Below are 230,686 nucleotides of genomic sequence, written 5' to 3'. Positions count from 1 at the left end.
CATGCCCAGCGACGTGGTCAGCCAACGGCTGAGCAGACGGGCTCCGTAGCCCAGTCCGTAGAACCAGCCGATGCTGCCCAGCATGGCGCCGAGGGCGAACCACCAGCGCTGGTCGCCGTGAGTGGCCGCGACCGAGCCGAGCAGGAAGACCGTGTCCAGGTAGACGTGCGGGTTCAGCCAGGTCAGCGCCAGGCAGGTGGCCACCACCTGAAGTCGCGTGGACCCATCCGTCCCCGGCAGGTCGGTGGCGATGGCCGGCGGCCGGAGCGTCCGGCGAGCCGCGAGCAGGCCGTAGCCGATCAGGAAGGCGGCACCGGCCCAGCGGACGACGTCGACCAGCCATGGCAGCGCCGTGGTGGCCGCGCCGAGACCGGCCACTCCGATGCTGATCAGAGTGAGATCGGACAGCGCGCAGATGGTGGCCACGGTGAACACGTACTCCCGCCGGATCCCCTGACGCAGCACGAACAGGTTCTGGGCGCCGATGGCAACGATCAGAGACAGGCCGAGGCCCAAGCCGGAGAGCAGAGTGGTCACGGATCGACGCTAGTGCGCGCCCTATCGTAAGTACAGTTCAGGTTTCTTCACATGCATTAGCATCACTTATGTGGAACTCCCGCTCGACCTGACTCGCACCCTGGCCGCCGTAGTGGAGTCCGGCTCGCTGGAAGCGGCCGCCGGACGGCTGAGCGTCACCCCGTCCGCGGTCTCCCAGCGACTCAAGACGCTGGAGAGTCAGCTCGGCCGGGTGCTGCTGGTGCGCACCAAGCCGGTCCAGCCGACCGCCGCCGGTCAAGCGCTGATCCGGCTGGCCCGGCAGCTGGACGCCCTTGAGCACGACACCCTGGCCGAACTGGGCCTGACCGAGTCCGGGCCGGTGGAGGTGCCGCTAGCGGTCAACGCCGACAGCCTGGCCACCTGGTTCCTGCCGGCACTGGCGCCCCTTGCCGGGCAGGGCATCGTCTTCGACCTGCATCGCGACGACCAGGACTTCACGGCCGGGCTCCTGGAGTCGGGGACGGTGTCGGCTGCCGTGACCTCGTCCGAGCACCCGGTGGCCGGATGCTCGGTGCGTCGGCTCGGGGCGATGCGCTACCTGCCGGTGGCCACCCCGGGCTTCACCGAGCAGTGGTTCGGCACCGAGGACGCTGCCGCCTACGAGCGGGCGCCGCTGCTGGACTTCGATCGCCGCGACGGCCTGCAGACCCGGTATCTGACCAGCGTCGGCGCGGATCCCACCCGGCCGCCGCGCCATCACGTCCCGGCATCCAACGACTTCGCACGCGCCTGCGAGCTGGGCTTCGGCTGGGCGCTGGTGCCCGAACACCAGTCGGTGCCGGCCATCCGGGACGCCCGACTGGTGCGGCTGGCCGGCGCTCCTGTGGACGTCCCGTTGTTCTGGCAGCGCTGGAAGCTGCGCTCCCCTCTCCTGGAGCAGATCGAGGATGCCGTCGTGGACGGCGCCCGGCACGCGCTGCGCCAATGAACCCGTCCAGCGCCGTCAAGGGCACCTGACTCGGCTCGCCCACGTTGGGCGAGAGCCGGCCGTGGACAGCCACTGACCCCGTCCACCTGCCCAGCCATAGGCTCGGCAGGTGTCCACCTCCGAGCGCTACACCCACGGCTACTCCGAAGCCGTCCTCAGCTCGCACGCTCGACGCACCGTCGAGAACTCCCTGAGCTACGGTCGCCACCTCCTGCGCCCCGGACTACGAGTGCTGGACATCGGCTGCGGCCCCGGCACCATCAGCGCCGAGGTGGCCGCACTGGTCGCCCCCGGTGACGTCGTCGCCGTCGACATCGACCCTCAGGTGCTCGCCCGGGCCCGCGTCCATGCGGCCGGGTTACCCAACCTGACCTTCCTGGAAGCCAGCGCCTACCAGCTGGGCTTCCCTGACGGCTGCTTCGCGTTCAGCCACGCCCATCAGGTGCTGCAGCATCTGGCCGACCCGGTAGCGGCCCTGCGGGAACTGGCTCGAGTGACCCGGCCGGGCGGGACGATCGCGGTGCGCGATGCCGACTATGGCGCATTCAGCTGGTATCCCGAGTCGGACGGACTCGACCGATGGCTTGCCCTCTACCGCGCCGTGGCCAGGGCCAACGGCGGCGAGCCGGACGCAGGGCGGCATCTGCTGTCGTGGGCCCACTCCGCGGGGCTGGATCAGGTCGAGGTCCGCTCGTCCACCTGGACCTACAGCGCCGAGGACGGGGCTGGCTGGTGGGGTCGGTCCTGGGCTCAGCGGGTCGCCGACACGGCCTTCGCGGCACGGGCGGTGGACCTGGGACTGGCAACCTCAGCAGACCTCGCCGACCTCAGCGATGCTTGGCTGGCCTGGGCCGACCATCCGGACGCGGTCTTCGTGGTGCCACACACCGAACTCCTGGTCACCTGCTGACAAGGTGCTGGTACGAAATCGGAACCGTCCCCGCTGCGTCCCACTAGGCGTTGGTACGAAATCGGAACCGTCCCCGCGTCCGAGACACACCGAACTCCTGGTCACCTGCTGACAAGGTGCTGGTACGAAATCGGAACCGTCCCCGCTGCGTCCCACTAGGCGTTGGTACGAAATCGGAACCGTCCCCGCGTCCAACACGCGTCCGAGAGGGGCTGGACGGTAATGGAACCGTCCCCAGGGTCAGCGGACGGTGAGCGCCCGGACCTCTTTGAGCCGGACCCGGCCCACTTGGACCTGGCCGGACTGGGCCGCGGTGAACAGCCGGGAGCCGTCGTCGGGTGATTGCAGTCGGGCCACCAGTTCGGTGAGCCGAAGCAGCTGGGTGCGCATCCCGTCCAGCTCGTCCTCCAGGGCGAGGATCCGACGGATGCCCTCCAGGTTGATGCCCTCGTTCTGGGACAGCTGCTGAATGTGGCGCAGCTTGGCGATGTCGCGCAGCGAGTAGCGCCGGCCGCGGCCCTTGGCTCGGCCCGGCACTACCAGCCCGAGCCGGTCGTAGCCGCGCAGGGTCTGCGGATGCATGTCGGCCAGCTGGGCCGCCACCGAGATCACGAAGATCGGGGCGTCGGCGTCCAGCCGGTCGGGAAGGAAGTCGTTCATCGGACAGCTCCGAACAACTCGGCTCGCGGGTCGGTGTCTCCGGCCAGCGTCGCGAAGGAGGCCAGCGCCGCCTTCGCCTCGTCGGTCAGGTGCTTGGGCACCTGCACCTCGACGGTGACCAGCAGGTCACCGACTCCGGTGGTGGTCTTCACACCTCGGCCACGCACCCGGAAGGTGCGGCCGTTCGGGGTGCCGGCCGGCACCCGCAGCCGGACCGGGCTGCCGTCCAGGGTCGGCACGCTGATCTCAGCACCCAGCACGGCCTCCGCGTAGGTCACCGGCGCCGTGATGGTCAGGTGCTCGCCCTTCCGTCCGAAGATCTTGTGCGGACGGACGTGCACCAGGACGTACAGGTCGCCGGCTGCTCCGGAGTTCTCCCCGGCGCCGCCCTTGCCCTTGATCCGGACCCGCTGGCCATCGGTGACCCCGGCCGGAATCCGCACCTGCATGCTGCGGGCCGACTGGGCCCGTCCGCTGCCGGCACAGGTCGGACAGGGATCCTCGACGATCAGACCCCGGCCACGGCACTCGCGGCAGGGCTCGGTGACTGCGAAGACGCTGCCCGAGCTGGACGTCTGGACGCCGCTGCCCTGGCAGGCCCGACAGGCCTTCGGCTGGGTGCCCGGACGGGCCCCGGTGCCGTGACAGGTCGGGCAGGCCGCCTCGGAGGTGGTCTGCATGGTCACCATCGGGCCGGTCAGCGACTCGGCGAAGTCAATGGTCACTTCGCCCTCGATGTCCGCGCCGCGGCGTGGCCCCCGGCTGGTCCGCCGAGTGCCGCCGCCACCGAACAGGTTGCCGAACAGGTCGCCGATGCCACCCTCGCTGCCTGCGGTGAAGTTGGCGAACAGGTCCTCGGCTGAGGTGCCCTGACCAGACCGCGGGAAGCGGAACCCGCCACCGCCGCCGAAAAGTCGCCGGGCCTCGTCGTACTCCTTGCGCTTTTCGGCGTCGGAGAGCACGGCGTTGGCCTCGGAGATCTCCTTGAACTTGGCTTCAGCCTCGGGGTTGCCCGTGTTCTGGTCGGGGTGGAACTGCCGGGCAAGCTTGCGGAAGGCCTTCTTGATCTCCTCTGGCTTGGCGTCGGAGGAGACGCCCAGCACCTTGTAGTAGTCCTTTTCGAGCCAGTCCTTGGTACTCATCGCGCCTCCTTTCGGCTAGCTCAGGCGTCCGGATCGGCCACGCCCACGCGGGCCGGACGGATCACACGCTCGTTCAGTTTCACACCTCGCTGCATGACGGCCGAGACGGTCGGACCGGCGAGTTCGCCCTCCATGGGCAACTGCATCAGCGCCTCATGGATCTGCGGGTCGAACAGCTCACCGACCTCACCGAAGGTCTCCAGCCCGTACTTCGACGCGGTCTTCTCGAACTCCTCGGCCACCAGCCTGAAACCGCCGACCAACTCATCGTGCTCGCGGGCGGCCTCGATGCTGTCCAGGATCGGCAGCAGGTCGAGGATCACCGCCTCGATGCCGGCCGCCCGGGACAGCGCCCGGTCGCGGTCGACCCGCTTCTTGTAGTTGGCGTACTCGGCGTGCAGTCGCTGCAGGTCCTCGGTGCGCTCGGCAACCAGGGCCTTCAACTGGTCGGTCTCGGACGGAGCCGAGGCTGGCTGCTGGTCGCCGGCCGCAGCCTCGTCCAGCAGTTCGGCCAGGGCCTCGTCCATGGCGTCGGCCGGAGCCTGGTCCTCACCAGGCTCCGGCGTCGGCTGAGTGTTTTCTTCGCTCACTTGTCCTTGCCGTCCTCGTCCACGATCTCGGCGTCCACGACGTCGTCATCGCCGGCGGGGGCGGACGCAGCCGCTTCGGACTCGGCCTTGGCCTGGGCCGCGGCGTACATGGCCTGACCCATGGCCGAGGCCTTGGTGTTCAGGTCCTCGACCGCCGCCTTCACCGCGTCGTTGTCGTCACCGGTGAGGGCCTGCTTCAGCGTGGCCAAAGCCTCCTCGACCGGCTTCTTGACGTCATCGGACAGCGCCTCGGCGTTCTCGGCGAGCAGCTTCTCGGTGCGGAACGCCAGGGCGTCCGCCTCGTTGCGCATCTCGACAGCCTCGCGACGCTGGCGGTCCTCCTCGGCGTGCGCCTCGGCGTCCTTCATCATCCGGTCGATGTCCTCGCGGCCCAGGGCCGAACCGCCGGTGACAGTCATGGACTGCTCCTTGCCGGTGGCCAGGTCCTTGGCGTGGACGTGGACGATGCCGTTCGCGTCGATGTCGAAGGTGACCTCGACCTGCGGCACCCCGCGCGGAGCCGGCATCAGGCCGGTCAGCTCGAAGTTGCCCAGGGACTTGTTGTCGCGGGCGAAGTCACGCTCGCCCTGGTACACCTGGATCATCACCGACGGCTGGTTATCCTCCGCGGTCGTGAAGACCTCGGAACGCTTAGTCGGGATGGTGGTGTTGCGTTCGATGATCTTGGTCATCACGCCACCCTTGGTCTCGATGCCGAGGCTCAGCGGGGTGACGTCGAGCAGCAGGACGTCCTTCACCTCACCCTTCAGCACACCGGCCTGCAGGGACGCGCCCAGAGCCACGACCTCATCGGGGTTGACGCCCTTGTTGGGCTCCTTGCCGCCGGTGAGCTCCTTGACCAGATCGGCGACCGCCGGCATCCGGGTGGAGCCGCCGACCAGGATCACGTGGTCGATCTTGGCGATCGAGGTGTTCGCGTCGGCGATCACCGCGTTGAACGGCGCCCGGCAGCGATCCAGCAGGTCCTGGGTCATCCGCTGGAACTCGGCCCGGGTGAGCCGCTCGTCCAGGTGCAGCGGGCCCTCGGCGCCGGCCGTGATGTAGGGAAGGTTGATCGAGGCCTCCTGCGCGCTGGACAGCTCGATCTTGGCCCGCTCGGCCGCCTCCTGGAGGCGCTGACGAGCCATCTTGTCCTTGCTCAGGTCGATGCCGTTGGCGTTCTTGAACTGGGTGACCAGCCAGTCGACGACCCGCTGATCCCAGTCGTCGCCGCCGAGGCGGTTGTCGCCCTTGGTCGCCTTCACCTCGAAGACGCCGTCGGCGATCTCCAGCAGGGAGACGTCGAAGGTGCCGCCGCCGAGGTCGAAGACCAGGATGGTCTGCTCTTCGGACTTGTCCAGGCCATAGGCCAGGGCCGCGGCGGTCGGCTCGTTGATGATCCGGTCGACGCTCAGGCCGGCGATCTCGCCGGCCTCCTTGGTGGCCTGACGCTCGGCGTCGGAGAAGTACGCGGGAACCGTGATCACCGCGTTGGTGACCGGCTCACCCAGGTACGCCTCGGCGTCCCGCTTGAGCTTCATCAGCACGCGGGCGCTGATCTCCTGCGGGGTGTAGGCCTTGCCGTCGATGTCGACGGTCCAGTTGGTGCCCATGTGGCGCTTGACCGAACGGATCGTCCGATCGACGTTGGTGACCGCCTGACGCTTGGCGACCTCGCCGACCAGCACCTCGCCACCCTTGGCGAAGGCGACCACCGACGGGGTGGTGCGGGAGCCTTCGGCGTTCGGAATGACCGTGGGCTCGCCGCCTTCGAGGACGGCGACGACAGAGTTGGTGGTGCCGAGGTCGATGCCGACTGCTCGTGCCATGGTTACTACCTCCGGTTGAGTCTGGAACGAGTTGAGCATAGCAGGCTCAACTACAGGATTGAGTTCACCAGACTCAACTCAGGGACTGACCGGGGTATTCCCCCGCTGCGGTCATGTCGGACGCCGTCGGCAGCCGTCCGCTGAGCGCAGCAACGGCTCCGAAGGAGTGCCACAACTGGTGACCCAGACCGCTGATGGCCAGGGTCGGCCCTGGCGCTCCGGCAGCGACCAGCTGGGCGTCCAGCGCATCGAAAGCCGGGGCGGGGCACAGCGAGCTGCGCGCTCCCCTGGCCAGCAGGCACCAGGCCGGGCGATCCAGATCGTCGGGGATGCTCCGGCCGGAGAGCAGTCGGGCGATCGCCAGCAGATCGATCACCGAGTAGCGCACACCGGGCTCGCGGAGCTGGGTGCGCCAGGCCTGAGCCACCCAGTCGCGGTTGGTGGCCAGTGCGGCCGGGAACCGGGCCAGGTCAGCCAGGTTGGCCGCCTCCAACGCCGCCAGCGACCGCTGGGTGACCGAGACCGGCTCAATCAAGGCGAGCACCGGAACAGCCAGGTGCCGACTGGCCGCAGCGGCCAGACTGCACCCGGTGGAGAAGCCGGTCAGCTGTCGGACCGGCAGCCGGTCAAGCCCGGCCTGGCGGGTGGCCAGCCGCAGGTACTCCAGGCACAGCTCGGCCCAGGAGTCGGCGTGGGCGTCCATCAGGTCGCGGCGGACGGAGCCCGGCAGCCGATGACCGAACCGGCTCAGCCCAGGCAGTTCGACGGCAACCACGGCCAGCCCGGTGGCCTCGGCCAGCTGGGCGTAGCGCACCGCCTCCCAGCTACCCAGGGCGATGTTGAAGCCGGGGAAGTGGAATGCCAGCCCGGCCGGACGCTCGGGCACCGCGACCAGGGCTTCCAGTGGTGCCAGTCGCGCCGGCTGCACCGTGTGCCGCCGGACTCGGGTCTGGGGTCGCGACGGGAGTCGGCTCGGCTCGATCGTGTCGCGGACTCGGACGTCCACGCCGTCGATGCTAATCGGAGGTCGGCAACCCGGTCAGGAAGAATGGCGAACATGCGCGCGGTGATCTTCGACCTGGATGGAACGCTGACCGACACCGAACACCTGTGGGACCTGGTCCGTCGGGAGATGGCTGTCGAGGACGGCATCACCTGGCCGGAGGAGGCCAGCCGGGCGATGATGGGGATGTCCACCCAGGAATGGTCGGCCTACATGGCTGAGGTGATCGGCTTCGCCGGCACTGCGGAGGACTCGGCCCGGCGCAGCATCGAGGGGATGCAGGAGCATTACCGGCGCGGCCTGCCGGTCCTGCCCGGGGCATTGCAGGCCGTCCGACGGATGCACGCGCACTGGCCGGTCGGCCTGGCCAGCTCGTCCCCGCGGGTGCTGATCGATGCGGCCGTGGCCGAACTCGGCCTCGCCGACGTGTTCGCCACCACGCTCAGCACCGAGGAACTCGGCGGCGCCGGCAAGCCGGCCCCGGACGTCTACCTGGAGGCCTGCCGACGGCTCGGCGTCGAACCGGCCCAAGCCGTGGCCGTCGAGGACGCCCACAACGGGATCCTGGCCGCCAAGGCTGCCGGGATGGCCGTGATCGCCGTGCCACCGCACTTCAACCCGCCCCCGGCCAGCACCCTGGCGCTGGCCGACGCCGTCCTCACCGATCTGGACGAGCTGACCGTGGCTCTGGTCGAGTCACTGATCGCTGCTCCGCCGGCCTGAGCATCCGCGAGGTCGTCCCACGGGTCATGGACGACCTGCAGTGGACGAATGCCTGACAGAATCGCCAACTTCATCGAGAAACCCCTGGTCGCCCGCCGATAATCCGGAGACGGACAGGAGACCCGGGATGCGGATCAGGCGGTGGCCTTGGCGACCGGCCGATGCGCTCGCAGTCGGCCTCGCGGTCGTGATGATCGCCGGATCTACCGCAGTCTCGTGGCTCACGGTGTTCCCGCCTGACGGGCACGTCACCTTCGTCGACATCGAGTGGTACCGACGCGCCCTGGACGAGGTTGCCGCCGGCCGTCCGATGTCGAGCCAACTCAACTACCCGCCGATCAGCCTGGTCATGCTGTCCCCGCTGCGCGGGCTTCCCGCCCTCACCGGCGAACAACTCTGGGCAGGGGCGAGCATCGCCGTCGGCTTGCTGCTCGCCGCGATCACCGTCCGCGCTGCAACCGCAGGCAGCGGCCGAGACCATGCTGTCCGGCACGGGGCCATCGGCATGGCGATCGCCGCCCCGCTGGTGCTGCTCAGCTTCCCGGTCTCGTTCAACCTGACCACCGGCCAACTCAGCATCTTCGTGATGGCACTGGCCCTGGTGGACGCGTCCGGGCAGCTGCCGCGACGCTTCCAGGGAAGTCTGGTCGGCGTCGCGGCCGCACTGAAGCTCACCCCGCTGATCTTCATCCCCTACTACGCGCTCACCCGGCAGTGGCGCCAGCTCGGGGTGGCCACAGCCACCTTCGGCACGCTCGGCGCGCTCGGCTTCGCGCTGTTCCCGCAGGACTCGGTGGACTTCTGGCTCCATCCCGGGGCTGCCGCACAGGTGGCCGGGAGCTCTCATCTGAATGTGACCATCCTGGGCATCCTCCTGCAGTGGCCGGGCGACTCGGTTCCGGTGCGGATCGCCTGGCTGGCCCTGGCTGCAGGGGCCGGCGCTGCTGCGTTCTGGCGGGCACGCGCACACTTCCTGCGCGGGGAGCAGTTCCAGGCCGCGGTGGTGATCGGCATCGCCTCCACGGTGATCAGCCCGCTGGGGTGGTCGCACTACCAGCAATGGCAGGTCGTTGCCGCGGTCTGGCTGATCCTCAGCGGCCGCCCACGCAACATCGCGTGGGGCGCCCTCCTGTATGTGCTGTTCTGCGGGCCCTACTCAATGGCCGTCTTCGGCGCTCTGCGCGATATGCCGCTCGGGGTCGCCGGTCGCGCAGCCATCATGATCGCCTCCCTGGTGGTGTGCCTCACCGGCCTGCCACATTCGCCGGGGCAACCGGCTGTCGACGCCGATCTGGCAACTGACTACTCGGCCGCCCAGGGCAAGGACGGACTGTCCCTAGCCAACAGGTGAAGCCGACCTCGATGCCGGCGATCGCCGATCGCGCAGGCGGCAGTTGTCCTACCGCCGACCCCTACCCTGCGGAGGTTCGGCGACCTAGCCTCGATACATGAACATTGGCGACGTAGTTCGAACGAAGGGGACGGCGGTGGTCACCATCGCCGGCCAGGCAACTGTGGCTGAGCTGGTCGAACTGCTGGCCCACCACAACATCGGAGCGGTCGTGGTCAGCGCCGACGGACACAGCATCGACGGGATCGTCACCGAGCGGGACGTGGTCCGCCACCTCGCCCGCCAGGGCGCGGACGTCCTGGCGCAGCCGGTGTCGGCCATCATGACCAGTCAAGTAGTGACCACCGACCCGGAGCAGAAACTCGAGGACGCGGCCCACACCATGACCTACTCCCGGATTCGGCATCTCCCGGTGATCGAGAACGGCACCCTGTCCGCGATCATCTCGATTGGGGATGTGGTGAAGTACCGGATCGATCAACTCACCGACGAACGGAACCACCTGCTTGAGTACCTCCACAACTGAGGCTCCCGCCGAGGCGTCGCTGAAGGCCCTCGGCCTGGGCTATCGGGTGGTCCGGCACGGCCGGGTGTCCTCGCTGGCCGAGGCTGCTGCCGTGCGCGGGGTCACGCCGGCCCAGATCATCAAGACGCTGGTGGTCCGCCGGGCCGCCGAGGATTACCTGTTCGTCCTGGTGCCCGGCGATCGGGAGATCTCCTGGCCCAAGCTGCGCGCCCTTCTCGGCGTGAACCGGATCTCGATGCCGGACGCGGCCACCGCGCTAGCGGTCACCGGCTATGAGCGCGGCACGATCACCCCGTTCGGAGCCAGCCACGCCTGGCCGGTCTATGCCGATGAGCGCATCGGGCCCGGAGAGGTGAGCCTGGGCGCCGGCGAGCACGGGGCGGCCGTGGTGCTGGACGCGTCTGCAGCCCTGGTGGCACTGGAGGCCACCGTCGCCGATCTGACCGAGCCGCTGGATTGAGGCTACGGACGCCTCGCGTTTTGACCCGCCAACCGCGGACGTGCTAGCCCTAGTCAGGCCGTCATCGAGAACCTGGTGACCGCTGACGATCTGGAGGCACCATGAGCATTCTGGCAACCCTGCTGCGCGGACCACTGCTGAGCTTGGCTCGCAGCGACCGAGCGCGACGGCTCGCAGTGAAGGTGCCGATCACCGCTGCCGTGGTCTCTCGCTTCGTCCCCGGCGAGACCGTGGATGAGTGCCTGAAGGCGGTCCGGGCGCTGGCCGCCAACGGCCTGCTCACCACCATCGACCACCTCGGCGAGGACACCTCCAGCGAAGCGGACGCCGCCGCGATCCGGGACGCCTACCTGCGCCTGCTCACGGCCCTGGCCGAGGCCGGCCTTACCGACGTGGCCGAGGTCTCGGTGAAGCTGACCGCACTCGGCATCGGGCTGCCCGACGGTCGGCGGATCGCGCTGGCCAATGCCCGAGCCATCTGCGCGGCCGCACAGGAGGTCGGCACCACGGTCACCGTGGACGCCGAGGATCACACCACCACCGACACCACGCTGGGTATCCTGGCTGAGCTGCGCCGCGAGTTCCCGGGCACCGCGGGCGTGCTGCAGGCGTACTTGCACCGCACCATCGAGGACGTGGCCGTGCTGAACGGCGAGGGTTCCCGGATCCGGTTGTGCAAGGGCGCCTACGCCGAGCCGGCCGAGGTCGCGCACCAGACCCGCGAGGAGGTCTCGGCCTCCTACCTGGCCTGCACCCGGGTGCTGATGGACGGCGCCGGGCTGCCGATGCTGGCCACCCACGACCCCGAGCTGATCACGGCCATCCCCGAGTTGGCCGGTGCCGCCGGGCGCGGCAAGGGCGAGTACGAGTTCCAGATGCTCTACGGGATCCGCACCGACGAGCAGCGCCGACTGGCCGCCGCGGGCGAGACCGTCCGGGTGTACGTGCCCTACGGCACCGACTGGTGGGGCTACTTCATCCGTCGCCTGGCCGAGCGTCCGGCGAACCTGGCCTTCTTCCTGCGGGCACTGTTCGGTCGCTGACGAACGTCCATCACCGATTGATTCGCTTCCTAACCGTTAGACACTTGACTGTTAGGTTTCTAACGATCTAGAGTTCTGATCATGGCCGACCTTGAGAACGAGATCACGGAGTTGATCACCAGGATCGCGATGCGGCAACGCCAGCGGATCTCGGCCGTCGGTGATGGCTTCGATCTGGGCGGGTTGACTCCGCATCAGGCCCGGATCGTCGGCTTCATCGAGGCCAATGAGGCGAACGACCTGATCGCCCGCGACATCTCGGACGTCACCGGAGCCCGCGCAGCCAGCGTGTCCGCGCTCCTGGCCGGCCTCGAGGCAGACGGCTGGGTCGAGCGACGGACGGACCCGTCCGATTCGCGCCGCAAGACCCTGCACGTGACCCCGAAGGCGCGCGACCTGGTCAAGCACTTCGAGGCAGGCGTCCGGGCCCAGGGCCGCGTGCGGTTGAGCACGCTGACCCCCGAGGAGGGCGAGCAACTGAAGATGCTGCTCACCAAGGTCGACCAGGCCCTGACCGACTGAGCTTCCCCGACTGACCCACACATCCATCTCAGGCGCTGCGACGCGCCCGTGCTGTCGCGCGCCCTCCCGAAAGGAGAACCCACCATGACAAGCCAAGACACAACCCCACCTGGGATCGATCTTCGAGCCGCGAAGCGCGCGTGGCCGCTGCTGATCGCCATCAGCTTCCTCGCCACGATCGGCATGACCATCGTGCTGCCGGTACTCCCGTTCGTGGTGCTGCAGTACCTTCCCGACGACACCAACCTCGCGTTGTGGGTCGGCGTCCTCGAGTCCGTGTACGCCCTGTGCGCCTTCGTCGCAGCCCCCGTCCTCGGCGTCCTGTCCGACCGGTTCGGACGCAAGCCGATCCTCGTCATCAGCGTGTTCGGCTCAGCGGCCGGCTACCTGATGTTCGGCATCGGCGGCGCGATCTGGGTGCTGCTGATCTCGCGGATCATCGACGGCCTGACCGCGGGCGACATGCCCGTCCTGTTCGCCTACGTCGCCGACATCACCGAACCGGAGGAACGCGCCAAGCGGTATGGGCTGCTGGGTGCCCTGTCCGGGGTCGGATTCATCCTCGGACCCGCCATCGGCGGCATCCTCGCCCAGATCAGCGTCAACGCGCCGGTGTTCGCCACGGCGGCGGTCGCCGCCCTGATCGGTGTCCTGTCTGCGACCGTCCTGCCCGAGACCCTGAAGGCGGAGAACCGGATCGGTGAGGTCAAGGCGGCCGACCTGCACCCCTTCACGGTGATCACCGAGGCCTTCCGGCGCCCCGAGTTGCGAGCCCTGTTGATCGGCTTCACGCTGATCAGCATCCCGTTCGCCTTCTTCGCGAACAACTTCTCCGTGCTCGCTCTCGACACGCTCGGCTGGGGACCGACCCAGGTCGGCCTGCTCACGTCCGGGGTCGGCGTCACCGACATCATCATCCAAGGTGCGCTCCTCGGCCTCCTGATCAAGTGGCTCGGTGAACGGGGACTCGTGATCGGCGGCATGATCGGGCAGCTGATCGGCTGCCTCGGGCTCGCCGTCGCGGCCGCGTTCTTCCCGTCAGCCTGGGTGTTCGGCATCGGGGCGATGATCTTCGCCGCCGGCCAGGGCGGCATGACCGCCGCCCTGGACGGACTGATGTCCTCCTCCGTCGGCGCGGACGAGCAGGGCTGGCTGGCCGGAGGAGTCAGCTCCGTCGGGTCGGCGGTGCAGATGACCGCGCCGCTGCTGGCTGGCTGGCTGTACGCCTCGTTCAGCCACTCCGCCCCGTACTGGCTCGGAGCGGTGGTGATCGCCGCGGCAGCCGTGATCCTGTGGCGCTCGACCCGCGTCGCTGCGTCCCAGCCGGAGCCGGACAGCCTGCCCGCCATGCCGTGACGCAAACCGGAAAGGGGACGGCTCCCTTCCCGTTCACAACCGCCCCGTCCGGGCAGAGAGTGAACGGAAACGGGAACCGTCCCCTTTTCCGTGCGAAGGCTAGACGATCCGGATCAGCTTCTTGTTGACGAACTCGGTGGCGCCCAGGCGTCCCATCTCGCGACCGAAACCGGAGCGCTTCACGCCGCCGAAGGGCAACTCCACCCCGTCGGCCAGGACGCAGTTCACGAACACCATGCCGGCATCGATGGCGTTGGCCACCCGCTGCACCTGGTCCGGATCGGTGGAGTAGAGGTAGGAGCCCAGCCCGAACGGGGTGTCGTTGGCCACCTCGATGGCCTCGGCCTCGTCGGCCACCTTGTAGACCAGCGCCACCGGTCCGAACAGCTCCTCGCGGTAGGCCGCCGAATCCCGGGGGATGTTGGTGATCACGGTCGGGGCGAAGAAGGCGCCGTCCCGGGTGCCGCCGAGCAGCAGCTCGCCGCCGGCTGCGATCGCCCGCTTGACCTGCTCCTCGAGGAACTCCGCCGCACCGAGAGAGGAGACCGGACCGAGCTCGCAGTCCTCGCTGGTCGGGTCGGTGGCCGATACCTTGGCCAGCGCGTCAACCAGCTTCGCCACGAACTCGTCGTACAGGTCGGCGATCACGACGGCCCGCTTGGGGGCGTTGCAGGATTGGCCGGAGTTGTCCAGGCGTCCGGCCACCAGGTCGGCCACCACGGCATCCAGGTCATCGGTGGAGAGCACCACGAACGGGTCGGTGCCGCCGAGCTCGAGGACGACCTTCTTCAGGTGCCGTCCGGCCTGCTCGGCCACGGCCGCACCGGCCTTCTCCGAGCCGGTCAGCGAGACCCCGGCCACCCGCGGATCGGCGATCACGTCGGCGATCTGGGACGAGTCGGCGAAGATCAGCTCGAAGGCGCCCGCCGGCGCCCCGGCGTCCACATAAATCTGGGCGATCAGCTGAGCGGTCTTGGGGCACTGCGAGGCCGGCTTCAGCATCACCGAGTTGCCGGCGGCCAGGTTCGGACCGGCGAAGCGGGCCACCTGGTAGAAGGGGAAGTTCCACGGCATCACGCCGAGGATCACGCCCAGCGGCGCACAGCGGATCAGCGCCGAGCCGGTGCCGGCCCGCAACTCGATCGGCTCATCGGCCAGCTCGGCAGCGGCGATCTCGGCGTGGTAGCGGTAGATGTCGGCGGCGAAGTCGATCTCGCCGTAGGCCTGAGCCAACGGCTTGCCCATCTCGGAGACCAGCGCGGCAGCCAGCTCGTCGCGACGCTCCGCATGCAGGTCGCCGATCCGGGTCACTAGGGCGGCCCGCTCCTCCACCGAGGTGCTGCGGCCCCAGCCGCGGGTGGCCGCGTCCGCCCGTCCGATCGCCGCGGTGAGCTCTTCGTTGCTGATCTGCGGATACTCGGCCAGGGTGGCGCCGGTGGCCGGGTTGATAACGGCGTACTTGCTCATCATGCTCCAATCGCTTGGTCGGTGATGGTCAGGGCTTCGTCGATCACGTCGAGGCCGCGGTTGAGTTCGTCCTCGGCGATCACCAGTGGTGGTGCGATGTGTGTGCGGTTGTAGTGGGTGAACGGCCACACTCCGTCGGCCTTGCAGGCCGCGGCGAAGGCCGCCATCGGAGCGTTCTGCGCCGCGGTCGGGTTGAACGGCACCAACGGTTCGCGGGTATCCCGATCCTTGACCAACTCGATGGCCCAGAACAAGCCCCGACCACGAACCTCGCCGATCGACGGGTGGGTCTCCAGCCAGCCGTCCAGCCGCGGTGCGATCACTCGCTCCGAGAGGTCGCGGACGTGCTCGAGGATGTGATCGCGACGGAACACCTCGAAGGTGGTGACCCCCAGCGCGCAGGCCAGCGGGTGCCCGGAGTAGGTCAGGCCGCCGTAGAACACCTTGTCATTGAAGAACTCGGCGATCTTGGCCGAGATGATCACGCCACCCAGCGGGACGTAACCGGAGTTCACCCCCTTGGCGAAGGTGACCAGATCCGGCTGAACGTCGAAGCCCTGGAAGGCGAACCACTCGCCGGTCCGGCCGAAGCCGGCCATCACCTCGTCGGCGATGTAGACGATCCCGTACTTGTCGCACAGCTCACGGACGCCGGCCAGGTAGCCCGGCGGCGGCACCAGGATGCCGTTGGTGCCGACGATGGTCTCCAAGATGATGGCGGCGATCGTGTTCGCACCCTCCAGGACGATCACGCTCTCCAGGTGCTCCAGCGCCCGGGCGGTCTCCTGCTCGGGGCTGTCGGAGTGGAACGGCGAGCGGTACGGGTAGGGCCCGAAGAAGTGGACGACACCGTTGGCCGCGGCCTCGTTGGCCCAGCGCCGCGGGTCACCGGTCAGCCCGATCGGGGTGCCCATCCCGCCGTGGTAGCTGCGGTAGGTGGACAGCACCTTGTTGCGTCCGGTCGAGTGCCGGGCCATCCGGACGGCGTACTCGTTGGCGTCCGCGCCGGCATTGGTGAAGAAGACCTTCGCGAACGGCTCACCGACCACCTCGACCAGCAGCCGGGCCAGTTCGGAGCGGACGTCGTTGGCCATGGCCGGCTGGATGGTGGCCAGCCGGTCGGCCTGCCGATGCAGCGAGGCGATCAGATCCGGGTGCTGGTGACCCAGGTTCAGGTTCACCAGCTGGGAGCCGAAGTCCAGGTAGCTCTTGCCCGAGTAGTCCCAGAAGCTCGCCCCCAGGCCGCCGGCCACCGGCAGCGGGGCGAGCGCGCCCTGGGCACTCCAGGAGTGGAACACGTGGGCCCGGTCATTGGCCCGGACGACGGCTTCTGCGTCCGGATCGGGCAGCGGGGTGGCCTCACCGGCCAGGTTCACATACGTCATGACAATCCTCAGTGGTTGGAGGGGAAGCCCAGGTTCACCTGGGACTCGCTCGGATCGGGCCAGCGGGAGGTGATCACCTTGCTGCGCGTGTAGAAGTGGATCGACTCGGGGCCGTAGATGTGGGAGTCGCCGAACAGCGAGTCCCTCCAGCCGCCGAAGGAGAACGCCCCGACCGGCACCGGGATCGGCACGTTCACCCCGACCATGCCCACCTCGATGTCGTACTCGAAGGCCTTGGCCGTGCCACCGTCGCGGGTGAAGATCGCGGTGCCGTTGGCGTACGGGTTGGCGTTGACCAGGGCCACGGCCTCGTCGTAGCTGTGCACCCGGACCACCGACAGAACCGGGCCGAAGATCTCCTCGTCGTAGATCCGCATCCCGGGCTTGACCTTGTCGATCAGGCTGGTCCCGATGAAGTAGCCGGCCTCGAAGCTGGTCGCGGTGCCGTCCACGAGGACCTCGGCACCCTCGGCAGCAGCGCCGGTGACGTAGCCGGCCACCTTGTCTCGATGGGCCGCCGTGATCAGCGGGCCCATTTCGGTGGCCGGGTCAGTGCCGTCGCCGATGGTCAGCTTGGCCATCCGCTCGGCGATCTTGGGCAGCAGCGCCTCGGCCACGGCCTCACCCACCGGGACCAGCACCGAGATCGCCATGCAGCGCTCACCGGCGGCACCGTAGGCGGCCGAAACTGCCGCGTCGGCCGCAGCGTCCAGGTCGGCGTCCGGCATCACGATCATGTGGTTCTTGGCCCCACCGAGGGCCTGCACCCGCTTGCCGTTGGCCGTGCCGCGGGCATAGATGGCCTTGGCGATCGGGGTGGAGCCCACGAAGCTGACCGCCCGCACCTGCGGGGCGTCCAGCAACGTGTTCACGGCTTCGGCATCGCCATGGACGACGTTCAGCACGCCTGCCGGAAGTCCGGCCTCGGCGAACAGCCGGGCCAGGAACACCGACGCGGACGGGTCCTTCTCGCTGGGCTTGAGCACCACGGTGTTGCCGCAGGCGATCGCCGAGGCGGTCATCCACAGCGGGACCATGATCGGGAAGTTGAACGGGGTGATGCAGGCCACCACGCCGACCGGCTGCTTGATCGAGTGGACGTCCACGCCACGGGAGACCTGCTCGGAGTAGTCGCCCTTGAGCAGGTGGACCAGGCCGGCGGCGAACTCGACGTTCTCGATGCCGCGGCTGATCTCGCCGAGCGCATCGGAGAACACCTTGCCGTGCTCACGGGTGATGATCGCGGCCAGCTCGTCGGAGCGTTCCACCAGCAACTGGCGCAGCCGGAAGAAGACGTCGGCGCGCTTGATCAGCCCGGTGGCCCGCCAGCCGGGCAGCGCAGCGGACGCCGCAGCGATCGCCTCCTGCACCCGGGCGGCATCGGCGAAGCCCACGGTGGCGATCTGCTCACCGGTGGCCGGGTTGAAGATCGGACCGCTGCGCAGGTCTCCGGTGACCTCGCGTCCAGCGATCAGATGTGGGATTTCCATCAGGCTTCCTCTCGGGTAGCAGCGATCTTGCGGATTGTCTGAGTGACCGTCCAGCGGGTGCGCCAGCCGGCCTGCAGCCGAACCAGGCTCCCCGGCCGGAGGTCGATCGGGGCTGCGGGCGGGTCCAGGAACTCCACCAGCGCACGTCCGGCCAGGACGCAGAGCACCTCGTCGCCCTCGGTGTCGGTGATCGTGCCGGGGGTCATCTCCCAGATACCCACTTCGACCCCGTCGATCTCGGCCAGCGGCAGCCAGCCGGAGGTGGGCTCGCCGGCGACCAGGTGCTCGGGGTCGAACGGCTCGTGGGCGATCTCGACCGACAGCGCGTCGGCCAGCAGGGCGGGGTTCATGAGTCGAACCCCAGACCGACGGCATCCAGGGTCTTCAGCAGCAGGTTGCGCCGGCCCTGGTGGTGATCGGCGCGGTCCAGCGACCACTTGGTGGCGGCCACCCCGGCCGCGGCGATCGGGTCCGGCGGGAACGGCAGCGGACGCCGCCGCACCATCTCCAACTCGGTGCGCTCGGTCTTCTCGCCGCTGAGCAGGTCGAGGACCACGTCCGCGGCAAACCGGCTGGCCCCGACGCCGAGCCCGGTGAAGCCGGCCGCGTAGCCGATCCGTCCGGCCGCAGCCAGTCCGTAGAAGGCGCAGAACTGAGTGGACGTGTCGATCGCGCCGGCCCAGCGATGGCTGAACCGAAGCCCCTCCAACTGCGGGAAGGTGGTGAAGAAGTGCTCGGCCAGCCGCTGGTAAGTGGCCGGACGCTCCTCGTGCACCGGGCTCACCGCGCGATGCCGGATGGCGTCGTAGCCGCCGAACAGGATCCGGCCGTCCGCAGTCACCCGGTAGTAGTGGAACTGGTTGGCCAGGTCGGCCAGGCCCTGCCGATGCTGCCAGCCGATCTCGGCCCACTGGGTATCGCTCAGCGGCTCGGTGACCAGCGCGTAGTCGTAGACCGGGACGGTCATCAGCCGGTTGCGGCGCAGCAGCGAGGGGAAGACATTGGTGGCCAGCGCCACCCGAGACGCGCGCACCCAGCCGCGTTCGGTGCGCACCCGCAGCTGCGGGCCGCGGTCGATGCCGGTCACCGCGGAGTGTTCGTAGAGCTCCACGCCCAGTTCGGCGGCCACGCGGGCCAACTCGAGGACGAGCCGGGCCGGGTTCACCATGGCGGTGCCGGATCGGTCCCAGCGGCCGGCCAGGTAGGTCGGTGAGTTCACCTCGGCCCGGATGGCCGCGGTGTCCAGGAAGCCGGGGACGTCCGGCTCCAGCCACTCGATCTGGTGCGGCTCCACGGCCACCGACAGCTCGCCGGTGCGCTCGAACTCCACGGCCATCCCGTAGCGCTGAACGGTGGCCTCGAGCTCGTCCAGGTTCTGGTCTCCGAGCCGGGCCAATGTCTCGTACTCGTCGGGCCAGCGGCGCCGTCCGTTCTCTTCGCCGTGGGTGATACTGGCCGCGCAGAAGCCGCCGTTGCGGCCCGAGGCGGCCCAGCCGAACTCGTGGGCCTCAAGGACGATCACCCGGCGCTCGGGGTCACGCTCCTTGGCCCGGACCGCAGTCCACAGCCCGGTGTAACCGCCGCCCACCACCACCAGATCGGCGCGGTGCGGGCCGACCAGGCTGGGGCGCTCAGGGCGGGTCAGCCCGTCCAGCCAGAACACCGCCGGGCGTGAGCCCCGCAACGATTCGATGACCACGCCAGCCGCAGGACGGTTCCGCTCGAAAACCGTCTGGTCCATAACAGCCCCCTCGACAAGAGGCCTCCAACGTAGCGCCGCAGTTTGTCGAACAGGTTACGATTTGCCCAGTCCTACGTAGGTGGGAGTGCGGAAACCGCTGCCACCGACTCAGTTGTCGGTGGAAACCCCCACCAGTGGCGGCTCGGCCGACCACGGGAACGAGATCCACTCGTCGGTCCGCTTCCAGACGTAGTCGCACTTCACGACCGACTGGGACTTCTCGTAGAGGACCGCGGTCCGGGTCTCGGCCACGTGGGTGGCGCAGAAGTCGCGGACCATCTTCAAGGTCTCGCCGGTGTCGGCCACGTCGTCGATGATCAGCACCTTCTGGCCGGACAGATCCACCGCGGCCGGTACCGGCGGCAGCAGCACCGGCAGCGGCAGCCGGGAGTCGACCCCGGTGTAGAACTCGACGTTGATGATGTGCAGATTCTTGATGCCCATGGCGTAGCTGATGGTGCCGGCCGGAAGCATTCCGCCGCGGGTGATCGACAGGATCAGATCGGGCTGGAAGCCCGAATCGACGACCTGCTGTGCCAACTCACGGGCGGCCACACCGAAGGCCTGCCAGGTGAGAACTTCCCGGACCGATTCACTCATGCGCACATCCTGCACTATCGACCCCCTCCCCCGCGCGGTGGACGAGACGGCCGCGGACGGTCAAGATGACCCCATGCTTGCGGTCCGGATCGTGGTGACCGGGCGGGTCCAGGGCGTCGGCTTCCGTTGGTGGGCGCAGAACACCGCCCGAGCCCTCGGCCTGGCCGGAAAGGTGCGCAACCTGCCCGATGGCAGCGTCGAGATCATCGCCCAGGGTGAGCCGGACGCGGTTCGCCGGCTGCTCCGCTTCACCATCGAGCAACCGCCCACCACCGGACGTCCGGGCTGGGTCGACGACTACGACCTGACCTGGCCCGAGCCCATCCCCGGGCGGATCGGCTTCAGCGCCAACTGAGGTCAGTCACCGTAGTGGCCCCAGGAACGGCCGAACACCCCGCGCAGCACGCCGATGCCAGCCGCCCGGCGCAGCTCGCTGCGAGCCCGGGTTGCCAGATCACCGGCCGGACGCAGCCCGGCCAGCCACTCACGCAGTCCGATCAGCCCCCAGTAGCCGCGCAGCTTCGTCCGCTGCAGCCAGCCGTCGGCCAGCGCCACCCGCACCCGGACGGTGCTGTTGGCCCGCACCGCAGCCAGCCGTAGCTGATACTCGCGAGTCAGCCGAGCGGCCGGGACGAGCTCGTCGGCGATCGCCTCGGCACACCAGACGATCCGTCCGCCGCGCTGGGTGAGCTGGCCGGTGAAGTAGGAGTCCTCGCCGCCGGTGCGTCCGAATCGCTCGTCGAAGCGCAGCCCCCACTCACGCACTCGGGCCAGGTCCAGCAGCAGGCTGCCGCTGGCCGCGCGTGCCATCACGTCCCCGGTGCGCAGCTCGGGATGCCGGGGGGCCAGCACCCCGCTGGCCGCCACCCAGGCCGGCACTTCGCCGTCGGGCAGCGAGCAGACCTGGCCGCTCACCGCGGTGGCGCCGGTGCGATCCAGGGTCTCGACCAGGTGGGCCAGCCACCCGTCCCGGGGCAGCTCGTCGTCGTCGATGAACGCCAGAAGGTCGAACTCGGCGGCCTCGTCCAGCGCACGGTTCCGGGCCGCCACGATCCCCGGGCTCGGCTCGACCACGTAGTGAACCCGCGGATCACCAGAGCTCAGCGCGGCCGTCCGGCCACTGGCCTGCGGGTCGTTGTCGACGACGATCAGCTCGCCGCCCACCTGGTCCAGGTGGGTGAGCACGGCGGGCACCAACCGGCCGAGCAGCTCCGGGCGCCGGAAGGTCGTGATCGCTACCGCCAGCCTGGGCATGTCGGCTGCTCAGCCGTCCTGGCCGACGGTGTTGGCGTTGAACGGCATCAGCGGCGCGATGGCCGGGAAGACCCAGGTGAACAGCACGGCGACCACGATCGCGGCCAGCACGATCAGTTCGAGCACCTTGACCAGCTTCGGTCCGGGCAGGATCCGCCACAACAAGGGGTACATCAGCCCTTCACCTCCAAAACCTCGGGCGGCACGCCACCGGCGCGCGGATAGGTGGCGTCCAGCTCGGCGTGGACGATGAACCGCTCCCGCGCCGAGAACTCGGGATGGCAGCTGGTCATGGTCAGGGTCGCCGCGGTCGGCTCGGCCCCGGGCTGATCGGGCACCGGCAGCAGCACCGACACCTGGGTGGGCGGGACGATCTGATGCCCGGTCACTCGATAGACGAAGTAGCTGTCCTTGGTCTCGATCAGCACCACATCGCCATCGCGAAGCTCGGCGATCCGGTTGAACGGCTTGCCGTAGGTGGTCCGGTGGCCGGCCATGGCGAAGTTGCCGATCTCACCGGGCATCGCCGTCTCCAGGTAGTGGCCGACACCGCGCTGCAGCACCGCTCGGGTCGTCCCCTGGTAGAGCGGACGGGCATAGGTGGCCCCGAACCGGGGAATCCGGACGATGGCGTAGGCATCGCCGAGCTTGGCCTTGCCGGGCTGGACGAAACTGGAGTCCGGAGTGTTCAACTCCTGCTCGATGGTGGACACCACCTGGGCGGCGTCGGCGTCGGAGACCACATCGGTCCACCACAGCTGCCAGCCCACGAACAGCAGCAGCAGCACTCCGAGAGTGACCAGCAACTCTCCGAGTAGTCCCACCGCGCCGCGAACGACTCGCATCTTCGGCCCCCTCCGTGCGCTCCGATGCTACCTGCCAGGTTGCGGGCCGACGCGGAAGCGGCGTCCCCACCGAAAAGAGAACAGTTCCCTTTTCTGTGCGGCGGCCCTGCCGAGACTGCCCAGACATAGGCTTTACACAGGAAGTTGCCAGCGGGCGCTCACCCAACCCGGAGAGACTCACAGTATGGCCATTACTGCACGCAGCGGTCAGGAAGCCCTGACCCGGCCGGACGGAAGCGCGATCCGGATCCTCACCGTCGACGACGAGACCAGCCTCACCGAGTTGCTCAGCATGGCGCTGCGCTACGAGGGCTGGGAGGTGTCCACCGCCGCGTCCGGTTTGGCCGCAGTGAAGGCCGCCCGGGAGATCCGTCCGGACGCCATCGTGCTGGACATGATGCTGCCCGACTTCGACGGCCTGGAGGTCATGCGCCGGGTGCGAGCCGAGCAGCCGGACGTCCCAGTGATCTTCCTCACCGCCAGGGACGCTCTGGACGACCGGATCGGCGGCCTCACCGCCGGCGGCGACGACTACGTGACCAAGCCGTTCAGCCTGGAAGAGCTGGTCGCCCGGCTGCGCGGGCTGCTGCGCCGCTCGGGAGCGGCCACCGCGCGCAACGAGTCGCAGCTGGTGGTCGGCGACCTGATCCTCGACGAGGACAGCCACGAGGTCTCCCGCGGCGGGGAGATCATCAATCTCACCGCCACCGAGTTCGAGCTGCTCCGCTACCTGATGCGCAACCCGCGCCGGGTGCTGAGCAAGGCGCAGATCCTGGACCGGGTCTGGAACTACGACTTCGGCGGCCAGGCGAACGTGGTCGAGCTGTACATCTCCTACCTGCGCAAGAAGATCGACGCCGGTCGGTCTCCGATGATCCACACAATGCGAGGCGCCGGCTACGTCCTGAAACCGGCGATCGAGTGAGAGGCAGCCTGAGCCGGAGACTGGTCCGGCGGACCACCGCGCTGGTGGCGCTGGTCACCGTGGTGCTGGCCGTCTTCATCTCACTGGCCAACTTCCAGATCCTCCAACAGCAGTTGGACGAGCGGCTGGAGACTGCGGCTGCACGTCCCGGGCGAGTGGGGGCGAGCTCTCCGAGCAACACCGACGACCCCGCCGGCTCCGGACTGATCCGGATCGATGCGATCACTGGCTTCCCCGTCCGGATCACCGCGCCGGACACCCGCACCGCCGCCATCGCCACCGGGCTGCTCCAGCTGGAGCTTGGTGCGGCGCCGGCGAACGTCGATATCCCCGGACTCGGCCACTACCGGGTCCTGGTCCGCGACTTCGATCGGGGACGGACGGTGGTGGCCCTGCCCTACCGGGACGTGACCAACCCGCTGTACACCCAGCTGCTGATGACCGGCCTGCTCACCCTGGGCGCGATCCTGCTGGCCTACTTGGGCACCCGGCAGATCGTGGCCACCAGCCTGCGTCCGCTGAACCGACTGGCGGCCACCGCCAACCAGGTCTCCGCATTGCCACTGGCCCGCGGCGAAGGTGCGGTGCCGGTCCGGGTAGCCGCTGCCGATGCCGACCCCGAGACCGAGGTAGGCCAAGTCGGACTTGCTCTGAACCTGATGCTCGACAACGTCGAGAACGCGCTGGCAGCCCGGCATCGCAGCGAGACCAAGGTGCGTCGTTTCGTAGCGGACGCCTCACATGAGCTGCGCAACCCGCTGGCCTCGATCCGCGGCTACGCGGAGCTGACCAGGCGATCGAGTGAGTCCCTTCCACCCGATGCCAGCCACGCGCTGTCCCGGATCGAGGCGGAGTCCGAGCGGATGTCGGCCCTGGTCGAGGATCTGCTGTTGCTGGCCCGACTGGACGCCGAGCCCACCCTGGACGTGCGTCCGACCGATCTGACCGAGATGGTGCTCAATGCCGTCGACGACGCCCGGGCCGCCGACCGGGAGCATCACTGGTCACTGAACCTGCCCACCGATGAGGTGCTGGCCAATGTCGATCCCCATCGCACCCATCAGGTGATCGCCAACCTGCTGGCCAATGCGCGCACCCACACCCCGCCCGGAACCCACGTCGAAGCGTCCCTGAGCACGGCGGACGGCTGGGCGGTGGTTGCCGTGACCGACGACGGCCCGGGCGTCCCGCCCGAGATCCAGGACTCGGTCTTCGAACGGTTCACCAGGGCCGATGTCAGTCGGGCACGGCAGACCGGCGGTTCATCCACCGGCCTGGGCCTGGCCATCGTGGCCGCCGTGGTCGGCGCCCAGGGCGGGCAGGTCGGCCTCGACAGCCGGCCCGGCTACACCCGGTTCACCGTGCGTCTGCCGCTGGCCTGAGCGCGGCGGCCCGGCCCTCCCGGCCGCGCACCCGGGTCACCTCGGGAGCTACCGGGGTGGGCGTCGACTCTGAGGAAGTGGGCTGCTCGCTGGACTCGAGGAGGATGAGTTCAGCGAGCAGCCGGTCCCGGTCGCGATCATTCCTAGTCTCCACACCGGGTCGCCACCCGCGGTGGTGGGCCGGCTGTAGGGCCGCGACCAATGCACCGACAAGGACGAGGAAGACCAGGAGCTGCGTCATGGCAGTAATCCTTTCGTCGATCGATTACCGCCACCAGTGGCGGCAATGCCATTGACCACAAGATTTCTGCCAGTACGCTGAGGGAGTGCCCCTGAAGACCATCGCCATGATCGTCACCGAGCCGGTGGCGGTCTTCGAGTTCGGCGTCGTCGTCGAGGTATTCGGCATCGATCGCCAGGAGGAGGGGGTAGCGGGCTTCGAGCTGCGGATCTGCGGGCAGCACCCCGGACGTCCGTTGCGCGCCAAGGCGTCCACCCCGCTGAGCATCATCCCTTCGCACGGGCTGGACGCCGTGGCCGGCGCCGACCTGGTCGTCCTGGTCCCGGCCACTCCGGACCACGGACCGTATCCGGCAGAGGTGATCGAGACCGTCCAAGCCGCCTACGCGGCCGGCAGCACCATCCTCAGCATCTGCTCGGCGGCCTTCCTGCTCGGCGAGGCCGGCCTGCTCGATGGACGTGACTGCACCACCCACTGGATGTACACCGAGGCGCTGCAGCGCCGGCACCCTTCGGCCCGGGTGGATCCCCGCGTGCTGTTCGTGGACACCGGCCAGATCATCACCAGCGCCGGCACCGCCTCCGGGGTCGACGCCTGCCTGCACCTGGTTCGGCGCGAGTACGGCGCTGCCATGGCCAACAAGATCGCCCGCCGGATGGTGGTGCCGCCGCAGCGCGACGGCGGTCAGCAGCAGTTCCTGCCAGCCCCGGTGCCGGAGTGCGCCAGCGAGGGCCTGGCCGAACTCCTGGACTGGGTGCGGACGAACCTGGAACAGCCACACACCGTGGCCAGCCTGGCCGGCCGAGCCAACCTGAGCGAACGCAGCTTCGCCCGTCGGTTCCTGGCCGAGACCGGCACCACGCCGCATCAATGGCTCACCCAACAGCGGGTGCTGGCTGCGCGGGAGCTGCTGGAGTCCACCGACGATCCGGTCGAGCGGATCGCCAGCCAGGTGGGCTTCAACTCCGCAGTGGTGCTGCGTGACCACTTCCGGCGAAGCGTCGGGGTGGCGCCGCTGGCTTACCGGCGCCGCTTCTGCTGAGCTAGGGTCAGTGGCTGTGATGACCACCGAACTGGTCCGCTACGTGGACCACACGCTGCTCTCGCCCACCGCTACCGTCGCCGACATCGGCGCACTGGTGGCCGAAGCCAAGGCGCTGGGCACCTACTCGATCTGCATCTCCCCGGCCATGCTGCCGGTCACCTTCGATCTGGGCGAGCTCAAGCTGGCCACCGTCTGCGGCTTCCCCTCGGGCAAGCACACCGCCGCCATCAAGGCGGCCGAGGCCGCCGAGTCGGTCTCGGCCGGTGCGGACGAGGTCGACATGGTGATCGATCTGGGCCTGGTGAAGGCCGGACGCCTGGAGTCCACCCGCGATGAGATCGCGGCCGTCCGTGCGGTCGTGCCGGGCGTGCTGAAGGTGATCATCGAGTCCGCCGCTCTGACCGACGCCGAGATTGTGGCCACCTGCCAGGCCGCCGAGGCCGCCGGAGCCGACTTCGTCAAGACGTCCACCGGCTACCACCCGGCCGGCGGCGCCTCCGTGCACGCGGTCGAGCTGATGGCCGCCACGGTCGGCGGACGGCTGGGCGTGAAGGCGTCCGGTGGGATCCGGGACTGGGCCACAGCCATTGCCATGATCAACGCGGGCGCCACCAGGCTCGGCCTGTCCGGCACCGCTGCGGTGCTCGCCGGCGCAGCTTCCTGAGCCGGCGAGCCCGAGTTCAGCTGCGCTCGACCACCACGTCGTCCACCGACAGCACCATGGTGTTGGTGGCATTGCCGCTGGTATAGGTCTTCACTCCGAACGACCCCGGACCCTGCAGGGCCGACTCACCGTTGGTGGTGGAGACCGTCCAGCTGGTCGGCTCGTCACCGCTGCGCAGCCAGACCTTGGCCTTGAAGCTGGTCGAGCCACCGCTGGTGGCCAGCTGAGTGGACAGGTTCAGCTTGTCGCCGGGGGTGTAGGTGAGCCCGGAGACCGTCTTGCTGACCAGTACGGTCTCCGTGCCGCCGACCGCCTTCACCAGGTGCTGAGTGACCTGGCCGGTGACCGAGATGTCGGTACGGACCCGGTAGCCCGCCGACCCGTCCGCACTGCGACGCAGGTCGAGGTAGAACCGGACCGGGCCGCCGACCGGCAGCGCATCCAGCGAGATGGACGCCGAGGCGGACAGATCCTGCACTGAGACCGAGTCCAGCGTGGCCCGACCCTCCAGGCCCTTGGAGAGCTTGATCTTGCCGGCGCCGTCCGCCACGTAGAACCAGGACGAGGACAGCCCGCTCAGGCTCCAGTTGCCGCCCTTGTCAGCGGCACCCCAGCCGGGCTTAACCGCCGTACCGAACCGGGCCAGCACCACGGTGGCATCGGCCGGGTCGAAGACCGAGGCGGTCGACGACTTGGTGTCGGTGGCACTGAAGGAGTCGGTCACGGTCAGCTTCACCGTGTAGGTGCCGGCTGCGGAGTAGGTGTGACTGGCCGTCTTGCCGGAACCGGCCGCGCTGCCGTCACCCCAATCCCAGCCGTAGCTCGCGGTGGCGCTGTCGGAGAGCGTGGTCGCGCTCGCGTCCACGGCCACCCCGAGCCCGTCCACCGTGGTGGTGAACGAGGCCACCGGAGCCGCATGGGTCGGGCTGACCGTCTTGGCCTTGGTGCCGGTCAGGGAGTGATCGTCGGTGACGGTCAAGGTGACCGTGTAGTCACCCGGGCTGGCGTAGCTGTGGCTGGCCGTCTTCCCGGTGCCGTCCGCAGTGCCGTCCCCCCAGTTCCAGGAGTAGGTCAGCGAGTCGCCGCCGTCTGCGGTCGATGCGCTGGCGTCCACCGAGACTGCCAGCCCGCTGGCGCTGGCCGAGAAGTCGGCCACCGGAGCTGCATGCGGCGTGGTCACGGTCACCGAGCCGGACGCGGTCCCGGTCAGGTTGTTGGAGTCGGTCACGGTCAGCGTCACCGGGTAGGTGCCGGCAACCGCATAGGTGTGGGACGGGTTGGCCCCGGTCCCGGTCTGGCCGTCCCCGAAGTTCCAGGCGTAGCCGGTGATGGTGCCAGCGCCAGCCGAAGCGGTCGCCGTGAAGGTGGCCGACAGGTCGGTCACCGCACTGGTGAAGGACGCAGTCGGAGCAGTGAGGCCCTTGCCCACGGCGTAGTGGTTGGCCACCTGGCCCGGGGTCAGCGCCGTGCCGTAGACCGCGAACTCGTCGACGTCTCCGACGAAGTAGTTGCCGTTGGAGTTCGGCCAACCGCTCACGCTGTCGCTGCCGATCCGCCAGTAGCCGTCGTAGACCTGGGCGTAGCGGTTCGCGCCGGACGCGACCTGCACGCCATCGACGAACAGAGCCATCCCCGAGGTCGGGTCCATGGTCGCCACCACGTGATGCCACTTGCCGTCGGCGTACCCGCCGCCGGAGCTGATCACGTTGGACTTGTTGGTGTACACGCCGAAGTTCAGCGCCCCATTGGAGCTGAGGTAGACGTGCCGGTCGTAGCTGCTGGAGTTCCCGCTCTGCGAGCTACCGAAACCGAACAGCTTGCCGGCGGCCGTCGTGGTCTTGAACCAGCCTTCCAGGCTGAACCGTTGCGGCTGAGAGACCTTGTTCACCGAGCCGATGTTCGAGCTGGACTGGCCGCCCTGGAACCTTGCCGCACTGCGACCAGTAGCGGGATCGGTGCCAGTGCTCACCCGGAAGCCGGCCACGCCGTTGTTGAGCCCGAGCAGATCGGTCGCACCGCCATTGCCCAACGGCCAGTAGGTGATGGCACCATCGGCCAGAGCTGCCGCCTGGTAGCCGGTCACCGTGGTGCCGGAGATCGTCACCGAAGCATCAGTGGACGTGGCCACATTGCCATTGCTGTCAGTGGCCGTCACCCGGTAGCTGTAGCTCTGTCCGGGAGTCAGGCCGGCGGTGTTGTCGACGAAGTTGAACGACGACAGCGCCCAGAAGTTCGAGTCCAGGCTCTTGCTGGCCACCTTGGTCCAGGTTGTCGCATCCGCCGAGCGGAACAGGTCATAGGTCAGCGTCTTGTCGTCACGGTCCCAGTTGATCGGGACGGACACGCTGGCCAGGCCGGCCGTCGGAGAAGCGGCTGTGATCGTCCACTTCAGGGCCGCGTTGGCGTTCGTGCCGGTCAGTCGCGGGCCGTCACCGGTCGTCCCGGCCACGTTGCTGCGAGCGAACCGGACCAGGCCGTACTGGGTCTTGTTGTTGATGCCGGGGAACTCGCCGCCTGCCACCAGGTAGTCACCCGAGCCGTCCAGGGTCCACACACCCTGGCCCTGACCGGTGGCGCTGCCCGAGATCACGTCCGGGTACCAGTTCAGCATGGCCGGAGCCGGCTGTCCGCCCCAGTTGGAGTACGTGGAGCTCGCGGTGGCCGAGTCCAGGGTTCCCTTGACGTCCTTGGTGAAACCGACCGCATAGTGCACGTTGGAGCCATCGCCCTGCGGGTAGCCGCCGACCGTCTGGCAGTCGTGCGGGTGGCCGGCGAAGTAGACGTTGCTGCCGTCGGAGTAGGCGGTGTACTCGTCGCCGTGGCAGTCCTGCATCCAGGTGATCGCCCCGGTGTCCGGATCGATCCGCGCCGAGCCTTCCAGGTTGCCGGCGGCCACTCCACCGAAGGACCACGCGGTGGCGTAGAGCGAGTCGGCATCGGCGGTGATCGAGTAGACACCGGCCTTGCCGTTGGTGGCACCGTTCTTGATGATCGTCGGAGCGATCCAGTTGCTGATGATGCTGCCGTCGGACGGACTGAGCGCGACCAGGCCGCGCTGCGCGACGCCGTTGACCAGGGTGAACCGTCCACCGACAACGACCTTGTCTCCAGCCGGAGTCAGCGCCATCCCGTCCACCTGCATGTCGGTGGTGGGCGCCCAGGCCAGCAGCTTGCCGGCCGCGTCGAAGGCCATCAGGTTCTTGCGAGTCACTCCGTTGCCGGCGCTGATCAGGCCGCCCACATAGACCACGTCGTTAGTGGCCACGATGGTGTTCACGTACGAGCCGCCGACGGCCGGCTTGAAGGTCTCCAGCAGGGCACCGGTGGCGGTGTCGAAGGCCGCGATGCTCCAGCGAGTCTTGCCGTCCACCTGGCTGAAGGTGCCGCCCACATAGAGCCGCTTGCCGTCCGGCGAAACGGCCAGCGCCTTGATCTGGCCGTTCACCACCGGCGCGAAGCTGTTGAGCGCACCTGTGGTCAGGTTGAAGGAGAGCAGGTTCGAGCGGGCCACCGTGTTCTCGCCGGCCTTCGAGCCTGCCGGACGGGCCGCGGTGAACTTGCCACCGGCGTAGACGGTGTTACCGACCACCTTGACTGCCCAGACCACACCACTGTCGATCTGCGCGGTGGGCAGTGGCACGGCGGTCACCACGCTGGAGCTCCGCGGCTCCACCGGTGCAATGGTGCTGAGCTGGGCCGCCTGCGCGGCCGGTGCAGCCATCATCACCAAGCCGAGCGATGCCGCTGCCGCGATCAGAGACTTCTTCATCATTGCGTCCCTCACAGATTCCCCTTGAAGAGCACGGTCGGCTCCTCGACGTTGTAGGTGACCGAGATCTGCACCGGCCTCAGTGCGTCCTTGGTCACGGAAAAGACATAGACGGCACTCTGGTCAGCACCGGCTGCCAGCTGCCCGTGGAACGGCGCGGCCGGATCAGCGGTCATCGGAGTGGCCAACTGCCCAGTGGCGTCCAGCAGGTTCACGATCACGTGGTCCAGGTCGAGCGGACTGGTCGCTTGGTTGCGAATCCGGACGGTCACCGCCACTGCCGGGCCGCTGATCTCGCCCGGGCCCTTGCCCTCGACCTGTAGCCGAACCAGCTTGGTCAGGCTGACCGCGACCGGGTTCGCAGGGCTGGTCTCGCCCAGGCCGATCGGTGCGGCCGTGGTCATCTTCTTGCCCGGCACCACTTGCGCTGTGGTCCCGCCCGACGGAGCCGAAGCACCCGTGCTCGGCGTTGCCGAGACATCGGTTCCGGTGTGCGCCGTTGCGGACGGAGCTGACGTGGGTGATGGGCTGGCGATGGGCGCCGCTGTGCAGCCGATAGTGAGAAAGGAAATGGCCACACCAGCAAAAAGGGATCGCCAAGCACGGTGCCCGAAAGGGCCCCAGATCCGGCCCGCAACAATGTTGCTCAGGCTGGAATTGTGCTCGCGATCCATCGGAAGTTCCCCCCGAGACTTCCTCTCGTCGACCTCCCCCAAGGTCAACTGGTAGCGACAAGTCTAGCTATCCAGGGTTGGACTTGGCGAGGCCGAAGTCCCAAAACGGGTGACCGCCGGCCGCCGGTCCGGCCGCTCGACTCGCACCAGGAACGAGTCGGGCGGCCGGCCTTAGCCGGGCTTCACCTCAAGCACCCCCCATTTGACAAGGGTGAATGCCGAAATCAGACGTTTACCCGAATACTTACTGCAGTGGCCTTCGACAGCGGATTGCGCAGATCCCACACATAGTTAGTACTCGTGCTGATCACCTGGGTGGACTTCGCCACCATGCGGTGGTTCTTCCCGTAGCCCTGATCATTGAGGAACCAGTTCTCCTCGATGGCACTGCCATCACTCTTCGCCCAGGCGCTGGTGGCGCCGAGCATGTTCAGGCCCACGGCCCCGCCCCGGATCCAGTTCTTGCGCATGGTCAACTCACCAGGCTGGATCTTGTTCTGGTAGGCGTTCACCATCAGCGTCTCGCCGTTGACCGGGTTCGGGTAGAAGGGATGCCCACCGGTCATCTTGCCGGACGCGTCGTAGGTGGCAGGCCCCCAGCTGCTCACCGAGGTGTCGAGCAGACCCTCGATCCGGTTGCCGATCAGAGTCAGCCCCAGACCACCCATCCACTGGATGCCGTCGCTGTGGCTCTGGTTGTCCGAATGCGTGGGATCCGGCGACCAGCGCAGCAGGTCGTGAATCCAGCTACCGGTGATGGTCACGTCCACCCGAGTGCCGCCGTCGGCGACCGACGGGTTGGCACCGTCCACGGCACCGGTCAGCTCGACCCGCTTCAGGGTGAAGCCGCGTCCGTTGATGGTCCCGTTGTAGTAGTTGATACCGCGCGGCTTGAACGTGGAGTCCTCGAAGACATTGCCCGAGGAGGTCGCGTAACGAGCAATCACGGCCGCGTACTGCGGATTGGCCGGGCCCTCGAACAGGCAGTTGCGGAACAGGTAGTTCTTGCCGGTCAAGTAGACGTAGCCGCGGAACCGCTTGTTCTCGATGACCTTCACCTGGCTGCCCTGGTCGGAGTAGGTGACATTGCCCTCGACGGACTGCAGCACACGTGCATCGATCAGGCCGGTGTTGGTGGCGTCCGGGAAGTAGCTACCGGGAACCAGGCTGGCCCGCTTCGATGCGATCTCCGCGATCGTCATGGGCGAGGACGTCGGGGTGGGCGTCACCGTCGGGCTCGGGGTGAGCGTGGGAGTCGGCTCCGGCGTCGGGCTGGCCGACTCGGACGGAGCTGCCGACGTCGTCGGCTCCGGAGCGCTGGGAGTGGCGCTCGGGCTGTCGGACGGGCTGGCTGACGGCGTCCCCGGCTCCGGGTCCGGGTTGGGAACCTCGACCGAGACGTTGGACACCAGATGCACAGCGGTGACGAAGGCGTCCCGACTGCAGCGCTTGCGCAGCGTCTTGTCGTTGATCAGCTTCACCCGCACCTTGTGAGTGCCGGAGAACTCGGTGACCCGGTACTCCTTGAACTGGTTGGCCGCCGTCGTGGTGATGGTCTTGATCCGCTTGCCATCGACGTAGACGCGCACCTTGGCCGCACCCTTGCAGGTGGTGCCGCGGGCGATCAGGTACAGCGTGCCGTCACCGGACAGCGTGGTCTGTGCCCACGCCTTGTTGGTGCGCAGGGCAATCGCTCGATTGTCGACGTTGCCGCTAATCGTGGTGGTGACCCGCTTGGAGCGGTGAAGAGTGAAGGACGTGCTCGCCTTGGTGACCTTGACCGGCTGGACGACGGTCGTGGTAGCGACCGCCTCCGTGGGGGCGGCCTGCGCGAACTGGGCGGGGGACCAGCTGAGCAGGGAAAAGGTCAGTGCGGCTACGGCTAGGGGCGCGGCAACACTTGCGAGACGCTCGTTGAGTTGGGGGATACTCGGGCGCATGGATAGCTCTCTTTGCGACGGCGACGAGTCGCCGTTCCCCCGAGTTCCTTAAGTTGTTTTCCCAATAGCGACCCTAGCACACCCCCATGGGTAGGCCGCGAGCCGAGAGGATAACCCCTCGGACCGCCCTCGCGGAGGTGGATTTGCTAGCCAGGGCCGGTTTTCGAGGCGTGTGCGAGCCCTGTGGCCGGCTCAGCCCTCGGCTGGCTCCGCGAGGTCAGTAGCCGTAGGTCTCGCCGCGATCACGCGGTGCCGGCATCCGGTTCATCACCACACCGACCAGGTTCGCCTTGGCCGCCGACAGCGCGTCCACGGCCGCCCGCAACTGCCGCTTACGCAGCCGTCCCCGGCCGGCCACCAGCAGCACGGCATCGGCCTTGTCGGTCAGGGTCAGCGGATCGACGACGGCCAGCAGCGGCGGGCTGTCGATGACCACCACGTCGTAGGCGGCCATCACCTCGTCGAGGAAGCTGGACATGGCATGCGAGTCCAGCAGCAGCTTCGGGTTGGGCGGAGTGGTTCCGGCCGGCAGCACCTTCAGGCCCCGGACCCCCCACTCCTGGACGATGTCGGCAAAGGCCACCGTGCCGACCAGCACGTCGGCCAGTCCGACCGATGCCTCCAGGTCGAGGTACTGGCCGATCTTCGGACGGCGCAGGTCCGCATCGATCAGCAGAGTTCGAGCGCCGGTCTCGGCAAGGGCAAGAGCGAGTCCGACGCTGACCGTCGACTTCCCCTCCCCCGGGATGGCCGAGGTGACCAGCAGGCTGCGAATCGGGGTGTCGACGCTGGCGAAGCGCAGGTTGGCATGCACCCGTCCGAACGCCACGGGCAGCTGGGCGTCCGCGTCACCGGTGGTCCAGGCCGCCGGTTCGCTGGCCCGGCGGGTGGCCGGCACACTGCCGAGCGTGGTCAGCCCTTCGGGCAGGTCGTCCGCATCGAGGACGCGGTTGTCCAGCTTGTCGCGGGCGATGGCCAGGAGCAGGCCGAGGATGACGCCGGTGAAGAAGGCGATCAGGGTGTTGCGGACGGTCTGCGGCCCGGCCGCGTCGCTCGGCGGGAGCGCCTCGCTGACCACGGTCGCGGTGATCGTCGGGCTGCGGACGCCGGTGTTCGGGTCGATGCTCTCCGGGGAGATCTCCTTGGCCTTCTCACCCAGCACGGTGTTGACCTCGTTGGCGATCCGGGCCGCGTCCTCCGGCGTGCCGGCCTCCACCCGAATGTCCAGGATCACCGTGTCGGTCGAGGCGGTCACCTGGATCTGCTTGGCAAGATCGGTGGACGTGGTGCTCAGACCAAGATCGCGGATCACCGTGTCCAGCACCAGCGGCTGGGTGGCCAAGGAGGCGAAGGAGGCCAGTTGCAGCAGCGTGTAGTTCGCGCCCTGGTTCAAATCGCTGGCCGAACGTCCGCCCTGGAATGAGAAATACGAGCTCGCCTTTGCCGCATAGACCTTTGGCTGAGAGATGGAATAGGCGCCCACCGCCACCGCAAACATCAGGGGCGGAATAATCAGCCAGGGCCAGCGCCGCAGCAAAATGCGGAGGAACTCCTGGATCTCCAACACAACCCCCTTCATCGTCCAGCCGCAATGAGTGTAGGTCATGACCACCGCCGAACCGGGGGACGCGACAGGACAAGCCCCTGACCGGGCGACGATGCCTGCTATCTTCGTGAAGGCAGCCACGACGAAGGGGCCCCATGAAGACGAAGCCGCTGGTGCTGGTCGTATGCACAGGCAACGTGTGCCGTTCGCCGGTCGCGGAGTACCTGTTTCGTGCGGAATTGCCCGATCTGCCGATCGAGTTCGCCAGTGCCGGCACCGACGCCATGCCGGACCAGGAGATCGATCCGAAAATGGCCGCACTTCTGTCTCGTCGCGGAATCGACTCCTCCGATTTTCGCTCTCGCTGGCTGACCGGTGCCATGCCGCTGTCGGCAGATCTGATCTTGACCGCAGCCAGCACCCACCGGGCCACCGTCACTCGGATCTCGCCGCCGCTGCTGCATCGGACCCTGACCCTCAAGCAACTGGCTCGCTACGCCCCCGAGATCCTCACCGAGCGGCCGCCTTCGGACTTCGGCTCTCGCATCGACTGGATCGTTCGCTCGTTGCCGCGAGCCCGATCCCGGTCCATTCGCGATGGCAGCGACAGCATCGAGGACCCGATCGGCAAGTCCCAGCGCACCTACGAGAGCGTCTTCACCGAGGTCGAGCGCGCCGTGATGGCGATCAGTGAGTTGCTGCGGACGCGCTGAGCTCTTCGTCGACGGCCGGACCGACCTCGGGCTCCGGGGCCGCCACCCGGGACGCCACGGCCAGCCCCACCACGATCCAGAACAGAGTTCCGTACTGGGTGATCAGCGCGACCGAGGCCAGCGCCGGCAGTTGCGCCACGACCGCCACCATGGCCGGCGAGCTGCGTCCGATGAGCACCAGGACCACTGCGATGCCGAGCAGCACCAAGCCGATCAGCATCATCAGCCAGCCGTAGCTCAGCCCGGTCAGCACGATCTGACTGTCGATCGAACGGAAGCCGTCGACTGAGCGCTCGCCGGTGAGACTGGTCTGAGCGGCCGCCGTGCGGCCGACGATCTTCATCACTGCCACCAGGTCATACAGCTGGCCTCGATAGGTGGCACTGCCGCTGGCTTCGCTGCCGGCCTGCTCGATCACCTGGAACACGATCGGGACCAGGCCAAGCCCGCCCAGACCCAGGCTCAGCCAGGCCGCGCCGCGGGAGGCCCGGTCGACCCCGGCCGCCCCGCGGATGGCGATCACCAGCAGGCCGATCGCCGCGGCCAACATGGCGGCCCGGCTGAAGCTGACCAGGACGGCCACTCCGAGGATGCCGGTGAGGACGACTTTCAGCCACGGCTTGAACCGGGTGGCGTAGACCATCGGCACGGCCATGGCCATGGCGCAGCCGAAGGCGATCGAGTGCCCGAAGGCCCCCTCGGAGCGAGGCAGGCCGGCCCGGTACTGGATCTGCGCCCACAGGTTGTAGAGCCGGTTGTGCGGCCCGAGGATCTTCCACAAGTGGAAGTCGGCCACGAACTCGAAGATCCCGAAGCCGGCCGCCACCGCGAACACGACCACGATCGTGGCGTAGATCCGCTCCGGTCCCACGATGCCGAACACGAAGCGTCCGATCAGGAAGCCCAGCACCCACTCGGTGAGCAGGATGAAGACCGTGCTCAGGCTCGCTCCGCCGACGAGCACCGGCAGCAGGCCGGCGGCGAAGAAGATCGCCACCCCGAGATCGGCCAGGCCGTAGCGCCGGGGCAACCGGCCCAGGAAGCTGGCCAGCAGGACAACGCCGAAGACCAACGGCGGACGCCAGTCGGTGCCGAAACTGATCGCCCACCACACCGGGACGAAGGCGATCACCACACACATCCCGGCAAAGCCGATGCTCGGCGAGCGCCGCATCAGCAGCCAGCCCAAACCCGCTGCGGCCAGCCCGGCGACCAGGAGCACGATCTGCACGACGCTCCCCTATCCGGCCCGCTGCGGCAGGGCCATTCGGGCGAAGGAGATCATCTCCTGGTAGTCGCGGCGGAAGGCAGGGATCACCGCGGCGGCGAGATACCCCAACCCGACCACAACGACTCCGATGATCAGCTGAACGATGCTGGGCAGTGCTGCGCTGGCGCCGACCGCGTAGTAGCCGGCCACGCCGGCCACCGCGGCCACGCCGAGCACCCGGAAGGCTCCGGCATACAGCGACCGCACCGGCATCGGAGTGTAGCGGGACAGCCACCAGATCGAGATCGGCCACAGCAGGGCCTCGCTCACCGCGAAGCCGATGGCGACGCCCACGATCCCCCAGCTGCTCCCGATCAGGATGCCCAAGGCCCGTCCGACCAGGCCGATCAGGCTGTAGGTGAGTAGATGCTTGGTCAGCCCACGGGCCAGGTAGACCCAGTAGCCGACATAGGCCACCGTCTGGAAGGCGGACGCGACCGCCAGGATCGCGAACGGGGTGGCGATGGCCTGGAACTTCGGCCCGGTGAAGATCGCCACGATCGGCACCGCGGTGGCCCCGGCCACGGCGATCAGCGGGACGATGGCGTAGCCCAGCGCCTTCTGACCGGCCAGCACGAAGGCGTCGTTGCGGTCGCGTCCGTCCAGCCGGGACAGCACCGGGAGCGCCACCGTGGTGGTCGGCACCCGGAACTGGTTCACGGTCCGCATCAGCAGTTGGTAGGCCCGGCTGTACAGGCCCAGCGGCTCCAGCCCCATCCGAGTGCCGATGACCATGTTGTCGAAGTTGTTGTTCAGATAGCTGATGAACTGGCTGGCGACCAGCGCCGCCCCGTAGCGGACCATCGCGCGCACCCCGGTGCCGCGGCGCGGACGTCCGGGCAGCCAGCCGGCTTGGAAGCCGGTCAACAGCAGCAGCGCCACTCCGCCGGCCAGCGACTGGCCGACCAGCGACCAGTAGCTCCAGCCGTTTGCGGCCATGGCCACGGCCACCCCGACTCCGACCAGGTTCGCCCCCAGGTCGGACACCACCAAGGCGTTGAAACGCATCGTCCGGTTCAGGCTGGCCCGGTACTGGGCGACCGCGCCGTTGAGCAGGAAGACCAGGCCGAGCAGTCGGGCCAGGTCGGTGAGCTGCGGCGCTCCGAACCACCAGGCGGCCAGCGGCGCCAGCAGGGCCATCGCCGCCGAGAGTGCCGCGCCGAGCGCGACATTCAGCCAGAACAGGGTGTCCCGCTGCCCGGTGCTCAGCTCCTTGGCCTGGATCGCCGCGGTGGACAGCCCGAAGTCGCGGAACACCTCACCGAAGCCGACCAGCAGCATTCCGGCAGTGAACAAGCCGTAGTCGGTGGGGTCGATCAGCCGGGTCAGGATCGCCACCGAGGCCACCTGCAGGACCACCCGGGCCAGCTGCCCGGCCATCACCGTCCCGGCACCGCGGGCGGCCACCCTGCCCAGGCTCATCGGAGCCTCAGCTCCCGCTGCCCGGCCAGGGTGCCGCGCAGCGCCGGCCACAGGCCCCGGGTGAGCTTGGCCAGCCGGTCGGGCTGGCGACTGACCACTCGGCGCAGTTCGCGCCAGCGGGCCGCTCGCCAGATCCGCTGCTGGGCCGGACTGAGGTTCTTGGCGGCGAAGACCAGCCGGTTGCGGGCGTTGTAGTAGCTGTAGAGGGCCGACTTGCCACCCTGCGTGCCGCCGACATCGTGACGGACCCGGACCGCCTCCAGCTGCCGGCAGGTGCCGCCGGCCACCTGGGCTCGATAGCTCAGGTCCACGTCCTCCCAGTACATGAAGTAGCCCTCGGCGAAGCCGCCGAGCCGCTGCCACAGTGCGGCGGACGCGGCCAGGCAGGCCCCGGACAGCCAGTAGGGGGCGGTCGGTTCACCGCGGCTGAAGATCCGTCCCTGGTCGACCGCGATCGAGCCGAGGCCACCCCAGATCGAGCCGTCGGAGTTGATCAGCAGCGGGCCGACCAGATCGTCGGGGTGTTCCAGGGCGGCCGCACCGAGCTGGGCGACCTGGTCGCGGTCGAGTTCCAGGTCGGGGTTGGCCACGATCATCGCCTCGCAGCCGGCGTCGCTGAGCCGACGCAGCCCGAGGTTCGCGCCCTCGCCATAGCCGACATTGGGGCCGGCCACCGAGAGCCAGCCACGGTCGGCGGCCAGCTGAGCGCAGGCGTCCCGCTCGGCTGTGGTGGAGAAGTTGTCGACGAGGATCACCGGCTGCCCGGCGAGGTCGGAGAAGTTGCGCGCGATCAGCTCACTGGACGCATAGTTGACGACCACCACACCGACGGGCAAGTTGATCCTTCGCTCGGGCCTCGTCCCAGCGTAGCGAAGGGCGTCCCGGGCAAGCCGAAGGGCGCCGGCGAAACCTCGCCGACGCCCTTCGTGGTGTTGCTTACTTGTTGTTGAGCGCCGACTGCGCAGCCGCGAGACGGGCGACCGGCACCCGGAACGGCGAGCAGGAGACGTAGTCGAGACCGACGCTCTGGCAGAACTCGATGGACGACGGATCGCCACCGTGCTCACCACAGATGCCGAGCTTCAGGTCGGAGCGCACGGAGCGGCCGAGCTGAGCGGACATCTTCACGAGCTTGCCAACGCCGTTCTGGTCGAGACGGGCGAAGGGGTCGTTCTCGTAGATCTTCTTCTCGTAGTAGGCATCCAGGAACTTGCCAGCGTCGTCCCGGCTGAAGCCGAAGGTCATCTGGGTCAGGTCGTTGGTGCCGAAAGAGAAGAACTGGGCCTCCTTGGCGATCTCGTCCGCGGTCAGCGCCGCGCGCGGGATCTCGATCATGGTGCCGACCTTGTACTCAAGGGCGACGCCGGCCTCGGCGATGACCGCATCAGCGGTGGCGGTGACGACGTTCTTGACGTACACGAACTCCTTCACCTCGCCGACCAGCGGGATCATGATCTCCGGAACGACCTTCCACTCCGGGTGACGCTTCTGCACGTTGACCGCGGCCTCGATGATGGCCCGGGTCTGCATGGCGCCGATCTCGGGGTAGGTGACGTCCAGACGGCAGCCACGGTGACCCATCATCGGGTTGAACTCGTGCAGGGAGGCGATGATCTCCTTGAGTTCGTTGACCTCGAGCTTCATCTCGGCGGCCAGCGCCACGATGTCGTCCTCATCGGTCGGCAGGAACTCGTGCAGCGGCGGGTCGAGGAGGCGGATGGTGACCGGGAAGCCTTCCATGGCCTCGTAGATGCCCTCGAAGTCGCCGCGCTGCATCGGCAGGAGCTTGGCCAGGGCGGCCTCGCGCTGCTCGACGGTCTTGGAGACGATCATCTCGCGGATGGCCGCGATCCGGTCGGTCTCGAAGAACATGTGCTCGGTGCGGCACAGGCCGATGCCCTCAGCCCCGAAGGCACGCGCCTGCTTGGCGTCGGCCGGGGTGTCGGCGTTGGTGCGGACCTTCATGGTGCGGAAGGCGTCGGCCCACTCGATGACGCGGCCGAAGTAGCCACTGACATCGGCCGGGACGGTCGCGATCTGCTCGCCGTAGACGGCACCGGTGGAGCCGTCGAGGCTGATCCAGTCGCCCTCGCCGAAGCTCTTGCCACCCAGGCTGAAGGTCTTGCCGTCAGCGGAGAAGGACACCTCGCCGAGGCCGGAGACGCAGCAGGTACCCATGCCGCGGGCAACGACCGCAGCGTGGGAGGTCATGCCACCGCGGGCGGTCAGGATGCCCTGGGCGTAGTGCATGCCCTCGATGTCCTCAGGAGTGGTCTCCAGGCGAACCAGGATCACCGGCTCCCCTGCCTTGCCGCGAGCCGCGGCGTCCTCAGCGGTGAAGGAGACCTTGCCGGTGGCGGCGCCCGGCGAAGCCGGCAGACCCTTACCGATCGGGGTGGCGGCCTTCAGGTCGGCCACGTTGAACTGCGGGTGCAGCAGCGCGTCGATCTGCTTGGGATCGATCATCCGGACGGCCTGCTCCTGGCTGATCTGGCCCTCGTCGACCAGGTCGCAAGCGATCTTGAAGGCGGCAGCGGCGGTGCGCTTGCCATTGCGGGTCTGGAGCATGAAGAGCTTGCCCTCTTCAATGGTGAACTCCATGTCCTGCATGTCGTGGTAGTGGCTCTCGAGCTTGTTCACGATGGCCACGAACTGGTCGTAGACCGCCGGGTTCTGCTCCTTGAGCTGATCGATGGTCTGCGGGGTGCGGATGCCGGCAACGACGTCCTCGCCCTGGGCGTTCATCAGGAACTCGCCGTACAGGCCCTTGTCACCGGTGGCGGGGTTGCGGGAGAACGCAACGCCGGTGCCGGAGGTGTCGCCCATGTTGCCGAAGACCATGGACTGGACGTTGACCGCGGTGCCCCAGTCGGACGGGATGTCGTTCATGCGGCGGTAGTAGATGGCGCGCGGGTTGTCCCAGGAGCGGAACACGGCCTTGATGGCGCCGAACAGCTGCTCGACCGGATCGGACGGGAAGTCGGAACCGATCTTGGCCTTGTACTCGGCCTTGAACGCGGTGGCGAGTTCCTTCAGGTCATCAGCGGTGAGCTCGGTGTCGAGCGTGACGCCGCGGGCTTCCTTCAGCTCGTCGATCAGCTTCTCGAAGTAGGCCTTGCCGACCTCCATGACGACGTCGGAGTACATCTGGATGAACCGACGGTAGGAGTCGTAAGCGAAGCGCGGGTTGTTGGTCTTGGCGGCGAAGGCCTCCACGACGGTGTCATTCATGCCCAGGTTGAGGATGGTGTCCATCATGCCGGGCATCGAGGCGCGGGAGCCGGAACGGACCGACACCAGCAGCGGGTTGGCCGGGTCGCCGAACTTCTTGCCGGTGATGGCCTCGAGCTTGGTGATGTAGCTGAGGATCTCGGCACGGATGCCGTCGTTGATGGTCTCGCCATCGGCGTAGTACTGGGTGCAGGCCTCGGTGCTGATGGTGAAGCCCTGCGGGACGGGCATGCCGAGCCCCGTCATCTCGGCGAGGTTGGCACCCTTGCCGCCGAGGAGGTTACGCATCGACGCGTCGCCCTCGCTGAACTCATATACGAACTTGTGGTCACTCATCGTGAAGTCGATTCTCCTTCAATCCGCTCCACTGCCGGCGCTGGACGACGAAGTCCATCTCGGGCGTCGGCGGAGCTAGGTCCGACACCGCGGCGCAAACAACCTCACAATACCGTGGCGCACCGCCCAACTTTTACCGAGCCCACCGGTCGCACAAACGCGCAGCCCGGGTGGCCGAGCCAGCACATCGCGTGGCACGCTGCCCAGAACCGACTGCCCGCTAGAGTCGAGTTCGTTCTGACCAGCAAGCTGTGAGATCCATCGTCGAGAGGAAGCGCGGATGGCGGGGCGCACCATCCTGATCGCGAACCCTTCTGCGGACGTCTACGGCTCCGACCTGCAGCTGCTGGAAAGCGTCAGCGCCCTGGCTGGTGCCGACTACCGAGTCCTGGTGACGATGCCGTCCGACGGCCCGCTGACCGCGCGGCTACGGGATCGCGGTGCCGAGGTGCTGCTGATCGACTACCCGGTGCTCCGCAAGGCCCACTTGTCCCCGCTGCGCTTCCTCGGCCTGGTCGGCGCAGCCATCGTGGCCGTGCCCCGGCTGGTCTGGCTGCTGCGCCAGACCGTCCCTGACGCTCTGTACGTGAACACCGTCACTTTGCCCTGGTGGCTGCTGGCCGGACGGCTTGCTCGGGTGCCCACCCTGTGCCACGTCCACGAAGCCGAAGCGCCCAGCTCGCAGCTGATCGGACGGGCCCTGTTCGCTCCGCTCCGGCTGGCGAACCAGGTGATCGTGGTGAGCCGGACGGCGCTGGACGCCATCGGGCCCGCCGCGCGCCGGGTCAGCGTCATCTACAACGGCGTCCCGCAGCCGGATGAGCCGGTCCACCCGGCGCCGATGACCAGTCCGGTCCGGGCGGTCTGCGTCGGACGACTCTCGGCCCGCAAGGCTCCGCACGTGGCGCTGGAGGCGGTGGCCCTGCTGCGCAGCCGCGGCTACGACGTGCAGCTGGAACTCATCGGCAGTGTCTTCGCCGGCAACGAGGCCTACGAGCAGCAACTGCGCGAGCGGGCCGCCCGGCCCGATCTGGCCGGGGCGATCAGCTTCGCCGGCTACTGCTCTCCGATCTGGCCGAAGCTGGCCGCTGCCCAGCTGGCGATCCAGCCGTCGTACAACGAGTCGCTCGGCAATGCCGTGATCGAGGAGCAGTACGCGCTGCGTCCGGTGGTGGCCACCGGCGTCTACGGGCATCTGGAGAGCATCGTCGACCAACAGACCGGCCTACTGGTGCCGCCGGACGACCCCGAAGCCTTGGCCACAGCGGTGGCCCGACTGATCGACGAGCCGGAACTGGCCGCCCGGATCGCCGAGGCGGCCCGTCGCTCGGCACAGGAGAAGTTCTCGGTGGAGCGCTACGCGACCGAGTTGGTCGCCTGCGTCGAAGGGGTCCTGCGATGAGAACTGTGCGGATCCTGGGCACCCACGGGGTGCCGGCCGGCTACGGCGGCTTCGAGACCGCAGCCGAGGCGGTGGCCCGCTACCTGGTCGGCAACGGCTGGCGGGTGGTCGTCTACTGCCAGGAGCCCGACCACGGCCAGGGCGTGATCACCGACGAGTGGGAGGGCATCGAGCGGGTCCGGATCCCGATCGCCCGGGACGGCTGGCTCGGCACCGCCCAGTTCGACCTGGTCAGCATCCGGCATGCCGCCCGGCACCGCGACGTCTGCCTGACCTTCGGCTACAACACCGCCGTTTTCAACCTCCGCCAGAAGCTCGCGGGCATCCCGAACGTGATCAATATGGACGGGATCGAATGGTCGCGGGCCCGCTGGGGCAAGTTCCGGCAGGCCATCTTGTGGACCAACGAGCGGATCGCCTGCTGGATCGGCGACGAGCTGATCGCCGACCACCCCGAGATCGAGGTCTACCTGCGCGGACGGGCCCGGGCCGAGAAGATCACCACCATCACCTATGGCGCCCCGCTGGTCACCGCGGCCGACCCGGCTCCGCTGACCGAGCTCGGGCTGAACCCGGGCGGCTACCTGACCCTGATCGCCCGGCCGATCCCGGAGAATTCGATCCTGGAGCTGGTCCACGGCTTCTCGGCGCGGCCACGTCCGGTCGATCTGGTGATCCTCGGCGACTACGGCGATGACCCCTACCACCAGGCGGTGCGGGCGGCGGCGTCCGATCAGGTGCACTTCCCGGGCGCCATTTACGACCCGCAGGTCACTCAGGCCGTCCGCTTCCACAGCGTCGGCTACCTGCACGGGCACACCGTGGGCGGCACCAATCCGTCCCTGGTCGAGGCGCTCGGCGCCGGCAATCCGGTGGTGGCCCACGACAACCCGTACAACCGCTGGGTGGCCCAGGACGCCGCGCTCTACTTCTCCGATGTGGCCGGGGCCGACCAGGCGATCACCCGGCTGACCAGCGAGCCCGGGCTGGCCGACGCGCTGCGCAGTGCCGCCCGCGCCCGGCACGCCGCGGAGTTCACCTGGGAGCATGTAGCAGGCCAGTACGAGCAACTTCTGCTCGCCGCGATGGAGGGACGCCAGTGATCAGAGTCGGTGTCGTCGGCATGGGCAAGATGGGGCTGTCCCATCTGTCCATCTTCCGGGCCCACCCACAGGTGGAGCTGGCCGGCATTTGTGATTCGAACAGCTATCTGTTGTCGGTGCTGGGCAAGTACACCGGCATCCCGACCTACTCCAGCTACGAGACCATGCTGACCAAGGGCGAGCTGGACGCCGTGGTGATCGCCACCCCGTCCGCCCTGCACGCGCCAATGGTGCGCACCGCCTTGGACCGCGGCCTGCACGTCTTCTGCGAGAAGCCGTTCTGCCTGGATCCGGCCGAGTCCGAGCAGCTGACCGCACTGGCCGAACAGAAGGCCCTGGTCACCGCGGTCGGCTATCACTACCGCTTCGTCGGCACCTTCGCCGAGGTGAAGCGGCTGCTCGACGCCGGCGCCATCGGCGAGGTGACCCTGGCGCAGGCCGAGGCCTTCGGCCCGGTGGTGCTGAAGCGGCAGGGGACGACCTGGCGCAGCAAGAAGCAACTGGGCGGCGGCAGCCTGTACGACTATGCGGCCCACCCGCTGAACCTGCTGAACTGGTATCTGGGCAGCCCGAGCTGGGTCGGCGGCACCGTGCTGCAGCCGGTCTTCTCGGCCGAGACCGACGACCAGGTGGCCGGGACGCTGCGCTTCGACTCCGGGGCCACCGGCCAGATCAGCGTGAACTGGAGCGACGAGTCCGAGCGGAAGATGTCCACCAAGATCACCCTGTGGGGCACCAAGGGACGGATTCACGCCGACCGCCAGGAGCTCCAGGTCTACCTGCGCGAGGAAGGCCCGGCGGGCTACCGCAAGGGCTGGACGGTGAAGTACACCACCGAGCTGACCAAGGACGTCTGGTTCTATCTACGCGGCGAGGAGTACAGCGCCCAGGCCGACGACTTCATCACCCGGATCGCCGACCATCGCACCGAGGGTGTGAACAGCTTCGCCTCGGCGAGCGCCACCGACCAGACCCTGGCCTTGATGGTGGCCGACGCCGAAGCCCCTGCCAAACCACGCGGCGGCCTGCGCCGCCTGATCGGACGCTGACCATGGACCGACTGCTCTTCGGAGACAACCAGTTCTTCGGCGTGAACCACATGTCGGAGGAGAAGGCCCGCTCACAGGCCATGCGCTTCCAGGACATCGAGGCCATCCAGGCCGTCCTGGACGATGCCTATGACGAGGGCGTCACCACCTTCATGTGCACCACCCACGACCGGATCGCCGAGGTGACTGCGCACGTCCGGGCCAACCCGGAGCGCTATCCCGACCAGAAGTTCTTCCCGTGCATGCCGTACGCCCACAAGTACGCCAATGCCATGACCGAGGACGGCCCGATCGGCGCCATCCGTCGCTTCCTGCCCGACGGCGGCATCCTGGACGCCGCCATGCGCGGCGGCATGTCGCTGGCCAAGAAGGACATCGAGGGCGTCACCACCTTGCTGATCGACGCCGAGATGAAGATGTTCGAGGGCCTGTCCACGCCGGTGGTCTTCCTGCAGAACGTGGTGGTCGACCTACTGCTCGGGATGGGCTTCCTGGATGCCTTCGCCACCTTCGCCGAGCACGTCCGCACCCGCTATCACGCAGAGCCGGGCTTCATCACCATGAACACCCCGATGCTGCTGGACGCCTTGGACCAGGTCGGACTGGTCAACCCGATCGTGTGCTCCAACATCAACAAGCTCGGCTTCCGGATGAGCGGCGGCGTCGAGGGCTACCAGCAGGCGCTGGAGAAGCGTCCGTTCCGAGCGATCGCCATGTCGGTGTTCGCCTCCGGCGCGATCCCGGCCGCGGAGGCCATCGAGTGGGTCTGCACGCAGCCCAACATCGAGTCGATCGTGTTCGGGGCGTCCAGCCGGGCGCACATCGCGGCCACCCGGGATGAGGTCAAGAAGTACTGGTGAGCACCCGCCGGTACCAGCGGACCGACTGGATGGTCAGGATCCCGAGGTTGGCCAGCAGGAGCAGGCTGTAGACCACCCGCCACACCGGCAGCACGCCGATCAGGATCATCGACAGGGCGAGAAAGCCGTAGTCGCCCGGGATGCCGATGAGCGAACCGAAGGCCGACGGCGATGCCTCCTGGTGAGCCAGGGTGAGCTGCTTGGCGCCGCGCTCGCGTAGCACCAGGTCGGTCAGGATGAAGCCGAAGAACCAGACGGCGGCCTCGATCGCATAGACCAGCGGGATCAGGGTGGTGACCACCGGCAGGCCATCCAGGTTGCGGAACCAGAACACCGCCACCGCCAGATGCAGGCTGGAGATCTTCACGGCGTCGACCATGTGATCCAGCCACTCCCCGGCCGGGCTGCCGCCGCCACGCAGCCGGGCCACCTGGCCGTCGGCGGAGTCCAGCGCGTAGCCGATCACCAGCAGCGCGGTCACCGCGATGGCCAGCACCCAGGACGCGGTGCCGGTGGCCAGCAGGCCGATCCCGGCGAAGGTGAACACCGCACTCACCCCGGTGACCTGGTTCGGGGTCATCCCGAGCTTGAAGGCGGTGGCCGCGAAGATCCGGCCCAGCGGACGGTTGATCCAGCGCGAGTAGGCCGGCGCATTGCGGTTGCTCTTCTGGGCTTTGGCGAGCTCAGCCCGGATCTGCGACCAGGGCTCTGCTCGATCAGCCATTCGTGGGTCCCGTCCGCTTGTACTCGAAATAACGGTAACCGAAGACGCCGGCCACCAGGCCGGTTCCGCGAGCAAGGTTGCGGGCTCCGGCGGCGCGCAGCCCCCGGTCGCGGGCCACGACGCCGGCCGCCATCCGGACCAGACCACCGGCCACCCGGGCCAGCCCGGAGCCGAAGTCGGCGGCCAGCCAGCGCAAGCGCTCCCCCGGAGTGCGGGCCAGGTGACGGCTGGACGCGCTCCAGCAGCTGCCGCTGCGTAGGGCCCGGCGCAGCACCCAGTCGCGGGTGGCCCGGTTGGCCGGGACCACGTCGTAGACGATGGCCTCGTCACACCAGACCATCCGTCCGCCGCGCTGGACGAGCTGTCGGGTGAACACCGTGTCGCTGCCGCCGCTGATCCCGAACTCGGCGTCGAAGCGCAGGTCGAGCGCACGCACCTCACCCAGATCGAGCAGCAGGTTGTTGGTGGCCGCAACAGTGATTTCGGTGCCGGTCGGCATCCGGCGCCGGGTGAAGAAGCCGCCGTCGATGATCCAGGGGTCCGGCTCTCCGTCGAAGCGGGAGATCACCGGGCCGACCACGGCGCATCCGTAGCGTCGGTAGGCCTCCAGCAAGAGGACCAGCCAGCCCTCGATCGGACGTTCGTCGTCGTCGATGAAGACCAGCAGATCGCAGTCGGACGACTCGTCCAGTGCCCGGTTACGGGCGGTGGCGATCCCGGGCTCGGGTTCGTGGACGTAGCTCACCCCGGCGGCGGTGACGACCTCGCGGGCACTGGCCTGCGGATCGTTGTCGACCACCAGGATGTCGGCGTCCCAGCCAGCCGCCCGGGCCGCGTCCGCCTCTCGGGAGAGCTCGGGAAGGATGGCGGCAAGGTCGTCGGGGCGGCGATAGGTCAGTACCGCCACCCTCACCATGAGGTGATGACCCGCCGCAGTTCGGTGGACGAGGTGGTCAGTGTGTACGGGAAGTAATGGACGCTCGCGCCGACCGTGGCCAGCGACTCCTCGAGCCGTTGCCCCTTGGCGGTGCCGCGCCAGTCGTCGCCCTTGAACAGAATGTCGAAATGCACCCGCTGCCACACCCGGAGCTTGTCGGAGGAGTCGTCGGCGACAACCTCGTCCACGATGCCGATCGCGGCGACGATCGCCATCCGCTCCTCGAAGGGCACGATCGGTGGGTTTCCCTTCATCGCGGTGAGGGCATCATCGGTGACGACGCCGACCACGAGCGTGTCGCAGTGCTCGCGGGCGCGCTTGAGGATGTTCAGGTGTCCGATGTGGAACATGTCCCAGGCTCCAGGGACGTAACCGACTACAGCCATCGTTCCCGCTTTCGTTGCACGGCGGCTCAGAAGTGTCTGCCGAGTCGTCACCAAGTATTCCGGCAAATCGCATCGCTCAGCTAGGCGACAAGCGGACGACCGCAGCACCCGGGGCGGCTCCGTGAGCGGTGAGTAAGTAATGTCACCCGGTCGGGGTACCCACGCATTGCCAAGCCTTGGCCGCCCGAGGATAATGAATCCGTCGCCGGGAGAAATTGGGAACTTCGCCGGCAGGCACAGGCTTTCGGGGGATCGCCTGTTCTGGGGGATTTGTGGGTCAGAGTCGGGGGGCCATGACCACACTAACGACGTATCTTGACGGTTCAGTCGAGGAACGAGTTGCGCATACCGGTCGCTACAACCGGACCATGCAGACGTTGATCGTGTATCTGATCGATGCGCTGCTGATCACCATGTCACTGGTCGCAGTCGTCGCTGCGCGCGGCTTGCTGCGGATCGAGGACACACCGACCGACCGAGCCATTCAGTTCGGCATTCCGCTGATCGGGTTGGCCTGGCTGGTCATGCTGTACTTCTTCGGAGCCGCCAACCCGCGCCATCTGCGGGCCGGCGCCGTGGAGTACAAGCGGGTGCTGATGGCCTCGTTCACGCTGGCCGCACTGGTCGGCGTCGGCGTCTACCTGCTGCGCACGGAGTTTCCGCGCTCGGTCTTCCTGCTCACCTTCACCTTCGGCACCGGGGTGCTGCTGCTCGGCCGCTTCCTGCGCCGTCGGACCATGGTCGCCCTGCACCGCCGCGGCATCGGAGTCACTCCGCTGCTAGTGGCCGGCGAAAGCGGCCACGTGGACGCGATCGCCAAGGTGCTGCGCCGCGAGACCTGGCTCGGCTATCGGGTGGTCGGTGCGGTGACCAGCGACGTCCAGTCGAGCACTCCGGGCGGCCTGCCGGTGCTGGGCCGGATCGACGAGACCGTGAACCTGGTCGACGACCTGGGCGTGCACGGCGTGATCTTCGCCGAAGGCTCCTTCTCCGCGCCGGCCGACTTCCGCCGGACGGCCTGGCAGCTCGAGGCCAAGGACATTCAAATGATCGTGGTCCCGGCCGTCACCGACATCTCCGCACAGCGGCTGGAGATCCGTCCGGTGGCCGGCCTGCCGCTGCTGGACGTCGATCGTCCGCAGGCGATCGCCGCCGCGCGCTGGATCAAGCGCACCTTCGACTTGATCGGCTCGGGTTTGCTGCTGATCGCTTCGGCTCCGGTGATGGCGCTGGTGGCGCTGGCCATCAAGCTTGAGGACGGTGGCCCGGTGTTGTTCCGGCAGACCCGAGTCGGCCTGAAGGGGCAGACCTTCGAGTGCTTGAAGTTCCGTTCCATGGTTCCCGACGCCGAAGCCCGACTGGCCGCGCTGATCGCGTCCAATGAGGGTGCCGGACCGCTGTTCAAGATGACCAAGGACCCTCGAATCACGCGGGTCGGACGGTTCATTCGCCGCTTCTCACTGGACGAGCTGCCGCAGTTCTTCAACTCGTTCCGGGGCGATATGAGCCTGGTCGGCCCGAGGCCGGCGCTGCCATCGGAAGTGGCTCAGTACGACTCGGACGCCCGGCGTCGCCTGGACGTCCGCCCCGGCCTGACCGGCCTGTGGCAGGTCTCCGGCCGCTCGAACCTCTCCTGGGACGACACCGTCCGCCTCGATCTGTACTACGTGGACAACTGGTCGCTGGTGCAGGATCTGATGATCCTGGCCAAGACCGCCCGGGCCGTCGTGGGGTCGTCCGGGGCCTATTGATCGTCGGTGGCGCTGGGTGTGATCCCCCTCTAGCCGGTGCCACCGTTCGTAAACCAGCTGGCCTCCGCTCCCCCCAGGGTGGGGGCCAGCTGGCAACTTGTGGCTACTACCACCCACCGCGCTTCGCCCGTCCACCCCCGCGTTCGCTACCGAAGGCAACTCCCGCTACCGATCTTTCGGCAGCAAGGGTTGCGTTCGGTAGCGCGAACCGGGAAGCGGGGGCGCCGGCGGGGCGATCAGCTAGCGCGGTTGGGCGAGCAGCCCGCGCAGGTAGGCCCCGTAGCCCGACTTGGCCAGGACGTCCGCCCGGGCCGACAGCTCGTCGTCACTGAGGAAGCCGGCCCGCCAGGCGGCCTCTTCCGGACAGCCGACCTGGAGCCCCTGTCGGGCCTGCAGGGTCCGGACGAACTCGCTGGCATCCAGCAGTGAGTCGAAGGTGCCGGTGTCCAGCCAGGCAGTGCCACGCGGCAGGATAGACACGTTGAGCTCACCGCGCTCGAGGTAGACCCGATTGACATCGGTGATCTCGTACTCACCTCGAGCCGACGGTGCCAGGTTGGCCGCGATCTCGGTGACTTGCTCGTCGTAGAAGTACAGCCCGGGGACCGCATAGTGCGACTTGGGCTGGGCCGGCTTCTCTTCGATGGAGATCGCCTTCCCGTCCCGCACCTCGACCACGCCATAGGCAGTCGGGTCGGCCACCCAGTAGCCGAACACGGCTGCCCCGGACACCTCGGCCTGGGCCTGCAGCTGAGTGCCGAGCCCCGAGCCGTAGAAGATGTTGTCCCCCAGCACCAGGCAGGACTTCTCGCCACCCACGAAATCGGCACCAATGGTGAATGCCTGGGCCAATCCCTTGGGCTCAGGCTGGGTGGCAAAGCTGATTTCCATACCAAATTGCGTACCATCGCCGAGTAGCCGGACGAAGCCAGCCTGCTCATGCGGAGTGGTGATCACCAGGACCTCGCGGATCCCGGCCAGGATCAGCGTCGACAAGGGGTAGTAGATCATCGGCTTGTCGTACACCGGCACCAGCTGCTTGCTGTTGGCCAGGGTGATCGGGTGCAGCCGGGTGCCGGATCCGCCGGCCAGAATGATTCCGCGCATGGCCACAGCATTTCATGTCGGCCAGCCCGCATCGTAGGCTTTTGGTCATGCGAAGAATCCTGGTCACCGGCGGCGCCGGCTTCATTGGCGCAAACTTCGTCCGGCTGGTCCTGGACACCAGCGACGACCGGGTGACCGTGCTCGACGCGCTCACCTACGCCGGCAACCGCGAGTCGGTGGACGCCCGGGCGAAGCTCGTGGTCGGCTCGATCACCGATGCCGCTCTGGTCGACCAGCTGGTGGCCGAGGCGGACCTGGTGGTGCACTTCGCGGCCGAGTCCCACAACGACAACTCGCTGAACGACCCGTCACCGTTTATCACCACGAACTTGGTTGGCACCTACACCCTGTTGGAGGCAGTGCGCCGCCACGGTGTCCGCTACCACCACATCTCCACCGACGAGGTCTACGGCGATCTCGAGCTGGACGACCCGGCGCGGTTCACCGAGGCCACGCCGTACAACCCGTCCAGCCCGTACTCGGCTTCGAAGGCCGGCTCGGACCTGCTGGTTCGGGCCTGGGTGCGCTCCTTCGGCGTGCAGGCCACGATCAGCAACTGCTCGAACAACTACGGCCCGTACCAACACATCGAGAAGTTCATCCCGCGCCAGATCACCAACGTGCTCTCAGGGATTCGGCCGAAGCTCTACGGGGCCGGTGCCAACGTGCGGGACTGGATCCACGTCACCGATCACAACCTGGCCGTGCTGCGGATCATCGAAGCCGGACGCATCGGCGAGACCTACCTGATCGGTGCGGACGGCGAGCAGGACAACAAGTCGGTAGTCGAGCTGATCCTGACCTTGATGGGTCAGTCGGCCGACGCCTACGACCACGTCACGGACCGGGCCGGTCACGACATGCGCTACGCCATCGACTCCACCAAGTTGCGCGAAGAGCTGGGCTGGCAGCCGAGCTACCGCGACTTCGAGGCCGGCCTGGCTGCCACCATCGACTGGTACCGAGCAAACGAAGCGTGGTGGCGACCGCTCAAGGCCGCCACCGAGGCCAAGTACGCGAAGGCCGGCCAGTGACCGAGCTCGGAGTCAGCCATTCGGCAATCCCCGGCCTGCTGGTGGTCGACCTGGTCGTCCATGGCGATGACCGCGGCTGGTTCAAGGAGAACTGGCAACGGGCCAAGCTGACCGCACTCGGATTGCCTGACTTCGGACCGGTCCAGCACAGCATCGCCTACAACGGCTCGGCCGGGGTGACTCGTGGTTTCCACGCCGAGCCGTGGGACAAGCTGGTTTCGGTCGCCAACGGACGGATCTTCGGCGCCTGGGTGGATCTGCGACCTGGTGCGTCCTTCGGCCAGTTGGTGAGTCTGGAACTGGGCCCGGAGACCGCCGTCTTCGTGCCGCGCGGAGTGGCGAACAGCTACCAGACTCTGGTTGACGAGACCGTCTACTCCTACCTGGTCAACGACCACTGGAGCCCGGAGGCGACCGCCTCCTACAGCTACGTGAACCTGGCCGACGAGACCCTCGACGTGGCCTGGCCGATCCCGCTCGATCAGGCCACCATCTCCGCCGCCGACCTGGGCCATCCGCGGCTGGCCCAGGCCCGTCCGGTGCCGCCGAAGCGGACCGTGATCATCGGCGCCGGTGGTCAGTTGGGCCGCGCTCTGCAGGCGCTCCTCCCCGAGGCCACCTGCCTGGATCTGCCCGACTTCGACGTCACCGACCCGGCCCAGGTGGACGCCGTGAACTGGCGCGAGGTGGGCACGGTGATCAACGCGTCCGCCTACACCGCCGTGGACGCGGCCGAGACCGAGCAGGGTCGTCGTGACTGCTGGCGGGCGAACGTGACCGGCGTGGCGAACCTGTGCCGGGCCGCCCGCGAGCACCGGCTCACGCTGGTCCATGTGTCCAGTGACTACGTGTTCGACGGCACCGTCGAGGTGCACCAGGAGGACGAGCAGTTCAGCCCACTGGGCGTCTACGGCCAGACCAAGGCGGCCAGCGACGCACTGGTCGGGCAACTCCCGCAGCACTATCTGGTGCGAACCAGTTGGGTGATCGGCGATGGACGCAACTTCGTCCGCACCATGGCCGAGTTGGCCGCCAAGGGAATCAGTCCGAAGGTGGTCGACGATCAGTTCGGACGGCTGACCTTCACCACGGATCTCGCGGCCGGCATCGTCCACCTGCTCGGCAGCGGCGCCCCGACGGGTACCTACAACCTCACCAACGCCGGCCCGTCGGTCTCCTGGCGCGAGGTTGCCGCAGAAGTCTTCGCACTCAGCGGACGCGACCGCGCCGACGTCTCCGGGCAGAGCACCGAGGAGTACTCCGCCGGCAAGGCCACCGCCCCGCGGCCCCGGCACAGCACGCTGCACCTGGCCAAGCTCCGGGGCACCGGCTTCTCTCCGGCCCCGTGGCCCGACCGGCTGGCCGAGTACCTGCGCTGACCGGCGCCCTGGCAGGCGTCCGAATCAGCCGCGACCCATGCCGCGGTAGGTCCAGCCGGCCGCCCGCCAGGCGTCCGGATCAAGACAGTTGCGGCCGTCGACGATCAGTTGGCGTTCGACGAGTCCAGCCACCCATGCCGGATCGAGGTCCCGGAAGACCTTCCATTCGGTGACCAACACCACGGCGTGCGCCCCACTGAGCGCGGTCTCCACCTCTTCGGTGTAGGCCAACTGGGGGTGCGTGCGCATGGAGTTGGGAATGGCCTTCGGGTCGACCGCGACCACGTCCGCGCCGAGTCCCTTGAGTTGGACGGCCACGTCCAGGGCCGGTGAGTCCCTGATGTCGTCCGACTCGGGCTTGAACGACAACCCCAGCACGGCCACCTTCTTGTGGAAGACCTGACCATCCAGCAGTTCGGTGACCAGGTCGACCACCCGCTGGCGGCGGCGCAGGTTGATGGCATCGATCTCTTTGAGGAAGGCGATCGACTCGCCGCGGCCGAGCTCCTCAGCCCGAGCGGTGAAGGCGCGGATGTCCTTGGGCAGGCAGCCGCCACCGAAGCCGACGCCGGCATTGAGGAACCTGCGCCCGATCCGGGCGTCGTGACCGATGGCGTCGGCGAGCTGGGTGACGTCCGCGCCGACCGACTCGGAGATCTCGGCCATGGCATTGATGAAGCTGATCTTGGTGGCCAGGAAGGCGTTCGCGGCCACCTTTACCAGCTCGGCGGTCTGGTAGTCGGTGACCACCAGTGGCGTCCCTGCAGCCAGCGCAGTGGCGTACACCTCGTCCAGCAGCGCCTTGGCGGACGCCGCCTGCGCGGGATCCGCCGGGAGCCCGTACACGATCCGGTCCGGAGTGATCGTGTCGGCCACCGCGAAGCCCTCGCGCAGGAACTCGGGGTTCCAGGCCAGCATCGCGCCCGGGCAACCCGCCGCCACCCGGGCGGCCAATGCCGCTGCCGTGCCGACTGGCACCGTCGACTTGCCCACCACCAGGTCGCCGGGAGCCAGGTGCGGGATCAGGGCATCGATGGCAGCGTCCACCGCACTCAGGTCAGCGGCATAGCCGCCGGCCCGCTGCGGCGTCCCGACCGCCACGAAGTGCACCTTCGCCCCGGCCACCACAGCCGGGTCGGTGCTGAACGCCAGGCCGCCCTTGGCTCCGGCCGAGGCCAGGATCTCCGGCAACTGCGGTTCGTAGAACGGCGCCCGCCCGGCAGCCAACTCGCTGATCCGGTAGCTGTCGATGTCGAAGCCGACCACCTGGTGCCCGAGCTGCGCCATCGCGGCGGCATGCACAGCGCCCAGGTAGCCACAGCCGATGACCGAGATCTTCAAGATCGCCTCCCTAGCTCAGTGACAGCTCATGCAACGACCTTGGTGATCGCCGTGACCGCGTCGTAGATCTCGGCAAACACCCGTCGATAGACCTGAATCGGAGCCCCGTAGGGATCCATCACATCATCATCGGAGGGATGAGTGGGTGGAACCCGCATCCGAGCCAGCGCGGCGGCTTCCGTGGCCGACTGCATTCGCTCCCCGATGGTCTTGCCGAAGAACGGGCCGGCGTTCGGAAGAATCCGGACGAACTCGCGCAACGTGAAGCTCTTGCGCACCACCGATGGCTCCAGCTGGACCGCAGCCGAACGATGCTCTCTGGTCAGGCCCAGCACGAGATCGACCTCGGAGAGCAGGTAGGACCGGAGCTGCCGCGCCCTGAACTGGCTGGAGTCGATTCCGATCCCGGTCAGCAGATCGCCCATGGGCGGGTCGATCGGGGCCTCGACCACCGCCTGGGTCCCGGCGCTGGCCGCGACCAATGAGCCGTCGGCAAGGTCATTGTTGAGCAGATGCTCGACCACAGGCGACCGACTGATGTTGCCGGTACACACCACCAGAACTCGGAATGGACTCGACGTCGTCATGGCTAGCGAGCTTGCGGTCCAGGATCGGCGTTCCGGGCCGGGTACTGCTGCCGATAGTGGCGATAGCCGTAGCCGGATCCGGAGTCGAAGCGCAGCTTGTTCAGCACAAGGCCCATGATGTTGCTGTCCACCGACTCCAGTGCGGCCAGGCTGGCCACCAGCTCCGGGCGGTGGACGCCCCGACTCCCGACGACCACCAGGGCACCGCCGGCCATCTGAGCCAACAGCGCAGAGTCGGTCACCGCGAGAGTGGGTGCACAGTCGATGATCACGTAGCCGTAGGCCTGGGAGGCCAGAGCCAGGGTGCTGCGCATCTCATCGGAGCCGAGGAGCTCGGCCGGGTTGGGCGGCAGCTGTCCGGCGGGCAGCACATCGAGGTTCGCGGACGCCGGCTGCACCACATCGCGCAGTTCGGCCCGTCCGATCAAGACGGTGGTCAGGCCGGCGGCACCCTCCAGGTTCAGATAGCTGGCGACTTTCGGCAGCCGAAGATCAGCATCGATCAGCAGCACCCGTTCACCGGCATCGGCCAAAGCGAAGGCGAGGTTCAAAGCGGTGGTGGTCTTGCCCTCCCCAGCCACCGAGGAGGTCACCACCAAAGAGCGACTCTTGGCCTGGACGAACAGGAACTGCAGATTGGTGCGCAACCGGCGATAGGCCTCGGCGCGCAGCGACGGAGCCCCATCGGTAAAGACCAGAGGGTGCTCGCTGGCCGCTGGGTCGAAGGTCACCGCACCGACGACCGATCGGCCGGTGGCCGCGGTGGCGTCCGCCTCGCTCACGATCGTGTTGTCCAGCTGGCGGCGCAGGATCGCCTGGCCCACTCCGAGCAGCAGCCCCAGCAGTGCTCCCAGCGCCAGGTTGAGAGCGACCCGAGGCGAGGTCGGTGACGTCGGGACGACCGGCGGCGCGATGATCGTCGCCTTCACCGAGGGCGAGCTGCCGGTCCCGGCCGGGGACAGTTCGCCGACCGCCGCGATCAACTGCTTGCCGATCGCAGCGGCGATCTGGCAGGTCAGCTCGGGGTTGGTCCCGACCACCTGGACTTCAATGATCGCGGTGCCGGTCGGCACGCTGGCGGTGACCTGCGCGGCCAGCGCCGTGGAGGTGGTGGGCAAGGAGAGTTCCTTGATCACGGCGTCGAGAACCACTGGCTTGGTGACCACCTGGGCGAAGGACTTGACCTGGTTCTCGGCGTAGGTGGATCCCTGCTGAAGCTCGCCGGCGGAGTCACCGCTTTGGACCGTGAGGAACACCGATGTGCTGGCCGTGTAGGTCGGGGTGGTCAGCAAGGAGACACCAGCCGCCGCCAGCACTCCGATCAGCGTGACCGCAAGGATGCTGATCCAGTACTTGCGCAGAACGGTCAGGTAATCAGCGAGCTCCATATAGCTATCTCTCCGGGGTGGCAGACGGGCTGCTCATCGCTGGGCCAGCCTACTGGCATAGGCAGCCCGACCCGACCCGCAGCCCCGGGGCCAGCATCTGTCGACGGCTCGCGAGCGCTCCGTGCGGCTCACCGGCCACGGCCCGACTGGACGGGTAGCAGCGCCAGCCCCGCTTCCTCATCGGGCCCCAGCAGCGACCCGGAGAGATCGGCCAGCCGGGGCTGGAACAACACTTCCGCCGCGCTGCCATCCACCCGCCGGGCAAGCTCTCGCAGCTGGTCGCGGGTAAGCCCGCCGCTGACGATCACCGAGCCGTATCGCCCGGACTCCACCAAGTCGGGCACCTGGTCGAGGTTGCAGTAGTCGAGCCGGCGGTCGCCGCCATCGATGCACCCTGCCCCGAGCAGGCACACCCCGGTGGCCAGGTAGCCGACCTCGGTGCGGCGATCGAGTTGGTCGAGCAGTCCACGCAGGTGGGTGGCACCACCGATCAGTAGGGCCGGAGTCATCGCCTCGCCTTGAGCCCGCAGCCGAGTCAGGTGCTGTCGGACGATCAACCGCGCGCCGAGCAAGAAGACCACACCCAGCGGCAGGGTGATGGTGAACAGTGCCACCGGGAGCTGCACGCGGAGCCCCGCGCCGGTCACGGCCAGCAGCAGGAACACACCGAGACTGGCCGCGATCACCCGTCCGTACTCCGCCGACCCGGTGCCGGCCACCCGGTAGCTACGCGACTCGGTCCAGTCCAGGGCGGCCACCCAGGCCGCGGCCAACACCGGCGCGATCGCAAGATAGGGCATCGCCTCGGCCGCTGTCGGCGTCTGCCGGAACAAGGCCTGGGCAGCCACCGTCACCGACGCGGAGACAGCCAGGACGTCCGCGAGTAGTTGGGCAAGGCGGAGCCTGGCCCGCCAGTGCCGCACACGTGAACGCGTTCCCGAGGCGACCGGCCACGGGAACGCAGAAACAGCCATCGTGAAATCCGCGGACATGTCACCCCCCGATACCAATGTCCGAACTGCAGCTACGCGCCTCCCCCAGTGGTTCGTCAACGAACCTTCGACGGCGCGAGCCGATACTCCTCGCTAGGAGTATGTCACCCGAAAGGGGGATAGCAGAACTCCCTGACGGCTGGAATCTTGGCCGAGCTGGACCCACTTCCGGCATGGCCGTGGCCGCCCGCGGATCGGGCTGTGTCCGGGCCGGCCGGTCACGGTGGGCTAGCGTTCAGCCATGCCGAAAATCGCTCCCTTCGCCGCCCTGCGATATGCGGCAGGCACCGACCTGCAGCTGGTCATCGCTCCGCCCTATGACGTCCTTTCCGCCGCGGACGTGGCCGAACTGGGCGCACTCGACGAGCACAACATCGTGCATGTGGACGTTCCCACCGGCGGCGACGACCGCTACCAGGTGGCCGCTCGGACCCTGGACGAGTGGCTGGCCAGCGGCGTCCTGGTGCGCGACGACACGCCGAGCCTGACCATCTACCGGATGTCGTTCACCGACGCGACCGGCACTGACCGGACGATCGTCGGCGTGCTGGCCGGACTCGAGGTCGTCGATCTGGACGCCGGAGGGGTGCTGCCCCACGAACGGACCACCCCCAAGGCGGTCACCGACCGACTCGACCTCACCCGGGCCACCGCAACCAACTTGTCCCCGGTCTGGGGGCTCTCCCTTGCCTCGGGCCTGACTGCCGCTCTGGCCGCGCCGGGCGAGCCGGTCGGCTCGATGACTGCCGATGGTGTGCTGCACAGCGTGGAGCGGATCACCGACCCGGCTCGGATCGCCGAGATCACCGCGATCATCGGGGCCGACGACGTGCTGATCGCCGATGGGCACCACCGCTACTCGATCTCGCGCAGCTACCGTGACGAGGTGCGGGCCGCGTCCGGCCGCACCGACACCGAGGCCGAGTTCACCCTCACCTTCATCAATGAGCTGGTTGCCGATCAGCTGAGCATCGAGGCGATCCACCGGACCTACACCAACATCTGTGTGGACGAGTTGCGGGCCAACCTGTCGGGCTGCTTCGACATCGAACTGGCCCCGGCACCGACGCCGGCCATGCTGGCCCAGATGGTCGAACTCGGCCGACTGGTGCTGATCGGCCCGGACACTACCGAGTGGCTGATCCCCAAGCCAGGGGTCTTCGACGACGTCCGGGCCCTCGACGGGGCCTATCTCGAGCACGCTCTGACCGACAGCCGGGCCGAGGTGAGCTACCAGCACGGGCTGGACGAGGTGGTCGAGCTGGTCGCGTCCGGGCAGGTCAACGCGGCCATCCTGATTCGGCCGACCTCGCTGGCCGAGATCCAGCGGACGGCGCGCGAGGGCCTGCTGATGCCGCCGAAGTCGACGTTCTTCACTCCCAAGCTGCGCACCGGCCTGGTGATCCGCCCGACCGCAGCCCTCTGAGCTCGCCGACGGCTGGAGTAGCGTCCACCGCAGAACGGGTGGACGCTACTCCAGCGCCATGGCCTGCCGACCGAAGGCCAGAGTGAAGCAGAACCGGACGACCGCGAAAGTGACCAAGCTGACCACTCCGACGATCATCAGCTGGTCGGTGTGGTTGTACGCCAGTTGCAGCGCCCAGAACAGGCCAGTGTCCAGCAGCAGGTAGGCGATCACCGTGCTGGCTTTGATTCCCACCAACACCAGGACCGGCAGCAACCACAGCGCATACTGCGGCGAGTACACCTTGTTCGCCACGAGGTAGGCGGCCAGCATCGCCAGAGATGCGGGCAGGAGCGGGTAGTTGCCCAGTCGGCGTCCCCGGTGCCAACTCCAGATCGCCACGGCGATCAGGGCGATCGCGGTCACCGCCGTCGAGATCAGGTTCGCCCAGGCCGGGGGCAACTCGGAGAGCACTGCCCAGACCGACAAGGTGTCGACCCGGATCGGACGGGCGGCCTGGAACTGATAGGGCGCCAGCCACCCGGCCGGGCTGGCCGCGAACACCGGGAGGTTGACCAGGGCGAAGGCCCCGACCGCAATGCCGAGGGTTTGCGCGGCGAGCTTCAGCCGGGCCCGCGGGGCGCCGAACAGGATCCACAGCAGCAGCGGCACCAGGAACAGCAGTGGGTAGAGCTTGGCCGCTCCGCCGAAACCCAGGAGTGCGGCGGCGGCGAAGAGCCTGTTGCGCGAGGTGGTGTCAGGGCGGCGTCCGGCCAACAGGGCCAGGGCCGCCACAGCGAACATGGACGCGAACGCGTCGTAGTTGAAGCTCACGTACCAGGCCAGCGACGGCGCCGCAGCCCACAACCAGGTGCGGCGACCGGCCACCGGGTAGAGCATCGCGGTGATGGCCACCGCGCACAGGCCCAGGACGATCGTGCTCAGCCAGATGAAGCCCAGCAGCGACGACGCGGGCAACGCCAGCAGCCACATGAGTCCGCCGGTGAGAACCGGGTACTCCAGGCTGATCGAGCCGGGGACCGGCGACTGGTAGGGCGGATACCCGAAGTACAGCCCGCGCTCGAACCACATGACCCTCAGGTCGGTCGGGCACCAGCCGGCCTCGACAGCGCAGCCCTGACGCAGCAGCCCGCTGGCAATGGCGAGGGCGGCGGTCACCGCGATCATCGCCAGGAGCTCGGGACTCGGTCTGCGCATCGGCCCTCCTCGGGGTCGATTGAGCCTAACCGGATCCGGACGCAGGGAGTCCGGTCAGGTCTGATCTCGTCCGGTCATTGACCGGATCGGGCCGTTTCACCCCTCTCGTCCTGCTCCTGCGGAGAGTCATGGACGCAGAGTGAGACACCAGGGGGTCGGTTCGTCCCACGAAGTGAGAGCACGGAGGAACCCGCGCCGACACCCCTTCAGCGGCCGATGTGGGCTGCGGGTGCGCCAATCGCATCGGCGAAGCCGATTTCCGAGGCGACACCCCGTCGAAACCGGGCGGACCAGCGCATTTCGTAGCCGTCCAGCGCTGGCACGTCGGCTAGCGCATGTTCACGATCCGGCCGCGGCGTGCACGTAGGTGAACGCGGTTAGTGGGTAGTGCTACGTAGTCGGTAGGCTGCCGAGAGGTCCCACCAAGAGTGCCTATCAGGGAGAGAAATGTCGCGCATTGCCCACGCCGGCCTGCGGAGCAAGATCTGCACCGCGGACGAGGCTGCCAGTTTCATCAAGAACGGTATGAACGTCGGCTTCTCCGGCTTCACCGGAGCCGGCTACCCGAAGGCCGTCCCGGTCGCCCTGGCCGCCCAGATCAAGGCTGCTCATGAGCGCGGCGAAGCGTTCATGATCGGCGCCTTCACCGGTGCCTCCACCGCCCCCGAGCTGGACGGTGCGCTGGCCGAGGTGGACGGCATCAGCTACCGGATGCCTTACCAGTCCGATCCGCAGATGCGGAGCAAGATCAACGCCGGCATCTCCGGCTATGCCGACATCCACCTGTCGCACTCCGGTCCGCAGACCCTGGCCGGCTTCCAGGGCAAGCTGGACGTGGCCGTGATCGAGGTCACCGCGATCCTGGAGAACGGCGAACTGGTGCCGTCCTCCTCGATGGGCAACAACACCGCCTGGATGACCGCGGCCGACAAGGTGATCCTCGAGGTCAACTCCTGGCAGAGCATGGACCTGTTCGGAATGCACGACGTCTACGACATCGGCCTGCCGCCCTTCCGCAAGCCGGTCGAGCTGACCCACCCCGGTGACCGGATCGGCACCACCACGATGAAGGTCGACCTGAACAAGGTGATCGCCATCGTCGAGACCGACGCCGAGGACCGCAACACCCCGTTCAAGCCGCTGGACGACGAGTCCCGGCTGATCGCCGGCCACCTGCTCGACTTCCTCACCAATGAGGTCACCCAGGGCCGCCTGCCGAAGAACCTGCTGCCGCTGCAGTCGGGCGTGGGCAACATCGCCAACGCGGTGCTGGCCGGCCTGCTGGAGGGCCCGTTCGAGAACCTGACCTCCTACACCGAGGTGATCCAGGACGGCATGGTCGACCTGCTCGACTCCGGCAAGATGACCGTCGCCTCGGCGACCGCGTTCTCGCTGAGCCCCGAGTACGCCAAGAAGATGAACGACAACGCCGCCGACTACCGGCAGAAGATCATCCTGCGGCCGCAGGAGGTGTCCAACCACCCGGAGATGATCCGCCGGCTGGGCGTGATCGCCACCAACGGCCTGATCGAGGCCGACATCTACGGCAATGTGAACTCGACCCACATCATGGGCTCGCGGATGCAGAACGGCATCGGCGGCTCGGGCGACTTCACCCGCAATGCCTACATCTCCAGCTTCGTCACCCCGTCCACCGCGAAGGGTGGCGCGATCTCGGCCATCGTCCCGATGGTGTCGCACCACGACCACACCGAGCACGACGTGGCCGTGATCATCACCGAGCAGGGCCTGGCCGATCTGCGCGGACTCTCCCCGCAGAAGCGGGCCAAGGTGGTTATCGAGAACTGCGCCCACCCCGACTACAAGCCGGCGCTGCTGGACTATTACGAGCGCGCGGTGAAGGTGGCCAACGGCCAGCAGACCCCGCACATCCTCAATGAGGCGCTCAGCTGGCACGCCCGCTTCCTTGAGACCGGGACCATGAAGGCCTGATCACAGCCAGTGAACGGCCCCGCGAGCTCAGGCTCGCGGGGCCGTTTCTTTGTGGCCGGGACTGCCCGATGGGCTACCGCTTGACCTTGCCGGTCTTGGCGCTGGTGCGAGTCACGTCGGAGTAGCTCGCCTTGTGGCCCGTCACCTTGACGGAGATCCTCTTACCGACGCTGGTCTTGGTGAGCTTGTAGGTCGCCTCCTTGGCACCAGTGATCGGCTTGCCATCGCGCAGCCACTGATACCCGAGGCGAACCCCGGACGGGGCCCACGTACCCGGTTTGCAGGTCAGTCGCTTGCCGGCCTTGGCCGTCCCCGAGATCGTCGGGACGGGACCGGACAGCTTGTGCGAGATGGTGATCGTCTTGCAGCCGAGCGCGGAGTCCGACCATCCCGGGCCGACATTGACCGCGTAGGCGCAGATCCTGGTCGTGCCGCTGGTTGGGACGGTGATGACCGAGTCGAAACCCAGGTGATCGCCGTACTGAGTTCCGATGGCCTTACGGAGCTCGGGACGATAGACGTTGGCGGTGACCTTGCCCACAGCCGTTGCGTTGGCAACGAGGCTGACCTTGAGCGGTCCGGCGGGCAGGTTCGCGTCCGCGGCCCAGCCGGCAACCCGTACCCGATGCCCACCCAGGTCGGTGGCGACGTCGAGTGACCCGAACGCCTGCGGGCTGACCACCTGAACTGTCTGGCGGCCCAGCCGGGTGTTGGAGCTGCCGAGGCCGAGGTTGATGGCGAAGGCACACACCGTGACGTCGCCGGTGCGCTGGAACTGGAGATCGGCCTCGTAGCCCAGGTAGTTGCCGTAGCCGGCCCCCAGCGCCTTGGGGAGGTCCGGCCGGTAGGTGTTGGCGATGATGCCGATGATCTGGCCGTTGGCGTGGATGTGCACCGTCAGCGGACCGGAGGGAGCGTCGGGATCAGCCGCCCATCCCTTCACATGGATCACTCCGGGCGTCTTCGATGACACCTCTTCGAGCGCCCCGAAGGGGCTCGAACCCGCCACATCGGCGAAGTGGATGAACCCGGACACGTCGCTGACGTAGTACTGCCTCCAGTCGAAGCTCCCGTCCCAGTTGCCCTCGGAGACGGTCACCTTCTTTCCATCGATGGCTTCCACGTAGGCGACGTGGCCGGTGTTGCCGAAGGTGGCGCTCCCCACGAACCAGGCGACGGCACCCACAGCGGGGGTGGAGTCGACCACGACACCATGCGCGGCTGCCACCGTGCCCCAGCCGTTGGCCTCACCCAGGCCGTAGGACAGATCCGCCGGGGCACCATTCTGGATCTCACGGAAAGCTACGTAGTTCGGCGAGTTGGGCCCGGGTGACATCCGCCAGTAGCTGGAGCGGTTCGCCGACGAGTAGCCGCCATCCCCCAAGCCCTGGGACATGCAGCTGGAGTAGCCCTCACAGAGCTTGTCGAGCAGGTTGAGTGCCTGGGCCGGGGTCACCGCCGCCGGCATCAGTACGAGTGCGAACGTACACACGGCGATGAGCGCCAGGCGCCAAGGCGTCCGGAAATGGCCAGTTCTGCTGGCTGTCATTGAAATCCCCCCATAGAAATCCGAGCAGAGCGATCGACTGCGTCATGGCTGTGCAGTGCACGGCGACGATGCCGTGCGGGGGCCCCGCCTGGTGAGTCGGTCCCGCAGCGAGGGGGACCGAACCGCGCCTGACGAAGCTGTCTCGACGCAATGTGCGCAAGATACCAGGGATCATGTCCCCCAAATGGGTGACACTACAGGGCGGTCGCGGCGTCCACCTTCCCGCACCCTGCGCCGACGACATCGCACCTTGCCAAAGCGAGTTCTGCATGTCCGTAACATCGACCGATGTCGCCAACACCGGTGTGGGCGGCGGTCAAAAAGAGGGCAGATTCGCCACCGCCTCCGGTCTGCATTGACGGGGCGCTATCGTGAACGTCGTTTTCGCCAATGGGGTTACGGGGGGCTAGGCGTGTCTGAGTTTGGTCAGCAGCTGCGCGCGCTGCGGCTGGGCCAGGGCTTCCGGCAGGCCGACCTTGCGGACAAGCTCCATGGGGCCGTGGCTCGTTCGACTTTGGCCAGCGTCGAGTCCGGCCGAACCAGTCCGTCGCCACGCCTGTGGGCCGCCCTGGAGAATGAGCTTCCCGAATGGGCGGCCTGTCTGGAGCCGGCCTACGCATCGACGCAAAGCTACGTGGCTGAGCCTCCGGCCGATTCTCCGTTCGCCGAGCTGGCTGGGCCGTTCGTCCTTGTCGACGCGCGCTACGTCTACGTCTTCCGCGAGCACCGCGCCCCCGAAGAGATCATCGAGGTGCTGCGCGTGCGAGCGATGCGCGATGGCGCCGATGCGTATGTGCTGCACCTCGACGGGGTCAGCGCGTCCGGGCCGGAGGTCGAGATCCTGTGGGGCGGAAGGATCACCGACGCCGCCCCCAGCCACGGCGATCGGAAGACGAGCGCGCTCCACCGGATCGCGTTCGATCATCGACTCAAGAAGGGCGAGCTCTACTCGTTCGCGGTGCGCTCGTGGGTTGCCCACGTGGATACGCCGCCGAACTGCGTGGGCTTGTGCCACACGATTCCGGTGTCTCGGGCGTCGCTTCAGTTGAACTTCTTCGGACCGACACCGGCCAAGCTGTGGCGATTCGGCCCCGTGGTTGATGGGACCCTCGCCGAAGACCCGGCCTCCGCCTGGGCTCAGCATGGGCCGCTGGAGGTGCAGTCGGGCTGTGTGTCCGCCTGCTTCGAGAACCCGCGCCTCAACACCGAGTACGGGATCGCCTGGCAGTGGTGAGCCGCCGGCGCGGACGCGGCCTTCAGCGGTCGGCGGCGCCGTTCGAGTGAGCGCGTCCGCGCTCCCACCAGAGGGCGATCAGCAGGCCCAGGCAGGCGCCGAGGGTGTTGGCCAGGACGTCATAGAGACTGGGAGTGCGGGCCGGTAGGGCCAGCCACTGGACCAGTTCGATCCCGACGCTGGCCAGCAGCCCCACCACCACCGAGAGGTAGCGATGGACCCGCAGCATCCGAGTCACCAACAGGCCCAGCGGGACGAACAGCAGCACGTTGGCCCCGAACTCGAGGTGGGTGTAGCTGAGCATCGGGACGACGCGGCCGAGCCAGAGCAGGAACGACCCGGCTGCCCGATCGACCGGGGTCGGCCAGAAGCCGATCAGCGCCAGGATGACGAGGTAGATGACCAGCAGGCCGCGCGCGGAACCGACGGAACCCTTCGACTCGCTCCGATCGATGCGGATGGCGGTCACCCCCTTCGGTACCCCGCCAGCGTAGCCAGCCGCCACACAGGGTCCGGGGAGCCGGCGTGCTCCAGCCGTTCGGGCCACCGACCGCCGAGTGCGGGGTCGCCGTCAGAGCCTGCCGAAGGGGCCCTGGGCCTTGTCGAGGGGTCAGCCTGCGTACCGGGCGACCAGCTCGTCCAGCCGGGCGTCCAATGCCGGATCGTAACCCTGGATCTCCGGGTGGGCATCGAAAGCGGCGATGATCTGCTCTGCGCCTCGGACGAATGGCACTCGCTGCGAGAAACCGGGACGCAACGCCCGCACCTTGGAGCAGTCGAACACCACCGAATGCGCCTTGTCGCCGAGCAGCCCCGGGCCCCAATCGGGGAGCTCGCGAGCCAGCGTCTCGCTGGCGATGTGGACCAACCGGGGAGCCTGGACGCCGGCAGCCCGAGCCAGTGCCGTGAAGATGGCGTCCCAGGTGAGCGCCTCGTCCCCGGTGATCGTGTACGCCTCTCCGACCGCCTCCGGACGGGCCAACAGCCCGGCGAACATGTAGGCGAAGTCGGACGCGTGAGTCAGAGTCCACAAGCTGGTGCCGTCGCCATGGACGATGGCCGGCTTGCCGGCCCGAAGCCGGGCGATCTGCGTCCAGTTGCCGTGGATCGGCAGTGCGAACTGATCGTAGGTGTGCGAGGGACGCACGATGGTGATCGGGAACCCCGCCTCCCGGTAGCGGCCGACCAGGAGGTCCTCGCAGGCGATCTTGTCCCGGGAGTACTGCCAGAACGGGTTGCGCAGCGGCGTCGACTCCCGAATCGGCAGTGAGGCCACCGGCTTGGCGTAGGCCGATGCGGACGAGATGAAGACGTACTGCCCCACTCGTCCGGCGAACAGCTCGAGGTGCCGCTCCAGCCGCTCGACGGTGAAGCTCATGAAGTCGGCCACCACATCGAAGCGGCGCCCGGACACCGCGCTGGCAAGGCCGGACGGATCGTCCAGGTCGGCGTGGAGCACCTCCAGGGCGCGGCGGTCCGGCGTGCCGGCCGGCTGGGCGTCCTGGACGATCTGGGCGGCACCGATGTGGTTGAACGCCTTGACCACCTTCGAGCCGGACAGGTGCGCCTGGAGCAGCTCGGCAGTGGTCGTCGACTCCTCGTCGAGCGCGGGGATCTGGCCATCGCGCTGCGGATAGTAGTTGTTGGTGTCGATGACGATCTTGCCGACCAGCGGCGCGACCGGAACCTTGCCGATCTCGCGCAGCGGAATGGTGACGACGGCGATGTCTGCGGCCTCGGCGGCCTGAACGACGGTCGCCGCGCGGGACTGGGGGCCGAGCTCGGCAACCAGGTCGGCCAGGGTCGCCGGGCCGCGAGAGTTACTCAGGACGACCTGATAGCCGCTGGCTACCAGTGCCCTGGCGAGGTTGGAGCCGATGTTGCCGGCTCCGATGAGTCCGATAGTGGTCATGGTGGTGGAACCTGCTGGTCACTCGCCACATTCCCCGCCGTGCGCTGGGAACGCCGCGACGCGATGTGCAGCCTCGATCGGTCAGCGCAGCGATCTCGGCAGTGATTTGCGGTTCGAGACGGCACATCAGTGCAGCCGACCGGCACGAGCCGGCGCGGGATCAGCCCAGCAGCAACGTGCGCAGCTGATCCATCTCACTGACCAGGTGCTCCGGCTTCGCGGCGGCAAGGACGTCCGCGTCCACGGCGCCCCAGCTGACCGAGATGGCCGGCAGCCCGGCAGCGTGAGCGGCCTGGACGTCCACCACGGCGTCCCCGATGTAGACCGAGCCGGCCGGATCGGCACCCAGGCGCTCCAGGGCCAGTTGGAGCGGCTCGGGGTGAGGCTTGTGCCGCTCAGTGTCGTCCATGGCGACCGTCACCGGGATCACGTCCTCGAGCCCGGAGTAGCGCAGGGTGAGTTCGGCCGAGCTGCGTCGCTTCGAGGTGGCCACCCCGATTCGTACCCCTGAACTGACCAGATCGCTGAGCAATTCGCGCATCCCCGAATACTGCTCAAGCATGGTTTGCATACTTGCCAGGTTGAATTCGATGTACGCAGAGATGAGGGCGTCCGCATCATCGGGGTACCTGGCGTGGAAGGTGTCGTATAAGGTCTGTCCAATCCACCCTCGGGCCTCTTCGGGACCGACGCGCTCACCCAGCACCTGCCGCATGGCGTAGTCATATGAGGCGATAATGAGTGGGATCGTGTTGACCACTGTCCCGTCGAGGTCGAACAGAACGCAGGACCATCGCGGCATAGACACGACCGTGAGGATACGACGAAGCAAGTAGGGAGGAAGTACCTTGCCCACCAACCGACCACGGGGCCGCCGACCCGGTCGGACAGAAACCAGAAGCGAGATTCTCGCCGCCGCACTCAAGCTCTTCTCCGAGGTCGGCTACGAAAAGGTCTCTCTTCGAGCCATTGCTCGCGAAGCAGAAGTGGATCCCGCGTTGATCCACCACTACTTCGACGACAAGGCGGATCTGTTCGAGAAGGCGGTGTTGGACCTTCCACTCGACGATGCCGAGAAGCTGGTCGCCAAGATTCTGGACGGCCCGGCCGACAAGACCGGCGTGCGCATGATGACGGCGTTCCTGGATGCCTGGGACGTCCCGGGCGCCCGCGACCGCTTCACCGCCATGCTGCGCGCTGCAGTGACCAAGTCCGGTGAGCACCGCCCGCTGAGCGAGTTCTTGGCGCGTGAGGTGTTCGTCAAGGTCGCCGAGGCCAACGGGCATGCCGATGCCAAGCTTCGGGCCCAGCTGGCCGTGACCGTGATCCTGGCGTTCTCGCTGGGACGCGATGTCCTGCAGCTGCCCGCGCTGATGAAGGCGCGCAAGCCGCAGCTGATCACCGCACTCGCAGTGCCCATGCAGCACTACTTGGTGGACAGCTGGGAGTAGCTCCCCGGGTTCGAGCTGTGCCAGCCGGCTGGCGGGCCGGTTCGGCAGACTCGGCCCGTCCGCTCTGCGTCCGGGCTGGGTAGGCTTGGCGACCGAACGGGGGTGCGATGGACGCTGAGGAGAAGGTGGCTGAGGCTTCGGCCTGGACCGAGCCTGCCTCCATGGGTCCGTCCCCCTCGACCGACGCCGCTGTGCCGGACCAGCCCGCACCGCGGGCCGAGATCGCGACCCTGGTCGCAGCCCCGGCTTCCGCAGAACTCGGCGACCTCGATCCGACCACCGGTGAGCCGGTGCGGCCGATCTCGGTCGCGGTCGGAGCGACGCTGAGCTGGCTGTCGGTGGCTGCGTCCGCGGCGTCCCTGCTGTGGACGTACTGGGTGGCCGTGGATCACTTCGCCCAAGCCTCGTGGCTGACGGCTCAGTTCCCGACCGAGCCCGGCGCGCTATTGCGGGTCGGCCTGATGGCCGGGCTCACCGTGGCCGTGTTGCTGGCCATGATCGCGAACACGATCGTCGGCTTCTACGCCTGGACGGGCTACCGCTGGACCCGGATCGCCGGCCTGATCGGGGCCGGTCTGAGCGTGCTGCTGCTACTCGGCGGACGGTTGGGCTGGGCCGCGATTCCGTTGGCAGTGGCCGGCGCCGGGCTGCTCTGGCTGCCGTCTGCTCGGCGCTACTTCGACGCTTGGTGGCGGCTGCGGCACCCGTCGGTGGCCTATGCGCCGCCGACCCAGAACGTCCAGTACGGCCCGCTGGCCCGGTATCGCTGAGCCGCGCCGGGCTCGGCTACGGTTGCCCTCATGTCAGGTCTGATCGGCCGCGCCGTGCGCAGCGCACTCGGGGCGCTGCTCGCTCGCCGGCCGAGCACCGGATCACGCCCGGCCCCCGCGTCCGGCTACCCGGGCGACTTCACCGGACGCACCGAGCTCAGCTACGCGCCACACGATGACGGCATCGCCGATCCGGGTGAGGTGGTCTGGACCTGGGTGCCCTACGAAGAGGACTTCCGCAGGGGCAAGGATCGTCCGGTGCTGGTGGTGGGACGCGACCGCGGCTGGCTGCTGGCGGTGCCGATGACCAGCAAGGACCACGACCGGGATGCCGGCCAGGAGGCCGCCCAGGGCCGGTTCTGGCACGACATCGGCAGCGGCAGCTGGGATTCCTCAGGTCGGGCCAGCGAGGTCCGGGTGAACCGGATCGTCCGGATCGACCCCGGTGCGGTGCGACGGATCGCAGCCCGGCTGGACCAGGCCCGGTTCGAGTCCGTGGCACAGGCGATTCGCGCGCACTGGTGAGTGTCGACCGAACCGCCCCGATGCCACCGATCAGGTGAGCTTGATCCCCCAGATCCGCTTGGCGTAGGACGCCACCACCAGCATGTTGCCGTAGACAGCCGGGCTGGCTTCGGTGTTCTTGCCGAGGTTGAGCGTGTCCAAGTCGACCCCTGTGTTCGGGTCGAACAGGTGCATGGTGCCGCCGGAGTCGGTGACCACGGCGTACGCGGTGCCGTCGGTGGCGTTGATCTGCACCGGTGAGCTCCACGAGTACCGCGAGAGGTGACGCTTCCACACCGGCTTGCCGGTCGTGCGATCCAGCGCGATCAGATCACCCTCGGTGTGGTTGGTGGTCTTGGCCACGTTGAAGATGATCAGGTCGGAGATCGGGCCGGTGCCGAGCAGCGGAGTGCCGAGCAGGCCGCCGTTGTTCGGCTCCTCGTGGACGGCCGGGACGTCGTACTGCCAGACCAGCTTCCCGGTGAGCGCGTCGATCTTGCGCAGGTTGGTGACGAACTGGCCCGGCTCGGTGCGGGCGTCCACCTCATTGCCGGTGTAGAGGAAGACCCCGTCCGGCGACTGGTCCAGCACCAGCGAGGCGTCGGTATCGTCGCCGAGTTCGCGGGCCCAGATCACCTGCAGCGTTTTGGCGTCCCAGCAGACCAGGTTGCCGTCGTTGTCGGCGGCGAACATGAGGTTGCGGTAGGCCACCGCCGACGACTCGATGCCGTGCTTCTTGCTGACCGGGGTCGCGTAGCTGAGCTTGGTGAGCTGCGGAGAGACCGAGACCGACTTGGCCGCCGGATCGAACGTCGCGTTCAGCTTCACCTTGTAGATCAGGCCGTTCTCGGCCGGCTCGATGAGAGTGTCCGAGGCCGCGTTCACCAGCGCGGACGAGTCGAAGGCGCCCCACTCCGTACGTGGCGCCCCCTGGTCGTGGCCGTCCCAGCCGGAGATCTGCTTGTTCTGAATCAGATCGAAGACCCGGTACTGGAAGGGGCACTCCTTGCCGTTCATGTCGTCCAGGCCCTGACCGGCGTAGAGCAGCGGATAGCCGCGCGGGTCGATCGAGCCAGTGCCCTTGTAGCCGCAGCCGGTGTTGATCGGGTCGCGGGTCTGCTTGCCAGTGGCCAGATCGAGCCGGTAGATGACGCCGGAGAAGGTTGGGTAGATCACCTCGGTGAAGTTGGGGTCGTCGGCGAACTGCGGCGCGTAGCCCATCGCCGTGCGGGTCTGCTGGGGCCAATGGACGAGCAGCGGCTGCCCGGTCCAGCCGGCACCCGGCCAGTAGGAGTTGTCGCCGCGGACCTCGCCGGTCTCTTGGGTCCAGGCCACCTGGAGCTTGCGCTGGGTGACGTCCGCCGTCCCGTAGGCCGGAGCGGTGCGGGCGTTGTTGCCGCGGAAGGTGAGCACACCCGGCACGCTGGTGTAGGTGGCCGGGTCACCGAAGGCCACGGTGTCGGTCGGCCGGTAGTCGGGGATCACCTTGTTGTCGCCGTCGAGAACCTGCCAGCGCAGATCGCCGTCGGCATCGGTCATCGGCGAGGACTTCCAGCCGTCCGCGCCGGCGGTGGGCACGCGGTAGGCAGGCACCTGGGTCAGCGGAATCGTGAGCTTGGCGGGATCGGTCTGCGGACTCACGCTCGCCGTCGCCGAACTGGCCGGGCGGTTAGGGCGCTCACCCTGTGTGACCGGGCCGTCGGGAATGGCGCAGCCTGCCAGCGCTATCGACAGCGCGGCGGCCAACGCGGCCAGCCGACCCGGACGGCGGCGGCGGCCCAGCGAAGCCAGGCGCGTCGGGGTGGAGCCGGAGATCGGCGCTTCCGGGTTGCGGGCGGCGATACCCGGGCGGGTCCCCGCTTCCGACGGACGTGGGCTGGAGTGCGTGGTCATCGCCTGTGAGTCTAGGTGCGCCCCGGGACGGACAAGGGCAGGCGCACCTCTCGGCCCCAACACGCCGCCTCCGGTGATGCCGGATCGGCGGCCGAGTGGAGTGGAGCGGTGGAGGCCGCCCGGCGAGCCAAGCGGTGGGCGGGCGCGCGACGGAACCGGATCGAAGGCGGCGAGGCCGAGCGACGATGACGACGACGGCACCGTGCCCCTGTCGTCGCGGGCGGGGATGCGCGACCGCAGGGGTAAACCCCGCGGGGCGAGCTACTTGTCGCTGGCCAGGCGGGTGATGTGCAGCGTGAGGTAGACGACTTCGTCGGCGGTGATCGGCTTGCCGAGGCGGAGTTCGAGGAGGACTTTGACGCGCTCGGCGCACTGGTAGGCGTCCGGGAAGGAGGTGCGGATTGCGTCGGTGAAGCTCACCGGGTTCTCTTCGAGCTGGCGGTCGGAGTCGAGGCGGACGAAGAAGTAGCGAAGGTGGGTGACGAAGCGGGCTGCGTCCAGGCTGTCGGTGTCGAAAGTGCGCTGGTAGGCGACTTCGAGGACCTCGAAGATCTGGCGGAAGAGTTCGGTCATCTCGAAGGTGCGGGCCAGGTTGTCGCTGGCGAACGCCGCGTTGACGAAGTGCAGCGCGATCGGGACGGCCTCGTCGCGCGGCAGTTCGAGGGCGCAACGCTCGCTGATCAGCTGCACGGCTGAGCGGGCCACCCGCAACTCCGCCGGATAGAGGTGGGCGACCTCGGCGCGCAGCGGATACTCGACGGCGATCTGCTTGCGCGCGCGCTTCACGGCGAAGCTGATGTGGTCGGCCAGGGGCAGCACCATCGACTGCCCGAAGGCCGTGCCGAGCTGGGCTTCGGCGTCCTTGAGGATCTCGGCGGCGAGAACCAGGTACTCCGGGGCGATCTCGGCAAGGTAGGTCGTGAGCTCGTCGATGCCGTGCGCTGCGTCGGGCACGAACACTTGCTGGACTCGGGCCGGATCGACCTCGGCTCCCGGCTGGGCGCCGTAGCCGATACCGCGTCCGGACAGGATCACCTCACGCCCACTGGTTTCGCGCACCAGAACGACGTTGTTGTTGATTGCCTTCACCACGACCACAGCTGATCTCCTTGTCAGCGGTCGGGACTACCCTGCCCAGGGGGTCGAGATTAGACCCCCTGGGCAGCGTAGGACCAGTCAGGAAAGGTCGGCACCCGAGGTGGCGATGACCTTGGCGTACCAGTGGAACGAGTCCTTCTTGAAGCGAGCCAGATCGAGCAGATCGAACTCGTCGCGTCGGACGTAGATGAAGCCGTAGCGCTTGGACACGCCCTGATGGGTCGAGACCAGGTCGATCGCCGACCAGGGGCAGTAGCCCATCACGTCCACGCCGTCAGAAACCGCCAACTGGATCTGAGCGATGTGGTCGCGCAGGTAGTCGATCCGGTAGCTGTCGTGAACCTGGCCGTCCTCGAGCTTGTCGAAAGCACCCAGGCCGTTCTCGGTGACCAGCAGCGGCAGGTGGTACCGATCCCAGAGCGCCCGGAAGGTGTTCCGGAAGCCGATCGGGTCGATCTCCCAGCCGAACTCGGTGTGCGGCAGGAAGGGGTTGCTGGCACCGGCGTAGATGCCCTTCTCCCCTACCGCGATCTGCTGGTCGCCGCCGGTGGCGACGTCCTGGCCATCGGAGCGAGGACGGGCCACCGTGTGGGTCGCGTAGTAGTTGAAGGCGATGAAGTCCGGACGGACCGAAGCCAGGAGCTCGAGGTCGCCCTGGGCGATCTGCGGGGCCGCCCCGGTCTCCTCCAGGTAGGCCCACGCCACCGAGTTGTAGCGACCTTCGACAGCCATGTCGAGGTAGAGCCAGTTACGGATGGCGTTGAAGTCGTCGGCCGCCAGGACGTCCAACGGGTGACATGTTTCCGGATAGCACAGGGCAATGTTCGGAGCCGGGCCGATCAGGCCGTCGGGCACCAGCTCGTGACAGAGCAGGTTGGCCTTGGCCTGAGCCAGCATCATGTGGTGATTGGCCTGGTAGAGCGCCGACTTGGGCTGGCCGGGCTTGACCGTCCCGATGGCCTCGCCGTAGAGCACCATCATGTTCTGCTCGTTGATGGTCAGCCAGTGCTTCACCTTGTCGCCGTACTCGCCGAAGATGACCTCGGCGAACTTGGCGAAGGCGTCCACACACTCTCGGTTCTGCCAACCGCCCTTGGCATCAAGGGCGGCCGGCAGATCGAAGTGGTACATGGTGGCGATCGGAGTGATCCCGGCCGCCACCAGTGCGTCGATCAAACGGTGATAGAAGGCGACGCCGGCCGGGTTCACCTCCCCGTCACCGTCGGGGATGATCCGGGTCCACGCAATCGAGAACCGGTAAGCCTTCAGGCCGAGCTCGGCGAACAGTGCCACGTCCTCGGCGAACCGGTGATAGTGGTCGGACGCCACGGTGTAGTCGGACGTGCCGGGCGGGTAGTAGCCCAGCGCGTCGATCACCGACGGGCCCTTGCCGTCCTCATTCCAGGCGCCCTCGACTTGGTAGGCCGAAGAGGACGCGCCCCACAGGAAGTCGGCCGGGAAGGCCTTCAGCTCTCGATACTGCATGATTCCTCGCTCAGCGCTCGACGACGATGGCGGTCTGACCGTGAGTCACGCTGTGACCCTCAGCCGGCAGGACTGCGGCGAACTTCGCCGAGTTCGTGATCACCATCACCGTGGTTGGGTCGTAGCCCGCGGCCTTCACCGACTCCAGATCGACGCTGGCCAGCAGGTCACCGGTCGCCACCTTCTGGCCCTGGGTCACCGTGGAGGTGAAGCCCTTGCCGTTGAGGGCGACGGTGTCGATGCCGATGTGCACCAGCACCTCGAGGTCGTCATCGGTCTTGATCCCGAACGCATGGCCGGTCGGGAAGGCGCTGACCACGGTGCCGGCCACCGGCGCATAGACCTCACCGGAGGTCGGGACCACGGCAACGCCCTTGCCCAGCGCACCGGCCGCGAAGACCTTGTCCTTGACCTGCGACAGGCCGATCAGCTCACCGTTCATCGGGGCGCCCACCTCAGTGGCGCTGCTGACCACCGCAGTGGCCTCGGCCTCGTCCGCGGAGTCCTTGACGCCGAACAGGAGGGTCAGTACGAAGGCGATCACGATCGCCAGGCCGGTGCCGATCATCTGCCAGGTGAACGAACTGGCCGTGATCGGGCCAGCCGGCAGGTAGGCCGGAATGGCCAGCACGGACGGCATGGCGAAGCCGGTCATGGCCGAGCCCGCCTGGGCACCGATGGCGCCACCGATGGCGCCACCCACGCAGCCGAAGATGAAGGGCCGCTTCAGCGGCAGGTTCACGCCATAGATGATCGGCTCGGTGATGCCGGCCAGGAAGCCGGAGATCGCGCCGGGGCCGGCCAGCTCGCGCCGCTTGGCGCTCTTGGAGCGGAAGAAGACGGCGGTGGCCGCCGCGGCCTGGGCCAGCACCGGAGCCAGCAGGGCACCGCTCAGTGGCGAGAAGCCCTGGTTGGCCAGGTCAACCATCATCACCGGGATGAACGCCCAGTGCATGCCGAAGATGACGAAGACCTGCCAGAAGCCACCCATCAGGGCACCGGCCAGCCACGGAGCGAACTTCCAGATCGTCATGATCACCCAGGAGACGCCCTGGCCGGCGTAGGTCGTGGCCGGGCCGATGGTGAGGATGACCAGCGGCACCATCACCAGCAGGGTGAGCAGCGGGGTCGTGAAGTTGCGGATGACCGAGGGCAGGTGCTTGTCCAGGAAGCGCTCGAGGTGGCCCTGCACCCACACGGCCACGATGATCGGGATCACCGAGCCCACGTAGCTGACTACCGGCACCGGAATGCTAAAGAAGTCGGTCGGGGATGTCTTCAGGCCGGTCCAAGCGGTGATCTCCAGGTACATCAGGGCGCCGGCCAGGACGACCGCAGTGAACTGATTGGCCTTGAACCGCTTGGCCGCGGTCAGCGCCAGCAGCACCGGCAGGAACTTCAGGACCGCATCACCGGAGGCGTTCAGCACCGCGTAGGTGTTGGAGGCCGGGTTCAGCCAGCCGAAGTAGGCGACCGCACCGACGAAGGCCTTCAGCAGAGCGGCACCGGCCAGCGTCCACAGGAAGGGCAGGAAGATCGACGAGATCATCGCCACGAAGCGGTTGAACAGGTTGCCCTTGGCCGCCTCTCCGAGATCGGTATCGCCGGTGAGCTGCGAGATGCGTCCGAGCTCGGCGTAGAGCAGCGGGACGTTGTTGCCGATGACGACCTGGAACTGACCGCCGGCCTCCATCACGGCGATGACGCCGGGCAGCTTCTCAACAGCGGCCTTGTCGGCCTTGCTGGCATCCTTCAACTTGAAACGAAGCCGAGTAGCGCAATGCGCCACCGACCCCACGTTGGCTTCGCCACCAACTTTGGCGAGGATGTCACCGGCGAGGGACCGGTAATCCACACTAGGCATCTGCTCTCCTTTGAACCTGACACCGGGATGTAGGCAACAAAAAAACCTGAGCTTCGCTGCCGCGCCGTAGCGCGAGCAACAAGCTCAGGTTTTGCCTCTTGCGAGTTACACCCCTGGGGAACCACGCGGTTCCGGGAGGATTCAACAACACCGTTCAGTGCTGTGTCAATCCCCTCACCAGGCCGACTTCAGCACCGAGATGTACTGGGCGCGCTCGTAGGCGGAGGCGTCCTTCACCGAAGCAGCGCTCACCTTGCCCCGGATCTCGGCAAGAGTCGGGTAGTCGTTGGCACTCAGCCAGGCGTCGGTCTCGGCCAGGATCTGCCCGATGGCCTGCGGTCCGCGGGTCATTACGGCGGACGCCACGTAGGAGACGTCCGCGCCGACCAGGGCCGCCTTGATCACCTCAGTGCCGCTGTGGACGCCAGAGGTGGCCGCGAACGAGGTACCCGGCAGCTGGCCGCGCAGGATGCCGATCCAGCGCAGGGCCAGGCGCTGGGCCGAGGCGGTGGAGTAGTCGGCGTCCGCGAACACCTCAAGGGTGTCCAGGTTGATGTCGGGGGCGTAGAAGCGGTTGAACAGCACCAGCCCGTCCGCGCCGGCATCGACGGCCTGATTCGCGAAGTGCGAGATGGCCGAGTAGTAGGGCGAGAGCTTGATGGCCAGCGGGATGTCGGTGACGATCCGGACCGCCTCGATCGCGGCCAGGTGCTCCAACTCGATCTCGGCCGAGGTGGTCAGCGGGTTGGCGGTCAGCGTGTAGAGGTTCAGCTCCAAGGCGTCCGCGCCGGCGTCGACCAGCTCATTGGCGATCCGCTGCCACGAACCCGGCTTGGTGGCGTTCAGGCTGCCGATCACCGGAATGTCGAGCTCCTGCTTGGCCCAGCGGAGCAGCGCGACGTGGTCACCGGTGCCGTCCAGGTGGGCGTCACCGGAGAGGAACTCCTCCTCGAACAGTGACGGCAGCACGACCGCGCCGGCCCCGGAGGCGGCAAGTTCACGCAGGCTCTCTCGGCGACCTGTGGCGGGCGTGGATGAGACGACTACCGGGTTCGCCAGCTCCAGCCCCAGGTAGCGGGTTGAAAGGTCAGCCCTCATCGGTACTCCGTCCTGATCACTACGCCGAATGGCGCCAGCACAAATGTTGCCACCTCGAGGCCGGTTAGGCAGCCGAGGCACCCGGTCCGGACCGGAAAATCTGCCCAAGAGCTGCGCAATTGGGTCCACCTCCTCGCGTCCGACCCGGGCCGGGCCAGGCATTTCGAGTTTCCGGGCCGATGACCGCCGCCCAGCGAATTTACTGAGCGGCGACTCAGCAATTCGTACTCAGAGGGGTTGCCGACCAACAGTGCCGACGATCCCGGCCCGATACTCCGCGCTGGAGAACTTGGCGTACTCGGCCTCGGCGGCCTGAATCCGTCCGGGCATGTCGAGACGAACGCTGGGCTCCTCGTTGCCCGGCGTCGAAACGAACTTCCGGATCGCGGCCAGCCCGGCCTCGGCGCGCGAGGCGGCCGCGGCCTGCTTGGCGTCCAGCCGAGCGGCGTACCAATCGGAACTGAGGATGGCATCGGCCTCGAAGAGGGCACGGAACTCCGGCGACACCAGGGTCCAGCCTTCGGTCGAGGAGCCGTGGGCCATGATCTCGAGCAGCGCCCGCAGCGGCGGCACCGCCAGGGCGACCGTGCCGTCATCGAAGTAGGACTGGGCAACCCGCTGGTGAGTAGCCACGATGGTGTCCAGCGAGTCAGCGAAGATGTCCAGGTCCTGCTTCTCCGGACGCAGCATCTCCTCAGTGAAGACCACATGCGGGTGCAGGAAGATCCGGCCGAAGTAGCGCCGGGCGAAGTCCTGGGTCATCCGGTAGCCGAGCCGGCTGGCCAGCACCGTCCGTCCGTTGTGTTCGAAGTCGGTCAGCCGCTCCAGCGAGCCCTCAGCGATCAGCGCGGACGCGCTGCGCTCAGCCTCCGACATCCGGCTGAACACCTCGGGCACCAGCATCGAGATGTCGTGATCGACGCGCAGCTGCGGACCGACATAGCCAGCGCAGGAGACCCAGCCGTCGTAGCCGGTCAACGCGAACGAGAGCAGCGCTGCGTTCAGGTCGAGGATCGCCGGGAGCGCGTTGAACGGGCCCTTGGTCATGGCACCCTCGGAACCGGCACCGGTCGTGGACGGCGACTTGCCGGTCATCGACGAGATGAACTCGGCGAACAGCTCGGGCAGCTCCATGTAGTGCAGCGGGTTGTAGGAGCACAGCGCCGGCACGGCCTTCTCCGGTGGGTTGTTGCGGCGACCGGCGGCCACCACGTCCACCGGCAGCGGCAGCGGAGCGTCCGCAGGCAGCTTGCGAGCCAGATGCGAGGCCAGGTCGGCCACGGCGGTGGCTTCGGCATTCGTCCGATCCGGACGGCGCTGCAGGTAGCGCGGGTTCTTGCTGGGAACCCCGTTGACCAGACGCGGATTGGCCGAGCAGACGAAGAAGGCCGGGGACGCATCGGGAGCGGCGTCGGCCTGCCGGCTGATCAGTTCCTGCATCGGAGCGGTGAACTGGCTGAACGCCACGGCATCGTCGCGCAGCTCGACGGCGTCGGCATGGGTCAGCGGCTGGAAGTTGGACAAGAAGGTGTCCGGGCCGGCGATGTCGGCCTCTGCCTGCTTGTCGTAGCCGCGGTGAATGGCGTCGTCGGGACGCTGGAAGAGCAGCTCCTCACAGTTCTCGACCAGCTTGTACGAGCGGGACGCATCCAGGCCGAGCATCTTGCCGGAGATCACCACCGAGGCGGTGATGTCGTCCTCGGTCTGCACCTTCACCGCAGGGCTGAAGTCGTGGCGCAGGCCGAACAGCCGCCAGCTGCCGTCGGCTTCGAAGCCGACCCGCAGCATGTTCACCATGATCTTCTCGCCGTCCAGGCGCAGGTTGTTGCCGCGGCGGCCGTTGATGATGCCGACCGTGAAATGCGAGCGCCAGTCGGTGCCCCACTCCGGGCGGTAGAAGCGCTTCACCACGTAGACGAGCTCTTTGACGTGCTGCGGGATCGAGTCGAGCCAGGCGTTGTACTCCGGGGAGTAGTCCTTGGCCGACGGGGTGAGCAGCTTGATCACCGATCCGATCGAGCGGTCATCGGAGAGCACCGCCCGCTGGTCGGAACCACGCTGCGCCGGGTCGGCGAAGCGGTGCGAGAAGTCGTGGGCCAGGATCGCGGCCACGGCGTCCATGTCGGCGTCGTAGTCGGGTGAGTAGGCGTTGCCGAAGATGAAGGCGTCGGTGATGGCCTTGGAGATCTCGGACTTGCCACCGCCGGAGACCGTGGCCGGCTTGTGGCAGCTGGTCGCGGTGGCCGTGGTGCCGATCAGGCTCCACTGGGTGCGATCGGCGGCCTGCTGGAGCATCTGCACCCGGTACCCGGTCGGAGTGAGATAGACCTTGTCAGCACGCAGTCGCAGGGTGCCGTCCGAGCCGTCCGGGTTGTCCCAGGTGACGGTCATGCTGCGCAGCGAGAAGTTGGCACCCCCCGGCACCAGGACGATGTGCGGCTGGGCCAGATCGGTGGCGTACCCACCGGGTTGGGCCACGAAGCGCTCGGGATTGCGGGCGATCACGTCGGCCAGCACGAAGCCATCCGGTGAGCTGACCGTGTACTCCTGGCCGAGGTTGTAGGACGGGAAGACCAAGGCGCCACCGGCATGCTCCTCTTCGGCGTTTCCGAACAGGTTGGCCGAGTAGGAGATCTGGGTCTTGACCTCCTTCTTGCAGTAGCCGAAGTAGTTGTCGGCGATCACCGTGACGATCACGCCGCGCTCGTCGCGGGCACAGACCTTGAACGCCTGGCCGCCGTTGTACAGCTCGTCCGGGCTCTCCCAGCACTGGCCGTCGCGGCGCTGCCGGTCGGTGGCCTGGCTGACGTGCGGCAGGCCGAGTTCCTTCTTGGTGATCGCGGTCAGGTGCGGGGCCAGGATCACGGCGCCGGTGTGGCCGGTCCAGGTGTGCGGAGCCAGTGAGGCGTCATTCTCGGGGAGGTACGGGTCGCCGCCGTTGCCGAAGATGCCCTCCACGAAGTCGAGGTTGGCCACCAGGCCGCCGGGGACGATGAACCGGGTCTCCATCCGCTTCTCACGAACCCAACCGGGCACCGCCGGGGACACCAGCGGACGCAGCAGCAGCGAGACGAAGCAGGCCGCCGGGTTCTCCGAGTCGGAGCCATAGGGCAGCACCAGCGCGTCCGCGGGCGGCTGGAAGGCCAGCGCCAACAGCCGGGCGAAGACCGCCTTGGGCACGGCGATCTTGTCGTCGGGGATCGGCAGGCCGCCCTCGGCGATGTGGAAGACACCGGCGGTGGTGCGGCGGTCGTTGGCCGGGTTGTGCAGGACGCCGTTGGCCAGCCGATAGCTGCTCAGCAGCGGCGAGCGAAACTCATCAGAATCCAACGGAAGGGACAGGGTGCGGGCCAGTCCGGGTTCGTCCAGGACCAGGGTGCGCCGGGGCAGGCTCGGGGTCAGGCCGGTCTCGGCCAAGTAGTCGTCCAGCCAGGCCTGGATCCGGGCGTCCGCGGCGCACAGCCGGTCGGCGAGGCGGCGGCTGAGCTCCCGCTGGCGGGCCAGGATCGGCGCCACCAGCTGGGCGCCCTCGTCATCCTGGAAGCGAGACGGGACCGGCAAGCCGAGCTGGGCCAGGCGGATGTTGATCGCGGCGGTCTGGTTGATGGCCATACCCCATTCTGACCACGATTCAGCAAACCGGCCGACGCAGTCTCGCCGGGACCGACTCGAACTTGCGAAGACGTGCCGGATATGCGGGCCGAAGTGCGCAGACGTCCAGGCCGGAGGCCCGCCTGTTCGACCGCTATCGGGGACGGTTCTGGGCCGCGTCACAACACCCCCACTGCCGGTGCGCGAGCAGCGACCTGAAGGTTCTCCCTTCGCAGTGGCGGTGCCGGCGGCTAGTCTCAACGCATGGGTCCAGTGGTGCAGGCCTGGGTGGAGATCGGGCTCGGGCTGATCTTCTGCTACGTGGGTTACACAGCCGCACGGGTGGTCATCGGGCTGTGGGGTGCCGTGATCGGCCTGGCGCTCGGCGGGGCCGCGGACGCCTGGCTGTCCGAACGGATCTCCTACCTGGCAACCCAGCCGTGGCTGCACGCCGTGATCATCATCGTGATCGCCGTGGCCGTGGCCTGGTTGGCCTTCGGCTTCTACTGGATCGGCGTGCTGGCCGCGCTCGGTTCAATCGGCTGGGGCCTGGGCACCGTGCTGAGCAGCTCGCTGCACCTGGCTGACGCCACGGCCTTCGGCGTGACCGCATTGGTTGCCGGGCTGGCCGTGGTGGCCGGCTGGGTGCTGGACCTGCCGCGGACGCTGCTGATCCTAATCACCGCCCTGATCGGTGCCGCAGCCGTGGTCAGTGCCGCGGCCGGGCTGTTCGGCTCACGGATCAGCTGGTTCGACCCCCACGCCTGGGCGCTCGAGCCCTGGTTCCAGGCCGCCTGGCTGGGAGGTTTCCTGGTCCTCGCCATCAGTGGAGTCGTGGCTCAACAGCACGGCAAATCGGAACGCACGCTACGCGCCGCCTACCGGCGCCGATAGGAGTCCTCATGTTGATCGTGACCAGCAACGACATCCCCGGCTACCGGGTGAAGGCCGTTCTCGGCGAGGTGATGGGGATGACCGTCCGCAGCGCCAATATCGGCGCCAACATCGTCGCCGGCTTCCGTTCGCTGGGCGGGGGCGAGGTGACCGAGTACACCAAGCTGGTCTACGACAGCCGCCACGAAGTGATGAACCGGATGTGGCAGGAAGCCGTCTCCCGCGGCGGCAATGCGATCGTGGCCATGCGGTTCGACACCGGCGACATCGCCCAGTCGTTCTCCGAGGTCTGCGCCTACGGAACCGCGGTCATCGTCGAGCCGATTCCGGCCGGCGAGCCGGGCGCTACCGACCAGTCGGCCCAGCAGGCCGCGCAGCGCTAGCCGGCCACCCGCCCGAGCCAGGGACCGCGACCGAACCGTCCCCCGGCCGTGGGCGGGCTGACCAGGCGAATCAGGAGTGGCCCAGAGTGGCCAGGACGGCGTCGGAGACCTCGTCGTAGCCGTACTCGGGATGGAAGACCAGCCACTCCATCGCCGCGGTGAGGGCTGCCCCGAGGATGGCGGCGGCCTGCAGCCGGGCCTGCGCCGGGCCGACCCCGGACGCCTCCAGGTCGTGCACCAGCGGGGCCACGGTGATCGCCCGCCAGGCTTCGATCGACTCCCGCCAGCTGCGGTCGGTGCGGAACAGCTCGGCCACCATCATCCGGGCTTCGGCCACGTGGTCGCGGACCAGGGCGAGCAGCGCCCGCACCACCGCGGCCCGCAGTTCGAGGCCGTGCCGTCCGGCGGAGGCCTCGGCCATGGTCTCGGCCATCACCTCGCCGGCATGTACCATCACGGCCTGCACCAGGCCGGCCTTGGACTCGAAGTTGTAGTAGATCGAGCCCTTGGCGATGCCGGCCTTCTCGGCGATCTCGTCGATCGACGTTGAGGTCACCCCACGGGCCGCGAACAGCTCAGCCGCTGCGTCCATGATCGCCTCGCGGGTGCCGATGCGCCGGGCCACCCGTCCGTCCGTCTTGACCGGAGTGGACATCTCGCCCTCCTAGATACTCAGTGCCGGGTGCAGCCGCGACATCGTCCAGACCCGCTTGCGGGCCGAGGCGATCGAGGTGAGCGCGAGCGACACGATGAAGATAGCGGCCATCACCACCACGGAGAACCAGAACCTGGCCTCAATCCCACCGGTGATCGACTCCCGCAGGCCGGAGACCACGTAGGTCATCGGCAAGTACGGACTGATCGCCTGCAGGAAGGACGGCGTGGTCTGGATCGGGTAGGTACCACCGGCCGAGGCCAGCTGGACCATCAGCAGGGCGATGATCACCACCTTGCCGACCGCCGACCCCAGGGTCACCTGGAACAGCTGCTGCAGTGCGAAGAACGCCGCCGCGGCCAGCATCGTGAAGCAGAAGGTCGCGATCATGTTCTTCGGGTTCAGGCCGATCGCGAAGTGCATCACGGTCAGCATGATCGTCACCTGCCCCAGCGAGAGCAGCAGCGCCGAGTTCAGCGAGCCCCACGCCATCCGGAACCCGTTCACCGAGGTCATCAGCGCCCGGGTCTGCAGCGGACGCAGCAGCAACCAGGTGATCAGCGCGCCCACCCACAGGGCCAGCGAGATGAAGAACGGTGCGAAGCCCTCACCCCAGGAGTCGGCCTCCCAGATGTGTTCGGACTTCAGCGTCACCGGGGTGGCCACCGTCTTGGCCCGGTCGTGCCGGATGTCCACGCTGTCGTTGGGGATCTGAGTGGCGCCGTCGAACAGCTTGCTGCCCAGCTTGCCGGCACCCTTACGGGCATCGGTCAGGCCCGAGGCGAGCGTCGGAGTGTTGGCGGCGAGCTGATCAGTGCCTTCAGCCAGGGTCTGGGTGCCGGCAGCCAGCTTGTGCGCACCGGAGTTCAGCGCCTGGACGCCGTCCACCAGGGCCGGCACCTTCTGGACGAGCTGACCCGTCCCGTCGTGCAGGCTGGCCGCACCGGCGTCCAGAGCGTCCACGCCGGCGGACAGCTGACCCGCTCCGGTGACCGCAGTGGCCGCACCGGCCGACAGGGTGTCCAGGCCGGAGGCCAGCGAGGACGATCCGGCCTGCAGCTGCGTGGCCGCGGCGATCAGGCCCGGGCTGTTCGGGTCGGTGCTGGTGAAGCCGGCCGCCAACCGGGACGCCCCGGCCTGCAGCGCCGGAATGCCGGTGGTGGTGCTGGTCGCGCCGGCCTTCATGGTGGTCAGCGCCGAGGACAGCTGGTCGGCCCCGGAGACCAGGGCACTCACCTGCTGCGCGGTGGCCGGGTCGGCCAGCTGGGCCGCCCCCGTGCTGAGCCCGGAGGCACCAGTGGCCAGCTGCTTCTGGCTGGCATCCAGCTGGGTCAGACCGTCGGCCAGCGGACCGCCGGAGACCAGCGCGCCATGGATCGTGGCCCAGCCGCTCTTCAGCGAAGTGGCGCCGGTCGAGACCTGCGCCGCACCGCTGTGCACGGACGCGATGCCGTCGGCCACCTCGTCCGCCCCGGACGCCAGCGCCGAGGAACTGGACTTGGCCTGGCCCAGGCCGGTGCGAATGCCGGCCAGCTTGGCTGCCGTGGTCGGATCGGAGGTCGCCACCGAGGCCTGCAGGTCGGCCAGGGCGTCATCGAGGTCGCCGAGCTTGCCGGCCAGCGCGGAGTTGCCGCTGGCGAGCGAGGCCGCGCCCTTGGCCAGATCGGAGCCGCTGGCCGTGGAGTCGGCCAGCTGGGAGGCACCGCCGGCCACCTGCTGGGTGCCGGTGACCAGGTCACCGCCGGTGGCACCGGCCGCTCCGGACAGCCAGCTCTTGGCTCCGGTGACCCAGCTGCCAGTGCCGGACGCGAACTGTTCCGACCCGGTGGCGAAGCTGCTCACTCCGGTAGTCAGCGTGTTCAGGTTGCCGGCCAGCTTGTGCACGCCAGCGGCCAGCGCCGGGGCTCCGGTGGACGGATCCGCAACCGCAGTCAGGCCGTCACTCAGTGCGCTCAGGTTGGACGCCCCCGCAGCCACCTGCTGGGCGCCGTCGCCGGCGGTCTTTACCCCGGCCAGGTAGGCGGTCATCCCGCTGTTCAGTGAGTTCGCTCCGGTGGCGGCAGTGGTCGTGCCGGCGGCCAGCTGGCCCAGGCCGCCGGTCAGGGTCGGCATCGAGGTCTTCAGAGTGTCCAGGCCGGTGGCCAGCTGAGCGGCACCGGAGTCCAGGGCGCCGACGCCGGCGGCCAGCGGTTCGGTGCCGGCGGCAGCCTTCGCGGTGCCGTCGGCCAGATCACCGGAGCCTGCGGCCAGCTTCACGGCACCGGCCCGCAGGTCCTGAGCGCCGACGTTGAGCTTGTCAGCCCCGTCCTCGGCCTTGACCAGGCCGTCGCGCAGGGTGAAGGCGCCATCGGACGCGGTCGAGAAGCCGTCCCGGGCGTCGCCCACCCCGACCAGCAGGGTGTTGACGGCCCGCTTGCTGATCTTGGTGTCGACGGCCTTCTGCACCTCCATCATGGCGGTCTTGCCCAGCGTCGAGGCCAGGAAGGAGTTGGAGTCGTCGTAGGTCACGTTGATGTGGGCGGCCTTGGGGTGATCGTCGCCGATCGAGAGGATCGAGTCGGTGAAGTTGGCCGGAATGCTCACGGCGAAGTAGTACTTGCCGGCTTCGACCCCGGCCTCAGCGGTGGCCGGATCGACCACAGCCCAACCGACCGAAGCGTCGTCGACGAGCTCGTCCACCACGTCCTTGCCGTAGTGGCGCACCACTCCGTCGTCGTCGGTCTTGGGCACGTCGGTGTTCACCAGCGCCACCGGCAGTTCGTTCATGTGGGTGGTGGGATCCCAGAAGGCCCACACGTACATCGCTCCGTAGAGGAGCGGGATCAGCAGCATCACCGCGATAGCGGCGCGGGTGATCGGCTGCCGGAGGAACCTCTTCAGTTCGGTTCCGTGCGAAGTCCAAGCGAACATTTCTTCGATTCGTCTTTCAGGCGGAGTGGATCCGGTGGAGTGGGGCGGTCAGCGGCGAGCGCGCGGACGGGCCGGGGGCTCGGGCAGCCGGATGTGGGTGGGCAGGACGGCCCAGCCCAGCCGGGAGAGCTCACCGGAGGTGGCTGCCGAGACCACGATGGTCAGACCGGCGTCGGCCAGGCCGTGCAGGGCCTCCCAGACCCGGCGGCGGGAGTCGGTGTCATGCAGGGCGTCGATGTCGTCGACGACCAGGATTTCGGGACTGCTGAGCATGGCCAGCGCGATCCGCAGCAGCAGGTTGTCGGCCTCGTCGAGCTCGTGGACGAGCTGCTTGGCCTTGGGTGCAGGGCTGTCCCCGAAGACCGGAGCGCAGACTTCGGCCACCCGTGCATCACCAGGGGTACGGACGATCTGGTACCAGTGCGCCAACCAGGCCTCGCGCTCCCGGAGGGTGGCGGCCACGGTGACCTCCTCGTCCAGGTCGTCCAGGCCGTGGATGCCGACGGCCGCGCTACGGCGCTGGACGCCCAGAGTGCGGGCCGGAAGCCGACGGCCAAGGACGGTGAGCTGGCTGCCCCGGTTGGGACGCATGCGTCCGACCAGAGTGAGCAGCAGCGAGGTCTTGCCGCTGCCGGCGCGGCCGGTGATCAGGTTCAGAGTGCCGGGCTCGATGGCCACATCGACGGGTCCGAAGACCCGGCCGCGGCGTCCGTCCAGCTGAAGTGCGGTGGCCTCGATGGCCAGCTCGGTGGTGGTCGCCGCCTCTGGGGCGACCTGCGTCAGGGTGTTCACTGCGCGTTCCTCTCTCGACACCTTCAAATGTAGTTGAACTGACCGGTCATTACAAATAGATCTGCGAAGGGGTCAGCAGACGGACGAGAGGTGTGCGGACCGCAGTGAGGAGGTTGGCGTCAGGTGAACAGCAGCCGGGCGACCCGCTCGGCTGCCGTGGCGAGGTTCTGCGGGCCGGCCGACAGGGCGGCGCTGAGGGTTTGATTGTCCGGAGTGATCGGCACCAGGGCGGTCACCCCATAGGAGAGCAGCGCACTGGCATCGGGCGCGACCCGCCCCGCGAAGATGATCACCGGCACACCCGCCTGGCGGGCCACCTCGAGCACGCCCCACGGCGTCTTGCCGGACATGGTCAGGGAGTCGACGGTGCCCTCGCCGGTGAACACCCAGTCCGCACCGGCCATGCGTCCGGACAGTCCGACGGTGTCGGCGACCAACGCGGCACCGCCGACCAACTCGGCACCAAGGAAAGCCGCCAGCCCGGCACCGAGCCCTCCGGCCGCGCCCGAACTGGGCAGCTCCCGGACTCGGCGTCCGACCAGCGGCTCGACCACGTCGGCCCACCGGGACAGTGCCGCGTCCAGGACGTGCACCTCGCTGGTGGTGGCCCCCTTCTGCGGACCGAAGACCGCACTGCAGCCGCGCAGCCCGAGCAGGGCGTTCTCGACGTCACAGGCAGCCTGTACCTCGAGATCGGCCAGCCGCGGGTCGAGCCCGGACAGGTCCACCCGGGCTAGGCCGGCCAATGCCGCCCCACCGGGTGGGAGTTCGACGCCATCGGCATCGAGGAAGCGAGCCCCCAGCGCGGTCATCAGACCGGCCCCGGCGTCATTGGTGGCCGATCCGCCCAGCCCGATGATCAGCCGGCGCGCACCCCGGTCGAGCGCGTCCAGGATCATGGCGCCGACGCCGAACGTGGTGGCCCGGGCCAGGTCGAGTTCATTGCGGCGCAGCAGCGCCAGCCCGGCCGCCGCAGCCACTTCGATCACCGCCAGCCTCTGCGCAGCGACATAGGCGTACTCCGCGCGGACCGGACGTCCCAGGGCATCGGTGGCGGTCAAGGCGAACAACTCGGCACCGAGAGCCTCAGCCAGCGCGGCCACCGTCCCCTCGCCACCGTCGGCCATCGGCACCAGCACGCATTCGGCATCGGGGACGGCGCGGCGCACCCCGTCGCGCATGGCTTGCGCGGCGATCAGGGCGCTCATTGAGCCTTTGAAGGAATCGGGTGCGCACACGATCCGCATCCGGATGCCCCTTCCGGGAGGTGGCGGATAGGTAAAAAGGTTAGGCCTGTTCGGTGGTTTTCCGAACGATCAGCAAGGCGCGGCGGGCAACAGAAGTAATTCCGCTTGTCCGGCGCGCCCTAAATGCCACCAGTCCGTCACGTCCGAGGTGCTTTCTGGTTAGGCTGATCCCCGTGGACCAGAGTTACCGCCATCTGGTCAGCCTGGCCAGCATCAGTGACGCTCTCACCTGGTCCGGTGACCGAACTGAGGCTTTTCTTGATGCGCTGCGAATTGTGCGCGAGACAACCGGAGCGAAAATGGCTCCTGCCTACCTGCTGGACGATCAAGTCACCCACCAGGATTTGATCGCCAGTCCGGAGGAGCGGGCGCTGATCGGGCCGGAACTGGCCACCATCGAACTCACCAACCGCACCGGACGAGCGTTCGTCGGCCAGACCCCGCACCTGGTCGAGGTCTACGACGAGACCTTGGCCTGGCGCTCCTTGGCTCCCAAGTTCCGCAAGGCCTTTCCGCCGCCCGGCGTCGTCGTTCCGGTCCAGGCCGACTACCGGCATCTCGGTGTGATCATGCTCGCCTTCGATCACGGCTGGCGGATGGACGAGCCCACTCGGGCCTACCTGGAGGTCGTCGGACGGATCCTCGGCCGGTACTGGTATCGGTGGCTGAAGTCGTCCCGTGAGCACGAGTTGGGGGCCTTGCAGGAGCGGCGGCGGATCAGCGAGGAGTTGCACGTCGACCTCTCCCAGCAAGTGACCGCGCTCAGCCTGCGGCTGCAGACCCTCCGGCTCGACTTGGCCGACCCTGAGCAGGCCAGCCAAGACCTGGCCGTCGTTGATCACCTGGTCAATGGCATCAAGCGCAGCCTGCGCAGCAAGATGCTCGGCCTACGCCAAGACGAGGCCCTGATCCGGGAGGGCTTGGTACACACCCTCGAAGGGCACGTTGAGGCGGCCCGCACTCGCTACCAGCTGCCCATCGATCTGAGCTGCCCGTCGGAGGCCGAGCAGGTGCCGTTGCAGGTGGCCGCCCAGCTCGTCCGGGTCATGCAGGAGTCGCTGGCCAATGCCTGCCTGCACGCCGAGTGCACTCGGGTGCAGGTTCGAGTCACCCTGCCCGGCACGGTCGTCCGGCTGGCGGTGATCGACAACGGCGTCGGCCTGGATGCCGAACGGATGAAGAGCGATCACCTCGGGATGCGGGTGATGTCAGAACGAATGGCTCTGATCGGTGGCCGAATCACCCTCGGCGCGGCACCCGATGGCGGCACCATGGTGACTGCGGAGGCCCCGATTCAGTTCGAGTCGCGACCCCTGCTCGAGCGGACGGCGGGAAACCCATGAATGAACGCGCCCAGGTCCTGATCGTGGACGACCACGCTCTGGTCCGCGACGGACTGATCGCCTTGATCAGCCGCTGGCCCGAGTTCGAGGTCGTCGGCAGCGCCGCCGACGGCGAAGAGGCGGTGGCCCTGGCCGCCGAACTGCATCCGGACCTGATCCTGATGGACGTCCGGATGCCGCGACTGTCCGGCGTGCTGGCCACCCGGCAGATCACCGCGGCCGACGCGCACGTCCGCGTAGCCATGCTGACCATGTCGACCCTGGGCGAGGATGTCTACGAGGCGCTGCGCAACGGCGCCCACGCCTACCTCAGCAAGGACATGCCTGGCGACCGGCTGCACGACGCCTTACAGGGAGTGCTCCGCGGCGAGGCCGTGCTGTCCTCGGCGATCGCCGCCAAGGTGCTCGCCGAGTTCGGGATGCCGGCCCGCAGCCCCGAGGGCCCGCTGCACGAGCGGCTCACCGACCGGGAACGAGATGTGCTGCGGCTGCTGGTGGACGGCCTGTCCAATGAGGAAATCGGTGGCCGGCTGCACTTGTCGGAGGCCACTGTGAAGAAGCATCTGGGCAGCATCATGGTGAAACTGCACGTCCGCAACCGGGTCCAGGTGGCCGTGATGGGCCTCCGAGAGGGGATCGTCGAGTAGCCGATCGGCTACCTCAACTCGATCCGGAAGGCCACTTATGCGGTCGGCCGGACGGTGGTTGGCTGGGCCTTGGGACGGACCGAGGCTGGCCCCGCCAGGACATCCGGGTAGAGCAGCCGCCAATACGTCTCCCCGAGTCGAGCCCGTCGCAGCGGCCGGCACCCCCCAGCCGCTGCGGGCCTCGGATCCGTCCCTTCGCAGTGAACGATGTTCAGAACGAGGAGCCAGCGGTGGCGGAGCGCGAAACGCTACGGTGCCAGCTCGCCGTCATCGGCGGAGGTGCCGCAGGGCTGATGGCCGCACTTGAAGCGACCCGCCGTGGCCTCGACGTGATCCTCCTCGACCGGCTCGACGACCTGGGCGGAAACGCCGCTCGCGCCGCCGGCCATGCCGCCTTCGAGTCCGTCGAGCAGCGCAACCGACGGGTCTCCCTCACCAAGGAAGGCGTCTACCAGGCGATGATGGAGCTGTCGGACTGGAACGCCAACCCGTCCCTGCTCAGCCGATTCGTCGAGCGCAGTGCTGAGGTGGTGGACCGACTCCTTGAGCTGGGGATCCACTACGACAAGGTGATCGCCATCGATCCGGTGCATCAGTTGACCACCTCGCATCTGCCCACCGGACGGATGCGCGCCGTGGTCGACGTGCTGAGCACCGAACTCGAGCGCCGCGGCGTCCGGATCTATCGCGGCTTTCGAGCCGAGCAGCTGGAGGTCGCCGCCGGGTCGGTCAGCGCGATTGTGGCCAGAAACAATGTGGGAGCCGAGCTACTCATCCAACCGTGCGCCGCGCTGATCGCGACCGGCGGCTATGCCGCCAGCCCGAAGCTGATGCGTCGCTACGCCGGCCTGGCCAAGACGCCCAGCGCGGGCAATGGCGCAGATACCGGGGACGGCCTGGCGCTGGCCGCCATGGCCGGCGGCCATGCGTCCAGCCTGATCGGTGCCGTGTTGGTGGCCGCCACCACCAACGGGCGTCCGCTGACCGACGACATCAGTTGCGCCTGCGTCCAGCCGACCCTGTGGGTGGATGGTTCGGGACGGCGCTTCTGCAACGAGGCCCTGGCCCTGGCCCTCTATCGGGCCGGCGACATTGTGGCCCGGTTGAACCAGGGCTTCGCCTGGTCGATCTTCGACCAGAGCCAGATCGACAAGCTGATCCACTCCGGCGCGCGGCGCGGGATGGGCTCGGCGATCCTGCCCGGGACCAAGCTGACCAAGCTCCGCGTCCAGCTGGAGGAGGATCTCGCCGGCGGGGAGACCGCCTTCCGGGCCGACAGCCTGGAGGAGTTGGCCGGGCTGATCGGAGTCGAGCTGGAGCCCTTCATCAACGAGGTCAGCCAGTATCACGAGGCCTGCGCCGAGGGCGTGGACCACCGCTTCTTCAAGACCCACAACCTCGACCCGCTACTCCATCCGCCGTTCTACGCACTACGGATGGAGGCGACCGCGCTGTGCACCACCGGGGCCATCGAGGTGGACGAGTTCCTGCGCGTCCTGGATCACTACGGAAACCCGGTCGGTGGGCTGTACGCCGCCGGGAATGATGCCGCCGGCCCGTGGGGCAAGACGGCCATCACCACCATCGGCGGCGCCCCGGCCGGCTTTGCACTGACCTCGGGACTCCTGGTCGCCGAACACGCCGCCGGCTGGTGCCATCGGCACTGACCAGGTCGCTCCGCGGGGGCAGCCACTGCGCCCCGTTCTTCGGAGAAGGTCCGCGACAACCTCGCTGACAACGCCGGACGGTAGTGGAACCGTCCCCGCATGAGGCCGGACGGCGCGCAGGCGGGTGGAATGGCTGCCGATCTTTGAAGCATGGACTACTTTTTCGGCATGGACCTCTCCCAGTTCCTTGGCGGGCTGCCGCTGCATCCGTTGGTCGTTCACTTCGCCGTGGTGCTGGTGCCGGTCGCCGCCCTCGGGTTGCTGCTACTAGTGCTGTTCAGCCGGCTGGCCGACCGGTTCGGGGTTCTGGCTCTGCTGGTCCTGGCGGTCGGCACCGCCGCCGCCTTCGTGGCCAAGGAGTCCGGCGAGGACCTGGCCGCCAAGATCGGACGACCCGCCGAGCACGCCACCTGGGGTGCTCTGCTGCCGTGGGTGGCCGCCGGCCTGTGGGTGGCCGCGCTGATCTGGTTCCTCCTGCATCGCGCCGACCGCCGGGCCAACCGCGGACGCTCCGGTGCCACCATCGGTGGCGCGCTGCTGACCGCAGCGCTGGCGCTGGTGACGGTCGCACTGTCGATCCTGGTCGGCCATAGCGGGGCGACTGCGGTCTGGGCCGGGACTGGAGCCGGCACCCCGAGCGCCAAGCCCAGCGGGACGGTCACCACCCCTGCGGCCCCGCCGGCCAGTCCGTCCAGCTCGGCACCGGCCCCCTCTGCCGAAGCCACCTACACAGCGTCCGACCTCGCCGCGCACGCCAGCGCCAGCTCCTGCTGGGCGGCCATCAACGGCTCGGTCTATGACCTCACCGACTGGATCAACGCCCATCCGGGTGGGCCGCAGCGGATCTTGGCCCTGTGCGGGACGGACGCCACCGCGGCCTTCAACGCCCAACACAGTGGCCAGGCCCAGCCGGCCGACCAGCTCAAGCAGTTCCGGATTGGCACTTTCGGCTGAACATTCCCGGCGGCTGAGCAACCCCGGTAGCTGAGCCTGTCGAAGCCCCGGGCGGCCGAACGCGGGCACCCTTCGACACGCTCAGGGCGCGGAAGCCTATCAGCGTGCGCGCAGGCGCTCGGAGAGCTTCTTCAACTCGCGCTTCTCGGCATCGCTGAGGCCGTGCAGGCCGGTCTCGTTGATCCGGTCCAGCAGTTCGTCCAGCCGAGCCCGATCACTCGTGCGCCGCTGCTGCTCCCGATCCGGACGCCGCCTGGCCGCGGGCCGGGTTCGGGGCCGTCCGGGCGCGCCGGGAATCCAGGCGTAATCGGTCAGCAGTCCGACCCGGCGAGCCACCAGTGCGACCAGCACCAGGCTCAGCGGCAGGCTGAACAGCGGGGCGAAGTCGCGGTAGCCCAGCGACTCGAAGATCTGCAGGGCGACCAGCACCAGCCCGAACACCCAGGCCGGGATCGCGAAGAAGAAGCGTCGGGTCGGGTACTCGGCGATCCAGACCAGCAGCACCATGAACTGGATCATCCCGATCCCAAACAGCCCGCCGTCGAAAGCCAGTCCGACCACGCTCACCGCTACGGTCAGCGACGCCCAGACCCCGACCAGCAGCCAGGCCATCTTGACCCGTCCGATCTGGGCCTCGAGTTCGGAGCCGAAGTACCAGAAGAAGAACAGGTTCAGTACCGGCCACAGGCCTAGCGAGTTAGCCCAGGGCCAAGTGAACAGTCGCCAGATCTGGCCACTGCCCAGAACCGCCGGGTAGTACCCCAGTGCCGCCCCCAGGCCGCCACCGAGAACCACCCAGGCGATCCAAGACATGACCACCGTGGCGGCCACCGCAACGGTGGTGCCGACCTCGAGCCGGCCCAGCCGGAACCACGGATCGGCGCTGCCACGGGCCGGGAAGAAGCTGCTCATTCTCCCAGCGTGCCAGATCGAACCTCACGCCACGAACGGCGACACCTGACTGATGCCGTTGCCGAGGCCGGGCACATTGGCCGGTACCACGGCGGCACAGATCGGGAACCGCATGCAGCCCCAGAAACTCCCCCCGGAGAACTGCGCGCGCAGAGCCTGCTGAAGGATCATCGGGGAGCCGCAGTCCGGGCAGGTCTGTGCGGTGAACGGCATGATGCCGGGACGTCCCAGCCCGATCACCGGAGCGACCGGCGTCTGCGGGGACTCCGGAGAGAGCCGGGCCGGAGGCCGGCTGACCGCAGGGGCGGGAACCGGGGTATGCACCAGCTCTTCATAGAACGCCGGATCAAGCCGATAGGCCAGGTCCGGGCCACCGTCGACGAACCGCCGGGGAGCGATCTCGACATCCAGCTGCACGTCGTCCAGGGTGGCGCGACGAGGAAGGGAGGTCATGGGGTACCAACCTTTGGGAGGGGGGCAAAGCGTGATATCTGCGACCGAGTCAACCACCGGACGGGCCGAATTCAGCCCGTCATGAGCGGGTGGCCTCTTGTCCCCCGGCCGGGACGTCCGGCCAAGCCAGGGCCGAGATATCGAAGCGGCCGCCCGGGGTTGCCGGACGGCCGCCCGATCGCCTACTCAGAAGCCGTGACGGACCCGGCTGGCCTGCTCCTGACTACGGAACAATCCGAACCTGGGCAGGAACTTGTCCCAGTCGATGGCGTGCGAGTCGATCTCCGGGCCGTCGATGCACGCGTGCTTGCGGACCAGCTTCCCGTCCTCGGTGACCGGCACCATGCAGGCCCCACACATGCCGGTGGCGTCCACCATGATCGAGTTCAGGCTGGCCACGGTCGGAACGCCGTAGCCCTTGGTCAGATCGGAGACCGCGCGCATCATCATGGGCGGGCCGATGGTGACCACCTCGGCGATCCGGCGTCCCTTGCCCTCCTGGTTGGCCTTCAGCATCTCCTCCAGCGGGCTGGTGACGAAGCCTTGGATCCCGTAGGAGCCGTCGTTGGTGGCATAGATCACGTCGAGCAGTTCGCCGAACTCGGCCTGAATCCGGCCGACCCGCTCGTCCTCGCCGTCCCAGAACATCAAGTCGGCGCTGCGGAAGCCGGAGATCAAGGTGACGTGGTTACCCAGCCGCAGGTGCTCGCGCATGATCGGGTAGACCGGCGGCAGGCCTAGCCCGCCGGCGGTGAACACGACCGTGTCGTCGGCGCCGTAGTGGTGCAGTTCGCTGGGACGTCCCAGTGGCCCGGCCACGCCGGCCAGCGCCTGACCGACCTGCATCTGATTGAGGCCCAGCGTCGAGGTGCCCATGGCCTGCACCACCAAGGTGATGGTGCCGGCCGCGGCGTCCCAATCGGCCAGGGTCAGCGGAATGAGTTCGCCATCAGGAGTCGGCAGCACTCGGACGAACTGGCCGGCCTGCGCCGACGCCGCGACCACCGGAGCCCGGACCGTGAACTCCTCGATCCCCACGCTGAGGTGGGTCTTGGCCACGATCACCGGGATCTCGGCGGCCACCTCGGTGTAGGCCAGCGCCTTGGCCACCCGGTCGGGGATCTCCGCGGTCGGGAACGTCGACAACGTGGCCACGATCTCGCGGGCCGCCGACTGGCCGTCCCCAGCTGCCCGGATGGCGGTCGAACCGCCTCGGGCCGCGTCGCCACCGGTGAAGATGCCGGCGATCGAGGTCTCCTTGGAATCGTCGGAGACCTGGGCAATGGTGCCGAAGGGCGACACCGACAGCCGGGGCTCGGAGTCCTTGATGATCGGGTTGGCCGAGTTGCCCAGGGCCATGATCACCAGGTCGGCGGGCATCTCGGTGGTCCGTCCGGTGGCGATCGGACGACGCCGCCCGGAGGCGTCCGGTTCGCCCAGGCCCATGATCTCGACCTTGGCCGTGGTCACGAAGTGGGTCTTCTCGTCGCCGATGAACTCCACCGGGGAGCGCAGCACGGCCAGCTCGATGCCCTCTTCCAGGGCGTGCTCGAGCTCTTCGACCCGGGCCGGCATCTCCGCGCGCGTGCGCCGGTAGACGATGGTCACGTTGCCGCCGAGCCGACGGGCGGTGCGAGCGGCGTCCATGGCCGTGTTGCCACCGCCGATGATCAGCACCTGCTTGTCCTTGACCTCGGGCAGCGGGGTCTCCCGGTCGTCCCGGTGGCCCTGCATCAGGTTCACCCGGGTCAGGAACTCGTTGGCGCTCATCACGTTCAGCAGATGCTCGCCGGGGACGTTCAGGAAGCGCGGCAGGCCGGCTCCACTACCCACGAAGGCGCGGACGAAGCCGGCCTCGGTCAGCTGCTCCAAGGTGGCGGTCTTGCCGACCACGAAGTTGGTGACGAAGCGTCCGCCCAACAGCTTGATCTTCTCCACCACGTCGTCGATCAGCTGGTTCGGCAGCCGGAACTCCGGGATGCCGTAGCGCAGCACACCGCCCAGCTCGTGGAAGGCCTCGAAGACGGTCACCGGGAAGCCCTCGGCGGCCAGCAGGTAGGCGGTGATCAGGCCGGACGGGCCGGAGCCGATGATTGCCACCGGCGGCCGCTTGGCGGCCAGCCAGGGATCGCGGACGCCGGCGAAGCGGGCCTGGGTGGCGCCGGGCTCGGCCAGCTTCGACCACTCCGGCAGGAACCACTCCAGCTGACCGATGCTCATCGAGTGCTGGTGGATGCACATCCCCTGGCACTGCAGCTCCTGCGGGCAGACCCGGCCGGTGACGTTCGGCAGCGGGTTGCAGGATTCGAGCAGTTCGAGGGCCTCGCGGAAGCGTCCATTGCCGATCAGCTCGAACATGGCCGGGATGTGGATCTGCACCGGGCAGCCGCCCTGCGGCTCGCGATGCCCGGCCAGCAGCACACCGAGTTCACACGGGGCTTCGGCGCACTGCTTGTCGCGCAGCGCTTCCAGCCAGACGAACAGCTCGATGTCGCGGCGGGTGTAGCCCAGATCCATGTAGCCCAGGTAGCCCTTGTTGACCAGCTCGAAGTCGGTGGCCCGGTCATCTGGTTCGCGGATGTAGGGCTCGATGGCGTTGCCGGCCGGCCAGTTCTGGCTGAGCCCGGCGAACATCGGGTAGCGATCGGACAGGTGGCCGTCCAGGGCCCGCATGAACAGCCGCTTCTTGCCGACCGGGAGTCGCCACAGGAAGCGCATCATCACTCGGCTGGAGTCATCGTCGCGGCTGAGCACGTCCCAGACCTCGGTGATGAACTCCTTGCTCAGCTCCGGCTGGCGGAACTCCCAGGCCACCGCCTCCATGCCGTCGGCGGTGAACAGCTCCCGGAAGGCCCGCGGGTCGGCGGCCAGCCGCCGCTCCAACAGGCCCAACTGGTTGGTGAACGATGGGCTGGTCACGAGATGATCTCCGCGTCGCAGGTGGCCTTCACTCGAGCGATCCGAGCAGCCAGTTCCGAGGAGACGTCCAGGCCGTCCAGGACTCCGTCCTTGAGCCGTCCGACCGTCTTCGGCTCACCGTCGACCACGATGGTGGCCTTCTCGAACAGCTGCGGCAGTTCCTGGTAACAGGTCGCGCAGTCATTGCACTTGGCCACGTCCTCGGGATCCAGCCAGATCGGAGGCTCACCGTCGGCCGCCGGAGCCGCCGGGGCGGACGGGGTCGGCGCCGGGCCGGACAGCATCCCGATACCCAGGTGCAGCGGGCTGCCGGCCGGAGCGCCGGACGAGGTGGCCAGGTCGGCCATAGCCTGGGCGATCACGTCCAGGGCGGACTCGCGGGCGTCCACGGCCTCGGCGTAGCGAGCCGTCCAGGCCTCCAGTTCGACCTTGTGGGCTGCACTGAGCTGGGCTTCGGACTGGCCGGCCAGGAACTGCAGGGTCCGCCAGTTCTGGCGACGATCCTCGACCATGGCCACGATGGCCGGCGAGCAGACCATCTTCACCAGCCGCTGCTTGCGATCGGTGGTGTAGACGAACGGCGTCCTGGCCGCACGCTGAGCTGCGGGCAGCTCGACGTACTCAGCGATCGGAATGGCCTGATCCTCCTCGTAGGCGGCCAGCCAGCGGAACTGCTTGGCGAACCGGCCCTCGCCGATGGCGAAGTCGGCCGGGGTGAACGGCTGGTTCAGCACCTGAACCCGTCCTCGCTCGTCCCGGTAGGTCAGCGCCGTGGTCACCCACAGGCCGCTGGGCTCCGGGTTGCCCTCCAGGCTGAACCGGGCCGACATGGCCACACCGCGCCGCGGGTCGTGGACGAACAGCGGGCTGACCCGGCTCTCCACGGCCATCCGGGCCCGGGTGTTGGCCAGATCCTCGGGCAGCCCGTTCTCGGTGTCACACGGGGTGTAAGCGACCATCAGAGCCGCGCCGTCCTCGTAGCCGAGCATCTCTCCGGCCGCCCGCAGGAAGTGCCCGTGGTAGGCCGTCGAGGTCGAGCAGACGTAGACGTTCGGGTGGAAGGCGGCCAGCAAGCCGAGTTCCTTGCGACGCTCCTGCTTGCCGGCGTGAGCCGCGCCGTAGCGGGCCAGGTCGGCGTCCTGTCCGGAGTGGGACGCCGTGGACGCCTGGCCGCCGGTGTTGGAGTAGCCGCCGGTGTCCAGCACCAACGACTTGATCGGGGTACCGGCCGCGAACACTCGCGACATGGCGCCGAAGCCGATGTCGAAGGCCGCGCCGTCACCGCTGATCGTCACCACGGTCGGCACCAGGGCCCGCTCCTCTGCGGTGAAGTCCCGCCAGGACATCGTGGCCAGCTTGGCGTCGTGGACGCTCGGGTCGTACTTGCCGGCCAGCTCCAGCTTGGCCACCCGCAGCGCACGAACCTCGTCCACCAGACCGGCGACCAGGCCCTCGTAGATACCCACAGCCAGCGGCTGGGCGTCCTGGAACAGGCCATTGACCCACGGGTCGAGGTAGGGCGAGTTCGGCATGGTCGAGGCGTACACGCTCGAGCAGCCGGTGGAGTTGGCCATCACGGTCGGGGCCGGGCCGTTGCCGGTTGGGCCGGACTCGTACAGGTAGAGCCGACGCTCGAGCTGCTCGATGGCCGCGCTCACCCGCATCCGGCGTGGGCTGGACTCGGGCAGCTTCTCGGACAGGGCCGACAGCGAGTCGAGCAACTGCTCCAACTCGGCGGTGTGCGCCTTGCGCTGGTCGTCGCCGATCCGGTGGGACAGCGAGTTGAACAGGTGGATGGCGGTGACCTCACCGCACCCACGGCAGGCGCCGTGGCCACCGGTCATCGAGTAGTAGTCCGCCCGGGACAGCAGGATCCGCTTCACGTCGCCGCCGGGGGCGGTGGCGTCCGCGGTGATCCGCTCGGGGGTGTCAGGCAGCGTGGTGAGCCGCTCGAAGCGGTTCTCCAGCATGGCCAGCAACGGCTGATCCTGCTCGACCGTGCTCAGCGCGCCGGGGCCACAGACCTCGACACACTGCAGGCAACCGGTGCACTTCCACGGATCGACCACCGCGGAGAACAGCACTCCGGAGCCGGGGGCGGTCTTCTCGGCCGCGTCGAACAGCGGACGGGTCCGGGCCACCGGGAAGGCGGCCAGCGCGGCGGCGATCTGATCGAGCTGGGCGGTCCACATCGGCGGGACGTCCAGGCCCTCGGCCGCAGCCGAGGCCACCGCGGCCAGGTCGCTGGCCGCCGGGTTGGCCACCAGCCGGGCCCGAATGGCGTCGGTCCAGGCCGGCACCAGGTCGAGCCAGGCCGTCCGCTTCGACTCGACCAGGCCGGCCGCGTCGATGCCGGCGATCAGCAGCTCGGACAGCTCGTGAGCGGTGTTCGGGATGGCGTTGTCCGGGCAGGCGATCGCGCACTCCATGCAGGCGGTGCAGGCGGCCGGATCGAAGATCGGGACGTTGCGCCGGAAGATGCCCTTGTTCTTGGTGGCCGCACTACCGGCCGGCATGAACATGCCGGTGCCGGGCAGGACCGGGGCCTCGTCGATGGTGCCGTCGCGGAACGGCCGTCCCATCATCTCGTCGAAGTAGACCGGGTCGAACAGGCCGCTGGTCCGCTCGCCGCCCACGGTCGGCGACATCAGCGCCGACAAGGCCGGACGGGCCTCGCGCAGCTGCTCGGCCTCGGCGGCCTCGAAGGACGGATCGGCGTAGTCGACCACCGTGGTGGCGGTCATGCCGTCGTGGATGACGGCCATGTTGGCCTCGACCACCTTCTCGCCGCGGCGACCGAACTTCCTGGTCAGCTCGGCTCGGACCTCCTCGGCCATCTCGGCCTCGGCGCCGGCCTTGGCGATCCCGGTGACGTTGCCCAGGATGGCGCCGATGAACGCGATGCCCATCATCCGGGTCTCGAGTTCGGGGTTCGGGGCGTGCGAGCGAGCGATCTTGAACGCATCGATCACCAGGAAGCGGATGTTGCGCTCCCGGATCACTCGGCGGGCGAAGGCCGGCAGGCTCTTCCACACCGCCAGCGGCTCGGAGTCGGACTGCATGATCAGGGTGCCGCCGGCCACCAGGCCCTTCAGCGGGTTGGTGTGCGAGAACACCATGTGGTCAGGAGCCACGACCACCTCGACGTCCTCGAGCTCGGCATTGGTGATCAGCACCGGCTCCGGGGACAAGGTGATGTAGTAGTTGGTGGCCGCGCCGGACTTCTCCGAGCCGTACTTGGGTGCCGACTTCGAGTGCATCCGCAGCATCGAGCTGAGCAGGTCGGTGAGCAGCTTGCCGGTGGCAACCGTGCCGTAGCCGCCGACCGAGTGGAACCGGATCCGCAGCGAACCCTCGGGCAGCACCTTCGGGTTGGGGCCGGTAGCCAGCGCCATAGCCTCGGTCTCCGGGTAGGCCGCACGCAGCCGGTCCTGGATGGCCGCCACGGCCGGGGTGGGGTTGGCCGTGAAGAACTGGGAACCCAGGTAGACCACCGGGGACGGGTTGGCGTCCACCATGTTCTGGAAGCCGGCCACGATGTGCCGCGGCTGGACGTCATGGCCGCCCAGGCCGAAGATCGCCGTGGTCAGCCGGGGCAGCGCAGCCAGTGCCGGGACGCCGGCGAACTGCTCGGTGCCGGACTCGGCATTGGCCCGGGCGTGGAACAGCGCCGAGGTGACCAGCCGGGTGAGCGCGGTGTCGTCGGAACGCTCCAGGACGGTGACGGCCTTGGCGTTGCCGATCGCGGCCACCAGTTCGGCCTCGGGGAACGGCTGGAGCAGCTTTACCGAGACCACGCCGACCTTCAGGCCCTGCGAGCGCAGGTAGGGCAGGACGGCCTGGACGTCGTCGGTGATCGAACCCATGCCGACCATCACGTAGTCGGCGTCCTCGCAGCCGTAGGCCTGGACCGGGGCGTAGTCGCGTCCGCTGAGTGCGGAGTACTCGGCCATGGCCTGCCGGACCAGAGCCGGGACGGCGTTGGCGAAGTGCGTGCGGTGGTCGGCCGCGCCGGCCTGGAAGTCGGGCTGGTTCTGCACCGGACCGGTCAGACCGGGGTTGTTCGGGTCGACCAGGGCCGGGACCAGCTGGCGGGTGCCCTTGGCCTCGGCGTTGCGCCACTGGCGGCGCCACTGACCCTGCTTGTCGGCCGGCACCCAGGACAGGGTCTTGTCGAGCAGCGCCTCGTCGCCGGCCTCGACGGCATCGGCGTGCTTGGCCAGGTGGCCGCGCAGGGCGGTCAGATCCTTGGCCTCGAAAGCGGCGCCGTGGCGATCCAGCCACGCGTTCAGCTGGAAGAGCCGTCCCTTGGCCCCGAACAGCAACTCCTGGGCCACGGTCGGGCAGGCGATCCGTCCGGCCGGGTCGCCGAGGTAGTCGCGCAGCAGCGCGGGCTCGGGCAGCAGCACCTCGCTCATCACGTGGCTGGTGGCGAAGCCGTCCATGGCATTGGCCACCGGGACCAGCGACAGCGCCGAGGCCCGGTAGGAGATCGCGGCAAGGTCGGCAGCCTCCTGCGGGTTGGAGCCGAACAGGATCGTGTAGCCGGTGGGCAGCAGCGCGTACACGTCGTCGTGGCCGGCCATCACGTTCAGCGAGTGCTTGGTGACCACTCGGGCCGCGACCTGCAGCACGAAGCCGCCGATCTTCTTGCCCACGGTCACGTAGTGCGACTCCAGGCCGTAGAGGATGCCCTGGCTGGAGGAGGCATTGGAGATGAACGCACCGCCGGTGAGAGCTGCACCCAGGGCGCCGCTCTGCGCGGAATGCTCACCCTCGGTCTCGACGAAGAAGGGGTGCTTGCCGAAGACATTGAGCTGGCCTTCGGCGCGGGCCGCCTCGAAGGTCTCCGAGATCTCGGTGGACGGTGTGATCGGATAGCCGATCACCCCTCCACACACATGCTTCATGACGTAAGCGACGGCACCGTTGCCGTTGATTACCTCGGGGACGCCTGGGTACTGAGAGGTCTTCGATGACATGCAAGTTCCTAACGATGCGCTCAACGGCGGGTTCTGGACCCCGCCGGGTCGCGGGCGGCAACGGTGCCGCGGGCAACTTCGGCCATTGTGCTACCAATAAGGCAGAAGTGGAAACAATTACCCAGCCGCTGGCCGGGTCAAGTTTTCATACCCCCCGTGGTGTGGCCTGCTGAGCCGCCTCATTCGTCCGATCAGGGACGATGCTGCGCAGCCCGGTGAGGATCACCTCGACCGACAGAGCGAACTGTTCCCCCATCGAGTCTGCGTTGAACCCGGCCTCGGCCAGCGCCGCCAGCCCCGCAATCGTCGGGGAGTGACCGGGGTCGGCATCGGCGCTGCGCCGGAAGACGTCGGCGGCGTCCGGCTCGGGAATGTCGGAGTGGCCGGGCACCGGGCCCACCTCGGCCAGCAGCAACCCGTTCAAAGCGGTGAAATAGATGTTGATGATCAGCATCTGTTGACTCAGCCCGAACCCGGAGGAGGCCAGCAACTCCAGCATCGGCGCCACGTGGGCGATCTCGGCCGGCGTGGCCAGTGGACGGGTGGCTAGTAGCACGAAGCCCTGCGGATGGTTCAGCGCCACCTGGCGATAGGCGTGAGCGGCCAGCCGGAGCGACTCCACCCAGTCGGCCTCGAGCTCGGGGAAGCCGATCTCCAGGATCAGCCGCTCGTGCAGGGCGTCGATGACCTCGGCCTTGTTGGCCACGTGGTTGTACAGGCTCATCGCCTGGACGCCCAGTTCGCGGCCCAGGCTGCGCATGCTCAGCGCCTCCAGGCCGCCGGCATCGACCAGCCGCAGGGCGGCGTCCACGATGGCCGCTCGGCTGAGGGTCCCGCGTCCGGTCTGGCGCGCTGCCACGTCGATTCTCCTCGATGCTTGACTTCACTTACGCCGTAAGTCTACTCTCGAATCACTAAACATACACTGTAAGTTTTGAGGTGATTCGGATGCTGGACGAGCAACTCCTCGCCCCCGTCGAGCCGAAGCAACGCCCCTGGTGGGCGGGCGGCTTCGGACGGCTCTTGTTCGGTCAAAGCGTCTCCGCGGTCGGTTCGCAGGTGACGTTCATGGCACTGCCGATGATCGCGGTGCTCTCCCTGGGGGCAACCCCGGCCGCCATGGGCCTGCTCGGCGCCGTCGACAACCTGCCCTACCTGCTGATCGGCTTGTGGGTCGGGGTCTATGTCGACCGCTACTCCCGGCGCCGGCTGATGGTGCTCTCCGACCTCCTGCGGGCGGTGGCCGTGGTTTCGGTGCCGATCGCCGCCATCGGTGGCTGGCTGAGCTTCGTCCAGCTGTGCGTGGTGGCCTTCGTGGTCGGCATCGGCAACATCGTCTTCGACGTGGCCTGCCAGGCCCAGCTGCCCGAACTGGTCCCGTCCGAGCGGCTGGTCGGGGCCAACGGGGCCCTGCAGACAGCCGGCTCCCTATCGATGGTCGGCGCACCCGGCCTGGTCGGCGTCCTGATCAAGGTGATCGGCGCCCCGATCTCGATGCTGATCGATGCCGGCTCCTACCTGGTGTCGGCGATCTCGGTGGGCAGCATCCGCACTCCCGAGCAGCACCGCCCCAGTGAGGAGACCTCGACCTGGGAGCAGGTGGTACAGGGGTGGCGGCTGGTCCGTGCGGACGCCCGGCTGATCGGGATCGGCGGTGGTCTGTCGATGATCAGCATCGCCATGAACGCCGCCTTCGCTGTCTTGATGTTCTACCTGGTCAACAGCCTGAAGATGGACGCCGGAATGGTCGGCCTGGTCTTCGTGGCCTTTGGCGTGGGTGGAGCGATCGGGGCCATGACGATCAGCCCGCTGGCCGGACGGGTCGGCACCGGCACCGCTCTGGTGGTCTCGCCGCTGGTCGGTGCCGCTGGACTGGCCGCGTTGACCGCCTCGGACTGGGGCCTGGCGCCGACCATGGCCACCATCGTGGTCTTCACTGGCGCGGTGGTGATGGGAGCCGGCCTGCTCGGCTTCTCCGTGCTCGGCTCGGGAGTGCGCCAGCTGCTGGCACCCGAACAGGCCCGGGGACGGGTGCTGGGCACGCTGCGGTTCATTGAACTCGGCTCGATGCCGCTGGGCTCGGTGATCGGCGGCGTGGTCGGCGAACGGTTCGGCGCCCCGGCGGCGATCTGGCTCAGTGCCGTCCTGCTGTGCGCGGCGGTGGTTTGGGTGCTGGCCACTCCGCTGCGCAGTCTGCGCGAGCTGCCGACCGACTGACCAGCGCAGAGCCGAGCCTTCAGCGAGCGGTCACCCGCTCGCTGAAGGCCGGGGCCGCCAGCGGGCGGCATAGCCTGCCAGTTCCGGCGAATGGTGGCGTCCCTTCGCCGGGAGAGGTCCCTGATGAGCCTGTTGTTCGACGCCGAAGCCGCCGAAGAGCAGCTTCGGACCGCCGAGGATGCGGAGCTGCTGGAACGCAGCCGCCGCGGCGACAGCCTGGCCTTCGCCGAACTCTTCCGCCGCTACCGCCCGCTGGCCATGATGATCGCCGCCCGGACGAGCTCAGCCCTCGATCCTGAGGACGTCTCCGCCGAGGCCTTCACCCGGGTCTGGCGTGCCCTGCGCAACGGCGGTGGCCCGTCCACGGCATTTCGCCCCTACCTGAGCACCTCGGTGCGCAACGTGGCCCTGAACTGGCGCCGCGGCCCACAGGAAGTGCCGCTCGACCCGCAGTCCTTCCCCGAGCTCGTCGAGTCCGGCGACGACACCGAAGTGGCGATCACCGAGGCCGAACTGATCGGACGCGCCTTCCGCAGCCTGCCGCAGCGCTGGCAGGACGTGCTGTGGGCGAGCGAGGTCGAGGGAGTCAGCACCGCAGAGCTCGCCGAACGACTGGGCACCTCGAACAACGCCACGGCCGCGCTCTGCCTGCGCGCTCGGGAGGGCCTGCGCAACGCCTGGCTGGCCGAGCACATCGACCGACGCGCTGCCGAGCCGGAATGCCGCTGGGTCCTGGAACACCTCAGCGGCTACAGCCGGCAGCGGCTGCCCGAGACCCAGCAGCAACGGGTCGCCGCACACCTGGAGGAATGCCGCCGCTGTCGGCTGGCTGCGGCCCGACTGGATCGAGTGGTTGCCGTACTGCGAGTCTCGCTGCTGGCTGCCGGCACCTCGGCCGGGTTGCTCGCGGCCAGTGCGCTGGCCACCGGAGCAGCCGGCGGCAAGCTGGTCACCGCGAGCCTGCAGCCGAGCAGTTGGGTATCCCGGGTGGCCAGTGCGCTGATCCAACCGCAGGTAGGTCTGGTCGCCGTGATCGGGACGGTGGCCGCGGTCTCGATCGGTCTGGGCACCCACCTCGGCGCCACCGCTTCGTCGGTCAGTCTCGATCAGCCGCACCCATCGGTCGCCGCCGCCCTCCCCTGGCCCGGAGCCTCGGACAGGACGGCCACCGGACCGAGTGGACCGACTGTGGTGCAGCTCGCGGCTGTGGAACCGACCGGGAACTCGCTACCGTCCGCGGCCACCGAGCCGAACCGCGGCCCGCGGGTCGAGCCGTCCGCCACTGCACAGCCCTCGCCGAGCGTGGATCCGACGGTTGCGCCGTCACCGACTGCCGAGCCGACCAGCGAGCCAAGTGTCGAGCCCAGCCCGACCGTCAACCCGAGCCCCAGCGTGGAGCCCAGTCCGACCGTGGAGCCGACGCCCAGCACATCGCCGAGCCCCAGCATCGAGCCGAGCCTGGAACCGGCGCCCACGCCAACTCCCAGCGAACCGAGCGCTACGCCAACGCCGACGCCGACGCCGAGTGACCCGACATCCACTCCGAGCGAGCCGACGCCGTCGGCCGTCACTCCGAGTGCGACGCCGTCCAGTGAGCCGACCCCGAGCGCCTCAGTCAGTGCCGAACCGACCGCAACAGCCGAGCCAACCGACTCGGCCACTGCGACCGCGTCGGCCAGCCCGACCGGATCGGCGCCGCCGCCCACGCCCCCCGACGAGACGGCGACGCCTCAGCCCAGCCCGACACCCAGTTGCGTCCTGATCTGGGACTTCTTCTTGCGGATCGGCATCTGCCGAGCCTGAGTCAGCGCAGCACCAAGGTGCAGCACTTCACTCCGCCGCCGCCGCGCAGCAGCTCGGACAGATCCACCCCATGCGGACGGAAGCCCCGATCGGTCAGGTCGCGGGCGAAGGTCTCGGCGCGGCTGGCGATGACCACATTGCAGCCATCGCTGAACGAGTTCAGCCCGAGCACTTCGGCATCGGCCTGGGTGGCCAGAATGGCGTCCGGGAACCGCGTGCGCAGGATCGCCAGACTGGCCTCGTCGAAGGCGGACGGCAGGTAGGCCACCGAGGCCGGGCCGCCGGCCGGATCCAGCACGGCGAAGGCGGTGTCGAGGTGGTAGAAGCGCGGGTCGACCAGGCGCAGGGTGACCACCTCGCGGTCGAAGATCGAGCGCAGCTCGTCGTGGCTGGCGTCGTCGCTGCGGAAACCGGTGCCGGCGAAGATGGTGTCGCCGACCAGCATGAAGTCGCCCTCACCCTCGTTGACGCTGACCGCCTCGGCCACCTGGAAGCCATGGGCGCCGAACCATGCGCCGTAGGCCGGGCCCTCCGGGCCCCGCTCGGCGTGCCGGAACTTGGCGGTGTAGGCGACCCCGTCCAGCGTGAAGCCACCGTTGGCCGCGTAGACCATGTCCGGGAGCCCCGGCTCCGGGTCGATCAGCTCGACCTGGAAACCCAGCCCCTGGTAGGTGCGATACAGCTCCTGCCACTGGCGCAGCGCCAGCGACGTGTCGGTCGGCTGCTGCGGGTACATCCACGGGTTGATCCGGTAGCTGACCGTGAAATGCTCCGGACGGCACATCAGCACGCGCGGGGCGGTGCGTCCGGAAGCGGTCGGCGCAGCCGCAGCGTCGGTCAGATTCTCGGGGCAGCGTTCTTCAATCACGGTCATACTTCGATGATTCCAGCGATTCCTTGCCCAAACTGTGCATCTTGTGCACATTTCCCGCGTTCTGCGCCTCCCTCACGCAGCTATGTTGCGTAGAATGGCGGTATGGACTCCATCGACCGGGCTCTGATCGACGGCTTGCGCCGCAACTCGCGGGCCGGCTTCGCCGATCTGGGCGAGACCGTCGGGCTGTCGGCGTCCGCGGTGAAGCGCCGGGTGGACAAGCTGGTGGCCGAGGGAGTGATCCGCTCGTTCACCATCGAACTCGACCCGAGCGTGGACGGCACCAGCACCGAGGCCTACGTCGAACTCTTCTGCCGCGGCACCGTGGCCCCGGCCGATCTGCGGCGCATCCTGAACGCGGTTCCCGAGGTGGTCAACGCCGCCACCATCACCGGCGAGGCGGACGCCATCGTGCACATCCGGTCTCGGGACATCCCCTCGCTGGAGGAGGCGCTGGAGCGAGTTCGATCGGCCGCCAGCGTCGATCACACCCGGTCGGCCGTGGTGCTGACCCGACTCGTCCAGCGCTGAGCGCGGTCAGGCCTGGGCCACCCACTCCTCGGCCGGCGCCTCGGCGAACGCATCGATCTCGATCCGGCGCATTCCGGTGAGCTTCTCGAAAGCCCCGGGTAGGGCCATCAACTCGTTCAGGTTCGCCGGAACCAGCTGCCAGCTGACCCCGTACCGATCGGTGCACCAGCCACACTGCTCGGCTGCCGGGACCGCACTCAGCTCGTCCCAGTAGCGGTTCAGCTCCTCCTGGTCGGAGCAGCGCAACACGAGAGAGACCCCACAGGTGAAAGTGAAGTCCTGGGGCACGGCGGCGTCCATCAGTGCGATCCACTGGCCGAACACCAGCAGATCGCCGTAGCGCAGGCTGCCCGGCTCGGCCGGACCGGCCGGCTCGACATAGCGATCCCGGGTACCGACCCGGGCGCCGGAGAAAGTGCGCGCGTAGTAGGCCAGTGCCTCGCCGGCCCGATTCTGGGCGGCCCCGCCGAACAGCAGGGTGGGCATCACGAACGGACGCGGGTCGGCCCCGGGCGCGGGCAGCATCAACTGCCAGGTCATCCCGTAGCGATCCTGCAGCCAGCCGTAATAGGGGCTGAAGTCATAGGCCTGCAGCGGCATCAATACTGAGCCGCCCTCGGCCAACTCCGACCAGACTCGGTCGAGTTCCTCGCGTCCGGCAGTGGCGAAGTTGAGCATCAACGAGATCGAATAGTTGATCGGAAACTGCGGCCCGCCATTGAGCGCGATCAGCCGGTAGCCACCGACCTCGAACTCGACGCTCAACTCGCGTCCGGCCAAGTCAAACTCGTATTCGCTGAACTCGTCGGCCGGGTAGCGATTCGTCTCGATGATCCGTCCGTCGCGGAACACCGACACGTAGAAATCTGCGGCTTCGGCCGCACTATCGGCGAACCAAAGGCTCGGAACGATCTTCTGCATGAGGTACTCCCGACGTATCCACCAGGATCCCGGCTGGGCTCGAACTCTACCTACCGATTTGCGCCCCCGACGAGGCCGCAGAAATGGGTAGGAAGCATTACTCAGCAGCACTTCGGTGCCTCCGCGGCCCGGTCCCCGACCTCCCCTGCTAAGACGTGGTGGCGTCGTTCAGCAGGACGCCCAGCCGAGCTCGCCCCACAGGCCCGGCGGGATCAGCCGATCGATCCGGTCCAGGACGAAGTCCGGGGCGGACGCCGCCGGCAGCCCGGCCACCTGCTCGGCGGTCGCCTCGCCGGTGAGCACCACGGCGGAGCGGACCCCGGCGCCGGTCGCCATCTCCAGGTCGGTGTGCAGCCGGTCGCCGACCATCACCACCCGTTCCACCTTCACCGACGGCAAGGTGGCCAGGGCAGTCTGCAGCATCAGCGGATCCGGCTTGCCGAAGCTGTGTCGGCAGGTGGTGCCGGTGGCTGCCTCGATGGCAGCGGTGATGGCGGCGGCATCGGGCTGGCCGCGGCCGCCCGGATAGGGGCAGAACCGGTCGGGGTTGGTCTGGATCAGGAAGGCCCGCCGGTGGAACCAGATCGCGTCGAAGGCGATCTGCAGCTTGCGGTAGTCGAAGCCGCGGTCGTAGGACGCGATCACGATGTCGATCTCCTCGGCACGATCGCTGATCCGGATCCCCGCCTCGGTCAACGCCCTAACCAGCGGCGCCTCGGCGATCGGGAAGACCACGGCGTCCGGGTGGTTGGCCTTGAGCCAGTTCACCGTGGTCACCACGGTGTTCACGACCTCGTCCGGCCGAGTCGGGATGCCCAGGCCGGTCAGCTTGGCTGCGTACTGCCCCGGATCCCGGGTGGGGTTGTTCGAGAGGAAGCGCAGCGGACGCTGGTAGTGGCGCACCGCTGCGACCAGCCGACTGGCCCCGGGCAACAGCTGGTCACCGAGGTAGATGGTGCCGTCCAGGTCGAACAGGTAGGCATCGAAAAGCTCCTGTGGCACCCGGACCATTCCCCGCTCCTCTCTGAGGCCTAGCCAAGCACCTCCAGGTGGCGGCTGACTAGGTCTGCAGCGGGCCGAGCCAGGCCGTGGCCACCGTGGCGTGCACCGACTCCGGGTCGGACGGGTGGAACTGGCCGGCCAGGACGTCCCGGTAGAGCCGGCTCAGCTCGTTGCTGGAGAAGTAGGACGAACCGCCGGCCACGAGCATGGCGTCGTCGACGATCCGCTTGGCCGCGGTCACCGCGCGATGCTTCATTCCGGCCAGCAGCGAGAACCAGCGCGGGCCGTGGTCGGCCAGGGCATCCACGTCGGCGCAGAGGGCGGCCAACTGCGGGCCGATCGCGTCGTAGGCCAGCGCCATCTCGGCGATCCGCCAGCGGATGTCGGGATCCTGGCTGTAGGCCATACCGGTCTTCTTGGACTGGCGCCGCTCGACCGTGGCGACGGCCAGCTCCAGGGCCCGCTGGGCCATGCCGGTGTACACCGAAGCCAGCAACAGTTCGAAGACGCTGAAGATGCCGAACACGATCGGGTCGGGGTTCGGGCCCGGGTCGACCCGGCGGACCACGGCCGCGGCCGGCGCCTTGGCTGCGTGCAGCTCGGTGGTCCGGGACTGGGTGCCGCGCATGCCGACGGTGTCCCAGTCGTCGCGGGTGATGACGTCCTCGGTGCGCGGGACGAAGGCGTAGACCAGCTTCGGGGCGTCCGGACTGGTGGTGTCCAGGCCGTGCAGGCCGAGCTGAGTCCACACCGGGGCCAGCGAGGTGAAGATCTTGGTGCCGGTGAACCGGTAGCTGCCGTCCTCGGCCGGGACGGCCTGGGTGTCGCTGCCGAACAGGACCAGGTCGTTGCCGGCCTCGCTGATCCCGAAGGCGAACACCTCGCCGTCGACTGCACCCTTGCTGATGAACTCCATGCCGGTGACCCCGCGGTCGGCGCAGACCTTGGCCACGCCCGTCCACACCAGGTGCATGTTCACGGCCAACGCGGTGGCCGGAGCGGCCGCCGCCAGTCGCTGCTGCAACGCGGACGCCTCGGCCAGGCCGAGTCCGCCGCCGCCGAGCTCGGCCGGAGCCAGGATCGCCAGGTAGCCGGCGGCCTTCAGGTCGGCCAGATCGTCGGTGGGAAAGGTGTTCTCCGCGTCGTGGCGGGCCGCCCGCTGCCGGAACCGAGCCAGCAGCTCATCGGTGAGGATCGTGGACGGATCGAAGTTCGTCATGCTCCGATCCTGACACCGGGGACGAAATCAGGCCGCGCTCTTGGGCGTGAAGACGGTCACTCTCGCCCCGACCGGGGTGTGCTTGTAGATCCAGATCGCCTCGCTGAGCTGGCCGATGTTCACGCAGCCATGGCTGGATTTGGCGTAGCCATCAGCGTGAAAGCCGGGCGAGTAGTGGACGTACATGTCCGGGTGGAACATCACCGAGTACGGCATGGCGCCGCTTCCGTAATTGTCCGACTTCGGGTTCACCTGCTTGTCGAACACCCGCCAGGAGCCGTTGGCGGTCGGGAAGACCCGCCACTTGTGCGTCTTGGGGTGATAGTTGTAGCCGCCCAGGCGCACCTTGAAGGTGCGGACCACCTTGCCGTCGCGCAGGAAGTAGAGCTTGCGCTGGCCCTGGTTCACGCACAGGTTCACCCCGCTGCCCAGGCACTTGGCTGGCAGCGTGGCGTCCACCGCCTTGGCCTTGGTGGCCAGGGCGATCCAGGTCTGACGAGTGGTGGTGGCGGTCGGGGTCAGCCCGCGGGAGCGCTGGTAGTTCAGCAGCGCATTCGCCCCGGCCACCCCGATGCCGGAGCTGGCCGGCCAGTGGTAGAAGCCAGCCTTCTTCAGCCGGGAGATCGCCAGCGTGGCGCACGTGCCGGACGAGTGCGCGCCGACCTGCCGCTTCAGACAGGCCGAGAACGCCTTGTGCTCCTTCTTGCTCAATCCGGCCAGCGGATCGGGCGGCGGCTGCGGAGCAGGCGGCGGAGTGGGGCTGGGCGTGACGGTCGGAGTCGACGTCGGGCTGGGGGTCGCGGACGGAGTCGCCGCGCTGGACGGACTCACCGCGGGCAGCTCAGCCACCACCTGCGTGCCGGCGCTGATACCGGCCGGGGTCTGCATGCCCAGCGCCAGCGAGAGGGCAGCCATCAGCGCAAAGGGTGCAACCATGGCGCCCAGTGGCGACCTGCGAGCTGGTGTTGGCATCGGCCCTCCGAGGGGGATCACGATCGAGTGGGCCGTCGATCGCTGCCAGGCTACCTCGTGCATCCGACGTCCGGGAGTCGGCAAGATCGTCCACTCATCCGCGCTACCCGCCACTCGCCGCGCTACCCGCCACTCGCCGCGCTACCCGTCCACCGACCCGCGCTACCCGTCGCACGCCGTGCTACCCGTACACGGGTAGCACGGTGAAGGGTCCGGTAGCGGCGTGAGCAGAGCGGTAGCACGGTGCAGCAGCAACCCCGGGGGATGAGGCCGGCCAGCCGAGCCGGGCGACGGACGGCTCACCTGCCCGGCGCCCACCTACACTGAGCGCCGTGCAATCCAAGGACTTCAGCGAGTTGGTTCAGGCCCGATACAGCGTGCGGGACTTCCGACCCGACCCGATCCCCGCGGACGTCCTGGCCGAGATCCTCGACGATGCCCGGCACGCGCCGAGCTGGAGCAACACCCGTCCGTACCTGCTGGCCGTGGCTTCCGGGGACCGGACTGATCGGCTGCGGGCGGCCTACCTGGCTCGGTTCGACGAGTCACTGGAGTTGCGCCATCGCGAGCGTGGCGCGTTCCTACGCGCCTGGCTGCGGCGCACCCTTCCCGACGGCGACTTCCCGACCTGGAAGCGCTACCCCGACGAGCTGCGCAAGCGCAGTGTGAAGGTCGGGGTCGGGCTCTATCAGCAGCTCGGCATCGTCCGCGGCGATCGGGACGGACGCGACGCCCACGCTCGCCGCAACCTGGCCTTCTTCGGCGCCCCGACCGTGGCCTTCCTGCTGGTGCATGAGGATCTGCTGCCATTCTCGGCGCACGACGGCGGGCTGATGCTGCAGACCCTGATGCTGTCGGCGACCGCTCATGGCGTGGGCAGCTGCGCCATGGGCGAACTGGCCACCTGGCGCAGCCCGCTCGAGACCGAGTTCGACCTCGATCCGAAGTACAAGCTGGTCACTGGGCTGGCCCTGGGCTACCCGTCCGACGCCCCGGTGAACCAGTTCCGCGCCGAACACCTGCCCGTCCCCCAGGCTCCGACTCGCTGACCCCAAAGGGCGGGTTGGGCAGACCGTTCGAAGAACGTATCCCTTGACCCCATTCCCCCACCCAGCCTCAGCCAACTGACCAACCCAGCCACGGAGTTCGAGAATGGTCTGCCCAACCCGGCCCCAGACCAGGCGGCTCGGCGCGGAGGCCCAGAGATCCGGCACGGAGGGGTGATCGCCTTCTCGGACTGACCACAGCTGGGTCACCGCGCCACCAGCCGACCAGACAACCGTCCCTGTTCTCACCGATTCGGACGAATCGGGGGCAAGCTGGAGGCATGGCAACCAGCCTGACCTTCAGTGGAGGGGCCGGCACGGTCACCGGCTCGAAGTACCTGGTGAACGATTCCGGACGACAGGTCCTGGTGGACGCGGGCGTCTTCCAGGGCGAAAAGCACCTGCGCGAACTGAACTGGCAGCCATTCCCGGTGCCGCCGGAGTCGCTCGACGCGATCCTGATCACCCACGCCCACACCGATCACGTCGGCTATCTGCCGGTGCTGGTCCGCAACGGCTTCGCCGGGGAGATTCTGGCCACCGAGGCCACCTGCGAGCTGGCCGAGATCGTCCTGCGCGATGCCGCCTTCCTGGCCGAGCGGGACGCCGAGCATGCCGCCGAGAAGGGTTACTCCAAGCACGAGCCGCCACTGCCGCTGTTCACCATCGGCGATGTCGAGCAGGCACTGACCCAGTTCCGGGTGGTCGACTTCGACGTGGATGTCCGGCTGTGGCCCGGCTGGACGGCGCACTGGACCCGGGCCGGGCACATCCTCGGCTCGGCCAGCATCCGGCTGACCACCCCGTCCACCTCGATCATCTTCTCCGGCGATCTGGGACGGCCCGAGCATCCGGTGCTGCGTTCGCGGGAGATCCCGGACGGCGCGACCACCGTGCTGATCGAGTCGACCTATGGCGGACGCGAGCACCACGACCCGGCCGGGGCGGCCCACGAGCCGCTGGCCAGCCTGATCCGGCGCACGGCCAAGCGCGGTGGCTCGGTGCTGATCCCGGCTTTCGCCGTCGACCGCACCGAGGTCGTCCTGCAGACCCTCACCCAGCTCCACAAGGACGGACGGATCCCGACGCTGCCGGTGTTCGTGAACTCGCCGATGGCGTTGGCCGCGCTGCGGATCTACACCGAGACCCGGTTCGCCGACGAACTGCGTCCCGACCTGGACGCCGGCAGTTTCGTCGATCTGCCGCAGCTGCATGAGGTGCGCAGCACCGAGGACTCGATGAAGCTGAACTCCCCGAAGGTGCCCTCGATCATCATCTCGTCCTCGGGGATGGCCACCGGCGGCCGGGTGCTGCATCACCTCGAGCACATGCTGCCCGATCCACGCCATGCCGTCGTGCTGGCCGGCTACCAGGCCGAGGGGACCCGCGGACGGCTGCTGCTCGACGGAGCCCAGCACCTGAAGATGCACGGTCGCCAGATCCCGGTGCGCGCCGAGATCTTGCAGGACGAGGAGTTCTCGGTGCATGCCGACCGCTCGGAGTTGCTGGATTGGCTGGCCGCGCTGTCGCCCCGGCCGACCCAGGTGTTCACCGTCCATGGGACGCCGGAGTCGGCTGCCGAGCTGGCCCAGGCGATCCGGACCGACCTGGGCCTGGACGTCCAGGTGGCCGAGCTCGGCCAGACCGTCCAGCTCCCCTGATCCACACGACGCGGGGACGGTTCTCGTGGCATCCCCGGAGCACGCCACGACCGGCAACAGGCCGTCGGCCGGCCCCAGAGCGCGAGGACCGGCCGACGGAGCAGGGGGCGAGTACTAGCTGGTCACCTTCTTCGACGAGCCCAGGTAGCCGGCCAGCACGTCGAGGTTCTTGGCCTGAGCCGAGTAGCTCATCGGTGCGACCCGGCGCTCGTAGACCTGTCCGGCCACCAGCGCGGGGTCGTCGGCGAAGGTCTTCTGCTTGCGCAGGTCCTCAACCTGGTAGCCCTCGTCGGACAGCAGGATGATGTCGGCCACCTTCACCTTGCCGGCGTTCTCCCAGCTGTAGATGTCCCAGTAGTAGTCACCGCCGGGGTTCAACTCCGTGTAGTCCACTCCGAGGCTCTTGTAGAGCTGGGTCTCCGGCTCGTCCTCGGGCTTGACCAGGTAGATCCCGTTGGCATCGGCGTACATGGCCGACACCTTCAGGCCGGACGACTTCGCCACCGTGGTGAGGTTCGCCGCCGCCTTCTCGAAGCCGGCCTTGTCGGCATCGACCTTCGCCTGGTCAGCACCCAGAGCGATCGCCAGCCGAGCATTGGACGCCAGCAGGTCGCGTCCGGCCCCGCCGACCTTGACCGTCACGATCGGCGCGATCGCGGCGAGCTTCGCCTGCTGCTCCCGATCCTTGAGGCCGTAGTAGGGCTGGGTGGAGTCGATCGTCCCCGCCCGGTCGGTCGGGTAGACCCCGGTCACGATCAGATCAGGCTTGGCCTGGGCGAGGGCCTCCAGGTTGATCTCGCCATAGCTGTTGCCGACGATCTTCATGGCGCTGGTGTCGAAGCCGCCGAACCGAGTGTCGGTGGCCACGTCGGTGCGCCCGAAGACCGCGACCGGCGCGATGCCGTAGCTGAACAGCGACAGCGCCTGATCGGTGAAACCGGCGATTCGGGCCGGCCGCTGGGCCAAGGTGACGGTGTTGCCGATGTCGTCGGTGTAGCTCCACCCGGCGGCGGACGAGCTCGGGGATGCGCCCGCGACCGGAGCACTCGGGGCGGCGCAGCCGGCCAGGACCAGGACAGACGTGACGGCCGCAGCAACGACCGACGTGAGAGTTCGTGGGTTCATGAGGTTAGGTTAGCCTAACCTAACTAACTGATCAGAATCGTGCCGAGTTGCGGCCGCTGCGGACGGGTCGTCGGACGGCTCTATCGGCACCACCAGCGGAGAACCGGTGACCGGATCAGGGACCACCCGAGCTGCCAGGCCGAAGGCCGTGGCCAAGACCTCGGGGGTGAGCACCTGCCAGGGCGTCCCATCGGCAAGCACCTGACCCTGGTGCAACACCACGAGGCGGTCGGAGAACCGGGCGGCCAAGCCGAGATCGTGGAGCACCATCACGATCGTGGTCCCCCGCTCGCGGTTGATCCGCCGGACCAGCCGCAGCACCTCGAGCTGATGACTGAGGTCCAGGTAGGTGGTCGGCTCATCGAGCAGGATGGTCGGCGTCTCCTGGGCCAGCACCAGCGCCACCCAGGCCCGCTGCAGCTGACCTCCGGACAAGGTGTTCACGTCCCGTTCGGCCAAGTCGGTCAGGCCGGTCGCGGCCAAGGCAGCATCAACGGTGGCCGCATCGGCCGGCGTCCAGGGGCGCAGCAGACTCTGGTGTGGCGAACGTCCCCGCAGCACCAGGTCGCGGGTGGTGGTCGCTGCCGGCGTCAGCGGCTTCTGGGGCAGCACAGCCAGCCGCCGGGCCAGCCGCTTGGCGGACAGCTCCCGCAGGGGCTGCCCGGACAGCCGAACTTCGCCGCCCAGCGGGGTCAGCAGTCGTCCGAACGCCTTGAGGAGGGTCGACTTCCCACAGCCGTTCGCGCCGATCAGGGTGGTCACACTGCCCTGCTCGATGCCCAGGTCGATGCCGTCGAGAACCACCTTCTGCTCGTAGCCCAGCCGGAGGCGTTCGGCTTCCAGCGCGATCATCGGACGTCCTTTCGTTGGATCAACAACCAGATCAAGTAGGGGGCCCCGATCACCGCGGTGATGATCCCGACCGGGATCTCGCCGGGCAGCAGGATGCGGGCCAGCACGTCCGCCGCCAACACCAGGGCGGCGCCGCTGACCGCCGATGCCACCAGTGGCGGACGAGCGGTGCCGGCCAGCCGCTGGGCGAGTTGCGGTGCCACGAAGGCGACGAACTCGATCGGCCCTGCCGCGGCGACGGCGGCCGAGGTGAGCAGGACGGCGGTGGCGATCACGATCAGCCGATGTCGCTGCAGAGCCAGGCCGAGGCTGGTCGAGAACTCATCACCCAACGGACTCAGCGCCAACCCGGACGACTGACTGACCAGCACCGGGATCGCCAACCCCAGAACGACCAGCATCGGCCAGACGCTGGTCCATGAGATGCCCGACAGACTGCCGACCAGCCACTGACTGGCGGCACCGGCCTGAGTGAGCTGGGCGCGAACCAGCAGGTAGCTGGTCAGGCCTCCCAAGCTCGCAGTGAGCCCGATGCCGATCAGGATGATCCGGTAGCTGTCCACGCCGCCGCGCCAGGCCAGTCCGTAGACGAGGGCGGCTGCGGCCAACCCGCCGACCGTGGCCACCACCGGGATCCCGAAGCCGAGCAGGGAGGCGCCGACCGAGTATCCGCCACCACCGAGCACGATGGCGGCGACCGCACCCGCGGCAGCACCTGAGGTGACCCCCAGGATGTCCGGGGTGGCCAGCGGGTTGCGGGAGAAGGTCTGGGTCAGCGCCCCGGCCAGGCCCAGGCAGGCGCCCACGGCAGCCCCGGCCGCGGCACGGGGAAGTCGGAGTTCACCGACGATAAAGGACGTGGCCTGATCGCCGGCTCCCGCCAGCGCGGCCAGGACGTCAGGTATCGACAGGCCCGCCGAACCGGCGGCGATCCCACCGGCGAGAACGACCAGCGCCACGAGTGTGGTGGCCACCGTGACCAGCAGGATCCGCGGACGCCACGGCACTCCGATCGGGCCGAGCATGATCCCGGTCCGGCGGGGACGCACCTTCGCCTGGCTCACAGCGCCACCAGCTTCGACCGTCGAACGATCGCGACGAACACCACGCCGCCCAGGGTGGCCAGCATCACCCCGACCGAGACTTCGGCCTGGCCGCCGATCAGCCGTCCGAGCACATCGGCGCTGACCAGGGCGAGCACGCCGACCAAGCCGGAAGCCGGCAACAGCACCCGATGGTCGCCGCCGACCAGCGCCCGCGCCAGGTGCGGCGCAGTGAGGCCCACGAAGCCGATCGGGCCGGCCAGTGCCACCGCGCCGGCGGTGAGGAAGGTGATCGCAGCCAGCCCGACCAGTCGGGCCCGCCACAGGCTCTCGCCGAGGCCGCGGGCCAGTTCGGTGCCCAAGGCCAGATTGTTCAGCGCGCCGGCGTTGAGCCCGGCCAACAGCAGTCCGATCGCCACGAAGCCGACCATCACCGCGGTGCCCTCAAGATTGCGTCCCGACAGCGAGCCGACCACCCAGATCCGGTAGGCGGTCAGCGTGGTCTGGTCGGTGAGTACCAGGAACGAGGTGAGCGCGCTGAACAGCGCAGTGACCGCAGTCCCGGCGATCGCCAGGGGCACCGGGCTGGCCAGACCGCGCCCGGCGGCCGCGATGGCGAAGACCACGATGCTGGCCAGCACCGCACCGACCAGGGCCAGCAGTGAGGTGAGGAGCGGCGAGTTCAGTTGGAGCACATAGACCCCGACCACCACGGCCAGGCTGGCCCCGGCCGAGACGCCGAAGATGCCCGGGTCGGCCAGCGGATTGCGGGTCTGGCCCTGCATGACGGCCCCGGCCACCCCCAGCGCGAAGCCGACCACAATGCCGAGCAGAGTGCGCGGCACCCGTGAGCCCCAGACGATTGCATCGGCATCGGCCGCCGGAGTGAGCAGGGCCCGCAACACCTGGTCGGGAGGGACTGGGTTACTGCCCAGCAACAGGCTGGCCACCGCGACCAGGACCAGCCCCGCGATGAGCCCAGCGAAGGCCGAACGATGGCGGACGAGGCGGTCGGACGGACGCATGCGGGAAACCCTAACCGGTTTTAGTAAGGTTTGCCTAACCTAATTAGATCGGAGCGAGATGGCTCGTTACCCGCGGCTGATGCCGGCCCAGCCCCAACTGTTCACCGCCAGCGTGCTGCGCAGCAGTCGGCTCTCGCCGTCCTTCCAGCGGGTCACCATCGGCGGCCCCGCGCTGGCCGACTTTGACTGGCGAGGCTTCGACAGCTGGTTTCGCCTGTTCCTGCCCTCCCCCGGCGTCGCCCTGCGGCTGCCGAAGGTCTCCGGGCGCTCGTGGTGGCCGGCCTACCTGCTGATCCCCGAGGCGCAGCGTCCCCATTGCGCGAACTACACCGTGGCCGACTTCCGTCCCGAGGCCTGCGAGTTGGACATCGATGTCGTCCTGCACTGGCACGACGGCGCGCTCGCCGGCCGGGTGGCCCGGTGGGCGGCTGAGGCCACGCCGGGCCAGCAGGTCGGCCTCCTCGACCAGGGACTGATGTTCGATCCTCCTGCCGGCAGCGGACGGGTGCTGCTGGCCGCCGACGAGACCGGACTGCCCGGAGTGCTGGGGATTCTGGCCGGCCTGCCCGCCGAGACCATCGGCGCCGCGGTCCTGGAAGTGCCCGAGGCCGGCGACGTCCGCGAGGTGACCGCACCGCCGGGGATGGGGCTGACCTGGCTGCCCCGCACCGATGGCCAGGCTCCCGGAGCCCTGGCCCTGGCCGCCTTGTCCACCTTCGACGTGCGTCCCGACGACTACGCCTACCTGGTCGGAGAGTCCTCGCTGGCCACCGGCGCCCGTCGGCTGCTCCGCAAGGCCGGCCTGCCGACCAGCCAGATCACCTTCTCCGGCTTCTGGAAGGCCGCCAGCCACTAGCCCCGGCGCATCGTCCGATGCCGCCCGGGTCAGGAGCCGAGGCTGAGGTCCAGTCCGCGCAGCTGATAGCCCTCGATCAGGTGATCCCAGGTGATGCTCGGCTCGCTGAGTACGCGGGGACGCAGTCGCAGCAGCCGGGTCAGCAGCACGTCGGTCTCGTAGATCGCCAGCGGCTGGCCCGGACAGCGGTGGCTACCATCGCCGAAACTGAGTCCGGTCGGGTTCACCCCGGTCGGCAGGTCACGTCCCGGGCAGGCGGCCAGCGGATCCGGGCCGACGGCTTCGGGGTCGGCATTGGCCTGGCGGACGCACAGGTCGACGAGCTCGCCGGCCGGGATCGTCCACTCCTGGTCGCCGTCGCGCACCGCGAGGTCGGCTTGGGTGCGGCGATACAGGTGGCCGACCACCGGCTCCAGCCGGATCAGCTCGTGCAGGATGGCCAGTCGCTCGTCGGTCCCGGCCACCTGGTAGCGGTCGGCCAGGCCGGGGTTGGTCAGCAGATGCCAGCCGGCCATGGCGATGAACTCCCTGGTGGTGACCATGCCGGCAGTGCCGTAGGTGACGCACTCGACAAGGATGTCGGCACTCGAGTAGTCCTGCTCGATCAGGTGGCTGATCACGTCGCCGGCCGGCTGCCGGCGCCGCGCTCGGATGGCCGGCCGGACGTCCGCGAGATAGAAGGCCACGATCGGGACCAGGCCGTTGACTGCGGCTCGGGCCCACTGCCAGGCGCTGCGACCCAGATCGGCACGGGAGCGGTCCAGCGGCGGCTGGTTGAAGAAGCGGACCAGGCGCCGGGACATGGCAGGCACCGGCGCGTGGGTCAGCCCGACCACCCCGGCGGTCACTTCGACGGCGTAGTGCAGAGCCAGCTCGTCCAGCCGGACCTGGCCGTCGGCCTCTGCCTCGGCCAGCAGCCGATCCGCACAGGCCTCCATCGAAGCCAGGTACTGCCCGGTGACCACTTCGGGGGCGAAGAAGCGTCCGACCTTGCGGCGCTGCTCATCGTGGAGCGGCCCGTCGGAGATCAGGATCGGATGGTGCCGGAAGTGGCCGGTCGGGATCTGCTCGGCCGTGAACCCGGCCTGGGTGGTCTGGCCGCGGGCGCGCAGCACCTGCCGGGCCGCGGCCAGCGAACGGATTCGCCAGATGCCGCCCTCCTTTGCCACCCGAGGGACGGACGGCTCGCCGGCCACCACGGCCCGACGAACCGAGGTGTCGGCCTCGTTCACTTCGCAGCCTTGGCCAGCAAGCCGCCCAGCGGGGGCGACCACAGCTCATGGCCCGGACGTCCGAACCCGGCCAGCAGCCCATTAGCCGCCTGCCAGCCGGTGGTGGCCGCCCGCTCCATCAGGGCGATCGGCCAGTCACAACGGACCAGGTCGCCGGCCACCATCACGCGTGGGTCGGGGGTGGTCACGGTGGGACGGTTCCGCCACGGCGTGGTGTCGACCAGCGGGCAGTCGTCGCGGACCAGCCACTCCTCGGCCAGCACCGGCGCGGTGGCCAGACCGGGGTGCAGTCTGGCCGCCTGCCGCCACAACTCATCGCGGGCGGTCGAGCTGGTATCGGTCAGCGCGTAGCCGTGCACTTCCACCACGGTGCCACCGGTGCGGGCGGCCCACGTCGCGGCACCGGCTTCCAGCGCATCCACCCGGCTGAGGTTGTCCAGCGGGCCGTAGCCGCTGGTGCCCAGGAAGGGTTCGATGTCGGTGAACCGGCCGGCCAGCCATCGGCGTCCGACTCCGAAGGGCGGGGCCACTCGGAGCGCGGCCAGCTGCTGCTGCCAGGACTCGTTGCCCAGGCCGGGGCTGGCCGCCACCACCGCCTGCAGGCTGCGGGTGTCCAGGGCCAGCACCACAGCATCGGCGTGGAGCTCGCCGGTGTCGGTGTGCACCACCAGCCCGGAGGCAGCCTCGGCGATCGAGGCCACTCGAGTCCCGGTGCGGAACTCCACCCCGAGCCGGGTCAGGTAGCCCTCGAGCGGCCCCCACAGCGCGGTCTGGTAGTCGTCATCGGGGACGTCGAACAGCAGCCCTTCGGCCGAGCCCACGAAGTAGGTGTGGAACATGGCCACCAGCTCGCCGGCGGAGAACTCGGTCGGGTCGGCGAAGAAGCTACGGGCGAAGACCTCCAGGGCCAGATGCCGGGCCCGATCAGGGAACTTCAGCCGGTCCAGCAGTTCGGCAGCGCTCACTCCGTCCAGCTCGGTGTAGGTGTCCGGAAAGCGCACCTGGAGCAGGTCCACGGCCCGTCCCACGTCCACCCTGGTCAGGTCGGCGAGCCGGAAGGACGGGCTCTGCGCCACGAAGCCCATCAGGTTGAACGGCGGCGTCCGCGGCACTGTGGCGAAGGAATCCCGGACCGGCCCGGACGCTCCGGTGGGGGCGAGCTCGAGGGGGTAGTCGGCCACCGGCTGCAGCCGGGACAGCGTCGGGTCAGCCCGGCGCAGTAGCGCGCGCAGGTTGTAGTACTGGCGGAAGAAGGCGTGGAAGCCACGGCTCATCGTGGTCGGCTGGCCGCCGGCCTCGGTCGGCCAGGCCCGCAGCCGTCCGCCCAGGGACGGCTCGGCCTCGATCACTTCGACGGCCACGCCGCGCTCGGCCAGACCGCAGACCGCGGCCAGTCCGGCGATGCCGCCACCGACCACAATCACCGAGGGACGATCACCGCGCTGAGCCAGCGCCTGAGCGGACGATCCGCTGGGCAGATGCCGGACCGCTCGGCGGTCACGTCCGGGACGCCAGGTGCTCACGCGCGCTCCTTCCGTCCGGCCAGCTCCCAGCCGATGATCACGGCGGTGACCAGGGCGAAGCCGAAGCCGAAGTCCTCGATCGGGATGTCGAAGGGGAACCGGACTCCGAGGAAGTGCTGCGGCGCGTAGCTGACGATCGGGTCCGGCAGTCGGGTCAGCCAACCGTCCACCCAGATCTGGAAGAACCAGACGATCGCCGTGGCCAACCAGAACTTGGCGGTGGTGAAAATGCCGGTGCGAGCCCAGAGCAGCTCGGCCGCAACCACCACCACGACCGCGACCACAGTGGCCAGGGTGTACTCAAGCATGGCCTTGGGCCTCCCCCGTGGAGTCGGTGGCGGACGGGGAGGCGGTCTCGGCGACCGGGTCGGCGATCACGGTGCGCCGGGCCCGCCAGCGAGCGAGTACCGCGCCGACCGCCTCATAGGTGAGCAGCCCGCACAGCGGGATGACGAGGAAGAACAACGCTTCCTCCAGCGGCACCTGGCCAGGCAGCAGGATGCCGCTGGTCCGGGCCGGGTTGAACCCCCAGTGCCCGCGCGCGACGGCCACCAGATCCCACAGGTAGAAGATCGCGGCCACCGGCAGCACCACGGCGGCCAGTCGGGCCGGGCGCCGATAGACCCGGGCGCCCAGGACGAACTCCAGCGGCAAGGTGACCAGCACGCAGCCGGCCAACACAATCAGGTACTCGTAAGCCATCACGCCTCCACCGGTCCGGGCCGGACGGCACCGCGGACGGGCTGAGCGCGGATCACCACGCGTGGTCCGCCGATCAGCACGGCCACCGCGGTCAGCGCCTTGCGCCAGGTCGGCACTCGAGCCCGCCCACTGAAGACGTCGTAGTCGCGGGCTTCGATGCGATCCAGGATCTGCTGGTACAGGGCCAAGGCCGTGGCCACGCAGCGGGCAGAGGCCGGCGGCAGCATGGCGATCCCGGCACGGGCGGTGTCGTAGAGCTCGCGGTTGGTGTCGATCAGCGAACTCATGGCCTGCCGCCAGGGCCCGTCCACCTGATGTCGCCACGGGTCGGCACCGAACCGGCCCAGCACATCGCGGGGCAGGTAGACCCGGCCGCGATCCAGATCCTCGCCGACATCGCGCAGGAAGTTGGTCAGCTGGAAGGCGAAGCCGAGCGCCCGGGCCGGCTCCCGCGCGGCCGGGTTCAGCGGCTGCAGGACCGGCAGCATCATCTCGCCGATCACGGCGGCCGAACCCTCCATGTAGCCGAACAGGTCGGCCAGGGTGTCGTAGTGATCGACGGTCAGGTCCATCCGCATGGCCGCGAAGAAGCGCTCGAAGCACTCCGGATCGATGCCGCACTCGGTGACGGTGGCGGCGATCGCGGCCATTGTCGGATCGTCCGGACGTCCGGCCAGGGCCTCGGCGAACCGGGCCTCGAACGTGTCCAAGGCGACTTCGGTGGCCTCGACCCGGGCCGTGGTGGCACCGGCGGCGTCCACGATGTCGTCGGCCAACCGGCACAAGGCGTAGACCGCGTACACGTGACGGCGCCGCTCCCGGGGCAGCAGCACCGCACCCCAGTAGTAAGTGGTGCCGTACTCACGGGTCAGCCGGGCACATTCGGCGTAGCCGGCAGCCAGATCGGAGCTCATCGGACGGCACCCAGGTAGTCCCGGACGCGGCCTGCAGCCAGCTCACCACTGATCAGCACCATCGGCACTCCCACCCCGGGGGTGGTCCCGCTGCCGGCGAAGAACAGTCCGGGCACCCGCGGCTCCCGGTTGGCCGGACGGAACGGCCCGGTCTGGAAGAAGGTGTGGGCCAGGCTGAACGGAGTGCCCATGGCCAGACCTTGGGCCTTCCAGTCGTCCGGAGTGACCAGGCGCTCGGTGACGATGTCGTCGGGATAGCCGTTATCGGCCAGAAAGGTGTGCAGCCGATCCCGGATCGGCCCGCGCTCGCGGCTCCAGTTCACTCGTCCACCCAGGTGCGGCACCGGCTCCAGCACGTAGAGCACGCTGTGCCCGTCCGGGGCCATGGACGGCGCGTCCAGGCTGGGAATGGTGACCAGCCGGGACGGGTCGGCCATCAGCTGCTGGCTATCGATCAGCTGGGCGAAGGACTCATCCCAGGCCGCTCCGAAGTGGATGTTGTGGTGGGCCAGGCCCGGCTTCGGCAGGCCGCGGACCCCGACATGCCAGACCACGGCCGAGGGCGAGTAGCGGGCCCGGCGCAGCACCGCGGGCGGGGTCAGCTCCGGCAGCAGCTCGGCGTAGGCGGTCGGTAGGTCAGTGGTCACCACCACGGCGTCCGCGGCGATCAGCTCTCCCCCGGCCCGAACCCCGGCCACCCGGCCGCGTCCGTCCCGCAGGATCTCGGTGACGGCACAGGAGTAGCGCAGTTCGGCGCCGGCTCCGGTGAGTGCCCCGGCCAACGCCCGCGGCACGGCGTGCATGCCGCCCTCGGGGAAGTAGACCCCGGCGATCGAATCCATGTAGGTGATCACGGCATAGATCGCCAACGCATCGGACGGCGCCAAGCCCGCGTACATGGCCTGGAAGCTGAACAGCCGGCGCAGCCGCTCGTCGGAGAACCGGCGGCCGACTGCCCGTCCGAGCCGTCCGAAGCCGCCCAGGGCAACCAACTTGGCCGCCGCGATCGGGCGGTTGACCAGGTCGAGGACCGAGTCGAAGTTCCGCTCGATGAAGTTCGGCATCTCCACGTCGTAGAGCCGCTCGACCCAGTCGGCGAACCCGGCGAACGCCTCGGCGTCGCGGTCGGAGACCGAGCGACGCAGCTCGGCGAGCTGATCGTTCCGGTCGGCCCGGACCAGGATCTGCGAGCCGTCGGCGTACTGGGCGCGATAGGCCGGGTCCAGCCGCGTGAGCCGGACGTGATCGTCCATCCGCTGGCCCAGCCGGGCGAAGGCCCGCTCCAGCAGGTGCGGCATGGTGAACACGGTCGGGCCGGCGTCGAAAGTGAAGCCGGAGGCGGTGAGGGTGCCGCTGCGTCCGCCGGGTTCGTCGGCGCGCTCGGCGATGATCACCTGATGGCCGTCACCGACCAGTTGGGCAGCAGCAGCGAGACCGGCCAGACCGGCCCCGACCACAACCACCCGACTCATGCAGACCGCCAAGCCACCCGGTGGGCGAGGCTGACCAGACCTTCGGCTGCGGCCGGATGCACCGCAGGGCTGTCCAACGCCACGGACGCCTGGTGGACGGCCGCGGTGATCATCGACTCGACCTCGTCGATCACCCCGGAGTTGATCAACTCCTGACGCAGCGCCTCGACCTCGTCGGCGCTCAGCTCACCGCTGCCGGTCCGGGCCAACACCCGCTGCCACTTCGGCGAGAACCGCTGGGTGGCCAGAGCCAGCAACACCGTCGGCTTGCCGGCGATCAGATCATCGCCGACCGGCTTGCCGGTGGCCCGCTCGTCCCCGATCACTCCGAGAATGTCGTCGCGTAGCGCGAATGCCTCGCCGACGGCGATCCCGTAGGTCTCCAGGGCTTCGAGCAGCTCCGGGCTGGCTCCGCCGGCCGCGGCCCCCAACTGCAGCGGGCGCCACACCGTGTAGGCCCCGGACTTGGCCCGAGCCACCTGCCGGGCGTGATCGAGATCGCGTCGTCCATTGGCTGCCCCGACCAGGTCGCGGCCCTGCCCGATCATCAGCTCCACGCTCAGCGTGCGCCACAGCGTCCGCAGGTGTGCGGGTAGCTCGGCGGCCAGCATCGAGGCCTCACTGTGGGCCAGGTCGCCGGCCAGGATGGCGATGTTCTCGCCGTAGCGCTGTGGGCCGCCGAAGCTGCCCCAGCGGACGTGCTGCTGGCGCGCCTGGACGTGCACCGAGGGGAAGCCGCGCCGGGTCTCGGAGCCGTCCATCACGTCGTCGTGGATCAGCGCGAAGGCGTGCAGCAGCTCCAGCGCGGCGCCGATCCGGGGGATGTGGTGGTAGCTCTCCGGGTGATCGCCACCGGTGGCGGCCAGCCAACCCCAGTGCACCATCCGCGGACGGAACCGCTTGCCACCGGTGGCCAGTAGGCCGGACAACAACTCCAGCACCGAGTCGGTGTGCAGCACGTCCGGACGCGGGATCACGGCGGCCGACAGCGCCGCCCAGTCGGCGCGCAGCCGGCTGAGCGTGTCGGCGATCAGCAGATCCACCGCGGCCACGGTCTGGTCGTCGGTCACCGGAACCAGGCTCGGCCGGCCCGGCCGGTTGGTGTGCAAGAGGGTCATGCCACTCCCACCTCCGTGCGTTGCTCGGCCACCAGCGGCACCTGCTGAGCACTCCACGGGCTGAGCAGCCCGGGCGCCTCGGCGGCCAGCGCCACCACTGTCTCCCACTCCACCCAGTCGGCCTCCATGACTTCGCTGGGGTCCGGTCGCAGCAGCCCGTCGATCCGGCCCACCCACACCGGGCAGAGCTCGTTCTCGACAACCCCGGACACATCGACGGCCTGATAGCGGAACTCCGGCAGCACCAGCCGCAGGTCGCGGACGGTCACGCCCAACTCGTCGGCGACTCGGCGGGCCACCGCCTGGGCCGGCGGCTCCCCCGGACGCGGATGGCCGCAGCAGGAGTTCGTCCAGACCCCCGGCCAGGAGCGCTTGGTGAGCGCCCGACGGGTCAGCAGCACTCGTCCGGCGTCGTCGAGCAGGTAGCAGGAGAAGGCCAGGTGCAGCGGGGTGTCGGTGCCGTGCACCGCCTCCCGGGAGCCGTGTCCGATCGGTCGTCCGGCGTCATCGAGCAGGACGACCAGGTCCTCAGCGCCCGACATGGACCGGCGCCAATCGGTTGGCCCGCAGCCGGACCAGCGCGGCTGCACCGAGCACGATCAGGGCCGCGGCCAGCGCCGCGCCACCGACCAGGGCCGACTCCGGCTCGACGGCCAAGCGACCCACGGCGATCCAGGACAAGCCCCAGGCCATCGCGGCCGCCACGGCCCAGCGTCCGCCGTAGACGACCGCCAGGACTACGCCGATCCCGGCCGCGACGGCGACCACGGCCACGCCGAGCAGCTCGGCGACCAGGCCGCCGGGGTTCACCCCGGACGCGACCAAGGTGGCGGTGATGTTGGCGGCCGTAGCTACGGCAGACCAGCCCAGGTAAAGCCCGAAGGTGCCATCCACCACGATCTTGTCAGCCACCCGGTCACTGGGATCGGACCCGAGCCGGCGCACCAGCTCACCGAGGGTGGCCACCAGGGCCAGGATCACCAGGACACTCACCCACAGCCAGCCGGCTTGGGTGACCAGCAGCCAAGCCCCGTTGAGGACCATCGAGACCGCGGCCAGCCAGCCGATCCGGCGGGCGCGGGACGATCCGGTGTTGGCCGGCAGCCACTGCCAGATCACATAGGCGACCAGGCCGACGTAGATCACCGACCAGATCGAGAAGGCGGGCACCGCGGGGGCGAGCAGAGTGGCGGTCGCCGAGAGGCTGCCGCCGGAACTCTCCTCCACCCGGGTGCCGATCACGCCGATCCCGAAGAGGGTACCGATGATCATGAACACGGCAGCCAGAGTCACCACGACCTGTCGAACCCGATCCATCGCATCTGTCTTCATGGTCTGAGTACAGCCCAGGCCGCTGAGGTGGACAAGGTTTAGCGGCACAGCCTTAGACATTCTGCGTATCTTTCGACATCTGCGTTTAAGGTTTGTCTAGGCTGTGACCAGCATGAACATGACCATTGGAGAAGCTGCCCGCGCCACCGGGGTGACCGAACACACCCTGCGCGCCTGGGAGCGCCGCTATCAGCTGTTCACGCCGGTGCGCGGGAACTCTGGCTACCGGCTTTACGACGATGCCGCCCTGGCCACGATCAAGGCCATGCAGGCGTTGGTGGCGGCCGGCTGGGCACCCAGCACGGCAGCGGACGAGCTGAGCCGACGGCCTCAGGCCGTCCCGAGCCTGGCCGCGGCGGCGGGATCACAGGCCGACCCGTTCGCCGGGCTCGTCGACGCGGCTGCGGAGTTCGACGCGGCCGCGATCAGCCGGATCATCGACGAGCAGTTCGCGCTGGCCGAGTACGAGTCGGTGATCGACGGGTGGCTAATGCCGGCCCTGGTCCGGCTCGGCAAGGAGTGGGCGGCCGGCCGGCTGACCATCGCCGAGGAGCATCTGGTCAGCAATATCGTGCTGCGCCGGCTCTCGGCCGCCTACGACGCGGCCGGACGCCAACAGCCCGGAGCCCCGATCTTGGTCGGCTCGGTGTCCGGAGTGGAGCATGAGCTGGGCCTGATGGCCTTCGCCGTGGCCGCCCGTCGGGCCGGAGTCCCGACCGTCTACCTGGGCACCCAGGTGCCTGCCGCCGACTGGTGCCGGGCCGCCCGCAAGGCCGGCTCCCAGCACTCGATCACTTCCGCGCACCGCAAGCGAGACGCCCAGCTGGCCATCCAGCTGGCCGAGACCCTCGGACCGACCAGCACGGTGTGGGTAGGTGGCTCGGCCCAGCAGCGCACCGCCCCTGCCTGCCGTCCGCTCGGCCACTCGATCGCCGCGGCCGCCCAGGCCCTGGCCGCCGAACTCGGCCCCGACCGCCAAGCCTCCTGACCCGGGGACGATTCCATTGCCGTCCACCCTGGTCGGCACACCCTGACCGACCCGGTCCCAGATCAGGCTGACCCCCGCCCGCTCAGCCGGCCGGCATCCACACGCGCGCTCAGCCGGCCACCCCGGCCAGCCGACCGGGCACGGCTGCTGCGGCAACGGCTTGCTCCCAGTCGAGCAGGTCGCGGGCCAGCAGAGCCCGGACCGGAAGCGGATCGCCGATCAGATCGTCCCCGAGGTGCAAGATGGCGGTCCGGAGACCGCCCTTCGGCAGTCGTCCGAGCCGTTCGATCAGTGGCGCGAGCGCGACCACCAGCCGCAACGGCAGCCGCAACGGACGCGGCGGACGCCGCCCGATCGCCACCGCGGTACGGCTCAACAGCTCGGAGTAGGTCGGCGTCTCGAGTGAGCCGACGTCCAGAGCCTTTCCGAAGGTGGACGGCTCATCGATGGCGTCGACCAGGTACCCGACCACATCGGACAGCGCGATGTAGGACCAGCGCTGCCCTCCACCACCGAGAACCACCGAGGACTCGCCGCGGACGACGGCGAGCAGCCAGTCATAGCCCGTGCCACCGATGCCGACCACCAGGCCGGCCCGCAGCACGGTGACGTCCAACCCGCTGTCCAGCAGCGCCTGAGTCAGCTCGGCCCGCGAACGGACCCAGGGGTTGGCGGCCGATGGGCTGGCCCCGATCAGCCCGACAGTGAGCACCCGGCGAACCTTCGCCCGTCGGGCGGCCGCCACCAAGGCCTGCATCGCCTGCCGTTCGGCGTCGGCGTACCCGCCAGCCGTCGAGGGCTGGCGCGCAGTGACGGTTTGCACCAGAACGAAGACCGCGCGGACGCCGTCGAGCAGCGCATCGAGCGCCGCCGGGTCGTGCATATCGCCGGTGATGATCTCGACGCGATCAGCGAACCTGCCCAGGCGGTCCTCAGCCTTGCCACGGTCGCGAACCAAGACCCGGACCGGCTCGTCGCCACTGGCTAGCTGTTGGGTGAGCGCGGCACCGATGAAGCCGGTGGCGCCAAGGACAGCGATCATGATGTGCTCCTTTTACGTGACGTGTCACGTAAAAGGGTAGGTGCCGCGTCACGGATATGCAAGACACGTCACGCATGCCGCGTCATCTATGATGACCGCATGGATCAGATCGAGGAACTGCGCTACCTCGTGCTGGCCGCGCAGCGCGATGGCAGCCGCCGACTGGCGGAGGCACTACGCCCCCTCGACGTCACCGCAGCGCAGGCGGAGGTGCTCACCATTCTGGCGTCCGCATCGCAGCCGTTGTCGGTCAAGGAACTGGGCGCCCAGCTGGTCTGCGAGCCGGGCAGCCCCAGCCGGCTCACTCGCACCATCACGGCCGCCGGGCTGGCCGAACTGTCCACCGACCCCGCCGATGCCCGAGTGACACGAGTGACGCTCACGCCGCAGGGCCGAGCGAAGGCGTCGGCCATCGCCGAGATCGAACGGCGCTTCCACGAGGAGTTGCGCTCGGTCCTGCCGGACTCCGCAGAGCTGGACGGCCTGATCGCCACCCTCCGGCAGCTGGCCGAGGCGGGCCCGTCCGGGCAGGCGCTCGCCCGCCGGCGGGAGGCTGAGAACAAGCCCAAGTGAGGACGGCCCGGCGAGTTCGGCACCGCCGCCGATCGGGCGTGACTCACCCGTCGGCGGTCACCGGTCGGGGGTCGCCTCGGGATGAGCCTGGTCCAGCCGTCCGGCCAGTTCGGAGTGGGCCAGTCGGCGCAGTGCACTCGAGATCGGCTCATAGAGCGCCGTCCCCAGCACTGCCCACTCGGCCGCTTGTTGCGGGTCGTCCCACGGAACCCGAGCGAAGTCGGCTCGCGCCACCTCGCGCGCAGCCTGGACGTAGACGGCCAGCTGATCATCGGACGGGCTGAGCCCCACCTGGCCGGCCAACTCGAGCGCCGAGGCCAGCAGCCGCAGGTTCTCCGATTCGGCGGCGAAACTGACACCGAGCCGGGTGAGCAGCCCTTCGGCTTCCTGGGTGTCCGGCGTGCCGCTGGCAGCCGCCTGCCGAGCAGACAGCGCAGTGGATGCTCTACCGACGACCTCAATCGCGCTCTGGCCAGGCATTTCAATGATTGCCATGAGTTGGCGCACCTGTTCGATCGAGGCGCCGGTGACCTGTACCAACCCCCGGATCACCCGCAGCCGCCGCAGGTGGGTCTCGTCGTAGGCCGACTCCCGCGCATTCAGCGCAGCACCCGGGGCCAGCAGCCCTTCACGGAGATAGAACTTGATCGTCGCGATCGGCACCCCCGACCGATCGGAAAGCTCTGAGATCTTCACCGGACTCCTCGCGGGCTTCGTCAACTGGATAGCAGTGCTATCTTATAGCTAGATAGTGTCTGTATCTAGTGGAGTCGACCGATGTCTCACCAGCCTGAGCCCCGGATCGCCGCAGTGATTGCGACGACCTCGCTGCCGATGGCGATGGCCGCCATCGACGACCTCGCACTCACCTTCGCGCTGCCGGCGATCCAGCGTGAACTCGGGGCCGACATCGTCCAGCTCTCCTGGGTGGTGAACGGGTACACCCTGGCCTTCGCGAGCCTGATGCTGCCCCTCGCCGCGCTCGGCGATCGGTTCGGACGCCGCCGCGTCTTCCTCTTCGGAAGCGGCCTGTTCGCTGTCGCCTCGGTCGCCGCCGCCCTTGCCGGCAGCATTCACGCCCTGATCGCGGCGCGGATCGTCCAGGGGGCCGGCGCCGCGGCCATCGTTCCGCTCTCGCTGACCCTGCTCAGCAGCGCGGTCCCCGAAGCTCGACGCCCACTCGCGGTCGGGGTGTGGAGCGGCATCAACGGGCTCGGCATCGCCGTCGGGCCACTGCTCGGAGGGGTGATCGTCGACGGCCTGCACTGGTCCGGCATCTTCTGGATGAACCTCCCGCTCGGGGTGGTGGCGATCATGGCCGCCCTGCGTATCCTCCCCAAGTCCGAACGAGCAGGGACCAGGTTCGACCTGCTCGGCAGTCTGGCTGCGATCGGCTTCGTACTGCCACTGAGCTGGGCACTGGCCAGCGGCCAGGAGCACACCGGGGGCTCGGCGATCGTGGTCGGCGGTCTGGCGGCGGCCGCGGCATCGCTGACCGTGCTGGTCGTCCGGGGAATGCGCGACCCCTCCAGCCTGCTGCCGGTGCGCCGCTTCGGCGACCGGGCGTTCGTTGCCACGAACGTCGCCGGACTGCTGGCCAGCGCCGGGGTCTTCGGCGCCATCTTCCTCCTCAGCCAGTACCTGCAGGTCGCTCTGGGGCACACCGCACTTCAGGCCGGGCTCCTGGCTGCGCCGTGGACGCTCGCACCCATGGTGATCGCGCCGCTGGCCGGGCTCGCAGTGCAGCACATCGGGGCCCGCCCTGTGCTGATCCTCGGGGCGCTGTGCCAGGCAACGGCTTTGACGTGGATCGACAACGTGGTTGCTCCACAACTGGACTACCCGGCGATCCTGACCCCGCTGGCCCTCGCCGGCGTCGGCATGGGACTCACCTTCGCTCCCCTGTCAGCAGCGGTGATGCGCAAGCGTCCCGAGGCCGACCGCGCCTTGGCAGCAGCGATCCACTCCTGCCTGCGTCAGCTCGGGATGGCGCTGGGGGTGGCGGTCGCCACTGCCGCGTTCCTGGCCGGCGGCGCCTACCTGCCCGGGCCCGCCTTCGTAGCCGGGCTGCAGCGCGCACTGCCGATCTGCATCGCCCTGGTGGTGGCGTCCGCGATGGCGTCCGCCTGCCTCCCTGGAGTCACCCGACCGGCATCGCCCGGCCCCACCCCGCCGACTGGCAGGTGAGTCTTGCGAAAGGACCGCTTACTCGGTGGGCTCGGCGGTGGCCCGGGCCTCCCGGATCCGATGGACGGCCAGAGCCACCAGTCCGCGCAGGCGTCCGACCGGATCGGACAGCCGGAAGCCGAGGATGCCCTCGATCCGGGTCTGCCGCTGCTGGACCGTGGAGTGGTGCAGGCCGAGCAGCCCGGCGGCACCGCGGACGGTGTCGGTGATGGTCAACGCTTCGATGGTGTCGAGCAGCTGCGGCTCATCGTCCAAGGCCGCCACCCGCTCGACGTCGGGGTGCCGGGCCGGAGTGCTCAGCGCGAGCTCGGCCAGCAGGCCCCACTCGTCCCAGGTGACCACCGGGTTCAGCCGCGAGCTCAGCGCCAAGGCGGCCACCGCCTGCTGAGTGGTCCGGAAGGCGTCCAGCACGGGCACTCGCGGCCCCAGCCCGACCGGCCCGGACGGGTCGTCGTGGCCGTCCTCGACGATGCCGACTCGGATCGGCCCCAGCACGCTGCCCAGGGCGGCCGAGCGCTGCGGCGCCGGGTCGGACGCCCGGAAGGCGGCCAGCCGAACCATGGCGGTCTCGCTCAGCCGCAGCCGCTTCACGGCCTTTCGACGTGCGGTCAGTGAGGAAGCCGAGGCGATGATCTCGATTGCGGCGGCGTCATCGGTGATGGCGGCCGGGCTGACCCGCTCGATCGTCAGATGGACGCCGGCAGCCAGCCGCTCCAGGATCAGCGCATCGCTGGCTCCGGTCTGATCGGAGGGACGCTCCAGCCAGACGACGCCGTCCGAACCGTCCTCGAGGTACTGGTGCGGCCAGGCCTGGATCGCGGACGAGTCGGCCGGCGGCTTCATCGATCGGCCCTGGGCGTCCACCCGGGCGTAGATGCTGTGTTGCGGCAGATGCAGCCCGCACGGCCAGCCCGACAGCACGGCCGCGCCGCGGACCAATGCGGTCATTCCGGCGCCCTGGGCAAGGAGTGCGTCGAAGTGCGCGACCATCTTCATTGCCGAGGCCGCGTCATCATCGAGCGCGCTGAGGCGCTGGATCAGTTCACGCATGGGATGCCTTGTTCATCAGAAGCGGCCATCGTACCCGGGACGCTGAAAGCCGAGCCTGTCGCGTCGGCAATCACTGCACGACGACGTTCTCCGGCATCCCGAAGAGGCGCTGCAGCCAGTTGCTGCGGGCATGCACAGCCGACTGGGCCAACAGCGTGTGGCTGAGCACCTCGAAACCGTGGAAGCCACCGGCCCAGACATGCAGCTCGGCGCGGCCGCCGGCTGCCCAGATCCGGCTGGCGAAGTCGACCGAGTCGTCCCGGAAGATATCGGCCGTGCCGACCTCGATGAACGCGTTCGGCAGCTCGCTGAGATCGGCGCAGCGGCCCGGAATCACCCAGTCCGGCAGGTCGTCCAGATGGTCGGCAGCCTCACCGAGCAGGGAGTCCCAGCCCAGGGTGTTCTCCTCGACCGACCACATACCGTCCGCGTACTGCCGGGCCGAGGTGGTGTCGTCCCGGTTGTCCAGCATCGGCGCGATCAGCATCAGGCCGGCCAGCTTGGGCCCACTGCGCTCCCGGGCCATCAGCGCAACGGACGCGGCCAGGCCGCCGCCGGCGCTGATCCCGACCATCATCCCGGAGCCGACCTTGAGGCCGAGCCGGTGCTCGTTGTCGGCGATCCACTTCAGTCCGGCGTAGCAGTCCTCCTGCGGCAGCGGGTACTGGGCCTCGGGGGCCAGCCGGTACTCCACGCTGGCCACCACGGCATTGAATCGGTGGATCCAGTCCTCGACCACGTCGATTCCGCTCCACCGGTTGCCGAGCATCATGCCGCCGCCGTGGACGTAGTAGACCAGCGGGCTGGTGGCACTGCGGTTGGGCCCGCTGAGCAGGTCGAGCCGGACGGTCTGGCCGTCGACTGTGGGGATGTCGAACTCCTCGACCCGCACGCCGCGTCCGATCACGGCCCGGCGGGCCTCGTGCGAGGCCTCCCAGTCCTGAGCCCGCTTGGCCGGGATGTCAGCCAAGGTGATCGGCGAGGGCGTCCCTTCCAGGGCGACCTCGAGAGCCGCCGCCAGTTCGGGGTCGACGTTCGGAATGGCCAAGCGGCTGTTCATTTCGGGTCCTTCAGAGTTGTGCAGGTGCGGACGGCCACAGCGAGCCGTGAGGGGAGAGTGCGACGGTGCATCAGAGTCGGATCAGCCCTTCATCGAGCCCTGGAGCAGCGCGGCCACGAACTGCCGCTGGAAGATGAAGAAGACCAGCAGCGTGGGCGCCATGATCAACAGCGATCCGGCACACAGCAGCGGGATGTCGGTCCCCCACTGGCCCTGGAAGGCTCCCAGGGCACCGGCCGCGGTGCGCTTCAGCGGGTCGTTGACCAGCACCACGGTGAGCAGGAACTGGTTCCAGGTCCACAAGAACAGCAGGATGCCCAGCGAGGACAGCGCCGGACGAGCCAGCGGGACGTGCACGCGCCAGAAGATCTGCCAGCGGTTGGCGCCGTCGACTTCGGCAGCCTCGGAGAGCTCGGCCGGCATGTTCACGAAGTGCGCCCGCATCCAGTAGACCGAGAACGGCATGAACAGCCCAATCAGCGGCAGGATGATGGCCCACCGGGTGTTCAGCAGGCCGAAGTCGCGAATCTGGTAATAGAGCGGGGTGATGATGCCCTCGAAAGGCAGGGTCAGCCCGAACACGAACAGCAGCAACAGCAGCTTGTGCCCCGGGACCCGCAGGTGGCCGATGGCATAGCCGGCCATGGTGGCGATCACCAGTGAGATCGGCACCACACCGAGGACGATCTGGACGCTCGACCAGACCAGGGCCCCCATCTGGGCGCTCTGGAAGGCCAGGGCGAAGTTGCCCCACTGCGGGTCGGCCGGCCATTCCACGCCGGCCGGGTAGCTGCCGGACTTGTGCAGGGCGGTGACGAACAGGCTGACGAAGGGCATCAACGTCCACAGCATCAGCAGGATCAGCAGGATCCGGCCGATCACGGTCTCGCGCTTGGAGGCGATCATTCGTTGTCCTCTCGGGCGAGCAGCTGGATCGGCAGCACGACGGCCAACACCAGCACCATCAGGGTCACGGCCAGCGCCGAGGCCAGGCCGACCCGGTTCTCCGAGAAGGCCAAGTAGAAGATCTGCAGGCCCGGCACCAGGGTCGAGTTGCCCGGGCCGCCCTGAGTGGAGATGTAGATGATGTCGAAGCTGGACAGGGCCGCGATCACCGTGACGGTGACGCAGACCACGATTTCCTGACGCAGGCTGGGCAGCGTGATCGAGAAGAACTCACGCAGCGGTCCGGCGCCGTCCAGCCGGGCGGCTTCGTACAGCGAGCCGTCGATCTTGGACATGCCGGCCAACAGCAGCAGCGTGCACAAGCCCAGCTGCACCCAGGCGCCGATCATGCCGACCGCCGGGAGGGCGGTTCCAAAATCGCCGAGCCAGGCTTTGGTGATGCCGCCCAGGCCGATGGCCCGGAGCAGCTGGTTCACCAGGCCGTTGGACGCCAGCAGCCAACTCCAGATGATGCCGGCGGCCACCAGCGGGATCACCTGCGGGATGAACACGATGGTGCGGGCCAGCCCGGCCAGCCTGGACTCGGCGATCCGGCGCACCGTGGCGGCGGTGACCAGACCAAGAGTGATCGGAATGAAGCTGAAGAAGATGATCAGCTCGAAGGCGTTCAGCACCGGCCCGTACAAGGTCGGGTCGGCGAAGACCTTCAGGTAGTTCCCGGCCCCGACCCACGTGGCTCGGGTGACGCCGTTCCAGTCGTACATCGAGTACTGGACGGTGAGGAAGATCGGCCGGATCACGAACACCAGGTAGAAGGCGAGCGCGGGAACGACGAACAGATAGCCGATCCAGCGCCCCCGGCGGGGCGACGTCTTGTGGACGCCACCCCGCCGGGCGCCGACCGCCCGCGAGCCGAAGTGAGGAGACGGCCGATCCCAGCTCGGGTGGGACGGTGCAGGCGGTTGGCTCATTGCAGGTCAGCCCTTGATCTGGCTCTCGTAGTCGGTCTGGACCGACTTCAGCAGAGCATCCGGTTCGACCTCGCCGGCGACCAGCTTCTGCAAGTTGGGCGTCCAGCTCTTCGGGTAGATCGACGAGGTCGCGTTGGCGATGAAGTCCATGCCGCCATTGTCGACGCCGATCTTGGTACCGGCCGCCAGGGTCTGCGCGGTCACGGTGTCCTTGGCCACCTCAGGCATGAAGGCATCCTGAGCGCCCATCGGGTGCGAGCCACCGATCTTGACGGTGATCTCACGAGCGGTCTGGTTGGTGGCAACCCAGTTCAGGAAGAACGCCGCACAGGCCGGGTGAGCAGCCTTGGCGCTGACTCCGAAGGTGAGCGGAGCAGACATCGCGGCCTGCTTGCCGCCGGCCTCCAGCGGAGGCATCAGGAAGAAGCCGACCTTGCCGGGCATGGTCTTGTCGAAGTTGCCCGACTCCCAGTCACCGTCGAAGATGAACAGGCTCTTGCCACCGGTGAACCGGGACATCATCGCTGCGTAGTCCAGCGAGTTGACGTCGTCGGCGAAGTAGCCGGCCTTGATCCACTTCTGCAGGTGCTGCACAGCCTTCAGGTTGGACTCGGTGTTGATGTTCGCGCCGGCCTTCTGGAAGATCCAGTCGTTGATCGGGGCGGTCTCGCCGTAGGCAGCCATCAGGTTCTGCAGCGGGAAGGCCAGACCACCGGTGGCGCCACCGTTGAACTGGGCGATGCCGGTGATGCCGGCAGCCTTGGCCTTGGCCAGAGCGTCATCGAGCTCGGCCAGGGTCTTCGGGGCCTCGGTCATGCCGATCTTGGCGGCCAGGTCCTTGTTGTAGAAGACACCGGTCAGGCTGTAGTTCAGGCCCTGGGCGTAGAGCGAGCCCTCGCCACGAGCACCGGCGGAGTTGACCCGCAGCTGCTCCAGCTGCGAAGCCGGCCACTTGTCCCAGCCGTAGGCGGTGGCGTACTCGTCCAGGTTGAGCAGGACGCCGGCCTTGACCGCCTGCTGGATGGACGGCAGACGCATCAGGTCCGGCGGATCATCGGCGAGCACCCGCAGGGCGTTCTGGGTGATCACGGCGAACTGGTCCTCGCGCACGTCCCAGGTGACGTTCGGGAACTGCTTGGTGAACTCGTCGGTGAGCGCCTTCGGGAGCGGGAAGCCGGTCTCGAAGTAGCCCTTCATGGTGATGTTGTCGGTTCCACAGGTCGTCTGCACCGAAGCGGACGTCTGGGTCGAAGCCTGCGGAGTGCTCTCGGTGGTGGTTCCAGGAGCGCTACAGGCGTTGACCAGAAAGGCCCCGGACGCAGCCAGCGCCACCAATGCGGTGCGCTTGCGTGCCAAGTTGTGGGTCACTCTCGCCTCCTTTGGCGATACCCCAGGACGACGCCTGGGACTCGTAGCGGACACCAGCCCGGTGGGGCCGATGTGTTCGGCAGCCCTTGGCGGGGCTCCGACGTTGCCCGACCATCCTGACCCGCGAGGCGATCTCGGGGTAACCGCCAGGGCGACCCGGTTCGGCAGGGGCCGTCCGCCAAACGGCGGAGCAACCGAGGAATGGTAACGGTTCGGACACGACGCCTCCGCCAACGGGCGGGTAGGAGTGCCTAGCGAGGCCGCCATGGCGGCAGACCCCGGGACGGCTCCGGAAACGACGAGGCCCGATCCTGAGCGTCTCAGGATCGGGCCTCTTGTCGTTCGAGGTGGCCATCAGACCACCACCGGAATCACTCGGCCGCGGCGGCCTTTCCGGCCAGCGCCTCGCCGGTGGCGTCCTTGGCGTGACGGAAGCCGAGCAGGCTCAGCACCAGGAACACGACCGCACCGACATAGGCGGCGACCGCAGCGATGCCGGCGATCAGGGCCATGGTGCCGAAGGCGTAGGCGTTCAGCAGCATGCCGCGCAGGGTGGCACCCATGAACATGGTCTGACGCAGGTCGCCGAGCTCCTTGAGCTTGGCCTGGTCAGCGCTCGGGTCCTTGCTGAGCTTGATGAACTCGCCACTGACCTCTTCGTAGGTCTTGCCGCCGGACATGGCGTTGATGTGGGCCTGAATGTAGTGATCGGCGAAGGCCTCGGCCTGCGCACCGGTGGTCATCTCCTGACCGGCGTACGGCGCCAGAGCGGCCTGATCCTCAGGAGCGAGGCTCCCGTAGGCGGCGGCCACCGGCATGGTGATCTTCTGGGCGGCCAGCTGGCTGGCAACCTGACCGTTGACGAAAGTGCTGGCCACGGTGAGCAGCACGCCGGCCACCAGGAGGACGGCCGCCAGGGCCAGACCGACCCAGGAGACCAAGCGATCAAGGGCACTGCGCTTCATTTCATTCCTTCGTGTGCGGGGAGCTTTTGAATCGTCAATGATTCAGGTGTCAATAGTAGAACCGGTGAGCACTCTTGCGCACATCCGCAGCTCACCGGTCCACGTGACTACGCTCGAAAGTGCACCCCAGCTACGCAATATTGAGTACGTCTTGTTACGTAGGGAGGGTCTGTCGACGGTCTCGTCCCGCGCTCAGCAGCCGCAAAGTGGACGCGCCGGCGCTCAGACGCCGCCGCAATGTCCACTTTGCGGCTGTGGGGGGCTCAGAAGCCGAGCAGCACCTGCTCACCAACACTGCCCGGGGCACTGGCCGCCAGCACCTCGGCGGTGTACAGCCCGGCGGTGCCCACCGACTTGGTCACGGCCATCTTGTGGGCCACCAGTTCCCGCACTCGGGCCAGGGCCGGCGGATAGATGTCGTGCGGCTCGCGCTCGGCCGGATCGGCCAGCACCTCACGGACGCGGGTGAAGTAGGCCGTCTTCATGTCGGCGGAGATGTTCAGCTTGGCCACCCCACGTCCGACTGCCGCGGTGACCTGGTCGTCCAACGCGCCCGAGCCACCGTGCAGCACCAGCGGAAGGCCGACCAGCCCGGCGATCTCACTGATCAGGTCCAGCTTCAGGTCCGGGGCCACTCCCTTGGGGTAGACCCCGTGGCAGGTGCCGACGGCCACCGCGAGATAGTCGATCCCGGTGTCTTGGCAGAACTGCAGGGCCTCGGCCGGCTCGGTGTACTGAATCGCCTCGAAGGCTGCTGCCGAGGACGGATCCCGCTCGCCGATGGTGCCGATCTCGGCCTCGACGGACACTCCGACCGCGTGGGCGAACTCCACCACCTTGCGGGTGAGGGCGACATTCTCGGTGTAGTCGAGCAGCGATCCGTCGATCATCACCGCGGTGAAGCCGAGCCGGATGGCACCGACCACCTGCTCCAGGGTTGCCCCGTGATCGAGCTGGACGCAGACCGGCACCGTGGCATTGCCGGCCAGGGCCAGCACGCTGAGCATGAACTCGTCTCCGACCAGGGCCCACTCCGCGGGATGGATCGACAAGATCACCGGCGACCCGACGTCCTCCGCAGTGCGGATGCACTCGCGCAGCATGCCGTAGTCGCTGATGTTGAAGGCGGGAACGGCGAAGCCGTTCTGCTTGGCGACGCTGAGCATCTGCACGCCGGTGACCAACATAACTATGTCCTCCAGGACTCTCTCGGTTTAGCTCTTCACAGCCCCATCGGCCATGCCGCCGATGAACTGACGCTGGAAGAAGAGGAAAAGGATCAACACGGGCAGACAGCCCAGGACGCTCATGGCCATCATTTCGCTCCACTCGAAGGAGTGCTCCCCCATCAGCAGCTGGATGCCGACCGGCACCGTCCGCATGTCGCGGTTCTTGGTGAGGGTGAGAGCGAACAGGTACTCGTTCCAGGCCACCATGAAGGTGTAGGTACCGACCGCGATGATGCCGGGGACCGACACCGGGACGAGCACCTGCCACAGCGCCCGGAACGACCCACCGCCGTCCACCTTCACCGCTTCGTCCAGTTCCCTGGGCAAGGTGTTGAAGTAGCCGGTCATCATCAAGATCGAGTACGGGATGGTCGCCACCATGTAGGTGAGGATCAGCGCCAGATAGGTGTCGTACAGCTGCAGGGTCACCACCAGGCCGAAGTAGGGAATCAGCAAGGTGATCGGCGGCACCGCCTGGATCGAGATGATCACCGAGCTCAGCGCCCGCTTGCCGGGGAAGTTGTACCGGCTGAGCGCATAGCCGGCCAGGATCCCGACCATCAGGGTGAGCGCCACCACCGACAGCGCCACCACGTAGCTGTTCAGGAAGAAGCGCAGCTTGTCCGGTGAGGTGAAGATCCGGGTGTAGGCCTCGATGGTGAAGGTCTCGGGGATCAGCCGCGGCGGGTAGTCGAAGACCTCCCCGTTCGGCTTCAGCGAGTTGGACAGCATCCAGACTGCCGGGCCGCCGGCGTAGACCGCGCCGAGGGTCAGTCCGATCGTCAGCAGGGTTGCTCGAGCGCGGTTGCGGGCCTTGAGTGAGAGCGCCATGTCACTCTCCCCCCTTCTGGTGTCGGACGTAGAACAGGGCGATCACCATCGAGGCCACGAAGAGGATGACGCCGGACGTCGCCGACATCGAGAACTCGTACTTACTGAAGGCCAGCTTGTAGGTGTAGGTGCCGATGGTCTCGGTGGCGTTGATCGGCCCACCGCCGGTGGTCAGCCAGACCAGGGAGAACTGCTGGATGTTCCAGATGAAGTCGAGCATGGCCATCGACAGCAGGATCGGCTTGAGCTGCGGAAGGGTGATGTTCCACAGTCGGCGCAGCGGCCCGGCCCCGTCCACCCGGGCTGCCTCATAGAGGTCGCTGGGGATCCCCTGCAGGCCGGCCAGGATGCTGATCATGAAGAAGGGGTAGCCGGCCCAGACGTTGATGAAGGTCAGCGAGCCCAGCGCCAGGTTCGTGCTGGAGAGCCATTCGATCTTGTGATCGATCAGTCCGACGGTCTGGAGTATGAAGTTGATCACGCCATTGGGGTTGAGCATCAACTGCCACAGGATCGACACGATGGCCGCGGTCATCACCCAGGGCAGGATGTAGATCATCCGGTAGGCGGCGATCACTCCCCGGGGCAACAGCACCGAGTTGAGCATCATGGCGAAGCCCAGCCCGATCAGCAGGTGCAGCACCACCGAGGTGATGGTGAACACCATGGTGTTGGCCGCCGCGGTCTGGAAGATCGGATCGGTGAGCAGCCGGACGTAGTTGTCCAGCCCGACGAACTTGGGGTGCTTGGTGGTGACGACGTTGTTGAACAGCGAGTATCCGAAGACCAGCACCACCGGCATGGCCATCATCACCGCCATCACCACGATGGTGGGCGAGAGGTAGGCGTAAGGCTCGGCGAAGGTTCGGAACCGGCGTCCCCGGCTTGCCTGGCGCGGGGGCGCCACGTCCGGTGAGGACGCCTGGGTGGCCTTGGCGAGTTGCATCGATCTGTCTCCTTGCACGGTGCGGGATGGCCCGGGCTTGCAGCCACCCCGCACACGGTCTTCGGTTGTTACCCCGCAGCAGCGGGATCTGCCGACGCTACTTCAGGACCGGGGACCAGTAGTCCTGCAAGGACTGCTGAGTTGCCGGGACGTCCGCCTTGCCGTCGAGCAGCTTGACCAGGTTCTCGTTCAGATTGCGGAACAGGTCCAGCGCCTTGGGCTTGCCGTCGAGTTCGGTGACCATCTCGCTCTGCTGGTAGATCTCGAAGGCCTTGGTGAACAGCTCGTCACCCTTCACATATCCGGGCACCGAGTTCTTGTTGCCGGGGAAGCCGATCGCCTGGGTGGCCAGCTCGGAGTTGATGTCGGTGCTCATGATCCACTGGATCAACTTCCAGGCTTCGGCCTTGTGCTGGCTGTTCTCGGCGACGCCCAGACCCCAGCTGGCGCCGGCGATCCCGTGCTTGCCGGTGTAGCCGTCAACGGCCGGGACCGGAGCGATGGTGAACTTCAGCTTCGGGTTGGTCTTGCGAATGCCGTTGATGTGAGCCAGCGAACCGATCATCGCGGCGTTGCGGCCCGCGGTGAACTCCTCAACCATCGCCTGCTCCTGCTGGGTGAAGGCACCCGGGGCCACATAGCCGGCCTTGTACTGGCTCTGCAGGAACTCCAGCCAGGACTTCACCTGGTCGGAGGAGAAGTCCGGCTTGCCGTCCTTCAGGAACCGTCCGCCACCCGACCACAGCCACGACTGCGAGACGAAGCCGGCCGGGGACTGCACGTTGATCGGCAGCGACCAAGCGTAGATGTTCTTCTTGGGGTCGGTGACCGCCTTGGCCATGGCCGCGAACTCGGTGCGGTTGGTGGGCAGATCCTTGATCCCGGCCGCCGAGAGCAGATCGGTGTTGTAGTACATCGGGTAGGTGAAGTTGAGCGCGCGGATCAGGTAGACCGAGCCGTCGATCTTGTCGTCGTTGGCCAGCTGGCTGGCGTCGAAGCCGGCGTCCTTCATCAAGGTGGACAGGTTGGCCAGCGCACCCTGGTCATAGAGGTCGTAGACCGTGGTGCCGTTGATGGCCACCACGTCCGGAAGCGTCTTGGTGGCGGCCCCGGCGATCTCCAGATCCATGGTGGCCGCGTACGGGTTGGAGATCAGGTTGACCTTGATCCCCGGGTTCTCCTTCTCGAAGCGATCCATCAGGCCCCGCATCACGCCGGGGTTCAGCTCGACTTCCCACCACTGGCTGAAGTCGAGGGTGACGGTGCCGCCTGCGCCTTGCGAGGCCGAGGCACCCGGTGAGGTGCTGGCCGGACCGCTGCTTCCACAACCTGCGAGCAGCAGCGCGGGCGCGATCACTGCTGCCACTGACGCGAGGAACTTGCGCCTGTTCATGTCTGACTCCTCATTGAGCTATGCCTCCCACGACCAGTCCAGTCGCGCGACCCAGAACTGACGCCGGGCCCGAGGGTTACTGAGAGAGATCATAATCAACAGTAAACGAAAGTCAAGAGGTTTGGTTTGCTTGATATGAGCCTTCTCAACGGTTGCGGTTTCCTGCGAGCGGTAACACCACAGGCTCCAGCAACGAGAGGCAGGTCACACGCGCGCCGAGCCGCGGCCGGGCGGTCGAAGGGTCGCGCAAGGGGCCGACGCCAGGGCACGGCCTGGGTCGGAAGCTGGACATCGGCTAGACGATGATGAGCTCGCAGCCGAGGCTGCGGACGCGTTCGCGAAGCTGCTCGGGCAGCCCGTCATCGGTGATCACGGTGTCGAACTCGGCGACACTGGCCACCTTGTAGCGATCCTCGCTGGCCCACTTCGACGAGTCGGCCAGCAGCACCCGGCGCCGGGCGGTGGCCATCAGCGAGCGCTTGGAGTCGGCGATGCCGAAGGTGCCCTCGGCGATGTCGTTGTCGGCGTCGATGCCGCCGGCCCCGAAGAAGGCGATGTGGGCGATCACGCCCTCCAGGCCCTGGGCCCTGACCGAGCCGACAGTGGCCTTGATCCGCGGCTCCACGCGTCCGCCGAGCAGCCGGACCTCGATCCCGGAGACCTCCATCAGCCGCAGCGCGATGCTCACCCCCGGGGTCACCACCACCAGATGGGAGACCGTGGGCAGCTGGCAGGCCAACGCGTAGATCGTGGTGCCCGAGTCAAGGACCACGGTGGTGCCGTCGTTGATCAGCTGGGCGGCGGCAGCGGCGATCCGCTGCTTGACCTCCACCCGCTGGGTGCTGCGCTCGTCGAAGCCGACCAGAGGGCTCTGCGGCATGGTGGCCCCGCCGTGCACCCGGGCGATCCGGCCCTGGCGCTCCAACTCGTCCAGGTCACCCCGGATGGTCACCTCGGACACCTGGAGCAACTCGGCGAGATCAACGGTGCGGGCGTGGCCATCCTCGAACACCTTCGCCAGGATGGCAGCCCGTCTGTCTGCTGCGAACACGAGCCGAACCATACCGGATTGCCTTTCGATTACCCCAGGTGTTCTTTCGTTTAAGCGCTCTCAGCCCGCGCCGAACAGTGCGCGGGCCGCGCGATCCATCTGCGCCAGGTCGCCGGCGGGCACCTCGATCCGGGTGGCCCCGGGCATCTGCGCCGCCGATCCCCACCAGTCCACAACGCTGCCGGCGATCCCGGCGGCCCCACGGGTACCGGTCTCGCTGACTGTGGAGACGGCCAGCGGAGCATCGCTGAGCAGCGCATGCGCATGCCGCCAGCGGACCGAGCGCAGCCCGCCCCCGGTGAGCACGGTCGTCCCGTCCGCGCCGGTGAGGTCGCCCAGCCACCGCCGGGCGGCGACCGCGCGCAGCACGTAGTAGTCGATCAGGGACGCCCACTGGACGGCCGAGCCGGTCACCGCGGAGGCGTCACCCTGCTCCATCGCCACGGCAATCTCCGGATCGAGGACGTCGGACTGGCCCGGCGGTGGGGCCTGCTCGTCCAGCTGCTCACGGGTGCTCGCCGTGGCCGAAAGGAAGGTGCGCATCGCCAAGCCCGGACGCAACGGGCCCCAGACGGCCAGCACGCCGCCCCCGTCCGGCCAGACTTCGAGGGAGAGCCCCGGGTCGGCGAGCAGGGCTTCCCGCACCGGCTCCAGCCGGTGCGGCTCCACTCGGGCCAAGATGGCTTGTCCGGTGCCGAGGGAGTCGGCACGTTCGCCGGGCTGGACGCCGGCGCCGACCGTCCCCACCGGATGATCATGCCCGGCGATCACCACCCGGGCGTCGGCCGACAAGCCGAGTCGTCGGGCCAGCCCCGTGCGGGCCGGGGCCGAGAAGCCGGGCTCGCGCACCGGCGGGAGCTCCACGTCGGCCAGCCCGACGTACTCCCACAACTCGGTCAGGTACTCGCCGCCGACCGGGTCGAAGACGCCGCTGGTGGTGGCCAGGCCGGCCTCCTGCCAGACCTGCCCGGTGAGCTGCCAGGCGAAGGCGCCGCACAAGCCCAGGAAGGTGCCGCTCACCCGGCCCCGACCCGACAACATCCCACCCAGCTTGGCCACGGTCGAGACCAGCACTGTGTGGTTGCCGGTGGCCGCGGCCAGCCGCTTTCGTCCGAAACCAGCCACCAGCGACTCTTCGATCTCGGCGCCGACCCGGCCGTACCAGGACGGGAAGTCCCAGCCGGCCAGAGCGCCGCCGGACAGGACGGTGCCGACCTCTCCCATCGAGCTGAGACCGAGTGCGCGGATCGTCCCGGCCGGCAGCGCCAGCCGAGCCAGGGCGTCCGCTGCAGCGTCCAGGCAGGCGAGGACCGGAAACCCGTCACCGGTAGTGGCCTGGCCGGGGCGCAGCGGCGTCTCGACCGCGCTGGACCGCAGCAGGGCCCCGTCGCGGCCGTAGGCGGCGGCCTTGATCCGCGAGCTCCCGAAATCGAGCCCGACGACCACATCACTCACGGATGACTCCAAATGAAAGAAAACCGAAGCTGTTGACATTCGTATGTTATCGTTACGCCGCGTGGCTGGCTACACCGCGGTGGTGCCCTCAGCCTATGAAGACCCAGGGAAAGGGGTATCTCGACATGGCCCTCATCACACTCCGCGAGGCGCTCGACCATGCGCGCCGTGGCGGCTTCGGCATCGGGGCGTTCAACGTCACCGACGCCGGCCAGACCGAGGCAGTGCTGGCCGCCGCCCGCGAGACGCAGTCGCCGGTCATCGTCCAGACCATCGCCGGAGCGTCCGCCTTCCTCAGCGACGAGGTGTACTGGGACGTCCTGCACACGATCATCGGTCACTATCCCGACGTCCCGGTGGTCCTGCATCTGGACCACGGCCCCACGGTCGAGACCTGCAAGCGGGCCATCCGGGCCGGCTTCTCGTCGGTGATGATCGACGGCAGCATCGACCACGCCACCAAGAAGGTGAACTCCTTCGACGAGAACGTCGCCGTGACCAAGGAGGTCGTCGACTTCGCCCACGCCCGCGGCGTCTCGGTGGAGGGCGAGCTGGGCACCATCGGCGGCTCGGAGGACGGCAGCGTCCACGCCCAGATCGTGCTGGCCGACCCCGACCAGGCCGCCGAGTTCGTCGAGCGCACCGGAGTGGACGCGCTCGCCGTGGCGATCGGCACCTCGCACGGCGCCTACAAGTTCTCCGCGCCGCCGGACTCTTCGGTGCTGCACATGGACCTGATCACCGAGATCGCCGGACGCATCCCGAACACCCATCTGGTCATGCACGGCTCGTCGTCGCTGCCGGCCGACCTGCGTCGGGTGATCAACGAGCACGGTGGCGCGCTGCCGGAGTCTTGGGGCGTCCCCGAGGACGAGAAGGCCCGCTCCACCAAGCTGGGCGTCACCAAGATCAACCAGGGCATGGACTCACACATGGCCTTCGCCGCCGCGCTGCGCACCTCGCTGACCGAGGATCGGGTGACTGTGGATCCGGCACCGGCCATCTATGCCGGTGGCCGGGCCATGCAGCAGATGATCGCCGGCCGGATGGCCGTCTTCGGGCAAGCCGGACAGGCCGCCGGCTGGACTCCCTCAGAGTTCGTCCCCGCCAGGGAGGTCTAGGGAGTCAGCACGGTGGGTCGGGACGCGGCGTCCCGACCCACTGCGCTGTCCGGACTCAGTTACTGCCGGGCTGCTGCTCGGCCAGGGTCGGGTAGTCGGTGTAGCCGTGCGCGCCACCGGAGTAGAAGCTGGCCGGGTCGGGTTCGTTGAACGGGGCGTCGAGGCGCAGCCGCTCCACCACGTCCGGGTTCGCCAGCGCCCAACGGCCCAGCGGCACGACATCGGCCAGGCCGGCCTCGATATCGTCGCCGAGGTGCTCGCGGGTGCGGCCCAGCCGGACCACCAGCAATGCGGTCGGCCACAGCCCACGCAGCTTTCGCAGCAGCTCGTCGTCGCCACCGTGATGGACGTGCAGGTAGGCCAGCCCCAGCTTCGCCAGCTCGGCCACCAGGTACTCGTACTGGGCGTGGACGTCCTCGCGCGACCCCTCGTCGATCCCGCCGGCCGTCAGCCCGGGCGAGATCCGGATCCCGGTCCGGTCGGCGCCGATCTCCTCGGCGATCGCCGCGGCCACCTCGATCACGAACCGAGCCCGGTTCTCCACGCTGCCGCCGTAGGAGTCGGTGCGCTGGTTGGCGTTGGGCGAAAGGAACTGGGTCAGCAGGTAGCCGTTGGCGGCGTGGATCTCCACTCCGTCCGCCCCGGCAGCGATGGCGCTGGCCGCGGCATGCCGGAAGTCGGCAACGGTCTGGCCGATCTCCTCGACGCTCAGCTCGCGCGGCATCGGGACGTCCCGCTCGCCGTTGGGGGTGAAGATCTTGGTCCCGGGCGCGATCGCCGACGGCGCCACGGCCTGGCGGTGGTGCGGGGTGTTGTCCGGGTGCGAGATCCGTCCGACGTGCATGAGTTGGATGAACAGCGCGCCGCCCTCGGCGTGGACGGCATCGGCGACCTCGCGCCAGCCGTCGATCTGGGCCGGGGTGTAGATGCCCGGCGTGGTCAGGTAGCCCTGCCCGTCATCGGACGGCTGGGTGCCCTCGGTGATCAGCAGTCCGAGCGAGGCCCGCTGCCGGTAGTACAGCGCTGCCCCGGCACCGGGAGTGCCGTCCGCATTGGCCCGGCTGCGGGTCATCGGGGCCAGCGCGAGCCGATGCTTCAGCTCGAGCCTGCCCAAGGAGAATGGTTGCCACAAAGCGGGCTGGTGAACCACGTCAAAGACCTTTCGTCTGCATGTCCGTCAGGGGTGGAACGTGTAGCAGCCACCGGTTTATGCCCGTCGCGGCAGCAGATCCTCCACGGGCCGGACGCACGCAGACCGGCCGCTGAACTCAGCCGCGAGTCGCGGATGCGTCCGGCGGCGTCCACCCGAAGCGCTCCGCGATCAGGTCGGCGGCTCGGCTGGGGAACTCGGTCCAGCCGGGCTCCAGAACGTCCCGGGAGAAGACCAGCAGGTCACGAGCCGCCTGCTCCACCGGTGCAGCCAGAGCGTGGTCCAGCCGCTCAGCAAGCTCGGGATAGGCGACCTCGAACCGACGCAGCGGATCGAAGGAGTTGGCCGGTTCGGCATCGGCCGATGCCAGCCGTCCGCGAACGGCCCAGGCCAGCGCGGACGGCGCCTGCTGCCGGATCAGCGACGAGGCCGCCAGCCGCTCGCCTCGGCGAGCCCGGCCGGCGCCGATAGCGAGCTTGGCCAGGCACAGCCGGATGGCGTTGGCCGGATCCTCGGGCTCTGGCGGCGGTACCAGCTGGACGTCCGCGCCGCCGAACACCACCTGGCACGACGCGTCGCTGACCGGCCAGGGACGGCCGGCGCCGAACTCGGCCAGGCTCCCGTCGAAGTACAGCACCACCCCGGCGCTGTCGTACTCCCGGGCGGCCAGGACGATCTGCTCCGGATCGGGCAGGAAGGCCCACTCCCGGCCCACCTGGTCGGCGGCCGCGTCGGTGGTGAACACCGCGAAGTCGACGTCCGACCACTGGTCGCGCCGCCCAGCGCCCTGATCGGTGCTCGAGCCGAACAGCGCCACCGTGGTCACCCCGGGCAGCGCCCGGGCCCGCCGAGTGAGCTCGGCCACGAACTGGTCGCGGTCCATGCTCAGTGCCCGAAGACCGCCGCCAGCTCGGGCCAGGCCTGCGCCCGGGCATAGACCGGCACCACGTCCAGCGGAACCGGACGAGTCACCGGCGCTGAGCCGCTGAGCCGCTCGCCGGTCCAGACGTCCACCCAGTCACCGGCCGGCAGCCAGGTCGTCCACTCGGTCGCGCCGGACTCGGTGACCGGGCTCACCAGCAGGTCGTCCCCACACAGGAACTGGTGCGGGTGGGCCCACAACTGCGGGTCGTCGGGCCAGTCGAAGAACAGCCCGCGCAACAACGGACGGTCGGTCCGCACGGCCGTGCGGGCCGAGCGAGCCAGGTAGTCGACCAGTCGCTCGCGCAGTTGGGCGTAACTGCGGAAGATCGGCAGCACCTGCTCGTCACCGAAGGCCTCGCCGACGTTCCACGGCGTCCGATCACGCAGTGGACGCCGGTGGTGGTTGAACTCCGAGTGGTACTGCATGATCGGCAGGAAGGCCGACACCGCAGTGGCCCGCAGATAGAGCTCGGGGTCGGGCAGCGGGCCGGAGAAGCCGGCGATATCCCAGCCCCAGTAGACGATCCCGCAGGCGGCGGCGGTGATGCCGGCGTTCAGCGAGTGCCGGAAGGCCGTCCAGGTCGAGTTCTCGTCGCCGGCCCAGTACAGCCCGTGCGCCTGCGAGCCGGTGTAGCCGGCCCGGGAGAAGGTGATCGGTGCCGCCCCCTCGGACTCCAGCAGCTCGCCGAAGGCGGCCGCGTACTCCACCGGGTAGCGGTTGTTGTTCTCGGCGCCGGTGCGTCCGTCGGCGTAGCGCAGGTCGGCACCCCAGGCGTGCTCGCCGCCGTCGGTCTTGAAGCCGTCCACCCCCAGATCGCGAACCAGCCAGCGATGCCGGTCCTGCCACCAGCGCCGGGCCTCGGGGTTGGTGAAGTCGGGCATCAGCGCCTTGGGGAACCACCAGCCGCGGTTGCGATAGGGACTGCCGTCGGCCTCCCGGACGGCCAGGCCGCGCTCGGCGAGGTAGGCCACCTCGGCCGCGGTCTCAGCGGTCAGCTCGGTCTCGGCGTGGCCGAGCAGCGGGATCTGCCACAGCACCAGCTTGATGTCCTGGTCGTGCAGGTCGGCGATCATCCCGGCCGGGTCCGGCCAGGCTCCGTCCGCCGGGTAGGTGAAGTCGGACGCACTGTGCACGCTGCCGTCGGTGCGCGGGGTGTAGGCCGAGTCCCGCCAGACCACGAAGCCCTGCTCGTCCGACCACGCCTCGATGACCACGACGCCGAGCGGGATCTGCTCGGCGTGATGCCGGGCCACCTGCTCGGTGACGATGGCCTGGGTGTTCCACTCGTTGCTGGACGCCCACAGCCGCAGCACCCAATCCGGCTGCTCCGCGGCCCGGCCCACCTCGTTCAGGAAGGTGGTGAGCACCTGGGTCGGGCTGCCGTCATACAGGCCCACCGATACCTGAGCCTCGGCGCCCAGCTCGACCTCGACCAGCAACTGGTCGGGACGGCTGGCCGCCGCGTCGAACCAGACCCGCCGGGAGGTGCGGACGTGGAAGCCCCAGCTGCTGCCGTCGGCGGAGATCACGTGGGCGAACGGCATCGGCAGGTAGGTCCGTCCGAACTCGCCTTGCGACTTGTACTGCTCGAAGACCACCGAGTCGAACCGGCGTCCGGCCTGGTCGATGGCGTCGAAGCGCTCGCCGAAGCCGACCAGGTGATCGCCGGGCTGCAGCGCCAGCACGAACCGGGCCCGCACCGGAGCCCCGCCCACCGGAGTGAGCAGTTCGACACTGCCGGGGACGAGCTTCGCCCCGGCACCGGCCACGGCATCGTCGCCGCCGGGCAGCCAACGGGCCGGACGCAGCTCGAACCAGTCACTGGCCCGGTCATCGGCCACGAAGCGGTACTCACCGGCGGCCTCGGGCAGCGCCGGAAGGCTGATGGTCCACGCGGTTTCGGTGGACAGTGAGGCGGCCTGGGCCTCCTCGAGATGACCATCGCCACCGGCCAGGGCCACCGAGTCGGCGTTGCCCTGGCTGACCTTGGTCAGCGGCTCACGCAGCGGGGGCAGTGTGGCGTCCGACCAGCGCAGCTCGAGCTCGAGCCGGCTGGTGCCCGGGTGCACGGCACCGATCCGCAGCGGCTGCCCGGCCACCGGGACGATCGGGTCGAGCTGATCGGCCGAGTTCGCGTACGGGTGCTCGGCACCCCGCGGACGGTGCCACGGCACAGCGGTGCTGGCGGTCATGGTCATCGAAGACTCCTTGTCGGTGCCGGGGTCGGGCGAGGGGCTCGACCCCGGCACTCTCGTGACGAACTACTTCAACAGGGCGTCGACGGTGGCAGCGGCGTCGGCCACGGCCTTCTCGACGGTCTTGCGTCCGGCCGCAGCTGCGCCCAGTTCCTTGGTGACGGCGTCCTGCATCTCCTGCTGGGACGCGATCACCGGAGGCAGCACGACCTTCTCGAGCGAGTCGAACACGGCCTGCCGGTTGGTCGGCTTGCCCTTGGTGAGGTAGCTGGCCAGCTTGGTCTGATCGGCGACGGGCGGCAGCTCCCAGGACGAGTCCAGGCGGGTCTTCACCATTTCGTCGGACGAGGTGAGGAAGGTGATCCACTTCTGGGCAGCCTCCGCATTGGCGCTCTTGGCGTTCAGGACTGCGGCATTGGCGAACATGGCCGATGCCTTGGTGGTGTCACCAGGCTCGACGGCGATGTCCCAGTTGAACTTGACGTCCTTGAGGCCGTCGAACATCCAGATGCCGGAGTGCCACATGGCGAGCTTGCCGTTCTGGAACTGCTTGGTATCCCAGTCCGGCGAGCCGGCCCCGTCCGCCTCGGTGGGCATGACCTTGCCGGGCTTGCCGACCAGCCAGTTGGCGGCCTTGATGCCCTCGGGAGAGTTGAATGCCGTGGCGGTCTTGTCGGCGTTCAGGAAGCTGCCGCCGGTCTGGGCCAGCACCTTGTAGAACTCGTTGAAGGTCACCGGCTGGTAGTCGCCCCAGACCTTCTTGGCCTTGTCGGTGAGCTTCTCGGCGGCCGCCTGCTCGTCCTTCCAGGTCCAGTCGGCAGTCGGAGTGCTCACCCCGGCGGCCTTGAACAGGTCGGCGTTGTAGAACAGCACCACGTCGCTGAAGGACTCCGGCAGGCCGTACTGCTTGCCGTTGCTGGAGAAGGCCTCCAGGAGGGACGGCTTGTACTTGGTGGCGTCGTCAACCTTCAGCTCGGCCAGGGTGCCGTTGCTGGCGTAGGTGACGAAGTTCTCGTAGTTCAGCTCGAAGGTGTCCGGAGCGGTGCCGGCCGCAACCGCGGTCTGCAGCTTGGTGAAGTAGTCGGCGTAGGGCACCGTTTCGATCTTCACGGTGATCCCCGGGTTGGCCGCGGTGAAGGCGGACGCGATGGCGGCCAGGTCCTTCTCGTGGCCGCCGTTGGCGAGGAAGTTCATGTAGGTGACGGTGACCGGTCCGGCAGCACTGCCGGACGCGGAAACCGAGGGTTCGGCCGGCTTCGTCGCCGAACCTTGGGTACAACCGGTGAAAGCAAGCAGGCCAGCCAAGGCGACAGCCGCGAGCCGGGTCGTGCGAGCGAGCATGAGCGCGCCCCTTTCTTGTGGTGGGTTATTTCAGGCCGGTGTGGGATACGCCGGCGATGATGTAGCGCTGGGCGAAGAGATAGACCAGTGCGATCGGGATGATGGAGACCACCGAACCGGCCATCACCACGTCCCAGCGGGTCGTGTAGAGGCCTTGCAGAGTGGCCAAGCCGAGCGGCAGCGTCTGCAACTCGGGAGAGCGGATCACGACCAGTGGCCACAGGAAGCTGTTCCAGCTGGCCATGAAGGCGAGGATCCCCACGGTGGCCAGGGCCGGCTTGATCAGCGGCAGGATCACCATGGCGAAGATCCGCAGGTGGCCGGCACCGTCGATGGTGGCAGCCTCGTCCAGCTCCTTGGGGACGGCCTCGATCGCCTGACGCAGCAGGAACACGCCGAAGGCGGACGCCGCCGAGGGCGCGATCAGCGAGAACAGGGTGTCTTGCAGGTTCCAGTCACGGAACTGGATGAACAGCGGCACCACCAGCACCTGCAGCGGAATCATCAAGGTGGCCAGGTAGACCGCGAAGACCACCGGCTTGGCCCGGAACTGCAGCCGGGCGAAGGCGTAGCCGGCCATCGAACCGGTGATCAGCTGCAGCGCAGTGGCCGCGAAGGAGACCACCACCGAGTTGAGAATGATCTGACCCATCGGCAGCCGGTTGAACAACTCGACGTACGCAGCCATGGTCGGGTTCGGGACGTACAGGCTCGGCCCGTCGGCCAGCGAGCCGTCCGGGGTGATCGAGGTGACGAAGGTCCACGCGAACGGGAAGACCATGGCCAGCGCGACCAGGGCCACGATGACGAACAGCACGATCCGACGAGGCTTAGTCATGGTGCACCCACCGCCGCTGGCCCCACATCTGGATGATGGTGATCGCCAGGATCACCGCGAACAGCAGCCAGGACAGCGCGGCCGCCTCGCCAGCTCGTCCATAGCGGAAGGTGAGGTCGTAGATCTGGCCGACGACCACCTGGGAGGCGCCCTGCGGGCCACCGCCGGTCATCACGTAGACCTGATCGAAGACCTGGAAGCCGTTGATCAGCGAGATCACGACCACGAAGAAGGTGGATGGGGTGAGCAGCGGCAGCGTGATGTTGGTGAACAGCCGCCAGGCCGAAGCGCCGTCGATCCGGGCGGCCTCGTACAGGTCGTTCGGGATCGACTGCAATCCTGCCAGCAGGATCACCATCACGAAGCCCAGGTCCTTCCAGGCCGAGGCCAGGATCACCGAAGCCAACGCCCAGTTCGGGTCGGTCCACCAGCCCGGCTGCGGCAGCCCAACCGCACCCAGGACGGCGTTGACCACGCCGGTGCTCGGGTTCAGCAGCCACTTCCACATCAGGGCCACGACCACCCAGCTGGTCACCACCGGCAGGAAGTAGACAGCGCGGAAGAAGCCGCGGGCCGGCAGCTTGGCGTTCAGGGCCAGGGCCAGGGCCAGGCCGCCGATGTAGACCAGCGGCAGGTAGCCGGCCACATAGCCCAGGGTGTTGCCGAACACACTGAGCGTGGTCGGGCTGGCCAGCAGCTTGGCGTAGTTGCCCAGGCCGACCCACTTGGGATCGGAGATCAGGTTCCACTGCTCGAGGCTGATCCGGATCGAGGAGATCATCGGCATCAGCGTGAACAGCACCAATGGGATCGCGCTGGGGGCGAGGAAGAGAACCGCCCAGGCGGCATGCCTTCGCTTCATCATCCTCGAATCCTCGTCGATCCCGTGGTCAGGTACTTAGTTGCGTTGTTTATATAGCCCAAAAGTAACGAGCCGCGTCCGGACTGTCAAGGCTGGCAAAGGTCACGATTTGGACTATGTTTCGTTGTACAGAAAGGGGGTGCGATGCCCGCACAGGCTCCGTCCGACCTCGGCGCGGCACTGATCGGTCTGATCGGTACCCGCGGGCCGCTGTCCCGCGCGGACGCCGCGCGGCTGCTCAACGTCTCCCCCACTCGGATCACTCGGATCACCAAGTCACTGCTGGCCACCGGCCTGATCACCGAGACCGGAACCGTCCCCTCCGATGGCGGACGTCCGGCCACCATGCTGGCGCTGCGGATCGATCGCCGACATGCACTCGGGGTCAAGGTGACCCCGAACCACCTGACCTACTCCCGGGTCGACCTGGCCGGCCAGGCCAGCCCGGCCACCAGCATCAACCTGAACACGGCCGCCCCGGACGCACCGGAGCGGATCGTCCGGGCCATCGCGGACGCCGTGGGCGACACCCCGTCCGACCTGCTCGGGATCGGGCTGGCCCTGCCCGGCTCGCTGGACAGCGACGGCCTGGTGAACAGCACCGTCCTGGGCTGGCAGCGAGTCGCCCTTCCGGCCATGCTCAGCCAGCGGACCGGGCTGCCGGCGATCGTCGACAACGACGTGAATGCCCTCGCCATCGCCGCCCAGCTGTATGAGAACACCCTGCCCGGCGATGTGGCCCTGGTCACCATCGGCTTCGGCATCGGCTGCGCGTTCGCCATGGGCTCCCAGATCTATCGCGGCGCGCACGGGGGTGCCGGCGAACTCGGCCACACCGTGGTCGACCCGGACGGCGAGCCCTGCGTCTGCGGGCTGCGCGGCTGCCTGGAGACCCTGATCAGCGACAACGCGCTGACCCGCCGGGCCCGGGCCACCGGGATCCTGCCCGAGGGGGCCGGCAAGGACGCGCTGAACACCGCCGCGGCCGCCGGGGACGCCGCCGCCCTGGAGCTGTTCAGTTGGGCCGGGGCGCAGTTGGGCTACGCGCTGGCCTCGCTGGTGCACCTGCTCGACCCGGCGCTGATCATCATCTCCGGCGAGGGCGCCGACATGTGGCAGTACTGGGAGCCCGGCTTCACCCCGGCGCTGCGCCAGCACATCCCCCGGCACCGGCAGGACCTACGGGTGATCACCCGGGACTGGGGCGAGGACACCTGGGCCGTGGGTGCGGCCGCACTGGTCTTCGCCTCCCCCTTCGAGGGTGCTGCGCCGACCGCCTCTCGCCAGCAGGTTCGCGACCTGCTGCAAGTCAGCAACTGAGCCCGCTCAACCGTCGCCGAGTGGACGCCTCTGCGCGCAGCCGTCGAGCAACCTTCCACCGTGCGGTGGTTCGAGGGCGGCTCAGGCCTGAGCCGGCTCGATCAACACCAGATCGGTGCGCAGCGCGCTGGGTGCCGGCTCAGCGTCCGGATCGGTGACGTAGATCTCGCAGAAGCAGGTCGGACGCAGCCCGGCCTGCGCGGCCGCCTCGACCAGCCGCTCCCAGGCTTGGGGCAACTCGTCATAGGAGCCGAGGTGGCTGAGCGCCACGGCCCGTCCAGCCGGAAGTGCGGACGCTTCGACAGTCGGCATTCCGGTGGCCTGCGCCGGGACCGGCCCGGTGGCCCGGAAGCCGAGCTCCAGATCGAAGACCCCGGCCGGATCGCCGGTGTAGAGGGCGAAGGCCGGGTCGGCCAGCGGCGTCCCGCTGTCCTGGATGGCCTGGTAGCCGGCGTCGAACAGGGCCGGCAGCTGGTCGACGGTCACCCCGGCGTGCCGGACGACCGCAGTGGCCTCCGGCTCGAGGGTGATCACGGTGGGCTCGGGGATCGCTTCGGCGGTGAAGTACATGGCCGAAATCCTGTCAGCTCCCCCGGACACTGGCCGCATCCCCGGGCCGGCTGGACGCCCATCCGAGGCCGGCCGTCTGCATGCTGACCAGGGAAATCAGGCTCGCCCGATGCCCGCGGCGCAGCCTCGACTCGGCCCGGCTCTCAGGCACACCACGCCACTGACCGGCAGACTGGAGCCATGACCAGACCGGACGCCCGCCCGTGGCCGACCACCGCCGAGGCGCTGATGCGATCCCGGTTCGAGGCGTTCCGGGACGCCGACGCCGCCTGGCTGCTGGCGTCCTGGCACCCGTCCACCCGTCCAGGCCGGCTCGACCTGAGCGGCAACCCGCGCTGGCGTGGCCTGCAGATCCTCGACGTCGTCGATGGTGGCGAGGACGACGACACCGGCGTCGTCGAGTTCCGGGCCAGCTATCTCACCCCTGGTGGAGTGGACTTTCAGCACGAGCGGTCCCGCTTCGTCCGGGAAGCTGGACGCTGGTACTACCTGGACGCCGTGCGCGCACCGGGCCTGGGCGGCTGACCGCCGCGCGACCGGGGCCGACCGGCCGCGTCCCCATCAGGAGCGTGGTTGACACCGCGGACGTCGCGGTCCACGATTAACTGGTACGTACCAGTGCGAACCAGTTGAGGTGAGGCGAATGACCGTGGCCACGCCGCTGACCGACGGTCCGCAGCCCAAGCACCAGCAGCTGCGCGGGTTGCTCATCCAGCTGGCCGTCCCGGGCCAGCCGATCCCCTCCGAGCGCGAGCTGATGACCAGCTACGGCGTCTCCCGAGCGACCGTCCGCAAGGCCATCGACGGGCTGGTCGCCGACGGACTCCTGCAGCGCACCCAGGGCCTGGGCACCTTCGCGGTCCGGCCCCGACTGGAGACCAACCTGCATCTGGCCTCGTTCAGCCAGGACATGCGCCGGCGCGGCCTCAGCCCGGCCACCCGGATCGTGTCGATCGGCCTCGAGCAGCCACCGGTCGCGGCATCCGAGTGGCTCGGTCTGGCCGCCGGCGAACCGGCCTGGCGGCTGGTCCGGGTCCGGCTGGCCGACGGCGTCCCGATCGCCCACGAGGACGGCTGGTATCCGTCCGGGCTACTGCCCGAGCTGGATCGCCGGCCATTGGCCGAGGCCTCGCTCTACCAGCTCCTCGGCCAGGACTACGGACTGTGGATCGACAAGGCCGAACAGACGGTCTGGACCGAGCCCGCCGGCCCGGAGCTGGCCGTCCGCCTCGCGGCCGCCGAGGACAGCCCGCTGCTGGTCTTCCGGCGTCTGTCCAGTGCGTCAGGGGTGCCGGTGGAGTACGTCGTCTCGCACTACCGCGGTGATCGCTACCAGGTGCACATGACCTTGAACCGCGAGCAACCGAACGCTCGCACCGAGTCTTCGAAGTGAGGAACTGAGAGTGGAAGTCATCATCTGCCCGGACGCCGAGCGCGTTGGACGGGTCGCCGCGGCCAAGGCCGCGAAGCTCGCCGCTGCCGTCGGCCCCAAGGTCGTCCTCGGCGTAGCCACCGGCTCCTCGCCGGTGCAGACCTTCGCCGAGCTGGCCCGGCTGTCCCGAGACGGCGAGCTCGACCTGTCCCAGGCGTCCGCCTTCGCCCTGGACGAGTACGTCGGGATCGCCCCCGGACACCCGGAGAGCTACCACGAGATCATCCGCAAGACCGTCACCGAGCCGATGGGGCTCGACCCGGCCCGGGTGCACGTCCCGGACGGCTTCGCCGACGATCTGGCCGCAGCCTGCCGAGACTACGAGGCCGCGATCGTGGCGGCCGGCGGGGTGGACATTCAGTTCCTCGGGGTCGGCACCAATGGCCACATCGGCTTCAACGAGCCGACCTCCTCGCTGACCTCGCGGACCCGGATCAAGACCCTGGCCGAGCGCACCCGGCAGGACAATGCCCGCTTCTTCGACTCGATCGACCAGGTGCCGCGGCACTGCCTGACCCAGGGACTGGGCACGATCATGGACGCCCGGAGCGTGATCCTGGTCGCCACCGGCGCCACCAAGGCGCACGCCATCGCCCAGGTCGTCGAGGGTCCGATCACCGCCATGTTCCCGGGTTCGGTGCTCCAGCTGCACCAGCACGCCACGATCGTGGTGGACGAGGCCGCTGCCGCCGAACTGCAGCTGGCCGACTACTTCCGGCAGACCTACGCCAACCTGCCCGACTGGCAGCGGGTAGAGCTGTGAGACTGCTCGCCGGCGACCGCATCCTGTTCCCCGATGCGGACGCTCCGGCGGCGGGCTGGATCGAGGTCGACGGCGAGCGGATCGTGGCCACCGGCCTCGGCACTGCTCCCCGTCCGGCCGACGAACAGCTGGTCGGCCTGGTCGTCCCGGGCTATGTGGACGTCCATTGCCACGGCGGCGGTGGCGCCTCGTTCGTGACCACCGACCCCGAGCAGGTGCGGACGGTACTGGCCGCCCATCGCCGGCACGGGGTCACCACCATGGTCGCGTCCCTGGTCACCGGCCGTCCCGAGGATCTGCTGGCCCAGGTGCGCTGCCTGGCCGGGCTGTACCGCTCCGGCGAGATCGCCGGGATCCATCTGGAAGGCCCCTGGCTGGCGCCGGAGTTCCACGGCGCACACCCGACCCCGCTGCTCAGCGAACCACTACCGGCCCAGGTCGGCGAGCTTGTGGACGCCGGGGCGGGTGCGGTGAAGATGGTCACCATCGCCCCCGAGCGGGACGGGGCACTGGACTCGATCGCGCTGCTGGCCGGCCGCGGCGTGGTGGCCGCATTGGGCCACACCAACGCCGGCTACGACCAGGCCCGGGCCGCCATCGCGGCCGGCGCCACCGGCTCCACTCACCTGTTCAATGCCATGGCCCCACTGCGACATCGCGAGCCCGGACCGATCCTGGCCCTCCTCGAAGACCCGCGCGTCTGGCTGGAGTTGATCGCCGACGGCGTCCATCTGCGTCCGGAGCTGGTCGCCTTCATCGCCTCGATCGCACCCGGACGGGTGGTCTTCGTCACCGATGCCATGGCCGCGGCGGCCGGACCGGACGGGGACTATCTGCTCGGCGAACTGCCGGTCGAGGTGCGCGACGGACTGGCCCTGGTGGCCGGGACGGACACCATCGCCGGGTCGACCCTCACCCTGGACCGGGCGGTCCAGATCGCCGTGGCCGCCGGAGTCCCGCTGGCTGTGGCCGTCCGGGCCGCCACCCAGCATCCGGCCGACTACCTCTCGCTGAGCGAGGTCGGACGACTGGCCCCGGACATGCGGGCCGACCTGGTGGTCCTCGACAACGACCTGGCGGTCTCCCGGGTGCTGGCCGGCGGCAGTTGGCTGGCCCGCTGAGCCACCCCCACGCTGCTCAGTCGGTGCCGCCGGCGAGCAGGTCCAACAAGGCGAGCATGGTGCCCCGCCCGGAGCCGTAGCTGATCAGATCGACCGCCGGCTCGCCGCCCGGGGTCGGCCAGCCCTCCTCGACCAGGATGGTCTCGGTCGTCCGCCCGCGCAGCATGACGGCCGCGGCCCGCAGGAACTCGACCCGGTGGAAGTCCTTGCCCTGCGCCACGACGATCCGGTTCGGATGTGCGGCCAGCACGGCGGCCAGCTCTCCGAGATCACCTGCGGTGGCGAAGCCGCTGCCGGGCAGCCGTCCGGCCACCTCGTCGGCCAGCTGAGCCCCGATCCCCCACGGGGTCTGACCGGCGGCGATGTTCGCCTCGGTGTCCAGGAGCAGGAAGAGCGGAGCAGTCAGCGCAGCGATCGGACGTCGCCGGGCGAAGACCGCCGGATCGATCGTGACTCCGTCCGCAACGTCCCTGACCAGGGGGTTCGCCGCATTCGTCCAGCGCTGGGCGGCCAAGCCCGCGACCAGTCCGGTGGCCCGGTTGGCCGCCTCGAAGACCCGGGCCTCGCTCAGCCGTCCGTCGCGGACGGCCGCGGCGACGTGTTCGCGGATGCCGATCATCTGGTCGCCGGTGTTGCCGGCGCCGATGCACAGGAGGTCGGCCCCGGCCGAAAGGGCCAGCACGGCTGCCTCGGCGATCCCTCGGCCGGCACTGGCCCCGGCCATGTCCAGAGCGTCGCTGACGATCAGCCCGGTGAAGCCGAGCTCGTCGCGCAACAGGCCGAGGATGGGCGCGGACAAGGTGGCCGGCCACTGGGGATCGATGGACGGCACCAGGATGTGCGAGGTCATCACCGCTTGGGCGCCGGCCTCGACCGCTGCCCGGAACGGGACCAGCTCGCGCGACCAGAGCAGGTCGCGGTCGACGGTGATCGTGGGCAGCTCCCGGTGCGAGTCGGCGCTGGTGTCGCCGTGGCCGGGGAAATGCTTGGCGCAGGCGGCCACTCCGAGCGCCTGCAGCCCGGCCACATAGGCGGCAACGTGGCGGGCCACCAGCTGCGGGTCGGTGCCGAAGCTGCGCACCCCGATCACCGGGTTGAGCGGGTTGGTGTTGGCGTCGGCCACCGGGGCCAGGTTCAGGTCCACCCCGGCGGCCAGCAGCTCCGCGCCGATCTGGGCGGCCACCTGCTCGGTGACCCGGATGGAGTCCCGGGCCCCCAGGTAGGCAGCGGACGGGTGCGGAGAGCCCTGGCGATGATGCAGCCGGGTGACGTCGCCGCCCTCTTCGTCCATGGCAATCAGGGCGGACGGGTTGGCGGCGTGGATGGCCGTGGTCAGTGCGACCAGTTGGTCCGGATCGACCACGTTGGAGTCGAACAGGCAGACCGAGCCCAGCCCGTCCGCCAACGCCTTGAGCAGCCACTGGGGAGCCACCGGCCCGTCGAAGCCGGGCATCAACGTGGTGTTGATCGCCCGTCGCAGTTCATCGATCACTGGCCAACTCCTTTTGTCTCACCTTGCCAGGGAGGGGTGGAGCCGGACGTCCCGGCTCCACCCGGTTGCGGGCTCAGCCCGCCAGCACCTTGCCCTTGGTGGCCGCGTGCATGGCCGCCAGCAGCGGCTGATCGTGGCCGGTCCAGTCGAGCTCGAGCGCCCACATGAAGCTGCCGCCCAGGTTCTGCACCCAGTCGGAGTAGAGCACCCGATCGTAGGTGGACAGCGGATCGTCGTAGGTGATGAAGCCCGGCTTGCCGTCCTTGCGCAGCAGGTAGGGCACCAGGCCCTCCGGGTCGCGGTAGACATCCCACTCGCCACTGGCCAGCAGCGGCAGGATCCCGTGCGCGTAGTCCAGCGACGGCACCACGGCGTCCCCACAGCTGCCGTCCTCGGAGGTGGCCGCCTCCGGGCAGGCGCCGTACAGCGCCGACACGGTCTTGTACCAGTAGCCGTAGAACGGCGTCCCCTGGTTCAGCTGCTGCCGCTTGGCGCCGGCCTTGAGCATGATCTCCACTGACTCCTGGTCGCTCTGACCGGGCGTGCACTCCTGCGGCGAGGTGTCGCTGGGCACCTTGAGGATCGGCTCGTTCAGCTGTCCGTGGCCGGTCCAGGGACCCGCGCAGTCGTAGGTCATCACGTTGAACCAGTTGATGATCTTCGACAGCTTGCGCACCTCGTAGGACTCCACCGTCCAGGGCGCGACGTCCTCGGAGAGGATGGCCTTCTTGCCCAGGTCCTTGCGCAGCATGGTGAACATGTTCACCAGGAAGCTCCGCTCGGCCTTGCTCTCGGGGAACTCCCAGTCGATGTCGACGCCGTCGTACTTGTGCTTCTTCACCCACTGGACGACGTTGTGCGCGGCCCGCTTCTGCACCTTCTTGCTGGCCTTCGACAGGGTCGGCAATTCACCACCGATCAGCAAGATCACGCGCGCATGGGCCTTATGCGCCTTGGTCACCAGCGTCTTCTCGTAGAAGCCCTTCGGGATGCTCAGGCCGCCGGTCTTGGTCAGGGAGATGCCGACGTGGATGATGTCGGTGAGGCTGGAGTAGGGGATCTGGGCAGCGGTGTACTTCACCGGGCCGGACTGCCGTGCCGGAGCGTTGTAGTCCGCGACAAGGCGCTTTCCCTTCCCCTTCGCCTTCTTCGCTGCGGCCAGCGCATCCTTCTCGAGCGAGGCGCGCAGGTCAGGGCCGGACGGGGCTGCCGGGCTCACCGGGCTGGCCGATGCCGTTGACGGCACCGAGCCCAACATGCCCAAGACCAGGGTGACAGCAAGGACCGCCCCCAGGACTGGCTTCCGCGATTTCATCAATCCTCCTTTGTGAGCGGGTCCACGTCGACAGAGGACGGCCCGCTGGTGATGCTGCGTGAAGCTAGTAGCGGCACCGCTTACTGGAAAGAGTCTTACCGCTTTTTTGATCAGTGCGTCAGAACCGCCGAACGGTGGTAGACGCGCGTCGCGATCTGAGAGAGGACGGCGGCGTCCGAGGCTGACGGGGCCGCAAATCCTGTGATCAGACTGTAACTAGAAAGACTGTTTCCAGTTACGTAACTTCCAGTAACCTCGTCCCATGCGCTGCCAGTGGCGACAGCGCCCCGCCTAGCCCAGGAGCGAATCGATGAAGCGCAAGGCAGTAGTAGCAATCGCAGCTGGGGCTTTTGCCCTGGCGACTCTCTTCAGTGCGTGCAGCGCGCCACCGCAGCCGTCCGCATCGTCCAGTTCGTCCGGGTCCGCCCCGGCCACGGCACGGACGTTGCGCGTCTGGGCGGGCAGCACCACCCCGATCACCGTGGACTTCAACCCGTTCCACGTCGACACGGCGCTCTACGGCACCTACGGCGAGCTGTACGAGCCGCTGTTCTTCTTCAACCAGCTCTCCGCGGACGCCCCCAAGCCGATGCTCGGTGAGAGCTACGAGTACAGCGCCGACGGCAAGACCATCACCATCAAGCTCAAGTCCGGCGTGAAGTGGAGCGACGGCCAGCCGCTGACCGCTGACGACGTCGTGTTCACCATGGGCTACGGACCCAACAAGACCAAGAAGCTGCTGTCCGCCACCGCACCGGATGCCACCACCGTCGTGCTGAAGTACAGCGCCCCGCAGTTCACCTCCGCCTCCCAGCTGCTCGGCTCGACGATGATCGTGCCCAAGCACATCTGGTCGAGCATCACCAACCCGGCCAAGGAGACCAACTCCAAGCCGGTGGGTTCTGGCGCCTACATCGTGAAGACCACCTCGGACGCGTCCTACACGTTCGCGGCCAACCCGAACTACCGCGACGGCGCCCCGCCGATCCCCGAGGTGCAGTTCCTCGGCCTGGACTCCAACCAGTCCGGCCAGGACATGCTGTCCACCGGGCAGATCGACTGGACCGGCATGTTCGTCGCCAATCCTGACGCGGTTACCGGCAACGGCGTGATCGCCACCATGAACCAGCAGCAGGACCCGACGGTGATCACCACCTGCGCCGACGCCAGCCTGGGCTGCAAGGGTGCGCAGACCGATCCGGCCGTCCGCCAGGCGCTGAACCTGGCCATCGACCGCTCCGCGATCGCCGAGAAGGCCTTCGCCGGCCTGGTCGGCCCGTCCAACCCGGCCTTCGTACTGCTGCCCCGCGACCAGGAGTGGCTGACCGACCAGAGCCTGGCCTCCAGCCCGCAGACCCCGCAGATCGAGCAGGCTCAGCAGATCCTCGAGGCGGCCGGCTACACCAAGGACGCCGCCGGCTTCTACGGCAAGGACGGCAAGGAGATCAACCTCGACCTGTTCTCCCCTGACGGCTGGACCGACTACAACGACGCGGCCAAGCTGGTCGCCGAGTCCGCTGGCAAGGCCGGCATCAAGATCACTGCCCGGACCGTCTCCGAGGCCGAGTACTGGACCCCGGTCACCAATGGCGACTTCCAGCTGGCCATGTACGGCCTGACTCAGTCGATCGTGGCCGATCCGTTCTCGAACTACGACCAGTACTTCAACGGCCAGGGTGCGGCCAAGGTCGGGGATGCTCCGACCCGCGGCCAGAACTACTCCCGCTACGCCAACCCGACCGTGGACGCGGCCATCGAGGCGGCTGCTGCCACCAACGACGCAGCCATCAAGAAGACCGAGTACGCCAAGATCCAGGCTCAGATCGCCAAGGATCTGCCCTACATCCCGGTGGTGCTGAACGCCTCCCAGGCCTTCTACAACACCAAGGACTTCACCGGCTGGCCCACCAACGACAACCTGTACGCCGATCCGCTGCCGTACCTCTCGGTGGCCCCGGCAATCGTCCTGCTCAACCTCAAGCCCGCTTCCTGAGCTCGGACGGACACGGAGTCGACTGATGCGGTTCTATCTGCGACGAATCACCTTCTACATCATCACTCTCTGGGCGGCGATCTCGCTGAACTTCCTGCTGCCCAGGATGATGCCCGGTGACCCCGCCGCGATCATGATCGGGAAACTGCGCCGCGCCAGCGGCGGCCGGGAGCTCTCCGAGGAGACCATCAAGGGCATCTATGCCCTGCTGGGTGCCGACAAGAACACCTCGCTGTGGGATCAGTACCTCGCCTACTGGGTGCGGCTACTGCACGGCGATCTGGGCATCTCCTCGACCCGGTATCCCTACCCGGTGGCCACCTTGATCGGCAACGCCCTGCCCTGGACGCTGCTGATGGTGGGGGCCGCAACAGTCATCTCCTTCGCCTTGGGCATCGGGATCGGCGCGTTCGTCGGCTGGCGGCGCGGCACCTGGGTCGACCAGCTCGTCCCGGCTACCGCGCTGCTGCAGTCGATCCCGTACTTCTGGCTGGCCCTGGTGTTGGTCGCGATCTTCTCGGTCCGGCTCGGCTGGCTGCCGATCGTCGGAGCGTACGATCCGTTCGCCTATCCGTCCGGACCGCAATGGAGCTGGGCCTTCCTGGTCAGTGCGCTGTATCACGCACTGCTCCCGGCCCTGACCATCGTGATCTCGTCGGTGGGCGGCTGGCTGCTCGGGATGCGCAACATGATGGTCTCCACGATGAGCGAGGACTACGTGCTCACCGCAGAGGCCAAGGGGCTCAAGCCGAGCCGAATCCGGGATCGCTACGCGGCCCGCAATGCGGCGATCCCGAGCCTGGCCGGATTCAGCATCGCGCTGGGCTTCGTGGTGGCCGGCTCGATCGTCACCGAACAGGTGTTCAGCTATCCGGGAATCGGAAAGCTGATGATCCAGTCGGTACAGGGCCTGGACTACACGCTCATGCAGGGCGTCTTCCTGGTGATCACGCTGGCCGTGCTCGCCGCCAACTTCTTGATGGACCTCTTCTATGGGCTGATTGATCCGAGGGTGCGTACCAATGGCTGACCGTCTCGCCGGAATCCGGCATCTCCTTCCGCGCTGGTCGGCCAAGCTCGGCACCGGCCTGGTGCTGGTCGGGGTGATCGCCCTGTTCGGACTGATCGCACCGCTGTTCGCCGCTGATCCACGCGACTCCGGCAACAAGAGCCTGCTGCCCCCTTCGGGCAGCCACCTGCTGGGCACAACCAAGCTCGGCTATGACGTGTTCGCCCAGCTCGCCACGGGCACCCGCGGGTCGCTGTATGTCGGCCTGGTCGGTGGCCTGTCTGCCATGTTGTTGGCAATCGTCTTCGGGATTCTGGCCGGATATTTCGGGGGCTGGCTAGACGAGATCCTGATGCTGTTCACCAACATCATGCTGGTCATTCCCGGACTGCCGCTGGTCATGGTGATCGCGGCCTACGTCCAGAATGTCGACGGGCTGGGCGACTTCGCCCGAAGTTCCACGATGGTCGCGCTGATCCTCGGCGTCACCGGCTGGGCCGGCTCGGCCATCGTGCTGCGGGCCCAAGCCAGATCGCTGCGGACAAGGGAGTATGTGGCCGCCGCCCGGGTGGCCGGTGAGAAGGGACTGCGGATCATCTTCGTGGAGATCCTGCCGAACCTGGTCCCGCTGATCGCCGCCCAGCTGATCTGGGGCGTGATGTCGGCGGTGCTGGGCGAAGCCGGCCTGAGCTACCTGGGCCTCGGCCCCACCAACTCGATCACGCTGGGCACCATGCTGAACGACGCCCAGACCGGGCAGGCGGTCGGCTCCCAGGCCTGGTGGTGGTTCGTTCCGCCGGGCGCGGTGATCGCCCTGCTCGGCACCGGGCTGGCCCTGATCAACTTCGCTATCGACGAGATCGTCAACCCCAAGCTGCGGCTGGCCCCGCAGGCCGCCCGCCGGCAGCGTCGGGCTACCAAGGCCGGACGCGGTGTCGCCGGAGGAGGTGCGTTCGCATGAGCGGAGCGCCCGTCCTGACCGCGACCAATGTCTCGATCACCTATGCCGTCGAGCCGCCGGTGGAGGCCGTCCGCGAGGTCAACCTGACCCTGCATCGCGGCGAGATCCTCGGCTTGGCCGGCGAGTCCGGCTGCGGCAAGACCACCTTCGCCTATGGCGTGAACCGGCTGCTCAAGGCACCGGCCGTGATGACCTCGGGTGAGGTGATCTTCCACGACGCCGACGGCACCGACATCGACGTGACCGGGCTCAGCGGAGAAGAGCTGCGCCGCTTCCGGTGGGACAAGGTGTCCATGGTCTTCCAGGGATCGATGAACTCACTGAACCCGGTGATGAACGTCCGCAAGCAGTTGGACGACGTGTTCACCACCCACCGTCCGGGCATGAGCCGCCGGGAGCGCGAGCAGCGCAGCGGCGACCTGCTGAAGCTGGTCGGGGTGGATCCCGGACGGCTGGGCGCCTTCCCGCACGAGCTGTCCGGCGGCATGCGGCAGCGGGTGATGATCGCCATGGCGCTGGCCCTGGATCCGCAGGTGATGATCATGGACGAGCCGACCACGGCCCTGGACGTCCTGGTCCAGCGCGGGATCATCCGGGAGCTGATGCGACTGCGCGAGCGGCTCGGCTTCGCGGTGATCTTCATCACCCACGACCTGCCGCTGCTGATCGAGATCAGCGACCGGATCGCCATCATGCGTGACGGCCGGATCATCGAGCAGGACACCGCCGAGAACATCTATCGGCGTCCGACCCAGCCCTATACCAAGCAGTTGCTGTCCAGCTTCCCCAGCCTGACCGGGGCGCGCGGCGGTTTCGTCCGTGGAGGTGCGAAGTGAGCAACAGCCTCGAGGTGCGTCACCTCTGCAAGGACTTCCGGCTGCGTCGCGGGATGCACTTCGACACCCTGCACGCGGTGGCCGACGCCAACTTCATCCTCGAGCCTGGGCACACCGTCGCCCTGGTCGGCGAGAGCGGCTCGGGCAAGTCCACCATCGCTCGGATCATCGCCAAGTTGGAGACCCCGACCAGCGGCCAGGTGCTGCTGGACGGTGCCGAGACCAACTTCTCCGGTGCCAAGCTGGCCGGCTACCGCCGGCAGGTGCAGATGGTGTTCCAGGATCCGTTCGCCTCACTGAACCCGTTCCACAGCATCGCCCACCACATCGAGCGACCGCTGCGGATCCACCACCCCGAGCTCAGCACGGCCGAGGTGCGCAAGCGGGCCGCAGAGCTGCTGGAGAAGGTGCAGCTGGGGGCGACCTATCTGGAGCGGCGTCCGCACGAGCTGTCCGGTGGGCAGCGTCAGCGGGTGGCCATCGCCCGGGCGTTGGCGCCGGGCGCCCGCTTCATCATCGCCGACGAGCCGGTGTCGATGCTGGATGTGTCGATCCGGGTCGGCGTGCTGAACCTGCTGGCCGACCTGCAGCGGTCCGAGGGCCTGGGGGTGCTCTACATCACCCATGACCTGGCCACGGCCCGGCACTTCTCCGACGAGATCCTGGTGATGCATCGCGGCGTGATCGTCGAGCGCGGACCCGCCGATGACGTCATCTTGAACCCGCAGCACGAGTACACCAGGGCACTGCGTGAGGCAGCCGCCGATCCCGATCGGCTGGGCCGGCTTCGTGACGAGGTGCGCGCCGAGAAGCCAGGAGGGATCCATGAAGACTGACCCCGGCACCCAATCCTGGCTGCGCGCTCACAACGACCGGGCCGCGCTGCGGCTGCTGCTCGACCACGGACCGCTGAGCCGCGCCCAGCTCGGGGAGCTGTCCGGGATGTCCAAGCCGACCGCCCGGCAGATGGTGGCCCGGCTGGAGCGGATCGGGCTGATCGCCCCAGTCGGTCAGGTGACCGGCCAGCGCGGCCCGAATGCGGTGGCCTACGGCGTCCGCGCCGACACCATCACCGGCGTGGCGATCAGCATGCTGGCCGACAGCATCCAGGCCGTCGGCGTCGATCCGACCGGCACCGAGCACGAGATCGTCGAGATCCCGACCACCGGACGGCACCGCTCCCCCGCCGCCGATGTCACCGCCGCCGTGGCGGCGGCCTGCACCGCAGCCGGGCTGCGTCCGGACAGCGTGAGCGTGGTGGCCATCGGCGTCCAGGCCGCAGTGGACGAGGCCGCCGACTCCCTCTCACTGACCGACACCCTGCCCGGCTGGCCGGCCCAGGGCGCGCGAGCCGAGCTCGAGGCGGCCACCGGCTTGACCGTGATCCTCGAGAACGACGTGAATCTGGCCACCATGGCCGAGCGGGTGATGGGCGTGGCCAAGGAGGCCACCGAGTTCGCCTACCTGTGGGTCGGCCACGGCATCGGCCTGGGCATCGACCTGGGTGGAACCGTCCATCGCGGCGCGGCTGGTGGCGCCGGTGAGATCGGCTACCTGGAGGTGCCGCGTTCGGCGACCGATCTGGACCCCGACGCCGACGACTTCACCGATCTGCTCGGCGGGCCGCACCTGCTGGCCCAGCTCGGCCGCGAACAGGACTGCCTGGAGCGAGCCCTGCCGCTGCTGACCGAACGTCCCGATCTGATCGCCGGACTGGCCGATCGGATCACCTTGGCCCTGCAGCCGACCTGCGCGGTGCTGGATCCGGGCCTGATCGTGCTGGGCGGGCCCACCTGCCTGGCCGCCGGGGCGTCCCTTGCCGAGTTGGTCGCCCAGCGAATGGCCGGCACCTACCCGGGACTCCGAGTCGAGCTGAGCGGGGTCGGCGACCAGCCGGTGCTGCTCGGCGCCCGCCGCCTGTTGGTGGCCACCCTCCGCGAAGAACTGGAAACGCGGATCAGCCAGTCGATCGAGATTGAAACCGAAGGAGAATCATGAAGCTCGCCATTGTCGGCGGCGGCTCTACCTACACCCCCGAACTGATCGACGGCTTTGCGCGTTATCACGATGTGCTGCCGCTGACCGAGATCCATCTGGTCGACCCCGACCAGCACCGGCTCGGTCTGGTCGCCGGAATGGGTCGGCGCATGCTGGCCCGCGCCGGCTGCCCGATCAAGATCGTGGCCACCTCCGACCTGGTGGCCGGGGTGGACGGTGCGGACGTGGTGCTGATCCAGCTGCGGATCGGCGGGCAGGATGCCCGTCAGCAGGACGAGACCTGGCCGCACGAGGTGCACTGCATCGGGCAGGAGACCACCGGACCCGGCGGCTTCGCCAAGGCGCTGCGCACCGTCCCGGTGATGCTGGGCATCGCTGAGACCATCCGCAAGCACGCCAAGCCGGACGCCTGGATCATCGACTTCACCAACCCGGTCGGGATCGTCACCCGGGCCCTGCTCCAGGCCGGTCATCGCGCCGTGGGGCTGTGCAATGTGGCCATCGGCTTCCAGCGTCGCTTCGCCGGGCTGCTCGGCGTCGGCCACGAGGACGTCCAGCTCGGCCACGTCGGGCTGAACCACCTGACCTGGGAGCGCAGCATCACCGTGGACGGCGTGGATCGACTTCCCGAGCTGCTGGCCGGACGACTGGGCGAACTGGCCGAAGAGGTCGAGTCGGCTCCGGACGTCCTGGCTCAGCTGGGCATGGTGCCGTCCTACTACCTGCACTACTACTACGACCACGACCAGGTGCTGGCCGAGCAGCTGCACGAGCCGACTCGGGCCGAGGCGGTCCGCGCGGTCGAGCATGAGCTGCTCGACCTGTACGCCGACCCGAGCGTGGACACCAAGCCGGAGGCGCTCGAGCGGCGCGGCGGCGCGTTCTACTCCGAGTCCGCGGTCGAGCTGATGGCGTCCATGCAGGGCGCCGACACTCCGCCGCGCGTAGTCAACATGCGCAATGCCGGTCTGCTGCCGTTCCTGCCCGACGACCATGTGGTCGAGGTGCCGGCCAGGTTCGTCGACGGGCACTTCGTGGCCGAGCCGGTCGCACCGCTGCCCGACGACATCACCGGTCTGATCAGTGGAGTGGCCGCCTACGAGCGGCTGGCCCTGGACGCGGCCGTCAACGGCGGCCGGGATCGGGTGGTCCGGGCACTGCGCGCGCACCCGCTGGTGCTCCAGCACGAGCGCGCCGACAAGCTGGCCGACCTGCTGCTGGCGGCGAACCGAGGGTTCCTGCCATGGGCCTGAGTCCGGTGGTGATCGCCGTCGACGGCGGCGGCACCAAGACCGATGTGGTCGCGCTGCGTCCCGACGGCGAACTCGTCGGACGGGTCCGCGGCGGCGGCTCCAATCCGCAGGTAATCGGCCTGGCCAACTCGGTGGCGCTGCTGGACGACCTGGTCCACCACGCCGCCGGCGAGGCGCCGGTCACCGCGGCCGGACTGTATCTGTCCGGACTGGACCTGCCCCGGGAGCTGTCCGCCATGAATGCGGCGATCGTCGGCCGTCCGTGGGCCACCGACGCCGTGATCGACAACGACCTGTTCGCCCTGCTGCGCACCGGTACCGCCGAGCCCAATGCCGTGGCAGTGATCTGCGGCACCGGGATCAACGCGGTCGGGGTACGCGCCGACGGGGCCAAGGTGCGCTTCCCTGCGCTCGGCCACATCTCCGGCGACTGGGGCGGCGGCTCCGGTCTGGGCAGTGAAGTGCTGTGGCACGTGGCCCGGGCCAATGACGGACGCGGCCCGCAGACGGCGCTCACCGAGGTGGTGCTCAGCCGGCTGAAGGTCGCCTCGGTGGACGCGCTGATCGAGCAACTCCACTTCGGCGAGCGTGACTACGAGGAGCTCAACACCCTGGCCCCGGAGGTCTTCGCGCTGGGCGACCACGACGAGATCGCAGCCGCCCTGGTCGAGCGCCAGGCGGCGGAGATCGTGGCCATGGCGGTGTCCTGCCTGCGCCGCCTGGATCTGCTCGGTGTGCCGGTTCCGGTGGTCCTGGGCGGCGGAATTCTTGCGGCCGGCTATCACCAGCTGATGACCGGCGTGATCGCCGGGTTGGCGGCGCAAGCACCGTCCGCGCATCCCGTGGTGGTGCGCAGTCTGCCGGTGGTCGGCGCCGCGCTGCTCACCCTGAGCCGAGTCACGACCAGCACGCAGGCCCTCGCCGTCGCGCTGGATGCCTTGTCAGAGCATCAATGATGGCGGGGCTGCGGCCCCGCCAGGGAGAAGCGAGATGAACCGCGAAGCCACTGTGACGGCGACCGTGATGGCTGCACTACTGACGCTGGGCGGGTGCACGGCCAATGCCGGGCCGACCGCCACGGCCAGCGGAGCGGCCTCGTCCGTCCCGACCACGGCTTCGGCGGCCCCGTCCAGTGCGGCGGCTGCCCCCGGCCTGGACGATCCGGCCAAGAAGGAGATCGCCATGGAGCTGGTCTCCAGCGCGGAGAACTCCACCTTGGACTGGAAGGCGCAGTACGCCTACCTGGAGGACATCAAGGACGGGCGCGGCTACACCGGCGGAATCATCGGCTTCTGCTCCGGCACCGGCGACATGCTCGAACTGGTGCAGGCCTACCAGGCCGCGGCCGGGCCGGACGATGCCGCAGCCGCGGACCTGGCGAAGTACCTCCCGGCACTGAAGAAGGTGAACAACTCCGCCTCGCACGCCGGTCTGGGCGCGGGCTTCGAGAAGGCCTGGAAGGCCGCTGCCGCCGACCCGGTGTTCCAGCAGGCGCAGGACGCCGAACGGGATCGGGTCTACTTCGACCCGGCTGTGTCCCAGGCCAAGGCGGACGGGCTGGGCACTCTGGGTCAGTTCGTCTACTACGACGCCATGGTCATGCACGGCCCCGGTGATGATGCGGCCAGCTTCGGCGGCATCCGTGCCGCAGCCATGAAGAAGGTGCAGCCGCCGAGCCAGGGCGGGGACGAGAAGAAGTACCTGTTGGCGTTCTTCACCGCCCGGATCGCGGTGATGAAGACCGAGGAGGCGCACGCCGATACGTCCCGGATCGACGACGCCCAGCGGGTGTTCCTCGCGGCCGGCAACCTCAATCTCGACCCGCCGCTGGTCTGGAAGACCTACGGCGACACCTATCACATCCCCTGATCATCCAAGGGCGGCGCAACTGCTGGCCGCGGAGTCCTCGGAACGGCCGTCGTCGTCGACGACCGACTTTGCCCAACCCATGAGGAGCGTCAACACATGAGAAGTCGCATCACCGCCGTGCCATTGGCCGGCGTCGTCCTGTCCGTCGGCCTACTGCTGGTCAGTGGCTGCACGGCCCCGGCCGCCAGCCCGTCCGCCTCGGCCCCGGCATCTGCCACCACGCCGACCCCGACCCCGACTCCGAGCGTGGCCGCCGGGAAGATCGCCTTGGGCTACTACGCCGGCGACGCCCCGATCGTCTACAACTCGGTGACCTCATTCACCTCCTCGATCAACGCGGTCTCCGCGGCCCGGTTCGAGATCAACACCTCCGGTGAGGTCACCGGAACCCTGCCGAACAAGGAGCTCATCCCGTTCGACAAGGCGCACAACATCCGCACCTACGCCGGTGTCTACGACTCGGCCGGCAACGGCTTCGACGGCAAGCTGGCCCACACCGCCATGGTGACCAACAAGGACAAGATGATCACCAGCCTGGTCACGCTGGCCAAGGACGGCGGCTATGACGGCCTGAACTTGGACTTCGAGGCTCTCGAGGTCGCCGACCGGGACGCCTACACCGCCTTCGTCACCGAGCTGTCCAGCAAGCTGCACGCCGAGGGCCTCACCTTGATCCTGAGCGTCCCGGCCAAGGCCGCCGACGACAAGACCGATGACTGGTCCTACCCCTTCGACTACGTCGCCATCGGCAAGGTGGCCGACCTGCTCCAGCTGATGACCTACGACCAGAACGGCCCCGACTGGAGCGATCCCGGACCGGTCGCCGGTGCGGACTGGGTGGAGTCCTGCCTGAAGTACGCGACCTCCACGGTCGAGCCGTCCAAGCTGCTGCTCGGACTGGGTGCCTATGGCTACGACTGGGACATCACCGCGCACAAGAAGACCGGCGCCTACCCGGCGTCCTTCGTGGCCTGGACCAAGTTCTCCGACTGGCTGAAGGTGCCCGGCGCCGTGGAGCACTGGAACGACACTTCGCTGTCGCCGTCGGTGACCTACACCCTCAAGGGCCACAAGCACGAGGCCTGGTTCGAGAACACCAAGAGCATCGAGGCCAAGACCTCCTTCATTCCGAAGTACCACCTGGCCGGCTTCGCCATGTACGCCCTCGGCCAGGAGGACGCCAGCTTCTGGCAGGCGGCGACTGCCGGCGCCGGCGCCTGAGTCCGGCTCGACAGAGGTCTGATGATGGCTGCTCCTGAACTCGGCACCGGCCCTGCGGTGCTGGCCGTCGATGTCGGCGGCACCCAGCTCAAGGCAGCCGTCTTGGACGGCGCCGGGCGACTCGGAGGAGTCGTCCGGCGGCCGACCCCACGCTCGGCCGAGGACCCCGGCGACGCGATCGTCGTCGGGGTCGCGGCACTGCTGGACGAGCTCCAGCGACCCGACCAGCGCATCGGGGCCATCGGCCTGACCATCCCCGGCGTGGTGGACGAGGCCGCCGGGATCGGCCGCTGGTCGGCCAACCTCGGCTGGCGGGACTTCGGCTTCCGGGACGCCCTGGCGGCCCGCACCGAGCTGCCGATCGCCGTGGCCCACGACGTCCGGGCTGCGGGCACGGCCGAGGCCCGGTTGGGTGCGGCCCGCGGAGTGGCCGATGCCGCGATCGTGGTGGTCGGAACCGGGATCGCCGCCGCGCTGCGGATCGACGGTCACAGCTATGCCGGGAACGGCTCGGCCGGCGAACTCGGCCATCTGGTGATCGATCCATCCGGGCCGCGATGCGCCTGCGGCAAGCATGGATGCTTGGAAACCCTGGCTGCGGCCCCGGCGATCGTCCGCACCTATCAGGAGTTGGGTGGCGAGCTCGTGAGCGGGGCAGCCGAGGTGTTGGCCCGAGCCCAGGGTGGCGACCAGCGGGCCGTCCACGCCTGGAGCTCGGCGACCTCGGCGCTGGGAGCCGGGCTGGGTGCGCTGAGTGCGCTGGTCGCCCCGGAACTGATCGTCCTGGGCGGCGGCCTGGCCGAAGCCGGGGACGCCTTGCTGGGCCCGGTCCGGGCGGCCTTGTCCGACTACTGCGCCGGGCTGAACGTGCCCCGGCTGGTCCGCGCCGAGCTCGGCCACGACGCCGGCACTTGGGGTGCTGCGATCCTGGCCCGGGACGCGCTGCTCACCCGCTGATCTCCCCTGTTCCTGCTCCTGCCAGCCTCGGCCCGGCTCTGCTCAGCGCAGCTCGGCTCAGCGCAGGTAGAGCGCCCGGGCCGGGCAGAGCTTGACGGCCAGCGCGGCGTCCGCGGGATCGGCTCGGTCGTCACGAACGATCGGGTAGCCCCACTCGTCCAGAGTGATCGAGCCGGACAGGGTCTGAGCGCAGATCCCGTGGCCGGTGCAGCGCACTCGGTCCACGGCGAACTTGGCGATCTCCACCGCGTCAGACATGGCTGGCTCCTTCCAAGTAGCGGCGGCCGACCAGCCGTCCGGTCAGTTCAGGCTCCAGGACGCGGACCGCCGACGCGGCGAACCGGGCCACCCCCATCGGGTGGGCGCAGGCGCCCCGTCCGTTGAGCAGTTCGATCCGCTCGGTGATCCGGCGCTGTGCGCTGGCGCTGGGCAGGTCGACGAAGCTGCGCCACTGCTCGGCCAAGGCCGGCAGTCCGAACATGCAGGGCCCGCACTGCCCGGCCGACTCGGCCGCACCGTAGTTGAGCATCCGGTTCACCGTGTCCACCGGGTTCTCGGCCGGGTTCCAGATGGTGATGATGCCCGGGCCGATCGCGCCGCCATAGGCCTTCATGCCGGGGGTATCCCAGATGGCGTAGCGGGCCTCGGCTGCGGTCATCACGATGCCGCCCAGCCCACCAACCCCCAGATAGCGGACGTCCGGGCTCAGCCCTCCGGCAAGGCCGATCACCTCGGCCAGCGGCGTCCCCGCGGCCGACTGGTAGACCCCCGGACGAGCCACATAGCCGCCGATGGCGACCAGCCGCGGACCCGGTTCGGCCGCCGTGCCGAAGGAACGGAACCAGTCGGCGCCGCGCTGGGTGATCTGGCTGACCCGCCACAGGGTTTCGGCGTTGAGCACCACGGTCGGCCGCACTCGACGCCCCTGCGGGTCGCGGCCGCCGTAGACGAACGGCGTCCGCTTGGTCATCGGACGAGCCGAGCCACCGTGCGCCGCCGAGATCAGCGAGGTCTCCTCCGAGGAGACGTACCGGTCGGGAACCTCCAGCACCGGGAGCCCGGCCGCGGCCAGCCGGATCGCGGTGGCCGAGCCGCGGTGGGCGGCGAAGCGGGTGTGCGGGCTGATCCCGGCCACCAGCGCCACCCCGTCCAGCAGTTCGTCGAGGTGATGCTCGACCACCCAGCCGTCCTTGGCCGCGCCGACCTCGCCGTCACAGACGTTGACGATCAGCCGGGCGCGCTTCTCGATGGCGGCCTTGACCTTGATCGCGGTCGGGAAGGCCGCCCCGCCGCGTCCGGTCAGGCCGGCCTCTTCCAGCAGTTGAGCGAGTTGGGTCATGACCACTCCTGTGCGTTGATCAGTTCTCGGCGATCTCGGTCGGCGTGGGAGACGACCGTCCGCCACACCACGGTGGCGCCGCCGATCACCCCGCACGCCAGCGTGGTCAGCCGCAGCCCGGGCTGGTCGGCGGTGCCCATCATGAAGCCGTGGACGAGCGCCACCACCCACATGGCGTAGGAGACCCAGTGAATGCCGCGCCAGTAGCGCTCCGGGATCCGGTGCCGCAGGTAGCTGGTCACCATCACCACGATCAGCAGGTCGACGGCCAGCGAGCCGAAGCCGACCAGCAGCGGCTGGTAGTCGGAGATGAACGGCACCACCACGGCCAGCCAGCCGATGGAGACGTAGCCGTCGACGATGGCCGTGACGATGTGGACGGCCAGGAAGACCAGCATTCCGACCGACAGCCACCGGTGGACGCCCATCACCACGGTTGCCGCGTGCCCCTGCGGACGACGCCGCCCGGCGGTGATCACGCCCAGGCAGAAGACCACGGTGAACAGCACGACGGTGACCACGCCGGTCGCCCGGGACAGGTACCACAAGGCAGATCCGTCCAACATCAGTGCACCTCCGAGGCAGGTTGGGGCCAGCCGGCGGTGCAGACCACCGAGCCGTCCGGACGTTCCAGGCGGGCGGCCAGGCCGTGGCCGGTGAGCCAGGCCACGGCGTCCTCGCCGAGGACGACGGCTGCAGTTGCGGCCGTGTTCGCCTCCAGGGCCGTGATCGCCACGCAGGTCACCTGGCCCCAGATCGGGGCCGCCGGTCGACCGGTCCGCGGGTCGATGATGTGGTGGGCGTTGCCGCTGCTGGTGGCCCAGGTGCGCAGCTGAGTGGACGAGGTGGCCACGGCCTGGTGAGCGATCGAAATCACCTGGCGGATCGAGCCGTCGGCGGCTTCGACGGCGACCCGCCAGCCCCCGTCCGGGCCCTCACCGGCCGTGGCCAGATCGCCACCCAGGTTCACCAGGAAGCTGCCCGGCAACTGCAGAGCCAGCAGCCGGGCGATCATGTCGGCGGCGTGCGCCTTGGCGGTGGCGCCGAAGTCCAGCAGCACCCCGGCCGGCGTGGTGATCCGGCTTCCGGTCAGCTCGACCCGCTGCCAGCCGGCGACCACTCCGGGGACGCTCTGGTGGAACTCGTCGCGGGCCTGCACCTCGGCCAGGTCCGCGTCATAGCCGGAACTGATCAGCGCTGAGCCGACCGTGGGATCGACCAGGCCATCACTGAGCCGGGAGGCGTAGCGGGACGCTTCGAGGTGGTCGACCAGCATCGGCGAGCCGACCAGCGAGGCGGGCTCGGTGGCCGAGGCGGCGGCCAGCCGGCTCACCTCGGAGTCGGGCCGAAAGCGGGAGCAGGCCCAGTCCAGGGCATCCAGGTAGTCCTTGGCGATGGCGACCGCCGCGCCCAGGACATCCGGACGAGTGGCCAGGATCTGGTTGCTGGTCCCGATCGCCCGAAAGTCGGCCGCAACCGGCGCGATGGTGTGCGGTGTCTCCAGGGCCAGCATCAGGAGCCCTTCGTCTTGGTGTGCGCCGGGGCACTGGTCTTCTGTGGGGTCGGCGTCGCGCTGAACGACGGACGCGCCTTGCTGCTGGCGCTGGGGCTGGTCCGCGCGCCGGAGTCCCGAGTGCGGCCGCTGGTCGAGGTCGGATCGCTCGACGCGGGCGGGGCGAGCTGGTCACCGGCGGCGACCGAGTCGGCGGAGTCGTCCGACTGACCGACTGCGGCACCGGCCAAGGTCACGTACAGACCGGCGGTGGCGGCTGTGCCGGTGGCCAGCAGCGCGCTGAGGGTCAGAGCGGTCTTGCCTAGGGCCGTGGTGCGCATCGGTTGTTCCTTGTCTCGCGGCTGATCGGGCTCTGCTCGCAAGACTCACAGCGCTGTCTGTGGGCTTCCTGTCCATCGCGCTATGGCAGGGTCAGGTCAACCTCAAGCCTTCGTAAAGTGGCTCGGCGGCGCCCGGAAGTGCTCCGAACCAGGCTCAGCTGGCCCGCATCAAGGGGCCGAGCGGCACCCGTCGTCCGCGCAGTCCGGCGATCAGGACGGCGAGCCGGGCCAGGACGCCCAACAGGATCGGCAGGGCCAAGGCCCACCAGAAGATCACCAGGCGCGGCGCCACTCGTCCGCCGGTGACCGATTTCAGGTCCAGTGCGGTCACCAGCAGACCGGACAGGCCGATCCCGATGGCCAGTCCAACCAGGCCGGTCAGCACGGCGGGGACGGCCACCTCCAGCCAGCTCACCCGGCGCGCGGCAGCAGCGGGCATGCCGATCACCCTCAGCTGGGCCGCCGCCCGGGTGCGCTGCCCGGCGCCGGCCGCAGCCATCAGCATCACGGCCAATGCGGCCAGGGCAACGGCCGCCGCACTGGCGCCGGCGAACAGCCAGCCCAGGGCATTGCGGAGCGGATCATGGGCCTGGGCGGCCAGCCACTCCTGGCGGGTCAGCAACTGCGCGTCGGTCCCGGCCACGGCCGCCCGCAGCCGCGCCGCGGCGTCCGGCCCGACCACCCAGGCCTGGCTGGCGGCCACCTCGTGGCCGAGCGCCGCAGCGAGGAGCCGCCGATCGGCGACCACCGTCGGATAGTCGCTCAGCCCGAGCCCGCTGGGCAGGGTGGGGGCGATCCCGACGGCCTGGACGGACAGCCGGTCGTCCCCCCAGAGCAGGGTGGCCGAGTCCCACTGCGGCAAGCCGGTGCTCAGCACCGGGACGGCACTGGGGTTGGCCGTGGTGAGCTGCTTCAGTGCGTCGGACGAGCCCGAAGTGGCGGCCAGCAGCCGTCCGAAGGCGTCGGCGTCGATGGCCACCACCGACACCGAGCGGTCCAGGCCGGAACCGAGCAGCTGCGCACTGGGCACCACTGCCGCCGTGGCCACCACCAGGCCGGCGTCGCCATCCAGATCGAGCACGGCGGACGGGATCCCGTCGGGCGAGGTACTGGTCACCGCGGCCTCGCCGCCCACCGCGTCCCAGGACGCATCGATCTGCCCGGAGCTCACCGTCACCGCCACCGTGGTGGCGATCGCAGCCATGGCACAGGAGACCACCAGGGCCGCGGTGGCCAGTCCGTCGGCTCGGACCCGCGCGGCCGCCAACAGCGGCACCGCCGCGGTCCGCCGAGTGGCCAGCCGTCGGGCCAGGGCCAAGCCGCTCGGCTGCAGCCGGATCAGCAGGAGCGCCACGGCCACGGCCACCAGCACCGGGGCGGCCAACACCACGCCGTCGGTCCAGATCGAGGCCGAGGACGCCACCACTCCGCGCATCACCAAGGTGGCCAGCGCAGCCAGGGCCACCACGCCGAGCATGATCTCGGCGGCCAGTCGGCGGGCGTGTGCGGTGGCCAGCCGATGATGCTTGCCCACCGCCACCGCACCGGCTCGGACGCCACCGCCGGCAGCCCGGACCGCCAGCAGCGGCTGCGGCAGCAGCGCGGCCAGCAAGGTCGGCACCAGCCAGGCCGGCGGCGGAGTGCCACCGAGCAGCAGCATGGCGGCGCCCACTCCGATCCCTCCGCCGAGGATGGTCAGCAGGGCTGCCTCCAGCAGGTTGGCCCACGCGATTACCGGCAGAGTGGCGCCCCGGGCGCGCCATTGGACCAGGACGGCCGAGCGCCGCTCGACCAGCAGCCCGGCGACCAGGAGTTCCACCAGCAGTGCCGTGGCCAGCAGTCCGATCAGCAGCACCGAGGCCTGCGCGGACGCGGCCGCCACCCGGGCCAGAGCGTCGTCGATGATCGCATCGAGGTTGGTGTGAATCCTCGGCTGACTTCCGTTGAGGTCGATGCTCTTTCGCCCGGCGGCCAGCGATCGAGCCTCGACGGCCAGCGCTTCGGCGCGGCCGGCGTCCAGCCGGGAGGCGATCACCGGGTAGGTGTAGGTGCGGTCCATGCTGCCGGGCAGCGCACCGATCATGGCGAACGGCAGCGACTCCGGCGAGACCAGCAGCCCGACCGAAGCCACGGCCGCCGAGCCGTCCACCAACTGGGGCTTGACCAGGGTGGGAGTCACCTTCCAGGCATCATCGTTCAAATCGTCGGGACGATAGATCCCGCTCAGCCGCACGTCGAGCGGGGCACCTTGGGTGCTGGTCACGGTCAGCTGCTGGCCGGGATGGACGCCGATCAGCGCGGCCGCGTCCACCGACAACGCCACCTCGATCGGCAGCGCCTCGTCCGAGTAGTTCCAGCGGGACACATCGCCGGTGGCCGCCGGGGCGCGTCCCTCGACCCAGGTCACGGCCGGTCCGCCGGCGCTGTGCACGTAGATGAACCGGGCCCGTCCGGGCCGTCCGGCGATCGAACCGGCCTTCAGTTCGGGGCCCACCATCGACAGCACCGGCGCAGCGAGGACGCCGCGGAGCTCGGTCGGCATTCCAGCCTCGATCCGAGTGCTGAACCAGTCGCTGCCGTCGGAGCTCGGGACGTCGCTGGAGTCGAACGGTATCTGGACCAGGATCTCCGGTGGCCGGCTGGGGTGCGCCACGGCGTCCTGGACGACCGCGGTGGCCACCGAGCTCAGTACCTGTGGCACCGCCGAGGCCAGGAAGGACGCGGCCGCGATCACGATCAGACCCACCAGCAGCGGGCCGAGGTCGCGCCGCGACTGCCGCCACAGGTTGCCCAGCGGCAGCCGTCCGGCCTTGTCGGAGCGCTGCGAAGGAGCGGGTCGGCTCATCGCGCCTCCCCCATCCGCAAGGCGGTCACCGTCGAGCGTCGGACCATGGCCAGCGCCGAGGGGACGCCGGCCAGCAGACCGCCGACCAGGATCACCCCGATCACGGCCGCGGACGGTCCGAAGGCCCAGTTCACGATGGCCGGAGGCACCGCGGGCTCACCGGACGTGCTGACCACCAGCAGCGGTACCAGTGCCCAGGACAGCAACCCGCCGCCGACCACTCCCAACCCGACAGCCAACACGGTCACCACGGCGTGCTGGGCGAAATGGCTGGCCAGGGCCTCCCGCCGGGACGCCCCGATCGCCCGGACCCGGGCGATGGTGATCCAGCGCTGCTGCGCCTGAGCTGCGGCCAAGGCGGTGGCGCCACCGATCGCCAACCCCACCGACACCACGATCGCCAGCAGCCAGGCGTACTGGACCGGAAGCCGCAGCGACCCATCGCGCAGCTCGGCCGCAGTCTCGACCCGATCCAGCACCGGACCCTGGCCGGCCTGCCGGATGGCCTGCGCCGCCCCGGGACGCGGTGCGGCCACCCACCAGGCAGTGGTGAGGGACGTCGTCCGTCCAGTGCTCAGCAGGGCGTGCTGCAGCGAGGTGAGATCGGTCAGCAAGGCGGCCTGCCGCGGATGGGACGGGACGTAGGGAACCGTCCGGACCACGACGGCCTCGAGCGCGGTGGCCTGCCAGGCCAAGGCGATTCGGTCACCGACGTGCAGCCCCAGTTCGGCGGCCAGCTTCTCCTCGATCGCCACCGGCACGTCGGTGGAGGCCGGGAAGCTGAGCAAGGTCAGATGAGCCTCCTGCCAGGCCAGGTTCAGGACCGCGTAGCGGAAGGAGGCGCGGATCGTGTCGCCGGCGGCCTGCACCTGCTCGGCGGTGACGGAGGCCTGCGCATCGGGGGGCGGCGCACTCCATGGCCCGCCCGCGCCGGACGCCCCGGCCACCGTGATCGTCAGGTCCACCTCTGCGGTCTCGTTGCTCCACTCCAGCTGACCACCGCTGTGGTCCAGCAGCAGCAGCTCGATGGCCACCAGCTGCCAGTTGCCCGGTGGCAGCGGCGGTTGTCCGCGCAGCGGCAGCGCGACGGTATGCGGCCGTCCGTCCAGGGTCACCTCGCTGCCGACCTGAGTGATGGTCGAGCCGACCCCGTCGCTGAGCACCAGCGTGGGCCTCACCGCGATCGCCGGAGGCTTCAGGCCGGCGTCACTAGGCCCGGGTCGGGGAGTTCCGGTCACGGTCAGCCCGGACGGTCCGGAGCCGACCGCCAGAGAGTTGGCGGGGGCCTTCGGAGTGAGCCCGGCCATCACCTGCGCCCAGCTGGCGTCCGCCGGTGGACGACTCACCAGCAGCCGGCCGGCGGCCGCGGCGTCCACGGCGAGCAGCTGCACTCCGTCGGGTCGGCTGCCCAGCACGATCGGCCCGTCGGCGATCGGGGACGCCGGGCTGCCGGTGAACGTGGCCACCGAGCCTCCGGTGTCCGGCCGTCCGGGCCGTTCCACCACCAGGTCGGTCCCGACCAGCACCGATGCCTGTTCGTCCTGGGAGACCGCCCAGGTGGCCAGGAAGGTGGGGCCGAGAGTGCCCACCGCCGTGGCCAGGACCAGCAGGAACACCCCCTGGGTGCCTCCGCCACGGGACAGATGCCAGCCGGCCAGGGGCAGCACTAGACCACGTCCGCGACGGGCGAGGGCTTCGGCGGCGCGGGCGAGCAGCGGCAGCAGCCGAGCGATCAGCGCGGCCACGGCCAGTGCACACGCCGCCGGCGCCACGGCCAGGAACGGGTCGATCAGTCCGGGAGTCGGGGCGTGGGAGCGCAGCTGCAGGTAGGCGACCACGGCCAGCCCGGCCAGCATCAGGTCGGCGCCGGAGCGGACGAACACGCCGGCCCCGGACGTCCGGGAGCGCCGGGAGCGCGGCGGCAACGCGCTGAGCACCACCACGGCGGCCGGCAGGAGCGCACCGGCGAGCAACGCTGCGGCCAGGATCGCCAGGTCCGGGCTCAGCCCCACCCACGGCCACCAGGAACCGGACCCGGGAGCGCTGAGCCAGTAGCCCAGCAGCGCCAGCGGCGCGGCCAGGACGGCCGCCACCACAGCGACCAGCACGGCCTCGATGGCGGCCGAGCGGACCAGCTGCCGGCTCGAGGCGCCGCGGTCGCGCAGCAGCGTGTTCTCCACGGCGCGACGTCCGGCCAGGACCCGCGAGATCAGCGCCGTGGTGGCCGCACCCAGCGCCAGCACCAGGACGAAGACGGTCACCACCAGCGCATCGGTGACCCGCAGGGTCGAGCGCCAGCGCTCGAACTCCGCGCCCAGATCAGAGCGGACGACCACCTGAGCCACTGCGGGACCGGCCTGATCCTTGAGCAGGTCGGGGGCCGCGTTCAGGCGTTGCAGGTAGGCCGGGATTCCGGCTTCGTCGCCGCCGAAGGTGGGGTCGAGCACGGCGTTGAGCTGCTCCACCGGAGTGGCCCGCGACTCCATGGTGCCGGGCGCCACGATGAACGGGCCGAAGGTCGGCAGCCGGAAGTGGCTGGGGTCGTAGCCCCGTCCGTCCAACTCGTCCCGGGTCCAGACCGGGGTCTCGGCGGAGGTGAAGGTCCCGCTGACCACCAGGTCATAGACCGACGCCTGCTTACCGCTGCGATCGCTGAGCAGCCGAATCGTCGATCCCGGCTTCAGGCCCAACTCCTCGGCTGCGGTCTGTGGGACGGCGGCCGGGATCGGTGCGCCCGGCCCGGCCGGCGTGGGCCAGCTGCCACTGGTCAGGGTGGCATTGGCCGCGATCGTGTCGGCCTCGACCAGGTAGCCGCGGCGCACCTTCGGCCCGTCCAGGAAGAAGCTGGCGCTGGTGGTCCACAGCGAGATCTTCGCCGGGTAGGGCGCCGCCACGGTGTTCAGCGAGGTCCGCACCAGTGGCAGCAGCGTCTTGGCGTCCGGCTTGGTGTCACTGAGGCTGTCGGCCAGCACCGCCATGGACGCCAGGTCGGGCCCGGCTTGCGCCTCGGTGCCGTCGGCCTGGCTGACCGCAGCCGACAACGCCCGGTGGTCACCGGCGGTGAGCAGCAGCAGGCAGGCTCCCGAGGCGGCCGAGCACACGGTGAAGACCACCAGCAGCGCGGCGATCAGGCCGCGCTGGGCGCCGGCCCGGCGCAGCCCACGCCGTCTGAGCCGGAGCCTGCCCGGCCCGGCAGCGGCACCGGTGGGTGCCGGTTCAGGCATCGACCAGCCTGCCGTCCTCGATTCGCAGCGCGCGATCGGCCAGCGCCATCATCACCGGGTCGTGGGTGGAGATGATCGCGGTCATCCCCTCGGCCTCGACCACACCGCGGATCAGCGCCATCACGGCCAGGCCGGTCTCGGTGTCGAGCTGACCGGTGGGTTCGTCGGCGATCAGGAGCCGCGGTGAGCCGGCCAGGGCCCGGGCGATCGCCACCCGCTGCATCTGGCCGCCGGACATCTCATCGGGCCGGTGCGCACCGTGGCTGGCCAGTCCGACCAGCTCCAGCAATAGCGCGGCCCGCTGCTCGCGGATCTCCGGCGGGGTGCGGCGCAGCCGCAACGGCAGGCCCACGTTCTCCGCGGCGGTCAGCTCGGGCACCAGCCCGAAGCCCTGGAAGATGAACGACACCGTGTCCCGGCGGACGGCCTCGAGCCCGGCCTCGTTCAGCTGGGCCAAGTCGGTGCCGTCCACGATCACTTCGCCGTGGTTGGGGCGATCCAGGCCGCCGATGATGTTCAGCAGCGTGGTCTTTCCGGAACCGGAGCGTCCGGCCAGGGCGACCAACTCCCCTTCGGCGATCTGGAGCGAGACGTCGCGCAGCGCGGTCACCGCGGAGTGGCCCGAGCCGTAGGTGCGCTGCACAGAGCGCACGTCGACCATCAGCTGGTAGCGAGAGGTGCTCATCGGCGATCGTCCGGCCATAGTTCGAGGTGGTTGGCCTCCAGGGTCAGCCGCACTCGGCGGGTCAGTTCGAGGGCTTCCCGGAACTCCCGCGGCACCTGGACGCGTCCGGCCCGGTCCATCACGGCGTACTCCTGGGCGACGATCCGCTGCTGGCCGTCCTCGAGTTCCTCGGTGTGCCGCAGCACCTCGGAGCTGGTCCGGCCGTCGCGGATGGCCACCGTGCGTCCGACCTGCCCGCTGACCGTCGGGTCATGGGTGACCACCACCACGGTGACCCCGTCCTCGGCGCTGGTGGCGCGCAGGGTTTCGAAGATCTCGTGCGAGGTGGTGGTGTCGAGTTCGCCGGTCGGCTCGTCGGCCAGCAGCAATGGCGGTTCGTTGGCCATGGCCACGGCGATCGCCACCCGCTGCTGTTCGCCGCCGGACATCTCGCCGGGCAGCCGCCGCGCGCAGTAGCCGACCCCGAACCGGTCGAGCAGTTCAGCAGCCCGCGCGGCCCGCTTGCGTCGCGGATACGAGGACAGGCTGAGTGGCACCACCACGTTGTCGACGGCGTTGAGGTAGGGAATCAGGTTGCGGGAGGTCTGCTGCTGCACCAGTCCGACCACGCCGCGCCGGTAGCCGACCCGCTGGTTGGCCGGCAGCTTGGCCAGATCCCAGCCGGCCACCCGGACGGTGCCCGCGGTCGGCGAGTCGGCTCCGGCCAGGATCGACAGCAGCGTCGACTTGCCGGCCCCGGACGGCCCGACCACCGCGATCATCTCGCCCTTGGTGACGTGCAGATCGAGGCCCTGCAATGCCTGCACCTCGATCGGCCCGTGCTGGAAGATCCGGACGACGCTCTCGCAGACGATCAGGTGGTCGTCGGCAGCGGCGTGCGCGGTCGCGGCCAGGCTGGTCGCCGGCTCCGACATCAGGCACCTCCGAGGGGGTCCGGGGGCGACGGCACCAGACTCCCGGATCACCGTCGAACGGGGGCATTCGGCCCGCTTCGCCCGCACCGGTCGATTCCGGCCCCTCTCCTCGCCGATGGCAAGGCAGGACGCACTGCAAAGTGGACTTCCGCCTACCGGCCAGCGTAAGCCTCGCGGGCGCGGCTCGGTCAAGAATCGCGGCACAAATCATCCCGCCGTTCATCCGGCCTTCCTCAGGACGACGCTCTGCTCCTCAGCGGCTGCCAGCCCGGCGGCTAGCAGCTGTCGGCTACTCCGGTGATCGACCTCCCCTTCGGCAGACCCATCACCTGCCGCCGGTAGGGTTGGGGCCGGCGGGATGGACGTCCCGAGTTCGATCGATCCGGCCACGTGCCGCGGACCAGAACCACCGGCGTCCCCCCACCAGGATGCGCGGATCGCGGTCGAGCGAGCCACATCTCGAAGGGACCAACTCCGACGACTCGTCATCACAGAGGCCACGTGAGCTGGCGCACCCTGCTGGCCACATTTCGCCGCCGCACCCAAACGTGGCCGATGCCGGTGCGTGTGGCCGTCGGGGTGATCGCCACCGGGCTGAGCGTTGGGGTGGCGGCGACCCTGGTCACTGAGCTGCTGCATCTGATCCAGCACCTCGCCTATGGCTACACCGATGAAACCTTCCTGCTGGGTGTCGAGCACGCCGATCCGCTCCGACGAGTGCTCGCCCCGACTCTCGGTCTCGGTCTTGCCGGCCTGGCCTGGATGTGGCTGCGCCGCCGTCGGCTGCCGCAGGTCAGCGAGGCCTGTGGTCCGAAGGCGCGCCGACTGCCGCTGGGCCGGACGACCGCGGACGCACTCCTCCAGATCCTGGCTGTCGGGACCGGCGCCTCGATCGGACGGGAGCGAGCTCCCCGCCAGATCGGTGCAGCCCTCGCCTCGGTGCTCAGCAGCGTTCTCGGCATCGGACGAGACACTCGGCGCCGGCTGGTCATCGCCGGCGCGGGAGCCGGTCTGGCCGTGGTGTACAACGTTCCGCTGAGCGGGGTGATCTTCGGCGCCGAGGTGTTGGCCGGCGGCTTCGGTCTGAGCGGGCTGGCGATCTTCGTTCCGGTCAGTCTGGTGGCGGTGGCTGTCTCCTGGCCGGTCCTCGGCATGAACTCGGTCTACCAGCTGCCCGCCGGCGACCTCGATGCCACCACGCTGATCTGGGCTTTGGCCGCGGCTCCACTGTGTGCCCTGGTCGGGGCCGGGTTCGACCGGCTCGTGCGCTGGTGCGGACGGTGGCGTCCGCAACCCACCTGGCGCCTCCCGGTCGCCACGGCGCTGGCCGGCCTGGCCGTCGGTGTGGCCGCGATCTGGTGGCCGAGCCTGCCCGGGAACGGCAAGGGCATCGTCCAGCTCGGACTGGCCGGCGGAGCCACCGCGCTCACCTTCGCGCTCCTCCTGGTGCTCAAGCCCGTGGCCACCGCGGTCACCGCCGGCAGCGGCGTGGACGGCGGCTTCCTCACCCCCGCACTCGGCACCGGTGCTGCGCTGGGAGCTGCGGTCGCCATGGCCGGACTGTCAGCGGGCCAGAACTGGCCGGTGGCCACCTTCACCCTGATCGCTGCCGTCGGAGTGCTCGCCGCGACCCAGCGGGCCCCGTGGTTCGCTGCCGTGTTCGGTTGGGAGCTGGCCCGACCGTCCATCGCCATGCTCGGGGTGCTCGTGGTCGTCGCCTGGGGCACTGCCCTGATCGCCCGACGGTTGCCCTGGACCGCGCAGGCTGCACCGAAAGCCGAGCCCAAGCAGTGACTGCGGCCGTGCCCGCCGCACGGTCTAGCGCCGGGGCGCCCACCGCGGGCTGAGTGCATTGCCAACCCGGGGGCTGCTGCGCTTCACCGCAGGCCCCGGCATCAGCCCGCCCGGGCACAGCTGTGGCCGATGACTCGAACCCCCCGAACGAGTCACCGGCCACGGATCAGGCGTGGTCGATCAGTAGGCGGCCAGCACGTCCACCAGGAAGATCAACGTGGAGTCCGGCGGGATCGAGTCCTGGCCGGCGCCGCCGTAGGCCATGGCCGGCGGCACCACCATCAGCACCCGGCTTCCGACCTTCTTGCCGACGATGGCCTTGCGCCATCCGGAGATTGCGGTGCTGACTCCGACCACCTCGGGAGCGCTGACGCCCCACACGGCGTCGAACGGCTTACCGTCCCACAGCCATCCGTAGTACTTCACGGCCACGGTCTGGCCGTCGGTGACCTGCGGGCCGGAGCCTTCGATCAGCACCGAGCTGGCCAGCTTGTCCGTCGGCTTGCTCTTGGGGGCGACCACACTGGGCGTCCCGTCGGCAGCGAAGGTGAGCTTGGGCAGTGCCGGATCCGGCGCCTTCTCGGTGCCCTCGGCGGCATTCGGGACGTTCTCGACCGACCGAATCGTGATCGCCAGCACCTTGGACGCCGACGGAGCCGGAGTGGCCAAGGGATCGGTCGGCGCTGCGGTGGCGTCGTTGGCGGGAGCGGGCACCACATAGAGGAACTTGCCGCCGACCTTGGCGGTGCGCATCGCGCCCAGCATGGTCTCGTTGGCAGTGCTCTTGGCCAGGATCAGCTTGTTGGGAGTAGCGCCGCCGTAGGTGGAGCCCTCAACCGCACCGGTCTCGCCATCGACGACCAACGAGTCGAAGGTGACCAGCTGCCCCATCGAGATGCTGGCCCCCGAACCGGGCTCGACCATGCTGACCGTGGGCTCGTTGACCCGCAGCGGAGTCTTCAGATCGAGCTTCGGGTCCTTGGCGCCACCCTCCCACTTGATCGCCGCGACGGTTGCCTGGTCGGCGCTGGCGACTGCCGACGGGTTCGGCACCGGACTGGACGGGGTGCACCCCGCCAATGTCGTCAACGCGACGATGAGGACGGCCGCAGCCTTGATTCCCCTCATGAGACTCCACTCACCTTCATAGTGCTCGGGACGTGACTCGGGGACCTCCGCAGACCGGAAGTCCCCCCACCCTCGCGAGCTGATTCAACTGCTTCTTCACCGACGTGGTCGCCTTCGACGCCATGGCCTCGGTACCGACCGACAGCGAGACCAAGCCAGCCGCGCACGTCGATGCACTCCTTCAATGATTGATCACCACATTCGCCGGGCAGCGAGTGACCTGGCGGATCGACCCAAGGCCGACATCGCCGACGCTCGACATACGTTGTCAGAGCCACTTTGGACAGCCTTCACTCGCACTCTACCCAGCCCTCTTACAAGGTGTCGATCCCACAATCTGTGGGGATTATTGGGCCCTGTGGGTAGCTAAGAAGAGGGGGTCTGCCCCAACGAACCACCTCTAGCTCAAGCTGCTGAGTGCTCCTGAAGCAGGACCAGGCCGAGTTCGGTCCCCGCGCTAACCACCGCATAGAGGTACCAGTGATGACCACCAGGGCAGTGAGCTGAAGCCCAGTCAATTGCCTGGCTCACGCTTGGACAATCCGTGATTTCGAACTCGGTACTCTGGGAACGCCTCGCGTTCCAGATGTAGACCCGATATCTCTTCGCTAATACCTCCCAGGAGATATCTCGCGGGTCGGCGCTCTGGATGTTCATTGTCCCTGCCCCCTTACTCGTGCCGACTCTCGGTACTCATCATTGTGCCTCCAACTGGGTAGCGGGGTCGCCGCACCGTCGTTACCGCGTTGACTCAGCCGGTGATGAGATCGGTGGGTAGCGCGCCGGGCTGCCCCCTCGCGGAGGTGGCGGCGGGCTCGACGCCCGCCACCACCAACCACCCGCCACAGGCAGGAGGGGCGAGGGAACCTGCCCCCGCCCCCTCGATTCCGCCGGAATCAGACCGTGGCCAGCAGTGCCAGCGTTCCGGCGTCGAGCTGGTCGACGCCGCCGGTGATCATCCGCTCCATGTTGCGGGTCGTCCGGTCTGCGCCGCGCACCTCCTGGACGTGATGAACGTAGGTGTTCACTGCGGCGACAACTCCGTAAGCGGTGCCTCGCCACGGGTTCACGCGGCTGTCGTGGTTCCACAGTCGGTGCAGCTCGTCGGCCTTCTGCCCGGCGATGGTCGCGGCGCGCTTGGTGTCGCTGCTCGCCTCGGCGTAGACGTCGACGAACGCTGCCCAGCGTGCTTCGCTGACCGCCTCGTCAGTGAGCCGGCGAACCTGCTCAGCGAAGGCGTCTCCAGCCTTGTGAACGATGCCCAGCGCGTCCCGGACGCTGCCGATCTTGCCCAGGCTGTTACGGAAGTGCTTGACCTTCAGGCGGCGGTCGTTCGGAGTCCCGATCGCGGCCGACAAGGCTGGTCGCTGCGGTCAGGAACGGTCGGAACTCGACGCCCTCCGCCTCGAGGGTGTCCTCCATCTCGACCTGGACCCACGCCTGAGCGCCGCCGCGCAGCAGCCCGGCCGATCCGATCTGAAGATCCGCGTCGAGGATGTTCTCGACGTTGTGGACCAGCCACTCCGAATAGCCGTGGATCTTGTAGCCCTTCTTGAAGATGCCCAGGATGGTCTCGGTGTCGGGCCGGATGATGGTTTTGCGGTCGGGGTCGTCGATGGTGAGCACTCCATCAGCGGTGATCGCCATAGTCCGAACCGTGCCCTCGATGGGCGTCCAGTTGAACAGCCGCCGGTACAGGTCCTCAACGGGGATCGCGCGCGGGTAGTGGTTCGACTCGCCACCCTGCTCACAAGCCCGGTAGTGCCAGGCGTTGCCGCGCTTCTCGGTGTACCCGATGAGCGTCTGGGTGTTCAAAGTGGTAAGGGTCTCGCGGCTCATGGTGGCTCCTCCTGCCTGTTTTGGCGGCTGCTTTGCGCCGCCGGGGTTCTGCTCTCGAAGCCGGAGGCGTTCACGGCCGGAGAGGGCCGGTGTCAACGACCTGGAACCGCCGGGACCGCAGCGAAGCGAGGACCGGAAGGCGGCCGCGCAGCGGGGTCGTTGACACCGGACCGCGGCCGTGACGGAGATCCCCGAACAGTCGCGCCCGCAGGGCGCGGCCGAGGCCGCGCAGCGGCCCCCATGAGGGCTCAGCTGGTGCTCTGCTCAGGTCCCCGCACGCTCTCTTTGTGAGGCCGATATGGTGAGGACCACTTCCGATCCATGGTGCCCCACAGGCGCCCGCCGCAGGCGGGCCCGGGCAGCCGCCGGCTGGCCGGCCAACAAGGAGAGGAGGTGCTGCGATGGATCAAGAAGTCCCACCGCAGTTGCCGTCCGATCGTCGTAGGAGAGAACGACAGACGCGCCACAACCTTGAGGTTGCAGCGCGTCTAGGAGCGATCTTGTACTACACGGCTCGGATGGTTATGTCGATCATCACTGGTACCTGGTGATCGTCGGTGGCGGGTCAGGTTGGAGCCTGGCCCGTCACACCTTGCGGTGCAGTTGTACTTCGCTGCTAAGGATACTGGGCAGAGGCCGCTATTTCTAGAAGCGCTAGTGACAGCGCACTACCGCCAGGCGTCTTCACTGCTGGCGAGGTGTTCTACGGCTCCCTGCCACACCCAGCAGCGTAGGCGCTCCTCTCCTACCTCTACCTCGACGCCGATGGCGTCGGGGGTCCATCGCATCACGCGAACGCAGGCTCGGACGTCGGTGGTTCCGAAGCGGAGCCAAGCGCGGCCCCACATGGCTGTGCCTTCGGGAACGATCGAGACGACGACGTGGCCGAGCCTGAGCTGGGCATCGGTGAGCGTCTGCAGCGGCCCTGAGCTGCGAGCTACCCTCAGCTCGCGCTCTTCTGCGAGCTGCGGGCCGAGCTGTGGGTAGCGTCGATTAGAACTCATGTTCTAATCATGGCTTGCGTGCGCCGGCTGGACCTTCCCAAGCGAGACCGGCCAAGGTCTGAAGATGGACGGACCGCCACTACCCGGTCGTGACTGGGTAGTGGCGGTCCAAGGGCTGTGGCTCTACATCACGCCTTGGTCCACTTGCCGGACTCCGCCTGGTTCTGCATAGCGCCGAGGTTGGCGAGGTCCACACCGGTGATCTTCGCTCCACCGAAGTTCTTGTTGTCGTAAAGCGTCGTCTTGCACTTGCCGAAGCTCTTGAACGAGTCAACGTCGTTCGACCAGCCGTTGACGCTGAAGTCACCGATCTGCCAGGTTCCACAGTCGCCGCTCGCAGTGACCACCCAGCGAGTGCCGCTGTAGCTGGGCCAGGTGTACAACTCCGCAATGATGTAGGTAGCCATGGGAGTGACGATGCTCCTGGAAGCAAGACCCTCCTCCGGCATCGCGGACGCCGGCAGCAGCGTGTAGCCCGTCTCGTCCTTCACAGCCTTGGCGAGGTCGGCGTCGCTAGCGACGCACACCTTCGTCTCGGTGATCAGGTTGTAGGCACAGGTCTGTGTGACGACCTCTTCCTCTGCCGGAGTCTGCGCCGAGGCGCTGGGCAGATTAGCCATACCTGCTGCGCTGACTAGTAGTGATGCGAACGCGCCAGCGAAAGGCGCATGCCAAATCGATTCATGAATCTCTCCCCGAGATTGCCGATGTGGGCGGAGGGGTTTCCGTCCAATGTTCTCCATGCTGGCAGTTTCGCCGGCCTCGTGTAAGGCTTTTGGGAGGAATCGGGGTCGGGTGGACAGTGTGAGGTGTGAGCATCACCACAGGATCAGAACCGGCCGAGCGCAGTGACGCCGACCTGCTGGCCGCCGCAGGACGCGACGACATGCTCGCCTACGACGAACTCTTCCGCCGGCACTACCGGGTCGTTGTCGCCTACGCGCTGACCATCAGCCAGGGCGGTAGCAGCGATGCCGAAGACGCCGCCTGCGAAGCGATGACACTCATGTGGCGAAAGCGCCGACATATACGGCTCGCCAACCAGTCCGTACTCCCTTGGCTGCTGGTCACGACGAAGAACGTGGCCCGCAACATCGCCAAGGCCCGCGCTCGAGAACAGCGAAGGATCCGAGACGCTGCCAACCTCCGGCTCGTCGCCGAGCCAGAGTTGGAGGCCGCTCAGCGTGAGGCCGCCGCGTTCCTCGACGAGTGCATACAAAGACTCTCCCCCATGGACCGCGACGTGTTCATTGCGTGCGTCGTGGAAGGCCGGACCTATCAAGAGGTCGCTACCGCGACTTCGCTGACCGTCCCCGCGGTCGGGAACCGACTCTCTCGGGCGAAACGACAGCTGCGTGAGCAGCTGTCGGCGAACCCGGACTAAGCCCACACCATAGGAGGGGCTATGACCTTTCAGGACCTCACGTCGACCGCAAGCACAGAGCGGGCTCTACGCCGCACCCGCGCCACGATCGATCGTCGACGCAAGCACCGCACGCCGCTCATCATCGGATCCGTGGCAGCGTTCGTCCTCGCCACCACCGCCGGCGGAGTCGCTGTCGTGCAAGCCAACCTCACCCAGCAGAACCACCTCACTCGCTGCTACAGCGCCTGGTCGACCAGTTCGGAGTTCTACGACTCCGCCAACATCACCGACCCCAACCTGAGCACCACGCTGAACCCGACCGAGCAGCGTGTGGCGGCCGCAATAGAGGCGTGCGAAGCCGGTTGGCGTAGCGGACTGTGGCCCACCACGACGCCTCCCGGCCCACTCACCGCTTGCCAACTCAGGGATGGGCGGCTCGCCATCCTTCCCCGGGAGAAGACCGAGGAAGCCTGCAAGGACCTGGGCCTCACCGAGCCCCAGTAGAAGGGCGTGTCCGCCGCCTCCGGCAATCTCGGGGAGAGAAATGTAAAGGCGGCGGACACGGTCCGCATCACGCGAACAAGGCCTATTCTCGCCCTCCCGCCCCATCGCCGCCAGGCACCACCAAGATGGCTGCCCCGCCAGATTTCGACTATGGCGTGGTGTGAAGCTAGGCGAAAGCGAGCGGTGTGATGGCGGCCCAGCTGCTGTATGCCGGCAGGCTGTAGGTGGACTGGGCCGGGTCGAGGTCGAGGGGCCGGTCACTGATGATGACGAGGGCGTGGCGGTAGTCCGCTACCTCTTGGGTCCACGACTCGTCGAGCGGGATTGGCGCGAACGGGCGCTGGCCGAGGACGACGAGGGCAGCGGTGTGCGCGGCGACCCGCATCCCGACCCCGAGCCGGTGGGTCGGGATCTGGCCATTTGCCATGAGGCTCAGGCCAGCGGCGCGCGCGATCGCGCTCATTCGGGCCGTTGGCGCACTCGGGAAGTAGCAGAAGGTCGGGACCTCGAGCTGCGGGTCGCGCGGGTCTTGCCCGATCCACGTAACGCCGAGAACCGTCTGCGACGGCTCCTGGTCAAACCAGGCCTGAAGATCAGCTGAGCTGGGCAGAGTCATGGGTCCCCTTCGTTGTGTGTTGGACTGCTGATTCCGGCGGAATCAGCACGATCCCCCGTGCCCTCATATGCCATCTCATGACGCTCGTCATACATTCTCGTAAGGAGGCCATCGAGCCCTGTGGGCCGGCACGAGGAGCGGCGGTTCAGGCCCGGCTTTGATCTCGCCGAAGAAGTGCCCCACCGGCGACCCTCCCGCACCGACGCCGGGCGCGGGTAGCCTCGGTGAATGGGACGCACCCTCACCCTGACGCTGGTCATGGTGTTGCTGGCCGGCTGTTCCGCGCCGATCTCGGCACCGACCACGCCCGCACCGGCACCAGTTTCGTCCACCTCGGCGCCGGCGGCCACCCCACCGAGCACTCCGAAGACTGCGCCGGACGGGCGTCCATTCGTGATCGAGAAGCTGAGTCGCTTCGACGAGCCGTGGGCGATGACCTTCCTGCCCGACGGCGACCTGCTGGTCACCGAGCGCGGCGGCGCGCTGAAGCTGCGTCGAGCTGACGGACACGTCCTCACCGTCGGCGGTGTGCCGAAGGTCGTCCACGACGGCCAGGGCGGGCTCGGCGATGTCATCGTCTCCCCCGGCTTCGCTATGGATCGGCTCGTCTATCTCAGCTGGGTCGAGCGCGGCGACGGCGGCACCGGAGCGCTGGTCGGACGAGCCGAGCTCGCTGGCACCCCGGACGAGCCCGCCCTCACCGGGCTGCAGGTGATCTGGCGCCAGCAGCCCAAGACCAGCGGCTCGGGCCACTTCGGGCATCGGCTCGCGTTCAGTCCGGACGGGCAGTACCTGTTCATCAGCTCCGGCGAGCGGCAGAAGTTCGACCCGGCCCAGGATCTCGGCACGAACCTCGGCAAGATCGTCCGGCTCACTCCGGACGGCGCGCCGGCTGCCGGCAATCCGTGGGCTGGTCAGGGCGGTGTCACCGCGCAGCTGTGGACGCGCGGCCACCGCAACCCACTCGGGCTGGCCTTCGACTCATCCGGCAACCTCTGGTCGACCGAGATGGGGCCGCGCGGCGGCGACGAACTCAACCTGATCGAGCCCGGCCGCAACTACGGCTGGCCGAAGGCGTCCAACGGCTCCCACTACGACGGACGCGACATTCCCGACCATCGGGCAGGGGACGGGTTCGCCGCCCCGGCAGCCTTCTGGAACCCGAGCATCTCGCCCAGCAGCCTGATGATCTACACCGGCACGGCCTTCCCGCAGTGGCAGGGCGATGCTTTCATCGGCGCGCTCTCCGGGCAGGCCCTGATCCGGGTTGACCTGGACGGCACGACGGCCAGGCTCGCCGACACCTGGGGGCTCGGCCAGCGGATCCGCGAAGTCGAGCAAGCCCCGGACGGGACCATCTGGCTCCTCGAGGACGCCCCCAGCGGACGGCTGCTGCGGCTCAGTCCTGCCTCATGAGGTGACCACCTCAGGGTTCCTGCGCAGGGCTGCCTTCATCGGCCAGGCCACCAGGTCGACCTTCGCCGACGACAGCACGGTGACTTCCACTCCGGTGGCTTCTGCGCTGGAGGGGTAGACCCTCGCGGTCAGCGGGACGCCCCCGGCAAACACCTCGATCATCGAGTGGTCAACGATGATTCGCAGCTCCACTCGATCCTCGATCAGGGCGGGCAGCTCCCCGCCGAGCTCACTCAGGTCGTAGTCGTCGAGATCGCCGGCATCACGGCTGCGGCTGTGGCTACGGTCCAGAATCAGGCGGGCCGCGCCGTCGTCCGCGCGCTGCAGCCGGACGAAGGTGGCCTCCCGGAGATCCTCGCTGGCCCGGATCGCGAACTCCACCCCGGACCCCGACGGTAGGACGATCTCGGCGCACAGATCCAGCTGGTCGCCGGTGAGCCGCAGCCGACGCGTGCCCTCGACGAGGTCCAGGCGCTCCCCGGCGCCGTCGCGCAGCGCGTCCACCTCGGCGACCGGTGCGGCCGCCAGGGTCCCGTCCGATCGCAGGGTGAGGGTGCGCGGCAACGACATCACGCCCGTCCAGCCGGCGTCGAGTACGGCCGCCTCGGGCCGGGCCTCCTGTGCCCAGCCGAACTGGATCCGTCGCCCGTCCGCAGCCGCGAAGCTCTGCGGCGCGTAGAAGTGCCGCAAGCCCAGATCGAGGTGACGCGGGGCAGCATCGGCGATGAACGACCCGTCCACGAGGTGCCCGACCAGATAGAGGGGGTAGAGGGTGCGGCCGTAGTCCCAGGCCGAGAACACCAGGATGTGCCAGGGCTCTCCCTCGGTCGTCGGGAGCACGAAGAGATCGGGGCACTCCCAGGTCGTGCCGCTGAACGGCCCCCCGGTCGGCAAGCCGTCCGCGGTCACCAGCGGACCCTGATAGGTCCACTGGCGAAGATCCGGGCTGAGGAAGTGGAGCAGTGCGCCGCCGCGTCCGACCAGGCCCGACCCCATGGCCTGGTGCCACTGACCGTCCTCACGCCAGACCGTGTGGTCGCGGAACTCGGTCACCTGCAGCCCGGGCGGCGGCCCGTCGATCACCGGGTTGTCCGGAAGCTTCTCCCACGTGGCCAGCTCGGGGGTGCCCACGGCGATGCAGCAGGTCTGGGTCGGACGCGCGGACGGCGTGTGCCCGGAGTAGACCAGGGTCGGAGTGCCGTCATCGTCGACCAGGACACCGCTCCAGCAGCCCTGCGCGTCCGGCCCGGACGAGGGCGCCAGCGCGATCGGCTCGTCGCGCCAGTGCACCAGATCGGTACTGGTGACATGTCCCCAATGGATCTGGTTGTGCACCGGGGCGTCCGGGTTGTACTGGTAGAAGAGGTGGAACACCCCGTCCCACTGGCATAGCCCGTTCGGGTCGTTCAGCCAGCCCTGTGGCGCGGTGAGGTGGAAGCCGGGACGGTGCGGATCCGGCACCGTTGGCCCGGACGGGTCCACATACGGGTGCGGAGTGGGTGCGGTGGTCATCATTGGTCTCCAACAAGGGCAGGACAAAGCGAGGTGTGGTGATCGGACGGTCGTGACCTCGAAGGACGTGTCGAGGCCGCCGTGGGCCTAGTCGGCCAGACCGGAGGCCACCGACTCGCGCGGCACCAACGGGCACGCGAGCTTGCTGACCGAGCCGGTCGGCACGGGGTCGATCCCCAGCAGAATCCGGACGCCGGCTGCGCCGAGCTCGTAGTGCGGCAACTGCACGGTGGTCAGCGGCGGACGCAAGTGCGCGGCGATCACTTCCTGATTGTCGAAACCGACAATCGCCAGATCCGTGGGGATCTTCAGCCCACGGACCCGCAGTGCGTCGTAGAGGCCCATGGCCACTCGGTCGTTGTGGCAGAAGGCCGCAGTCACGTCCAGCCTGCGGAGTTCCTCGTACGCCGCGTAGCCACCCTCCTGATTCGGCTCGGCATCGATCACCAAGGCCGGGTCGAAGCCGACCCCGGCTGCGGCGAGCGCGTCCCGATAGCCGGCGAGTCGTCCGGTGCGGGCCGGAGACTCCCAGGTGGTGTTGAGGAAGGCGATCCGGCGATGCCCCTGCTCTAGGAGCTGCTCGGTCGCCACCCGTCCGCCTTGCCGCTCGTCGGGGACGACGGCGCGGGCGTCCGAGCCGGGGGCGTAACAGTTGACCAGCACCATCTCTGCCGAATCCAGGGCAGGCGGGACGGTGATCTCGCGGTGATACCAGGTCGAGTACAGGATTCCGCGCACCTGATGCTCGCGCATCATCTCGATGGCTTCGTGCTCAACCTGCGGGTCCGCGTCGGTGTTGGCCACCAGCAGGACGAACCCGTGCCGCCAGGCCTCATCCTGCGCGCCGTGAATGATCTGCCCGGCGAACGGGGTGGTGGCGACGCCATCGGTGACCAGCCCCACGAACTTCGAGGTCCCCTTGACCAAGTTCTTGGCCAAGGCGTTGGGTCGATAGCCGAGATCATCGAGTGCCTGCTGGACGCGGAGCCGAGTGGCATCAGAGAGCCGGACGTTGGTCCGGCCGTTGGCCACATAGGAAACGGTCGCGACCGAGACACCCGCGGCACGGGCCACATCGTGCAGCGTCACCGGGGCGGGGGTGGTCGGCTCGGGGCCGGAACCCTTGGTTTGCATCGTGGTCACCCTAGCCCTTGGTGGCGCCGCTTTCGAGGCCATAGATGATGGCGCGGTTCATGACTAGGAAGACCAGCAGCAGCGGCGTCACTGTGACGCACACGGCGGCGAAGGTGGCCGTCCAATCAACCGAGCCCATGGCCCCGATGAAGTTCTGCAGCCCTAGTGGAATGGTCTTCATCCCCTCTTCGAAGACGAAGGTGTTGGCGAAGATGAAGTCGTTCCAGATGAAGATGCCATTGACGAAGACGACCGTGATCACCGTGTTGGTGGACAGCGGCATGGTGATCTCGAAGAAGACCCGGAAGGGTCCGGCTCCGTCCAGCGATGCAGCCTCGTAGGTCTCTCGCGGGATGTACTCGAAGAACGAGACGAACAGGTAGACCGAGGTGGGCAGCGCGAAGCCGACCAGCGGGATGATCATCGACTGGTAGGTGTTCAGCAGCCCTACTCGCGAGTAGTTGATGAACAGCGGCACCAGGGCGATCTGGACGGGCACGATGATGCCCAGCAGGAACGCGCCCATCACGATCTTGCTGCCCCGGAAGCCGAGCACCTTGATGGCGTACGCGGCCATCATGCCCAGCAGCACGATCAGCAGGCTGGAGACGCCGGTCACCACGAAGCTGTTGAAGATGTAGCGGCCGAGGTCGGCCGAGCCGAAGGCCCGGACGTAGTTGTCCCACGTGAAGGCGGACGGGATGCCGAACGCATTGCCGGAGGCGAACTCCTGAGCCGGGCGGAGGCTGGTCACGAACAGCCAGACCAGCGGATAGACCTGGACGACGACGATGAGCACCACCAGGAGGTTGGTGAAGCTCCGGGCCAGGTTCAGTCGGCGGCGCCGTTCCGGTGCGGAAACTGTCGAGGTCATGCGTTCTCCCTCCCCCGGCGGAGCAGCAACAGGATCAGTCCGACAGCCACGACGCACTCGATCACGATGAACACCGCGATAGAGCTGGCGTAGCCGAAGTCCGTGCTGCGGAATGCGGTCTTGAACATGTAGGTGGTGAGGAGTTCGGAGGCCTGCCCGGGCCCACCGTTGGTGAGCAGGTACGGGATGTCGAAGCCACGCAGGCTGTAGGTGGCGGCCATGATCATCGTCGTCACCCACACCGGCCGGATGTAGGGGAAGCGGACGTGCGCGAAGATCTGCCAGGTGGAGGCGCCATCGAGCCGAGCGGCTTCCTCGAGCTCCTTGGGGACGGCCAGGATCGCGGCGTAGAGAATCAGCATGTACAGGCCGGTGAACCGCCAACCCTCCGGGGCGGACACCGCCACCAGGACCGTGTTCACCTGCGACAACCACGGTGCGGCCAGGTCGCCGAGTCCGACGCCGGCGAGCAACTGGTTGATCAGGCCGGCCGGCTCGTAGGAGTAGATCCTCTGGAAGAGGAACGAGATCGCCACCGTCGAGATGATGGCCGGGAGCAGGTAGAGGGTCTTGGCGACCTCCTTGCCCCGTCCGGCGTAGCTGAGCAGGTTCGCCACGAACAGCGAGACGCCCAGCTGGAAGAACAGGCACACCGCCAGGTAGACCATCGTGTTAGCGAATGCGCGCCAGAAGATCGGGTCAGCGGTGAACATCTTCACGTAGTTGCTGAAGCCCACCAGACGGAGGTCGGTGACCCCGTCCCAGGAGAAGAAGCTGAGCACCAGCGACTGCACGATCGGGAGAGCGACGGCCACGAGGTAGAGCAGCAGCGGCGGGACGAGGAAGACCAGCACCGAGGTGCGGGAGCGTCCTGGAAGCATGTCGGTTCCTTCTTGAAGGGGCCGGGGTGCCGCCGCGTTGTGAGCGGCACCCCGGCACTGTTCAGCCGAAGAACTTCGGCGCGTTCTCGGTGATGGAGGCGTCGATCTTCTGCTCGAACGCCGCGGGAGTGCTGTCACCTTGCACGAGCAGGGTGAGCTCCTGCTGCATCAAGGTGTTCGTGGTCGGGTCGAGCTTGGTGTCCCACGGGAAGGCGATCTTCTTCCCGAGGTTGTTCACCTCGGCGAGCGCCCGCTTGTACAGGTCGCTGGAGCCGGCCGGGATGGTGGGCTCGTAACCCTGCATCGGAGTCAGGTGGCCCGACGCGGCCAGACGCTCGGAGTAGTTGTCGAGGACGAACTTCAGGAAGTCCTTCATCAGCGGGTCGTAGGTCTGCTGGCTGACCGCCATCCCGATGCCCGACACCACGGTGTACTCGTTGTCGGCCGTCACGGCGTCCTTGACTGTCGGCAAGGTGAAGAAGTCGACGTTGTCGCGCACCGCGGCCGGGACGTCCTTGTTGGTCAGGCTGGCCAGTTCCCAGGTTCCGATCTGGTACATCGCGGACTTGCCGCTGGTGAACAGATCCCGGGCGTCGGTGTAGCCCTGGGAGGAGAAGCCGTCCTGGAAGCACTTGTTCGAGCCGAGGTCGGACATCCACTGGACGGCCTTGGCGCCCACCTGATCGCTCATCTTGGCCTCGCCCTTCTTCAGCTTGTCGACATAGTCGGAGCCGGCCAGGCGGAAGGGCTGGTAGGACATGTAGCGCAGCAGGGGCCAGCCGTCCTGGCCGTCCACCGAGATCGGGATCACCCCGGCGTCACGCAGCGGCTTGCACAGCGAGACGATGTCGTCCAGGGTCTTCGGGACGCTGACGCCGGCCTTCTGGAAGAGGGCCTTGTTGTACCAGAAGAACTCCAGCTCGAACTCGAACGGCACCATGTACAGGCCGCCGTCGTCGAAGCGCTGGTAGTCGAGGGCCAGCGGACGGTACTTGTCGTACAGCCCCAGGTCGGTGAGCATCTTCTGGACGTCGACCAGCTTGCCCTGCTTGACCAGCTTCTGGGTGAACGGCGTCGCATCGGTGTCGAACAGCTCGGGGAGCTGGTTCGCCGCGGCCAAGGTCTGCAGCTTCTGCAGGTAGGAGGGCCGGTCGGGCGTGGTGATCAGGTTCAGCGAGAAGCCGGGATGCTTGGCGGCGTACTCGTCGGCGAGCTTCTTCACGATCGTGATGACCGAGCCATCCGCCGGACGGGACAGCAGCCACGAGATCTGCCGGGGCACGATCTCGGTGGAGCTGGTGCTCGGCTGGGCGGTGGCTCCGGAGCAGCCGGTCAGCGCCAGCGCGAAGGCTGTAACCGCGCCGGCGAGCCCGACAAGGTGTTTCTTCATGGTTCTTTCTCCTCCTTGAGAGAGTGTCTTCTATCTGGTGGCGATGGAGACATCGGTGAAGCGTGCGGACCCGTCCCCGACGAAGAGACCGACTCCGCCACTGCGGTGGTCGTACATGCGGACGCTGAGCGCCACCTCGTCGTTGACGTAGGCCACGCAGCAGGTGTCGTCGACGACGACCTTCAGCTCGTAACGTCCCCCGCAGGGACGCAACGGGCGCTCGAGTTCGATGAGGAAGGGGACGTCGCCGGAGATCTGCCACTGGGCCGGGCCGGTGCGTCGGCGCGGCCAGCGATCGAACACCAGCCGGTCGCGCTTGGGCTCGATCCGGAGCAGGTAGCCCTCCGAGCCGTCGGCCGATGAGCGCAGGATCACTCCGCACTCGGAAGTGCCGGGTGCGGCATCGATGGTGAGTTCGAGCAGGTACTGCTCAGGCATGCCCTGGGCCACGGCGACGGCGACTCCATCGGGCACTGATGCTGCGAGTTCGCCGCAGCTACGCCGCCACTGACCCACGACGGAGTCGAACTCGGCGGCCTGGTCGGTCACGAAGAGAGCCCGCATCGCCGGTGGCATGCGGAACGCCAGCGACCGATCGGGCAAGACCCGCGCCTGATGGACGGCGAGCGACCCGGCCCACTCCCAGGCCCCATCGTCGGTCTCACCTTCACGGGTGGGGATCCACCCGGCGAAGTAGCGGGAGCCGCCCAACTCCAGCGACTTCGCGGCGTAGAAGGCCCGGCCGTCCACTGTGTCCAGCTCGGGAACCGACCAGGGTCCGTGGGCCGTGGGCCCGACTCGGTAGTGCGTAGCGAACCGATCGGAGAACTCCGAGAACACGAAGTACCAGTTGCCCTCGAACGAGAAGACCTCGGGGCACTCGATCGCCACGTAGCGGTTCGATGCCCAGAACTCGCCGTGGAGTTCCCACTCGGCCAAGTCCGCCGAGACGTACTCCAGGATGACGCCGCGTCGCCGATCGGCACCGTGCTCCTTGCGGGCGATCACCAGCAGGTGCCATGGGCCGGTCTCGTCGGCCCGGAAGACGAATGGATCGCGGAAGTCGACCGGCTCATAGCCCTCGGGTGCACCGAAGGTGTGTTCCGGATGCTTGCGCCAGGTCTGGTCGCCGATCCGCCGGGAGGCGTGCATCACCAGCTGGCGGGCAGGCTGGCCGGGCTCGTGGAAGTCCGCGTTGAAGCCGGTGTAGAAAGCATGCTGGAAACCGGCGAACTCGACGACGCTGCCGGTGTACACGTTGAGGTCGGGCGACGCAGCGCCGCCGCGGGGGATCACTTCACCCCGATCGATGAAGGTGGCGAAGTCCTCGGTCTCGTAGCAGTGCCACGGCATGCCGGGACGTTGCGGGTCGCGCGCCTCGTGGAGGTAGTACAGCTGGGCGCGCCGGCCCTCAACGAACGGGATTACGTCTCCAACCCAACCGTCGGTCGGCTTGACGAAAACATGCTGGTCCACTGCGTCACCTTCGATGCGTAAACGTTTAAGCGGACGCTAGCATGAGCTCAACACATTGCGCAAACGTTTAACCACATGTCGATCCGGCCACCACCAGTCGACCCTCCTGGGGCGATGACGCGACACCGCCCCGTCCTGAAGGGCACCTGCAGCTGAGCCCCTCCGCTGCAGAGCGGGAGAGCTTAAACAGATCTCAATCTTTGTCCCCGACAGGGCTTAACTCCGCCGCGATGGGAGCCAACTCCCGCTCCGAGCAACTGAGCAGGCAGCCCGCTGGGCGGTGCCGGTTAGCCTGGAGAGGTGTTCCTCTTCGACGCCGACTGCGGGTTCTGCACCCGATGCAGCGAGCTGCTGGAGCGCGCGTCCGCGAAGGGGGCCTACGACGTCGTGGCCTGGCAGGACGCCGATCTCGAGGCTGTGGGTCTGACTCCGGAGCAGTGCCAGGAGGCGTCGTGGTTCGTATCGAAGGACGGCAGCCTGCATCGGGGAAGCGACGGGATCGGCCGGGCCCTGCGTGAAGGCGCCATCGGGCTGCGTCCGGTGGGCGTACTTCTGACCCTCCCCGGGGTGCGGGTGCTGGCTCGCGCGGTCTACCGCTGGGTGGCCAGGAACCGGCATCTGATGCCAGGCGCGAGCGATAAATGCCGCATGCCTGAGGGTGGCCGGTAGCACCGCTCGCCGGCCGACGAGTGCGTCGCGCAGACGGCGCTGGCACCCCGACTCCGGCAGGGGTGGAAGACTGAACCCATGCGGCAAGTCGGATTCAACCTGGACACCACTTCTCGGGACGCGGTACTGCAGATCAGTGCCAGAGGACGACTGGTCCTGGTCCATCCGATGGCCAACCGGGGCACGGCCTTCACTCTCGGTGAGCGCGAGCAACTGGGGCTGTCGGGGCTGTTGCCGTCGCGGGTGACCACGATCGAGGAGCAGCTGCGCCGGACGTACGCGCAGTACAGCCGCTCGCCATCCCCGCTGGCCAAGTTCATTCAGCTCACCCAGCTGCGCGACCGCAACGAGGTGCTGTTCTACCGGTTGCTGAGCGAGCATCTGGAAGAGATGCTGCCGATCATCTACACCCCGACCATCGGCGAGGCCATCGAGCGGTTCAGCCACGAGTACACCGGCGCCCGGGCCGTGTTCCTCTCGATCGATCACCCCGAGCTGGTCGAGCAGTCGCTGCGCGACTTCGAGTTGGACGCCGACGACGTCGACCTCGTCGTGGTGACCGACTCCGAAGGCATCCTCGGGATCGGCGATCAGGGCATCGGTGGCGTCCAGATCGCGTTGGGCAAGCTTGGCGTGTACACCGCGGCCGCCGGCATCCACCCGAGGCGGGCCATCCCGATCGTGCTGGACGTGGGCACCGACAACCTGGGCCTGTTGAACAGCGACCTCTATCTGGGCGAGCGGCATGCCCGGGTCCGCGGTGAGCGCTACGACGAGTTCATCGACCTGTTCGTCCAGACCGTGACCCGGCTCTTCCCGAACGCCATGCTGCACTGGGAGGACTTCGGAGCCGGCAACGCCCACCGGATCCTGAACCGCTACACCGACGAGATCTGCACCTTCAACGACGACATCCAGGGCACCGCGGCCGTGGTGCTGGCCGCCGTGCTGGCGGCCGTCCGGCTGACCGGGATGCCGCTGGCCGAGCATCGGGTGATGATCTACGGGGCCGGCACCGCCGGGGTCGGGGTGGCCGACCTGATTCGCGAGGCCTTCCGTCGAGCCGGGGTCTCCGACGATGACGCCTACCGGCAGTTCTGGGCCTTCAACAGCCGTGGGCTGATCGTCGAGGACGGTAAGGGGGTGCGCGACTTCCAGCGTCCGTATGCCCGCAAGCGCGCCGACGTCGCCGACTGGACGGTGGTCGACCCCGCCCGGATCAGCCTGGCTGAGGCCGTCCGCGAGGTGAAGCCAACCATCCTGATCGGGACGTCCGCCCAGCACGGCGCCTTCAGCGAGGACGTCGTTCGGGCCATGGCCGAGCACTGCGAGCAGCCGATCATCATGCCGCTGTCGAACCCGACCAGTCGCGCCGAGGCGCAGCCGTCCGACCTCCTGGAATGGACGGACGGGCAGGCGCTGATCGCCACCGGCAGCCCGTTCGGCACCATCCGGCACGGCGAGATCTACCACACCATCGCTCAGGCCAATAACGCCCTGATCTTCCCCGGCCTGGGCCTGGGCGTCTCCGTGGTCCGCGCCGAACGGGTCACGGCCGAGATGATCTACGCCGCAGCGGACGCCCTAGCCGGACTCATGAACGAGTACCGTCCCGGCGCCTCCCTGCTGCCCTCGATGAGCGACCTGCGCGTCGTGGCCGCCACCATCGCCAAAGCCGTCGCCGAAACCGCCGAAGCCCAAGGCCTGGCCCGGCGTCCGATGACCAACGCGATCGCCGACATCTATCAGCGCATGTGGAAACCCGAGTACCCGCGCCTGGAGATCCTGCCCCCGGACTCGCAGAACTGAGCCCGGCGGTCAACGCACCCCGCCGGGCGCCGGTCAACGCTACGGGACGTTCTTTCGAACGTGGCTGAGGAGTTCGTCCAGGCGCGCTTGGTGCTTGGTGACGAATCGCTTCTCGAGATCGCGTTGTACGTCGATGAGCCCTTGGGTGTAGCCGACCGCCTGGCGACAGTCGTAGTCAGCCAAGGCCACTCGGAGCTGCGGTGCAGAGCCAGTAAGCGCTCCCTGGCCGGCGGGTGCGTCACTCGGCAGTGGGTAGGTGGCGACTGTGCCATCGTCGCCGGTCAGGCTGGCCAGAAGAATGGCGGCTTGTGGCCCGTCGAAGGGCCCGGCGCCGTCGGTCTGAAGCGCCCGGAAGGCCGCAAAGTCGAAGCCCTCCCGAGCCATGCAGGCACGCCACTGGTCGTTCAGCGCGACCACCCGCGAGTCGGCCTCGATGGATGCATCGTCGGTGAAGTTCAGGATGCCGGGAATGACGTCCATGAACATGAACGCGATCTGGTTGTTGAACGACGAGGCGTCCGGCTCGGGGTATCTCTTCTCCGACTCCCAGTAGCAGCCCTTCGTCATCGGGTTGGAGCGGGTGTCGTGGCTGGTCTGCCCGTTCATCGCGATGTCGTACTCGTCGTGTCGTTGCGGCGACAAGGAGGCGATGTAATCGGTGTTCTTCGGGTCGGCGGACGCCAACTGGTCGAGGAACTGCCCAGGGGGGCTGCTCAGGCCGTAGCCGACGGACGCGACCACGGCGCGGTCATCGTCCAGGGCCGGGATCGGGAGGGTATCGCGGTACCGCAGCGCCTTTCGGGTCTCGAACTCGGAGCGAGCCGCAGAACTCGGCTGGTCGTAGCCGCGAGGGAAGTACTCGAACCCCGCCTTGCCCATGCACTGACCCAGGAACGTCTCCCGTTGCTGCCACCACTTGCGCTGATCGCTCTCGCTGACCTGTGCGGCCTCCTGGCCCTTCGCCTTCCGGATGGCCTCGAAGTACGGCACCAGCGGCATGTCGTCGGGGGCGAGCGCAGACGTCGCCCACCGGGGGGTGGGGCTTGCTGTCGGTTGCGGCGTGGGCGTGGCGACAGGTATCGCTTCGACGGGCCGAGAGCTCATGAAGCGCGGGGTAACCAAGACCACGGCCGTCACGACGGCGGCCGCAACGACCGGCACCACGACCCAGCGGGCCCGCAGGCGCCGACCATCCATGCGGGACGCCGTGGACGCCCCGGCCCCGGCGGCCGATGTCTCGCCCTCCCTCACGTTGGGGTTGGCGGTGCGACCGAGGACGGTCCGCAGGTTGGCTTCGCTGCGTCCAAGGTGCCAACGGTGGGCGAGCTCGTCGGCGTCGGGCCGGATGCCGGTCACCGCGTCCATCGCCTGGTCATGGCTGTGTGTGTTCGCCATGTCAGCTTCCTTCGATCAGTAGGGAGGAGTGCGGTCGGGAGCCGCCGCTCGGAGTCTCGGTTCTACTGGCCAGCCGGTGCCGAGCGCGGCTGAGCCGGGCGCGCGCAGCCACGGGCGTGATGCCCAGCACCTTCGCCGCGCCGGCCGAGTCGAGCCCGTCCCAGCCGACCAACAGCAAGATCTCCCGATCAGGCTGGTCGAGGGCAGCCAGGGCGGCCAACAGCTCGGCTCGCTCGACGGCCACGCTGGCCGGGTCATCGCTGGACAGGTCGCGGATGCCGGCCAGCTCGGTCGCCAGACGCGTCCGCCTGTCCCGCGAGCGCCAATGGTTGGCCAATGTCTTGCGCGCGGTCGCCAGCAGCCACGGGATCGGGTCGGCCGGAAGTTCACCCCAACGCCGCCAGGCCACCACGAAGACCTCGGCGAGGACGTCATCACATTCGGCCTCATCGCAATGCCGACGGACGTAGCCGTACACCCGAGGCGAGTTCCGCTGATGGAAGCGCCGGAACTCGGCCTCAGACGGCGACGGCGTCGAGGTGCTCACACCTCAACAGTGTCCGCCATGGCCCCGTTGTGACAGCGCTGAAGTTCGGAATCTCCCGTGGATCGACGCCGGGTGCCCTCCATGACAGGCGCAAGGTGCTCTTCCGCACCACCCCCGAATGCGACGCATCGCCGCGACCGCCCGAGCCTGCGCGCTGCTGAGCAGCATCGCGGACTCCTGAGGTTGGGCGCCGCCCCTAGTGAGCAGTCGGGATGAGCAGCCGATCATCATGCCACTGTCGAACCCGACCAGCCGCGCCGAGGCGCAGCCGTCCGACTTCCTGGAATGGACGGACGGACAGGCGCTGATCGCCACCGGCAGTCCGTTCGGCACCATCCGGCACGGCGAGATCTACCACACCATCGCCCAGGCCAATAACGCCCTGATCTTCCCCGGCCTGGGCCTGGGTGTGTCCGTGGTCCGCGCCGAGCGGGTCACGGCCGAGATGATCTACGCCGCAGCGGACGCCCTGGCCGGACTGATGAACGAGCACCGTCCGGGCGCCTCCCTGCTGCCCTCGATGAGCGACCTGCGGGTCGTGGCCGCCACCATCGCCAAGGCCGTGGCCGAGACCGCCGAAGCCCAAGGCCTGGCCCGGCGTCCGATGACCAACGCGATCGCCGACATCTACCAGCGGATGTGGAAGCCCGAGTACCCGCGCCTGGAGATCCTGCCCCCGGACACGCAGAACTGAGCCCAGCGGCTGGTTTGTTGACCATGACAAAGAGCCAAAGGAACTAAGCAAACTCGACTCAGCGACACCGGTGATCACCGGTTGGGAAGTCCTGATCGGCCAGACCGCGGTGAGCCTCGGCCTGATCTACCTACTGCTTGCCGTCGTCTTCCCGTAGGAAGCGGGCATCGGGTCCACGCGCGTGGACGCCGTCGCCTCCTCGTGACCGGCTGGATGGTTTCCGTCCAACGTCGCAGAGGTCTAGCCTCTTCGTGGATCACACGGTCATGCGCTGTGGCGCTCGGAAGAAGGAGGTGAGGCGGATGTCACCCGGTAGTCCCCTGATACCCGTCCCACCGACCTCCCGCAGCACCCTTGTGAGCTGACTGCGTCAGTCTGCTGCGGGCTCCACCTGAAGGAGCAACGCATGAACCTCAACACGCCCATCTACCCGCGTCTGGGTCTGCCCGCGGGCTTGCGTCCCATGGTCGCCCGACGTCGGACGGCTCCCGTCCGCCTGATCGAACCTGAGCTGGTCGCAGAGCGCTCGGCGAGCGACCCCCTGCTCGCGGCGGTCGACTGGGCACATTATGTCGACGGTGAGCGCCAGCCAGCCGCGGAGTTCCAGGCCGCCTGCCGCGCGGCGGCAGCCGGGAACGGTTTCGTCTGGTTGGGCCTTTTCGAGCCTAACCCCGAGCAGCTGGACTCCCTGCGCCACGTGTTCGGACTGCACCCGCTAGCGGTGGAGGATGCGGGCAACTCGCGGCAGCGGCCCAAGCTCGAGCGCCACGACGACGGCACCACGTTCCTCTCGATGCGCACGCTGGGCTACATCGACAGCGACGTCCGCAGCGAGGGCGGTGACATCGTCGAGACCGGAACAGCCACGGTACTGGTGGGTGCCTGGTACGCACTGTCGGTGCGGCATGGGCAGCTCGCACCGTTGGGGCAGGTGCGCAGGACCCTCGAGTCTCGCCCCGAACAGCTCCGGCTCGGCCCGATCGCAGTGTTGCACGGAGTGATCGACAGCGTCGTGGACAACTACCTGCGCGTCGCGGACGAGGTGGGCGAGGACGTGGACGAGATCGAAAGCCACGTGTTCGCCCCTGGCGGCACGCCACAGGTCGAGCGCATCTACCAGCTCAAGCGAGACCTGGTCGAGATGAAGCGGACGGTCGGTCCCCTCGGTGGCCCGCTGCGCAAGCTCGCCGACCAGCAGGGGGACCGCGACTTGCGGCAGTACTTCCTGGACGTGCACGACCACCTCGAACAGGTCCGTGAGCAGGTGGGTGGCTACGACGAGGTGATGTCGTCGATTCTGCAGGCTGCCGTCGCCCGGCTCTCGGTCTCCGAGAACGAAGACATGCGCAAGATCTCCGCCTGGGTGGCGATCGCGGCCGTCCCGACGATGATCGCCGGCATCTACGGGATGAACTTCCAATACATGCCCGAGCTGGCCAGCCCGTGGGGCTATCCCGCCGTGCTCATCGGGATGGCGACGGTCTGTCTGCTCCTGCACCGCACCTTCCGCCGTCAGGGCTGGCTCTAGGGTCCAGCTCCGTCCGCGTCGGCGCGGGTGCGGTGGTGTGGCTCATCGCGTGCCTCGGTCGACGGCCTCGTCCGCGCCGAGCCAGCCCGATGCCCGCGACTTCGGGTTCAGATGTCGCCGCACCTGATCGCTAAGCGATGCCCCATCCTGCGCGGAGGCGAGTGAAGAGCTGGCCGACGGTCGCTCGCGGATCGGCATCCTGGGCCGCGATCTCCGGGATCTCGAGAACGTATCGGGCGAGCGCTCGGACATTCACGTCCTCGGGACGGCGGGACTCCTCAGCCAGTGCCGACCTCAGGACGGGCTCGCAGGCTGCCCACCGCTTCTGGGCGTAGGCCCGCAGCGGCGCGGTCTCGGCAATCAGTCGCTGGACCGGGGTGGCGGCGTTTCCCTTCCGGAAAGGGCCACGACTCAGGATGAACGCCTCGACCGCGTCCATCACACTCGCGCCGTCCCCACGGGTCTGAATCGCCTCGGCGATGGCGGCCGGCCGGTCTTCGTCCTGCTCGAAGACGAGTGCGTCCTTGCCGTCGGGGAAGTAGCTGAAAACGGTGGCAACCGACACCTCGGCCGCTCTGGCGATCTCGGAAAGAGTGACGTTCTCGTAGCCCCGCTCGATGAACAACCCCAATGCGGCGTTGCTGATCGCCTCACGGGTACGGAGCTTCTTGCGCGTGCGCAGGCCCACCTCGTCGGTCACGGCATCACCCTACCAAGATTCCTGAGTTGACATCATATCTGTAACGGTTCCAATATTAGAGCGATGCCAGCCTTGGCGGGCCGCTAACCGGAAGGAACCCCATGGACACCACGCTCGAACCAATAAAGGAGCCAGTCGGCGCCACCTCGCGCGCCGGCCTGTGGGCGATCCTCGCCGTCGTCCTGATCGCCGACATGCTCGACCTGATGGACTCCACCCTCACCAACATCGCCGCGCCGACGATCGTCGCCGAACTCGGCGGTGGGGCCGGCTTGCTGAAGTGGCTCGGGTCGGCCTACGCGCTGGCGCTCGGCAGCCTGCTCGTCCTCGGCGGACGCCTGGGCGACCGCTTCGGCCAACGCCGGGTGTTCCTGATCGGCATCACCGGATTCACACTGGCGTCGCTGGCCTGCGGCCTGGCCTGGTCGCCGACAGTTCTGGTCATCGCCCGCCTCATTCAAGGAGGCTTCGGTGCTCTGCTGATCCCCCAGGGGCTCGCGATCATGACCGCCGTGTTCCCGCGCGACTTCAAGTCGGTCGCCTTCGCCACCTTCGGGCCGATGATGGCTCTGGCATCGATCGGCGGACCCATCCTGGGCGCCTACATCGTCAACGCCAACTGGTTCGGACTGTCCTGGCGTCCGATGTTCCTGATCAACATCGTGTTCGGCGGCCTGGGGCTCGCTCTTGCCGCGAAGATCCTGCCCCGCATCCCGGCCGACCCCAAGGTCGTCCTGGACGCGCCTGGTTCCGTCCTGCTCAGCCTGGCCGTGCTCGGGACGATTGCCGGCCTGATCGAGGGCCCGGAGCTCGGCTGGGGCCCATGGCCCCTCTCCTTGCTGGCGATCGGGATCGCCGCCTTCGCGGCTTTCGCCGTCCGCCAGGCCAAGGCCGCCAACCCGCTCATTCTCCCCTCGCTGCTGCGCAACCGCGGCTTCACCGCGGGCCTGCTGGCTGGGCTCGGCTACTTCGCGGTCGTCACTGGAATGGCCTATGTCGTGTCGCTGTTCTGCCAGCAGGCACTGCACCGCGACCCGGTCCAGACCGCACTCACCGGCATCGTGCCGATGTCGGTCGGCATCATCGTCGCCTCCTTCATCGCGGCACCCCTGATCGGCAAGCTCGGTCGCAACCTGGTGGCCGCGGGCGTCCTCACCACAGCCCTCGGCGCCGGATGGCTGTGGCTCACCGTCTATAGCAACGGGCTCGCACTGGGAACCTGGGATCTGGTGGGGCCGATGGTGGTCACCGGCCTCGGCATGGGGCTGACCTTCGGCACTCTGTTCGACATCGCCGTGGGCGACGCGTCCCCCGACGAGGCCGGCTCGGCCGGTGGCAGCCTGTCGGCCGTCCAGCAACTCGCCGGCGCGATCGGCTCAGCCGTGATCACCTCGATCTGGTTGGCCTACGGCACCGACATGGCCCACGCCATGCAGGTCTGCCTCATCGTGGTGGGAATCGTCTGCCTGGCCGTCCTCGCCATCATTCCCCTGCTTCCCCGCACGGCAGCCAACGCCGGCCACGGCGAGTAGCGGCCCCAGCCGTCCGAGCGTCGCCGGGGCTGATCGGAGGCACCAGGCCTGACCGACCGCAGCCACCCACGGGAACGCACTGAACTCGAGGCCGCGCCACCGACCTGGTTGACAGAAGTGATAGCTCACTATCAAAATGAGAGTGTGCTATCGGATACCACTGGACCCTTGCAGGCGCTGCGCGCCGACGCCGCCTCCAGCATCGGACGGATCCTCGCGGCTGCCCGCGAGGCACTGCGGCGTCCGGGATCGACCACGTTGAACCTGATCGCCAAGGAGGCCGGGGTCGGCATCGCCACCCTCTACCGGCACTTCCCGAACCGGGAGAAGTTGGCCGAGGCGGTCATGGAGCGGGTGTTCGTCGAGGAGGTTCGTCCGCTGCTCACCGAGTTCTGCGCCTCGGACGCGTCCCGGGACGATCTGCTGTCGGTCGCCGAACGCCTGGTCGACCTGCTCGAGCGGGAGCGCGGCGTCGTCGAGTCGATCGGCAACATCGCCTCGGTGACCAGCGAGTTCCTGGCCCGCGACGAGGAACTGCGCGACACCATCGCTCGGGCGCAGGCCGCCGGCAACCTGCGTCCCGACCTCGATCCCGATGACGTGCCGGCCCTGCTCGCCATGGTCACCGCCGTCCCCGGACTGCTGGATACCGACCAGGGCACTCGCCGGCGCTACCTGAGCCTGCTTCTGGACGGCCTGAACCCCACCCGGGCACAGGAGTTGCCCGGACGCCGCGCGGTCGAGGCGAGACGATGACCACCCCCGGGCTGGGCCTGGCCCTGGGTGGTGGCGCCGTCCTGGGTGCCGCGCACCTCGGCGTCCTGCAGGCCCTCAACGCCCGTGGCCTGTACCCCGAGGTCGTCGCCGGGACGAGCGCCGGCGCCCTGGTGGGTGCCGCCTATGCGTCCGGGACGCCGCTGGACGAGATCGAGGAACTCATGCTGTCCAGCAGCTGGGCGGCGGTCGGTCGACTCACCCTGACCCCGCGGCTCGGGATCCTCGACTCCCAAGCGCTGAGCGAGACCCTGAGCCGGCTGGAGACCGTGCAACGCATCGAGGAGCTGCCGATCCGGTTCGGTGCGGTGGCCACGGACGTGCGGAGCGGCAAGACCGTCGTGATCACCAGTGGATCACTGGCCGACGCATTGCGGGCGAGCGTCGCCATTCCCGGACTGTTCCCGCCGGTGATCCGCGACAACGAGGTCCTGTACGACGGCGGGCTGCGGGCGAACCTCCCGATCGAAGCCGCCCGACAGCTCGGCGCCCGCTGGACCATCGCCGTCCGGCTCAGCCCGGAGTGGGTGGCCGCACCTCCCGGCACCGCCGAGGCCATCGCGAAGCTGGAGCGCGAGGCGTCCACCCTCACCATCCGACCCGACCTGAGGGGGCTGTCGAAGTGGTCTCCTGCGGACGTCCCGCAGCTGATCGAAGCCGGACGCGCAGCCGCAGAGGACGTCCTGCGCAACTTCCACTCGTTCGACACGATCGGCGACCACTTGGTCGCCGGCCGGCTGGCCGACCGCAGCGCCGCTTGACTCACCGTCGCAACGACGAGGAAAGGAGCATCGCCATGACCCGGACTGACCCGATCGCCTTCAGCATCGTGATTCCGACCCTGAACGAAGCGGAGCTGCTTCCCGGCCTGCTCGCCGACCTCGAGGCCCAGGAGTTCCGCAGCTTCGAAGTCATCGTGGCCGATGCCGGCTCGACTGATCAGACAGTGGAGATGGCCACGTCCGCCGGGGCTCGGGTGGTTGCCGGCGGGATGCCCGGGATCGGACGCAACAACGGCGCCCGCGCGGCCACCGGCGCGTTCCTGGTGTTCCTGGACGCGGACGTCCGGATCTCCCGGACGTTCCTGGCCGACCTGCATGAGCAGCTGGAGGGCCGGTTCCTCGACCTGGCCACCTGCCAGATCGTCCCGCTGTCGGACAGCTCGCTCGACAAGTTTCTGCACAGCGCCTGCATGGCCGTGATCAAGGTCGGACAGTACGTCGACCCGCATGCGCCGGGGTTCTGCATCGTGATCTCGCGCCGGCTCTTCGAGCGGGTCGGCGGCTTCGACGAGTCGCTGCGACTGGCCGAAGACCACGACCTGGTCCGGCGGGCCAGCCAGTTCCGTCCACTGCGCGTGCTGGACGAACCGCAGGTACAGGTCAGCGTCCGGCGCCTGGAGAAGGAGGGACGCCTCAAGCTGGCCACCAAGTACGTCGGCGTCGAGCTCTATCGGGGCCTGGTCGGCGAGATCCGCACCGACGTCTTCGACTACGAGTTCGCCAACTTCGCACCCAAGCTCACCGCCGGATCCCGCTCGAAGGGCTGAGCCGCAGCACTGCCTTCTCCTGAGGCTCCAGTTACTCGCTGACGCGAGTGGTTGAGGCGACCCCGAACTGGGTTCGCATCGCGTCCTGCGGCCGGCGTTGTACGTGTTCACCATCAGCCAGTTGCGCCCACCTGTGCGCCAACCGGTACATCCTCGCGTGAGAAGCCATGGCCGTTTCACCTTGTCGCTGCGCGATTGCCGATTGGCGCCCGCGAGAGCAGGGGTCCCCGGTCACCGATCTCAACACATGAAGGATGGATTTGACGATGCAGACCAGCTCCGCGGTCGAGCAGTACCTAGGTTGGTACCGGATGACGAAGGACCCGTCACCGCACACGGCACGCGCATACGACTCCGATCTGACGCTGTGGCTGCGCCAGATGGACGCGGCCATAGACACAACTGAACTGACGGCAGGCCACTTCCTTAGGTTCCTACAGGGGCAACGCCAAGCGGGGCTCACCTCTCGCACGATCATGAGGCGCTCGAGCGCACTCCACGGCTTCTACTCCTGGATGGTGGACCGCCAACTCGCGCAGCCCGGACTGTGGGCGTCGGTCGATATTCGCCCAGGCGGCGGATACACACTGCCCAAGGTCGCTCGCAGCGGTGATCTGGAGACGCTCCACAGCTACCTCCGCAAGCAGCTCCGCCGAACGGGCAGCCTCCACGGCGACATCCGGGAGCAACCTGCCACCGCAACCACGCTGCTGGCTGTCAGCCTGATGCTCGTCACCGGCACGCGCGTGAGCGAGACTGCGACGATCACGTGCAAGAGCATTGACCTCACAGCGGGAGCGGTGCGAGTCCATGGCAAGGGACAACGCGAGAGAGTGGTCTACATCGTTGGCCCGTGGCTGAAGAGGCTGATCGATGAGTACCTCGGGTACCGCGACTCGGCGGGTGTCACTCACCCCTACCTGCTGTTCAACAGCAGCGGGAACCCCATCACGGCCGAGACGATCCGCTGGCGCATCAAGCGCGCCGCCGAGCAAGCCGGCATCGAGCAGCCAGTGACGCCCCACATGCTCCGCCACGCTGCAGCGACCCAACTCCTCGAGGCGGGAGTCGACATCCGCGTAGTTCAGCGACTGCTCGGCCACGCAAGCATCACCACGACCGAGATCTACACGCACGTCTCGGACACCGCTCTGCACCGCGCAGTCACCAACGCCGACGTCCTCACCCAGAGGTTCCTCCACGATAATTGAGGATTATCTGTTGTCCAGCGTCATGCAGGTGCTCGGCTACGACACGGTCGTGCGGGAGTTGTCGGAAGGCCTCAAAACCGCCGATGAAATCCAGCTTCTAACCGGGCCTCCTGGCGTAGGCAAGTCAACGATCGCAAGAGTGGTTGGCTCTGCTTGGCAGGACGCAGGAGGCGTGACTCTCACTGCCGTCGGTGACATCGATCGCAGCGCCTCAACGCTCGCGCCCTTCGGCTACGCACTCGAGAGCCTGCCGCAGGGATGGAGGGGTGCGGTACCAGTCGTGGCTGGCATAGGCCAGATGGCCCTGGCTGCCGTGAACATGGCGGGCCTCGTCGAAGGGCTTGCTCAGGTGGTGGATGGCGCAAGGCGGCTCGGCCCATCCCGCAAGAGGGGACACTCCCGAGTCTTCAGCGATGCCGAGCAGCATGCCCTAGCCGTGTTGGAGCGGGCGTCTAGGAAGCGACCGCTACTCCTGATCGCCGATAACCTGCATTGGTGGGACGCGGGTTCCTTAAAGTTCCTTAGCTCATTGCTAGACGAAGAGTTGCGAGAGTCGTATCCCTTCCTGACTCAGCTTCGCGTGATTGCTGTTGAGACTCTCGCCAAGTATCAAGGCGTTGTCTATCCGCGAGCCCATGACGACGCGCTTGCCGCCAGGTGGGTTCGCCGCCGTGAGCTAGGTGAGATAGTTCCATCCCAGTTCCGAGAAGTCCTGACCGCTTTTGGTGCGCCGGCTGGCACGCCGAGCGAGACGGTGGAGGACATTTACGCGCTGACTGGCGGACACCTGCAGCTGGCTCAGCGGGCGGCGGAGTACCTATCCCGCTACGGGCCCAGCCAACTCACAACCATGAGCATCACAGCCTTTCGGCGAGAGCTGTTCGGCGAACGCGTGCGCGCACTCGGCAATGTTGGTAACGAGCTCCACTCCCTACTGCAGATCGCGGCAACCATCGGGCTCACCTTCCGACAAGCCGAGGTTGTGTGCGCCTACCCCGGCGAGGATGCCGAGGCGCGTCGCCTGATCCGGAGGTGCTGCGATGAACGCGTCATCGAAGGAGGAGCGAGCACATACCGTTTTGTGCACGACATCATCCGCGAGTACTTCCGCGATCCCGAACTGACTGACGGCGTGGAAGTGCATGAGCGGCTAATGGACTGCCTACGGGTCCTCCGGCCTGATGACTATGAGACCCGCTGCATCAACGCACTTCGTGCTGAGCGGACGAAGGAGGCTGCAGTCCTAGGACTTCAAGCGGGCCTCCAGGCCACCCGAGATCACAGCAGGACCCTAGAGGACCTCTCTCCAGAGGTCCGACAAGCCATTGCTGATGGCGGGCTAGCTGACGCGCTCAGTGCACTGGTGCAGGCAACCATCGCTCTCGGCGCCTACGAGTTTGAGAAGTGCCTTGATCTGGTCGATCGCGTTCCACGAGGTTTGGCACGCTCGGTCAATGCTGAGGCGGACTGCATAGCTGCGGCGTGCCTGATGGCCACTCGGAGTGAGGTGAACCGACGGTCTGGCCGGGAACTGTTGCACTCCTGGCGGGGTATCGAGTCAGAGGAGTTCGACCTGGGTTTTCGGCTTATGCGCCACCTCCTTTACGGCCTCGCAATGACCACAGATAAGGGCGAAGCTCGCGCGCTTGAACGGGATCTCCGAAGCCGTCTCGAGAGTCGAGTTGGCTTCGACGAGAGCGCTGGTGACCAACTCCACATCCTCGACAGAAGCGCCGGTGCAGTCGAGCAGCCGGATATCGCTCTCCGCCGTACAAGACGCGCCGCCGAGTACTTCGCGCCGCGTGACGAAGAGTCTGTCATTCGGAAACCACTTGAGTACTACCGGTGCCTCCTGAACTATGGGGCGAACCTAATCTGCAACGCTCGCTACGACGATGCGATCACGGCGCATGAGAGACTCGTTGCTTTGATCGACGACTTCGAACCGGGGACCTTCCCGAGGGTGGACTACGCGCACGGCAATCATCTGCTGGCCAGCCTCCGCGGCGGCCGAGTCACGCCGGGTGAGGCTGCCTCGCGTCAACGAGAGATCATCGCCGTGCACGGCAATAGAGAAGACCCCTTCTATCTTCATAACGCCTTCGCCGTGTACCTAGCACTCTCCGGTGACCTCGATGGTGCGCTTAGTCAGTTCAAGATTCTTCGCAGTCACCTCAATGCCACCCGCACAAGTCCTGAGCCCAGCATGGTCTACCTTCTCGGCAGCAACGAGACCGCCGTTCGGTTTTTAGCCGGCGAAGACTTCGATGTACTGCGGGTGTGGGACGGCCTTGGGACAACGCTCTCCGCCATCGCCTACACCACCGTCAGCTTTCTTGAACGTCGGCATCTGTTTCTACGCGAGAGCTTCACGGAAGCGAGCCTCACGCCGAGCGAGTTTGATCGGTATGTGATCGACCGCCATCCGGTGGAGTTCGGCCCGTTGTGGGACAACTACGGAAGAGGGTTCCGGCTACCGGAGGTGGAGCTCTGGCGAGACTCCTGAGGGAGTCCGTATGCCCGATGCTGGCAGACTGGCGGCCAGTATCGCCCGAAGGAACTCCTCGTGAGTGAAACCCCAGTGCGACATTGACGCGAAAGCCGAGCTGCCCCTGCTCAGGCCCGGGGACACTCCGACGTCGAAGATGAAGGGGTTCCCCGACTCGTCGACACGGAAGTCGATCCGGGCGAAGGCATCCAGCTCTAGTGCGATGAAGGCCCGGAGTGCGAGAGAGTGAAGCCGTCCGACAAGGTCTTGGTCTGTGAGCGCTTGGTACGTGACTCCGCCAGACATCAGGTTGTCATCAATCGTCATGACTGCTTCTGGATCCAATGGTGCCTTCGCAAGGACTGCGACAACGGGGGGAGTACCCATCAACTCGGGTGTCGCGAGTACGGGAACGCAGACTTCTTGCCCCGCGACGAACTCCTGCACGGTCACGGATTGACCGATCCGCTCCGCGATTGCCGCGACCCGGTTCGTGCTGGTCGAGTCAGCGAGGAAGATCGACTCGTCCGTTACGCCAACCGACCACGACTCGTAGGTCGACTTCGCAATGACCTTCAGGCCCTCTGTGGGTGAATGGCCGCCGGCCCAGCCGGTTTCCTTGCGGTAGTGCCAGGTGCGAGGCGTGGGCAGTCCCAGACTGCTCAGCAGGCTCAGATAGTGGAACTTGTGGCGACCTAGCGCACAGGCGTAGGCGTTCGAGTTGGCGCAGAGGAACCCGTATGAATCTGCGACGGCGGGCACTAGTGCCTTGCGTCCTGGCATGAACGCGTCGTGCGCGATCGAGCCTTCAATGCCGTTGTAGACGACCTTCATGCGCCGCTGGAGTGAGCCGAGTCGGCCGGATGCCGCAGCACCGATGAACTCCCGCTCACCCTCGAACAACTCTACGTAGGCCCCGATGCTGCGGAACGCCTCCACCGTCTGCCTCAACTGCTCATCGGATACGCATCGCTGAGTGAAGAACGCTCGCTCAAGACCGGGGCGCTCCCCCGCGCGGCTCGGCCGATCGTAGACGAGAAAGAGTGCAAGCTCGGGTGCTTCACGCTCCATCCGCCGGATAAGGGCCTTGACCGCCGCCCGACCATCACCAGCGGCTTCATTGTTCGCTGACAACAGATAATCCTCAATTATCTAGTATTCGCTTGCTCTCAACTATGACACGCATGGGTAATCGGCGGTGAGAGTTTGGGCCAACTCTCACCCTTGTCAGCACCGCCTGCCCTCCCGCACACCAAGGGGCACTGAGGGATACAACAGCCACGCCTGACTGCAGGCGATGAGGCGACAGTGCAGCTAGCGGAGATGAGTGCGCGCACCCGACTCGAGTGATCGCAGGGTTCCTCGCTGGCGAACGTGATTGTGTGCCGTCAGCGGATCTCGTAGGTCCCGTCCAGACGGGCGCGGGCGATCACATGTCCAGCCATGGCCTGGACGGTGTCGTCCAGGGTGAACGTGTCGGGCAGATCGATCTGCTGGTCGAGGGCGAACAGCTGAAACACGTAGCTGTGCGGGCCGTGGGAGCGAATCGGCAGCGGACCTGAGTAGCCGCGGCGACCGAGACCGCCCTTGCCGTGGCGGAGTCCACGGACGGGGCTGGGGTGAGTGAGCCCGTTCTCCGGGATGCCCTGGGCAGTGGGGTCGATGCCGAGAGTGAGGGCATGCGTGGCCGGTCGGCCGAGAGGCACATCGGGGTCCTGAACGATGAGGACGAGCTCCTGAGTGCCCGCCGGCGGCGGAGTCCAGGTCAGGGCCGGTGAGATGTTGGGTCCGCGCATCCGTCCGCGATGTCGGGGCGGGATCGGAGTGCCGTGGTCGAAGGCCGGGCTGGTCAGCACGAAGGTTCCGGGTGCCTGCAGTTCGGGCGTGGCCCAGGCGAGGGTGTGGTGTCCGGCACGCCGCTTGCGGAGCAGGACGCCTAGGGGGTTGACGGGCATGAACTGGCTTCCTTCTAGGCGTGGGACGTGGTGCCGGCGTGGCGGCGGAGGGAGCGGTCGAAGACCGTGAAAGCGACCGCGATGAGGCTGACCACGATCATGATCGCGCCGATGGTGCGGACGCCGCTGTCGGTGGCTTCGGTGTGGAAGACGATGCCGGCGATGGCCGAGGACGCGATCGAGCCGATGTAGCCGAACGTCCGCAAGAGGCCGGACGCGACGCCGAGCTGCTCGGGTGGCGCCTCGAGGTAGAGGGCGAGTTGGTTGCCGCTGGAGGCCGTCCCCAGCACCACACCGAAGACCACCGTGATCGCAATGATCCACGCGATGTTGGTGTCGGAGGTGAGGAAGGCCACGCCGATGGAGCCGATCAGGCTGGCGACGGCCGCGACAATCACCGGCCCGCGGACCAGGTTGCGCTTCGAGATCGGCGCGACGATCACCCCGGAGATGACCCCCATCGGCAGCAGGAGCAGTCCGACGCTCAGCGCGGACATGCCGCGCGCGGCCTCCATCCATTGGGTGACGCCGTACATGACCACGTAGACGCACAGCCCGACCAGGGCGAAGCGGATGTAGGTGCGGGTCAGGGCACCGTTGCGGACGAGCAGTCGCACGTCGAGGAACGGGGACGCGGCGCGCAGTTCCGACAGGGTCAGTGCGACGAACAGGACCACGGCGGCGGCCAGCATCGTCCAGTTGGGGTTCTGCAGGGAGAACAGGAATAGCAGCAGCGCGATCGTGGCCAGCCCGAAGCCGATGATCCCGGCTAGGTCGATGCTGGACAGCACGCCGCGGACGTTCCTGCGCTCCTGCGGGACGGGGTCGCGCGGGATCCAGATCAGCGTTGCGGCTAGGGCGATCAGCGCCGCGGGGACGTTGATGAAGAACACCCAACGCCAGCCGATGGTCTGCACGATCACCCCGCCGATCGGCAGGCCGAGCGCTGCGGTGGCCATCCCTGCGATCTGCAGACCACCGAGCACGCCGCCGGGCGGCTTCTCCATGCCGGTCTGCGCGGCCCGACGCTGGATCAGCATCATGGCGGACGGGTAGGCACACGACGTCCCCAGCCCGATCAACACCCGGGCGGACAGCACCATCGCCAGGCTCGGCGCCACTCCCCCCAGCACGCCGCCGAGCAGCACGAGGACGATCCCGACGACGAAGACCCGTCGGGCGCCGAACACCGCGGCCAACTTGCCCGCGGTGGGCTGGGCGATCGCGCTGGCCAGGTAGAGGGCGGTCACCAGGGAAGCGGTCTGCCCGATGGGGACGCCCAGTCCGGTGGCGATCGGGACGAGCGCCGTGGCGATCATCGAGCTGTTGATCGGGTTCAGCGCCGAGCCAATGAACAGCGGGGTGGTGAACCGCCACGAGAACGGCTTCTCCATCACGGCTGACCCTGCAGCGGCGGTGGGTGATGACATGGGTAGCTCCGAGGAAGGCATCGGTGGTTGGCGAGTCACGATGTTTAGGTGTACTAAAGATCGTCTTTTAGGTATGCTAACGATCTATGGAGACGGAAGCAAACGGAGTGGACGACGCCCTCGACGGAGGTCTCGGAGGCCAGGTCAGGTCCACGGTGGGACGGCTCTATCGCCGCTTCCGCAGCGAACGTCCCGAAGGCAGCCTCGGCGACACCGCCCTGGACGTGCTCATCTGGCTACACAAGCACGGCCCGCAGACCCTGACCGAGCTCAGCGAGTACGGCCAGGTCGCGCCGGCGTCCATGAGCCAGAGCGTGAACCGACTCACCTCCGCCGGCTACGCGATCCGCACCCCCGACCCGAAAGACCGCCGCAAGGTGCTCTTCCGCACCACCCCCGAAGGCGACGACATCGCCGCGACCACCCGCACCCAGCGCCACGCCTGGCTGGACGCCCAACTCCGCGCCCTCAACGCCGAGGACCAGCACGCCATCGCCCACGCCTGCGCGCTGCTGAGCACCATCGCCGACTCCTGAGGCTCAGCGGCCGATCCGAGCCGCCGCGACCGCCCTCGCCCGGTTGATCAACGATTTCCGTCCGGTGCCTCACTCTGCCGCGATGCGCGACCTTCACGTCGTCGCCGCCACCGTCGCTCAGACCGCCTAAGCCCCAACCCTGACCCGACGGCCCTGGACTACAAGGCCTCCGGCTCACCACGGCGCAAACAGGTCGCCGCAGACGCGGCGGGAGTATGCCCAGGTCACAGCGACGGACCCCGCCTTGCGGTCGGATGTGGGGCAGCACTCAGGCACCAACTAGCGCACGATCCGCGGCGACCCCCTAGCCGACCGGCCAACGAAAGGGTACTTGCCAAGCCCAGCCTCTGCGGTGGACGATAACCGCAGCTTCTGTAGTTGAAGCAAGACGCGAGCCGACGCACGACGTCACACTGGAGCACTTGGTGCAATTTCTCGAACTGCAACACGCGGTTCGCCTACGTGGCGAACCGCGTCAGGTATTGCAGGATGCTCACATGGTGACTGTTGGTGCGTATCAGGAACCGCAATTAGTCCGAGTTGAGTTGAGCAGCGACACACTCGCCTTCTCCCCGCGACACATTCGCGTCGCGGAACCCGCGCCAAGTTCGGCAGGAACGGCCACTCAACCCAGATGTCCGGTGTGGTCGCATGACCGAACGGCTACTGGCACCGGGGTCGCGTACCACCACCCGCGCGGTTTCATGTCGGTGTGCCCCGGGGAAGGGAACGACGCATGACCCTCGATGAGCCTGTGAAGGACCTCAAGCCAACCGAGGTGTTCACTCTGCGTGAGCTCACCAAGGGGGTGGGCGACCCCGCGACTCGCGCGAAGCTTGAGGCTGTATACCGCCGCAACCTTCGGCGAAACCGTTGGCTTGTCTCCGATATCGCCATGGTGAATCCAGAGGCCAAACCGCTCTAGCCTCCGTTAGGCACCCAGCGCGCGGTCAATCTCACGCAGCACTTCGCCCCGACTCTTGGCTGGAATCTCCTTGTCAAGGATCAGTTCACCTGCCTCCTCCAGCCACGGCATCGCTCGCTGAATGCGATCAAGGTTCCTTTCCCTTAGCGAGCTCTCGCCATGGCCGGGACCCGCTTTCACTCCCCATGTGCTGGAGACGACGACAACACCCACGGGAACTGGCCCATCACCCTTGCCATCATGCCAAAGGGGCATTCCAAACGACGTCTTCCATCTCCCTGGCGCGTCTGCACCGGCGGCGTCCAACTGCGGCGAGCCTGCGCAGAACACCCGAACCGCGAAATATGGACTCTCAAGCGAGATAGTGTCGCGACGCATAAGCTCGTGGTCGCGCCAAGTCCCAATGGAGGCCGCCCAAAGTGCCAGTTCGCGCAGATGGTTCGGGCTCCATCGCGCCCATATCTCAATCTTCAACCCTTCGTCCGGGCTGGCGCCAAGCTGGAAGCGCACCATCTTCAGATACCTGTCAAGAATGTCGTGGTGGAACGCCTGGGCTGCCGAGTCATCACAGTGCCCGGACCAACCCCTCCACCAACGCGCCAACCGTTCGTCGTACCTCCGTCGGTACCTTACGGTTTCAAGACGATCCACGTCGCCGCGCATGAGTGCCCAGGTGCTTTCGAGAAGCAGTTGCGCTACTTGTGAGTAGAAGTCCGGATTGATGGCGGTGAGCGCCAGCGCAGCGAGCCGGTCAGAGCTAAGCGCCTTTATGCCGTGGCGAACACCTGATGACGCAAGCCACTCCGAGCCTTGATGCGGCAGGATCGCATAGCGCGGTTGCAGGCCCTCAGAGCTTGAAGTAGCTATCAAACTCGAAACTAGTGGCCCGTCGCTTACTGACGAGCCCACTATCAGCAGTCGCGCAGACTCAATGCACTCAGTTAGGAACGCGGACGTGCGGGCACTCGTCATGCTGTAGGTAACCTCACCTACGACTGGAATTCCGACAGGGCGGTCGCCGTAGGGCACCGATCCATGCAGGTGCACACACGTCAGTGAGCCCGGGCTAGTGACGTTGCCGGGAAGGCCCTCGCCCTCGCCTAAGACCACCACAGGGTTCAACACCACCCGCGGAGCCAGCCCTTCCGACTGAAGATGCAACTCCTCATAGAGATAGCTGTCGTAATTGGGAGTGACAAAAAGGACTGATCCTCCTTGCCACGCAATCATCGCGGCCCACATGCTCAGCGCCTGGAGCAGCATTCCGGCCATCATGCGGCGCGGCCCATAGAGAATCGAACCAAGATCAGCTTGCAGATGACCAACCCAATTGCCCTTGTCTCGCCACTGATACAGGGCTTCAGCCGCAGTTGCCGCACGCTCGGGTCCGAGGTTCGTCACCCAATCAGAGACATCCTCCAGATTGGCATCCGTCTCCTTCCAGAACTTCCCGAGCAACTGCTGAACCAAGTTGCTCCAGCTGACATCCGTTCGGTCGATCGTGGCGCCTAGTCCCACGTAGACAACCCAGTGGTCAGGAGTACTGAGATCACGAATTCGAGCATATGTAGATTGTCTGCGGAAAAAGTGCTCGTTCACCTTGCAGCCCTAGAACGTGAATTGACTGGGATCACCAGGGTAGCGGCAACATTGAGCGGGGACCGATGTTGCGGAGCCACGAAGCTACTCGTGTCGCCCGGCGATTCAGGCAACGTGTTGGCCACTCTTGCGACACAGTCCCATTCCACTAGCCGCCCCTGCTACTGAGCGCGTGGCGTTGCTGCAAAGGCGGCCAACGCGATCAGCTCACAGTCTCGTCGCAAGAGCGCGGGTCCCGACGCCAGTTGAGCGATGTCTGTCGGAGTCGGCGTGGATCGTTGCGCATCCGCAGTCGCAGCTCGGCTGGTCGCCCGCGACGAAGCTCACCCGCCTCTCTGGATCGTCGAGCAGTTCAGCCCACTCCCCGTTGAGCAGCGCCTCTAGCTCGGCGATGGCCTCGGCGCCGTGATTCGAGCGATGCCCCCTGCCGCGGTGCAACTTCCCCTCGATCGGCAAGTAGGGCGCGTCCGGCCCGAAGTAGACGAAGTGATCCGACACCAGGACGTAGCGTCCGCCGAGGTCGTGCCACTTGTTGCCCTCGTCCTCGGCCTCACCGTTGGAGTGCGCGGACGGGGCCAGCTGGCGCGCGGTGGCCGGATCGTTGCCGGTGTAGATCGCATCCCCATGCCAGGCCGGATCAACGGACGTGGCCGGCGGCGTCCGCATCGGACGCTTCTGCGGATACTCCCGGTGGTACGACTCGAAATCGAGGACGTCGGTGACCTGCATCACGAACACCACCGACCGATGCGGACGACCCCGCAGCCCAACACCGGCCAGCCCGACCACCCAGATGTTCTGCGCTCGGATGTAGCCCGGATCTGACCTCCGCAGCTCAGTGATGTCGGCTCGTCCCGACTGACGCAGCAGCCGTCCGCCAATCGCCCTGCGGATCGCTGGCTTGCAGCACGCCAACGTGCAAACCCCGAAGAACGGATTCGGCGCAAATCCAGAGTCAGTCGCCACCACATAGCTGAAGAGCGCGTCCACCCGGTTCGGGTTCGCCGGACCCGTTCGGGCATCGTCGGCCATGTCCCAATATTGACGGAACGGGCGCCGCCGCGCGGTGCGGCGCCCGAGGTTCCTCTCCGAACTACCTGACGCGGATCCCGCATTTCGACATTATGGGTCTCATCATGATCGAAGGAGACGCATGACTGCTCAGGCAGCCCAAGGAATGGTGCAGGCCCGCATCCTCATTACCGCGAAGACCTACCCGACGCCGTCCGAGAGGCACCTCGAGACAGTGTGCACAGCCGGCGTGCGTCTTGACACGCCGCAGCCGGAGTGGGTACGGCTTTACCCGATCTCCTTCCGCCTGCTCGATTACGATCTGCAATTCAAGAAGTACCAGATTGTGGAGGTCCCGATACGCTCACGCGGCGCCAAGGACATCCGATCAGAGTCGTACACCCCTGACATCTCACGCCTCATCTCGGGCGAGGTCATCGATTCGCAGCGAGGAAAGTGGACTAGGCGTCGCGAGATGCTGGGCTCTCTGGTGGGCGCCACCACAACCTGTGCGTTGATCAGCGCTAACAAGAACCTTCCACCTCATACTCTGGGCCCCTCGCTCGGCCTAGTCAAGCCTTTGAATCCGCAAGTGAGCGTCACCAAAGGGAAGCCCTGGAATCGAGCACAGCAGCAGAAAGTGGCCCGGGCGGCAATGCCAACGCTCTTCGATGAGGATTACGTCCGCAATGAACTCGAACCACAGCCCTACGACATGCGGGTTCGGTACTGCTGCACAGATCCAGCCTGCAAGGGGCACGACCAGTCGCTGATCGACTGGGAGGTCGGACAGGCTGGTCGTACCTGGTCGCTTCGTTACCCAGCGGACGAGATCCCCGAACGCCTGCGCGCAAAGTGGCAGGGGCTCTTTTCTGAAGACAAGGATGCCCACCTTTTCGTTGGGAACCAGCTACTACACCCTCAATCCTTCATGGGGCTTGGCGTCTGGTACCCCCGGAAGACCTAGACGCAGGTCAGCTCCACTGGCATCTCCTCGGCAATGACGTCCGCGACTATTCCACGGTGACACTGGGAATGGTCACGTTCGAAGCACAACAGAGCCACAGTGCCCTCATCGAGGAGTTCAGTCACGTGGTGAATCGCACCCATAGCCTCATCCGACTCAAGTAGTTGCCGGTACAGCATCCGGGATTGAGTGGAGCCGTGCCGAAAGGCCTCACGGTTGTCTTTCGGGTTTCCGAGCTCTCTGTGATGTACGTAGCCGATCCCGGCCGCGCCAAGCGCGTCACGGAGGGCCGACTTGGAGAGCCCTCGCTTCCTGGATATCGGGGTCAGACGGACGTCGATCAGCACCTGAACATCGCAACTCTGAAGAGCGCGCACGAGTTGGCTCAAGTCCCTGCCCTCGTAGCCGATGCTCACAAGTTGGGGAGGTTCGCTCATGTAGTCATTATGACGCAAGACGGCGGTGCGAACTTGTCAGACTGGGGACGACAGCCTCGCCACCCGACCGGAGGCCGTCCACGCCAACCGACGGCCGAGCTCGCGAGGTTGACACGAGCCCGCCACAGGGGCCAAACGACGCTTCTCATCGAACGGCTGTGATTCACCTTGGCGCCCGCGTGTCCACCCAAAGAGCCAAAGACATCCGGCCTCAGCGCGCAGCCGTGAGCCGATTGATGCCCGGGGAAAGGCCCCGTCTCCAGGAGGTCTTCATGCCGTGAGGGCCTTGCTGACGGCATCTGGTATCTCCGCCGCGGAGCGCAGGAATGCGGCGAGCCAACGACGGTGTCGCTCGCCAGATGCGAGATCGTGGCCGCAGATTTGTAGAAGGTCCGGTGCAATGTGTCTTCGCTTCACCAATCGCTCGTGGATCACTAAGTCGATATGGCGGGGCAACTCACTCAGCGTCGACTCTTCTGCGAGTCGGTTGATCAGTTCGACAAGTTGCTCAGTCCAAGGTGGGGGTGCGGGCTCGAAGGCACCGACAGACTCCGCCTTCAGCGTGGCATCAGCACCAGCAGCCGACAGTGCCCGAGCAACATACATGTCAACTGCTTTCGATAGCGTTCGCATCGCGTGAGCCGGAACGAGCCCTTCGGCCAAGCGGTCCTCCACCTGCTGGCGCCAATCTCGGGGGTCGGTTGAGCGAGCCAGACCTACCAGCATGACGATCTGGAGCCCGAGCACAGAGATCGCTTCCGCGTACAGCCAACGCAGCGCCGCCTGGTCGTCATCGTCGAGCGTTGGCGTCCACCACTTTCGAAGCTCGGCGATGATCCCGACGCAGCGCTTCGTTGCCTGCCACGGAGAGACGAACCAGATCTCCGACCGGAGCGACCAGAAGGCGCGCTCGAGAACTGGCTCCTTCTTGACTGCGAAGTGAGTGGATGCAGTCGCCTGCCATGCTTCCGGGCCCTGGCTTCCAGCATTCTGTTGCATCTCAGCGAGGTCTCGTTGCTCCCATCTTCCTAGATCGCCGGTGCTAAGCGCGGCGACGTCGAGCGTCCTAGCAAGGTCACGAACTCTCTCGGACGGTGGCGTGGCGGTCAGCAAGATCGCGTGGTCAGCGCGGACAATTCGCTGTAGCCCAGCCAACCAGATGACGCGGTCCAGTGGCTTTGGGGCCGACTTCCCGGTCCCGCTCTTCGCCTCCCCGATCAACTTGACGGACTTCATCTGCGGGGTGAACGAGTACGCCAGAAGATCCAGGTCCGTAATCAGCAACGGATCCGGATAGTAATGGCGCTGAAGGTCGACCCCAGCCCTTACGTAACTCCCCTGCCAGAAAGCACATTCGGGCGAGCCGCATCTCAAGCTCGGCGCCGGCACTGAGCTTCGCGGGAGCTGCATGCTCAAGGCGGCGACCCGTAACGCTGGCTGCAGCGGGAGCTCGATGCCCAAGCCGAGAAAGGTGTGAGCGACCACTGCCTCTCGTTCCAGCCGAAGCGCCACCGGGGGCAACCAGATCATCCATTGGCAAGGAGTTCTGCTCAGAAGTCGAATCGGGCAGCACGCTGGGCCTCCTGTCGGGCTTCTCGAAGCTTAAGTATCGCTGCGCCGGTGATCTCGTCGGCCTCCCGCTGATCCCCAATCTCTGCTCGGTCCGCCTCTGGCGTCTTCCAGTTCGACGGGGGACGCAACGGCTCTAGCGAACCCCTCACGCCTGAGTCCGCGGATTGTGATGCTTGGAGCCAAGCAAGGCCACCCTCAATGATTTCAGTCTTCACGGCGTCCAGATACGCCCGCCCGCCGGAGCCAGATCGTACAGAAACGATTCCGTGGGCCTCCAGCAGGTGATAATCGGTCGAGATGTTCGTTGCTGGACCGACAGAGCCCCGATTCACCAGCGCATTCACGAGAACGGTGGGGCTCTGGATACGCCCCATGCTCGTCGCTGCCTTCTCGTGACCGTAGAGAATGTGGGCAACGAAGAGCTTCCGCTGGTGCAGTGCTTCCGTTGTTAGGAGACGGTCGTCCTGCGACTCCTGGATCGGCGAAAAGACGTACGTCTGTGGTGAGGCGCCGGCAGCGCTGGACTTCACCGTGACGGCCTGCAGGAGCCCTACCTTCCGAGCAGACTTGAGGATCGAGGAATCGAATGCGCCATAGCTGTTGAGCGCTAGCCCCGGCCTGGCAGATGCCAACTCGCACATGCCGAGCAACGAGTCTCGCTCGCCGTGGGCAGCGACCGCAGAAAGCCCGCAATGTCGACTGCCTGCGCTCCGCCTCCCCAGACATTGGGGTTGTAGACCACATCCTCGCCAAGCGCCGCCGATAGCACCTTGCAGTGATCCCCGAGGCGAGCGTCAGAGCAAGCGCTGCGTCGGCGACTTCATCGACATAGCCTCTCCGCGAGATCTGGTCCGCTGCTGTGACCGGGTCAACGGTGCCAACTAGCGATCTCGGTGCTGTGAAGAACTGCCTGCTCCAACTCCCGTAGGATTGTATTCGCTCAGCACGCGGAGTGCTTGGTCGATTACTCGTCCGCTTAGGCCGACGAACTCCTCGATCGAAGCCAGCCTCCCGTCGACACCCAGGAGTAGTCGACTAGCATCCGCCGCTTGAGCGTGGGCAGCACTTCGTGCTGAGCCGATGCGAGCCTATGCCCGCGAGGGTCGCAAACTCGATGGCCATATCAGCGCTGAGGCCGCTCCAAAGCCACGGAGACGAACGGCGAAGTCCATGGCGTCCGCGGCTGCGATAGCTGCCCCCAATTTGGCCTTGACCACCGGTTCGTTAATGGCCGCGAGCTGCTTGTGCACATTAAAACAGAGCCCTGCCCAACCTCGCGTCGTGGTTGGTTGCGGCGGTGGGGTGATCACAGAGGACATCTTGCCCTGCCGACCGCCGCATGCGCTGGATCTCGTGCCTTCAGGTCGCGAGTGGGGTGCGGGATGTGGCGATTACCCGCTCGATGCGAGCGGGTAGCACTGCGTCCAAGGTTCCCAATATGAACCTGCCGAGGACCTCGGCATACACAAAGCGGCTCGTCACAAAGTCCTGAACGACCGGCATGAGTCTGGGAAAGCCGCGGTGCGGAATCTCAAGCGGGCTTCCATCGGACCGGGCTGAGTCGAAGGCCCTACTTCCGACGGCACGAAGAGCCCTGGGTTCCTGCGACCGGCCCGGCGTCGGGTCAGCCACCACACGGGCGACACTTCCCAGGCCAGCGAAGGTGGCCAGGTCGGCCTCGGTGCACGCACCGAGTTACCACCGCTGCGGACGCCGCGCGATGCTTGCCCGGGCTGCGGGGCGAGCTCTGACACCATCGGCCCAACTCCCCGTCCGCTGGCATTATGTGGATCGTGGACCTGAACCAGGCAGCAGCGAACTTCCGTCGCGCGATCGTGCACGCCGACAACCTGGTCTCTGTGCACCGGCATGCCGGAGGCGGCGGGCGCGGGCGTCGCACTCAAGAGACCTCGATCAACCGGGCGGTGGTGGTGATCACCGTTGCGACGTGGCAGGCTGCCGTCCAAGACATGGTGTTGAGCTGCGCAGCAATGTCGGAACCTCCAGCGGCGGATCCATTTCTGCCCGCTTACAAGGTCATTGTCGGCCGGGTTCAGTCGGAAGTGGGCGCCTTCTCCACTCCGAACGCGCAGAACACGCGTCGGCTTCTCCAAGGAGTGGGTTTCGACCCGCGGCAACACTGGGCTTGGCGCCAGGCTGGTGGTCGCGGTCAGGGATCGATTGCCGTGCAACCGTCTGATGTTGAAGCCAGGATCGACCAGTGGCTCAAGGTGCGTCACGCGATCGCCCACGGACATGAGCACCTTCCAGCGGTCCGTGTTCTCCAGTCAGTTCGTGCTTCCGCCAGCCCGCTCGCGGATCCGCCGCTCCGTTTGGTCGACGCCGAGCAGTGCCTTGTGTTCTTCAAGCGCGTGGTCGGGCTCACCGGTGATGCTCTCGCCTCACATCTCGGTGCAGCAGCGCCGATGTGGGCCTAGGCCCCCATGGGCGGCTCTCGCCGGCACACCCTGCGTGGGTTGCTGGGGGGCGGATCAGTCCTTGCGTGGAGGCGGGCGACTGACCTGGCCCGGTTGCGATTGGGACAACCCCTCCGCGGATAACAGCTGGGCCAGATGCCTGAAACGCTCCTCCCGTGGTCGGAGCACGCCTCCCTAGCCAACTGGCGGAGGATACGAGATTCGAACTCGTGAGGGCGTGAACCCAACCCGCTTTCCAAGCGAGCGCCATAGGCCTCTAGGCGAATCCTCCGTCGGCGATGATACCGGCTGAGCGGCGGAGAACTCCAACCGAGCGAAACCCCTGGTCAGACGGACGCCCTGAGCCCCCAGCCCACCCCAGCGCCCGCCGACGCTCGCAGGTGCACCGATCAGACCCCTACTCGGGGCGCGGAGTCTCCGTGTAGGTGTAGCCACGGTCGTCCCGGTAGGTCACTGACGTCACCAGGTTGCCGGACTGCGGAGTGCCGATCGCCATGATCACGTCCCAGCCGTCCAGGTGGTACCGCTGCGAGTGCCGGACGCCGGGGCCAGCTTCGTCCGGATGATCGTCGAACCGTGGGGCACCAGGCACACCTGTAGGGACTTGGTCGGCCCCATGGCGGGGTCAGGGGCGTCACAGTCCAGCACGAGCGCCCCGCGCCGGAAGGAGTTCACCATGTCGTTGATCTTGTAGCGCAGAACGGTGTGCGTCTGATCCAGGTAGAGCCAGCCGTCGAGGCCACCCAGCGCCACATGCACCTGCGACAGCCGCTTGCCCGTGCCGTCGAAGTGCTCCCCGGACGGGCTCTCCCATTCCAGCCGGTCGATCGTCGGAACTCGACCGTCGTCGTAGTAGGCCACGTACAAGGTCGCATCCACCCCGGGCAACGGCTCATAGAGGATGCCGGGGGTGTCATCCCAGGCGAAGCTCATCGGCGCCCAGAGGTGGACTGCCCGGTGGGCCAGCACTCCGATCCGCAAGTGTTGCCCCAGGTCCGAGGCGACGTCGAAGGGCCGATCTGCGGTGGCCTCACCCGTCCAACTCTGCAGAAGCGCCCCGGAGGGGCTGTACCGAAATAGCGTCACCGTCAGCCCGCCCGCGGACGGCACCGCCGATCCCTCCACCCGGGCAGTCACCCCCGCATTGGAGGACAGCTCGATGCGCGCCCGGTCCTTCGCTAGCGGGACGGGTCCTCCGTGTCCACCACCGACGGGGACGGCGTGGCGACCACCGGGGCCGACCCGTTCGGGCGCAGCGGCGCCAGGCCCGTCCAGCTCAGCCAGCCGACCAGGGCCAGTGCGAGCCCACCGGCCACCGCGCGGACCGCCGGACGCGCCGCAGCCGCTCTCCGGGAGCGAACAGCGCCTCCGCCTGAACGGTCGGACGCACCGGCTCCGCCACCGCAATCAGGCCATCCCGCAAGCGGGTCTCCACTTCGTCCATCACCGTTCCCCCTCTTGATCGGGGTCAGTTGCTCACGCAGCAGGCCAGCCCGCGCGAGCAGGCCGACTTCACGGTGCCCACGCTCACCCCGAGGGTGCGGGCCACCTCGGGCTCAGTCAGATCGTCGAAGTAGCGCAGCACGATCACCCGCCGCTGATGGGGCGAGAGCGTCCGCAACAACCGGACGATCTCGTCCCGATCGTCGACGCCGGCCTCGGCCGAGCCGGACGCCGCGAACTCGGTCAGCTCGACCGACTCCGGGCCACGGCGCCGCCACCGATCGACGCTCAGATTCACCAACACCCGACGGGCATAGCCGCGGGCATCGTCGGGACGGACCC

Annotated in this window: 204 protein-coding genes and 1 tRNA gene (1 of these 205 cut by a window edge); 78 read left to right on the top strand and 127 right to left on the bottom strand. The window is 68.1% G+C overall.

Annotation, left to right across the window (positions count from 1 at the left end; translation table 11 throughout):
- Positions 1–537 carry the 5' portion of a LysE/ArgO family amino acid transporter gene (locus ATK74_RS01020; RefSeq protein ID WP_098459298.1) on the bottom strand. Its footprint begins 69 nt before the window's first position, so only the first 537 of its 606 coding nucleotides appear in the window; it begins with the start codon at positions 535–537; its stop codon lies beyond the left edge, outside the window.
- A 70-nt stretch (positions 538–607) separates the two neighbouring features.
- Between ATK74_RS01020 and ATK74_RS01015 the strand changes: the two genes are divergently transcribed.
- Positions 608–1,486 (top strand): LysR family transcriptional regulator ArgP, encoded by an 879-nt coding sequence (locus ATK74_RS01015; RefSeq protein ID WP_098459297.1) that lies wholly within the window; start codon positions 608–610, stop codon positions 1,484–1,486.
- A gap of 109 nt (positions 1,487–1,595) precedes the next feature.
- Positions 1,596–2,396 carry a methyltransferase domain-containing protein gene (locus ATK74_RS01010; protein ID WP_098459296.1) on the top strand — a complete coding sequence of 267 codons (801 nt, stop codon included), beginning with the start codon at positions 1,596–1,598 and terminating at the stop codon, positions 2,394–2,396.
- Between the two features lie 240 nt (positions 2,397–2,636).
- Here the strand turns inward: ATK74_RS01010 and ATK74_RS01005 are convergent, their stop codons facing one another.
- The 5 genes from ATK74_RS01005 to ATK74_RS00985 form a co-directional block, all read right to left on the bottom strand.
- Positions 2,637–3,056: a heat shock protein transcriptional repressor HspR gene (locus ATK74_RS01005; protein WP_098459295.1), complete on the bottom strand. Its 420-nt coding sequence runs from the start codon at positions 3,054–3,056 to the stop codon at positions 2,637–2,639.
- Positions 3,053–4,198: a molecular chaperone DnaJ gene (gene dnaJ, locus ATK74_RS01000; protein WP_098459294.1), complete on the bottom strand. Its 1,146-nt coding sequence runs from the start codon at positions 4,196–4,198 to the stop codon at positions 3,053–3,055. Before dnaJ ends, ATK74_RS01005 begins: the two co-directional genes overlap by 4 nt.
- 20 nt (positions 4,199–4,218) lie before the next feature.
- Positions 4,219–4,788, bottom strand: a complete 570-nt coding sequence (locus tag ATK74_RS00995; protein ID WP_342745412.1) for a nucleotide exchange factor GrpE — start codon at positions 4,786–4,788, stop codon at positions 4,219–4,221.
- Positions 4,785–6,617, bottom strand: coding sequence for a molecular chaperone DnaK (gene dnaK / locus ATK74_RS00990; protein ID WP_098459292.1), 1,833 nt, complete (start codon positions 6,615–6,617; stop codon positions 4,785–4,787). Before dnaK ends, ATK74_RS00995 begins: the two co-directional genes overlap by 4 nt.
- Before the next feature lie 73 nt (positions 6,618–6,690).
- Complete coding sequence (locus ATK74_RS00985; protein ID WP_098459291.1) at positions 6,691–7,623, bottom strand: hypothetical protein; 933 nt, start codon at positions 7,621–7,623, stop codon at positions 6,691–6,693.
- A gap of 51 nt (positions 7,624–7,674) precedes the next feature.
- Between ATK74_RS00985 and ATK74_RS00980 the strand changes: the two genes are divergently transcribed.
- The 7 genes from ATK74_RS00980 to ATK74_RS00950 all read left to right on the top strand — a co-directional run bounded on the left by ATK74_RS00980 (position 7,675) and on the right by ATK74_RS00950 (position 13,601).
- Complete coding sequence (locus ATK74_RS00980) at positions 7,675–8,343, top strand: HAD family hydrolase (RefSeq protein ID WP_211283243.1); 669 nt, start codon at positions 7,675–7,677, stop codon at positions 8,341–8,343.
- Between the two features lie 127 nt (positions 8,344–8,470).
- Positions 8,471–9,694: a glycosyltransferase family 87 protein gene (locus tag ATK74_RS00975; RefSeq protein WP_098459289.1), complete on the top strand. Its 1,224-nt coding sequence runs from the start codon at positions 8,471–8,473 to the stop codon at positions 9,692–9,694.
- Positions 9,695–9,791: 97 nt separating this feature from the next.
- On the top strand, positions 9,792–10,220 hold the full coding sequence (locus ATK74_RS00970) for a CBS domain-containing protein (protein ID WP_098459288.1): 429 nt from the start codon (positions 9,792–9,794) through the stop codon (positions 10,218–10,220).
- The gene (locus ATK74_RS00965) at positions 10,201–10,680 is read left to right on the top strand and encodes an aminoacyl-tRNA deacylase (protein ID WP_098459287.1); all 480 of its coding nucleotides are present in this window, start codon (positions 10,201–10,203) and stop codon (positions 10,678–10,680) included. The genes ATK74_RS00970 and ATK74_RS00965 overlap by 20 nt, the downstream gene beginning before the upstream one ends.
- Positions 10,681–10,781: 101 nt before the next feature.
- Positions 10,782–11,723, top strand: coding sequence for a proline dehydrogenase family protein (locus ATK74_RS00960; RefSeq protein WP_245840561.1), 942 nt, complete (start codon positions 10,782–10,784; stop codon positions 11,721–11,723).
- 81 nt (positions 11,724–11,804) lie between these two features.
- Entirely contained in the window at positions 11,805–12,245 is a 441-nt protein-coding gene (locus tag ATK74_RS00955) for a MarR family winged helix-turn-helix transcriptional regulator (RefSeq protein ID WP_098459286.1), read from the top strand.
- 84 nt (positions 12,246–12,329) lie between these two features.
- Positions 12,330–13,601: an MFS transporter gene (locus ATK74_RS00950; RefSeq protein WP_098459285.1), complete on the top strand. Its 1,272-nt coding sequence runs from the start codon at positions 12,330–12,332 to the stop codon at positions 13,599–13,601.
- A gap of 99 nt (positions 13,602–13,700) precedes the next feature.
- Here ATK74_RS00950 and ATK74_RS00945 read toward each other — a convergent pair whose 3' ends face one another.
- The 6 genes from ATK74_RS00945 to ATK74_RS00920 form a co-directional block, all read right to left on the bottom strand.
- A complete protein-coding gene (locus ATK74_RS00945; protein WP_098459284.1) occupies positions 13,701–15,068 on the bottom strand; it encodes an NAD-dependent succinate-semialdehyde dehydrogenase in 1,368 nt (455 codons plus the stop codon).
- Positions 15,068–16,453 carry an aspartate aminotransferase family protein gene (locus tag ATK74_RS00940; RefSeq protein WP_098459283.1) on the bottom strand — a complete coding sequence of 462 codons (1,386 nt, stop codon included), beginning with the start codon at positions 16,451–16,453 and terminating at the stop codon, positions 15,068–15,070. Before ATK74_RS00940 ends, ATK74_RS00945 begins: the two co-directional genes overlap by 1 nt.
- Positions 16,454–16,461: 8 nt before the next feature.
- Positions 16,462–17,943, bottom strand: a complete 1,482-nt coding sequence (locus ATK74_RS00935) for a CoA-acylating methylmalonate-semialdehyde dehydrogenase (RefSeq protein WP_098459282.1) — start codon at positions 17,941–17,943, stop codon at positions 16,462–16,464.
- Entirely contained in the window at positions 17,943–18,293 is a 351-nt protein-coding gene (locus ATK74_RS00930; RefSeq protein ID WP_098459281.1) for a cupin domain-containing protein, read from the bottom strand. Before ATK74_RS00930 ends, ATK74_RS00935 begins: the two co-directional genes overlap by 1 nt.
- Entirely contained in the window at positions 18,290–19,684 is a 1,395-nt protein-coding gene (locus tag ATK74_RS00925) for an NAD(P)/FAD-dependent oxidoreductase (RefSeq protein WP_098459280.1), read from the bottom strand. The genes ATK74_RS00930 and ATK74_RS00925 overlap by 4 nt, the downstream gene beginning before the upstream one ends.
- A 108-nt stretch (positions 19,685–19,792) precedes the next feature.
- On the bottom strand, positions 19,793–20,284 hold the full coding sequence (locus ATK74_RS00920; protein WP_098459279.1) for a phosphoribosyltransferase: 492 nt from the start codon (positions 20,282–20,284) through the stop codon (positions 19,793–19,795).
- A 73-nt stretch (positions 20,285–20,357) separates the two neighbouring features.
- Here ATK74_RS00920 and ATK74_RS00915 point away from each other — a divergent pair, with 73 nt between their 5' ends.
- Positions 20,358–20,639: an acylphosphatase gene (locus ATK74_RS00915; protein ID WP_098459278.1), complete on the top strand. Its 282-nt coding sequence runs from the start codon at positions 20,358–20,360 to the stop codon at positions 20,637–20,639.
- A 2-nt stretch (positions 20,640–20,641) separates the two neighbouring features.
- Here the strand turns inward: ATK74_RS00915 and ATK74_RS00910 are convergent, their stop codons facing one another.
- From ATK74_RS00910 to ATK74_RS00905, 3 genes are read right to left on the bottom strand one after another with little or no spacing between them, the layout of a single operon-like run.
- On the bottom strand, positions 20,642–21,538 hold the full coding sequence (locus tag ATK74_RS00910) for a glycosyltransferase family 2 protein (RefSeq protein WP_098459277.1): 897 nt from the start codon (positions 21,536–21,538) through the stop codon (positions 20,642–20,644).
- A 9-nt stretch (positions 21,539–21,547) separates the two neighbouring features.
- Complete coding sequence (locus ATK74_RS15245) at positions 21,548–21,712, bottom strand: hypothetical protein (RefSeq protein ID WP_169923675.1); 165 nt, start codon at positions 21,710–21,712, stop codon at positions 21,548–21,550.
- Positions 21,712–22,383 carry a class E sortase gene (locus tag ATK74_RS00905; protein WP_098459276.1) on the bottom strand — a complete coding sequence of 224 codons (672 nt, stop codon included), beginning with the start codon at positions 22,381–22,383 and terminating at the stop codon, positions 21,712–21,714. Before ATK74_RS00905 ends, ATK74_RS15245 begins: the two co-directional genes overlap by 1 nt.
- A gap of 184 nt (positions 22,384–22,567) precedes the next feature.
- Here ATK74_RS00905 and ATK74_RS00900 point away from each other — a divergent pair, with 184 nt between their 5' ends.
- The 4 genes from ATK74_RS00900 to deoC all read left to right on the top strand — a co-directional run bounded on the left by ATK74_RS00900 (position 22,568) and on the right by deoC (position 26,640).
- Complete coding sequence (locus tag ATK74_RS00900; protein ID WP_098459275.1) at positions 22,568–23,308, top strand: response regulator transcription factor; 741 nt, start codon at positions 22,568–22,570, stop codon at positions 23,306–23,308.
- A complete protein-coding gene (locus ATK74_RS00895) occupies positions 23,305–24,690 on the top strand; it encodes a sensor histidine kinase (protein WP_098459274.1) in 1,386 nt (461 codons plus the stop codon). The genes ATK74_RS00900 and ATK74_RS00895 overlap by 4 nt, the downstream gene beginning before the upstream one ends.
- A 326-nt stretch (positions 24,691–25,016) precedes the next feature.
- Positions 25,017–25,973: a GlxA family transcriptional regulator gene (locus tag ATK74_RS00885; RefSeq protein WP_245840558.1), complete on the top strand. Its 957-nt coding sequence runs from the start codon at positions 25,017–25,019 to the stop codon at positions 25,971–25,973.
- A gap of 19 nt (positions 25,974–25,992) precedes the next feature.
- Positions 25,993–26,640, top strand: coding sequence for a deoxyribose-phosphate aldolase (gene deoC, locus ATK74_RS00880; RefSeq protein WP_098459272.1), 648 nt, complete (start codon positions 25,993–25,995; stop codon positions 26,638–26,640).
- A gap of 16 nt (positions 26,641–26,656) precedes the next feature.
- Here the strand turns inward: deoC and ATK74_RS00875 are convergent, their stop codons facing one another.
- The 4 genes from ATK74_RS00875 to ATK74_RS00860 form a co-directional block, all read right to left on the bottom strand.
- Complete coding sequence (locus ATK74_RS00875) at positions 26,657–30,409, bottom strand: PKD domain-containing protein (protein ID WP_169923674.1); 3,753 nt, start codon at positions 30,407–30,409, stop codon at positions 26,657–26,659.
- 11 nt (positions 30,410–30,420) lie between these two features.
- Complete coding sequence (locus ATK74_RS00870) at positions 30,421–30,813, bottom strand: hypothetical protein (protein ID WP_169923673.1); 393 nt, start codon at positions 30,811–30,813, stop codon at positions 30,421–30,423.
- Between the two features lie 494 nt (positions 30,814–31,307).
- Positions 31,308–33,023, bottom strand: coding sequence for a carbohydrate-binding domain-containing protein (locus tag ATK74_RS00865; RefSeq protein WP_098459269.1), 1,716 nt, complete (start codon positions 33,021–33,023; stop codon positions 31,308–31,310).
- 217 nt (positions 33,024–33,240) lie between these two features.
- The gene (locus ATK74_RS00860; RefSeq protein ID WP_098459268.1) at positions 33,241–34,629 is read right to left on the bottom strand and encodes a tyrosine-protein kinase domain-containing protein; all 1,389 of its coding nucleotides are present in this window, start codon (positions 34,627–34,629) and stop codon (positions 33,241–33,243) included.
- A 95-nt stretch (positions 34,630–34,724) separates the two neighbouring features.
- On the opposite strand from ATK74_RS00860, the gene ATK74_RS00855 reads away from it, so the two are divergent.
- Positions 34,725–35,282 (top strand): arsenate reductase/protein-tyrosine-phosphatase family protein, encoded by a 558-nt coding sequence (locus ATK74_RS00855; protein ID WP_098459267.1) that lies wholly within the window; start codon positions 34,725–34,727, stop codon positions 35,280–35,282.
- Here the strand turns inward: ATK74_RS00855 and ATK74_RS00850 are convergent.
- The 4 genes from ATK74_RS00850 to ppdK all read right to left on the bottom strand — a co-directional run bounded on the left by ATK74_RS00850 (position 35,257) and on the right by ppdK (position 41,541).
- Complete coding sequence (locus ATK74_RS00850) at positions 35,257–36,513, bottom strand: hypothetical protein (protein WP_098459266.1); 1,257 nt, start codon at positions 36,511–36,513, stop codon at positions 35,257–35,259. The genes ATK74_RS00855 and ATK74_RS00850 overlap by 26 nt on opposite strands.
- Positions 36,514–36,522: 9 nt before the next feature.
- Positions 36,523–37,974 (bottom strand): lipopolysaccharide biosynthesis protein, encoded by a 1,452-nt coding sequence (locus ATK74_RS00845; protein WP_098459265.1) that lies wholly within the window; start codon positions 37,972–37,974, stop codon positions 36,523–36,525.
- Entirely contained in the window at positions 37,971–38,810 is an 840-nt protein-coding gene (locus tag ATK74_RS00840; protein ID WP_143483517.1) for a glycosyltransferase family 2 protein, read from the bottom strand. Before ATK74_RS00840 ends, ATK74_RS00845 begins: the two co-directional genes overlap by 4 nt.
- A 100-nt stretch (positions 38,811–38,910) precedes the next feature.
- Complete coding sequence (ppdK, locus tag ATK74_RS00835; protein WP_098459263.1) at positions 38,911–41,541, bottom strand: pyruvate, phosphate dikinase; 2,631 nt, start codon at positions 41,539–41,541, stop codon at positions 38,911–38,913.
- Between the two features lie 280 nt (positions 41,542–41,821).
- On the opposite strand from ppdK, the gene ATK74_RS00830 reads away from it, so the two are divergent.
- From ATK74_RS00830 to ATK74_RS00815, 4 genes are read left to right on the top strand one after another with little or no spacing between them, the layout of a single operon-like run.
- Positions 41,822–42,943, top strand: coding sequence for a glycosyltransferase family 4 protein (locus ATK74_RS00830; RefSeq protein ID WP_211283242.1), 1,122 nt, complete (start codon positions 41,822–41,824; stop codon positions 42,941–42,943).
- On the top strand, positions 42,940–44,046 hold the full coding sequence (locus tag ATK74_RS00825) for a DUF1972 domain-containing protein (RefSeq protein ID WP_098459262.1): 1,107 nt from the start codon (positions 42,940–42,942) through the stop codon (positions 44,044–44,046). The genes ATK74_RS00830 and ATK74_RS00825 overlap by 4 nt, the downstream gene beginning before the upstream one ends.
- Positions 44,043–45,095 carry a Gfo/Idh/MocA family protein gene (locus ATK74_RS00820; RefSeq protein WP_098459261.1) on the top strand — a complete coding sequence of 351 codons (1,053 nt, stop codon included), beginning with the start codon at positions 44,043–44,045 and terminating at the stop codon, positions 45,093–45,095. The genes ATK74_RS00825 and ATK74_RS00820 overlap by 4 nt, the downstream gene beginning before the upstream one ends.
- Before the next feature lie 2 nt (positions 45,096–45,097).
- The gene (locus ATK74_RS00815) at positions 45,098–45,955 is read left to right on the top strand and encodes a hypothetical protein (protein ID WP_211283241.1); all 858 of its coding nucleotides are present in this window, start codon (positions 45,098–45,100) and stop codon (positions 45,953–45,955) included.
- Here ATK74_RS00815 and ATK74_RS00810 read toward each other — a convergent pair.
- Genes ATK74_RS00810 through ATK74_RS00800 form a run of 3 tightly spaced genes read right to left on the bottom strand, consistent with a single transcriptional unit; the run spans position 45,939 to position 48,002 of the window.
- Positions 45,939–46,679, bottom strand: a complete 741-nt coding sequence (locus ATK74_RS00810) for a CDP-alcohol phosphatidyltransferase family protein (protein ID WP_098459260.1) — start codon at positions 46,677–46,679, stop codon at positions 45,939–45,941. The two genes, ATK74_RS00815 and ATK74_RS00810, sit on opposite strands and share 17 nt — an antisense overlap.
- Positions 46,672–47,586: a glycosyltransferase family 2 protein gene (locus ATK74_RS00805; RefSeq protein WP_211283240.1), complete on the bottom strand. Its 915-nt coding sequence runs from the start codon at positions 47,584–47,586 to the stop codon at positions 46,672–46,674. The genes ATK74_RS00810 and ATK74_RS00805 overlap by 8 nt, the downstream gene beginning before the upstream one ends.
- A 2-nt stretch (positions 47,587–47,588) precedes the next feature.
- Positions 47,589–48,002, bottom strand: coding sequence for an FAD synthase family protein (locus ATK74_RS00800; RefSeq protein ID WP_098459258.1), 414 nt, complete (start codon positions 48,000–48,002; stop codon positions 47,589–47,591).
- A 368-nt stretch (positions 48,003–48,370) separates the two neighbouring features.
- Here ATK74_RS00800 and ATK74_RS00795 point away from each other — a divergent pair, with 368 nt between their 5' ends.
- Positions 48,371–49,753 carry a sugar transferase gene (locus ATK74_RS00795; protein ID WP_211283239.1) on the top strand — a complete coding sequence of 461 codons (1,383 nt, stop codon included), beginning with the start codon at positions 48,371–48,373 and terminating at the stop codon, positions 49,751–49,753.
- A gap of 240 nt (positions 49,754–49,993) precedes the next feature.
- Here the strand turns inward: ATK74_RS00795 and rfbA are convergent, their stop codons facing one another.
- Positions 49,994–50,860, bottom strand: coding sequence for a glucose-1-phosphate thymidylyltransferase RfbA (rfbA, locus tag ATK74_RS00790; protein ID WP_098459256.1), 867 nt, complete (start codon positions 50,858–50,860; stop codon positions 49,994–49,996).
- 47 nt (positions 50,861–50,907) lie between these two features.
- Here rfbA and rfbB point away from each other — a divergent pair, with 47 nt between their 5' ends.
- Both rfbB and ATK74_RS00780 read left to right on the top strand, forming a co-directional pair.
- Complete coding sequence (rfbB, locus tag ATK74_RS00785) at positions 50,908–51,894, top strand: dTDP-glucose 4,6-dehydratase (protein ID WP_169923672.1); 987 nt, start codon at positions 50,908–50,910, stop codon at positions 51,892–51,894.
- Complete coding sequence (locus ATK74_RS00780; protein ID WP_098459254.1) at positions 51,891–53,273, top strand: sugar nucleotide-binding protein; 1,383 nt, start codon at positions 51,891–51,893, stop codon at positions 53,271–53,273. Before rfbB ends, ATK74_RS00780 begins: the two co-directional genes overlap by 4 nt.
- 24 nt (positions 53,274–53,297) lie before the next feature.
- On the opposite strand, the gene ATK74_RS00775 is transcribed toward ATK74_RS00780, so the two are convergent.
- The 4 genes from ATK74_RS00775 to ATK74_RS00760 form a co-directional block, all read right to left on the bottom strand.
- A complete protein-coding gene (locus ATK74_RS00775) occupies positions 53,298–54,614 on the bottom strand; it encodes a UDP-glucose dehydrogenase family protein (protein WP_098459253.1) in 1,317 nt (438 codons plus the stop codon).
- Positions 54,615–54,640: 26 nt separating this feature from the next.
- Positions 54,641–55,201 carry an arsenate reductase/protein-tyrosine-phosphatase family protein gene (locus tag ATK74_RS00770; protein ID WP_098459252.1) on the bottom strand — a complete coding sequence of 187 codons (561 nt, stop codon included), beginning with the start codon at positions 55,199–55,201 and terminating at the stop codon, positions 54,641–54,643.
- A 2-nt stretch (positions 55,202–55,203) separates the two neighbouring features.
- Positions 55,204–56,589 (bottom strand): tyrosine-protein kinase domain-containing protein, encoded by a 1,386-nt coding sequence (locus ATK74_RS00765; RefSeq protein WP_098459251.1) that lies wholly within the window; start codon positions 56,587–56,589, stop codon positions 55,204–55,206.
- A 128-nt stretch (positions 56,590–56,717) separates the two neighbouring features.
- The gene (locus tag ATK74_RS00760; RefSeq protein ID WP_143483516.1) at positions 56,718–57,512 is read right to left on the bottom strand and encodes a nucleoside-diphosphate sugar epimerase/dehydratase; all 795 of its coding nucleotides are present in this window, start codon (positions 57,510–57,512) and stop codon (positions 56,718–56,720) included.
- 310 nt (positions 57,513–57,822) lie between these two features.
- Here ATK74_RS00760 and ATK74_RS00755 point away from each other — a divergent pair, with 310 nt between their 5' ends.
- A complete protein-coding gene (locus ATK74_RS00755; protein ID WP_098459249.1) occupies positions 57,823–59,007 on the top strand; it encodes a DUF1015 family protein in 1,185 nt (394 codons plus the stop codon).
- Between the two features lie 45 nt (positions 59,008–59,052).
- Here the strand turns inward: ATK74_RS00755 and ATK74_RS00750 are convergent, their stop codons facing one another.
- Positions 59,053–60,204, bottom strand: a complete 1,152-nt coding sequence (locus tag ATK74_RS00750; RefSeq protein ID WP_098459248.1) for a glycosyltransferase 87 family protein — start codon at positions 60,202–60,204, stop codon at positions 59,053–59,055.
- Between the two features lie 447 nt (positions 60,205–60,651).
- Here ATK74_RS00750 and scpC point away from each other — a divergent pair, with 447 nt between their 5' ends.
- On the top strand, positions 60,652–62,157 hold the full coding sequence (gene scpC / locus ATK74_RS00745) for a succinyl-CoA:acetate CoA-transferase ScpC (protein WP_098459247.1): 1,506 nt from the start codon (positions 60,652–60,654) through the stop codon (positions 62,155–62,157).
- Positions 62,158–62,230: 73 nt separating this feature from the next.
- Here the strand turns inward: scpC and ATK74_RS00740 are convergent, their stop codons facing one another.
- Positions 62,231–63,625 carry a CHAP domain-containing protein gene (locus tag ATK74_RS00740; protein WP_169923671.1) on the bottom strand — a complete coding sequence of 465 codons (1,395 nt, stop codon included), beginning with the start codon at positions 63,623–63,625 and terminating at the stop codon, positions 62,231–62,233.
- Positions 63,626–64,118: 493 nt separating this feature from the next.
- On the opposite strand from ATK74_RS00740, the gene ATK74_RS00735 reads away from it, so the two are divergent.
- A complete protein-coding gene (locus tag ATK74_RS00735) occupies positions 64,119–64,940 on the top strand; it encodes a helix-turn-helix domain-containing protein (RefSeq protein WP_169923670.1) in 822 nt (273 codons plus the stop codon).
- A 22-nt stretch (positions 64,941–64,962) separates the two neighbouring features.
- Here ATK74_RS00735 and ATK74_RS00730 read toward each other — a convergent pair whose 3' ends face one another.
- From ATK74_RS00730 to ATK74_RS00720, 3 genes are all read right to left on the bottom strand, one after another.
- Positions 64,963–65,409, bottom strand: coding sequence for a VanZ family protein (locus tag ATK74_RS00730; protein WP_169923669.1), 447 nt, complete (start codon positions 65,407–65,409; stop codon positions 64,963–64,965).
- Between the two features lie 141 nt (positions 65,410–65,550).
- Positions 65,551–66,852, bottom strand: coding sequence for an NAD-dependent epimerase/dehydratase family protein (locus ATK74_RS00725; RefSeq protein WP_098459243.1), 1,302 nt, complete (start codon positions 66,850–66,852; stop codon positions 65,551–65,553).
- A gap of 160 nt (positions 66,853–67,012) precedes the next feature.
- Positions 67,013–67,654, bottom strand: coding sequence for an HAD family hydrolase (locus ATK74_RS00720; protein WP_245840972.1), 642 nt, complete (start codon positions 67,652–67,654; stop codon positions 67,013–67,015).
- Positions 67,655–67,700: 46 nt separating this feature from the next.
- On the opposite strand from ATK74_RS00720, the gene ATK74_RS00715 reads away from it, so the two are divergent.
- From ATK74_RS00715 to ATK74_RS00705, 3 genes are all read left to right on the top strand, one after another.
- Positions 67,701–68,303: a TetR/AcrR family transcriptional regulator gene (locus ATK74_RS00715; RefSeq protein WP_098459241.1), complete on the top strand. Its 603-nt coding sequence runs from the start codon at positions 67,701–67,703 to the stop codon at positions 68,301–68,303.
- A 107-nt stretch (positions 68,304–68,410) separates the two neighbouring features.
- Positions 68,411–69,073, top strand: a complete 663-nt coding sequence (locus ATK74_RS00710) for a hypothetical protein (protein ID WP_098459240.1) — start codon at positions 68,411–68,413, stop codon at positions 69,071–69,073.
- 30 nt (positions 69,074–69,103) lie between these two features.
- Positions 69,104–69,598 carry a type II toxin-antitoxin system PemK/MazF family toxin gene (locus ATK74_RS00705; protein ID WP_098459239.1) on the top strand — a complete coding sequence of 165 codons (495 nt, stop codon included), beginning with the start codon at positions 69,104–69,106 and terminating at the stop codon, positions 69,596–69,598.
- 30 nt (positions 69,599–69,628) lie between these two features.
- Here ATK74_RS00705 and ATK74_RS00700 read toward each other — a convergent pair whose 3' ends face one another.
- From ATK74_RS00700 to ATK74_RS00675, 6 genes are all read right to left on the bottom strand, one after another.
- Positions 69,629–71,470 carry an outer membrane protein assembly factor BamB family protein gene (locus tag ATK74_RS00700; protein ID WP_098459238.1) on the bottom strand — a complete coding sequence of 614 codons (1,842 nt, stop codon included), beginning with the start codon at positions 71,468–71,470 and terminating at the stop codon, positions 69,629–69,631.
- Positions 71,471–71,731: 261 nt separating this feature from the next.
- A complete protein-coding gene (locus ATK74_RS00695; RefSeq protein ID WP_098459237.1) occupies positions 71,732–72,568 on the bottom strand; it encodes a PRD domain-containing protein in 837 nt (278 codons plus the stop codon).
- 78 nt (positions 72,569–72,646) lie between these two features.
- Positions 72,647–74,053, bottom strand: coding sequence for a glycoside hydrolase family 1 protein (locus ATK74_RS00690; RefSeq protein ID WP_098459236.1), 1,407 nt, complete (start codon positions 74,051–74,053; stop codon positions 72,647–72,649).
- A 10-nt stretch (positions 74,054–74,063) separates the two neighbouring features.
- On the bottom strand, positions 74,064–75,917 hold the full coding sequence (locus ATK74_RS00685; protein WP_098459235.1) for a beta-glucoside-specific PTS transporter subunit IIABC: 1,854 nt from the start codon (positions 75,915–75,917) through the stop codon (positions 74,064–74,066).
- Between the two features lie 174 nt (positions 75,918–76,091).
- Positions 76,092–77,015 carry a beta/alpha barrel domain-containing protein gene (locus ATK74_RS00680; RefSeq protein WP_098459234.1) on the bottom strand — a complete coding sequence of 308 codons (924 nt, stop codon included), beginning with the start codon at positions 77,013–77,015 and terminating at the stop codon, positions 76,092–76,094.
- A 228-nt stretch (positions 77,016–77,243) separates the two neighbouring features.
- A complete protein-coding gene (locus ATK74_RS00675; protein ID WP_098459233.1) occupies positions 77,244–80,627 on the bottom strand; it encodes a PPi-type phosphoenolpyruvate carboxykinase family protein in 3,384 nt (1,127 codons plus the stop codon).
- Between the two features lie 243 nt (positions 80,628–80,870).
- Here ATK74_RS00675 and ATK74_RS00670 point away from each other — a divergent pair, with 243 nt between their 5' ends.
- Together ATK74_RS00670 and ATK74_RS00665 are read left to right on the top strand one after the other, a co-directional pair.
- Positions 80,871–81,500 carry a hypothetical protein gene (locus tag ATK74_RS00670; RefSeq protein ID WP_098459232.1) on the top strand — a complete coding sequence of 210 codons (630 nt, stop codon included), beginning with the start codon at positions 80,871–80,873 and terminating at the stop codon, positions 81,498–81,500.
- Positions 81,501–81,508: 8 nt separating this feature from the next.
- Positions 81,509–81,883, top strand: coding sequence for a YbjQ family protein (locus ATK74_RS00665; protein WP_098459231.1), 375 nt, complete (start codon positions 81,509–81,511; stop codon positions 81,881–81,883).
- A 70-nt stretch (positions 81,884–81,953) separates the two neighbouring features.
- On the opposite strand, the gene ATK74_RS00660 is transcribed toward ATK74_RS00665, so the two are convergent.
- From ATK74_RS00660 to ATK74_RS00645, 4 genes are all read right to left on the bottom strand, one after another.
- Positions 81,954–82,538: a TetR/AcrR family transcriptional regulator gene (locus ATK74_RS00660; protein ID WP_098459230.1), complete on the bottom strand. Its 585-nt coding sequence runs from the start codon at positions 82,536–82,538 to the stop codon at positions 81,954–81,956.
- A gap of 9 nt (positions 82,539–82,547) precedes the next feature.
- Complete coding sequence (locus ATK74_RS00655) at positions 82,548–85,448, bottom strand: YhgE/Pip domain-containing protein (RefSeq protein WP_098459229.1); 2,901 nt, start codon at positions 85,446–85,448, stop codon at positions 82,548–82,550.
- A gap of 48 nt (positions 85,449–85,496) precedes the next feature.
- Positions 85,497–86,240 (bottom strand): ATP-binding cassette domain-containing protein, encoded by a 744-nt coding sequence (locus ATK74_RS00650; protein WP_169923668.1) that lies wholly within the window; start codon positions 86,238–86,240, stop codon positions 85,497–85,499.
- Positions 86,241–86,359: 119 nt separating this feature from the next.
- Positions 86,360–87,487 carry a glycerate kinase gene (locus ATK74_RS00645; protein ID WP_098459227.1) on the bottom strand — a complete coding sequence of 376 codons (1,128 nt, stop codon included), beginning with the start codon at positions 87,485–87,487 and terminating at the stop codon, positions 86,360–86,362.
- 299 nt (positions 87,488–87,786) lie between these two features.
- Here ATK74_RS00645 and ATK74_RS00640 point away from each other — a divergent pair, with 299 nt between their 5' ends.
- The 4 genes from ATK74_RS00640 to ATK74_RS00625 all read left to right on the top strand — a co-directional run bounded on the left by ATK74_RS00640 (position 87,787) and on the right by ATK74_RS00625 (position 92,098).
- Positions 87,787–88,830: a sensor histidine kinase gene (locus tag ATK74_RS00640; RefSeq protein ID WP_143483514.1), complete on the top strand. Its 1,044-nt coding sequence runs from the start codon at positions 87,787–87,789 to the stop codon at positions 88,828–88,830.
- Positions 88,827–89,477, top strand: coding sequence for a response regulator (locus ATK74_RS00635; RefSeq protein ID WP_211283237.1), 651 nt, complete (start codon positions 88,827–88,829; stop codon positions 89,475–89,477). The genes ATK74_RS00640 and ATK74_RS00635 overlap by 4 nt, the downstream gene beginning before the upstream one ends.
- Positions 89,478–89,677: 200 nt before the next feature.
- Entirely contained in the window at positions 89,678–91,144 is a 1,467-nt protein-coding gene (locus ATK74_RS00630) for an FAD-dependent oxidoreductase (protein ID WP_098459225.1), read from the top strand.
- A 150-nt stretch (positions 91,145–91,294) separates the two neighbouring features.
- Positions 91,295–92,098 carry a cytochrome b5-like heme/steroid binding domain-containing protein gene (locus tag ATK74_RS00625; RefSeq protein WP_211283236.1) on the top strand — a complete coding sequence of 268 codons (804 nt, stop codon included), beginning with the start codon at positions 91,295–91,297 and terminating at the stop codon, positions 92,096–92,098.
- Positions 92,099–92,197: 99 nt separating this feature from the next.
- Here the strand turns inward: ATK74_RS00625 and ATK74_RS00620 are convergent, their stop codons facing one another.
- The 5 genes from ATK74_RS00620 to ATK74_RS00600 all read right to left on the bottom strand — a co-directional run bounded on the left by ATK74_RS00620 (position 92,198) and on the right by ATK74_RS00600 (position 102,223).
- Positions 92,198–93,010 (bottom strand): rhomboid family intramembrane serine protease, encoded by an 813-nt coding sequence (locus ATK74_RS00620; protein ID WP_098459224.1) that lies wholly within the window; start codon positions 93,008–93,010, stop codon positions 92,198–92,200.
- A 24-nt stretch (positions 93,011–93,034) separates the two neighbouring features.
- Positions 93,035–93,463 carry a topoisomerase DNA-binding C4 zinc finger domain-containing protein gene (locus ATK74_RS00615; RefSeq protein ID WP_098459223.1) on the bottom strand — a complete coding sequence of 143 codons (429 nt, stop codon included), beginning with the start codon at positions 93,461–93,463 and terminating at the stop codon, positions 93,035–93,037.
- Between the two features lie 186 nt (positions 93,464–93,649).
- Entirely contained in the window at positions 93,650–96,382 is a 2,733-nt protein-coding gene (locus ATK74_RS00610; protein ID WP_211283235.1) for a sulfide/dihydroorotate dehydrogenase-like FAD/NAD-binding protein, read from the bottom strand.
- Positions 96,379–101,364: a 2-oxoacid:acceptor oxidoreductase family protein gene (locus ATK74_RS00605; protein WP_098459221.1), complete on the bottom strand. Its 4,986-nt coding sequence runs from the start codon at positions 101,362–101,364 to the stop codon at positions 96,379–96,381. Before ATK74_RS00605 ends, ATK74_RS00610 begins: the two co-directional genes overlap by 4 nt.
- Positions 101,365–101,509: 145 nt before the next feature.
- Positions 101,510–102,223: a TetR/AcrR family transcriptional regulator gene (locus ATK74_RS00600; RefSeq protein WP_098459220.1), complete on the bottom strand. Its 714-nt coding sequence runs from the start codon at positions 102,221–102,223 to the stop codon at positions 101,510–101,512.
- A gap of 89 nt (positions 102,224–102,312) precedes the next feature.
- On the opposite strand from ATK74_RS00600, the gene ATK74_RS00595 reads away from it, so the two are divergent.
- Both ATK74_RS00595 and ATK74_RS00590 read left to right on the top strand, forming a co-directional pair.
- Positions 102,313–103,581 carry an MFS transporter gene (locus tag ATK74_RS00595; protein ID WP_098459219.1) on the top strand — a complete coding sequence of 423 codons (1,269 nt, stop codon included), beginning with the start codon at positions 102,313–102,315 and terminating at the stop codon, positions 103,579–103,581.
- 123 nt (positions 103,582–103,704) lie between these two features.
- Positions 103,705–105,384 carry a sigma-70 family RNA polymerase sigma factor gene (locus ATK74_RS00590; RefSeq protein WP_169923667.1) on the top strand — a complete coding sequence of 560 codons (1,680 nt, stop codon included), beginning with the start codon at positions 103,705–103,707 and terminating at the stop codon, positions 105,382–105,384.
- Between the two features lies 1 nt (position 105,385).
- Here ATK74_RS00590 and ddaH read toward each other — a convergent pair whose 3' ends face one another.
- Entirely contained in the window at positions 105,386–106,258 is an 873-nt protein-coding gene (ddaH, locus tag ATK74_RS00585; RefSeq protein ID WP_098459217.1) for a dimethylargininase, read from the bottom strand.
- 102 nt (positions 106,259–106,360) lie between these two features.
- Here ddaH and ATK74_RS00580 point away from each other — a divergent pair, with 102 nt between their 5' ends.
- A complete protein-coding gene (locus tag ATK74_RS00580) occupies positions 106,361–106,789 on the top strand; it encodes an Lrp/AsnC family transcriptional regulator (RefSeq protein ID WP_098459216.1) in 429 nt (142 codons plus the stop codon).
- A gap of 6 nt (positions 106,790–106,795) precedes the next feature.
- Here ATK74_RS00580 and ATK74_RS00575 read toward each other — a convergent pair whose 3' ends face one another.
- The 4 genes from ATK74_RS00575 to ATK74_RS00560 all read right to left on the bottom strand — a co-directional run bounded on the left by ATK74_RS00575 (position 106,796) and on the right by ATK74_RS00560 (position 110,867).
- Positions 106,796–107,710, bottom strand: a complete 915-nt coding sequence (locus ATK74_RS00575; RefSeq protein ID WP_098459215.1) for a VOC family protein — start codon at positions 107,708–107,710, stop codon at positions 106,796–106,798.
- A 168-nt stretch (positions 107,711–107,878) separates the two neighbouring features.
- Positions 107,879–108,721 (bottom strand): HAD-IIA family hydrolase, encoded by an 843-nt coding sequence (locus tag ATK74_RS00570; RefSeq protein ID WP_098459214.1) that lies wholly within the window; start codon positions 108,719–108,721, stop codon positions 107,879–107,881.
- Between the two features lie 49 nt (positions 108,722–108,770).
- Positions 108,771–109,931, bottom strand: a complete 1,161-nt coding sequence (locus ATK74_RS00565) for an acyl-CoA dehydrogenase family protein (protein WP_098459213.1) — start codon at positions 109,929–109,931, stop codon at positions 108,771–108,773.
- 27 nt (positions 109,932–109,958) lie between these two features.
- Positions 109,959–110,867, bottom strand: coding sequence for a L,D-transpeptidase (locus ATK74_RS00560; RefSeq protein ID WP_143483511.1), 909 nt, complete (start codon positions 110,865–110,867; stop codon positions 109,959–109,961).
- Between the two features lie 368 nt (positions 110,868–111,235).
- Here ATK74_RS00560 and ATK74_RS00555 point away from each other — a divergent pair, with 368 nt between their 5' ends.
- Both ATK74_RS00555 and ATK74_RS00550 read left to right on the top strand, forming a co-directional pair.
- Complete coding sequence (locus ATK74_RS00555; RefSeq protein WP_098459211.1) at positions 111,236–111,952, top strand: nitroreductase; 717 nt, start codon at positions 111,236–111,238, stop codon at positions 111,950–111,952.
- 278 nt (positions 111,953–112,230) lie between these two features.
- The gene (locus tag ATK74_RS00550) at positions 112,231–113,610 is read left to right on the top strand and encodes an MBL fold metallo-hydrolase RNA specificity domain-containing protein (RefSeq protein ID WP_098459210.1); all 1,380 of its coding nucleotides are present in this window, start codon (positions 112,231–112,233) and stop codon (positions 113,608–113,610) included.
- A 114-nt stretch (positions 113,611–113,724) separates the two neighbouring features.
- Here the strand turns inward: ATK74_RS00550 and ATK74_RS00545 are convergent, their stop codons facing one another.
- The 4 genes from ATK74_RS00545 to ATK74_RS00530 are packed head-to-tail and all read right to left on the bottom strand — an operon-like array spanning position 113,725 to position 117,655.
- Positions 113,725–114,735 (bottom strand): ABC transporter substrate-binding protein, encoded by a 1,011-nt coding sequence (locus ATK74_RS00545; RefSeq protein ID WP_098459209.1) that lies wholly within the window; start codon positions 114,733–114,735, stop codon positions 113,725–113,727.
- Positions 114,736–114,744: 9 nt separating this feature from the next.
- Complete coding sequence (locus ATK74_RS00540) at positions 114,745–115,587, bottom strand: ABC transporter ATP-binding protein (RefSeq protein ID WP_098459208.1); 843 nt, start codon at positions 115,585–115,587, stop codon at positions 114,745–114,747.
- Positions 115,584–116,651, bottom strand: coding sequence for a FecCD family ABC transporter permease (locus ATK74_RS00535; protein ID WP_211283234.1), 1,068 nt, complete (start codon positions 116,649–116,651; stop codon positions 115,584–115,586). The genes ATK74_RS00540 and ATK74_RS00535 overlap by 4 nt, the downstream gene beginning before the upstream one ends.
- Positions 116,648–117,655, bottom strand: coding sequence for a FecCD family ABC transporter permease (locus ATK74_RS00530; RefSeq protein ID WP_098459207.1), 1,008 nt, complete (start codon positions 117,653–117,655; stop codon positions 116,648–116,650). The genes ATK74_RS00535 and ATK74_RS00530 overlap by 4 nt, the downstream gene beginning before the upstream one ends.
- A gap of 58 nt (positions 117,656–117,713) precedes the next feature.
- Between ATK74_RS00530 and ATK74_RS00525 the strand changes: the two genes are divergently transcribed.
- On the top strand, positions 117,714–118,511 hold the full coding sequence (locus ATK74_RS00525) for a siderophore-interacting protein (protein WP_098459206.1): 798 nt from the start codon (positions 117,714–117,716) through the stop codon (positions 118,509–118,511).
- Between the two features lie 29 nt (positions 118,512–118,540).
- Here ATK74_RS00525 and ATK74_RS00520 read toward each other — a convergent pair whose 3' ends face one another.
- Genes ATK74_RS00520 through ATK74_RS00480 form a run of 9 tightly spaced genes read right to left on the bottom strand, consistent with a single transcriptional unit; the run spans position 118,541 to position 126,804 of the window.
- On the bottom strand, positions 118,541–119,743 hold the full coding sequence (locus ATK74_RS00520) for a cytochrome P450 (protein WP_098459205.1): 1,203 nt from the start codon (positions 119,741–119,743) through the stop codon (positions 118,541–118,543).
- Positions 119,740–121,266: an FAD-dependent oxidoreductase gene (locus tag ATK74_RS00515; protein ID WP_098459204.1), complete on the bottom strand. Its 1,527-nt coding sequence runs from the start codon at positions 121,264–121,266 to the stop codon at positions 119,740–119,742. Before ATK74_RS00515 ends, ATK74_RS00520 begins: the two co-directional genes overlap by 4 nt.
- On the bottom strand, positions 121,263–121,574 hold the full coding sequence (locus tag ATK74_RS00510) for a lycopene cyclase domain-containing protein (RefSeq protein WP_098459203.1): 312 nt from the start codon (positions 121,572–121,574) through the stop codon (positions 121,263–121,265). Before ATK74_RS00510 ends, ATK74_RS00515 begins: the two co-directional genes overlap by 4 nt.
- Positions 121,567–121,968 carry a lycopene cyclase domain-containing protein gene (locus ATK74_RS00505; RefSeq protein WP_211283233.1) on the bottom strand — a complete coding sequence of 134 codons (402 nt, stop codon included), beginning with the start codon at positions 121,966–121,968 and terminating at the stop codon, positions 121,567–121,569. Before ATK74_RS00505 ends, ATK74_RS00510 begins: the two co-directional genes overlap by 8 nt.
- The gene (locus ATK74_RS00500) at positions 121,968–122,882 is read right to left on the bottom strand and encodes a phytoene/squalene synthase family protein (RefSeq protein ID WP_098459201.1); all 915 of its coding nucleotides are present in this window, start codon (positions 122,880–122,882) and stop codon (positions 121,968–121,970) included. Before ATK74_RS00500 ends, ATK74_RS00505 begins: the two co-directional genes overlap by 1 nt.
- Positions 122,879–124,354 carry a phytoene desaturase family protein gene (gene crtI / locus ATK74_RS00495; RefSeq protein WP_098459200.1) on the bottom strand — a complete coding sequence of 492 codons (1,476 nt, stop codon included), beginning with the start codon at positions 124,352–124,354 and terminating at the stop codon, positions 122,879–122,881. Before crtI ends, ATK74_RS00500 begins: the two co-directional genes overlap by 4 nt.
- The gene (locus ATK74_RS00490) at positions 124,351–125,472 is read right to left on the bottom strand and encodes a polyprenyl synthetase family protein (protein ID WP_098459199.1); all 1,122 of its coding nucleotides are present in this window, start codon (positions 125,470–125,472) and stop codon (positions 124,351–124,353) included. The genes crtI and ATK74_RS00490 overlap by 4 nt, the downstream gene beginning before the upstream one ends.
- Positions 125,469–126,014 carry an isopentenyl-diphosphate Delta-isomerase gene (idi, locus tag ATK74_RS00485; RefSeq protein WP_098459198.1) on the bottom strand — a complete coding sequence of 182 codons (546 nt, stop codon included), beginning with the start codon at positions 126,012–126,014 and terminating at the stop codon, positions 125,469–125,471. The genes ATK74_RS00490 and idi overlap by 4 nt, the downstream gene beginning before the upstream one ends.
- Positions 126,001–126,804, bottom strand: coding sequence for a TspO/MBR family protein (locus tag ATK74_RS00480; RefSeq protein ID WP_098461839.1), 804 nt, complete (start codon positions 126,802–126,804; stop codon positions 126,001–126,003). Before ATK74_RS00480 ends, idi begins: the two co-directional genes overlap by 14 nt.
- Positions 126,805–126,922: 118 nt before the next feature.
- Here ATK74_RS00480 and ATK74_RS00475 point away from each other — a divergent pair, with 118 nt between their 5' ends.
- Positions 126,923–127,792, top strand: a complete 870-nt coding sequence (locus tag ATK74_RS00475) for a MerR family transcriptional regulator (RefSeq protein ID WP_169923666.1) — start codon at positions 126,923–126,925, stop codon at positions 127,790–127,792.
- A gap of 109 nt (positions 127,793–127,901) precedes the next feature.
- Here ATK74_RS00475 and ATK74_RS00470 read toward each other — a convergent pair whose 3' ends face one another.
- On the bottom strand, positions 127,902–128,834 hold the full coding sequence (locus ATK74_RS00470; RefSeq protein WP_098459196.1) for an SDR family oxidoreductase: 933 nt from the start codon (positions 128,832–128,834) through the stop codon (positions 127,902–127,904).
- Positions 128,835–128,933: 99 nt separating this feature from the next.
- Here ATK74_RS00470 and ATK74_RS00465 point away from each other — a divergent pair, with 99 nt between their 5' ends.
- Positions 128,934–129,407 carry a MarR family winged helix-turn-helix transcriptional regulator gene (locus ATK74_RS00465; RefSeq protein ID WP_098459195.1) on the top strand — a complete coding sequence of 158 codons (474 nt, stop codon included), beginning with the start codon at positions 128,934–128,936 and terminating at the stop codon, positions 129,405–129,407.
- Between the two features lie 57 nt (positions 129,408–129,464).
- Here ATK74_RS00465 and ATK74_RS00460 read toward each other — a convergent pair whose 3' ends face one another.
- Positions 129,465–130,103, bottom strand: a complete 639-nt coding sequence (locus tag ATK74_RS00460; protein WP_169923665.1) for a MerR family transcriptional regulator — start codon at positions 130,101–130,103, stop codon at positions 129,465–129,467.
- A gap of 81 nt (positions 130,104–130,184) precedes the next feature.
- Here ATK74_RS00460 and ATK74_RS00455 point away from each other — a divergent pair, with 81 nt between their 5' ends.
- Complete coding sequence (locus ATK74_RS00455; RefSeq protein ID WP_098459193.1) at positions 130,185–131,594, top strand: DHA2 family efflux MFS transporter permease subunit; 1,410 nt, start codon at positions 130,185–130,187, stop codon at positions 131,592–131,594.
- A gap of 18 nt (positions 131,595–131,612) precedes the next feature.
- Here the strand turns inward: ATK74_RS00455 and ATK74_RS00450 are convergent, their stop codons facing one another.
- From ATK74_RS00450 to ATK74_RS00395, 12 genes are all read right to left on the bottom strand, one after another.
- Positions 131,613–132,644, bottom strand: coding sequence for a helix-turn-helix domain-containing protein (locus ATK74_RS00450; RefSeq protein ID WP_098459192.1), 1,032 nt, complete (start codon positions 132,642–132,644; stop codon positions 131,613–131,615).
- Positions 132,645–132,714: 70 nt separating this feature from the next.
- The gene (locus tag ATK74_RS00445; protein ID WP_098459191.1) at positions 132,715–133,704 is read right to left on the bottom strand and encodes an alpha/beta hydrolase; all 990 of its coding nucleotides are present in this window, start codon (positions 133,702–133,704) and stop codon (positions 132,715–132,717) included.
- Between the two features lie 81 nt (positions 133,705–133,785).
- Positions 133,786–134,610: a carbohydrate ABC transporter permease gene (locus tag ATK74_RS00440; protein WP_098459190.1), complete on the bottom strand. Its 825-nt coding sequence runs from the start codon at positions 134,608–134,610 to the stop codon at positions 133,786–133,788.
- A complete protein-coding gene (locus ATK74_RS00435) occupies positions 134,607–135,581 on the bottom strand; it encodes a carbohydrate ABC transporter permease (RefSeq protein WP_098459189.1) in 975 nt (324 codons plus the stop codon). The genes ATK74_RS00440 and ATK74_RS00435 overlap by 4 nt, the downstream gene beginning before the upstream one ends.
- A 6-nt stretch (positions 135,582–135,587) precedes the next feature.
- Positions 135,588–136,949, bottom strand: a complete 1,362-nt coding sequence (locus ATK74_RS00430; protein ID WP_211283232.1) for an ABC transporter substrate-binding protein — start codon at positions 136,947–136,949, stop codon at positions 135,588–135,590.
- A 371-nt stretch (positions 136,950–137,320) separates the two neighbouring features.
- Positions 137,321–137,914 (bottom strand): hypothetical protein, encoded by a 594-nt coding sequence (locus tag ATK74_RS00425; RefSeq protein ID WP_098459187.1) that lies wholly within the window; start codon positions 137,912–137,914, stop codon positions 137,321–137,323.
- 263 nt (positions 137,915–138,177) lie between these two features.
- On the bottom strand, positions 138,178–139,101 hold the full coding sequence (locus tag ATK74_RS00420) for a ketose-bisphosphate aldolase (RefSeq protein WP_098459186.1): 924 nt from the start codon (positions 139,099–139,101) through the stop codon (positions 138,178–138,180).
- Between the two features lie 27 nt (positions 139,102–139,128).
- Complete coding sequence (locus ATK74_RS00415; protein WP_098459185.1) at positions 139,129–139,974, bottom strand: carbohydrate ABC transporter permease; 846 nt, start codon at positions 139,972–139,974, stop codon at positions 139,129–139,131.
- A gap of 1 nt (position 139,975) precedes the next feature.
- On the bottom strand, positions 139,976–140,920 hold the full coding sequence (locus tag ATK74_RS00410) for a carbohydrate ABC transporter permease (RefSeq protein ID WP_098459184.1): 945 nt from the start codon (positions 140,918–140,920) through the stop codon (positions 139,976–139,978).
- A 97-nt stretch (positions 140,921–141,017) separates the two neighbouring features.
- Complete coding sequence (locus ATK74_RS00405; protein WP_098459183.1) at positions 141,018–142,313, bottom strand: ABC transporter substrate-binding protein; 1,296 nt, start codon at positions 142,311–142,313, stop codon at positions 141,018–141,020.
- Positions 142,314–142,608: 295 nt separating this feature from the next.
- The gene (locus ATK74_RS00400; RefSeq protein WP_169923664.1) at positions 142,609–143,364 is read right to left on the bottom strand and encodes a DeoR/GlpR family DNA-binding transcription regulator; all 756 of its coding nucleotides are present in this window, start codon (positions 143,362–143,364) and stop codon (positions 142,609–142,611) included.
- Between the two features lie 60 nt (positions 143,365–143,424).
- Positions 143,425–144,819, bottom strand: coding sequence for an FGGY family carbohydrate kinase (locus ATK74_RS00395; RefSeq protein WP_169923663.1), 1,395 nt, complete (start codon positions 144,817–144,819; stop codon positions 143,425–143,427).
- Between the two features lie 125 nt (positions 144,820–144,944).
- Between ATK74_RS00395 and ATK74_RS00390 the strand changes: the two genes are divergently transcribed.
- A complete protein-coding gene (locus ATK74_RS00390) occupies positions 144,945–145,940 on the top strand; it encodes a ketose-bisphosphate aldolase (RefSeq protein ID WP_098459180.1) in 996 nt (331 codons plus the stop codon).
- Positions 145,941–145,995: 55 nt separating this feature from the next.
- On the opposite strand, the gene ATK74_RS00385 is transcribed toward ATK74_RS00390, so the two are convergent.
- The 6 genes from ATK74_RS00385 to ATK74_RS00360 all read right to left on the bottom strand — a co-directional run bounded on the left by ATK74_RS00385 (position 145,996) and on the right by ATK74_RS00360 (position 153,254).
- Positions 145,996–147,090 carry an alkene reductase gene (locus ATK74_RS00385; protein WP_098459179.1) on the bottom strand — a complete coding sequence of 365 codons (1,095 nt, stop codon included), beginning with the start codon at positions 147,088–147,090 and terminating at the stop codon, positions 145,996–145,998.
- A 118-nt stretch (positions 147,091–147,208) separates the two neighbouring features.
- Positions 147,209–147,973 (bottom strand): hypothetical protein, encoded by a 765-nt coding sequence (locus ATK74_RS00380; protein WP_098459178.1) that lies wholly within the window; start codon positions 147,971–147,973, stop codon positions 147,209–147,211.
- A 2-nt stretch (positions 147,974–147,975) separates the two neighbouring features.
- Positions 147,976–150,213 carry a glycoside hydrolase family 31 protein gene (locus tag ATK74_RS00375; protein ID WP_245840552.1) on the bottom strand — a complete coding sequence of 746 codons (2,238 nt, stop codon included), beginning with the start codon at positions 150,211–150,213 and terminating at the stop codon, positions 147,976–147,978.
- A gap of 63 nt (positions 150,214–150,276) precedes the next feature.
- Positions 150,277–151,551, bottom strand: coding sequence for an ABC transporter substrate-binding protein (locus tag ATK74_RS00370; protein ID WP_098459177.1), 1,275 nt, complete (start codon positions 151,549–151,551; stop codon positions 150,277–150,279).
- 25 nt (positions 151,552–151,576) lie between these two features.
- Positions 151,577–152,389, bottom strand: coding sequence for a carbohydrate ABC transporter permease (locus ATK74_RS00365; protein ID WP_098459176.1), 813 nt, complete (start codon positions 152,387–152,389; stop codon positions 151,577–151,579).
- Complete coding sequence (locus tag ATK74_RS00360; protein WP_098459175.1) at positions 152,382–153,254, bottom strand: carbohydrate ABC transporter permease; 873 nt, start codon at positions 153,252–153,254, stop codon at positions 152,382–152,384. Before ATK74_RS00360 ends, ATK74_RS00365 begins: the two co-directional genes overlap by 8 nt.
- Positions 153,255–153,395: 141 nt before the next feature.
- Between ATK74_RS00360 and ATK74_RS00355 the strand changes: the two genes are divergently transcribed.
- The gene (locus tag ATK74_RS00355; RefSeq protein WP_098459174.1) at positions 153,396–154,571 is read left to right on the top strand and encodes an ROK family transcriptional regulator; all 1,176 of its coding nucleotides are present in this window, start codon (positions 153,396–153,398) and stop codon (positions 154,569–154,571) included.
- Between the two features lie 81 nt (positions 154,572–154,652).
- Here the strand turns inward: ATK74_RS00355 and ATK74_RS00350 are convergent, their stop codons facing one another.
- A complete protein-coding gene (locus tag ATK74_RS00350) occupies positions 154,653–155,141 on the bottom strand; it encodes a GyrI-like domain-containing protein (RefSeq protein WP_169923662.1) in 489 nt (162 codons plus the stop codon).
- Between the two features lie 180 nt (positions 155,142–155,321).
- Between ATK74_RS00350 and ATK74_RS00345 the strand changes: the two genes are divergently transcribed.
- From ATK74_RS00345 to ATK74_RS00330, 4 genes are all read left to right on the top strand, one after another.
- The gene (locus ATK74_RS00345) at positions 155,322–155,666 is read left to right on the top strand and encodes a YchJ family protein (RefSeq protein WP_211283231.1); all 345 of its coding nucleotides are present in this window, start codon (positions 155,322–155,324) and stop codon (positions 155,664–155,666) included.
- Between the two features lie 118 nt (positions 155,667–155,784).
- The gene (locus ATK74_RS15665; RefSeq protein WP_098459172.1) at positions 155,785–156,534 is read left to right on the top strand and encodes a GntR family transcriptional regulator; all 750 of its coding nucleotides are present in this window, start codon (positions 155,785–155,787) and stop codon (positions 156,532–156,534) included.
- 10 nt (positions 156,535–156,544) lie between these two features.
- Positions 156,545–157,336, top strand: a complete 792-nt coding sequence (nagB, locus tag ATK74_RS00335; protein ID WP_098459171.1) for a glucosamine-6-phosphate deaminase — start codon at positions 156,545–156,547, stop codon at positions 157,334–157,336.
- Positions 157,333–158,457 carry an N-acetylglucosamine-6-phosphate deacetylase gene (locus tag ATK74_RS00330; RefSeq protein WP_245840550.1) on the top strand — a complete coding sequence of 375 codons (1,125 nt, stop codon included), beginning with the start codon at positions 157,333–157,335 and terminating at the stop codon, positions 158,455–158,457. Before nagB ends, ATK74_RS00330 begins: the two co-directional genes overlap by 4 nt.
- A gap of 16 nt (positions 158,458–158,473) precedes the next feature.
- On the opposite strand, the gene ATK74_RS00325 is transcribed toward ATK74_RS00330, so the two are convergent.
- Positions 158,474–159,949 (bottom strand): glycoside hydrolase family 3 protein, encoded by a 1,476-nt coding sequence (locus tag ATK74_RS00325; RefSeq protein WP_211283230.1) that lies wholly within the window; start codon positions 159,947–159,949, stop codon positions 158,474–158,476.
- A gap of 73 nt (positions 159,950–160,022) precedes the next feature.
- Positions 160,023–161,264, bottom strand: coding sequence for a glycosyl hydrolase family 18 protein (locus ATK74_RS00320; RefSeq protein ID WP_098459170.1), 1,242 nt, complete (start codon positions 161,262–161,264; stop codon positions 160,023–160,025).
- A 310-nt stretch (positions 161,265–161,574) separates the two neighbouring features.
- Here ATK74_RS00320 and ATK74_RS00315 point away from each other — a divergent pair, with 310 nt between their 5' ends.
- The 11 genes from ATK74_RS00315 (at position 161,575) to ATK74_RS00265 (ending at position 173,361) form a co-directional block, all read left to right on the top strand.
- Positions 161,575–163,257, top strand: a complete 1,683-nt coding sequence (locus ATK74_RS00315) for an ABC transporter substrate-binding protein (protein WP_098459169.1) — start codon at positions 161,575–161,577, stop codon at positions 163,255–163,257.
- A gap of 25 nt (positions 163,258–163,282) precedes the next feature.
- On the top strand, positions 163,283–164,287 hold the full coding sequence (locus ATK74_RS00310; protein WP_098459168.1) for an ABC transporter permease: 1,005 nt from the start codon (positions 163,283–163,285) through the stop codon (positions 164,285–164,287).
- Entirely contained in the window at positions 164,280–165,227 is a 948-nt protein-coding gene (locus ATK74_RS00305; protein WP_098459167.1) for an ABC transporter permease, read from the top strand. Before ATK74_RS00310 ends, ATK74_RS00305 begins: the two co-directional genes overlap by 8 nt.
- Positions 165,224–166,063, top strand: a complete 840-nt coding sequence (locus tag ATK74_RS00300) for an ABC transporter ATP-binding protein (protein ID WP_098459166.1) — start codon at positions 165,224–165,226, stop codon at positions 166,061–166,063. Before ATK74_RS00305 ends, ATK74_RS00300 begins: the two co-directional genes overlap by 4 nt.
- Positions 166,060–166,899, top strand: a complete 840-nt coding sequence (locus ATK74_RS00295; RefSeq protein ID WP_245840548.1) for an ABC transporter ATP-binding protein — start codon at positions 166,060–166,062, stop codon at positions 166,897–166,899. The genes ATK74_RS00300 and ATK74_RS00295 overlap by 4 nt, the downstream gene beginning before the upstream one ends.
- On the top strand, positions 166,889–168,061 hold the full coding sequence (locus ATK74_RS00290) for an ROK family transcriptional regulator (protein ID WP_098459165.1): 1,173 nt from the start codon (positions 166,889–166,891) through the stop codon (positions 168,059–168,061). Before ATK74_RS00295 ends, ATK74_RS00290 begins: the two co-directional genes overlap by 11 nt.
- Positions 168,058–169,314: a family 4 glycosyl hydrolase gene (locus ATK74_RS00285; protein WP_098459164.1), complete on the top strand. Its 1,257-nt coding sequence runs from the start codon at positions 168,058–168,060 to the stop codon at positions 169,312–169,314. The genes ATK74_RS00290 and ATK74_RS00285 overlap by 4 nt, the downstream gene beginning before the upstream one ends.
- Positions 169,305–170,270, top strand: a complete 966-nt coding sequence (locus ATK74_RS00280; RefSeq protein ID WP_098459163.1) for an N-acetylglucosamine kinase — start codon at positions 169,305–169,307, stop codon at positions 170,268–170,270. Before ATK74_RS00285 ends, ATK74_RS00280 begins: the two co-directional genes overlap by 10 nt.
- 34 nt (positions 170,271–170,304) lie before the next feature.
- The gene (locus ATK74_RS00275; protein ID WP_281255343.1) at positions 170,305–171,183 is read left to right on the top strand and encodes a chitosanase; all 879 of its coding nucleotides are present in this window, start codon (positions 170,305–170,307) and stop codon (positions 171,181–171,183) included.
- Positions 171,184–171,279: 96 nt separating this feature from the next.
- Entirely contained in the window at positions 171,280–172,404 is a 1,125-nt protein-coding gene (locus ATK74_RS00270) for a glycosyl hydrolase family 18 protein (RefSeq protein ID WP_098459161.1), read from the top strand.
- 21 nt (positions 172,405–172,425) lie between these two features.
- Positions 172,426–173,361: an ROK family protein gene (locus tag ATK74_RS00265; RefSeq protein ID WP_211283229.1), complete on the top strand. Its 936-nt coding sequence runs from the start codon at positions 172,426–172,428 to the stop codon at positions 173,359–173,361.
- 57 nt (positions 173,362–173,418) lie between these two features.
- Here the strand turns inward: ATK74_RS00265 and ATK74_RS00260 are convergent, their stop codons facing one another.
- From ATK74_RS00260 to ATK74_RS00220, 9 genes are all read right to left on the bottom strand, one after another.
- Entirely contained in the window at positions 173,419–173,619 is a 201-nt protein-coding gene (locus tag ATK74_RS00260; protein WP_098459160.1) for a ferredoxin, read from the bottom strand.
- Entirely contained in the window at positions 173,612–174,700 is a 1,089-nt protein-coding gene (locus tag ATK74_RS00255) for an NADH-ubiquinone oxidoreductase-F iron-sulfur binding region domain-containing protein (protein ID WP_098459159.1), read from the bottom strand. The genes ATK74_RS00260 and ATK74_RS00255 overlap by 8 nt, the downstream gene beginning before the upstream one ends.
- Positions 174,697–175,266, bottom strand: a complete 570-nt coding sequence (locus tag ATK74_RS00250) for a ferric reductase-like transmembrane domain-containing protein (RefSeq protein WP_169923661.1) — start codon at positions 175,264–175,266, stop codon at positions 174,697–174,699. Before ATK74_RS00250 ends, ATK74_RS00255 begins: the two co-directional genes overlap by 4 nt.
- Entirely contained in the window at positions 175,266–176,213 is a 948-nt protein-coding gene (locus ATK74_RS00245; protein ID WP_098459158.1) for an FAD:protein FMN transferase, read from the bottom strand. Before ATK74_RS00245 ends, ATK74_RS00250 begins: the two co-directional genes overlap by 1 nt.
- Positions 176,213–176,533: a hypothetical protein gene (locus ATK74_RS00240; protein WP_098459157.1), complete on the bottom strand. Its 321-nt coding sequence runs from the start codon at positions 176,531–176,533 to the stop codon at positions 176,213–176,215. The genes ATK74_RS00245 and ATK74_RS00240 overlap by 1 nt, the downstream gene beginning before the upstream one ends.
- Before the next feature lie 154 nt (positions 176,534–176,687).
- The gene (locus tag ATK74_RS00235) at positions 176,688–179,378 is read right to left on the bottom strand and encodes an FtsX-like permease family protein (RefSeq protein WP_098459156.1); all 2,691 of its coding nucleotides are present in this window, start codon (positions 179,376–179,378) and stop codon (positions 176,688–176,690) included.
- A complete protein-coding gene (locus ATK74_RS00230) occupies positions 179,375–182,602 on the bottom strand; it encodes an FtsX-like permease family protein (RefSeq protein ID WP_098459155.1) in 3,228 nt (1,075 codons plus the stop codon). The genes ATK74_RS00235 and ATK74_RS00230 overlap by 4 nt, the downstream gene beginning before the upstream one ends.
- Entirely contained in the window at positions 182,595–183,287 is a 693-nt protein-coding gene (locus ATK74_RS00225) for an ABC transporter ATP-binding protein (RefSeq protein ID WP_245840547.1), read from the bottom strand. Before ATK74_RS00225 ends, ATK74_RS00230 begins: the two co-directional genes overlap by 8 nt.
- Entirely contained in the window at positions 183,284–184,201 is a 918-nt protein-coding gene (locus ATK74_RS00220) for an ATP-binding cassette domain-containing protein (RefSeq protein WP_098459153.1), read from the bottom strand. The genes ATK74_RS00225 and ATK74_RS00220 overlap by 4 nt, the downstream gene beginning before the upstream one ends.
- Before the next feature lie 501 nt (positions 184,202–184,702).
- Here ATK74_RS00220 and ATK74_RS00215 point away from each other — a divergent pair.
- Positions 184,703–185,995 carry a chloride channel protein gene (locus ATK74_RS00215; RefSeq protein WP_143483510.1) on the top strand — a complete coding sequence of 431 codons (1,293 nt, stop codon included), beginning with the start codon at positions 184,703–184,705 and terminating at the stop codon, positions 185,993–185,995.
- A gap of 180 nt (positions 185,996–186,175) precedes the next feature.
- Here ATK74_RS00215 and ATK74_RS00210 read toward each other — a convergent pair whose 3' ends face one another.
- The 4 genes from ATK74_RS00210 to ATK74_RS00195 form a co-directional block, all read right to left on the bottom strand.
- Complete coding sequence (locus ATK74_RS00210; protein ID WP_098459151.1) at positions 186,176–187,123, bottom strand: FKBP-type peptidyl-prolyl cis-trans isomerase; 948 nt, start codon at positions 187,121–187,123, stop codon at positions 186,176–186,178.
- Positions 187,124–188,019: 896 nt separating this feature from the next.
- A complete protein-coding gene (locus ATK74_RS15480) occupies positions 188,020–188,481 on the bottom strand; it encodes a DUF932 domain-containing protein (RefSeq protein ID WP_211283228.1) in 462 nt (153 codons plus the stop codon).
- Complete coding sequence (locus tag ATK74_RS15475) at positions 188,423–188,962, bottom strand: DUF932 domain-containing protein (protein ID WP_211283227.1); 540 nt, start codon at positions 188,960–188,962, stop codon at positions 188,423–188,425. Before ATK74_RS15475 ends, ATK74_RS15480 begins: the two co-directional genes overlap by 59 nt.
- A 1,132-nt stretch (positions 188,963–190,094) precedes the next feature.
- The gene (locus tag ATK74_RS00195; protein WP_098459149.1) at positions 190,095–190,586 is read right to left on the bottom strand and encodes a hypothetical protein; all 492 of its coding nucleotides are present in this window, start codon (positions 190,584–190,586) and stop codon (positions 190,095–190,097) included.
- 191 nt (positions 190,587–190,777) lie between these two features.
- Between ATK74_RS00195 and ATK74_RS00190 the strand changes: the two genes are divergently transcribed.
- Positions 190,778–191,350, top strand: a complete 573-nt coding sequence (locus ATK74_RS00190; RefSeq protein ID WP_098459148.1) for an RNA polymerase sigma factor — start codon at positions 190,778–190,780, stop codon at positions 191,348–191,350.
- A 132-nt stretch (positions 191,351–191,482) separates the two neighbouring features.
- Positions 191,483–191,836, top strand: a complete 354-nt coding sequence (locus ATK74_RS00185; protein ID WP_143483509.1) for a hypothetical protein — start codon at positions 191,483–191,485, stop codon at positions 191,834–191,836.
- Between the two features lie 166 nt (positions 191,837–192,002).
- Here ATK74_RS00185 and ATK74_RS00180 read toward each other — a convergent pair whose 3' ends face one another.
- Positions 192,003–192,452, bottom strand: a complete 450-nt coding sequence (locus ATK74_RS00180) for a hypothetical protein (RefSeq protein ID WP_098459146.1) — start codon at positions 192,450–192,452, stop codon at positions 192,003–192,005.
- 228 nt (positions 192,453–192,680) lie between these two features.
- On the opposite strand from ATK74_RS00180, the gene ATK74_RS00175 reads away from it, so the two are divergent.
- The gene (locus ATK74_RS00175) at positions 192,681–193,868 is read left to right on the top strand and encodes a PQQ-dependent sugar dehydrogenase (protein ID WP_098459145.1); all 1,188 of its coding nucleotides are present in this window, start codon (positions 192,681–192,683) and stop codon (positions 193,866–193,868) included.
- Here the strand turns inward: ATK74_RS00175 and ATK74_RS00170 are convergent.
- The 6 genes from ATK74_RS00170 to ATK74_RS00145 form a co-directional block, all read right to left on the bottom strand.
- Positions 193,863–195,380, bottom strand: coding sequence for a glycoside hydrolase family 32 protein (locus ATK74_RS00170; RefSeq protein ID WP_169923660.1), 1,518 nt, complete (start codon positions 195,378–195,380; stop codon positions 193,863–193,865). The two genes, ATK74_RS00175 and ATK74_RS00170, sit on opposite strands and share 6 nt — an antisense overlap.
- 87 nt (positions 195,381–195,467) lie before the next feature.
- Positions 195,468–196,514 (bottom strand): LacI family DNA-binding transcriptional regulator, encoded by a 1,047-nt coding sequence (locus ATK74_RS00165; RefSeq protein WP_098461826.1) that lies wholly within the window; start codon positions 196,512–196,514, stop codon positions 195,468–195,470.
- Positions 196,515–196,524: 10 nt separating this feature from the next.
- Entirely contained in the window at positions 196,525–197,388 is an 864-nt protein-coding gene (locus ATK74_RS00160; RefSeq protein WP_098459143.1) for a carbohydrate ABC transporter permease, read from the bottom strand.
- Positions 197,385–198,269 carry a carbohydrate ABC transporter permease gene (locus ATK74_RS00155; RefSeq protein WP_098459142.1) on the bottom strand — a complete coding sequence of 295 codons (885 nt, stop codon included), beginning with the start codon at positions 198,267–198,269 and terminating at the stop codon, positions 197,385–197,387. The genes ATK74_RS00160 and ATK74_RS00155 overlap by 4 nt, the downstream gene beginning before the upstream one ends.
- A 61-nt stretch (positions 198,270–198,330) precedes the next feature.
- Entirely contained in the window at positions 198,331–199,659 is a 1,329-nt protein-coding gene (locus tag ATK74_RS00150; RefSeq protein ID WP_098459141.1) for an ABC transporter substrate-binding protein, read from the bottom strand.
- 30 nt (positions 199,660–199,689) lie between these two features.
- Positions 199,690–201,135 (bottom strand): GH32 C-terminal domain-containing protein, encoded by a 1,446-nt coding sequence (locus ATK74_RS00145; protein WP_098459140.1) that lies wholly within the window; start codon positions 201,133–201,135, stop codon positions 199,690–199,692.
- A gap of 300 nt (positions 201,136–201,435) precedes the next feature.
- Between ATK74_RS00145 and ATK74_RS00140 the strand changes: the two genes are divergently transcribed.
- On the top strand, positions 201,436–201,804 hold the full coding sequence (locus ATK74_RS00140; protein WP_098459139.1) for a thiol-disulfide oxidoreductase DCC family protein: 369 nt from the start codon (positions 201,436–201,438) through the stop codon (positions 201,802–201,804).
- 78 nt (positions 201,805–201,882) lie between these two features.
- The gene (locus ATK74_RS00135) at positions 201,883–203,613 is read left to right on the top strand and encodes an NAD-dependent malic enzyme (RefSeq protein ID WP_098459138.1); all 1,731 of its coding nucleotides are present in this window, start codon (positions 201,883–201,885) and stop codon (positions 203,611–203,613) included.
- A 39-nt stretch (positions 203,614–203,652) separates the two neighbouring features.
- Here the strand turns inward: ATK74_RS00135 and ATK74_RS00130 are convergent, their stop codons facing one another.
- Positions 203,653–205,008: a hypothetical protein gene (locus ATK74_RS00130; RefSeq protein ID WP_098459137.1), complete on the bottom strand. Its 1,356-nt coding sequence runs from the start codon at positions 205,006–205,008 to the stop codon at positions 203,653–203,655.
- A gap of 1 nt (position 205,009) precedes the next feature.
- On the bottom strand, positions 205,010–205,555 hold the full coding sequence (locus ATK74_RS00125; protein ID WP_098459136.1) for an RNA polymerase sigma factor: 546 nt from the start codon (positions 205,553–205,555) through the stop codon (positions 205,010–205,012).
- Positions 205,556–205,754: 199 nt separating this feature from the next.
- Between ATK74_RS00125 and ATK74_RS00120 the strand changes: the two genes are divergently transcribed.
- Positions 205,755–206,249, top strand: coding sequence for a malic enzyme-like NAD(P)-binding protein (locus tag ATK74_RS00120; protein WP_245840544.1), 495 nt, complete (start codon positions 205,755–205,757; stop codon positions 206,247–206,249).
- Between the two features lie 406 nt (positions 206,250–206,655).
- Positions 206,656–207,777, top strand: a complete 1,122-nt coding sequence (locus ATK74_RS00115) for a magnesium and cobalt transport protein CorA (protein WP_098459135.1) — start codon at positions 206,656–206,658, stop codon at positions 207,775–207,777.
- A gap of 130 nt (positions 207,778–207,907) precedes the next feature.
- Here the strand turns inward: ATK74_RS00115 and ATK74_RS00110 are convergent, their stop codons facing one another.
- Positions 207,908–208,477 carry a TetR/AcrR family transcriptional regulator gene (locus ATK74_RS00110; RefSeq protein WP_098459134.1) on the bottom strand — a complete coding sequence of 190 codons (570 nt, stop codon included), beginning with the start codon at positions 208,475–208,477 and terminating at the stop codon, positions 207,908–207,910.
- A 101-nt stretch (positions 208,478–208,578) separates the two neighbouring features.
- Here ATK74_RS00110 and ATK74_RS00105 point away from each other — a divergent pair, with 101 nt between their 5' ends.
- The 6 genes from ATK74_RS00105 (at position 208,579) to ATK74_RS00080 (ending at position 216,049) form a co-directional block, all read left to right on the top strand.
- Positions 208,579–210,009: an MFS transporter gene (locus tag ATK74_RS00105; RefSeq protein ID WP_098459133.1), complete on the top strand. Its 1,431-nt coding sequence runs from the start codon at positions 208,579–208,581 to the stop codon at positions 210,007–210,009.
- 144 nt (positions 210,010–210,153) lie between these two features.
- Positions 210,154–210,765: a TetR/AcrR family transcriptional regulator gene (locus ATK74_RS00100; protein WP_211283226.1), complete on the top strand. Its 612-nt coding sequence runs from the start codon at positions 210,154–210,156 to the stop codon at positions 210,763–210,765.
- Positions 210,762–211,544, top strand: a complete 783-nt coding sequence (locus ATK74_RS00095) for a patatin-like phospholipase family protein (RefSeq protein WP_098459131.1) — start codon at positions 210,762–210,764, stop codon at positions 211,542–211,544. Before ATK74_RS00100 ends, ATK74_RS00095 begins: the two co-directional genes overlap by 4 nt.
- A 35-nt stretch (positions 211,545–211,579) precedes the next feature.
- The gene (locus ATK74_RS00090; RefSeq protein WP_098459130.1) at positions 211,580–212,332 is read left to right on the top strand and encodes a glycosyltransferase; all 753 of its coding nucleotides are present in this window, start codon (positions 211,580–211,582) and stop codon (positions 212,330–212,332) included.
- A 266-nt stretch (positions 212,333–212,598) separates the two neighbouring features.
- Complete coding sequence (locus ATK74_RS00085; RefSeq protein WP_169923659.1) at positions 212,599–213,543, top strand: tyrosine-type recombinase/integrase; 945 nt, start codon at positions 212,599–212,601, stop codon at positions 213,541–213,543.
- Between the two features lie 10 nt (positions 213,544–213,553).
- A complete protein-coding gene (locus tag ATK74_RS00080; RefSeq protein ID WP_143483508.1) occupies positions 213,554–216,049 on the top strand; it encodes an AAA family ATPase in 2,496 nt (831 codons plus the stop codon).
- Here the strand turns inward: ATK74_RS00080 and ATK74_RS00075 are convergent.
- The 3 genes from ATK74_RS00075 to ATK74_RS00065 form a co-directional block, all read right to left on the bottom strand.
- Positions 216,017–217,165: a D-alanine--D-alanine ligase family protein gene (locus ATK74_RS00075; RefSeq protein WP_098459127.1), complete on the bottom strand. Its 1,149-nt coding sequence runs from the start codon at positions 217,163–217,165 to the stop codon at positions 216,017–216,019. The genes ATK74_RS00080 and ATK74_RS00075 overlap by 33 nt on opposite strands.
- A 254-nt stretch (positions 217,166–217,419) precedes the next feature.
- Positions 217,420–217,986 carry a YbhB/YbcL family Raf kinase inhibitor-like protein gene (locus tag ATK74_RS00070; protein WP_098459126.1) on the bottom strand — a complete coding sequence of 189 codons (567 nt, stop codon included), beginning with the start codon at positions 217,984–217,986 and terminating at the stop codon, positions 217,420–217,422.
- A 14-nt stretch (positions 217,987–218,000) separates the two neighbouring features.
- Positions 218,001–219,416: an MFS transporter gene (locus ATK74_RS00065; RefSeq protein ID WP_098459125.1), complete on the bottom strand. Its 1,416-nt coding sequence runs from the start codon at positions 219,414–219,416 to the stop codon at positions 218,001–218,003.
- Between the two features lie 86 nt (positions 219,417–219,502).
- Here ATK74_RS00065 and ATK74_RS00060 point away from each other — a divergent pair, with 86 nt between their 5' ends.
- Both ATK74_RS00060 and ATK74_RS00055 read left to right on the top strand, forming a co-directional pair.
- Complete coding sequence (locus ATK74_RS00060) at positions 219,503–219,952, top strand: MarR family winged helix-turn-helix transcriptional regulator (RefSeq protein ID WP_098459124.1); 450 nt, start codon at positions 219,503–219,505, stop codon at positions 219,950–219,952.
- Positions 219,953–220,688: 736 nt separating this feature from the next.
- Positions 220,689–220,877: a hypothetical protein gene (locus tag ATK74_RS00055; RefSeq protein ID WP_098459123.1), complete on the top strand. Its 189-nt coding sequence runs from the start codon at positions 220,689–220,691 to the stop codon at positions 220,875–220,877.
- 6 nt (positions 220,878–220,883) lie between these two features.
- Here ATK74_RS00055 and ATK74_RS00050 read toward each other — a convergent pair whose 3' ends face one another.
- Both ATK74_RS00050 and ATK74_RS00045 read right to left on the bottom strand, forming a co-directional pair.
- The gene (locus ATK74_RS00050) at positions 220,884–222,476 is read right to left on the bottom strand and encodes a hypothetical protein (RefSeq protein ID WP_143483507.1); all 1,593 of its coding nucleotides are present in this window, start codon (positions 222,474–222,476) and stop codon (positions 220,884–220,886) included.
- A gap of 207 nt (positions 222,477–222,683) precedes the next feature.
- On the bottom strand, positions 222,684–223,508 hold the full coding sequence (locus tag ATK74_RS00045; protein WP_098459121.1) for an Nmad2 family putative nucleotide modification protein: 825 nt from the start codon (positions 223,506–223,508) through the stop codon (positions 222,684–222,686).
- Positions 223,509–223,629: 121 nt separating this feature from the next.
- Here ATK74_RS00045 and ATK74_RS00040 point away from each other — a divergent pair, with 121 nt between their 5' ends.
- Complete coding sequence (locus ATK74_RS00040; RefSeq protein ID WP_143483506.1) at positions 223,630–224,454, top strand: hypothetical protein; 825 nt, start codon at positions 223,630–223,632, stop codon at positions 224,452–224,454.
- Here the strand turns inward: ATK74_RS00040 and ATK74_RS00035 are convergent.
- The 3 genes from ATK74_RS00035 to ATK74_RS00025 all read right to left on the bottom strand — a co-directional run bounded on the left by ATK74_RS00035 (position 224,451) and on the right by ATK74_RS00025 (position 227,104).
- Positions 224,451–224,891 carry a DUF488 domain-containing protein gene (locus ATK74_RS00035; protein ID WP_098459119.1) on the bottom strand — a complete coding sequence of 147 codons (441 nt, stop codon included), beginning with the start codon at positions 224,889–224,891 and terminating at the stop codon, positions 224,451–224,453. The genes ATK74_RS00040 and ATK74_RS00035 overlap by 4 nt on opposite strands.
- A gap of 270 nt (positions 224,892–225,161) precedes the next feature.
- Positions 225,162–226,376 (bottom strand): hypothetical protein, encoded by a 1,215-nt coding sequence (locus ATK74_RS00030; protein ID WP_143483505.1) that lies wholly within the window; start codon positions 226,374–226,376, stop codon positions 225,162–225,164.
- A gap of 65 nt (positions 226,377–226,441) precedes the next feature.
- Positions 226,442–227,104, bottom strand: coding sequence for a hypothetical protein (locus ATK74_RS00025; RefSeq protein ID WP_098459117.1), 663 nt, complete (start codon positions 227,102–227,104; stop codon positions 226,442–226,444).
- Positions 227,105–228,256: 1,152 nt separating this feature from the next.
- On the opposite strand from ATK74_RS00025, the gene ATK74_RS00020 reads away from it, so the two are divergent.
- Positions 228,257–228,901, top strand: a complete 645-nt coding sequence (locus ATK74_RS00020; protein ID WP_143483504.1) for a hypothetical protein — start codon at positions 228,257–228,259, stop codon at positions 228,899–228,901.
- A gap of 183 nt (positions 228,902–229,084) precedes the next feature.
- Here the strand turns inward: ATK74_RS00020 and ATK74_RS00015 are convergent.
- The 4 genes from ATK74_RS00015 to ATK74_RS00005 all read right to left on the bottom strand — a co-directional run.
- A tRNA-Ser gene (locus ATK74_RS00015) sits at positions 229,085–229,172 on the bottom strand.
- A 227-nt stretch (positions 229,173–229,399) separates the two neighbouring features.
- A complete protein-coding gene (locus ATK74_RS00010) occupies positions 229,400–230,038 on the bottom strand; it encodes a hypothetical protein (RefSeq protein WP_098459115.1) in 639 nt (212 codons plus the stop codon).
- Between the two features lie 41 nt (positions 230,039–230,079).
- Entirely contained in the window at positions 230,080–230,217 is a 138-nt protein-coding gene (locus ATK74_RS15240; RefSeq protein WP_169923658.1) for a hypothetical protein, read from the bottom strand.
- Positions 230,218–230,369: 152 nt separating this feature from the next.
- The coding region (locus ATK74_RS00005) for a sigma-70 family RNA polymerase sigma factor (RefSeq protein ID WP_143483503.1) at positions 230,370–230,686 on the bottom strand (317 nt) is incomplete at its 5' end.

This window comes from Propionicimonas paludicola, assembly GCF_002563675.1.
GTDB classification, from domain to species: Bacteria; Actinomycetota; Actinomycetes; order Propionibacteriales; family Propionibacteriaceae; genus Propionicimonas; species Propionicimonas paludicola.
This window is presented reverse-complemented; position numbering and strand designations above follow the sequence as displayed.

Coding starts and splice junctions, on each gene's coding strand:
- ATK74_RS01005 (WP_098459295.1), bottom strand. CDS start 3,056: ATGAACGACTTCCTTCCCGACCGGCTGGACGCCGACGCCCCGATCTTC.
- dnaJ (WP_098459294.1), bottom strand. CDS start 4,198: ATGAGTACCAAGGACTGGCTCGAAAAGGACTACTACAAGGTGCTGGGC.
- dnaK (WP_098459292.1), bottom strand. CDS start 6,617: ATGGCACGAGCAGTCGGCATCGACCTCGGCACCACCAACTCTGTCGTC.
- ATK74_RS00980 (WP_211283243.1), top strand. CDS start 7,675: ATGCGCGCGGTGATCTTCGACCTGGATGGAACGCTGACCGACACCGAA.
- ATK74_RS00975 (WP_098459289.1), top strand. CDS start 8,471: ATGCGGATCAGGCGGTGGCCTTGGCGACCGGCCGATGCGCTCGCAGTC.
- ATK74_RS00970 (WP_098459288.1), top strand. CDS start 9,792: ATGAACATTGGCGACGTAGTTCGAACGAAGGGGACGGCGGTGGTCACC.
- ATK74_RS00960 (WP_245840561.1), top strand. CDS start 10,782: ATGAGCATTCTGGCAACCCTGCTGCGCGGACCACTGCTGAGCTTGGCT.
- ATK74_RS00955 (WP_098459286.1), top strand. CDS start 11,805: ATGGCCGACCTTGAGAACGAGATCACGGAGTTGATCACCAGGATCGCG.
- ATK74_RS00950 (WP_098459285.1), top strand. CDS start 12,330: ATGACAAGCCAAGACACAACCCCACCTGGGATCGATCTTCGAGCCGCG.
- ATK74_RS00945 (WP_098459284.1), bottom strand. CDS start 15,068: ATGAGCAAGTACGCCGTTATCAACCCGGCCACCGGCGCCACCCTGGCC.
- ATK74_RS00940 (WP_098459283.1), bottom strand. CDS start 16,453: ATGACGTATGTGAACCTGGCCGGTGAGGCCACCCCGCTGCCCGATCCG.
- ATK74_RS00935 (WP_098459282.1), bottom strand. CDS start 17,943: ATGGAAATCCCACATCTGATCGCTGGACGCGAGGTCACCGGAGACCTG.
- ATK74_RS00930 (WP_098459281.1), bottom strand. CDS start 18,293: ATGAACCCCGCCCTGCTGGCCGACGCGCTGTCGGTCGAGATCGCCCAC.
- ATK74_RS00925 (WP_098459280.1), bottom strand. CDS start 19,684: ATGGACCAGACGGTTTTCGAGCGGAACCGTCCTGCGGCTGGCGTGGTC.
- ATK74_RS00920 (WP_098459279.1), bottom strand. CDS start 20,284: ATGAGTGAATCGGTCCGGGAAGTTCTCACCTGGCAGGCCTTCGGTGTG.
- ATK74_RS00915 (WP_098459278.1), top strand. CDS start 20,358: ATGCTTGCGGTCCGGATCGTGGTGACCGGGCGGGTCCAGGGCGTCGGC.
- ATK74_RS00910 (WP_098459277.1), bottom strand. CDS start 21,538: ATGCCCAGGCTGGCGGTAGCGATCACGACCTTCCGGCGCCCGGAGCTG.
- ATK74_RS15245 (WP_169923675.1), bottom strand. CDS start 21,712: ATGTACCCCTTGTTGTGGCGGATCCTGCCCGGACCGAAGCTGGTCAAG.
- ATK74_RS00905 (WP_098459276.1), bottom strand. CDS start 22,383: ATGCGAGTCGTTCGCGGCGCGGTGGGACTACTCGGAGAGTTGCTGGTC.
- ATK74_RS00900 (WP_098459275.1), top strand. CDS start 22,568: ATGGCCATTACTGCACGCAGCGGTCAGGAAGCCCTGACCCGGCCGGAC.
- deoC (WP_098459272.1), top strand. CDS start 25,993: ATGACCACCGAACTGGTCCGCTACGTGGACCACACGCTGCTCTCGCCC.
- ATK74_RS00875 (WP_169923674.1), bottom strand. CDS start 30,409: ATGAAGAAGTCTCTGATCGCGGCAGCGGCATCGCTCGGCTTGGTGATG.
- ATK74_RS00870 (WP_169923673.1), bottom strand. CDS start 30,813: ATGACCACGGCCGCACCGATCGGCCTGGGCGAGACCAGCCCTGCGAAC.
- ATK74_RS00865 (WP_098459269.1), bottom strand. CDS start 33,023: ATGCGCCCGAGTATCCCCCAACTCAACGAGCGTCTCGCAAGTGTTGCC.
- ATK74_RS00860 (WP_098459268.1), bottom strand. CDS start 34,629: ATGACCTACACTCATTGCGGCTGGACGATGAAGGGGGTTGTGTTGGAG.
- ATK74_RS00855 (WP_098459267.1), top strand. CDS start 34,725: ATGAAGACGAAGCCGCTGGTGCTGGTCGTATGCACAGGCAACGTGTGC.
- ATK74_RS00845 (WP_098459265.1), bottom strand. CDS start 37,974: ATGAGCCTGGGCAGGGTGGCCGCCCGCGGTGCCGGGACGGTGATGGCC.
- ppdK (WP_098459263.1), bottom strand. CDS start 41,541: ATGAGTGACCACAAGTTCGTATATGAGTTCAGCGAGGGCGACGCGTCG.
- ATK74_RS00830 (WP_211283242.1), top strand. CDS start 41,822: ATGGCGGGGCGCACCATCCTGATCGCGAACCCTTCTGCGGACGTCTAC.
- ATK74_RS00825 (WP_098459262.1), top strand. CDS start 42,940: ATGAGAACTGTGCGGATCCTGGGCACCCACGGGGTGCCGGCCGGCTAC.
- ATK74_RS00815 (WP_211283241.1), top strand. CDS start 45,098: ATGGACCGACTGCTCTTCGGAGACAACCAGTTCTTCGGCGTGAACCAC.
- ATK74_RS00810 (WP_098459260.1), bottom strand. CDS start 46,679: ATGGCTGATCGAGCAGAGCCCTGGTCGCAGATCCGGGCTGAGCTCGCC.
- ATK74_RS00800 (WP_098459258.1), bottom strand. CDS start 48,002: ATGGCTGTAGTCGGTTACGTCCCTGGAGCCTGGGACATGTTCCACATC.
- ATK74_RS00795 (WP_211283239.1), top strand. CDS start 48,371: ATGCAGACGTTGATCGTGTATCTGATCGATGCGCTGCTGATCACCATG.
- rfbA (WP_098459256.1), bottom strand. CDS start 50,860: ATGCGCGGAATCATTCTGGCCGGCGGATCCGGCACCCGGCTGCACCCG.
- rfbB (WP_169923672.1), top strand. CDS start 50,908: ATGCGAAGAATCCTGGTCACCGGCGGCGCCGGCTTCATTGGCGCAAAC.
- ATK74_RS00770 (WP_098459252.1), bottom strand. CDS start 55,201: ATGACGACGTCGAGTCCATTCCGAGTTCTGGTGGTGTGTACCGGCAAC.
- ATK74_RS00765 (WP_098459251.1), bottom strand. CDS start 56,589: ATGGAGCTCGCTGATTACCTGACCGTTCTGCGCAAGTACTGGATCAGC.
- ATK74_RS00755 (WP_098459249.1), top strand. CDS start 57,823: ATGCCGAAAATCGCTCCCTTCGCCGCCCTGCGATATGCGGCAGGCACC.
- ATK74_RS00750 (WP_098459248.1), bottom strand. CDS start 60,204: ATGCGCAGACCGAGTCCCGAGCTCCTGGCGATGATCGCGGTGACCGCC.
- scpC (WP_098459247.1), top strand. CDS start 60,652: ATGTCGCGCATTGCCCACGCCGGCCTGCGGAGCAAGATCTGCACCGCG.
- ATK74_RS00740 (WP_169923671.1), bottom strand. CDS start 63,625: ATGCCGGCGGCGGTGACCCCGGCCCAGGCACTCAACCTGCTCGACAAG.
- ATK74_RS00725 (WP_098459243.1), bottom strand. CDS start 66,852: ATGACCACTATCGGACTCATCGGAGCCGGCAACATCGGCTCCAACCTC.
- ATK74_RS00720 (WP_245840972.1), bottom strand. CDS start 67,654: ATGCCGCGATGGTCCTGCGTTCTGTTCGACCTCGACGGGACAGTGGTC.
- ATK74_RS00710 (WP_098459240.1), top strand. CDS start 68,411: ATGGACGCTGAGGAGAAGGTGGCTGAGGCTTCGGCCTGGACCGAGCCT.
- ATK74_RS00705 (WP_098459239.1), top strand. CDS start 69,104: ATGTCAGGTCTGATCGGCCGCGCCGTGCGCAGCGCACTCGGGGCGCTG.
- ATK74_RS00700 (WP_098459238.1), bottom strand. CDS start 71,470: ATGACCACGCACTCCAGCCCACGTCCGTCGGAAGCGGGGACCCGCCCG.
- ATK74_RS00690 (WP_098459236.1), bottom strand. CDS start 74,053: ATGCAGTATCGAGAGCTGAAGGCCTTCCCGGCCGACTTCCTGTGGGGC.
- ATK74_RS00685 (WP_098459235.1), bottom strand. CDS start 75,917: ATGCCTAGTGTGGATTACCGGTCCCTCGCCGGTGACATCCTCGCCAAA.
- ATK74_RS00680 (WP_098459234.1), bottom strand. CDS start 77,015: ATGAGGGCTGACCTTTCAACCCGCTACCTGGGGCTGGAGCTGGCGAAC.
- ATK74_RS00675 (WP_098459233.1), bottom strand. CDS start 80,627: ATGGCCATCAACCAGACCGCCGCGATCAACATCCGCCTGGCCCAGCTC.
- ATK74_RS00670 (WP_098459232.1), top strand. CDS start 80,871: ATGGGTCCAGTGGTGCAGGCCTGGGTGGAGATCGGGCTCGGGCTGATC.
- ATK74_RS00665 (WP_098459231.1), top strand. CDS start 81,509: ATGTTGATCGTGACCAGCAACGACATCCCCGGCTACCGGGTGAAGGCC.
- ATK74_RS00660 (WP_098459230.1), bottom strand. CDS start 82,538: ATGTCCACTCCGGTCAAGACGGACGGACGGGTGGCCCGGCGCATCGGC.
- ATK74_RS00655 (WP_098459229.1), bottom strand. CDS start 85,448: ATGTTCGCTTGGACTTCGCACGGAACCGAACTGAAGAGGTTCCTCCGG.
- ATK74_RS00645 (WP_098459227.1), bottom strand. CDS start 87,487: ATGCGGATCGTGTGCGCACCCGATTCCTTCAAAGGCTCAATGAGCGCC.
- ATK74_RS00640 (WP_143483514.1), top strand. CDS start 87,787: ATGGCTCCTGCCTACCTGCTGGACGATCAAGTCACCCACCAGGATTTG.
- ATK74_RS00635 (WP_211283237.1), top strand. CDS start 88,827: ATGAATGAACGCGCCCAGGTCCTGATCGTGGACGACCACGCTCTGGTC.
- ATK74_RS00625 (WP_211283236.1), top strand. CDS start 91,295: ATGGACTACTTTTTCGGCATGGACCTCTCCCAGTTCCTTGGCGGGCTG.
- ATK74_RS00620 (WP_098459224.1), bottom strand. CDS start 93,010: ATGAGCAGCTTCTTCCCGGCCCGTGGCAGCGCCGATCCGTGGTTCCGG.
- ATK74_RS00615 (WP_098459223.1), bottom strand. CDS start 93,463: ATGACCTCCCTTCCTCGTCGCGCCACCCTGGACGACGTGCAGCTGGAT.
- ATK74_RS00605 (WP_098459221.1), bottom strand. CDS start 101,364: ATGTCATCGAAGACCTCTCAGTACCCAGGCGTCCCCGAGGTAATCAAC.
- ATK74_RS00595 (WP_098459219.1), top strand. CDS start 102,313: ATGCTGGACGAGCAACTCCTCGCCCCCGTCGAGCCGAAGCAACGCCCC.
- ATK74_RS00590 (WP_169923667.1), top strand. CDS start 103,705: ATGAGCCTGTTGTTCGACGCCGAAGCCGCCGAAGAGCAGCTTCGGACC.
- ddaH (WP_098459217.1), bottom strand. CDS start 106,258: ATGACCGTGATTGAAGAACGCTGCCCCGAGAATCTGACCGACGCTGCG.
- ATK74_RS00580 (WP_098459216.1), top strand. CDS start 106,361: ATGGACTCCATCGACCGGGCTCTGATCGACGGCTTGCGCCGCAACTCG.
- ATK74_RS00575 (WP_098459215.1), bottom strand. CDS start 107,710: ATGCAGAAGATCGTTCCGAGCCTTTGGTTCGCCGATAGTGCGGCCGAA.
- ATK74_RS00570 (WP_098459214.1), bottom strand. CDS start 108,721: ATGGTCCGGGTGCCACAGGAGCTTTTCGATGCCTACCTGTTCGACCTG.
- ATK74_RS00565 (WP_098459213.1), bottom strand. CDS start 109,931: ATGACGAACTTCGATCCGTCCACGATCCTCACCGATGAGCTGCTGGCT.
- ATK74_RS00560 (WP_143483511.1), bottom strand. CDS start 110,867: ATGGTTGCACCCTTTGCGCTGATGGCTGCCCTCTCGCTGGCGCTGGGC.
- ATK74_RS00550 (WP_098459210.1), top strand. CDS start 112,231: ATGGCAACCAGCCTGACCTTCAGTGGAGGGGCCGGCACGGTCACCGGC.
- ATK74_RS00545 (WP_098459209.1), bottom strand. CDS start 114,735: ATGAACCCACGAACTCTCACGTCGGTCGTTGCTGCGGCCGTCACGTCT.
- ATK74_RS00540 (WP_098459208.1), bottom strand. CDS start 115,587: ATGATCGCGCTGGAAGCCGAACGCCTCCGGCTGGGCTACGAGCAGAAG.
- ATK74_RS00530 (WP_098459207.1), bottom strand. CDS start 117,655: ATGCGTCCGTCCGACCGCCTCGTCCGCCATCGTTCGGCCTTCGCTGGG.
- ATK74_RS00525 (WP_098459206.1), top strand. CDS start 117,714: ATGGCTCGTTACCCGCGGCTGATGCCGGCCCAGCCCCAACTGTTCACC.
- ATK74_RS00510 (WP_098459203.1), bottom strand. CDS start 121,574: ATGCTTGAGTACACCCTGGCCACTGTGGTCGCGGTCGTGGTGGTGGTT.
- ATK74_RS00505 (WP_211283233.1), bottom strand. CDS start 121,968: ATGGCTTACGAGTACCTGATTGTGTTGGCCGGCTGCGTGCTGGTCACC.
- ATK74_RS00500 (WP_098459201.1), bottom strand. CDS start 122,882: ATGAGCTCCGATCTGGCTGCCGGCTACGCCGAATGTGCCCGGCTGACC.
- crtI (WP_098459200.1), bottom strand. CDS start 124,354: ATGAGTCGGGTGGTTGTGGTCGGGGCCGGTCTGGCCGGTCTCGCTGCT.
- ATK74_RS00490 (WP_098459199.1), bottom strand. CDS start 125,472: ATGACCCTCTTGCACACCAACCGGCCGGGCCGGCCGAGCCTGGTTCCG.
- idi (WP_098459198.1), bottom strand. CDS start 126,014: ATGTCGGGCGCTGAGGACCTGGTCGTCCTGCTCGATGACGCCGGACGA.
- ATK74_RS00480 (WP_098461839.1), bottom strand. CDS start 126,804: ATGAAGACAGATGCGATGGATCGGGTTCGACAGGTCGTGGTGACTCTG.
- ATK74_RS00475 (WP_169923666.1), top strand. CDS start 126,923: ATGACCATTGGAGAAGCTGCCCGCGCCACCGGGGTGACCGAACACACC.
- ATK74_RS00470 (WP_098459196.1), bottom strand. CDS start 128,834: ATGATCGCTGTCCTTGGCGCCACCGGCTTCATCGGTGCCGCGCTCACC.
- ATK74_RS00465 (WP_098459195.1), top strand. CDS start 128,934: ATGGATCAGATCGAGGAACTGCGCTACCTCGTGCTGGCCGCGCAGCGC.
- ATK74_RS00455 (WP_098459193.1), top strand. CDS start 130,185: ATGTCTCACCAGCCTGAGCCCCGGATCGCCGCAGTGATTGCGACGACC.
- ATK74_RS00450 (WP_098459192.1), bottom strand. CDS start 132,644: ATGCGTGAACTGATCCAGCGCCTCAGCGCGCTCGATGATGACGCGGCC.
- ATK74_RS00445 (WP_098459191.1), bottom strand. CDS start 133,704: ATGAACAGCCGCTTGGCCATTCCGAACGTCGACCCCGAACTGGCGGCG.
- ATK74_RS00440 (WP_098459190.1), bottom strand. CDS start 134,610: ATGATCGCCTCCAAGCGCGAGACCGTGATCGGCCGGATCCTGCTGATC.
- ATK74_RS00435 (WP_098459189.1), bottom strand. CDS start 135,581: ATGAGCCAACCGCCTGCACCGTCCCACCCGAGCTGGGATCGGCCGTCT.
- ATK74_RS00425 (WP_098459187.1), bottom strand. CDS start 137,914: ATGAAGCGCAGTGCCCTTGATCGCTTGGTCTCCTGGGTCGGTCTGGCC.
- ATK74_RS00420 (WP_098459186.1), bottom strand. CDS start 139,101: ATGTTGGTCACCGGCGTGCAGATGCTCAGCGTCGCCAAGCAGAACGGC.
- ATK74_RS00415 (WP_098459185.1), bottom strand. CDS start 139,974: ATGGCGCTCTCACTCAAGGCCCGCAACCGCGCTCGAGCAACCCTGCTG.
- ATK74_RS00410 (WP_098459184.1), bottom strand. CDS start 140,920: ATGCAACTCGCCAAGGCCACCCAGGCGTCCTCACCGGACGTGGCGCCC.
- ATK74_RS00405 (WP_098459183.1), bottom strand. CDS start 142,313: ATGAACAGGCGCAAGTTCCTCGCGTCAGTGGCAGCAGTGATCGCGCCC.
- ATK74_RS00390 (WP_098459180.1), top strand. CDS start 144,945: ATGGCCCTCATCACACTCCGCGAGGCGCTCGACCATGCGCGCCGTGGC.
- ATK74_RS00380 (WP_098459178.1), bottom strand. CDS start 147,973: ATGGACCGCGACCAGTTCGTGGCCGAGCTCACTCGGCGGGCCCGGGCG.
- ATK74_RS00375 (WP_245840552.1), bottom strand. CDS start 150,213: ATGACCATGACCGCCAGCACCGCTGTGCCGTGGCACCGTCCGCGGGGT.
- ATK74_RS00370 (WP_098459177.1), bottom strand. CDS start 151,551: ATGCTCGCTCGCACGACCCGGCTCGCGGCTGTCGCCTTGGCTGGCCTG.
- ATK74_RS00365 (WP_098459176.1), bottom strand. CDS start 152,389: ATGACTAAGCCTCGTCGGATCGTGCTGTTCGTCATCGTGGCCCTGGTC.
- ATK74_RS00360 (WP_098459175.1), bottom strand. CDS start 153,254: ATGATGAAGCGAAGGCATGCCGCCTGGGCGGTTCTCTTCCTCGCCCCC.
- ATK74_RS00355 (WP_098459174.1), top strand. CDS start 153,396: ATGCCCGCACAGGCTCCGTCCGACCTCGGCGCGGCACTGATCGGTCTG.
- ATK74_RS00350 (WP_169923662.1), bottom strand. CDS start 155,141: ATGTACTTCACCGCCGAAGCGATCCCCGAGCCCACCGTGATCACCCTC.
- ATK74_RS00345 (WP_211283231.1), top strand. CDS start 155,322: ATGACCAGACCGGACGCCCGCCCGTGGCCGACCACCGCCGAGGCGCTG.
- ATK74_RS15665 (WP_098459172.1), top strand. CDS start 155,785: ATGACCGTGGCCACGCCGCTGACCGACGGTCCGCAGCCCAAGCACCAG.
- ATK74_RS00320 (WP_098459170.1), bottom strand. CDS start 161,264: ATGAAATCGCGGAAGCCAGTCCTGGGGGCGGTCCTTGCTGTCACCCTG.
- ATK74_RS00315 (WP_098459169.1), top strand. CDS start 161,575: ATGAAGCGCAAGGCAGTAGTAGCAATCGCAGCTGGGGCTTTTGCCCTG.
- ATK74_RS00310 (WP_098459168.1), top strand. CDS start 163,283: ATGCGGTTCTATCTGCGACGAATCACCTTCTACATCATCACTCTCTGG.
- ATK74_RS00305 (WP_098459167.1), top strand. CDS start 164,280: ATGGCTGACCGTCTCGCCGGAATCCGGCATCTCCTTCCGCGCTGGTCG.
- ATK74_RS00300 (WP_098459166.1), top strand. CDS start 165,224: ATGAGCGGAGCGCCCGTCCTGACCGCGACCAATGTCTCGATCACCTAT.
- ATK74_RS00290 (WP_098459165.1), top strand. CDS start 166,889: ATGAAGACTGACCCCGGCACCCAATCCTGGCTGCGCGCTCACAACGAC.
- ATK74_RS00285 (WP_098459164.1), top strand. CDS start 168,058: ATGAAGCTCGCCATTGTCGGCGGCGGCTCTACCTACACCCCCGAACTG.
- ATK74_RS00280 (WP_098459163.1), top strand. CDS start 169,305: ATGGGCCTGAGTCCGGTGGTGATCGCCGTCGACGGCGGCGGCACCAAG.
- ATK74_RS00275 (WP_281255343.1), top strand. CDS start 170,305: ATGAACCGCGAAGCCACTGTGACGGCGACCGTGATGGCTGCACTACTG.
- ATK74_RS00270 (WP_098459161.1), top strand. CDS start 171,280: ATGAGAAGTCGCATCACCGCCGTGCCATTGGCCGGCGTCGTCCTGTCC.
- ATK74_RS00265 (WP_211283229.1), top strand. CDS start 172,426: ATGATGGCTGCTCCTGAACTCGGCACCGGCCCTGCGGTGCTGGCCGTC.
- ATK74_RS00260 (WP_098459160.1), bottom strand. CDS start 173,619: ATGTCTGACGCGGTGGAGATCGCCAAGTTCGCCGTGGACCGAGTGCGC.
- ATK74_RS00255 (WP_098459159.1), bottom strand. CDS start 174,700: ATGACCCAACTCGCTCAACTGCTGGAAGAGGCCGGCCTGACCGGACGC.
- ATK74_RS00250 (WP_169923661.1), bottom strand. CDS start 175,266: ATGTTGGACGGATCTGCCTTGTGGTACCTGTCCCGGGCGACCGGCGTG.
- ATK74_RS00245 (WP_098459158.1), bottom strand. CDS start 176,213: ATGCTGGCCCTGGAGACACCGCACACCATCGCGCCGGTTGCGGCCGAC.
- ATK74_RS00240 (WP_098459157.1), bottom strand. CDS start 176,533: ATGCGCACCACGGCCCTAGGCAAGACCGCTCTGACCCTCAGCGCGCTG.
- ATK74_RS00235 (WP_098459156.1), bottom strand. CDS start 179,378: ATGAGCCGACCCGCTCCTTCGCAGCGCTCCGACAAGGCCGGACGGCTG.
- ATK74_RS00230 (WP_098459155.1), bottom strand. CDS start 182,602: ATGCCTGAACCGGCACCCACCGGTGCCGCTGCCGGGCCGGGCAGGCTC.
- ATK74_RS00225 (WP_245840547.1), bottom strand. CDS start 183,287: ATGAGCACCTCTCGCTACCAGCTGATGGTCGACGTGCGCTCTGTGCAG.
- ATK74_RS00220 (WP_098459153.1), bottom strand. CDS start 184,201: ATGTCGGAGCCGGCGACCAGCCTGGCCGCGACCGCGCACGCCGCTGCC.
- ATK74_RS00210 (WP_098459151.1), bottom strand. CDS start 187,123: ATGAGGGGAATCAAGGCTGCGGCCGTCCTCATCGTCGCGTTGACGACA.
- ATK74_RS15475 (WP_211283227.1), bottom strand. CDS start 188,962: ATGAGCCGCGAGACCCTTACCACTTTGAACACCCAGACGCTCATCGGG.
- ATK74_RS00195 (WP_098459149.1), bottom strand. CDS start 190,586: ATGGCTAATCTGCCCAGCGCCTCGGCGCAGACTCCGGCAGAGGAAGAG.
- ATK74_RS00180 (WP_098459146.1), bottom strand. CDS start 192,452: ATGACTCTGCCCAGCTCAGCTGATCTTCAGGCCTGGTTTGACCAGGAG.
- ATK74_RS00175 (WP_098459145.1), top strand. CDS start 192,681: ATGGGACGCACCCTCACCCTGACGCTGGTCATGGTGTTGCTGGCCGGC.
- ATK74_RS00170 (WP_169923660.1), bottom strand. CDS start 195,380: ATGACCACCGCACCCACTCCGCACCCGTATGTGGACCCGTCCGGGCCA.
- ATK74_RS00165 (WP_098461826.1), bottom strand. CDS start 196,514: ATGCAAACCAAGGGTTCCGGCCCCGAGCCGACCACCCCCGCCCCGGTG.
- ATK74_RS00160 (WP_098459143.1), bottom strand. CDS start 197,388: ATGACCTCGACAGTTTCCGCACCGGAACGGCGCCGCCGACTGAACCTG.
- ATK74_RS00155 (WP_098459142.1), bottom strand. CDS start 198,269: ATGCTTCCAGGACGCTCCCGCACCTCGGTGCTGGTCTTCCTCGTCCCG.
- ATK74_RS00150 (WP_098459141.1), bottom strand. CDS start 199,659: ATGAAGAAACACCTTGTCGGGCTCGCCGGCGCGGTTACAGCCTTCGCG.
- ATK74_RS00135 (WP_098459138.1), top strand. CDS start 201,883: ATGCGGCAAGTCGGATTCAACCTGGACACCACTTCTCGGGACGCGGTA.
- ATK74_RS00130 (WP_098459137.1), bottom strand. CDS start 205,008: ATGGCGAACACACACAGCCATGACCAGGCGATGGACGCGGTGACCGGC.
- ATK74_RS00115 (WP_098459135.1), top strand. CDS start 206,656: ATGAACCTCAACACGCCCATCTACCCGCGTCTGGGTCTGCCCGCGGGC.
- ATK74_RS00105 (WP_098459133.1), top strand. CDS start 208,579: ATGGACACCACGCTCGAACCAATAAAGGAGCCAGTCGGCGCCACCTCG.
- ATK74_RS00095 (WP_098459131.1), top strand. CDS start 210,762: ATGACCACCCCCGGGCTGGGCCTGGCCCTGGGTGGTGGCGCCGTCCTG.
- ATK74_RS00090 (WP_098459130.1), top strand. CDS start 211,580: ATGACCCGGACTGACCCGATCGCCTTCAGCATCGTGATTCCGACCCTG.
- ATK74_RS00085 (WP_169923659.1), top strand. CDS start 212,599: ATGCAGACCAGCTCCGCGGTCGAGCAGTACCTAGGTTGGTACCGGATG.
- ATK74_RS00070 (WP_098459126.1), bottom strand. CDS start 217,986: ATGCCCGTCAACCCCCTAGGCGTCCTGCTCCGCAAGCGGCGTGCCGGA.
- ATK74_RS00065 (WP_098459125.1), bottom strand. CDS start 219,416: ATGTCATCACCCACCGCCGCTGCAGGGTCAGCCGTGATGGAGAAGCCG.
- ATK74_RS00060 (WP_098459124.1), top strand. CDS start 219,503: ATGGAGACGGAAGCAAACGGAGTGGACGACGCCCTCGACGGAGGTCTC.
- ATK74_RS00055 (WP_098459123.1), top strand. CDS start 220,689: ATGACCCTCGATGAGCCTGTGAAGGACCTCAAGCCAACCGAGGTGTTC.
- ATK74_RS00045 (WP_098459121.1), bottom strand. CDS start 223,508: ATGGCCGACGATGCCCGAACGGGTCCGGCGAACCCGAACCGGGTGGAC.
- ATK74_RS00040 (WP_143483506.1), top strand. CDS start 223,630: ATGACTGCTCAGGCAGCCCAAGGAATGGTGCAGGCCCGCATCCTCATT.
- ATK74_RS00035 (WP_098459119.1), bottom strand. CDS start 224,891: ATGAGCGAACCTCCCCAACTTGTGAGCATCGGCTACGAGGGCAGGGAC.
- ATK74_RS00025 (WP_098459117.1), bottom strand. CDS start 227,104: ATGTGCGAGTTGGCATCTGCCAGGCCGGGGCTAGCGCTCAACAGCTAT.